We start from the raw sequence: 230,686 nt of genomic DNA, 5'->3' as shown, positions 1-230,686 counted from the left end.
CGGTGTAGCTGCCGTCGGCGGCGTCCTTGGCCCTGGTCCCGCGGGTGTCCAGGGTGAGCGGGGTGCCCTTGACCTGGGTGGCGTCCTTGTCCAGGGTCACCGTCGCGGCGGTGGCCTTCGGCCAGGCGGTGGCCGGGGCCTCGGCGGGGGTGCGGGGACCCTTCATGACCTTGCGCGGCACGGCCTTGCCCGCCGGGCCGCCGGCGACCGGCTTCTCCGCCTTCGGCAGCGCGGGCTTCTGCCACGCCTGGGCCACGGCGGGCGCGCCGGAGGCCTGTATGAGGGTGCCGGTCAGCACGGCGGCCGTGGCCAGGGCCACCTGGCGCCAGGGCCTGCCTGTTCTCCTGCGCGGTGTTGACTTCATCGCTTGTGTTCTCTCCTGGTGAGTGCTCCGCGCGGCAGGGGAGAGCCATGCACGGCGGAGCGAGGACGTCGGTCGGGAACAGGGCCGGCCGTGTGCGGCGGCGGGCCCCGTTCCCGAGGAGTGAGCCGGTCAGTCGCCGCTGGGGACGGCGGTCTCGACGCCCGGCATGCCGACCGCGAGGTGATCGATCTGCGTCTCGGTCAGCGCGCCCTGGAAGACCCAGACGTCGGAGAGCGAGCCGGGGAAGTACTGACCCGACGTGGTGCCCGTCGTGTCCCGGCCGAGCTGCAGTGTCTTCGCGGCCTTGTACGTCAGTACGTCGTCGGCCCACGAGACCACGTCGGCGCAGCCCGCGTCGTCCTGCACGCCGTCGTCGTCGGCGTCGGCGCAGGCGGTCTCCTGGAGCTCGCCGTTGACGTAGAGGCGGACCTCCTTGGAGAACCCGTCGTAGACCAGGGCCAGGTGGTTCCAGTCGGTGGGGCTGTAGAACATGCCGTTGCCGACGTCGGAGACCGCGGCGGTGTCGCTGTCGGAGTCGGCCGTGGCGATCCGCCAGCGGCCGGGATCCGTGGCCGGATCGGCGCTGGGTTCGTAGCGCACCGCGAACGCGCTCTTCCTGGCTCCCGGTGCGCTGACCACGGTGACGGGACCGGTCGGGGTCGCGGCCGCCTGGACGTAGGCGCTGACGGTAAAGCTGGCACCGGTGTCGACCGGGACGACGGGCGCCGCGGCGTAGTCGTCGGTACCGTCGAGGGTGACCGCGCCGTCGACCCAGCCCGAGCCCGTCTGGGCACCGTTGTAGAGGGTCATGGCATTGGCGGAGGCGGAGGCGTCCGGAGACGTCGGCGGCGTACCGGCGGCCGTCTCGAACTTCCAGCGGCCCTTGACCACGGCGCGCTGCTTGAACAGCTGCTGCGCCTCACCGGCGGACACCGGACGGTCGTAGAGCCGTACATCGTCGATCTGGCCGGGGAAGAACGAGGTGGGCGTACGGTCGAATGCGCTGGCCCCGATCTGCACCGCACCCCCGGCGTACCAGGTGCTGGTCATGGCGGTGGTGCCGGCCAGGGTCCCGTTGACGTACAGCGAGAGCTTGTCGGCCACGGTGTCCTGGACACCGACCAGGTGCGTCCACTCACCTCCGTACGCGGTCGTGCCCGTCGGCTGCATGGCCCGCACCACGGTGGAGTCGGCGGTGTCGGCGCTGTGCTGGCTGAACACCCAGCGGTCGTGGGCAGGGGAGTAGTAGAGCTCCGGACCCGTGACCTTGGCGCCGATCTGCGTGGCGACCGTCGCGGCGTGGTTCGGCTTCGTCTTCGGCAGCTTCACCCAGGCGGAGATGGCGTAGCTGTACGACGTGTTGATGTGCGGGCCGCTGGTGACGGCGTAGTCGTCCGTGCCGTCCAGGGTGAGCGCGTTGCCGTCCACGCCCGCCCCGCCGGTGGTCGCCCCGCCCTTGAGGACCGCGGGGTTCACATCGGCCCGGCCGCTCAGCGTGGTGGCGTCGGCGGCGTCGTCCATGGAGAAGGCCGCTCGGGCGGGACGGCCCGCGCCGATCGAGTTCGAGGTGTAGAGGTCCGACACCTCGGCCGCCGACAGCGGCTTCTCGTAGGTCCTCACCTCGTCGATGACGCCGGGGAAGAACGAGGTCACCGCGCCGTTGAGGACGCTGCCGCCGATCATCATGCCGCGCCGCGCGTTCCACGCCCTGGTGTACTCCGTGGTCCCGGCCAGCGTGCCGTTGACGAACAGCTTCAACTGCTGCTCCCCGAGGGCGTACACACCGACCAGATGGGTCCACTCCCCGACCTTGGCCCCGCCCGCGGCGGGCTGCATGACCCGGACGGGAGTGGCGCTGGTGCTGTCCGAGCTGTACTGGTTGAACACCCAGCGGTCGTATCCCTTGGAGTAGTACAGCTCGAAGCCGGGCGCCTCGTTGCCCCGCTGGGAGGCGACCACCGCTCCGTGGGACGGTAGCGACGACAGCTTCACCCACGCCGACACCGTGAAGCTCACATCGGTGTTGATCGTGGCGATGTCGGTGGCGGCGTAGTCGTCGACGCCGTCGAACTGCACCGCCTTGCCGATCTTGCCGTCCACGTTCCGTGTCGGGCCGCCGTACAGCGTCGCGGGCTGCTCGGGTGCGCTGCCCGCCGCCTGGGTGGCACCGGCCGCCTCGTCCATCGACCAGTTGGCGCGTTCCAGCTGTCCCGCCTTGACGCGGAACTGGTAGGTGCGGATCTCGGAGCCGTTGCCGGCGGCGTCGAAGGACCGCGCGGTGAAGGTGTTCAGACCGGGCTTGAGCGGCAGCACCGGGACGGTCCTGGCCGCGCCGCCCGAGGTGGTGACCGTGTTGGCGGCGACCGGGTCGCCGTTGACGCCGTACCAGTACTTCGTCACGTCGGAGACGGCGCCGGTGATCACGAAGTTGCCGTACTGGCCCACTCCGTCGTACCAGGGGTCCTCGGGGTCCTCCGGATCGGAGGCCGGGTAGAGGGCGGAGGAGATGCTCGGCGCCTTCGGCACGCCGGTGTCGTACACGAAGTAGCAGGACGTCGCGTCACCGGTGTACGACCAGGGCGAGTACTGGGCGCCGTCGTAGGACTGGACGTACCAGTTCACCGTCTTGTTGGGGGGAACGGCGGACGGCAGGCTGATCACGAAGTCCGAGCCGGACTTCTTCGCCTTGGTCAGCCCCGAACGCCAGCGGGTGACCGAGCCCTTGCCGTCGCCGGTGTCCCAGCTCGCCCGGAACTCGACCTTGACGTCGTCGCCGTCGGGGTCGGTGACATCGTTCGCGCGGATCGTGCCCAGGGTGCGCACGCGCGGGGCGTTCTCGGGCTTCTTGCACGTCCCGCCGTACTCCATGACCAGCTGCGACATCTTCACCTGCGGCGGCGGCCGGTTGTAGCGCACCCGCAGGAAGGCGTCGTCCGAGAACCGCTTCCAGCCGTAGCCGTCGGACTCGCTGGCCGCCTTCATGCCGAAGGTCATCGTCGACCACTTCCTGTCCGCCGCCTGCTGAATCGCGGACTTCACGTTGAACTCGGCGTCCTTGGCGGCGCAGCCCGTGAACCCGTAGGCGAACGACTCGGTCTTGAGGTGGTCGATCCAGAAGCCGGACGCGTTCTGGGAGTTCCAGGTCGTCGACGAGGAGATGTCCTTGGTGCGCCACAGCTCCACGCTCCGGTCGGAGCAGGACGCCGACCAGGTGTTGCGGACCACGAACTCGGCCTCCAGCACGCTCCGGCCCGCGAACTTCGAGGTCGGGATGCGGTAGAAGAGCCGCTTGGTGTCGTGCGGGGCGCAGTAGGCCCAGTTGCAGTACCCGAGGCCCGCGTCCGACTCGCCGTTGAACTTCCACTGCGGTGACGACGCCCAGTACTTGGAGGCCATCGTCCAGGCGGTGGCCTTCGGGGAGTAGAACTGGGGGTCGATGAAGACGGGGTACACCGTGTCCTTGCCGCGGAGCACGTCCCGGTCGGGCGTCAGTACCAGGGCGTCCTGTGCGGTGGGCACGTCCACACCGACCGCGGCGACGTTCGCGGACTCGGCGGCGACGGCCTCCGGGGCGTCCCCGCCGTCCTCGGCGGTAGCGGTGGCGGGGCCGTTCGTGACGGTCGTCGTGGTGGCCCCGGCGCGCGGTCCCGAGAACGACGACATCGTCGAGGCGCCCTGCTCCGCGGAGCGCGTCGCGGACCGCTCCCCCGCGTCGGGGGCCTTGTCGTCGGGTGCCTTGTCGCTGGAGTCCCACATCACCGGGCGAGGGGCCTCGAAGACCGCGCTTTGGGCACCCTCGTCGATCGCGGCCAGGCCACCGGTGCTGGTCTCCTCGACCCGCATGCCGTCGGCGTCCAGCGTCAGCCGGAGTTCGTCCAGGTCGCTGCTCGCCGCGGCCTCGGCCGACTTGACGACCAGGAGCTGGGTGAAGCCGTCCTGCTGGGCCGTCATCCGCAGATCGACGTCGGGCAGCACGTCCGGATACGTGACGGTGTTCCCGCCCAGCTCCGGGACGGGCAGCTTCTTGGGCCAGGTCAACGCGAGTTCGCGGCCGTTCTTCGTCATCCGTACCAGCGGGTCCGTACCCCCGCCCGAGAACGTCAGCCCGACCGTGGTGGCCTTGGGCGCGACCGTTCCGTCGGCGCCGCGCGTCAGCGTGGTGTCGATGTCCCGCCACTCGCCGTCCACCCGTGTGCGCACCGGACGCAGATGTTCGCGGGCCTCCAGGTCGCCCTCCGGCGTCGCGAACACCTCGCTGCTCTCACCGCGCAGCGAGACGATCTCCACCGGCTTGCCCGTGCGTGCGGCCTTGGCCAGCGCCCTGGTGTCCTCGCCCGTTGCGGCGTCCCCGGTGCCGTCGGCCGCCCCGCCCGTGTCGGCGGCCTCGGCCCCCTTGCCGGCCTTGCCGGACTTGGTTGCGTCGACGGCCGACGCGTCGGCACGCCCGCCGGCCACTGCCGTGGCATGACCGGCTGTACTCGCCACCAGCGCCATGGCTGTGGCGAGCACCACGCCGGCTGCGCGCAGCCGACGTCTCCCCCCGTACGTATTCATATATGAGTCCCCCGCCAAGCGGTGTCGAGCCGCGATTGGTCATGTGCGGTGCAGCGATCAGACCGCAACATACGAGCATCGAGAGCCACCTCACCAGGGACTCACACAGGGGCAAATCCCACGAGTGGACCCAACCAAGTGAAGTCGCACGGTGAAGAACTTCACGTTTGACTCGCCGCATGTCCGCAATCAAGCAGGTACCTCCTGATCGTGTCCATGACCGCCGGCTCCACGCCCCCTGAGCGTTCCCCTACCTGAACATCACACCGCTTGTTGAACAGCGGGGCGCGGAGCACGACACGCAAGGGATTCCGCCGCACGAACCGGTCGTGGACCGCGAGCCCTCTCACCCGGACGCCGGACCCCCGCGTTCGCCACCCCCCAGACGCGCTCGGCTCCTCCCGCTCGTCGGTCGGCCGCAGGCTGGGGAGTTCCGTCAGCACGTCCTCCTGGTTGCGGAACTCCACGACCCGGTCCTCCATCGGCGTTCCGGCCATGAAGAGGTGCGCTCACATCCGCCCGAGAATCCGCCCGAGAATCCGGCCGAGGCCGGACGCGCCCGCGTGGGGGGCGCGCGCCACCGTGGACGGGAACACAAGCCCGAACCGCCGACGGGCGAGGTGAGTACGCCTCTTGGCGAGAGGTCAGACGTCGAAGCGGAACTCCACCACGACACTCTCGGCTGCGGAACTCCACCACGATTGCTCTCAGTTACGGAAGGGCCGCACCGCGTTCCACAGGAATTCTCAGCAAAGGTCCGACTCAAGGCGGCAACACCCCCGACACAGGGCGTCAACACCTCCGACACTTCATTCCGTGTTCGACGCCACGCCCGCAGAAATGCTCGATTGCGAAATTGTTCAACTTTTAATATGGACTGGTGAAGCACACAAGCACCTATGCAAGAGCGGTCATGCGCGCGTACGCCACCGGGGTCGCGGACCTCACCGCTGCCGCCTCGGGGCGCACCCTGAGGGCTCCGGGTGGCTCCGTTCTCGCGGTCTTAGGGGCACCCAACGCCAGACTGAACGCGGTCATCAGCCTCAGCCCGGACCCGAGCCTTGAGGAGATCGCGCCGTTGGTGGCTTCCGGCAGCCCGTGGGAGCTTCCCTGGAGCATCCACGTCTGCGGAACTCCGAGCCCACTCGTCACCGAGTTGGCAGCGCGGCACGGGCTGACCCTGTTCGTGCGGGAACCACTCATGATCCGGCGCCCCGAGCATGGGATGCCGGACAAGCCGACCACCGATCCCCTGAACATCAGGGCCGTCTCCGACGATGAAGTCGGTCTGTACACCGCATCTGTCGCGGATGGTTTCGAGATACCACGCGACGCGCTCCGGTCGCTCACCCATCCGTCCCTGGCGAAGATCGACGGGATCACGCTCTACCTGGCGGAACTCGACGGTGTTCCGGTGGGAACGGGCATGACGGTCATCTCCGGTGACTTGATGGGCATTTTCAATGTCACCACGCTTCCGGGCTACCGCCGACGCGGCTACGGACGGGCCATCACGATCGAACTGATTCGTGCGGGCTTCGCCGCCGGTGCCACGACCACCTACCTCTTCGCGAGCAAGATGGGTGAGCCGGTGTACGCGTCAGTCGGCTTCTGCACCGAGGATCATCTGACGATGATCACGGCTCCGAGGAAGGAGTCGGCCAAGGCCGCCCTGCCTTGAGGACAACGCAGCGACACGTAGATCCGGTCGCTTCGACTCCGCCGGGGATCCTGTAGTCGTTCGTTGAGCACGTGTCCACGCCGACGGCCCTGGACACGTGCCGCAGGTTCATCTCGACCTCGACGTCCAGCAGCCCTCCGACGAGCTCGGCGGTACGCTCGATGTCGATGCCCCTCAGCGGCCGGCAAAGCCGCAAGGGCCCTCCGGCGGCGCCCACCGCTGACACATCAAGTACCCAGGCTGGTGGTCGAATTCGGCGGCTGCGGGCGGCTGTGTCACGACCCGGCGCACCGCCGGCGCGCAGGAGACGGCAGCCTGCTGCTGCCGTGGGAGTCCATGCCCGGCCGGCGCTTCAACTCCGCGCTCTCCGTCCGCAGCTCAGCGGTCCCCCGTTCGCGGCTCATCCGATCACACGGGCCCGCACCGCGACCAGCGCGGCAGGATCCTCGTACGACGGCGGCCGCGACACAACCCGCAAGCTACCGGACTGCCGGACAGACAAGATCAACAGGTCACGGACACCCGTGACCGAACATGGCGGAACTCCCGCCGGGAATCGCATGCGCGGAAGAAACCGTTCGGTCGGTACGTTCCGCGGTGAAAAAACAGACCGAAGGCATCCACCTCCGCCGCACACCGGTGGGGCACGGCTCAGGTAGACCGGTCGGCGTCCAACAGCCCTCTGCGAGTGGCGATGACGGCCGCCTGGAACCGGCTTTCGGCGCCGAGGCGGTCGAGGATGTCGGCGATGCGGCGGCGTACGGTGCGCAGGGACATGCCCAGGCGCCGGGCGATGGCCTCGTCCTTCAGTCCCGCGGCGAGCAGGCGCAGCAGAGTCTGATCGATCTCACGGGCGACGTCCTCCAATCCGCCTGCTGCCGCGTCCTCGAAGACCGTGGCATGAGTCCATGTCTGCTCGAACAGCTGACTGAGGTACGCCACCGCATTCGGTTCACGGATGACAACGGCCCCCCAGGTGTCGTTGACGGTGGGAAGGAAGGCGATCGTATCGTCGAAGACGATGAGCCTGCCGAACAACTCGTGCGCGGTGCGGTATTCAGCACCGAGGGCTCGGGTCGTGGCCACATAAGCCTGGGTGGGTCCGTGGAAGCGGGCCGTGTGCTGATGCAAGGTGCGCATCTTGATGCCGCGTTCGAGCAGGGCCCGGTCGCGGGCGAGGCTCTCCCGCAGGGTGGCGGGGCTGCGCACACCGTCGCCGGGCTGGCAGGAGAGAACCTCGCTGCTGCACTCGGCGGATGCCCGGGTGAGCATTCCCCTCACGACCTCGTGATCGTGGACCACTTCCATGAGGATGCCGGTCGAGCCGGCGGACGGCTGGTAGATCTCCGTGAACCGGTCGAAGTCGCGGCGAATTTGCTCCAGTTCACGCTGTCGCTCACGGATGCTCGCCTCCAGCGGGGCGGAGCGGCGTGCCACCGCGATGTCGGGTGGCACGACACGGACCTGGTCGGGGGCGCTCGCCGGGGCACTGAGCAGGTACTGGTCCGTCAGGTGGTGGACGACGCGGATCACGTCCACCTCATTGATGCCCAGGTCAGACGCCATGGCAACGATATCAAGGCGGTCATGTGACAGAACCCACGAATAGACCCGCAGGTCCAGGCCGGCCGCCTCGATCCGCACCCCTTGCGTCCCAGTTGTTTCACCTAGGTCCATTTCGCCTCCCTCTCTTCTTGATGCATGGCATTTAGATGCCATACCGCTCAACTGGCCACACGGTCCGCAGATAGCCAGAGTCATCCACCAAGACCGGCGCTATCCCCGCCGGGTTCAGACCCCACCGGGAACGGAGTGGCCAAAAATGAATGATCTTCATACTTCCGGTGAATGTGCCGCGCGCCGCGCGAGAAGGACGTCACGGAGAACACCTTGGCTGAATATCAGTGCTTCTTTCAGGCCAAAGGCCGCGATGGCGGTCGTCCCGAACATCACCGCCACGGCGCAGGCCACCGCACTGTCGCACGGGGGTCTTGCGTCCCCCGCCGGCGTCCCCACCGGGTGGGGGCCTTGATTGACCGCCGCAGTCATCCTTGACGCGAGTGTCCCGTGACGGCCGCGTCGAGCGCGAGGCTTCACGTGGATGAGCTGCTGGACTTCTTCTCCGTACACCGGTCGGTCGCCCCGGGACTGCTCTGGCCACAGCACCAGCACCCGGCCTACAGGCCCCACGCGTCCCGGGCGGACCATGCGTTGCTGAGCGAGGCTCTGATCGTTCGGACGGGTCTGCTGTGCCGCATCTGGCAGGAGCAGGCACCGTCCTGCGGAGTCCGCGCCGGCAGAACACGCTCGCATCTACTGGTCCACCAGACGACTCATGCGGCGGACTGGGCCCTGTCGGGACCGGGTGGCACGTTTCGCTGCCGACTGGTCAGCATGGACATTCTCTACATACCACCCCGACACGCCTGGCACGCCCGGCTCGGATCGCAAGCGCTGCTGACGTTCACCACGCTCGGTCCCGACACGCGTTCCCAGGACCCCTGAGTTCGCCCACCCCTCCCGGACGAGGGTCGGAAAGTTCCAGCGGCCGACCCAAGGAGCACCACTGGAGTCATCAGCAATGATCAATACGTTTCGCGTGCCCTCACAGCTACCCCGAACATACGGCCGGGACAGAGAAATATCCGTGTTCACTCAGGCGTGGGAGCAGGTGAGGGACGGGCGCAGCACAGTCGTGCTCGTGGAGGGGGTCTCGGGGAGCGGCAAGACTCACTTCCTGGCGGAGGCGGCTCGGCGAGCGAAACGGCCCGGACCAGCCGGGCCGACGGACCTCGCGACGATGGTCCCGCACTGGTCCGGTGTCCCCTGGAACCCTCGGTCCTTCCTGGCCGCCGACGTGCGGGGACTCCTCGACGACGACCGCTCTCCCCGTCTGGTCGCCTTCGACGACGTGTGCCCCGCGGACCTGGCACCGGGAGCGTCTCTCGAGTCGCTGCTCGTGCGGTACGCCTCGCGGCCGGCCTTGTGGCTGCTGGCTCGCCGGGCAACCGGCACGTGCCCGACCGGCGGCAGGGCTGACGAGCACCGGAACGTCATACGGATCGAGCTCGGCCGGCTGCCCGAGGACGCTGTGGCGGAACTGGTCCGCGACGGCCTCGGCGCCGCCCCGGGGCAGGACGTACTGGCCCTGGCCGAGGAAGCCGGGGGCAACCCCGGGCTGCTCAGCGCGTTGGTCACCGGCCTCGTCGAGGAGAAGGGCACGTCGGTCGAGTCCGGCACGCTCCGTCTGGTCTCCCGGCGCCTGCCCGGGCGCGTGCACGAACTCGTCAGGCGACAACTGCCGGCCACCGGCCCCGAAGCCTGGCACGCCCTGCGCGCGGCGGCTGTCCTGGGCAACACGTTCGCCCCCGACGACGTGGTGCGAATGACCGGTCTGGCCGTGGTGCACGTCTGCCAGGGCTTTCAGGACGCGCTGGACACCGGGCTGTTGGAGGAGCACGACGAGTCCAGCCTGCGCTTCCGACACGACCTGGTGCGCCGGGCTCTGCAGGAGGCGATGCCCGCGCCGATCCTGCGGATGATGCGCCTGGAAGCGGGCCGCATGCGCCTGCCCACCGCGAGGAACGGCGCACCCGCCGTGTGCGGCTCGGCCCAGCCGTTGCCGGCCTGGACGGGGATGGGCGACAGCCGTCCTCCGCTGCCGCCCGCGGGAGGTCCGGCGGCCTCCCCGGCATCCGAGCCGGGACCGCCGCCCACCGACCTGATCCGGGCGTCGCGGCCGGCCCTGGTGAGCCCTTGTCGGGCACGTCCGGTGGAGCCTGCCCGAGCGGTGGTTGCCGACCGTGCCAAGGACAACGCCCCGATCGCTGCCACCGCCCACGACGGTCCGGGCCCACGGGACCGGCAGGCCGGACCGGACGGGGCAGCGCACACCGGCCGGAAGAAGGCACTGCGCCACCACACGGCGGCCGGTGCCCAGGGCGACGCCGCACGCCTGCACCGGCAGTTGGGCGAGGCGGACAGCCCTCCGGTCGCCCCCGTCTCCACCGTGCCGCGTCGCAGAGCCGGCGGCAGGCGCCCCGCCGCCCCGGAACCCGGCCCACGCCGCGCGGGCTGGTCCTCCCTCACCGAGACGGAGCGCTCCGTCGCCGAACTGGCCGCGCGGGGCCTGACCAACCGGGAGATCGGTGAGCAGCTGTTCCGCTCACCGCACACCGTCAACTTCCATCTGCGCAATGTCTTCCGCAAGGTCGGGGTGCGCTCCCGGGTCGAGTTGGCGGCCACCGTCCGCTCCGGCCCGGCCGCCGTCCCCCGGCCGGCCGACGGCGCCCGACCCGGTCCAACGACGCGTAACCACAGGGGAACCGGTGCCGCCTAGCGTCGCCCGCGTCAGATCCCGTCAGAGCGAAGGGGATCGCCGGACAGACCAGGAGACCTCGTGTGAAGGAGACGAAGGAGAAGCCGTTCACCGTGCTGGCCGTCAGCGGCTCCGAGCACCCCAGCGGCACCACGGCAGATGTCCTCAACCACGCCGAGAAGATCCTCGCCGACCGCGGAGCCGTACTCGACGTGGTCCATCTCGGACAGGCCCGGGTGACCCCGTGCGGCCCGTGCGGGGACTGCAACGTACGGCTCCTGCCGTGCGCGGTCGACGACGACGTCGCCGCGATCGTGCAGCGGATGATCGCGGCGGACGGCATCCTCTACGCCGCCCCGGTGCACGGTTTCGGCACGGCAGCGCTCATGCAGAGCTTCATCGAACGGGCCGGCGTGGGCCACTTGCGCTTCACCCGCCCACTGGCCAACAAGGTGGCAGGAGTCATCGTCACCGGCCGCCGCTACAGCCACACCGAGGTGTACTCGCACCTCGTGAAGAACGCCCTGCTCAACCGGATGATCCTGGTCGGCAGTGGCATGCCGCCGATCGTCTACAGCGACGAAGTCGAACAGGGCGACACCGAGGGGCTGGACATGGTCCGCTCCATGCTCGACCGCATGGTGGACATGATCCGTCTGCTGCGCGAGCACCGCGCGCTCACCGGACGCGACGGCCTCTCCCCCCAGACACTCAACGAACGCCAGCGGGCCGGGGCCTGAAGGGCCCGTGCCCACCCCGACCCCCATCCGCACGGCCTCCGGCCGGTCCCAGGGAAAGGACGCAGATTGAACACGCAAGAGGCCCGGGCGTCGCTGGGCGAGTTCCAGAGCTTCAACGAGCGCTACTACAGCGGTGAGGTGCCGGACGAGGAGTGGAAGCGCTGGAACGCCGAGCGGCTGACGACCGTACTGCGGCACGTCACCAAGAACTCGCCGTTCTACGGCCGCCACCTGCAGGGCATCGACATCGAGCGGGTCACTCCCGACGACATGGGCGTGCTGCCGTTCACCACCAAGGCCGACCTCCGTCGTGAGCTGCACGACATGCTCAGCGGCGACATACGCGACGCCCTGATCTACTACGAGACCACCGGCACCACCGGCCCGGCCACGCCGTGCCCGCGCGGTCCCAAGGACATCGCCTGCAGCAATGTCCACCTGGAGAAGTCACTGCGCAGCCTGTTCACGCACTACTTCGGCGACCGCAAGCCGGTGATCGGGCTGATGGGCCCCTCCGAGCTGTACTCCTTCGGCGACACCTTCGGTGACGTCGTCACCCGGATCGGGGCGTGCCACGCCAAGATCTGGCCCGAGTCCCAGCGCGTCGGCTACCGCAAGGCCCTGGAGCTGATGCGGGACCTGGAGATCGACGTGATCATGTGCTCGCCGGCCGCGTGCGCCAACCTCGCCAAGGCCGCCGTGCACAACGGCTTCGACCCGCGCAAGGACTTCAAGGTCAAGCTGTTCCTGGTGCTCGGCGAGATCTGCACCCCCGAGTTCTCCGCCAACGTGAAGTCCATCTGGGGCGCCGACGCGCTGCCCACCCTCTACGGCACACAGGAGCTGATGGTCGTGGCGACCGGTTGCTCCCGCGGCCGGATGCACCTGTCCAGGCCCAACTACCTCGTGGAGGTGGTCGATCCGGACACCGGCGAGAGCCTGGGCCAGGAGGGAACCGGCGAGCTGGTGCTGACCATGCTGGTCGACGACATCAAGCCGTTGGTGCGCTACCGCACCAACGACCTGGCCACCGTCGGGCCGAACACCTGCGACTGCGGTCTGCCCGGACCCGAGATCCAGGTCATCGGCCGGGTACCGGACCGCATCGCCCTGGGCGAGGGCAAGTTCCGTCCGGCGGAGATCGAGGCCGCCCTGCTCGACGGTGTCGGAGGCTGCCTCGGCTACCAGGTGGTCATCGGCAAGGACGCCGACGGCGGCGACGAGGTCACCGTCCACCTGGAGATGCTGGAGGAGATCAGCGGTCCCACCGAGGTGATCGCCGAAGGCATGATCCAGCGCATTCGCGAGCGGCTCGGGGTCCCCGCCAAGGTCGTCGTGGACCCGGACCTCGACCCCATCACCCAGACCGGTGCCTACGTCAGCTGGAAGGCCGCCCGCGTCAAGGACACCCGCGTCGAGTACGACCCGGACGTGGAGACCGCCAAGCGCGTCGCCGAGCGTTACGTCCACACGAGCTGATCACCCGACGCCGGCGACGGGGCCGGGGCGGAAAGCAGCCTGCCACAGCTGCTTCCCGCCCCGGCCCCGTGCCCGTTCCTCCCCAGCACGCGCGGCCGCCCAGCCGTGCCCGAACCACGAAGGTGGTGACCCATGCCCGCATCCGCGCCGGCCACCGCGCCGCCCCGGATCGCCGTGTCCACCGACCGGTCCCCCGCCCCCGCCGTCGATCTGGTGGCCGCCTGGCAGCGGCTGACCGAGGAGTTCGGTCCCGAGAGCGCGTTCCTCCTCGAATCACGCGGCGGCCCGGCCGTCGACTGCCGTTACGCGATGCTCGGATTCCGGCCCCTGCTGACCGTCACCGTGCGGCGCGGCATCGTGAGCCTCGACGGCGAGCCCGCCGTGTCCGCGGCCGCCCGTGCCGCGGCGGACGCCTTCCTGCGGGAGGAGGGAACCGCACGGGTGCTGGCACGTCCCGATCTGCTGTGGGACATGCTGCGCGCCGTGCAGGACCGCTTCGTCACGCCCGGCGGTGACGCGCCGCAGCAGTTCGGCTTCCTGTCCTTCTTCGGCTACGACACGATCCACTACATCGAGAAGCTGCCCCGGCTGATCGCGGTCGACCCCGACGACGCGGACGTGCCCGACATCTGCCTGGTGCTGCACCAGGGGCGGATCCGGACCGACCTGACCACCGGAGTCAGCGAACTGTTCCTGCACCGGTCGGACGCCTGGTCCAGCCCCTCCCCGGAGGAGATCCGGGCCCTGCTGGAGACACTGCCGCCGCCCGAGGCCGACGCGGAGGCGCCGCTGCCGGAGGTGCCGGACTTCACGTGCCGGGACGACACCACGCGCGAGGACTTCCTCCGGCGCGTGGACACCTGCCTCGGGCACATCGCGGCCGGCGACATCTACCAGATCCAGATCGGCCACGAGCTGACCGTGACCAGCACCGCCGAACCGCTGGACGTCTACCGTCGGCTGCGGGCGTCCAACCCGTCGCCGTACAGCTATCTCGCCCCGGTCGCCGGCCGGTTGATGATCGGCGCGAGCCCGGAGCTGTTCGCGCGGGTGGAGAACGGCGAGCTGGTGATGCGGCCCATCGCGGGCACCCTGCCGCACCGGCCGGACAGCGGCCCCGACACGGACACGGCCGCCGCGGGGCTGCTCGCCGACCCCAAGGAGATCGCCGAGCACATCATGCTGGTCGACCTGTGCCGCAACGACATCGGACAGGTCTGCGACCGCGGCACACTCGCCGAGAGCGGGATGTTCAGCGTCGAGCGCTACTCCCACGTCCTGCACCTGGTCTCGACGGTGACGGGGCGGGTCGGCGAGGCGGACGGCTACGACGTCGTACGCGCCCTGTTCCCCTCCGGCACCATGACCGGCGCGCCCAAGCTGCGCGCCATGGAGATCATCGAGTCGATCGAGTCCAGCCGCCGCGGCTGGTACGCGGGTTCGGTCGGTCTCCTGGACTTCGACGGCTCCGTCAACCTCGCCCTGTGCATCCGCACCCTCCTGCACTCCGGCGGCCGCTACCGCACCCGCGCCTCGGCGGGCATCGTCGCCGACTCGGTGCCCGGCCGGGAGTGGAACGAGACCCTCGCCAAGATGAGCGCCGCCTACTGGGCCGTCACCGGAAAGGAACTCCTGTCGTGAAGAGCCTCGTCGTCGACGCCTACGACAGCTTCGTCCACATCATCAGGCAGTACCTGCTCGAACTGGACGCAGGTCCGGTCGTGGTGCGCTCCGGGGACCTGGACCACGCGGCGGTCGAGGCCATGGATCCGGACCTGCTGGTGCTCGGCCCCGGCCCCGGCCATCCGGCGGTCTCCGGGCACGTGGAGCTGATCCGGCGCTTCGCGGGCCGCATCCCGGTCCTCGGCGTCTGCCTGGGCCACCAGGCCCTGGGCCTGGCCTACGGTGCCGAGGTGCGCCGCGCACGCCCCATGCACGGCAAGACCAGCGCGCTGGAGCACGACGGCACCGGCATGTTCGAGGGCGTGCCGCAGTTGGTACGGGTGACCCGCTATCACTCGCTCGTCGTCGAGGAGGAATCGGTTCCGGCCTGTCTGGAGGTCACCGCGCGCTCGCTGGACGACGGCCTGGTCATGGGCCTCAGACACCGTGAACTGCCCTTGGAGTCGGTGCAGTTCCATCCGGAGAGCGTCTGCACCGAGCAGGGCATGACCCTGTTCGGCAACTTCGTGCGGCAGCACGGACGGGTGCGACGGGCCGTCGTCTGACCGTCCTGTCACCTCGGCACAGCGGACGGGCCCGGACGCGGGAGAAGGTGTGGTTCTTCTCCGCGTCCGGGCCCGTCCGGCGTGCCGGCGTCACCGCCCGTCAGCGCGCGGCGCCGCCCGCGAGTACCGGGGTCCGGTCGGCCACGTCGTCCGCGACGTCACCGGCCGGGGGCTGGGCCAGGGACCTTCCCGCCGCGGCGACCGCGAACTCCAGTCGGCCCATCAGTTCGCACAACCGGCTGGTCGGCAGCGCCTGGCCCGCGTCGCACAGAGCCTCCGCCGGGTCGGGGTGGCTCTCCACGATCAGCCCGTCGGCGCCGGCCGCGGCCGCGGCGAGCGCCAGCGGGATCACCCGGTCGGTGAGACCCGCCGCATGACTGGGGTCCACGATGACCGGCAGGTGGGTGCGCTCCTTGAACACCGTGAGCGCCGCCAGGTCGAGGGTGAAGCGGTAGGAGGACTCGAAGGTGCGGATGCCGCGCTCGCACAGCACGACGTCCTCGTTTCCCTCGTCGAGGAGGTACTCGGCGGCCATGAGGGTCTCCTCGACGGTCGCCGCCAGGCCCCGTTTGAGCAGCACCGGGTGTCCGGCGCGCCCCAGTTCGCGCAGCAGGGTGTAGTTCTGCATGTTGCGTGCGCCGACCTGGAAGACGTCGACGTGGGCAGCCATCAGTTCGACGTCCCGGACGTCGACGATCTCGCTGACGACCGGCAGGCCGGTGGTCTCGCGGGCCTCGGCCAGCAGTTCCAGACCGGCCGGGCCGAGGCCCTGGAAGGAGTACGGGTTGGTGCGCGGCTTGTACGCACCGCCGCGCAGTGCGTGGGCGCCCGCCTCCCGCACGGCGCCGGCGGCCTGGAGCATCTGCTCGCGGTGCTCCACCGAGCAGGGCCCGGCGATCACCGTGAAGCCCGTACCGCCGACCGACGCCGTCGCACCGGCCCGGCCGAATCGCACCCGCGTGGTCTCCTGCCCGGGGAACCGGGCCGAGTGCGGATAGGCCGCCGGGATGTCGGTGAGCCGGGCGGACTCGGCCAGGTCGCCGAGCGCGGCGACCACCATGGCGCGGTCACCGTTGGTCGAGAACAGCCGGGGCGTGTGCGCCCGCACCTGCGGTCCGGCGTCCACCAGCCGGGCGGCCGCCCTGCTCCGTTGATCGGCGTTCATGGCGTCCAAAGAGATGATGAGCACGTCTACCGGTCTCCCTACGTGATCGGAAAGGTGTGGCGCGGTGGCTCACCGCCGTGCGCGAAGAGGCGAGGAGGGACCCCTCGGTCATGCGCCGCACCGTAGGGCCGGGCGGATAAACGGTGGTTACGTACGGGAGGGGGACGGGACCGGTTCGCGCGGGTAACCGGGAGCCAACCGCGCCGGGGTACGGATCGGGTCCCCAACCGTCCGACGCATTGGAGTCCCGATGTCGCCCCTCGTACCGGATGTCTCGACGCTCGTGCCCCGCCCGCAGCCCGGGGCGCCCGTGCGGCTGCTGTGCTTCCCCAACGCGGGCGCGGGCACCGCCGGCTACCGGCACCTCGCCGAACTGCTGGCCCCCTGCGCGGAGCTGCGCGTCGTGCGGTTGCCGGGCCGCGAACGGCGCTGGAACGAGCGGCCGCACGTCTCGCTGGAACCGCTGCTGCTCGACCTCGTCGAGGACCTGGCCCCGCATCTGGACCCGGCGCCCGGACAGCGGCTGGCGTTCTTCGGGCACAGCATGGGTGCGCTGGTCGCCTTCGAGCTGGCCCGGCTGCTGCGGGCGCGCGGCGCCCGGATGCCCGACAGCCTGCTGGTGTCCGGGCTCGATGCCCCGCACCGGCCCCGGACCGGCCGTGTGGTGATGCACGGGCTCGACGACGACGCTTTCGCCGCGCGGCTGCCGCACTACGGGGGCACCCCCCGCGAACTGCTGGATCAGCCCGAGCTGCTGAAGCTGTTCCTGCCCACCCTGCGCGCCGATTTCGCCGTGGTGGAGACCTATCGCCACCGCCCGGAGCCGCCGTTGGAGATGCCGGTCGCCGCGTACGGCGGGCGCGCGGACCGGGAGACCTCGGTGGCCGGCCTCGCGGCCTGGGCGGAACTGACCACGGGAGGGTTCCGGCACCGCATGTTCGACGGCGGGCACTTCTACCTCACCGAGCGTCCCGCGGAGCTGGCGGCGGAAGTCGCCGGCGATCTCGCGCGGTTCGGCGAGGCACTCGTCTGAGCGCGGCGGGACAACGCCCCCGAACGGCCGGGGCCGGGGGACTCCTCCGAGTCCGCCCGGCCCCGGCCGTGTGCGTGCCGTGCGCCGCGGGTCAGCCCGTCCGGGCCTGGACGGCGTCCAGTTCCAGCAGTGCCTCGGCGAGCAACACCGCGCTCTCGCCCTGGCCGGGCCTGGCCGCGATGACGGCCGCCAGGGAGGCCGGGGTCGTCTCGCCGAACACCTCCCGCAGGGTGATCTCGGTGCCCATGGCCTCGGTGAGCCGGCCGGCCAGCCTGGTGCCGGTCAGCGAGTCGCCGCCGAGGTGGAAGAAGTCGTCTCCGGTCTCCACCCGTTCCAGGCCCAGCACCTGCGCGTAGACGGTCGCCACGTAGCGTTCGAGCGGACCGTCGGGCGCCGGCACGTCGGCGACGGCGTTCTCGGGCGCCTCCTCCATGGCGATCCGGGCCAGCGCGCGGCGGTCCGTCTTGCCGTTCCCGGTCAGCGGAAGCCGATCGAGGACCCGTACGTCGCCGGGCACCATGTACGGCGGCAGCCACGTCCCGGCGAAGGAGCGCAGGGCGGCGGTGTCCACCGCGGCGTCGGCGGCGGGCACCACGAACGCGACGAGCCGCCGGGCGCCGCTCCCGCCGGGCGCGGTGACGACGGCCGAGCGGACCGTGGGGTGGCGCTCCAGGGCGGCCTCGACCTCACCGAGCTCGATCCGGTAGCCGTTGATCTTCACCTGGAAGTCCTGGCGGCCCAGGATCTCGATGGAGCCGTCCGGGCGGTACCGGCCGAGGTCACCGGTGTCGTAGGCGCGTTCACCGGACGGCAGGGTCAGGAAGCTGCGGCGGGTCTGTTCCTCGTCGCCGAGGTAGCCGTGGGCGAGACCGACCTCGCTGGAGACCACCATCCGGCCGGGCACCCAGTCGGGCCGGGGAGCGAGCCGGTCGTCGAGGATGTGGTAGCGCTGGTTGGCCATCGGGAACCCGTACGGGATGCTCGCCCAGCGCGGGTCGATCGCGTCGGGGTCGATGGGGTACAGGATCGAGAAGCAGGCCGTCTCGGTGGGCCCGCCGACGCTCAGCACGGACACCTCGGGGGCGAGCGCCCGCAGCCGGCCGGGCAGCGGCAGCGGGATGAAGTCGCCTCCCATCATCACGTTGCGCAGCGAGCGCAGTGCGTCCCGGTCCGGCCCGGACAGCTGCTCGACCCGGTCGACCAGCATCTCCATCAGCGCGGGCACGGAGTTCCACAGGGTGGCCCCGGTGCGCTCCACCAGGTCGGCCCAGTGCCTGGGGTCGGGGTGTTCGGAGGGGTCGGGGACGACCGCCGCACCGCCGGCGGCGAGTACGCCGAAGACGTCGTAGACGGAGATGTCGAAGTGCAGCGCGGAGATGGCGAAGGCACGGTCGGCCGGTCCGACGCCGAAGCGGGTGTTGACGTCGGTGAGCATGTTGAGGATGGCCCGGTGGTCGACGACGACGCCCTTGGGCGTGCCGGTCGAGCCGGAGGTGAAGATGGTGTACGCGGGGTCCGTGGGCCGCTGGACGCTCTCCAGCGGCGAGGCGTCCGCCGGGAAGGCTGACAGCTCCGGGTCGAGGGCGAGCACGGTCACGCCCTCGGGCCAGCCGGGCCGGGCGGCGAGCCGGGGCTGGGTGAGCACGGTGCGCACGCCGGCGGCGGCGAGGATGTGGGCGAGGCGCTCGGGGGGCAGGCCGGGGTCGACGGGGAGGTAGCCGCCGCCGGCGGTCAGGGCGCCGTAGACGGCCGGGTACTGTTCCCAGCCCTTCTCCATGACCACCGCGATCAGCTCGCCGGGGCGGGTCCCCGCCGCGCGCAGCCCGTGCCCGATGCGGTTGGCGGCCGCGTACAGCTCGCCGAAGGAGAGGGTGCGGCCGCTGGTGATGACGGCCGGCGCGGCCGGGTCGGCCTCGGCGCGCCGGGCGAGCAGTTCGTGCAGCAGCCCGTCGGGCACCTCGGCGTCCGTGGCGTTGACCTCGGCGCGGCGGCGCGACTGGGCCTCGGGGACGAGGGTGAACCGCTCGTGGCCCCAGGCGGCCTCGTCGTCGATGAGGCGGTCGACGAGGGCGACGTACGCGCCGAACATGGCCTTGATCATGCCGGCCGGGAAGTACGCCGCGAGGTGGTCCCACTTGAAGTGCAGGGCACGGTCGATCTCACGGATCTGCACGTCCAGCAGCACCTGCGGGGTCTGCGAGACGCCGTAGGTCTCCCGGCCGAGCGCGGACGCCTGCTGGCGCGGCGGGTGGCCGAGGAGGCTGGTGACGACGATCGGCATGACGGGGCGCAGCGAGGCGCCCTGGAGCCGGCTGATCTGGCGCAGGACGTCGACGCCGTTGAAGTGGCGGTGCTCCAGGTCGCGCCACAGCTGCTCCTGGATGGAGCGCGCCCGCTCCACGAAGGTACCGTCGGTCTTCTCCACGGCGACCATGAGGGTGTTGGAGAAGTCGCCGAGCAGCCGGTCGATCTGCGGGTGGACCGGGAGCCGGTCGAACAGCGGGAAGTTGATGGTGAACCGGTCGCTCGCGGACCAGGCGCGTACCACCTCGCAGAACGCGGCGGTCAGCACGCCGGAGGCAGTGATCCCGGAGCGCTGCGCGCGGTCCTTGAGCAGTTGCCAGCGCTCGGCGTCCACCAGGTGGGCGAACCGCTCGAAGCGGACCTCGCCCTCGGGCTCGGCGAGCATCGGCAGGTCGGGGGCCGGGGGCAGGTCGGGCAGCCGGGACAGCCAGTACTCGCGTGCGACGCGGTAGCGCTCGGACTCCTCCAGGGCCGGCAGGGAGCTGACGACGTAGTCGCGGAAGGTGACCTCCAGGGGCTCGGGTTCGGCTTCGGGGTGCTCGTAGAAGTCGATCAGGTCGGGCAGCAGTACCTGGAACCAGCTCCATGCGTCCATGATGAGCAGGTCGATGCCCATGTGCAGGCGGACCCGGCCGTCGGGCATCAGCGACAGCCGCACGTCGTACAGCGGCCAGCGGTGGGCGTCGAGGACCTGGTGCGCCATCTCCTCACGGACCCGCAGCATTTCGGCTTCGGCCTGCTCCGGGTCGCTGCCGCGCAGGTCGAGCACGGTGATGCCGTCCCCGTCCAGTCCGGGCAGCACCTGCTGGGTGCCGTCGGGCAGGATCACCGCGCCCAGCATGTCGTGCCGCTCCATCAGCCGCTGCCAGGCACGGCGGAAGCGGTCGGGGTCGAGCTGTTCGCGCTCCCACTCGAAGTATCCGTGGCAGCCGACGTTGCCGAAGTCGACAGCCGAGCCGCGACCGATCCAGAACGCCTGCTGCACTTCGGTGAGAGGGAACGGGGTGTGGGCGTCGCCGACCGGGGCGAGCACCGGCAGCTCGTCGGGGCCGGGGGCGTTGCCGAGCTCCGCGAGGCGGGCGGCGGCGGCCCGCACGTGCGGGGCGACGGCCAGGTCCGAGAGGGCGAAGTGCAGGCCCGTCTCCTGGGAGACGCGCGTGACCAGGCGGACCGCGGCGAGGGAGTCGCCACCGAGCTCGAAGAAGTCGTCCAGCACACCGACCTCGTCCAGGCCCAGGACGTCCCGCCAGGCGGCGGCGAGCGCGCGCTCGGTCTCGTCGCGCGGGGCGGTGAACTCGGCTCTGACGTCGGGGCGTTCACGGCCGGGGGCGGGCAACGCCGCGCGGTCGACCTTGCCGTTGCGGGACAGCGGAAGCTCGTCGAGAACCACCCAGGCCGAGGGGACCATGTACTGCGGCAGCCGGTCGGCGAGTCGGGCGCGCAGTTCGGACCCGCGCGGCGTGGCTCCGGGCGCGGGCTCGACGTAGGCGACGAGGCGACGCTCACCGGGAACGTCCTCGCGAGCGGTGACCACGGCCAGCCCGACCTCGGGCAGCGCGGCGAGGGCCGACTCGACCTCGCCGGGGTGGACGCGGAAGCCGCGGATCTTCACCTCGTGGTCGGCGCGGCCAACGATCTCCAGGGTGCCGTCGGGCCACTGGCGGGCGGTGTCTCCGGTGCGGTACAGCAGCGGGTGGGGGTCGCCCGGAACGGTGTTCGGCAGGTACTTCTCGGCGTGCGCGGCCGGGTTGTCGGGGTATCCGGCAGCCAGTGACACGCCGGAGACGTACAGTTCGCCGGGCACGCCGTAGGGCACCGGGCCAAGTCCGGCGTCCAGCACGTAGGCATGCACTCCGGGTGCGGGACTGCCGATCGGGGGCAGTCGGCGGGCCCGCTCGGCGGGGGTGAGGCCGCGGGCGGTGCGGGTGAGGTTGCCGGTGGCGACGACGGTCGCCTCGGAGGAGCCGTAGACGTTCAGCACCTCGTACGGCAGTTCGCCGGGAGGCCAGGAGCTCAGCCGCTCCCCCGCGAGCCGCATGCTGCGCAGAGCGCCGTCGGCGGGCCACGACAGGGCCCACAGCCGCTCGGCGAACGCGGTCAGCACCAGGGTGTGGGTGACCTTCTCCGCCAGCAGCCAGTCACGCAGTGCCTCGGGGTGGCCCGCGACGTCCGGCTCCGGGATCAGCACCGCCGCTCCGGCGGCCAGCAGCGGGAAGCAGTCGACCACGAGCAGCCCGACGCCGGGCGGGGAGAGCCAGGTGCCGCGGGCGCCCGGAGCGATGCCGGTCTGCTCGGCCAGGGTGCGCACCAGGGCGCGCAGTGCGCCGTGCCGCTGGGCGACGGCCTTCGGGGTGCCGGTGGAGCCGGAGGTGAAGACCAGGTGACAGATCGAGTCGTCGGTGACGGACGCCTCACCGGTGCACGGCTCGGCCTGCTGCCAGGCGTCGTCGTCGAGGCTGACCTCGACGGGGTGGTGCGCTGCCGTTCCGCCCGCGGTGACGACGGCGGCGGGGGCGCTGTCGGCGATCAGCAGGGCCAGTCGATCGGCGGGCTGGGAGGGGTCGAGAAGCACGACCGTGGCGCCGAGCCTCAGGACGGCGAGCTGGGCGAGGAGATGGCGAGCGCTGCGGGGCAGCAGGAGCGCGACCCGGTCGCCGGCCGTCACCCCGGCCCCGGCCAGGTGGCCGGCCAGACGTCCCGCCAGTGCGTCGAGTTCGCCGTAGGTCAGCCGCAGCGCGGAGTCGGCGACGGCGAGGGCCTCCGGGTCGCGCCGGGCGGCGGCGGCCACGGCCTCGTGGAAGTACGGGACGTCCTCGCCTCCGTGCTCCTCCCCGGGCCGTCCGGCGAAGGAGGCCGCCGCCAGGCGTGCGGCGCGCTCCGCCTCGTCCAGCAGAGGCAGCGCGCCCACGGGAGTGGCGGGGACAGCCGCGGCGGCCTCGGCGAGCCGGGCCAGCCAGGTCGCCGCCGTGCGCAGCTCGTCACCGGAGAGGAATCCGTCCGCGGTCAGGGTGCCGTCCGTCGTGGAGAGAGCCAGGCCCGCGACCGGCGCGGACGGTCCGGCGCCGGGCTCGTCGGTCACGCACGCCTGGGGCACCGCGTCGACCCCGGCGCCGACACCGGCCGCCACCAACTCCTTGACTTTTTGGGCAAGTTCCTCGACGGGTGCCTCGGTGTCGACCGGTACGGCCAGCACCAGCTCCGACAGGCCGGCCCGGCGCAGGGCGATCACCTGCTCCGGATCGCCGGTGCAGCGGTACAGGAACGCCGCGAGCGCGGTGACGGCGGCCACCGGGTCCGGGCCCACCGCGCACGGTACGGACACGGCCGATCCCGTCCCCCCGTCGGGGTGCCCGCCCAGTGCCTCCGACACCTGGTCCCGCCAAGCCTTGTGTTCCGGCAGCACGACAACGCCCTCCCTCAAGTCACTGATTTCCGAAACCCGAATACGACGGTCCTGGTTCCGGAGCCGATTCGGATGCAGATCCGCCCGAACGCGGGCCGGATACGCGCGAACCCTAGAAAGGGCCGGGTTAGGGACCGGTTATGCACGGGCCCTCGCACAGCACCGGAAAGGACCGGGACGCGGCTCGCGCGCGACGCGGGAAAAGGCAGGCGCACCATCCGGCGAGGGTGCGCCGGGACGACGTAACCACGCACTAACTACCCCCTCCTAGCTTCCTCCTGTCGCCAAGAGCTATGGAGGTGGTGAAGTGACCGCGATCGACACGGGAACACCCGCGGCAGGCGCGGTCGGCGTCGCGGAGATTCCCCGGGACCCGAGGCGCCCGTTCGTGGTGGGCCTGGGCGGAACGCACCGGCCGGGATCGTCGACCGAGCGGGCCCTGCGGGCTGCCCTCGACGGTGCGGCCCGCGCGGGTGCGGACACCCTCCTGCTCGGCGCCGAGGAGCTGCGGATTCCCCTGTACGACCCGACATCGGGCGAGCGCACGCCCGCCGCCCGTCGACTGCTCGCCGCGGTCGCCGCCGCCGACGGCCTGGTCCTGGGCTCGCCCGCCTATCACGGAGGCGTGTCCGGGCTGGTCAAGAACGCCCTCGACTACATCGAGGACCTCCGGGACGACGCCCGGCCCTATCTCGACGGGCGCGCCGTGGGGTGCGTGGTGACGGCCGGGGGCGCCCAGGCCGCCCCCGTCCTCACCGGTCTGCGTTCCATCGTGCACGCCCTGCGCGGCTGGCCCACTCCGCTGGGCGTGGCCGTGAACACCAGCGGGCCGGTGTTCGGCCCCGACGGCTCGGTGGCCGATCCGAAGACGGCCGCCCAGCTGGAAACCGTCGGCCGTCAGGTCGCCGAATTCGCCGCGCAGCGCCGCGACGCCGTCGTCTGACCCTCACACCGCAGAACGCCTCCCCTTTCCTGCTGTCACCGGCCGTCCGCCCCATCGAAGAAAGACGGGTCATGAAGTCCATCTTTTTCCACCTGCAAGGCTACCGGGAGCTTCCCGACGATTTCCGGGAGCGTTACGAGAGCATCTGGGCCACCGCCCCCAACAAGGAACTGTGCGACCCGCGCAAGGTGCACCAGTACCTGAACTGGAACATCGACGAGCTGGAACTCGCCGACGATCTCGGATTCGACGGGATCGGCGTCAACGAGCACCACTCCAACGGCTACAGCTTCTCCGGCTCGCCGAATCTGGCCGCCTCGATCCTGGCCCGCAAGAAGTCGGACGCGGCGATCATGGTGCTGGGCAACACCCTCGTCCAGTACAACCCGCCGACCCGGGTCGCCGAGGAACTCGCCACGCTCGACTGCATGAGCGGCGGCCGCATCATCGCCGGCATGCCGGTCGGCTCCCCGATGGACACCACCATCGTGCACGGCATCACCCCCACCGAGGTGCGCTCGCGCTACTTCGAGGCCCATGACCTCATCAAGCGCGCCTGGACGGAGTCCGGCCCCTTCCCCTTCAACGGCAAGTACAACAAGCTGCGTTACGTCAACCCGTGGCCGCAGCCCTACCAGCAGGACCCGCACCCGCCGATCTGGCTGGGTGGCGGCGGCTCCCCGGAGACCTGGAAGTTCGCCACGGACAACGACTACGTCTACACGTACCTCAGCTGGGGCGGACACAAGTACGGCAAGCAGCTGATGGACGGCTTCTGGCAGACCGTCGAGCAGGCCGGTCTGGACGACAACCCCTACCGTGCGGGCTTCGCCCAGGTCGTCGTGGTCGCCGACACCGACGCCGAGGCCGAGAAGATCTACATGCCGCACATCCGCGACTTCTACGACAAGGCGATGTACGTGGCCCCGCACCACGCCTTCGTCCCCGGCTACTTCAAGAAGGCCGCCCTGCAGTCGTTCCTCGGCAAGCCGGGACAGAGCAAGAAGAACGCGCCGTTCGGCGTCCCGGCCGGCCGCGACATGACCTGGAAGCAGCACGTCGAGGAAGACGCGATGGTCATCGGTGGCTCCCCCGCCACCGTCGTCGACAAGCTGACCGCGGCGGTCAAGAGCCTCCGCGTCGGCCACCTGATGGTCATCCTCCAGCTGTCGACCATGACCAGGGAGCAGACCGAGCGCAACATCCGCCTGTTCGCCGAGCAGGTGATGCCCAAGATCAGTCACATCTGGGACGGCCACGGTTACCAGGACCACTGGTGGCCGACCGGCGCGACCCGGAACTCCGACCTGTCCGTCCCGCAGTCCGGTGCCACCACGGAGGTTTCGGCATGAGCACCTTCACCCCTGTGAGCGTCCCGCTGCCCGGCGGGTTCGCGAACAACACCGTCCTCGTGGGGGGCGACGGCACCCCGGTCGTCTTCCTGCACGGCCTGTTCGGCCAGTCCTGGGAGGGCTTCCTTGAGGATCTGGCCGCCGGCCACAAGGTCTACGCGCCGGCCAGCCCCGGCAGCGCCGAGCCCGAGGACCTGGTCCACCTCGACCACCTGTGGGACCTGCTGCTCTACTACCACGACCTGTTCGAGCAGCTCGGCCTGGAGAAGTTCGACATCGTCGGCCACTCCTTCGGCGGCATGGTGGCGGCGGAGTTCGCGGCCGTGTACCCCGACCGGGTCCGCAAGCTGGTCCTCATCGACGCCCTCGGCCTGTGGCGCGACGACGCGCCCGTCCGTGACCACGTCATCGTGCCCGGCCACGAGCTGCCCGGCCTGCTCTACCACGACCTGGAGCACCCCGCCGTCGCCGCGATCGTCGCCGGGATGCAGGACCCGACGGCCGACATCGACGCCACCATCGCGGTGTTCAGCACCATCGCCAGCACCAGCCACTTCATCTGGCCCATCGCCGAACGCGGTCTGGCCAAGCGGCTGCGCCGGATCAAGGCCGAGACGCTCGTCCTGTGGGGCGCCGAGGACAAGCTCGTCCCCCCGGTGTACGCCCAGGACCTGGCGGCGGGCATCGCCGGCGCCGAAGTCGAGTTGGTCGAGCGAGCCGGTCACGTACCGCAGCTGGAGCGCCGCGAGGAAGTCGCCGCGCGCATCGCCAAGTTCCTGGCCTGAGATGCGTGCCGGCGAACGGCCGGCACGCGGAAAGGAGAATCCGGTGCCACTGGACCCGGACGCCGCGGCAACGCTGCAGGCGGTTGCCGCCGCCAAGACCACGACGCTCGACACGCTGCCCGTGGAGACGGCCCGCGCGATCCTCGGTGCGGCACCGCCGGCACCGGGTCCCGAGCTCCACGAGATCAGCGACCGCACGGTGCCCGGCCCGGACGGGCCGGTGCCGGTGCGGATCTACCGCCCCGGACCGGAGCGGGAACTACCGCTCCTGGTCTGGTTCCACGGCGGTGGCTTCACGCTCGGCGACCTGAACTCCACCGACGGAGCCGCCCGCCACCTGGCGGCCGAGGCCAACTGCGTGGTGGTGTCCGTGGAGTACCGTCTCGCTCCCGAACACCCCTTCCCGGCCCCGTTGGAGGACGCCTACGCGGCCACCGTCTGGGCCGTGGAGAACGCCTCCGCGATCGGCGCGGACCCGGCGCGCGCCGCGGTCGGCGGAGAGAGTTCCGGTGCGACCCTGGCCACCGCCGTCACCCTGCTGGCCCGGGAGCGGTCCGGGCCGGCGCTCAGCGGACAGGTGCTGGTCTGCCCCATGACCGGCCACAGCCCGCAGTCCGCCTCGATGCGCACCGAGAGCACGGTGATGCTCGGCCCGGAGGAGATCGCCTGGTTCTGGAAGAACTACCTCGGTACGGCGGACCCCTCCGACCCGCTGGCGTCACCCGCGTTCACCACCGACCTGTCCGGGCTGCCGCCGGCGATCGTGGTCACCGCCGAACACGACGCGCTGCGCGACGAGGGCCGCGACTACGCCGAGCGGCTGCGGCTGGCCGGAGTCAAGGTCGACAGCCTGCACTACCCCGGTGTCTTCCACGGCTTCTTCCAGCTCACGCGGGCACTGGCACGCTCCCGCCAGGCCATGACCGAGGTCGTTCAGGCACTCCGGGCAACCGCCTTCGCGGGCTGACCGCCCGGCGAGGACCGGGGCCCGGTGCGGCCCACCCCCGCCCCCCTGAGGGGGCGGGCCGCACCGGGCCCCTTCGTCGTCCGCCCGGCGGGCCCCCTGTCCTGCTCGAAGTCTTCCGCCGATCGCCCACCCGGAGGGACACCGTGATCCGGCACATCGTGCTCTTCAAGTTCAAGCCCGGCTGCGACTGGTCCGACCCGCGCGCCCTCGCCGCCGAGGAGTCCTCGCAGCAGGTCGGCACCGAGGTACCGGGCCTGCGTTCCTGGATCACCGGCCGCAACGTGAGCGACCGCGACATCGCCTACGACTTCGCGGCCGTCGGCGTGGTCGAGGACCAGGCGGCCCTCGACCAGTACCTCAACCACCCCTTCCACCAGGAGTCGGCGCGGCGCTGGCGCGAGATCAGCGACTGGGTGATCGCCGACATCCACGAACCCGCCTGACCAGCCTCCGCCCCGGCCACCGGGGCGAGGACAGGAACAGAGGAGCACACCATGTTCACCCTGTACGACGACGAGGCGGCCGCCGTCGGCCGCGGCATCATCAGCAGGCAGCGGGACTTCGCCGCGGGCCGCTGGAGTGAGGAGCGGCTTGCCGCACACCAACTGGAGGCGTTCCGCGCCACGCTGGACCACGTCCGCGAGCACTCCCCCTTCTACCGCAGGCACCTGGCGGACGCGCCCGCGCTCCTGGCGAGCCTGTCCGCCGAGGACCTGGCCGCCTTCCCCTTCACCACGAAGGACGACCTGCGCGCCGCCCAGCAGGACGTGCTGTCCCGGCCGCTGAGCAAGGCCTGGATCTTCTACGAGACCACCGGCACCACCGGCGCGGTCACCCCCTGCCCGAGGGACAACACCGACTCACTGCACAACAACGCCGTGCTGACCTCGCACTACGAGACGATCCTGCGCCCCTACGGCGAGGACCAGTTCATCGGTGTGTCCGGTCCGACCGAGATGCACGCCTTCGGGGACACCTTCGGCGAGGTGTGCCGCAACCTCGGTATCGCCGTCGCCAAGATGTGGCCGCACTCGCCGATGGTCGGCTTCGACCGCGCCCTGGCGGCCATCCGCGAGATCCCGCTCACCGGGCTGTTCTGCACACCGGGCATGGCCCTCACCCTCGCCAAGAAGGCCGTGGCCGCGGGTCTGGACCCGGCCCGGGACCTGCCGGTCGAGGTACTGATGCTCACCGGTGAGCTGGCCTCCCCGGCCCTGCTGGCGGGCATCGGCGAGCTGTGGGGCGCCCGCGCGTACAACGCGCTGTACGGCTCGCAGGAGGCGTCCCTGCTGGGCGCGGCGGCAGCCGACGGCCACCTCTACACGATGCCCGTGATCAACCACTACGAGGTGATCGACCCGGCCGGCGACGCACCCGTGGAACCCGACGCCGACGGCGTGCTGCTGGGCGAACTGGTCGTCACGTCGCTCTACCAGGGCCTCAAGCCGCTGATCCGGTACCGCACCGGAGACCTGGTGCGGATGCGGGAAGCCGCCCCGGACCGCACGCTGCCGGCCCCCGTGCTGGAGGTCCTGGGCCGCACCCGCGACGAGCTGAGCGTCGGCGGGCACCGCATGACCGGCTACGACCTGGAGAACCTGCTGCTCGCCCCGTTCGGCGGCTACCTCGACTACCAGGTGGTGCTCGACTCCGGCGACGACGGCGCCGACCGGCTCACCCTGCGCTTCGAGACCCCGGGCGCCACCGCACCGCGCACGGACGAGACCGCCCTCGCAGCGGTCCGCGACCGGCTCGGTGTCGCCGTCGGCGTCGAAGTCGGCACCCTGGGCAGCATCACCGGCACCGGCGCGATGGTCAGCTGGAAGGCGGCCCGTGTGGTCGACCGGCGCACCGAACGCGACGCCGAGTCCGCAGCGGCTCTCGCACTCGCCGCGCGCAGGTCCTGAGATGACGACCACACCCGCACCCGCGTACGCGCCCGCCGGTGGCCCCGCCGTCACCACCTGGAGCTGGCACGAGGGCTCCTTCATGTCCACCGCCGAAGCCCGCGTCCCCCTCACCACCCAGGCCCTGCAGTACGGCACCGGGGTCTTCGAGGGGATCCGCGCGTATGTCCTGCCCGGTGGCCGGGAACTGGCGGTGTTCCGGCTGGACGACCACTACCGGCGCTTTCTGCGCTCCTGCCGACTGCTGCGCATCGACCTGCCGTACGACGCGGACGACCTCGCCCGCGCCACGGTGGAGCTGCTGCGCCGCAACGCCACCGCCGCCGACACCTACATCCGTCCCCTGGGCTACAAGCTCTCCATGCTCGCCGGCACCCGTCCGGGTGTGGGCCTGGCCGGAGTGAGCGACGCCGTGTCCGTCTCGACCTTCCTGATGGGCCACTACGCCCCGCCCGGCGGTCTGCGCTGTGCGGTGAGCAGCTGGCGGCGCCCGGCCGACGGCGTCCTGCCGGTGCGTGCCAAGGTCTGCGGCGGCTACGTCAACAGCGCGCTCGCCCTCGACGAGGCGCGCGCCGCCGGCCTGGACGACGCGATCCTCTGCAACGAACGCGGCCAGGTCGCCGAGGCGACCACCGCGAACGTCTTCGCCGTCTCCGGGAACCGGCTGGTGACCCCGGCCGCCACCGCGGACATCCTCGAAGGCATCACGCGCGACACGGTGCGGGAGCTCGCCGGGGACATCGGCCTCGCGTGCGAGGTCCGCGACGTGCAGCGCTCCGAACTGCTCGTGGCCGACGAGGTGTTCCTCACCGGTACCGGCCTGGGGATCGCTCCCGTCGTCGAGCTCGCCGGACGCCCGATCGGCGACGGCACACCGGGCCCCGTGACCCGGCTCCTGTCCGAGCGCTACACCGCGCTCGTACGCGGCGAACTGGACGACGACCGGGGCTGGCTCACCCGTGTCCCGCTGAACCCGGCTCCCGCACCCCACCTGACCGAGGAGACCCTGTGATCCTGGAACGCTCCCACTGGCTCGGCCTGGAGGCCGCGACCGTCCGGCCGGCCACCCCGGTGATCGGCACCCTGGGCCCGGCCGGCACCAGCAGCGAAGAGGCCGCCACCCATCTGCGGGCCGTGCTCGACCCGGACGGCGACCCCACCGAGGCCGCCGCCGACGTACGGCTCTACGACAGCTACGAGGAGGCCGGCGAGGCGCTGACCGCCGGCGAGGTCGGAAGGCTCGTCGTGGCCAACGCCTACGCCGGCGTCAACGCCTTCTACATGAACCCCGCCCTCGAACTCGCCGGTGCGTTCGTCTTCGACACCCCCCGCTACGGGATCGCGCGGGCCCGCGGGCGCTGGGTCCCGCCCAGGCCCCGGGTCGCCACCCACCCGGCCCCGGCGGCGCTCGTCGCGGAGCTGCTGCCGACGCCGTACACCGCGAAGGAACTGGTGCTGATGACCTCCACCAGCACGGCCGCGCGCGCGGCCCGGGACCTGGACACCGATGTCGCCCTCACCACCGAGCCCGCCGCGGCCCTGCACGAGTTGGAGTTCATCTCCCGCACCCGGCCGATCCGGATGCTCTGGTCCGTCTTCGTCAACCGCTGAGACCCGCCCCCACCGGCACGACCATCTCCAGGAGAACACCGCATGCGCATCCTCGACCACGACGCTGTGCGCCGCGCCTACCCGATGGACCGGGCCATCGGACTCATGGCCGGCGCCATGCGTGACTACAGCGCCGGCACGATCACCCAGCCCCTGCGCACCATCCTGCGGCCCGCATCCGACTCCGCGCTGCTGGGCACCATGCCCTGCCACGTCGCGGGCGAGGACGGCGCGCCGCGTGGTTTCGGCGTCAAGGCCATGGTCCTCAAGCCCGACAACCCGGCCCGCGGGCTGGAGCTGCACCTGGGCGTGGTGCTCGTCTTCGACCCGGACACCGGCAGCCCCCTCGCGCTGATGAACGCCAGCGCCGTGACCGCCGTCCGTACCGCGGCCGTCAGCGCCGTCGCCACCCGGGAACTGGCCCGTGAGGACGCCGGTGACCTGGCGATCCTCGGGTCGGGCGTCCAGGCCCGCAGCCATCTGGAGGCCATGTCGCTGGTCCGGCGACTGCACCGGGTCCGGGTCTGGAGCCGCACCCCGGACAACGCGGCGGCGTTCCGTGACTGGGCCGCCGGAAGTCTCGGCGTGCAGGTGGAGGTGGCCGGCTCCGTCGGCGAGGCGCTGAAGGACGCCGACCTGGTCTGCACGACGACCGCGACCCGGGACCCGCTCGTCGAGGCCGAGATGCTCGCTCCGGGCGTGCACGTCAACGCGGTCGGCGCGTCCTTCATCGACTGCCGCGAGCTGAGTTCGCGTGCGGTCGCCTCCGCCCGGGTCTTCGTGGACAGCCGGGAGTCGGCCGGGAAGGAGTCCCTCGACCTGCGCGCCCCCCGCGACGAGGGCCTCGTCGGCGAGGACCACATCCTCGCCGAGCTGGGCGAGGTCCTGCTCGGCACCGCCGAAGGCCGCACGGCCTCCGACGACGTCACCCTCTACAAGTCGCTGGGCCTGGCCGCACAGGACGTGGTCTCCGGCTTCGCCATCGCCCGCCGGGCCGCGGAGCTGAACCTCGGCACCGAGGTATCGATCGACTGAGCACCGCGTCGGACAGGTGGGTCGGGTCACCCGACCCACCTCCCCCACCGCCGGGCACGCGGGCCACCCGTCCGGCGATTCGTCCGGCTGGTCCCCGCCGCTGCCAGGCCGGCTTGAGCATGCGCAGACCAGGATCGTCCCCGTAGGCGTCGGACAGAGACCGCGCAAGGCCGGAAGAGCCCGCGATACGCCAGTGGCCCTCGCCGCCGCGGAGCCACTCGTCCGGCTCGCTGAACACCCGTGGGGCATCCACGAGCTGGAAGCGGCCCATCCGGCCAGCCAGCCGGCGGTGAAGCGGTGGACATCCGCGACGCGTTCGTCCATCGTGATGCTCCACCTCCGCGAGGTGGAGCATCACGATGGACCACCTCCGCGAGGTCGGTTCCCCGACGCGGCCCTTCCAGCGCGTCAGCGCCATCCGGCCGGTCCGGACCCGTACCGTGCCGCCCCGGGTGTGGAACCCGTGCCCCGGCATCGTCATGACATGAGCCGGGGCCACCTTCGGCTTCTCCAGGTCGGCCTTCAGTGTCCGCCGCTGCTCGACCTCGGCCGTGATGCGCACGTCGCCGGTGTGACGGACGGACCGGTGACCGTGCTCGAACAGCCCCCGGTCCGGATCGAGGCCCACGCCCCACCGGTTGCCCTCCTCGATCGCCCGTGGGCGACAGGGCGTGGGCACGAGCACGTGCGCGACGGCCTGCTGGATCAAGCGGTCCGGCGCCCGCGGCACCCCCGGCGTCCGCTCGCCGCCAGGCTTCGGGATGCCCCTCCGGGGGACCGGTGCCGGCCGGTGGGTGCCCGCACGGAGCCCGGCCGGGACCCCGGGCCGGTGCACCGCGATCCGCGGACGCGACTCCGCCGTGGCCACGCCGTCCACTCTGCGAGCACCCCGGTTCACCTCGACGCGGTGAGCGCCGCGAGCAGGTGCTCCCTGCAGGGCGTCCGCTCCCGCGACGAGCCCTCCCGCTCCCGGTGTACGTCCTCCGGCGGAGCGCGCCGACCAGTGGCCACGCTCCGCCGGAGGACTTCCGTGATCGCCCGTGCCGGGCACACGGGCCGTGGACGGCTCAGCGGTGCGAGTCCCACTGTTCGTCGATGTACGCGATGCACGTCTCGCGGGAGGCACCCTGAACCACCACGGTCCAGCCGCCGGGCACGGTCGGCACGCCCGACGCGGTGGGCCACAGGCTGTGCCGGCCCTGGGTATCCACGAGGACGCAGTACAGGGCGTCGGGGTCGTCGAAGGGGCTCATGGCAACCGTCCTTTCAGCGGGTCGGGGTCGCGGGCAGGAAGCCGCGGCGAGTCAGGTGGTCCAGGCAGCGGCCGATGACGTCGGCAGTGACCTCGGGGCAGATGATCCCCGTGCCCGCCAGCCCGGCGACGGCGGCCCGGTCGTCGAAGCCGAGCCGCGCGGTGTCGGGCAGCTCCGAGGCCGCGGCGGTCAGAGCCGCCACCGAGGTCACCGAGGCGTCTGCGTCAGGCCGCGCGGCGGCGTCGGCCAGCAGCCGCGCCCATGCGTCCGCCGGCACCGTCCGCAGCCGATGGCCGCGCTCGCGCAGTGCCTCCCACACCAGGGAGACCGGCGTCCGGCGACGGTTGACAAGGTGATACGCACCGTCCACGGCACCCGCGCGGGCGGCCAGCGCGACCTGGGCGGCGGCCACGTAGTCGACCGGCACCAGGTCCACGGCCGAGCCGAAGCCGCCGGGTTCCTCCGGGTCGGGCACCGCCCCGAGGCGGAGTCCGGCCCGGACGAAGTGCCAGAACGCGTCGTCGGTGCCGCCCGCGCCGGTACGGCTGTCGCCGCTGACCCGGCCCGGCCGGTAGACGGCGACCGGTACCCCGCGCTCCCGTGCCTGCTCGACGAGCCGTTCGGCGACCCACTTGGTGGCCGCGTAGCCGTTGCGCATCACTTCGGAGGCGGGCAGCCTGCGGTCCTCGGGCAGCAGTTCCGGGTTGGCGCCCGTGCCCATGACGGCACTGCCGGTGGAGACGTAGTGGACCGCCTTGACCCGGCGGGTGGCAGCCAGCCTCAGGATCTCCCGGGTGCCGTCCACGTTGGCGGGCCTGAGCAGCCCGTAGCCCTGCACCAGGTGGACGCGGGCGCCGTTGTGGTGGATGACGTCGACCAGCTCGGCCAGCGCTTCGAAGCGTTCGGCGGACAGACCGAGCGACGGGCGTTCCAGATCACCGGCGAGCGGTGCGACACGCCGCTCGGCGGTCTCGTCCCACAGACCGAAGCGTTCCATCGCCTCCCGCAGCCGCTGCCCCGCCCCCTCGTCGCTGTCGGCCCGCACGAGGCAGTGCACCGTGGCGCGGGTGCCGTCCAGCAGGGCTCGCAGCAGGAAGGCGCCCAGGAAGCCGGTCGCCCCGGTGAGCAGGACGTGCTCCGGGTCGGCACCGCGTCGCGGGTCGTAGGGAGCGCAGTCGGCGGTCGACAGCTCCGGGCCGAGAACCGCCTCGGCCTCCAGGTCCACCTCGTCCTCGGCGCCCTCCCCGCCGGCGACCAGCGCAGCCAGTTCCTCGGGCCGCTGGCGTTCGAAGACACTGCGCACGGACAAGGTCGTGCCCAGCTCGGCGTTGATCCGCTCGACGAGGCGTACGGAGAGCAGGCTGTCGCCGCCGAGGTCGAAGAAACCCGCGTCGGCGGCGACCTCGGGTACCCCCAGGACCTCCGCGAACAGCGCGCACAGGGTCCGCTCCCAGCGGCCTCGCGGGGGCCGGCCGCCGACGGCGGTCATTGGGCCCGGAGCGGGCAGGGCGGACCGGTCCACCTTGCCGTTGGTGGTCAGCGGAAGCGTGTCCAGGCACAGGACGGCGGAGGGCACCATGTAGTCGGGCAGGGCCTCCGCGACATGGGCGCGCAGGGCGGCCGGCGTGATCCGGGTGCCGGGGCGATGCTCCACGTAGCCGACCAGGCGGCGGTCGCCGGGCCGGTCCTCGCGCAGGATCACCACCGCCTGTGCCACGTCGGGGTGGCGGACGAGAACGGCCTCGATCTCACCGGGCTCGACACGGAAGCCGCGCACCTTGACCTGGTGGTCGGCCCGGCTGACGAACTCCAGCTGTCCGTCGGCCCGGCGGCGCACCAAGTCGCCGGTGCGGTACATACGCGTGCCGGGCGGACCGTACGGGTCGGCGACGAAGCGTTCCGCTGTCAGCGCGGGGCGGCCGAGGTAGCCCCGAGCCAGCCCGGCCCCCGCGATGTACAGCTCGCCCACGACTCCGATCGGGGCCTGCCGCAGCGCCCCGTCCAGGACATGGACCCGGGTGTTGTGCAGCGGGCGGCCGATCGGCGGGGTGACCGGCCCGGACAGCGGGTCGCTGAGGGTGGTGCACACGGTGGCCTCGGTCGGCCCGTAGCCGTTGACCAGGGTGTGGTGGCGGGACCAGCGGTTGGCGGTCTCCGGCGGGCAGCTCTCGCCACCGACGATCACGGTGGTGCCGGCCGGCAGGCCGTCCGGCACGGGCAGCGTGGCCAGGGCGCTGGGCGGGAGCTGGATGTGGGTGATCCGCTGCCGGTGCGCCAGTTCCGTCAGCTCGGGTCCGGGCAGCACCCGGCCGCCGGGCCCCAGGACCAGGACGCCACCGCTGAGCAGGGAGAGCGACACCTCCCAGAAGGCGGCGTCGAAGCTGGGCGAGGCGAACTGCATCACCCGGGCCCCGGGGCCCGCGCCCAGTGCCTCGGCCTGGCTCGAGCGCAGGCTCGCCACGCCGCCGTGCTCGACCACCACACCCTTGGGACGCCCGGTGGAGCCGGACGTGTAGATGACATAGAGCGGGTGGCTCACCGTCAGCGGCCGCACGCGTGCGGCATCGCCGGGGTTGTCGGCCGGAGCGGCGGCGAGCCGAGCCTGGACGTCCTCGTCGTCGAGGTCGAGCAGCGGTGTGCCGGCGGGCAGGGCCGGTGCGGCGCCGGTGCGGGTGACGACCACGAGGGGACGCGCGTCGTCCAGCATGGCGGCGAGCCGCTCCGGCGGGTACTCGATGTCCAGCGGTACGTAGGCCGCCCCCGCTTTGGCCACGGCCAGCAGGGCGGCATACAGCTCGGGCGAGCGGGGCAACGCGAGCGCCACGAGGTCCTCCGGGCCCGCGCCGCGCTCGATCAGCAGCCGGGCCAGCCGGTTGGCGCGCTCGTTGAGCTCACCGTAGGAGATCTCGCCGCGGTCGTGGACGAGGGCGACGCGACCGGGATCCTCGGCGACGCGCTCCTCGAACAGCTCGGGCACGGTCCGCTCCGGGACGGCACGCTCGGTGGCGTTCCACTCCTCCAGCAGCCGGCGCTCCCGCAGGGGCAGCACCTGGGCCGAGGAAACCGACGCGTCCGGTGCGGCGACGACGGACTCCAGCAACGTGATGAAGCGGTCCACCAGCGCGGTCACGGTGGCCCGGTCGAACAGGTCGGTGCTGTACTCGACGATCCCGGTGAGGCCCTGTCCGGTGCGGGACTCGGCGAGGCTGAAGGTGAGGTCGAACTTGGCGGCGCCGGTGGGCAGTACCTCCCACTCGGCCCGCAGCCCGGGGAGTTCCAGCCGGGCCTCGGGAGTGTTCTGCAGCACCAGCAGGGTGTTGACCAGCGGCTGCCGGGAGGACGAGCGGCGTGGTGCCAGTTCCTCGACGAGCCGCTCGAAGGGGGTGTCCTGGTGGGCGAAGGCAGCGAGGTCCGCAGCGGCGACCCTCGCCACCAGCTCGCGGAAGGTGGGGTCACCGGAGGTGTCGGCCCGCAGCACCACCGTGTTGGTGAACAGCCCGACCAGGTCGTCGGAGGAGCCGTTTCCGTCGCGGCCGGAGACCACGGTGCCCAGCGGCACATCGGTGTTGCCGGTCATCCGGGTCAGCAGTTGGGCGAGAGCGGCGTGCAGCACCATGAACAGACTGGTCCCGCTGTCCCGGGCGAGGGCGGTCAACCCGTCGTGGACGGCCGCGGGGATCCGTACCGGCACGGTGTCGCCGCGGAAGCTGGAGACAGCCGGGCGAGGCCGGTCGGCGGGCAGGTCGATTCCCTCGGGCAGCCCGGCGAGCGCCTCACGCCAGTACGCCAGGTGCTGGGAGGCGAGGCTGCCGGGGTCGTCCTCGGTGCCCTGCGCCGCCCACTTCTGCACCGTGTGGTCGGCGTACTGGACGCGCAGCGGAGCGAAGCGGGGTTGAGCGCCCGTCAGCCGCGCCCCGTAGGCGGTGGCCAGATCACGGGCGAGCGGCCCCATCGACCACCCGTCGGCCGCGATGTGGTGGATCACCAGCAACAGCGTGTGCTCCTGCGGCCCGGTGACGAAGAGCTCGGCCCGCAGCGGGGCCTGGCGGCACAGATCGAAGCGGTGCCGGGCGCTCGCGGCGAGCGCCTTGTCCAGCTCCTCCGCGGCCACCTCGGTCACTTCGAGGCACGGCATGGCGTCGTCCGCGGCGAGGACGTGCTGTCGCGGGACGCCCGCGGTCTCCGGGTACACCGTGCGCAGCGTCTCGTGCCGGCGGACGACGTCCCCGAGCGCGGCAGCCAGCGCGGCCCGGTCCAGTGAGCCGGTCAGCCGCAGGGCGAAGGGCAGGTTGTAGGTGGCGCTGGGGCCCTCCAGGCGGTGCAGAAACCACAGGCCGCGCTGCGCGGGCGAGAGCGGCACCGTTTCCGGCCTGGTGTACGAGGGCTCGCGGCGCTCGCCGAGCAGCACGGCGAGCGCCGACGGGGTCGGGGCGCGCCGTATGTCGGCCTCGGAGGTGTCCGAGCCGAGGGTGGCGCGCATGCGCTGGGCGAGCTGTCCGGCCTGTGCGGGTGTGCCGCCGGCCGCGAAGAAGTCGTCGTCGGCGGCGACAGGGCGTCCCAGCACCTGGCCGAACAGGAGCCGCAACACGGCGAGTCGCCGGGGATCGGGGACAGTGCCGGCGGGGGATGGGGTGTTCATGGGATACGTCTCCCAGAGGTCCGTGGCGGAAGCGTGCGGGGGGCGGGCAGAGATCAGGAGGCGTTCTGCAGGTTCGGGCGCGGCAGGCGGCCCGTACGCATCGACCGTTCGAAGATCTTGTGAGTCAACTCGCTGGGCAGGACACCGAGGTCGTCATGGAGGCGGCGGACGCACATCTCGTACCAGCTCTTGACGCGCCCCAGTTCGCCCAGCTCGCCATGGACCGACATCAGCGTCCGGTAGACCTGTTCCTGGTAGGCGTCGATCTCCAGCATCCGGCGGCACAGCACGATCACAGCGGGAAAGTCCTCCTGGCACAGGGCTTCCCCCAGGAGGTACCGCAGCGCCTGGAGGGCCAGAGATCTGTTCCACTCCCGCTGTTCCGATATCCAGTCGGCCTGCTCCAGGGGGAGGAAGTCCCCGTTGTACAGCGCCAGCGCGGCCCGGTAGGCATCGACCGCGGTGAGGTGGTCGCCGCGCAGTTCGGCGGCTCGACCGGTGGCGCAGAGGCTGTCGAACTCCTCCACATCCACCCAGATGTCGTCGGCGAGCAGGACGTATCCGTGATCCTGGTGGACGATCTCCGCCGGCGAGGGGAAGCCAGGACCTCCGTCAAGCCCGCGGCGCAGGGCGTGCATGGCGACCTTCACCGAGCTGGAGCGGGGCGACCAGGGACTCTCCGGCCAGAGCACCTCGTGGAGCTTGGCACGGGACACCACCCGGCCGCGGTTGACGAGAAGGTACTGGAAAAGGTTACGGGCCTTCCCCGCCCGCCATCGCTCCACCGGCACCCCGTCGACATGGACGGAGAAATCTCCCAGGCAACGGACCGTGATACGTCGGGACATCGTGTCGTGAGCGTGCATTTCAGCGCCCTCCGAGCAGATTCGTGATGAATCAGCGGAGGTACCAGGCAGACGCGCCACGCCGTTCGGGGGCCGCAGGGCGCGTGGGAAGTGCGGGTTTCCCGCTGTCCTGGACCAGCTCCGCGTTTACTCAGCCATGGTCCGCTTCACGGACGCTTCACCGTAACTACCCACCCGAGTAGCACATTTGAGTGCCTTGTGTGCGGTGGGCCACAGGGGTGTCAATAGCGCGGCTCCACGTGCAGCTTTCCGGAGACGACGATGGTGGCCCATCCGGTGAGCAGCACGCGGTCGCCACTCATCCGAGTTGCCACCGTGCCGCGTCGCGCGGAGAGTTGCAGCCCGGTCAGCTCGCCGCGCCCCAGCCGCTGCGCCCACCAGGGGGCGAGGGCGGTGTGCGCGCTGCCCGTCACCGGGTCCTCCGGCACCCCGTACGCCGGGGCGAAGTAGCGGGAGACGAAGTCGTACCGCCCGGACGCCGTCTCGTCGGCCTCCGCTGTCACGATCACGCCCCGGCCTCCGAGCCGGGCCAGTCCCGCCTGATCGGGGGCCAGTTCGCGTACGGTCCGCTCGTCGGACAGTTCCACGAGGAGGTCGCCGAGTTCCCCGGTGTCCCACACGGAGACGGGCGGCGCGCCCAGAACGCCGGCGAGCCCGTCGGGCACGGCGGCCTGGACCGCCAACGAGGCCGGGAAGTCCAGGGTGACGGAGCCGTCGGAGCCGGTACGGGCCGTGAGTACGCCGCTGCGCGACGCGAACCGGACGGTGTCCGCGTCGCGCCCCGTGCGGGCCAGGACGTGAGCCGCGGCAAGCGTGGCGTGCCCGCACAGAGACACCTCGGCCACCGGGGTGAACCACCGCAGCGCCCAGTCCGCCGTGGGGCGGTCACCGGATTCCGCGGGGGGAAGGGGATGCAGAAAGGCGGTCTCGGAGAGGTTGACCTCGGCCGCCACGTCCCGCAGCCATTCATCGCCGGGGAATCCGGATTTCAGCAGCACGACCCCGGCGGGGTTCCCGGAAAAGGCACGGTCGGTGAATGCGTCCACGATGAATATGTCCATGATTCCTGACTGTAACTCATCGCGTGCACACGGCGACCGCCCGCATAACCACGACGGAACCAGGCTCCCCTACCCTTCCGAGCCCTGCACAGAAGAATGAGTCGCCATTCTGGAACGCGGAAGCACCCAGGACGGGGATGCCCTTCCCGCGCAACCGCGCACCGCCAGATTTCCCCGGGGAACAGGACAGCTGCGGCGGCTCATGAGGAAATCTCCGGCCCCGTGCCGGAGACGCGAACAACGAGGAGTATTCATGTCCAGCACAGCCACCCGTCAGCATGCGTCCGTGAGGGCGGAGATCAATTACGCGGGCGAGATCGAGGGTCGTGCCGTCTTCGACGCCGTGGATCCGTCCCGCACCAATCTGGCCTTCGTGCCGCACACCGTCGAGATCCATGACGCCCGTCCCTTCCAGGACGAACTGAGCCTGGACCGCGAGGGCTTCCAGCTGGTGAGCCACACCAGCTCGGTGGTCCACTCCACCGATCTCGCGGAGCTGGATCGCGTGTACCACCAGGAGATGGCCGAGCTGATCAAGCAGGTGAGCGGCGCGCGCGAAGTGGTCGTTCAGCGGAGCGGCCTGGTGCTGCGTACCAGCGAGCGGGCTCAGGAGCGCGTCGGCACGACACCGGCCCGCTTCGCGCACCTGGACTACACGCGGACTTCGGCGGAGCAGTTCCGTGACTCCGTGCTGACGGCCGAGGGCGCCGAGCCCGCGCCGTACAGCCGCTATGTCATCTACCAGGCGTGGCGCGCCACTTCGACCCCGCCGCACGACAGCGTGCTGGCACTGGTGGACGCGACCACGGTCGGTGAGCAGGACACGCGTCTGTTCTACGGGGTGTTCGGCCCGGAGGGCGCACCCATGAGCCTGTTGGAGGCCCAGCTGGGTCTGGCGTCTGCGGACCACCGCTGGCTCTACTTCTCGGACATGACCCCCGACGAGGTGATCCTCTTCAAGGGATTCGACTCCGACTCCTCTCGGGCCACGGGCGTCATGCACACCGCATTCGACGACCCGATGTCCCGGACGGGCTCTCCGCGAGCGAGCATCGAGTCCCGCTTCTTCGCCTTCTTCGACTGACCTGGGACCCCGGGCCCCCATCCCAGGACTGTCCGGTGTTCCTGGCCTGTCCGGTATTCCTGGCCGTGCGAGGAGGCCAGGGTGATCCGGCCGGAAACCAGGGAACCGGCGTCATCGGATTCAGACGGGGACCGGGACGGGGGATCGTGCTCGTCGAGAGGGCACAACCGATCAGAAGCCGGCGTCACTGCCCCGCACGCTCGGTCGCGTTGCCGTCCCCCACGCGAGGATGCGCGTGCACAGGGCAGACCAGGCGCGAGTACTGAGGAGTACCGTTGAGCAGGCTGCGTTGGCTGACCGCGGGGGAGTCCCACGGTCCCGCACTCGTCGCGACGCTGGAGGGCCTTCCCTCCGGTGTGCCGATCACCACGGAGATGGTCTCCGGCCACCTGGCGCGGCGTCGGCTCGGATACGGTCGCGGTGCGCGTATGAAGTTCGAGCGCGACGAGGTGACCTTCCTCGGGGGTGTCCGGCACGGCCTCACGCTCGGCTCCCCGGTCGCGATCATGGTGGGCAACAGCGAGTGGCCGAAGTGGGAGCAGGTCATGGCGGCCGACCCGGTGGACCCTCAGGTGCTGGCCGGCCTCGCCCGCAACGCGCCGCTGACCCGCCCGCGCCCGGGGCATGCCGATCTGGCCGGGATGCAGAAGTACGGCTTCGACGAGGCCCGGCCGGTCCTGGAGCGCGCCTCCGCCCGGGAGACGGCGGCCCGTGTGGCCCTGGGCGCGGTGGCCCGCTCGTATCTGAAGGAGACAGTCGGCCTCCAGATCGTCTCGCACGTCGTCGAACTGGCCACCGTCAAGGTCCCGCCGGGCGTCCTTCCCACGCCGGCCGATGTCCGGACACTGGACGCCGACCCGGTGCGCTGTGTGGATGCCGATGCGTCGAAGGCGATGGTCGCCGAGATCGACCAGGCCCACAAGGACGGTGACACTCTCGGCGGTGTGGTGGAGGTCCTGGCCTACGGTGTGCCGGTGGGGCTCGGCTCGCACGTGCACTGGGACCGCAGGCTGGACGCACGACTGGCCGGTGCGCTCATGGGCATCCAAGCGATCAAGGGGGTCGAGATCGGTGACGGTTTCGAGCTGGCGCGCGTGCCGGGCTCGCAGGCGCACGACGGGATGGTGAACACCGGGACGGGCATCCGCCGGGTCTCGGGCCGCTCCGGCGGCACGGAGGGCGGTCTGTCCACGGGGGAGCTGCTCCGGGTGCGTGCGGCGATGAAACCGATCGCGACCGTGCCGCGCGCCCTGCGGACTGTCGATGTCACCACCGGTGAGGCGGCCCAGGCTCATCACCAGCGCTCCGACGTGTCCGCGGTGCCGGCCGCCGGCATCGTCGCGGAGGCGATGGTCGCGCTGGTCCTGGCGGACGCGGTGGCGGAGAAGTTCGGTGGTGACTCGGTCGCCGAGACCCGCCGGAACGTCCGTTCCTACCTCGAGCATCTGGCCATCCGGTGAGCGGGGTGCCCGTGGTCGTGCTCGTGGGCCCGATGGGGGTGGGCAAGTCGACCGTCGGGCCGCTGCTGGCCGAGCGGCTGGGCGTGGGTTACCGGGACACGGACGACGACATCGTCGCCGGGCAGGGCAGCACCATCGCCGACATCTTCGCCAACGAGGGCGAGCCCGCTTTCCGAGAGCTGGAGAAGGACGCGGTGCGCCGGGCACTGGGCGAACACGACGGGGTGCTCGCCCTGGGCGGCGGTGCGGTCCTCGACGAGGACACCCGCGCGCTGTTGGCGGGCCTGCGGGTCGTCTGTCTCACGATGGACGTCGAGGAGGCGGTCAGGCGCGCCGATCTGGACGTGGCCCGGCCGCTGCTCGCGGTCGACCCGCGCAAGCGGTGGACCGAACTGATGGATGCGCGGCGGCACCTGTACGAGGAGGTCGCGACGGTTGTCGTCGCGACGGACGGCCGCACGTCCGACGAGGTGACCCAAGCCGTCCTGGAAGCGCTGGCGCTGCGGGACGGACCGGTGTGGCCGTACCGCCGGTCCAGGCCGGCGGCACGGCGTGCACCGAGGCAGGCCGTGCGAGGTCCCGGCCGGCCATGCCCCCTGGACGAACCGACCAGGTGAGTGCCCATGGAGGCCGGTCTCCCCCGCAGTGCCGCCGGCGAGATCGCGTCTGCCGGGTTGCCCATGTGGTGGGCTCGTCCGCTCACACGTTGAAGCGGAACTCCACCACGTCCCCGTCCTGCATCACGTAGTCCTTGCCCTCCATGCGGGCCTTGCCCTTGGCGCGGGCCTCGGCCACCGAACCGGTCTCCACCAGGTCGTGGAAGGAGATGACCTCCGCCTTGATGAAGCCCTTCTGGAAGTCCGTGTGGATGACTCCGGCGGCCTCGGGGGCGGTGGCGCCCTTCTTGATCGTCCAGGCGCGGGACTCCTTGGGGCCCGCCGTCAGGTACGTCTGGAGGCCGAGGGTGTCGAAGCCGACCCGGGCGAGGGTCGCGAGGCCGGGCTCGTCGGCGCCGACGGACTGGAGGAGTTCGAGCGCGTCCTCCTCGTCCAGCTCGGCGAGGTCCGCCTCCAGCTTGGCGTTGAGGAAGATCGCCTCGGCGGGCGCGACCAGGGCCCGCTGCTCGTTCTTGAAGTCCTCGTCGACCAGTTCCTCCTCGTCGACGTTGAAGACGTAGAGGAAGGGCTTGGTGGTGAGCAGGTGCAGGTCGTGCAGCAGCTCGTTGCGCTCGCCGCCCTGGACGATCCCGTGCGCGAAGAGCGTGTCGCCCTTCTCCAGGATCTCCTTCGCCTCCTCGACGGCCTTCACCTTCGGCGCGATGTCCTTCTTGATCCGCGACTCCTTCTGGAGGCGCGGCAGGACCTTCTCGATGGTCTGGAGGTCGGCGAGGATCAGCTCGGTGTTGATCGTCTCGATGTCGTCCTTGGGCGAGACCTTGCCGTCGACGTGCACGACGTTCTCGTCCTTGAAGGCACGGATGACCTGGCAGATCGCGTCCGACTCACGGATGTTCGCGAGGAACTTGTTGCCGAGGCCCTCGCCCTCGCTGGCGCCGCGCACGATGCCCGCGATGTCGACGAAGTCGACGGTCGCCGGGAGGACGCGCTGCGAACCGAAGATCTCGGCCAGCTTCGTCAGACGCTCGTCCGGGACGCCGACGACGCCGACGTTCGGCTCGATCGTGGCGAACGGGTAGTTGGCCGCCAGCACGTCGTTCTTGGTCAGGGCGTTGAACAGGGTCGACTTGCCGACGTTGGGCAGACCGACGATTCCGATCGTGAGCGACACGTTTACGACTTCCCGTACGTAGGAGGGCCAGGCGGCCGGTGGCCTGGGGCGGCGGGGCCTGGGGGTGCGGTCCGGCGGATCGTGCCCCAGGGGCCAGAGGGCTGGCCGGTCCCCCAGTTTACGGCGTGCCCGCGCCCCGCCCGGCGGCGTATCGAACGCTTGGCCAAGGTCCCCTCAACGGCGTGTCTGTGCACCCATTCGGCACATTAACCGACCTAAGTTGGTCGAGTGGAGCAGCACAGGACGCATCCCCCTCGGACCGGCCCGCAGCGTGGCACTCCCCTCCCGCCGCAGCTGGTCGGAGGGCGTGGGGAGCGGGGCGGCGCGGGGGCGGCGCGCCGTGTCCCGGTCGTGCGCGGGCCCGTTCCGGCCCCGGTCCGAGCCGTGCGGCGCGTCGCCCGCGCCGTGCGCCGGATGCCGAACCCCCGGCTCACGGGGCTGGGCGGCGGTCTGTTCTGCGCCGTGTCGATGTTCCTGCTGGCCTGCCTCGACCGGTTGCTGTTCGGCGCGTCCCTCACGCTGTACGGGGTGCTGTTCCTGCCGGTCAGCGCCTTGACCGCGGTGTGGGTGCGACGGGGTGACCTGGCGAGCGGGCCGGTGGTCGTGCCCCTCGCCTTCGCTGCCGGTCTGCCGCCGATCGCCGGGGGCGAGGGCGGGATCGCCGGGTATCTGATGAGCCTGGTCAGCGCCCTCGCCATGGCGGCGGGCTGGCTCTACGGCGGCACGCTCGTCGCCGGTGTCATCGTGACCGTGCGCAAGCTGCGGCTGATGGCCCGGCGCGCGGCCGAGCGGGAACGGCAGCGGGAGCGGGAGCGGGGGGCGATCCAGCAGCGGAGGAGGGTCCGGGCGGAGGACAGGGAGCCGGAGCCGCACGGCGGGCGCGGGCGACCGGGTACTCCCGGCGCCCGGCCCCGGTCCCCGGACGCAGGCGCTGCGGCCCGGCCCCGGTCCCCGAGGCCCCCGGCCCGGCCCCGCCGCACGGTGCCCCGCGGCTCCTGACCCGCCCTCGGGCGGGACGCGGTCGCGCCCGCGCTCAGCCCGCCTTCGCCGCCCGCATCGCCGCGCCCACGATGCCCGCGTTGTTCTGGAGCTGGGCCGGGACGATCTCGGCCTGGATGCCCTCGATCAGGTGCAGGAACTTGTGGGACTTGCGGCTGACGCCGCCGCCGATGATGAACAGCTCCGGGGAGAAGAGCATCTCCACGTGGGCCAGGTACTTGGTGACGCGCTTGGTCCAGTGCTCCCAGGTCAGATCGTGGTCGTCCTTGGCCTTCGTGGAGGCGCGGGTCTCCGCGTCGTGGCCGCCCAGCTCCAGGTGGCCCAGCTCCGTGTTGGGCACGAGGACGCCGTCGCAGAAGACGGCGCTGCCGATGCCCGTGCCGAAGGTCAGCATGATGACCGTGCCCCGGCGGCCTCGCCCGGCGCCGAACTGCACCTCGGCGACGCCCGCGGCGTCCGCGTCGTTCACCACGGTGACCTCGAGACCGCCGAGCCGGTCGCCGAGCAGGGCACGCGCGTCGACGTCGACCCAGCCCTTGTCGACGTTGGCCGCCGTGCGGATCGTGGCGCCGCCCGTGACCACGCCGGGGAAGGTGATGCCGACGGGGCCGGTCCAGCCGAAGTGGTCGACGACCTCCTTCACCCCGTCCGCCACCGCGTCGGGCGTCGCCGGTTGCGGGGTCAGCACCTTGTGCCGCTCGTCCGCCAGGTCTCCCAGGTCCAGGTCCACGGGAGCGCCCTTGATCCCGGATCCGCCGATGTCCACGCCGAAGATGTGCATGGCCCTACGTTACGTCGTACGACTGACAGTCACGGCCGGGGGCCACCAGGCCGGGGCCCGGCCCCGGCAACCCTCACGTCGTCGTACGCGTACGGCCCCGGAACCTTCACGTTCCGGGGCCGTACGGGGATGCAGAGGGCTCAGGCGCCGGTGGCGCCCTGTCCGGTGCGCGCGGCGACCAGGGCGGCCGCCTCCTCGCGCAGATCGCGGCGCAGCTCCTTCGGCAGCGAGAAGGTGATCGACTCCTCGGCGGCCTTGACCAGCTCGACGTCCTCGTAGCCCCGCTGGGAGAGCCACTCCAGGACCTCTTCGACGAGGACCTCGGGCACGGAGGCGCCCGAGGTGACGCCGACGGTCTCCACGCCCTCCAGCCAGGCCTCGTCGATCTCGCTCGCGAAGTCCACGAGGTAGGCCTCGCGGGAGCCGGCGAGCTTGGCGACCTCGACGAGCCGCTTGGAGTTGGAGGAGTTGCGGGAGCCGACGACGATGACGAGCTCGGCCTCCGCGCCCATCTGCTTCACGGCGAGCTGACGGTTCTGCGTGGCGTAGCAGATGTCGTCGCTCGGCGGGGACACGAGCAGCGGGAACTTCTCCTTCAGGGCGCCGACGGTCTCCATCGTCTCGTCGACGGAGAGCGTGGTCTGGGAGAGCCAGACGACCTTCGACGGGTCGCGGACCTCGACCTTCTCGACGTCGCCGGGGCCGTCGACCAGCTGGATGTGGTCGGGGGCCTCGCCGGAGGTGCCGATGACCTCCTCGTGGCCCTCGTGTCCGATCAGCAGGATGTCGAAGTCCTCGCCCGCGTAGCGGATGGCCTCCTTGTGGACCTTGGTGACCAGGGGGCACGTCGCGTCGATGGTGGCGAGCCTGCCGCGCTCGGCCTCCTCGTGGACCGTGGGGGCCACGCCGTGCGCCGAGAACATCACGATGTTGCCCTCGGGGACCTCCTCCGTCTGCTCGACGAAGATGGCGCCTTTCTTCTCCAGGGTCTGCACGACGTACTTGTTGTGGACGATCTCGTGTCGGACGTAGATCGGGGCCCCGTACTGTTCGAGGGCCTTCTCGACGGCGATCACGGCACGGTCGACACCCGCGCAGTAGCCGCGCGGAGCGGCGAGGAGGACACGGCGGCGGCCAGACGAAGCGGTCATGCACCCCATCGTAGGGGGTTCCCCGCGGGGGGCTCCGCCGTGGGAGCGGGGGGTGAGCTCGGGGGTACGCGCGGGTGTGCCGGGTGCGGGTGGTGTGTGGTTTCCCGCGCGGTTCCCCGCGCCCCTGAAGGGAACGGGCCTGCGGCCCGCCGTTCAGGAGGGCCACGGGGCGTGCCCCGAGCCACAGGGCACTGTCGGCGCCCCCCGATACGCTCCCCCCATGGCTCTCCACACATCCGCCGACGCTCCCTTGCCCGTCGGCGAGGTCTCCCGGCTCATCGGCGGCTGGATCGACCGGCTCGGCTCGGTGTGGGTCGAGGGGCAGATCACGCAGCTGTCGCGGCGTCCCGGCGCCGGCGTCGTCTTCCTCACGCTGCGGGACCCGTCGCACGACATCTCCGTGAGCGTCACCTGCTACCGGCAGGTGTTCGACGCGATCGCGGACGTCGTCAGCGAGGGCGCCCGGGTCGTGGTGCACGCGAAGCCCGAGTGGTACGCGCCGCGCGGTCAGCTGTCCCTGCGGGCCACCGAGATGAAGCCGGTCGGCGTGGGTGAACTGCTCGCCCGGCTGGAGCAGTTGAAGAAGTCGCTGGCGGCGGAGGGACTGTTCGCGCCGGAGCGGAAGAAGGCGCTGCCGTTCCTGCCGCAACTGATCGGGCTGGTGTGCGGCCGGGCCTCCGCGGCCGAGCGGGACGTGCTGGAGAACGCCCGGCACCGCTGGCCGGCCGTCCGCTTCGAGGTGCGCAACGTCGCCGTGCAGGGCGTGCACGCCGTGCCGCAGGTCGTGCAGGCGGTGAAGGAGCTGGACGCGATGGAGGGCGTGGACGTCATCGTCGTGGCCCGCGGCGGCGGCAGCGTCGAGGACCTGCTGCCGTTCTCCGACGAGCAGCTCGTGCGGGCCGTCGCGTCCTGCCGTACGCCGGTGGTGTCGGCGATCGGGCACGAGCCGGACACCCCGCTGCTGGACTATGTGGCGGACCTGCGGGCGTCCACGCCGACCGACGCGGCCAAGAAGGTCGTACCGGACGTCGGGGAGGAGTACGAGCGGGTGCGGTGGCTGCGGGACCGGGCGCGGCGGTGTGTGGAGGCACTCGTGGAGCGGGAGGAGCGGGGGCTCGCGCACGCCCTGGCGCGCCCCTCGATGGAGGACCCGCACCGCATGATCGACGAGCGGGCCGACCAGGTGGCCTCGCTGCTCGACCGGGGCCGCCGCTGCCTCGGCCACCACCTGGACCGGGCGCTCTCGGAGCTGACGCACACGCACGCGCGCGTGGTGGCCCTCTCCCCCGCCGCGACCCTGCAGCGCGGGTACGCGGTGCTGCAGAAGGCGGACGGGCACGTGGTGCGGGCGCCCGGGGAGGTCGCGGCCGGGGAGCCGTTGCGGGCGCGGGTCGCGGAGGGCGAGTTCGCCGTCCGGGTCGACGGCGCTGTCGGAGGGGACGCATAAGGTGGGCCGCATGACCAGCAAGGTGAGCGAGGCCGGGGAGACGACCGTGACGGGCGGGGAGGCCGGAGCGCCCGAGGCCGACCGGGCCCTCGGCTACGAGCAGGCGCGGGACGAGCTGATCGAGGTCGTCCGGCGGCTGGAGGCGGGCGGTACGACGCTGGAGGAGTCCCTCGCCCTGTGGGAGCGCGGCGAGGAGCTGGCCAAGGTGTGCCGCCGCTGGCTGGACGGCGCGCGGGCCCGCCTGGACGCGGCCCTGGCGGAGGACGACGAGACGGACGCCTCCGGCGACGCCCGGAGCTGACCCCCGTCCTCCCGGTGCCGGCCTCCGCTCTTCGGGTGCCGGCCTGCGCCTTGCGGGTGCCGATCTCCGCTCTTCGGATACGGCACCGGCTCCCCTCTCCGGGTGGGGCGATGATCACCGGTTCGTGTGAAGCGGATCACCCGACCCCACTTTTGATTGAACCTTGAACTTCTACTGCGTATCCTCGGTGTCGTCAGCGCACGCCTCCCGAAGGTTGTTCCATGTCTCTCGTTCTCGACCCCGCCGCCCAGGACCTGCTGTTCCGCGAAGCGCACACCGCGAACGCGTTCACCGACGAGCCGGTCACCGAGGAGCAGGTGCAGGCGATCTACGACCTGGTCAAGTACGGTCCCACCGCCTTCAACCAGACCCCGCTGCGCATCGTCCTGGTCCGCTCCGCCGAGGCCCGCGAGCGCCTCGTGGCGCACATGGCCGAGGGCAACCAGGCCAAGACCGCCACCGCCCCGCTGGTCGCGATCCTCGCCGCGGACAACGAGTTCCACGAGGAGCTGCCGACCCTGTTCCCGGCGTTCCCGCAGGCCAAGGACCTCTTCTTCGCCGAGCGCCCCGCCCGTGAGGCCGCCGCCGGACTGAACGCCGCCCTCCAGGCCGCGTACTTCATCATCGGCGTCCGCGCCGCGGGCCTCGCCGCCGGCCCGATGACGGGCTTCGACGCCGCCGGCGTGCAGAAGGAGTTCCTGGACGACGACCACACCCCGCTGATGGTCGTCAACATCGGCAAGCCGGGTGAGGGCGCCTCCTACCCGCGCTCCCCGCGCCTCGCCTACGACGAGGTCATCACCACCGTCTGACACACGGACGGCGACAGGGAAGGGGCCCGGCACGCGTGCCGGGCCCCTTCCCTGTCGCCGTCCGTGAGCGCGTCACTCCGCGCTCAGGGCGCTCGCCATCTTCGTCAGCTCCTCGAACGACGCGCTGCCCGCGACCACGGTGGTCGCCTCCTCACCCCGCAGGACGAGGGCGTCGTAGCGCTCGCCCTCGTAGCGGGTCCAGGTCTCGCCGCCGATCTCCTGCGTGGTGCCGGTCTTCCTCGCGTCCTGGGTGGCGTCCGGGATGAACCGGGACGGCTTCTCCGCGGACTGCTCGACGGCCACGTACCGGCCGTCCGGGGAGTGGAAGCCGAGGTGCCAGTGGTCGGAGTCGGCGCCGCTGAAACGGACGGAGGTCGCCTTCCAGGTGTCGGGCAGGCCCACGGGTGCGGCCACCGGGTAGGAGGCGGCGCGGCGTGCCGTGAGCAGTTCGACGCGGTAGTCGACGCGCTTCAGCTCCTGCTCGGTCTCGTCGTGCGGGATGAAGAGATAGATGACCCAGGCCGCGAGCACGATGAGCCCCAGGGAGAGGACCATGTCGCGAACGGACTGCTTGCCTTTCGTACCTGCCACGCCCTCATCGTCGCAGGTGCACCCGTCTGCTCATCCGTGGGGTCCCCTGCTCAATCTGTCAGCCTGACGATAGAGTCGGGCCGAACCCTCATCCGGCCGTCGTCGTATCAGAAAGGTGCGCTCCGATGACCGAGAACCATCACCTGCCGTCCGAGCTCGAAGTCCCCTCCGAGGCCCCCGACCGCAACCTCGCCCTGGAGCTCGTACGGGTGACCGAGGCGGCCGCGATGGCCGCGGGCCGCTGGGTCGGCCGCGGGGACAAGAACGGTGCCGACGGCGCCGCCGTACGCGCCATGCGGACCCTGGTCTCCACCGTCTCGATGAACGGCGTCGTCGTCATCGGGGAGGGCGAGAAGGACGAAGCCCCGATGCTCTTCAACGGGGAGCGCGTCGGCGACGGGACCGGCCCGGAGTGCGACATCGCCGTGGACCCGATCGACGGCACCACGCTGACGGCCAAGGGCATGACCAACGCGATCGCCGTGCTCGCGGCGGCCGACCGGGGCACGATGTTCGACCCGTCGGCCGTCTTCTACATGGACAAGCTCGTGACCGGCCCCGAGGCCGCCGACTTCGTCGACATCGACGCGCCGATCTCGGTGAACATCCGCCGGGTGGCCAAGGCGAAGCGGTCCACCCCCGAGGACGTCACCGTCGTCATCCTCGACCGGCCGCGGCACGAGGGCATCATCAACGAGATCCGGGAGACCGGGGCGCGCATCAAGCTGATCTCGGACGGTGACGTCGCCGGCTCGATCCTGGCGCTGCGCGAGGGCACCGGGGTCGACATGCTGCTCGGCATCGGCGGTACGCCCGAGGGCATCATCTCGGCCTGCGCGGTGAAGTGCCTCGGCGGCACGATCCAGGGCAAGCTGTGGCCGAAGGACGACGAGGAGCGGCAGCGCGCGATCGACGCCGGCCACGACCTCGACCGGGTACTGACCACGGACGACCTGGTGTCCGGGGAGAACGTGTTCTTCGTCGCCACGGGGATCACCGACGGCGAGCTGCTGCGGGGTGTGCGGTACCGGTCGGAGACGGCGACGACCGACTCGATCGTGATGCGGTCCAAGTCGGGGACGGTGCGGCGGATCGACTCGGTGCACCGGCTGAGCAAGCTGCGGGCCTACAGCTCGATCGACTTCGAGAAGGCGAAGTAGCTCCGCCGGTCGAGCGGCAGGTGTCAGGAGGACTGCGGTGCGCTGTGGGCCGCGGCATTCGTCGTGGCTTGTCGCGCAGTTCCCCCGCGGCCTCCCAAGACCTGCGGGCGACCGGCGTCACGAGGGCGCCCTCTTTGTGCGGAAGGGGGCGCCCTCGGCGCGTGTGCCGCGGCCAGTGCTGTGACCGGAAAGGTTCGCCGGCTCCCGGCGAACCTTTCCGGTCACAGCGCTAGCCGGCCGCCGCTATCGTCCCCGCCGCCCGCGCCGCCTTCTTCAACTCCAGGTCGCGGCGGCGCCGGCGGGCGAGCACCACGCGGCGTTCCGCCGCGGTCAGACCGCCCCAGACGCCGTACGGTTCCGGTTGCAGGAGTGCGTGTTCCCGGCACTCGACCATGACCGGACAACGGGCGCAGACGCGCTTGGCGGCCTCCTCACGGGAGAGCCGGGCCGCAGTGGGCTCCTTGGAGGGGGCGAAGAACAACCCGGCCTCGTCACGCCGGCACACGGCCTCCGTGTGCCACGGGGCTTCCTGATCCCTGTCTCGCACTGGCACCCGCTGGGGCGGAACGGCAGCGACCTGCAGGGACGAATGCGGCGGTTGCAGCACGGTCTACTCCTGACGACGGCTTCGCGAGCGAGAGACGATGCAGCAAGCCCTACCCGCTGTGCGCGGGCCTATGCACTGAGTCCCCAACCGCCGGGATTCCAGGCCCCCACCCATCGGTCAGCAGTGGACCGAACCCCTCCGGAAACGGTCCGGGAGTGATCCACTTCACAGGCGTCAATGGTCCAGGTGTTTGCGCAAACCGCCGTCGACCCTGCGGGCGACATGATCGGTGACCCGGCCGAGGAGGTCGGCGATCATCTTGCCGCGCCGGGGTTTCGCCTCGACGCTGCCGAGCACGGCGAAGCCGTCGACGTAGACCACCGGCGCGTCCGGTTCACCGGAATCGAGGGTGTCCACCTCGAAGGAGCCGAGGACACCGCCGCCGCTGCCGCGCAGGGAGACGTTCTCCGGGACGCGGATCTCCACGCTGCCGAAGACGGAGACGGCCCTGATCATCACCTGGCGGTGCTCGAAGAGGGCCTCGCTGAGGTCTATCTCCACGCTGCCGAACACGGCGTACGCGTGGATGCGGCGACCCGCGCGCCAGCGGCCCTTGCGGACCGAGGCACTGAAGACCGCGAGCAGATGCTCGTCCGCGTCGACCGGGATGGCGCCGGGGGTGGGGCGGTGGGGCACGGAGGACCGCGGCGCGTACGCCGACGGCGCGTGCGCGGCGGGCAGGTCCCGTATGAAGACGTCCAGTTCACCGACCGTCTTGGCGGCCAGCACGCCCTCCACCCGCTCGGCGTGCTCCTCCGCGGTGAGGCGCCCCTCGGCGAGGGCGTCCCTGAGGATGTCGGTGATGCGGTCACGGTCGGCGTCCGAGGCGCGCAACTCGGCGGCGGCGGCGCGCGCTCCGGTCTGCTTCTGAAGGTCCACGACAGCAGAGTACCCACACACGATAGATCGCGACAGTCCCCGTGGGTGGGGAACTGAGCCTTACCTCACAAGCCCGCCTTCGGCGGCAGGTTCTACGCTGGTGGACGCCGCCGATGGAGGCCGGCCGCCGGTGTGAGCCGCAGGCTTCGCCGCCCCGGAGGCGAGCCGCGCCTGAGTCAGCCTGTCTAGTGAGGAATGGGCACCGATGCCTGAGTTCGAGTACACCGATCTGCTCCCCATGGGAGAGGACACCACTCCGTACCGGCTGGTGACCTCCGAGGGTGTCTCCACCTTCGAGGCCGACGGACGCACCTTCCTCAAGGTGGAGCCGGAGGCGCTGCGCAAGCTGGCGGCCGAGGCCATCCACGACATCCAGCACTACCTGCGCCCGGCCCACCTGGCACAGCTGCGCCGGATCATCGACGACCCGGAGGCGTCCGGCAACGACAAGTTCGTCGCCCTGGACCTGCTGAAGAACGCGAACATCGCGGCGGCGGGCGTCCTGCCGATGTGCCAGGACACCGGCACCGCGATCGTCATGGGCAAGCGCGGCCAGAACGTCCTCACCGAGGGCCAGGACGAGAAGGCGCTCTCCCAGGGCATCTACGACGCGTACACCAAGCTCAACCTGCGCTACTCGCAGATGGCTCCGCTCACCATGTGGGAGGAGAAGAACACCGGCTCCAACCTCCCGGCGCAGATCGAGCTGTACGCGACGGACGGCGGCGCGTACAAGTTCCTGTTCATGGCGAAGGGCGGCGGTTCCGCCAACAAGTCGTTCCTCTACCAGGAGACGAAGGCCGTCCTGAACGAGGCCTCCATGATGAAGTTCCTGGAGGAGAAGATCCGTTCGCTGGGCACGGCCGCCTGCCCGCCGTACCACCTCGCGATCGTCGTGGGCGGCACGTCCGCCGAGTACGCGCTGAAGACCGCCAAGTACGCCTCCGCGCACTACCTGGACGAGATCCCCGCCGAGGGGTCGCCGCTCGGCCACGGCTTCCGGGACAAGGAACTGGAGGAGAAGGTCTTCGAGCTGACGCAGCGGATCGGCATCGGCGCGCAGTTCGGCGGCAAGTACTTCTGCCACGACGTGCGCGTGGTGCGGCTCCCCCGGCACGGCGCGTCCTGCCCGGTCGCGATCGCGGTGTCCTGCTCCGCCGACCGCCAGGCCGTCGCGAAGATCACCGCCGAGGGCGTCTTCCTGGAGCAGCTGGAGACGGACCCGGCGCGGTTCCTGCCGGACACCACCGACGAGCACCTCGACGAGGCCGGCGACGTCGTGCGGATCGACCTCAACCAGCCGATGGACGACATCCTCGCGGAGCTGACCAAGTACCCGGTCAAGACCCGGCTGTCGCTCTCCGGTCCGCTGGTCGTGGCCCGCGACATCGCGCACGCCAAGATCAAGGAGCGGCTGGACGCGGGCGAGGAGATGCCGCAGTACCTGAAGGACCACCCGGTGTACTACGCCGGCCCGGCGAAGACCCCCGAGGGGTACGCCTCCGGTTCCTTCGGTCCGACGACGGCCGGCCGCATGGACTCCTACGTGGAGCAGTTCCAGGCGGCGGGCGGCTCCAAGGTGATGCTGGCGAAGGGCAACCGCTCCCAGCAGGTCACCGACGCCTGCGGCACGCACGGCGGCTTCTACCTGGGCTCCATCGGCGGCCCGGCGGCGCGGCTCGCCCAGGACTGCATCAAGAAGGTCGAGGTAGTCGAGTACGAGGAACTCGGCATGGAGGCCGTCTGGAAGATCGAGGTCGAGGACTTCCCGGCGTTCATCGTCGTCGACGACAAGGGCAACGACTTCTTCAAGGACCCGGCGCCCGCGCCGACGTTCACCACCATCCCGGTCCGCGGCCCGGGTCTGGCCTGACGGACGGACCCGTGCCCCCGGGGGCTTCGCCTTCCGGGGGCACGGGGATCCGTGCGGGCCGCGGGCGCCCGGCGGGCCGCCGGGCCGGCTTGGCGCGCTGCGCGTCCGCGATCTCGGCCGGGAAGTCGACATCATCGCCCGTGGCGAGGGATCCGGTGGTCAGCGCGGTGGGGTAGGCCTCCGTGCCGCCCTCGCGGACCACGACGACCTTCGTCGCACGGTCTTTCGCCGAGGCTCGTTCGACCGCCAGGTCGACACGTCGGGGCGACGCTGCTGCACACCGCCGACCAGGGCCCGCGCATTCCACCCTCACTCGTCCGAGCGAAACCGGGAACACCGCGACGGGCCCGGACGCTGTACCGGTCATGAGTGACTTCCGCGTCGAACACGACTCCATGGGCGAGGTCCGGGTCCCCGTGGACGCCAAGTGGCGTGCGCAGACCCAGCGGGCGGTGGAGAACTTCCCGGTGTCGGGACAGCGCCTGGAGCGCGCCCAAATCGAGGCCCTGGCGAGGATCAAGGGCGCCGCGGCGAAGGTCAACGCCGAGCTGGGGGTCCTCGACGAGGACATCGCGCAGGCCGTCCAGGAGGCGGCGGCGGAGGTCGCGGAGGGCCGGTGGGACGAGCACTTCCCGGTGGACGTGTTCCAGACCGGCTCCGGGACGTCGTCGAACATGAACACCAACGAGGTCATCGCCACCCTGGCGACGGAGCGGCTCGGCCGGCCCGTCCACCCCAACGACCACGTCAACGCCTCGCAGTCGTCCAACGACGTGTTCCCCTCCTCCCTCCACATCGCCGCCACCGCGGCCGTCACCCGCGATCTGATCCCGGCGCTCGACCATCTCGCGGCGGCCCTCTCCCGCAAGGCGGAGGAGTTCGCGGACGTCGTGAAGTCCGGCCGCACGCACCTGATGGACGCCACCCCGGTCACGCTGGGCCAGGAGTTCGGCGGCTACGCGGCCCAGGTCCGGTACGGCGTGGAGCGGCTGCGGGCGTCGCTGCCCCGGCTCGCCGAACTGCCCCTGGGCGGGACGGCGGTGGGCACCGGCATCAACACCCCGCCGGGGTTCTCCGCCGCCGTGATCGCCGAGGTCGCGCGGGCCACCGGGCTGCCGCTGACCGAGGCGCGGGACCACTTCGAGGCGCAGGGCGCGCGGGACGGCGTCGTCGAGACGTCCGGGCAGCTGCGTACGATCGCCGTGTCCCTCACCAAGATCGCCAACGATCTGCGGTGGATGGCGTCCGGGCCGCGCACCGGTCTCGCGGAGATCTCCCTGCCGGACCTCCAGCCCGGCTCCTCGATCATGCCGGGCAAGGTCAACCCGGTGGTCCCGGAGGCGGTCCTCATGGTCGCCGCCCAGGTCACGGGCAACGACACGACGGTCGCCGTGGCCGGCGCCTCCGGCAACTTCGAGCTGAACGTCATGCTGCCGGTCATCGCGAAGAACGTCCTGGAGTCGATCCGGCTCCTGGCGAACGTCTCCCGGCTGCTGGCCGACCGGACCGTGGACGGGATCGTCGCCCACCGGGAGCGGGCCCGCGAGTACGCCGAGTCGTCGCCGTCGGTGGTCACCCCGCTCAACAAGTACCTCGGCTACGAGGAGGCGGCGAAGGTCGCCAAGAGGTCGCTGGCCGAGCGGAAGACCATCCGCGAGGTCGTCCTGGAGAGCGGTTACGTGGACCGCGGCGACCTGACGGTGGAACAGCTCGACGAGGCGCTGGATGTCCTGCGGATGACGCGGCCGTGACCGGGTGACGCGCGGCGGCCGCCCCGGATGACGCACGGGTAACCGATTCCCGCCCAGGCGTGAACCATCAGCGGCACCGCAGCGTCATATGCGCATGACACCTAATATCTGTGCATGGCGGATGGTGGAGCGGTGAGACGAGTGGAAGCGGGCGGCCCGACGGCGTTCTGGGAGCCGGGACGTCACATCCTGTGGCGCTACCGGGAGAACGCGGGCGAGCGCTTCCACATCGCGCGCCCCGTCACCGTGGTCCGTGACGACGCGGAGGTGCTCGCCGTGTGGATGGCTCCCGGCACCGAGTGCGTGAAGCCCGTCCTCGCGGACGGGACCCCGCTGCACGCGGAACCGCTGGCCACCCGTTACAAGAAGCCGCGCGAGGTCCAGCGCGACCGCTGGTTCGGCACGGGTGTGCTGAAGCTGGCCCGGCCGGGCGAGCCGTGGTCGGTGTGGCTGTTCTGGGAGCCGGGTTGGCTTTTCAAGAACTGGTACGTCAATCTGGAGACGCCGCTGGCCCGTTGGGACGGTGGTGTGGATTCCGTGGATCACTTCCTGGACATCTGTGTGTATCCGGACCGGTCCTGGGACTGGCGCGACGAGGACGAGTTCGCGCAGGCCCAGCAGGACGGACTGATGGACGGTCACGCGGCGGAAAGGGTACGGGAGGCGGGGCGTTCGGCGGTGGAGGCGATCCGTGCCTGGGGCCCGCCGTTCTCGGACGGCTGGCAGCACTGGCGCCCGAATCCCGCGTGGGGAGTACCGTCTCTCCCTGACGACTGGGACCGTACGCCCGCGCAGCTCTCCTCATGAGACCCTTGATGCGCCCCCGGTCCACAACCGTAGGATCGTCCTCCGCGAGGATGCCCAGGGGTAAGTCCCGCAGTTCGCGCAGTGCTTGACCATACGTCACCGAGGGGCGGCAGGACGTGATCAAGGGGTACGAGGGCCACACCGGCAGAGGCCGGAGAAGACCAGACGGACGGTCGGTACTGTCGTTCGGCGGGTCCGCCGGTACCGTGTGTGGCACAGGAACTGCCTCTGACCACGCGGGAAATCCGTTCCTGGGGCACGTAATCCGGGTATCGGCCTTTCTGCGGGACGAAGTATCGGGTTTGCTGCGGGACGAACTGCGCGTAGCTCGCGCAGTCCCGGACGGATGGATTCGACACGCGTGACGGAGCACCCCACCTCCCACGAGCGCCCTCAGAGCGGCGCCGGCCCCGCGGATGCCCGCGGGGCGGTTCTGCGTACCCAGGAGCCGCTGCGCGCGGCGCCCGCCGGGGCCTTACCCGCACAGGCACGCACGAGTGACGCGCAGGCCCGTACGGGCGACACCGCCGCCGAGCCGGGCACGGCGACCCCGTGCACGAAGAACGGCGAAGCCCTTTCGGAGCACGCCCAGCCTGCGCTCTCCGAGCATTCCCAGCCCTCGGCCACCGAGCCCGACCCGCACCGCCCCCGCCCGGCACCGGAGACCATTCCGGCGCAGCCCGGCGGCGAGGCGGAGCGGTCGGCCGGCGCGGTGGGCGGTCCGGACCGGCGCAGCGGGCAGGGTGTCGCGCCGGGCGCCCCCATGCCGATGCGGCGCGACGGCGACCGGTTGCGGTTCGTCGGCGCCGCGACCCGGCGGATCGCCCGCGGCATCGACCTGGACGAGATCGTCATGGGCCTGTGCCGGGCGACCGTGCCGACGTTCTCCGACGCCATCCTCGTGTATCTGCGCGAACCCCTGCCCGTCGGCGACGAACGGCCCACCGGTCCCATGCTGCTGCGGCTGCGCCGCACCGACCGGATCCCCGAGGAGCGGGACACCGAGGGCGGCTTCATGCCCGCGCTCCAGCCCGAGCCCGTCGACCTGGCGGTGGTCACCGCCGAGCAGTGCGAGGTGCGGCCCGGCGGGGCGCTCGCCGAGGTGCTGCGCGGGGTCCGGCCGGTCTTCGCCGACGCGCCCGCCGCACACGACGCGCTGCCGGAACTGCTCGGTCCGGAGGCCCAGCTGACGGTGCCGACGGGGCAGCGGGCGATCCTCGCGCCGCTGCGCGGGCGGCGCCGGGTGATCGGCGCGGCCGTGTTCCTGCGCCGCCCCGAGCGGATGGCGTTCGAGCAGGACGACCTGCTGGTCGCCGCGCAGCTCGCCACCCACAGCGCGCTCGGCATCGACAAGGCCGTGCTGTACGGGCGTGAGGCGTACATCGCCGACGAGTTGCAGCGGACCATGCTCCCGGAGGCGCTGCCGAAGTGCACCGGCGTGCGGCTCGCGCACCGGTATCTGCCGGCCGCGGAGACCGCACGGGTCGGCGGCGACTGGTACGACGCGATTCCCCTGCCGGGGAGCCGGGTCGCGCTGGTCGTGGGCGACGTCATGGGGCACTCGATGACGTCCGCCGCGATCATGGGTCAGCTGCGGACGACCGCGCAGACGCTGGCCGGGCTGGACCTTCCTCCGCAGGAGGTGCTGCACCACCTCGACGAGCAGGCGCAGCGGCTGGGCACGGACCGGATGGCGACCTGTCTGTACGCCGTGTACGACCCGGTCTCGCACCGCATCACCATCGCCAACGCCGGGCATCCGCCGCCGGTCCTGCTGCACCTGGGCGGGCGCGCCGAGGTACTGCGGGTGCCGCCGGGCGCGCCGATCGGTGTGGGCGGGGTGGACTTCGAGGCGGTGGAGCTGGACGCGCCGGCCGGGGGCACGCTGCTGCTGTACACCGACGGGCTGGTGGAGTCCCGGCTCCGGGACGTGTGGACCGGCATAGAGCAGCTGCGCGAGAAGCTCGCCGCGACCGCGCAGTTGACCGGGCCGGACCATCCGCCGCCGCTGGAGGCGTTGTGCGACGAGGTGCTCGACATGCTCGGTCCGGGTGACCGGGACGACGACATCGCGCTGCTCGCCGCCCGGTTCGATGGGATCGCTCCCAGCGATGTCGCCTACTGGTTCCTGGAACCGGAGGAGATGGCTCCGGGGCGGGCCCGTCGTCTCGCCCGCCACGCCCTGTCCCGCTGGGGGCTGGAGGAGCTGACCGACTCGGTGGAGTTGCTGATCAGTGAGGTCGTGACGAACGCGGTGCGGTACGCGACGCGGCCGGTGACGCTGCGGTTGCTGCGGACCGATGTGCTGCGCTGCGAGGTGACCGACGACGTGCCCCAGCTGCCGCGGCTGCGGCAGGCGCGGGCGACCGACGAGGGCGGGCGCGGGCTCTACCTCGTCAATCGGCTGGCGAAGCGGTGGGGAGCGACACGGCTGAGCGCGGGGAAGGTGGTCTGGTTCGAGCTGAACCAGGCGTGAGCGCTCCGCCGGGTTGGGCCGGTCATCGCTCGGAGTCGGCTCGGGGCCGGCTGTGACCAGCAGACTGCGGGTTTGCGTGGGGCTGATCGCGCAGTTCCCCGCGCCCCTGGACCACAGAGGGGGCGCCCGGTGTTCACCGGGCGCCCCCTTTCTGTGTGTTCTCTTGTGCGGCTAGCCGCCCACCTGTGGGTCGTTCGGGTCCGGCGGGAGTTCGGGGTCGCCGCTGGGCGTCCCCTCCGGGGTCGTCTCCGGAGTCTCCTCAGGGGTCGTCTCCGGAGTCTCCTCGGGAGTCGTCTCCGGAGTCTCCTCAGGGGTCGTCTCCGGAGTCTCCTCCGGCGTGGTCTCCGGGGACTCCGACGGGGTCGGGCTCTGGCTCGGGGACTCGGTCGGCGCGACCGCGGCGCCCTGGGTGGTCTCCAGGTCGAACTTGGTCTTCTCACCCATCACGCCGAAGGTGTACGTGGCCCAGATCTGGGCCGGGAAGCCACCGCCGTTGACGCGTTCGACGCCGGCCGCCCCGTACATCGGGACGTGCTTGCCGTTCTTGCTCATGTCCTCGCCGAACAGGCCGACCGAGGTCACCAGCCTCGGGGTGTAGCCGGTGAACCAGGCGGAGCGGTTCTCGTCGGAGGTACCGGTCTTGCCGGCCACCTGCTGGCCGTTGCGAGCCGGGTTGTCCCGGACGGAGAGCTTGGCCGTACCGTCGTCGACCACACCTGTGAGGACCGAGGTGACCGTGTCGGCGGCCTCGCGGGTGATGACCTGCTCGCCGATCGGGTCGGTCATCCGCACCGCGCCGTCCCGGTGCTCGGCCGAGGCGAGGATGGTCGGGGTGACCTTCTTGCCGTGGTTGTCGAGGGTGGCGTAGATGCCGGCCATCTCCAGCGGGCTCGCGCCCATGGAGCCGAGGGTCTGGGCGGGCACCGCCTGCATGCCCTCGGTGTCCATGCCGAGCTTCCCGGCGACCTCCATGACCTTCTCCATCCCGACGTCGACGCCCATCTGGGCGAAGACGGAGTTGATGGACTTGTTCATGGCGGTCTGCACGGTGACGTCGCCGTAGTTGACGTCGTCCTCGTTGGGCGGGGCGAAGCCGACCTTGGTGCCGTTGTCGAGGACCTGGTGCCTGCTGTCACCGTCGTAGACGGTGTTCGCGGCGATCGGGTCGCCGTCCTGGGTCTCGGCCTGCCCGTCGACGGCCGCGGCGAGGATCACCGGCTTGAAGGTGGAGGCGGGCTGGTAGTCCCGGCGTGTGGCGTTGTTCTGGTAGTGCTTCACGTAGTCGATGCCGCCGTACATGGCGAGGACCTTGCCGGTCTTCGGGTCGACGGAGACGGCGCCGGCCTGGACGTGTGCGTCGACCTTGCGCTTCTTGGGGTCGAGCTTGCTGGTGAGCCGCTGCTTGACGGCCTTCTCCAGCGCCGCCTGCTTCTTCGGGTCGATGTTGAGCTTGATCGTCCAGCCGCCCTTGTCGATGAGGGCCACGGCCTCCTCACGGTCGGCCGCGCGGCCGCTGGCGACGAGCTGGCGGGCCAGCTCGCTGTTGGCGGCCTCCACCAGATAGCCCGTCTGCCCGGCCATGTCGGGCGTGGCCTGCGGCGGCTTCAGCTTGGGGAACTTCATGCCCTTGCGCTTGTCGGCGTCCAGCCACTTCATCTCGACCATGTTGTCGAGGACGTAGTTCCAGCGCGCCATGACCAGCTTCCTGCCGGTCGGGGTGGCGACGGCCAGGTCGTACTGGCTGGGGGCCTGGAGGAGGGCGGCGAGGTACGCGCCCTGGGCGACGGTGAGGTCCTTGGCGTCCTCGCGGTAGTACGCCTGGGCCGCGGCCTGGATGCCGGAGGCGCCGCGGCCGTAGTAGCTGGTGTTGATGTAGCCCGCGAGGATGGTGTCCTTGGTCTCGTTGCGCTCCAGCTTCAGGGAGATGACCAGTTCCTTGAGCTTGCGGGTCACCGTCTGGTCGGACGTCAGGTAGAAGTTCTTGACGTACTGCTGGGTGATCGTCGAGCCGCCCTGCTTGCCCTTGCCGGAGAGGGTGTTGATCACACCGCGGGTCATGCCCTTGAGGTCGACACCGGGGTCGTCGTAGAAGCTCTTGTTCTCGGCGGCGACGAAGGTCTGCTGGACCTGCTTGGGGACCTTGTCGAGTTCGACGATCTCGCGCGCGGTCGTGCCCTTGCCCGTGCGCGCGAGGAGCTTGCCGTCCTCGAACTGGTAGACGTTGCTTTCCTTGGTCGCGTCCGGGTTGCCCTTGGGGATGTCGATCATCAGGTACAGCACGAAGAACGCGCCCATGACCAGCAGGCACAGACCGAAGAACGTGCCGAGGATCTTCTTCCAGGTGAAGAGGCGGCGTATCCCGGTCTTCTTCTTTTTCCCGCCGCCCTTGCCGCCCTTGGCCGCGGCCCGGGCGGCGGCCCGCCCGCCGCCCGCGGGCGGCTCTATGACCGCGGTCGTCCCCGCCTCACCACCGGACGAGCGCTTGGGCGCCGCGCGGCGACCGCCGCGTTGCCGCGCTCGTCTTTCTTCCGCTCGTCCCATGACTCCGGTCCGCTCCGCCTCTGTTCGGTCTCGTACGTCACTCAGGTCAATGCCAGCTCAGCAAGCTAACACCGAGGACTGTGACACGGAGGAGTCGGCAGGGCCTCGTCCGGCGTGACAATGCGCACGCGCCACGGACAGTCACCCACCTCGTCCCACCGGATCGGACGTTCCAGCAGCCCCGATGGTTGCCAGGCAGGCGCACAAGCCGCGGGTCCCAGTGGTGACAGAACCGTGACATTCGCGTGTGACCTGCGGCGGATCCACCGCCGGTGGCGACCTATGCACAGCAGGTATACGTGGTGTGTATACGCGGTGTGTACAGTCGTGCCATGTCCATCGGTCACACACTCCTGGGACTCCTGGAGTCCGGGCCCCGCCACGGTTACGACCTGAAGCGGGCCTTCGACGAGAAGTTCGGTCAGGACCGGCCCCTGCACTACGGCCAGGTCTACTCGACGATGTCCCGCCTGCTGAAGAACGGCCTGGTCGAGGTCGACGGCATCGAGCCCGGCGACGGTCCCGAGCGCAAGCGGTACGCGATCACCGAGGCGGGCATCACCGATGTCCAGCGATGGCTCGCGACGCCCGAGAAGCCGGAGCCGTACCTGCAGTCGACCCTCTACACGAAGGTCGTGCTCGCCCTGCTCACCCACCGGGACGCGGCGGACATCCTCGACACGCAGCGCTCCGAGCACCTGCGCATGATGCGCATCCTCACCGACCGCAAACGCACCGGCGACCTCGCGGACCAGCTGATCTGCGACCACGCCCTGTTCCATCTGGAGGCCGACCTGCGCTGGCTGGAGCTGACCGCCGCCCGGCTGGGCAAGCTGGCCGAGGTGGTGACCCGATGACCCCGCCGCCCGCCGGCTCCCTGCTCGTCGCGACAGAACTGCGCAAGGCGTACGGCCCGACCACCGCTCTGGACGGCGCCGGGTTCTCCATCCACCCCGGCGAGGTCGTCGCGGTGATGGGGCCCTCCGGTTCCGGGAAGTCGACCCTGCTGCACTGTCTGGCCGGGATCGTGACGCCCGACTCCGGGTCGATCATCTACAACGGCCACGAGATGGCCACCATGAACGACGCCCGGCGCAGCGCGCTCCGCCGCAGCGAGTTCGGATTCGTCTTCCAGTTCGGCCAGTTGGTGCCCGAGCTGACCTGCGTGGAGAACGTGGCGCTGCCGCTCCGGCTGAGCGGCGCCTCCCGCAGGGAGGCCGAGCGGACCGCCCTGTCCTGGATGGCCCGGCTGGAGGTCGACGACCTGGCTCGCAAGCGCCCCGGTGAGGTCTCCGGCGGTCAGGGCCAGCGGGTGGCCGTGGCGCGGGCGCTGGTCACCGGTCCGCGGGTGCTGTTCGCGGACGAGCCCACCGGCGCGCTCGACTCGCTCAACGGCGAGCGGGTGATGGAGCTGCTGACGGAGGCGGCCCGGTCCACCGACGCGGCGGTCGTCCTGGTCACGCACGAGGCGCGGGTGGCCGCGTACTCCGACCGCGAGATCGTCGTACGGGACGGGAAGTCCCGGGACATGGAGCGCGTCGTATGAGGTCCGCCGTGGTCGGCCAGTGGTACCGGGACCTGGCGATGGGCGCGCGGTTCACCTTCACCGGGGGCCGTGAGGGCTGGGTGCGCGCCGTGCTCACCGCGTTCGGCGTGGGTCTCGGGGTGGCGCTGCTGCTGCTCACCGCGGCCCTGCCGAGCGTGCTGTCCGGGCGGGACGCCCGCGAGGCGGCCCGGCAGGACCGGGGGATCGGCTACCTCCAGAACAACGCCGAGTCGAAGCCGACCGACCGGAGTCTGCTCATCGCCGACACGGACACCGAGTACCGGTACCAGGAGATCCGTGGCCGGCTCGTCGAACCCGAGGGCGCCGACGCGCCGCTGCCGCCGGGGGTCGCGGAGTTCCCCGCCCCCGGCGAGATGGTCGTCTCCCCCGCCCTCGCCGAACTGCTGGGCTCCGACGACGGGAGACTGCTGCGCGAGCGGCTGCCGTACAGGACGGTGGGGACCATCGGCCAGGACGGGCTCATCGGTTCGGGCGACCTCACCTACTACGCCGGTGCCGAGGGCCTCGCCGAGCGGCTCGACGGCTCGGTGGTGGCCCGCATCGACCGGTTCGGTTCGTCGACGGACCAGCCGGAGCAGGAGGTCGACCCGGTCCTGCTGCTGCTCACCCTGGTCGTCTTCGTCGTGCTGCTGACGCCGGTCGCCGTCTTCATCGCCACGGCCGTGAGGTTCGGCGGCGAACGCCGCGACCGCCGGCTCGCGGCGCTCCGGCTGGTCGGCTCCGACAGCCGTATGACCCGCCGGATCGCGGCGGGCGAGGCCCTCGCCGGGTCCGTGCTGGGGCTGCTCTTCGGGACCGGGTTCTTCCTACTCGGCCGGGAGGTCGCCGCTTCCGTCGAGGTGTTCGGCGTCAGCGTGTTCCCCAGCGACCTCAACCCCTCCCCCTCTCTGGCGCTGCTGGTCGCGCTGGCCGTGCCGGCCGCCGCCGTCCTCGTCACGCTGGTCGCGCTGCGCGGCGTCGTCATCGAACCCCTCGGTGTGGTGCGCACCGCCGGACCGGCCCGCCGCAGGCTCTGGTGGCGGCTGCTGCTGCCGCTCGGCGGTCTCGCCCTGCTCTACCCGATGCTCGGCCAGGGCTCGGAGAACGGCGAGTTCAACGAGTACCTGGTGACCGGCGGTGTCGTCCTGCTGCTGTGCGGCATCACGGCGCTGCTGCCGTGGATCGTCGAGGCGTTCGTCGCCCGGCTCGGCGCCGGCGCCCTCTCCTGGCAACTCGCCGTCCGCCGCCTCCAGCTGAGCGGCGGCTCGGCGGCCCGCATGGTCAACGGCATCGCGGTGGCGGTGGCCGGCGCGATCGCCCTGCAGATGCTGTTCGCCGGGGTCGAGGGCCGGTTCACGGAGCCGACCGGCAAGGACACCTCGCGCGCCCGGCTGGAGCTGGTCCTCCCGCAGGACGGCTCGATCGGCGCCGTCGGGGAGAAGCTGAGGCGGGCCAAGGGCGTCGCGGCCACCGCCGCGCTGTCCACGACGCAGGTGTCCGCCACCGCCAAGGACCCCGAGCGGTGGCTGGGGGTGACCGTCGGCGACTGCGCCGCGCTGCGCGAACTCGCGAGGATCCCCTCGTGCCGCGACGGCGACGTCTTCTTCGTGCCCGACCCGGCCGACCCGGTGACGGCGAGTCTCGCCACCGCGGGCCGCACCGTGTACTTCGACCCGTCCTACAGCGGGGAGGAGCCGCGCGCCGAGACCGCCTGGAAGCTGCCGGCCGGGACCAGGAAGGCGACCGGGCGCGCCGACTCGCTGCGGCCGGGGACGTCGGGGCTGTTGCTGACCCGGGGCGCCCTGCCCGCGAAGAGCGGGTCGGACCTCTCCAGCACCGTGTACGTACGGACGGACCCCGCGGTCCCGGACGCGCTCGACGAGGTGCGCAACGCGGCCGTGGCGATCGACCCGCTCATCCGGACCTGGGAGTGGGAGTCGACCCAGCAGGCGGAGCAGTTCACGGACATCCGCACCGGGCTGCTGGTCGGCGCGACCGCCGTCCTCGTCCTGATCGGCGCGAGCCTCCTCGTCTCCCAGCTGGAGCAGCTCCGGGAGCGCAGGAAGCTGCTGTCCGCGCTGGTCGCGTTCGGCACCCGGCGCCGCACCCTCGGGCTGTCCGTGCTGTGGCAGACGGCGATCCCGATCACCCTCGGCCTCGCCCTCGCCCTGGCGGTCGGCCTGACCCTGGGCGCCGTCCTGGTGAGGATGACGAGCGCCGACGTGGCCGTCGACTGGGCGAGCGTGCTGTCGATGACCGGCATCGGCGCGGGTGTCGTCGTCCTGGTCACGGCCCTGAGCATGCCGCCGCTGGTGAGGATGATGCGTCCGGAGGGGCTGCGCACCGAGTAGGCGGGCCCCTGCGCGGGGTGCGGCTACAGCACCCGGACCGGCAACGGCCGCAGCGCCTGACGGAGCGCTGCGGCCAGTTCCTCGTACTCGGCCGCCCGCGCGGCGCCCGTCCGCATGGCGAGGGCGACGCGGCGGCTCGGCGCCGGGTGCGCGAAGCGGCCCGTCAGCAGCTGCGGGTTCCGGCCGGTCTCCACGGTGACGGCGGTCCGCGGCAGCAGGGTCACCCCGAGGCCGCCCGCGACGAGTTGGACGAGGGTGGAGAGACCGGCGGCGGTCGTGGTGACGGGGACGTCGTCGCGGCCGGCCTCCCGGCAGATGTCCAGGGCCTGGTCGCGCAGGCAGTGGCCCTCGTCGAGCAGCAGCAGGTGGAGCGCGCGCAGTGCCTCGCGGGGTATGCCCTGCCGGCCGCCCAGTTCATGGCCGAGCGGGGTGACGAGCACGAAGTCCTCGTCGAAGAGGGGTAGTTCGGTGACGCCGGGGACACCCAGCGGCACGGCGAGGAGCAGCAGGTCGAGCCGGCCGGTGGTGAGGCCGTCGAGCAGGTTCGCGGTCTGCTCCTCGTGCACCTGGAGGTCGAGGTCCGGGTAGCGCTCGTGGACGAGGTTGAGGACCGTCGGCAGCAGATACGGCGCCACCGTGGGGATCACACCCAGGCGCAGCGCCCCGGTGAAGGGCGCCCGCACCGCCTCTGCCTCCTCCAACAGCGCCGCCATCTCGGCCAGCACCGCACGCGCCCGTACGGCCAGTCGCTCGCCGGCGGGCGAGAGGAGCACCTTGCGGGTGGTCCGCTCGACCAGCGTCACGCCCAGCGTCTCCTCCAGCGCGGAGACGGCGCCGGACAGGGCGGGCTGGCTCATCCCTATCGCGGTCGCGGCGTCCCGGAAGTGCAGATGCTCGGCGACGGCCGCGAAGGCCCGCAACTGGGAGAGGCTGGGCCGGCGACGGACGGCACCGTTCACGGCAGGCCGCACCTGGGACCCCACCTTTCACTGACAGTCACTGATAACCGCATTCGATCAACCCGACCGAGTGTAGCTATTTCATTGATCAATGCACCCTGTGCCACCATCGTGATCGTCCAACCCGTCGGAAACCCCTGCTCCAAGGGGTGTTTTCGCATTGCAAGGAGAGCCTGTGCTCACTGTCGGTGACAAGTTCCCCGCGTTCGACCTGATGGCCTGCGTCTCGCTGGAGAAGGGCAAGGAGTTCGAGCGGATCAACCACAAGACCTACGAGGGTCAGTGGAAGGTCGTGTTCGCGTGGCCGAAGGACTTCACCTTTGTGTGTCCCACCGAGATCGCCGCGTTCGGCAGGCTGAACGACGAGTTCGCCGACCGCGACGCCCAGGTCCTCGGCTTCTCCGGCGACTCCGAGTTCGTGCACCACGCCTGGCGCAAGGACCACGACGACCTGCGCGACCTGCCGTTCCCGATGATGGCCGACTCCCGGCACGAGCTGATGCGGGACCTCGGCATCGAGGACGAGGAGGGCTTCGCCAAGCGCGCGGTGTTCATCGTGGACCCGAACAACGAGATCCAGTTCGCCATGGTGACCGCGGGCTCGGTGGGCCGTAACCCCAAGGAGGTCCTGCGGGTCCTGGACGCCCTGCAGACCGACGAGCTGTGCCCGTGCAACTGGACCAAGGGCGACGAGACACTGGACCCCGTCAAGCTGCTGGCCGGGGAGTGAGTCCGCGATGTCCCTCGACGCTCTGAAGTCCGCCATACCGGACTACGCCAAGGACCTCCGCCTCAATCTGGGGTCCGTCATCGGCAACTCCGAGCTGCCCGCGCAGCAGCTGTGGGGCACCGTGCTCGCCACGGCGATCGCCTCGCGCTCGGCCGTGGTGCTGCGGGAGCTCGCTCCGGAGGCCAGGGCGAACCTGTCGCCCGAGGCCTACACGGCGGCGAAGTCCGCGGCGGCGGTGATGGCGATGAACAACGTCTTCTACCGGACGCGGCATCTGCTGTCGGACCACGAGTACGGCAATCTGCGCGCCGGGCTGCGGATGAACGTGCTCGGCAACCCCGGGGTCGACAAGGTCGACTTCGAGCTGTGGTCGTTCGCGGTGTCCGCGATCAACGGCTGCGGGCTGTGCCTCGACTCGCACGAGCAGGTCCTGCGGAAGGCCGGGGTCGACCGGGAGACCGTGCAGGAGGCGTTCAAGATCGCGTCGGTGATCCAGGCGGTGGGGGTCACGCTGGAGGCGGAGGCGATCCTCTCCGAGTAGACCGCCGGAGCCCTGCGGGCGGGGCGCGGGTCGCGTCGGCGGCCGCGGTCGGTGCGGGGACCGTTCGCACGGTCCCCGAGCCCTCGCAGGGGGCCTGCGGTCCCTGCGGGGGCAGGCCGGCTGACGCGCCGCGCGGCCCGCTGAAAAGCGCTCGCGTCCCGGGCACGTGCTCGGCAGAATCCCTGCCCATGACTGGTCGCCCCTCCGCTCCCTCCCCCACGTTCGACGAGCTGGTCGCCGAGGGCGATGCCGTGCCGACCGAGGGGTGGGACTTCTCGTGGTTCGAGGGGCGGGCCAGTGAGGCCCGGCCCTCCTGGGGGTACGCGCGGGGGATGGCGGAGCGGCTGGGGCGGGCGTCGGCCGCGCTGGACATCCAGACCGGGGGCGGGGAGGTGCTGGACTCCGCCCCGCGGCTGCCCCGGCTGACCGTCGCCACCGAGGGGTGGCCGCCGAACGTCGCCAAGGCCACCGCCCTGCTGCATCCGCGCGGGGCGGTGGTCGTGGCGAGCCCCGAGGACGCGCCCCTGCCCTTCGCGGACGGGGCCTTCGACCTGGTCACCAGCCGGCACCCGGTCCGGGCGCACTGGACGGAGATCGCCCGGGTGCTCGGGCCCGGCGGCATCTACTTCGCCCAGCACGTGGGGCCCGCCAGCGCCTTCGAGCTCGTCGAGCACTTCACCGGCCCTCTGCCGGACGAGGTCCGCGCCGGCCGGGACCCCGAGCGTGAGCGCGCCGACGCGGAGGCGGCGGGGCTGGAGGTCGTGGATCTGCGGGCCGAGCGGCTCCGGATGGAGTTCTACGACATCGCCGCCGTCGTGCACTTCCTGAAGAAGGTCGTCTGGATGGTGCCCGGCTTCACCGTCGACGCGTATCTGCCCCGGCTGCGCTCGCTCCACGAGCGGATCGAGCGCGAGGGATGTTTCGTCGCTCACAGCGCCCGCCACCTCTTCGAGGCGCGCAAGCCGACGCGGCCGTAGCCGGTCAGGGACGGGGGTAGCCGGCCGACGATCTTCCCTTTCGCCAACTGCGGTGGCGGGCAAGGGCACTTCGAGGTCGGTCCGCGTGAGCCGTCCGGGTGAGGGGGCGCACGCCGCAGCCCGAGGGGGTGCCCCGTCGGCCGACCGCCCTCGCCTTGGTGTCCGCATCGTTATCGGCCGCGACTTGGCTCGCACAACCCCTCTCACGTAGGTTCAGACCAAGGTAATTCGCGTGAGCAAAGCTGCGCGGGCGGCACCGCGCAGTGGAGGGGGCTGCGCGGTGCCGCGAACCGGTGGCCGCGCCGGTCGCGGTGGCCGCCGTCCGTCAAGCGGGCGTTCCGGCGCCGCTTCACCCACACGAGCGCGCTCCACCGTCTCCCCCCGAGAGTCGCACAAGCATGCGCGAACCTCATGAATCCACCAGGATTCCCGCTCTTCCCCTTGGAATCGGTCGCGATCCGGCCGCGATAACCCCTTGATCGCACCCTGAATGCCTGCTTCCGCACTCACCCTCGCGCTGTCGTCCGACTCCGCAGAGTAGTTGTGGCACGCCGATGCACGCAGCATCACTCACGAAGGGTTATGGTGGAAACCCCCCCTCGGGCCGGTCCGTCTCCCCCCCACGGACCGGCCCGTTTTTTCTGCCCGTCCGCGGACACCTCTCCGCGGTCCGGGCGAGGGGGCCGGGCGAGCAGGCCGGGCGGGCGTGCGGGCGGGTGTCCGGGACGGATCCCGGAGGGCCTCCGGAAAGCCCTCCGAAGGGCCCCCGAGGGGCCCGCAGCCCCGAACACCCCTTGGCGGACTTGGCCTCCAGCACCGGTAGGCTCTGCCAACCAAGGGGACGGCAGCGACACCGGAGGGGCTTCACGTGAACCTGCGCGACACACTGCGCGGCCTGCTGGTCAAGGTCTACGCACGCAGGGTCGAGGGGCACCTCGACCACGCCCAGGTGCCCAAGCACATCGGCGTCATCATGGACGGCAACCGGCGCTGGGCGAAGGCCGCGGGGTCCACCACGGCGCAGGGGCACCGGGCCGGGGCCGACAAGATCGAGGAGTTCCTCGGCTGGTGCACCGAGACGGACGTGAAGGTCGTCACCCTCTGGCTGTTCTCCACCGACAACTTCGGCCGCCCCCAGGAGGAACTGGTCCCGCTCTTCGGCATCATCGAGGACGTCGTGCGCTCCCTCGCCGCCGACGGCCGCTGGCGGGTGCACCACGTGGGCACCCTCGACCAGCTCCCCGGGCAGCTCCAGACGGCCCTCAAGGAGTCCGAGGAGGCCACCGCGCACGTCGACGGGATACTGGTCAACGTCGCCATCGGGTACGGCGGCCGCCAGGAGATCGCCGACGCCGTACGGTCCATGCTCCTCGACGCCCAGGAGAAGGGCACCTCGATGGAGGAGCTGGCCGAGAGCGTCGACGTCGACATGATCGGCCGCCATCTGTACACCGGGGACCAGCCCGACCCCGACCTGGTGATCCGTACGAGCGGCGAGCAGCGGTTGTCCGGATTCATGCTCTGGCAGACCGCGCACTCCGAGTACTACTTCTGCGACGTCTTCTGGCCGGCCTTCCGGAAGGTGGACTTCCTGCGCGCGCTGCGCGACTACGCGGTGCGACACCGGCGCTACGGAGGCTGAACCTCCGCATTTCCCCTGCGTTACCGATGAGGTGTCTGCCGCCCCCTTCGCGGCAGAAGTAACGAGGAGTTCACCGGGGCGCCGTCGTACGGCGTGGCATGGCCGCGCATGTTCGAGGGAATAAGCCAGTCAGGTCGACACCCGAACCACGGGTGTCGGTTCTCAGCGGGCGGCTCGGGGCCGTCCGCCCGGGAGGCCCTTTGCACCAGCCCGATCGTGCGGTCACAGCACGGACGAAGCAGCGGAGGGCCGGTCACCGGCCCGTGCAACGGCGCCGTCGACCGGCCGGTTGTTCCCGCCCTGCCCACCCTGGGTTCCATCCCGTCGCTCCCCGACCTCATCCGAGGGGGTACGTCCTTCCGTGGTGACCAGCACAAAGCGCCACAAGCCAGACCGGCGCACCTACGTCCTCGACACCAGCGTCCTGCTGGCCGACCCGAACGCTCTGAGCCGCTTCGACGAGCACGAGGTCGTGCTTCCGATCGTCGTGGTGACGGAGCTGGAGGCGAAGAGGCACCATCCCGAACTCGGCTACTTCGCCCGGCAGGCCCTGCGTCTGCTCGACGAGTTCCGGGTCCGGCACGGCCGCCTCGACGCCCCCATCCCGATCGGGGACCTCGGCGGGACCGTACGCGTCGAGCTCAACCACTCGGACCCCAGCATCCTGCCGACCGGCTACCGCCTGGGGGACAACGACTCCCGGATCCTGGCGGTCGCCCGCAACCTGCAGGCCGAGGGCTACGACGTGACCGTCGTGTCGAAGGACCTGCCCCTCAGGATCAAGGCGTCCTCCGTGGGCCTCCTCGCCGAGGAGTACCGCGCGGAACTCGCCATCACGGACGCCTCCGGCTGGACCGGGATGTCCGAGGTGACCCTGCCGGGCGACCAGGTGGACATCCTCTTCGAGGAGGGGACGGTCTACGTCCCCGAGGTCAGCGGCCTGCCCGTCCACACGGGTCTGACGATCCAGTCCGAGCGCGGGAAGGCGCTCGGCCGGGTGACGGCGGACGGCAACATCCGCCTCGTCCGCGGCGACCGGGAGGCCTTCGGCATCCACGGCCGCAGCGCCGAGCAGCGCATCGCGCTGGACCTGCTGCTCGACCCGGACGTCGGGATCGTGTCGATGGGCGGCCGGGCCGGCACCGGCAAGTCCGCGCTCGCGCTCTGCGCGGGCCTGGAGGCCGTGCTCGAACGGCGCCAGCACCAGAAGGTGATGGTCTTCCGACCGCTGTACGCGGTGGGCGGACAGGAACTCGGCTATCTCCCCGGCAGCGAGGCCGAGAAGATGAGCCCCTGGGCGCAGGCGGTCTTCGACACGCTCTCCGCGGTGACCTCCCGCGAGGTCATCGAGGAGGTCACCGCGCGCGGCATGCTGGAGGTCCTTCCGCTCACGCACATCCGCGGCCGTTCGCTCCACGACGCGTTCGTCATCGTGGACGAGGCCCAGTCGCTGGAGCGGAACGTCCTGCTGACCGTTCTGTCCCGGATCGGGGCGAACTCACGGGTGGTTCTGACCCATGACGTGGCACAGCGCGACAATCTGCGCGTCGGCCGCTACGACGGCGTCGTCGCCGTGGTGGAGAAGCTGAAGGGCCACCCGCTCTTCGCTCACGTCACGCTGACGCGGTCCGAACGCTCCCAGATCGCGGCCCTGGTGACCGAAATGCTGGAGGACGGGCAGATTTAACGGTTCTGCCGGTTCCGGACGATCTGACCATTTTTGGTCAACTCCGGTCACCGATGGACCTCTTGGCGCCGTCCGGCAAAGGCGATGAGCCTAGCCGGGCGGCGCCTCGGCATGTGAGGGTTTCCGGGAATCCCCGGGGCCGAACCAGGTGTGAGCTTTCACACGCATCTACGAATTGCCTTGCGGCGCCGGGTTACGGCAAAGTCTCACTTCTGTCAGGCCCCGCATACGACACAGCCGTACCCCCAGCGGTACGGAACCACGGCAACACCACGGTCAACTCCATAGCGTCGTCGTATGCCGCCCGAGCACCACGCGGCGCTCCCCGCAAGGGAGTTGCCCACCGGGCCCGCGCCTCCGTGACCCCGCAGTTGGGAGGCCAGCGTCAGGGGCACGATTGCGTCCGCCAGGGTCACCGAGGTGGGCGATGCTGGAAGGAAACCGTGTGAGCCGGATTTCGGTCCGGGGATTCGCAGTGGCCTCGGCCACCGCGGTCACCGCAGTCGGAAGTGTCGTCGGAGTTGCCTCGGGCAGCACCGCCCAGACCACGGACGACGCCGAGGCGGTCGCGAACGACACCACGTTGCTCGCTGACATACCCGTAGGCCAGCAGGCCCAGGTCCAGACCGCATCCCTGACTGCACAGGCCGACGCCCAGGCCATCGCCGCCGACGCGACCGCCCGCAAGGACGCCGAGGAGACCGCCCGCAAGAAGGCGGCCGAGGACGCGATCGCGAAGCAGAAGCAGGCGGAGAAGGCCGAGCAGGAGCGCAAGGCGAAGGAAGAAGCCGAGACGAAGGCCCAGGCGGCCAGCTCCCTCGGCAGCACCCCGGCGCAGAGCTCCTACTCCATCGCCGAGATCCAGGCGATGGCGAAGGCAGTCGTGGCGAGCGACCAGTGGACCTGCTTCAGCAACATCGTGAACCACGAGTCCAGCTGGAACTACAAGGCCGTGAACCCCTCCTCGGGTGCCTACGGTCTCTTCCAGGCCCTCCCCGGTTCCAAGATGTCGTCCGCCGGTTCGGACTGGCAGACCAACCCGGCCACCCAGATCAAGTGGGGTCTCAACTACATGGAATCGCGCTACGGCAGCCCCTGCGAAGCGTGGTCCTTCTGGCAGGCCAACAACTGGTACTAGGCCCGCCGCACCGTCGATGACCAGCCGCGATCTTCGTCGGCGGGGCCTCGTCGGCCGCTCGGCCTCCGGAAGCCCCCCACCGTTCTTCGGTGGGGGGCTTCCGCCCTGTACGGTCGAAACCCCGGGGAGGAATCGCGCCCTCCGGGACGAGTGGTGGACAGCAGGGGCGACGGGGGAAGTGGACGCATGAAGTCGCGGGTGCCAGGGTGGCTCGGCCGGATGGGCTCCGGCCTGAGCAGGTGGGGCGAGCGGTTGGAGCGCCGCCGCGCGGAGATCGAGTCCGAGTCCGTGTCCTCGGGGTCTTCCGGGCCTGTCGGTCCTGCCGGGTCCTTCGGGTCGTCTAGGGCTTCGGGGTCGGCAGCGGGCTCCGGCTTCTCATCGGACTCGGGAGCCTCCTCGGGCGCGGGGGCCGCATCGGGCCCCGGGTCCACCGAGGGTTCCTCCCGTCCGTCCGGAGGCGACGCCCTCCAGAAATCTGCGGCGGGATCGGGGGGTTCCCCCGGCGGCGGTCCGGCCGACGCGCCCACCGCAGTGCTGCGCACGCGCCCCGACCCCGCGTCCGCGGTGCCGTGGGGCATGCGGGTCGCGGCCGAGGCCGGGTGGCGGCTGCTCGTCCTGGCGGGCACCGTCTGGGTGCTGATGCGGATCATCAGCTCCGTCCAGCTCCTGGTGCTGTCCTTCACCAGCGCGCTGCTCATCACGGCGCTGCTCCAGCCGACGGTGGCCCGGCTGACCCGGCACCGCGTACCGCGCGGCCTCGCCACGGCCCTGACCGCCGCCCTCGGTTTCGTCATCATGGGGCTCATCGGCTGGTTCGTCACCTGGCAGGTCGTGGAGAACATCGACGACCTCTCCGACCAGGTGCAGGACGGCATCGACGAGTTGCGGCGCTGGCTGCTCGACAGCCCGTTCCATGTCACCGAGAACCAGATCAACGACATCGCCCAGAACCTCCGCGACGCCATCAGCGACAACACGGACACGATCACCTCGGCGGGCCTGGAGGGCGTGACCGTCATCGTCGAGGCACTCACCGGCATCCTCCTGACGATCTTCTCCACGCTGTTCCTGCTCTACGACGGCAGGCGGATCTGGCAGTGGTCGCTGAAGCTGGTGCCGGCGGCGGCCCGCCCCGGAGTCTCCGCGGCCGGGCCGCGCGCCTGGCGGACATTGACCGCGTATGTGCGCGGCACGGTGATAGTGGCCCTGATCGACGCCATCTTCATCGGCCTCGGCATCTACTTCCTCGACGTGCCGATGGCCGTCCCGCTCGCCGTGTTCATCTTCCTGTTCGCCTTCATCCCCCTGGTCGGCGCGGTCGTCTCGGGCGCCCTCGCCGTGGTCGTGGCGCTGGTGACGCAGGGCGTCTTCACCGCCGTGATGACCCTCGTGGTGGTCCTCGCGGTCCAGCAGATCGAGGGCCACATCCTCCAGCCGTTCATCCTCGGACGCGCCGTACGCGTCCACCCGCTCGCCGTCGTCCTCGCGGTCGCCGCGGGCGGGATGATCGCGGGCATCGGCGGCGCGGTGGTCGCGGTGCCGCTGGTCGCCGTCACCAACACGGTGGTGGGGTCACTGCGGGCGTTCTCGCAGGGCAGGCCGTACGGGGACGAGGAGCCGCACGACCAGGAGGCACTCGTGGACGACGGGGAGCGGTCGGGCGGGAGCGCGGGTTAGTTCCTTGCGTGGCGGAGCAGGACGACTCCGTTGCCGAAGGTGCGGGTCTCGATCAGGCGCAGGTCGGTCTTCGGCATCTCCTCCGCCTGGGAGAACAGCGGCCTGCCCCGGCCGAGGATGACCGGGTGGACGTAGAGCCAGTACTCGTCGATCAGGTCGTGCCGCATGAACTCGGCGGCGAGGGTGGCGCCGCCGAGGGCGAGGTCGCCGCCCTCCTGCGCCTTCAACGCCATGATGTCGTCCACGACGACGTCCCGGACGATCGTGGTGTGCCACTCGGCACGGTGCAGCGTCCGCGAGAACACGAGCTTCGGCTTCTCCCGCCAGATCCGGGCGAAGTCCGCGACGGGGGCGGGCGCGTCGGGGTCCCGGTCGGCGGTCGGCCAGTAGTCGGCCATCAGCTCGTAGGAGACCCGGCCGTCCAGGAAGGCACCCATGTCCCTGAGGACGTCGTTGAAGTGGGTGTGCAGCTCCTCGTCGACGAGATGCCAGTCCAATTCCCGGTTCGGGCCCTCCATGTAGCCGTCGAGGGACACGGACATCATCAGGACGATCTTTCGCATGTATGGATTCCCTCACGCTTCTCGGGTGTCGACCTGGGACGAGCATGACGCGGGGAAGGGCCGGCCGCACGGATATGGCGTCGCGGGGTGGAGGGTCCGGCGTTGCCGGCACATCAGCAGAGGTGACCTGCGGCCCTGCGCTCGCCTGCCCGGTGAGCGTGATCTCGCCGCGGAATACGGGGTCGCGCACCCGACAGCCCGCCGCACGACCCGCGAACTGCGTGAACGCGGCCTTGTCGTCACCGTGCCCGCCAAGGGCGCCTTCGTGGCGTATCCGCCGGAGCCGAAGCCGGACCCCACTCCGGAGCAGAAGAACCTCATCACGGTTCCGAGCGGTTTGCTACTTCGTTTGACACCACACTGATGGCCTGGCGTCATGGAGACTCCGGAGCAGTACCGCAAGGATGAGGGGCATGCGCAGAAGGTCAGCGTGTCCATGCCCGCAGGGCGCGTCGCGGCAGTCAAGGCCCGCGTGGGTGCGCGCGGCTTCTCCGCCTATGTGAGCGCGGCCGTGGAGCGGCAGATTCAGCGCGATCTGCTGGAGGAACTCCTCCAGGCCAAGGAGGACGAGATCGGCCGCCCTTCCCCCGAGGTCCTGGACTGGGCTGCGGAGATCTTCCAGGAGGCGGAGGCCCTGGCAGCCGACGAGCGTCGGGCTGAGGCGACCGAGGGGGACGAGGGCGCGGCATGGCCCGATCGCAAGGCCGGTTGAGTCACGGTGTCCTGCTCCTCGACAGCGAGGGGCTGAGCAAGTTCATGGCCAACGATCCGCGGGTCACCGGGCTGATCCGTACGGCCCAGGCCAAGGACACCCCGGTAGCCCTGAGCAACCTCACGTTGATCGAGGCATGGCACGCCGAAGTGCGCATGGACCGCCTCCGCTGGCACACGTCCCGCCTGGAGGTGTTGCCTGTCAGTGATGCGATCACCTGGCGCGCCATCGACCTGCTCCGGAACGCGAACCTCCACGGGCACAAGCACGCGATCGACTCCGTCGCCGCCACGGCTCTGGGCTACGCCGGGCCCCGCATCATCGTCACATCAAACGCGGACGACATGAACAAGCTGTGTGGCGACAGGGTCCGTGTCGTGGGTGCCTGAGCGACCGTGCCGTCTTGTCCCAGCCGATCGCCGGTCAGCTCTGTTCGCCGCCGGTACCCGACGCGGTCCTCGGGAAGGAGACCTCCACGCGGCGGTTCTTCTTGCGGCCCTCCTCCGAGGAGTTGTCGGCGATGGGGTAGTCCTCGCTGTAGCCGCGCACCTCGAAGGTGACGTCACCGTCGAGGTCGCCGGCCAGGATGTCGTGGACGGCCTCCGCGCGCTTCTTGGAGAGGGTCAGGCCGTGGGCGTACGAGCCCAGGTCGTCGGTGAAGCCGAACACGCGGACCTTGGTGGCGCTCTGCGCCTTGATCTCCGCCGCGATCGCCTCGATGCGGGAGCGGGCCTGCGGGTTCAGTTTCGCGCTGTCCTTCGGGAAGAGGACCTCCGCCTGGAGCGCGAAGGTCACGTTCTCGTTGGTGTCCTCGCGGCGCTCCTCGCCGCCGAGGTCCTCCACGACCGACTTGATGTCCAGCACCTTGGCGGGCGCGAGCGTCGCCCCCGCGGCCAGCTTCAGCCCCGGACTGTTCGCGTCGACCTCCGGGGGCGGGGAGGTGGTGACGGAGCCCGGGGGCTCACTGGGGTCGTCATCGGCGCGGGCCACCGGGGTGGCGAGGGCGAGCGCGACCACGACCGCGAGGGCGGCGGTGACCCGTGGGGTGAGAGCGGCCATGGTCACTCGCCCTCGGAGAGCTCGATGGTGGCGGGGGGCATGGAGCCGACTTGGAAGTCAACGGAGGTGGTGTCTTGGGGGGGTGCGGGGAATTGGGCGAACCAGTCCGTGGTCGCACCGGTCTGGACACCGCCGGTGAACCTCGTGCACAGACACCGCCCTTCGGTGTCACGCAGAACGAGGTACTTCTTCTTCCCGTTCGGGTCGACGAGGTTGGCGCCCGCGATGGAGCCGCCGTTTTTGACCAGTTCGCTTTCGTCACCCCGCCACTCCGCACCGACCCACGGCTTGCCGGTGCCGTTCGTCACGGTTCCCTCCACCGTGACGAAGCCACCGCTGTCACGAGCGGCCGAGGTGACCTTGAGCGTCAGGCCGCCGGCCTTGACCTCGGCCAGCACGGACGGTTCGGCAGGAGCATCGGATTCCTCTCCGGCCTCGTTCTCGCTGTCCTTGGACGGCTTCGCCGACGAGTCCGCCTTCGACGGCTTGTCGTCGTCCCCTCCCCCGCCGCAGCCGGCCACCGTGAGGACCAGCCCGGTGGCGATCGTCACCGCGGTCAGAGCCGCGCGGCCCCTTGTGGTGTACCGGAACTTCATGGACACAGCTTCCTCTCACTCGGCCAGACGCACAGAGAACATCACGGACGGGTCGGGAAGGTCGTCCGGATCAAAATTGTCGGGGTCGATGTCTACCGGCTCACCGTCACAGTCCAAGGTCACCGGCTTCGCGGGTTCAGCGTCCAGGCCGACATCGCAGCGGGGTTGGACGACCGCGGTCGCCTGGGCCGTGGCCGGCAGGCTCTCGGTGCCCGGGATGATCGAGTCGCCGACGGTGTAGTTCGTCCGGACCTCGACCTGGAAGCCCGGGAAGCCACCCACCTCAGTGGGTTGGGCTCCGCCCAGTACCGTCGAGTCGTTGGCGGCGGCCAGTTCCTGGGCGGCGGCCGTCGCGCCGTCAGCAGGCAGGCCACCGGGAGGATCGAGCCAGTCCAACCAGGCGTCGTCACCCGCTTCGATGGCACCCCCGAGGTCCAGCAGCAGATCTTCACGCGCCTGCTGTGCTGCCGCCAACGCCGCAGCGTCCGCCGCGGACTGAGCGCCACTGCGGGCGGACGCGGCTTGTGCGAACACGAAGAAGGCCAACGCGACGAAGAGCAGAATCGCCGTCAGCCAGATGTAGATGGGAAGGGTCGACCCTCGGTCGTCGAACCGGGACCGCCAGCCGCTCAGCCGCCGATGACGTTGGTCACGGCCGAGAGGATCGCCCCCGAGATCAACCCGTCCAGCCCCAACCCGTCGATCATCACGAAGATCCCCGCGACGATGATCATGATGCCGGCGTACTCCACGAAGCCCGCGCCCGCGTCGCGGTTCTTGCCTCGCATGCGGGACGTGACCGTGGTTTTCCATGTGGTGAAGCGGTGCTTGATGCTCATGGCGGTTGCCCTCCCGCGCGACGGGGACGTCTATCGGATCACCGTACGTGAAAGAGTCCGTACGGGGGGTGGGCCCAGGGGCCCAACTTGGGCTGATGGACGGGGTCATCGCGTCCACCCCCCGGGGGCCGTGCCGAGCCAGTGGGCGATCGCTTCGCTGCGCGTCGTGGTGTGCAGTTTCGCGAAGATGCGGTTGATGTGGTTCTTGACCGTCTTCTCGCTGATGAAGCAGGCGGCGGCGATCTGACGGTTGTTCATGCCGGACGCGATGAGGTCCATCACCTCCACCTCCCTTGCGCTCAGGCCGAATGACGGCGGATCGTGCGGGGTGGGGGCGCGACGGTGCCGCGGCGCCTCCGATCGCTCCGCGTGCGCGGAGCGGATCCCCGACGACTGTGACACATACGGTTGCAGCTGCGAAGGCTGGTCGGGACTTTCGTGTGAAGGTTTGGAGGAAACGCCGAGGGAAGTTGAGACATCCGCGACCGTCGTGGCGACGGACGCGGAGACCGTCGGGCGGCCCTCCCGCAACTGCTTTACCGCCCGCATCAGTTCCGCCGCCGTGAAGTCGCCGTGGACCAGGTAGCCGGACGCGCCGCGGCGGACGGCTTCCGCCACCACCTCCGGTTCCGTGCTGTACGTCAGCATCATCACCGGTGCCAGCGCGGCCAGTTCGGGGAGTGCCGTGAGGCCGTCCGTGCCGGGCATGCGGACGTCGAGGAGGACGACGTCGGGGCGGTGCAGCCGTGCGTCGCGTACCGCCTCCTCGCCGTTGGTCGCCTGGGCCACCACCTCGATGTCCGGGTGGGCGCCGAGGAGCGCGGCGAGGCCGGCGCGGACGACCGGGTTGTCGTCGGCGACCAGTACGCGCAGGCGGGGCTCGGTGGGGAGTTCCTGGTCCCGGTCATGCATGGGCGGACTCCTGGTGAGGGGGTCGAGGGGGGCGGGGCGTGTCCGAGAGGGGCTCGCGCAGCGGGAGGGTCAGGGTCACGGCCGTGCCCGGTGGGCCGGGGGTGATGTGGAGGTCCGCTCCCAGCTGTTCGGCTCGTTCTCTCATGCCCACGAGACCGAAGTGGCCGGAATCGGATGCCTCGGCCAGGGCGTGTGCGGGCGGGAGGCCCACTCCGTCGTCCTTGATCGTGAGGCGCAGGGCGGTCGCGGTGACTGTCAGGGCGACGTCCGCTCTCGTCGCGCGCGCGTGCCGGTGCGCGTTCTCCAGGGCTTCGGTGACGATCGCGAGGAGGTGGTGCGTCGTACCGGCGGGGAGGGGCGGGGGTTCCGGGCCCGTATGGGTGAGGTGCGTGGGGAGGGTGGTGCGGGTCGTGAAGGTCTCTGTCCTCTCCGTCAGTTGGGTCTTCAGGTCCTCCGGGGATGTCGTTGTCGTCAGGTCCGTGTGGCGGCGCAGGTCCGTGAGGAGGTCGCGGGACTCGGCGGCGGCTCGGCGGGCCGCCGCGGCCACGAGGGTCGCCTGCCGGCGCAGTACGGCAGGGTCTGGCGCGGGGCGGTCCGCGGAGGTCGCCAGCGCGTCCGCGGCGAGCGCCAGGCCGTGCAGGGTCTTGGTCACGGAGTCGTGCAGTTCGCGGGCCAGGCGGGCGCGTTCCGACTCGACGGCATCCGCCACGGCGAGCCGGGACGTGGCCTCCGCGAGGGCCTGCGTAGCCGTACCGAAGCGGAACATCAGATTGCGCAGGGTCACGCCGATGATGCCGGCCGCGACGCAGAAACCGGCGATGAGGAGGGTGCCCGCGCCCGCTCCCGGGCTGTGCTCCCAGGCGCGGTGCACGGTCAGCAGGACGGCCAGCTGGAGGCCGGTGAAGAGGCCGGCGCCGCGCCAGCCGTAGAGGAGGCCGGCCAGGAGCGGGGTGCAGACCGTGGCGTAGGCGAGGGGCGAGACCGGGGAGGCGGTGAGGAGGAGGACCGCGCCGAGGAGGAGGTCCAGCGCCATCAGGGAGGGGTGGGCGAGGAGGCGGGGCGCGAAGCGGTCCCAGTCCCGGAGCATGGCGTACGCGATGGTGATGCCGAGGGCTGCGACGACGAGCACGGCGTGGGTGGGGGTGCCGTCGGAGGTGTGGGCCATGGCGAAGGGCGTGCCGATGGCGAGCATCGTGAGGCGGACGGCGATGGTCTGGCGGGAGAGTGCCTGGAGGGCGTTGAGCTGGAGGCGGAGGGTCGCGGGGGGTGCCGCGTCGTCCTGGAGGTAGCCCGCGGCGGAGCCGGACACCGCCGGGGGTACGGCCCGCGGTAGGGGCGGGCTCAGGGCCGCTCCCCGGCGGGGGAAGCGCAGCGCTGCCGGCAGTCGGGACACGCGCAGCGCCTTCGGCAGTCGGGACGTACGGAGGGCGGCCGGAAGTCGGGGCGGGCGCAGGGCCGCCCCGAGCCACGACGCGCGCAGGGCCGCTCCCGTGCGGGGCGTACGCAGGGCCGCTCCCGTGCGGGGCATACGCAGGGCCGCTCCCGTGCGGGGCGCGCGCAGGGCCGCTCCCGTGCGGGGCGTGCGCAGGGCCGCCCGTGGCCGGGCGGTCTCGGGGTGTGCGTTCCGTCCGTGGGCTCTCATCAGCGGCCCAGGATCTCGCCGAAGTTCGTGCCCGAGCCGAGGAACATGCCCGTCGCGATGAGGATCATCGTCGCCGGGAGCATGAAGACGAGGGTCACCAGTGTGGCCTTGGGGATCGTCCTCGCGGCCCTGCGCCGCGCGTTCTGGGCGTCCGTGCGGCGCATGTCGGCGGCCAGCTGGATCAGCGTCTCCGCGATGGGGCTGCCCAGTTCCTCGCCCTGCTGCAACGCCGAGACGAACTGCGCGACCTGTTCGGAGGAGTTCCTCTTGCGGAGTTCGTCGAACGCCTGGCGGCGGCTGACACCCATGTCCATCTGGCGGAGGGTGATGCGGAGTTCGTCGGCCCACGGGCCCTCGTACTTCTCCGCCACCCGGTCCAGGGCCTGGCGGAAGCCGAGACCCGCCGAGACGACCACGGCGAGCACGTCCAGGAAGTCCGGGAGCGTGCGGTCGATGACGTCCTTGCGTTCCCGGACCGCCTGCCAGATCGCGGCGTCCGCGGCGAAGAACCCGAACGCGAAGGTGCCGGCGGCGAAGAGAGGGCGGTCGCTGGTCAGGAAGACCAGGCCCATGAAGGCGCCGAAGAAGCCGTACACGGCCCGGCGGGCGGCGTACCGGTTGAGGGTGAGGCCGCCGGGGTTGCCCGCCATGTCGATGCGGCGGCGCTTCGTCTCGACCCGGCGAGGGCCCATGAGGCGCAGGACGAGCGGCGCGAAACGCATGCCGAGCCGGTCGACCGCCGAACCCGTCCTGGAGACACGGGTCGCGCCCACCTCCAGGGCGAGGGCCAGGTCGCTCGGGAGTTTCGCGTCGGCGCGGATCATCCGGATGCCGAGGAGGACACCGGCCACGGCGACGGCCATCAGCAGGGCCAGGAGGAGGGGGAGCATCGATGTGGTCATGTCGGTCGCTGCTCCCTTCTCAGACTTCGATCTTGCCGAGGCGGCGGATGACGAAGAAGCCGACGGTGTAGAGGCCGATCGAGACCAGGACCAGGACCTGCCCGAGGGGCGAGCCGGTCACCCGGGCCAGCGCGCCCTCGTTCGAGGAGTTGATCAGGAGGAGGGAGCCCAGGCCCAGGAACGGCACCGTGAACGCCGTCGCGTTGACCTCGGAGAGCATCGTCCGGACCTCACGACGGGTCTCCTTGCGGTCCTCCAGGGTCTGGGTGAGGTTGCGGAGCGAACTGACGACCGTGCCGCCCGCCTTGTTCGACAGGACGAGAGTGGTGACGAGGACGACCAGTTCGCGGGAGGGGAGGCGTTCGGCGAGCTCGCCGAGCGCGTCGTCCACGGAACGGCCGAGGGCCAGCTGGTCCGCGACCCGCGCCAGTTCCTCCCCCGCCGGGGCCTCCAGCTCCTCCGCCGCCATCGCCAGCGCCGTGCGCAGGGCGAGGCCGGCAGCCGTGGCGTTGGCCAGCAGGCGGGCCACGTCGGGGAGCTGGTTGATGAACGCCTCGATACGCTTCTGGCGCTGCCAGTTGAGGAAGATCGCGGCGGCCCAGATCCCGACGGCGCCGGCGATCGGACCGAAGAACGGGGCGAGCGTCGCGGCGGCGATCAGCCACAGGGCCGCCACCACCATCGCCACGTAGGTGGCGAACTCGCCCGCCGTCAGGTCCAGTCCCGTCGAGGTGAGGCGGAGGTGGATCGCGCGCCCGAGCCGGGTGCGGCGCAGACGGCGGTCGACGGCCGTGAACCGCCGTACGCGGCCGCTCGCCGTGCGCTGCGGGCCGCCCCCGCCGGCGGCGAGACGGTCGACGAGGGCCTGGCGCTGCGCGCGGCCGGAGGCGTAGGAGTGCGCGCCCGCGACGGCGAGGGTGCCGCACAGGACGGTGGCGCCGAGGGCCAGCAGGGTGGTGTTGTTCACCGGGCGCTCCTGTCTGTGGTCGCGGGGCGGGTGCGGGTGCCGGTACCGGTGCGGGCGTGGGTGTGGGTACGGGTACGGGTACGGAGCGTTGGGCGGAGCTGGGGCGTCGGGCGGGTGCGGGGTGCGGGGTGGGGTGCCCGGGGAGGTGCGGGGTGGGTGGCTTTCCTCCGGGTCATCCGATGGCCTGCCTCGTGTGGAGTACGTCGATGGCCTCCGCCACGCCGTACGCGGGTGGCAGGGGCTCGTTCGCCACGTAGAGCTTCTCAGCGACGGAACGCGGGATCGGCAGGTGCTCGAAGCGGCCGTGGACGACTCGGTCGGCGCCGAGGGGGTCCGGGGCGAAGCGCGAGACCGTGGCGATGCGGAACTGCTCGCGGCCGTGCGAGACGAGGAGCGCGATCTCGGTGATCTTTCGGGAGCCGTCGGCGAAACGGGTCAGCTGGACGACTACGTCCACCGCCGAGTTGATCTGGTCCTTGAGCGCCTCGAAGGGGATGAGGACCTCGGACATCGAACCGAGGGTCTGCAGGCGCATCAGCGCGTCCTCCGCGGAGTTCGCGTGGACCGTGGCGAGCGAGCCGTCGTGGCCCGTCGACATCGCCTGGAGCATGTCCAGGGTCTCGCCGCCGCGGACCTCACCCACGATGATGCGGTCCGGGCGCATGCGCAGGGAGTTGCGGACCAGGTCGCGGATGGTGATCTGCCCCTTGCCCTCGATGTTGGGCGGCCTCGACTCCAGGCGGATGACATGCTCCTGCTGGAGCTGGAGTTCGGCCGAGTCCTCGATCGTGATGATGCGCTCGCGGGGCGGGATCAGGCCGGAGAGCGCGTTGAGGAGCGTCGTCTTGCCGGTGCCGGTACCGCCGCTGACGATCACGTTGAAGCGGGCGCGGACGAACGCGGCCAGCAGCATCAGCATCTGCTCGTCGAGGGAGCCGAGACCGATCAGCTCCGGGAGCGTGTACGCCCTCGGGAAGCGGCGGATCGTGAGGGTCGGGCCGGTCAGCGCGAGCGGGGGGATGATGACGTTGACGCGTTCCCCGGTGGGGAGGCGGGCGTCGACCATGGGGTTCGACTCGTCGACGCGGCGGTTGACCGTGGAGACGATGCGTTCGATCGTCTGCATCAGCTGGTCCGTGGAGGCGAAGCGGAGCGGAAGCTGTTCCACGCGGCCGGCTCGCTCCACGAAGATCGCGTCGGGGCCGTTGACCATGATCTCGGTGACGGAGGCGTCGGCGAGGAGCGGTTCCAGGACGCCCAGGCCGAGAGCCTCGTCGACGACTCTGCGGATCAGCTGGGAGCGTTCCGCGGAGGAGAGGACCGGGCCTTCCCTGCTGATGATGTGGCCGAGGACGCGTTCCAGGCGGGCTCGGCGGTCGGCCGCCGTCAGGGCCGACATCTCGGCGAGGTCGATCTCTTCGAGGAGCTTGGCGCGGTAGACGGCCACGAGGTGTCCGTCCTCGCGTCCGGTTCCCCCCTCGTCGGGGGCGGCGATACGGGATCGCAGGCTCATCTCTTCGTCAACTCCTCTCGGGGCGGGGGTGTTCTGCTTGGTCCGGGGGCTCTCGTGTCAGTCCTGGTCCTCGTCGTTCGGCATCGTCGCCGTGCGTTCGAGGGTGACCGGCTCGAAGAGGGGGATCACGGAGGGGACCGTGACGACGACGGTGGCGGTGGTGGTGTCGGTGCCCTGGTCCGGGCTCACCTCCGGGTCGAGCCAACTGCTGGCCGCGGCCTGGCCCGCCGCGACGCCGTCGTTGCCGAGGGACTCGGCGCGGGCCGCGGCCCGCGCCGCCGAGCCGGCCTGGCTGATGCCGTAGCCGATGAGGCCGAGTTGGATCGCTGCCATGGCCACCAGGAGGAGGATGGGGAGGAAGCCGGCGAACTCCAGGATGGCCGCGCCTCGGTCACTGCGGTGGCAGGGACGGGGGCGGGGCCGGGGCCTTGGGTGTGCGGGTGCGCCGCCTTCGGGCGCGAGTACGGCACCTTCGGGCGCGGGGTGGGTCGGGGGCGCGCCGGGGGGTGTCGGTCCTCGGAACGGCGCGGAATCAGTCTCCCGAGAAGCGGGACGAGTTGACGCGCCAACCACTGCGGGCGGACACCCCCCGACACACCCCCTCACGTCCGTACGCGGCCACCCCGCCGCGAGGGCTCGCGCCCCGCGGTGGGTGGCGTACGCCGTCGCGGCTTCCGGCCCGCCGTCATGGGCGTGAGGCTGCTCGACCGTGTACGGCGGCCCACCCGTCGTCGTGGCTCGCGCGTCGCCGTCAGTGGCGTACGCCGCCTCCCCCACGTACGCCGGCTCGGCCGTGCGTGGGTGTTGGGTGGTGGGTGGTTGCGTCGGGTGGGGGTGGGGCGCGGTGGGGGTCATGGGGACTCCTCCAGTGCCGCGCCCGCCTCGCCTGTGACGGTCCAGCCCGCGTCGAAGCCGGGGAAGAAGAGGGGGACGGGGGCCTCGACCTCGGCCCTCATGACCGTGCCGTCGGCGGCGCAGTCGATGGACGTGTCGCTCCAGGCGGCGGGCAGGTGCTGGGTGCCGGCGGCCTGGCAGGCGCCGGGGACGTCGCCGTCGATCGCGCGGGCGGCCGTGGCCGCGCGGGCGGCCTCGTCGGCGGCGTTGCCCGCGAGGGAGTAGGTGTAGCCGTAGAGGGCGGCCTGCCAGAGGATCGTCATGACGATCAGCAGGAGCGGGAACATGCCGGCGAACTCGACGGTGGCCGAGCCCCGGTCGCCCCTGCGGCGCAGGACGAGGGCGCCCCGGTCGGCGGACGGCTTGCGGCGGCGGCCGCCACCGGTCTCCTGCGCGGTGACCAGTTCGAGTTCACCGGCCAGGGACCACAGGGCCTGCTTGACGGAGGAACGGGCGTCCAGGTCCTGGAGGCGGCCCGCGTCGACGACGGACTGGAGGTCCTTGAAGGCGGCGGGGACCGCGTTGCGGGCCACCTTCGTGCCGGTGACCTTCTCGATGAGGGACGGCTGGATCTCCGTACCGCGCGAGTGGCGGTTGACCACCGTGAGGGTCTCCTCCGCCTTGCGGATCTGGAGGCGGTCCCACAGGCGGACCATGCGTTTGGCGGCGCGGACGGCGACGACGTCCGGGGTGACGAGGAGGAGTGCCTGGTCGGCCATCTCGACGGCCGCGGCGGTCGCCGCGGTCATCTGCGAGCCGCAGTCGACGATCACCACGTCGTGACGGGAGCGCAGGGTCGCGAGGACGTGGCGGGCGACGCGGTCCGTCACCTCCTCGCCGCGTTCCCCCTCGGCGGGCGCGAGGAGCAGGGAGAGGCCGGTGTCGTGCGCGTAGACCGCCTCCTGGAGGACCCGCGGGTTGATGTCGGTGATCGCGGCGAGGTCGGCGACGGAGCGGCGGAACTGCACGTCGAGGTACGAGGCGACGTCCCCGGACTGGAGGTCCAGGTCGAGGAGGGCGACCGTACGGCCCGACGCGCAGGCCGCGAGGGCGAGTTGGACGGCGGCGACGGTGGCGCCCACACCGCCCTTGGCCCCGCTGACGGTGACGACGGTGCCGCCGGGGCCCGCGTACAGCTCGGGCGTGCCGCTGCCGAGGTGGCGGCGCATGCCCGTCGACCAGGCCGCGGCGGCCTGGACGCGTTCGGCGAGGGCGTCGTAGGAGAGGGGGAGGTTGACGATGCCGCGGGCGCCGGAGTCCATGGCGGCGGTGAGGACCCCGGTGCTGGTGTCGGAGGTGACGAGGACGACGCCGACCGCCGGGAAACGCAGCACGAGGTCGCGGACCAGGTCCAGGGCGGGCACCGGGCCGATGCGTTCGTGGACCAGGACGACCTCGGGCAGTTCGTCGAGGGAGTCGGCCGCGAGGCGCGCCAGGGTGTCGAGGAGGGCGGTGGAGTCGGGCACCGGTGGTGCGGGTTCGGCGTCGGCGAGCTGGCTGAGCAGGGTGGTCAGGGCGCGGGCCGAGTCGATGTCCCCGACTGCGGGGAGGATGCGGATGGTCATCGGCGGTTCCCCGTTCGCGTGCCGGACCCGGGGGACGCGGTGGCCTCCCCCGGTGACGCCTGTACCTGTACCTGTGCCCGTGCTCGTGCCTGTTCTTGCTCTTGTTCCTTCATCAGCATGCCCATGCGCAGGGGCATGCGACGCACATCCGTTCGGGGTGTCCTCGTGGGGACGTTCCGGACCGACCTCATCGCGCGGCCTTCTCCTTGTCCTCGTCGAGGGTGTACGAGCGGTCGTCCGGTACGACGACCGTGGCGTCGCCGCCCCCGACCAGGGCGAGACGGACGTGCTCGGCGAAGGACTCGGCGAACGCGACGCGCTGGGCGTCGGCGGTGTCGAGCGCGAAGGTGATCGGGACGGCCTCGGTGACCGTGCGGCGGCGTTCGCTGCTGGACTGGCCCGGTTCGAGGGGGGTGAGCCTGCCGACGTCGATGACGCGGGCGTCGGAGACCATCAGCTTGGATGTGTCCTTGCCGGAGTCGCTGTCCTTCTCCTCGAACGTGGCGTAGATGTTGACCAGCGAACCGGGGTTGATCTTCCCGGCCACGCCGGTCGACGCGTCGATCATGATCGCGATCTCCTGCTGGCCCGGCTTGAGTTCGGGGCGGTCGACGATCATGTCGGACTGGAGGAGGGAGCCCTTCTCCAGCCGGGTGACGGCGATCTTGCCGCGGATGTCGGCGAGGTCGGTTATCGCGGTGTCCGACAGCCATCGCTCCGGCATCGAGATCTTCTCGAACTGGCCCGCGGACAGCTCCTTGTAGGGCGCGATGTCACCCTTCAGCCGGTACGCCGTCACCTCTGGCCCGACCTTGGAGTTCACATCGCGGATCACCGAGAGCACCCCGGCGAAGGCGGCCAGGGCGCACAGGGCCGACAGGACCAGCAGGACGACGCCGCGGCGCTGGCGCGAGTTCACTGAATCTCACCTCGTGGGGACGTGCCGGGCAGTGGAGCGGACCTGCGTGCGGGGGCGCGCGTCCGTCATGGGGCGCCCCGCGGAAGGGCGCGGGCCGGGTCGGCCTCGGGTTCGCGCAGCGGGGCGGCGCAGAATCCGCAGCGGTCGCCGATGAGTTCCAGGCCGCACCAGTGGCAGGTCTCCCGGCGTACGGAGGACACGAGCTGGTAGAGCACGGAGACGTCGCAGAGCCCGGCGGCGAACTCGACGAGCTTGCCGGTCCCCCACCAGCGCACGGATCCCGCGGGCAGCGGCACGGTGGCGGCCCCCTGCACCTTCCAGGCGGGCGCGAGGGTCGCGGTGACCCAGTCGGACGGGGGCTGCGGTCCCTGCGCGACCAGCAGCCGGGTGCCGAACTCGGGTCCGGACAGCGGTTCCTGGCCGGCCACGTTCAGTCGGACCAGCTGGGGGCGCGGTGTCGCCAGTACGGCGAACTGGGCGCCCGGCACCCAGGACTTGGCGTGCGCCTTGAGGGTGACCGGGATCCGGTCGAGTTTGGCGACGGTGCCGAGGACGGCGCCGGCGTAGATGTAGTGCGCGAGGAGGCGTACGGAGGAGGCGAGCACGCCCGGGCTGAAGTCGCACGCGGACAGCTGGCGCAACTGCTGTGCCAGCAGAGCGAGTCCGAGGGGCGGCAGGTCCACGCCGAGCAGGGCGATGCGGTCGCTCTCCAGGACGGAGCGGACGGTCTGGAGGCGCCGGGTGACGGCGAGTTCCTCCGGGGTCGCGCCGGACGCCTGGTGGAGGGCGATGACATAGCCGTGCTGCTCGATGAGCGCGTGCATGCCGAGCAGCGAGCTCTCCAGGGTCTCCTCGGGCTGTACGGCCGCGGGCGGTGTCTGCCGGTCGTGCGGTGGGAGCACCAGATCGGAACTGGTGACGGCTATCGCGGTCGGCACGCTGCACACCACCCCGTTCACTGCGGCGGGGTGGTCGCACCACCGCCTCAGTCGGCCCCTGAGAGGGCCGGCACACGACTCGCCGTCCCTCCTGCATCGTCTTGCATCAGCACCATATCCACGGCATGGCCCGATCAACACTGAATCTCCTTGATCAACTCACCGAAGGTACGGTCCGTATCCACACAGAGTGAGACGCATATGCCCCAACTCAACCGGTGAAGGGGAAGGTTGGGACGCCCTTACGGGTGAACGGGTCGCGGAACGGAGTATTGACAACACGATTGGTCTGGACCAACTTGTACGTCCAGCGGTGGCCACCGTCCTCATCCCACTCCCCCTCGGAGGCACCCCGTGGACCGCGTCCCAGGCATATCCCCACGCATACGCAGATGGGCGGCGGGAGCCGTCGCCGCCGTGCTGGCCGCCGCCGGCCTCACCCTCGCCGGGGCGGCCCCGGCGTCCGCGGCCGACATCAACAACGCCAGGAACGCCGGCTTCGAGTCGGGCCTCGCACACTGGACCTGCTCGGCGGGCAGCGGCACCACCGTCTCCTCCCCCGTGCACGGCGGCGCGGCCGCGTTGAAGGCCACCCCGGCCGGGCAGGACAACGCGCGCTGTGTCCAGACCGTGGCCGTGAAGCCCGGGGCGACGTACACACTCAGCGCCTGGGTGCGGGGCGGGTACACGTATCTGGGCGCGAGCGGCACCGGGACGACCGACGTCTCGACGTGGACCCCGGACTCGCCGGACTGGAAGCAGCTGAGGACCACCTTCACGACGGGCGCCTCGACGACGTCGGTGACGGTGTACACGCACGGCTGGTACGGGCAGGCGGCGTACGTCGCGGACGACGTCTCCGTGTTCGGGCCCGACGGCGGCGGTGGCGGCGACCAGCCGCCCACGGTCCCGTCCGCCCCGACGGGCCTCACCGTCTCGGGCACGACGTCGTCGTCCGTGTCGCTGGCGTGGGACGCGGTGCCGGGCGCGACCGGCTACACCGTCTACCGCGGCGGCACGAAGGTCCAGGCCGTCAGCGGCACGTCCGCGACGGTGACCGGACTGGCCGCCGCCACGTCGTACACCTTCCAGGTCACGGCGGTGAACGCGGCGGGCGAGTCGGCCAGGTCGGCGACGGTGACCGGGACGACGACGGCGACGCCGGGCGGTCCCGGCACGGGGCTGCCCCGGCACGTGGTGACCGGTTACTGGCAGAACTTCGACAACGGGGCGACGGTGCAGAAGCTGTCCGACGTCCCGTCGCAGTACGACATCATCGCGGTCGCCTTCGCCGACGCCACCCCGACCCCGGGCGCGGTGACGTTCACCCTCGACTCGGCGGGCCTCGGCGGGTACACCGTCGACCAGTTCAAGGCCGACATCCGAGCCAAGCAGGCGGCGGGCAAGAAGGTGATCGTCTCGGTCGGCGGCGAACGCGGCACGGTGGCCGTGAACGACGCGGCGTCCGCGACGAACTTCGCGGAATCCGTGTACTCCCTGATGCGGACGTACGGCTTCGACGGCGTCGACATCGACCTGGAGAACGGTCTCGACGCGACGTACATGACGCAGGCCCTGCGGGCCCTGTCGGCCAAGGCGGGCCCATCGATGGTCCTCACCATGGCCCCGCAGACCATCGACATGCAGTCGACGTCCAACGCGTACTTCCGCACGGCGCTGAACGTGAAGGACATCCTGACCGTCGTCAACATGCAGTACTACAACAGCGGTTCGATGCTGGGCTGCGACGGCAAGGTCTACAGCCAGGGCTCGGTGGACTTCCTGACCGCGCTCGCCTGCATCCAGTTGGAGGGCGGCCTCGCCCCGTCCCAGGTGGGGCTCGGTCTGCCCGCCTCGACGCGGGGCGCGGGCAGCGGGTACGTCGCGCCGAGCGTCGTCAACAACGCGCTCGACTGCCTCGCCCGGGGCACGAACTGCGGCTCCTTCAAGCCGCCGCGGACCTACCCCGACCTGCGCGGCGCGATGACCTGGTCGACGAACTGGGACGCGACGGCGGGCAACGCGTGGTCCGACGCGGTGGGACCGCACGTGCACGGGCTGCCGTAGGGCGCCCGCGGCGGCGGCCCCCGGTGACGTCCGGGGCCGCCGCCGGAGGCCGACGGGGTCCCCGAAGGTTCACCCGAGCACTACCCCATCGGCCGGTAGTACCCAAGTACGTGGGCCAGCTGGGGGAACCACTCCTGGAGGCGGGTCCGGGGCTTCGCCTCGACCGTGCACTCGAAGAAGCCGCCGTCCAGGTGAACCACCGCGACCATGAGGGCCTTGCCGTTGGGGCTCGCCCTGTAGTGGACGCTGCGGATCTCCGGCCAGGGGAAGTCGACGGAGACTCCGTGGTCCTCGAAGGCCACGCCCGACACGTCGATGACGATGGAGTTGTGGCGGTCGACCGCCAGGAACTCCGGGCCCGCGCCGTCAGGGGCCACCGCCGCCGGTGCCGCCCCCGCGGCAGAGGGCGCGTACGCGTAGGGCGGCTGGGCGTACGGCTGCGGAGGCTGGGCGTACGGGTTCGGCGGCTGGGCATAGGCCTGCGGCTGCTGGGCGTAGGGGTGTGCCTGCGGCGCATGCGGCTGCGGCCCGTACGGCTGCGGCTGGGGCGCGTAAGGCTGGGGCTGCGGCGGCTGTCCGTACTGCTGCTGCGGTTGGCCGTACGGTTGGTGCGGTTGGCCGTACGGCTGCTGCTGAGGCGGCGCCGCGTACGGCTGCGGTGGGGGTGCGTACGGCTGCGGTGGGGGTGCGTACGGCTGCGGGGGCGCGCCCGGTGCCGGGGCAGGTGTTCCGTACGGCTGCGGGGGCTGGCCCGGCGGGGCGGTCGGCGGTGGGGGCGGCGGGCCGAATCCCGGAGCCGGGGCCGTCGCCGGTGCGGGCGCCCGGGTCGTGGCCGGGGGCGGCTGTTGGCCTGCCGGAGGCCGCGGGTCGGCGTCCGGGGTCGGTGCGGCCGTGGGAGTTGCGGTCCCCTTCCCCGTCACTTCCGGCTTCTCCCCCGGCTCGCTTCCCGGCGGTGCCCATGGCTGCGCCTGCTGCTCGGCCTCCCGCCGCGGCTCCGTCTGCGGCTCCGGACTCGGCTCCGGCTCCGGCTGCGGGCTCGGAGTCGGCTGCGGTTGCGGGCTCGGAGTCGGCTCGTGGCCCTGTTCCGGCTGGTCCATGGGTGTTTGTCCTTCTGCCCCGTCGGTGTGACTCGTACCGCACCGTATCCCTCTGCCCCCGGTGAAACATTCCCCGGGGGACGCCGCATCAAAGGAGTGACAGGCCGACGAGCCCGGCAGGGGGACGCCAGAGATGAGATCAGTCCGCGCGGACGAGTACCAGGAGTTCGCGGCGGCGCGCGGGGCATCTGTACCGCAGGGGCCCGGAGAGAAGGGCGGCGAGGGGGTCGTGATGTGGACCGTGGGGGTGCTGCGGCCCGACGGCATCCGGGTCGCGGTCAGCGCCTTCAACTCGGGCGCCCAGCACACCGCCGCGACCCGCGGCATCCCCGATCTCACCATGGCCCAGCTGAAGGACAGCGCCACCAGCGACGAGTGGGCCGCGATCGGCTGACTGCGGCCGGGACCCGGTCTCGCCCCGCCCCCGCCCGCCCGGCGCCGACCCGCCGCCGTCAGAAGAAGTCCGCCCAGTTCTGGTCCCAGATCTGCTTCACACACAGCACCAGGAACAGCAGGCCCGCGATCACCAGCATCGCGTTGCTGAGCATCCCGTTGCGCCATTCCCTCGGTGTGCGGGAGGAGTTGAGGAGCCAGACGAGTGTGGCGGCGAGGAAGGGCAGGAAGGCCGCGCCGAGGACGCCGTAGAGGATGATCAGGCGGAACGGCTGGCCCTGGAAGAGCAGGACGATGGGCGGGAAGGTCAGCCAGAGCAAATACGCGCGGAACGGCCACGACCGTTCGCGCTCGCCGGAGGCGACCTCCTCGCCCTTCACCCCGCCCTTCTTCCGGTAGCGGGCCACGAAGTCGGCGAACATCAGGCTCACGCCGTGCCAGACACCGATGAGGGAGGTGTACGAGGTGGCGAAGAAGCCGATCAGGAAGAATCTGGCGGTGGCCGGGCCGTACTCGTCCTCCAGGATGTCGCCGAGCTGGATGAGGCCCTTGTCGCCGCTCGCGATGGCGATGTTCGCGGAGTGCAGCAGTTCCGCGCCGACGAAGAGCATCGCGATGACGAAGACGCCGGTCGTGGCGTACGCGACCCGGTTGTCGAGGCGCATGATCTTCATCCAGCCGGCGTCGGTCCATCCCTTGGCGTTGACCCAGTAGCCGTACGCGGCCAGCGTGATGGTGCCGCCGACGCCGCCGATGAGGCCGAGGGTGTTGAGGATGGAGTCCTTCTCCTCGGGCAGGACGGGCAGGAGGCCCGCGAACGCCTCGGGGAGGTTGGGGGTGACCCGGATCGCCAGGTAGACGGTGACCAGGAACATCACGCCGACGAGGACGGTCATGACCTTCTCGAAGACGGCGTACTTGTTGAACCAGACGAAGACCAGACCGGACAGTCCACAGAGGATGGCCCACCATTCGAGGTCCATGACGTCCGGGAACAGCGCCTGCAGGGGCAGCGCGCTGGACGACATGGCGGCCGCGCCGTACGCGAAGCCCCAGATCACCACGTAGACGACGAAGAACCAGGTCGTCCAGCGGCCGAGGCTCGCCCAGCCGTCGAAGAGGGTGCGGCCGGTGGCCAGGTGCCAGCGGCCTGCGGCCTCGGCGAGGGAGATCTTGACGAGGCAGCCGATGACGGCCGCCCACAGCAGCGTGTAGCCGAAGTTGCTGCCGGCGATCAGGGTCGCCACCAGGTCGCCGGCGCCGACACCGGTCGCGGCGACGACGATGCCGGGGCCGATGTACTTCCAACTGGACTTGCGCGGGGCCGAAGTCACTTCCCCGGTAGCTGTGTTGTCCGTGGTGTCAGCCATGCGGATCAAGAAAGCGTAAAGCCGGGGCGGGCACAAGAGGGCGTGCGGTGAAGGAAGAGGGGGTGTCGCCGGGGTCGCGGAGGCGGTGACGGAGGCGGTGACGGAGGCGGTGGCGGTGGCGGTGGGAGAGGGTCGTGACGTGGAACGGGCCCCGGCGGCCGGGCAGGCCGCTGGGGCCCGGCTGTGGCTCCGGGCCCGGGCTGACGAGGCCGCCGCCCGGAACTCCGCGGGCTGGTGCCGCGACGGGCGACGTCTGCCCCGTCGCGCAAACGTCACCTGCCGCGGCACTAGGCCGGCTGTCGCCGACCACAGTCGGCGGACCCGCACGTGCCGAGCTCGAACCACACGGTCTTGCCCGGCCCGTCCCGGTGGCAGCCCCAGCGCCCGGCGAGCGCCTGCACCAGGAACATCCCTCTGCCGCTCTCCGATGTCTCCGTGACCCGTCGCACCCGCGGCGGGCGCCGGTCGGTGTCCGACACCTCGCACCGCAGGACGCCGTGCGCCGCGGTGAGCGTCAGTTTCAGACGGCTTTCCGCGTGCACCAGGGCGTTGGTGACGAGTTCGCTCACCAGCAGCTCCGCGGTGTCGGCCTGGTCGAGCAGTCCCCATCCCTCCAACTGCCTGCGGACCGCCGCGCGGGCCTGGGCGGCGGCGGCCGGACGGGGGTCGTACTCGACGCACAGATGACCCGCGCCCAGGGAGGGTTGGAAGTACGAGGCGAAGTGGGGGGCGGAATCCGGAAGGAGACCCCCGGAGAGTTGCAGCATGCCTTCAGGGTCACCTCACCAGGGGTGCGGCGGCACCGGGAGGATTACCCGTTTCCCTCCGCGCACATACCTGTTTCATGACCCAATGCATCCATCTTTGGCACCTCGCATGACGTATCGCCCTGTACGAACCGATACGTGGATCACGTGCAGGACCGTTCCGCGGCCACGCCCCGCTGGTCGCCGAGTTCCCCGGTGACGAGCAGGGCGACCTCGGCCTCACGGATGGTGAGCCGCACCGGGGTGTCGGGCACGGCCTGCGGGACGACATCGCACCCGAACGAGCTGCTCCGCGGCACCGGCGTGCGAGCCCGGCACCCCAGGGCGTGTTTCGACAGTCCCGTCCGCCCTTCGGGAAGACGACGCTCCTTTCGAAACACGTCCTACACCCGCCCGTTCGCGCGCCAACCCCGTTCCGGGCGGCCCCGTTCCGGCCAGACGGCCCTCGCGCACCCACCGGCCACTCTTGACCTGGTCATGCCAGAGCCGCACCATGAGCGCCACACCCGCACCAGGGCCCGACGATCGCCCCGCGGTCATCGGCGGGCCGGAGGCACGTCGCAAGGATCCACCCCCCGCTCCACTCCCCACTCCGGAGACCCCGGAAATCCTGGAGAAAGTAGGAGACTCATGCGACTCCGCATGCGCGGCAGATCAGCGGTGCCCGGCGGCACGGGCAGGAGGTCGGGCCGCCGTACCGCAGCCCTGGTCGGCCTGCTGGCGATGGCGCTGGCGGCGCCGGTCGCGGCGACCACCACGGACGCGACGGCGACCAGTGCCGAACGTCCGAAGGCCTCGGCGGACGACATCCGCCAGTACGAGGTCCACACGCACTCGGACATCGCGTCCCGCACGGCACTCCAGAAGGCCGGTGTCTCGGTGGACGACGCCGACGACCACTCGGTCTTCGTCTCCGGCCGCGCGGACCAGATCAAGAAGCTCAAGGCCCAGGGCTACGAGGTCACCCCGCTCGGCGCCGTGCCGGACCGGTCGAACGGCGAGGACGACGTACGCCTCTTCGACTTCCCCTCCGCCGACTCCCGCTACCACAACTACGCGGAGATGACGAACGAGATCAACTCCGTGGTCGCGGCGAACAGTTCCATCGCCAGCCAGCGGGTCATCGGCACCTCGTACCAGGGCCGGAACATCGTCGCCATCAAGATCAGCGACAACGTCGGCACGGACGAGGCCGAGCCCGAGGTGCTGTTCACCCACCACCAGCACGCCCGCGAGCACCTCACCGTCGAGATGGCGCTCTACCTCCTGAACGAGCTGACCTCCGACTACGGCAGCGACTCCCGGGTCACCAACATGGTGAACAACCGCGAGATCTGGATCGTCCCGGACCTCAACCCGGACGGCGGCGAGTACGACGTGGCCACCGGCTCGTACCGCTCGTGGCGCAAGAACCGCCAGCCCAACAGCGGTTCGTCTGCCGTCGGCACCGACCTCAACCGCAACTGGAACTATCGCTGGGGCTGCTGCGGCGGCTCGTCCGGGTCGACGTCCTCGGAGACGTACCGCGGTCCGTCCGCCGAGTCCGCCCCCGAGGTGAAGGTGGTCGCCGACTTCGTCCGCAGCCGTGTCGTCGGCGGCACGCAGCAGATCAGGACCGCCATCGACTTCCACACGTACAGCGAGCTGGTGCTGTGGCCCTTCGGGTACACGACCGCGGACACGACGACCGGGATGACCGCCGACGACCGCAACGCCTTCGCGACGGTCGGCGGGAAGATGGCCGCGAGCAACGGGTACACGCCCGAGCAGTCCAGTGACCTGTACATCACCGACGGGTCGATCGACGACTGGCTGTGGGGCAACCAGAAGATCTTCGGCTACACCTTCGAGATGTACCCGTCGTCCGCCGGCGGGGGCGGCTTCTACCCGCCCGACGAGGTGATCGCCCGGGAGACGGCCCGAAACCGGGACGCCGTGCTGCAACTGCTGGAGAACTCGGACTGCATGTACCGGTCCATCGGCAAGGAGGCGCAGTACTGCTAGTGCTGTGCCGGTGAGCAGGAGCATCCGGCAAGGAGGACGGGGAACCGCGCGGCCCGCTGTGGCCGGGCAGCGCGGTTCCCCACGCCTCCCTTGGCCGGCTCTACTTGCCGGCGCTCTCGTCGGAGTCGGATTCGGAGCCGGAGCCGGAGTCCGGCTTCGCGGAGTCCTCGCGCTCGACCGGGTCGTCCGCCTGCGCGGGCTCGGCCGGGTCCGTCTCCTTGTCGTCGCCGTCCTCGAAGTACGCGTCCAGGACCTCGTCGATCCGGGTCTCCCACGCGGCGTGCTCGGACCTGGCCTTCGCCTCGATCTCGATGGGGTACCAGCGGCGGTCCGGCGTGTGGACCGTGACGGTGAACCGCTTCCCGAAGCGGGGGGACTCCGTCTCGATCGCTCCGATCTCGTCCCAGCGGAACTCGCACTCCTGGTCGTCCAGCCGCAGCCGTACGCCCCTGTGGTCGGCGACGATCTTCGCGCGGCGGTCGGCGGCCTCGAAGACGGGGCCCTCGACGGCCGCACCGTCGGCCTCGTCGTCGGCCGTGTCGTCGGCGTTCGCATCGGTCTCGGCGTCGGGGCGCGCGTCCGGCCCGGCGGCGGCCTTCTTCAGCGGGGCGGGCCCATCGGCCGGGACAGCCTCGTCCGCTTCCACGGTCTCCGCCTGCTCGGCGGATTCCGTCGGCTTGATGTCCTCCGGCTCCTCCTGCTTCTCCTTCGTCACGGACACGGGTGCCGTGATTCCGGGGATGTGCGACGGGTCGACCGCGGCGGCGGCCAGGGGCTGGCTGTTCGAACCAATGCGCTGCTCCACAGCGGGCAGTATGGTCGACGATCCTGTGCCGGGAACAGTCGGCCCGGCATATGTCCGCATCTGCGGCCCGTCAGGGGCGGAAGGGACGGTTCTCCGCCGACGTCCAGTACGGCCGGCGCGTCGATTTCGACCAGGAGGCCCTGCGGGAGGCCACGTAGACCGTGGTGCGTCCGTCGTTGTCGTTGCAGTCGTTGTCGTTGCAGTCGTTGTCGTTGCAGTCGTCGCCGTCGTCGTTCAGACGGGGCTCGTCGTCGGTGTCCTGCCGGAGTACTCCCCGCTGATCGCGTCCGCCGTGCGGCGTACCAGCGGGAGCAGGGCGAGGAGTTCGTCGGCGGTGGCGACGACGTTGGGGGCGGAGACCGACATCGCGGCGACCACCCGGCCGTCGGCGCCCCGGACGGGGGCGGCGACGCAGTTGACGGACTCCTCGTGGCCGCCGAGGTCGGTGGCCGGCCCTGTTCGCGGACCTGCGCCAGCTCCCTCAGGAACGCCGCGGCGTCGGGGGTCGAACGGGACGTGTACCGGGGGTGGTCGGGCTTCTCCGCGAGGGCGCGGCGCTCGCCCTCGGGGAGGTCGGCGAGGCGCGCCTTGGCGACGGCGGCGACGGTGAGGGCGACCGGTTTGCCGATGCGGGAGTACATGCGGACCGGGGAGCGGCTCTCCATCTTGTCGAGGTGGAGGACCTCGTTCTCCTCGTACACGGCGAGGTGGACGGTGCGGCCGCACTGTTCGTCGAGCCGTACGAGGTGGGGGTGGGCGATCTCGCGGATGTCGAGGTTCTCCACGGCCTCCTGGGCGAGGACGAAGAGGCGGGCGCCGAGGCGGTAGCGCTGGTCGGACTGGCCTTAGACGAGGCCGTGTTCGTGGAGGGTGCGCAGGAGGCGCAGGGCCGTGGACTTGTGGACGCCGAGGCGGTCGGCGACCCGGCCGAGGTCGGCGGGGCCCTCGGCGAGCAGCGGCAGGATGCTGAGCGCGCGGTCGACGGTCTGGCTCATGGGGTGCGTACCTCCTCGTCGGTCCCGCCCGGTGCCTGGGTCCAGCCGGGGGCCAGTCGGAGTGTCCCCCCGCATGTCGTCGTCCGCAGCTGCCGGGCGGTCGGCGTGGTGGCGGGCCGACGGGGGGCCGAGGTCGCCGGGGACGGTGAGGGCCGCGGCGGCCAGGAGGAGGCGGAGACGGGCCTCGGGGGGACAGGCCGGTGGCGGCGAGGGCGCGGAGGACGTTGGACTCGGCTCCGCCGATGGCGCGTTCGCGGGAGGGCACGTCGGCGAGGCGGCCGGGGCGGGCACGCAGGCAGGCAGGCAGGCAGGCAGGCAGGTGACCATGGACTCGCCGAGCGCGACGATGTCGACGAGATCGGGTGCGGGCTTGCGGAGTCCGTCGGCGGTCACGGTGGTCGGGGCTCCGCGTCCTGTCCGCCGGCGTCGTCGACAGGTGCTCGCCGGGATGTTGGACAGCGGCGAGTGTTATGTGCAATGGATGTTGCAGGTCATGCAGCTGAGTTTGTCAGGGAGGCTCTCATGGGTGTCGAAGCGCTCGCTCGTCTCGCCGCCGAACGCGTCGACCACCGCTTCAAGGGCCTCCCGCCGGACGCCGACGGGCTGACGGTGCGGGAGCTGGCCGATCAGCGCCGGAACCTGTTCACCGGCGGGTTCCTCACGCCCGTGCTCGCCCTGTCCGCCGAGCGGCTGGAGCACAACCTGGCCCTGATGGAGGCGTACTCCGAGCGGCACGGGCTGGCCTTCGCGCCGCACGGGAAGACGTCGATGGCGCCGCGGCTGTTCTGGCGGCAGATCGAGCGGGGGGCGTGGGGCATCACCCTGGCCGTGCCGCACCAGGTGCGGGTGGCGCGGGAGTTCGGGATCGAGCGGGTGTTCCTCGCCAACGAGGTGGTGGACCCGGCGGCGTTGCGCTGGATCGCCGCCGAGCTGGCCGCCGATCCGTCGTTCCGGCTCGTCTGTTACGTGGACTCCGTGCGCGGTGTGGAGCTGATGGACGCGGCGCTGCGGGGCTCGGCGCGCCCGCTGGACGTGGTGGTGGAACTCGCCGCGGGCGACGGGGCACGGACCGGGATCCGTACGGAGGCGGAGTGCGCGGCGGTCGCGGACGCGGTGGCCGGGGTGGAGACGCTGCGGCTGGTGGGCGTGGCCGGGTACGAGGGCGAGGTGCCCGCCGCGGATCCGGAGCGGGTGGGTGCCTGGCTGCGGCGGCTCGTCGCCCTGGCCGTCGCCTTCGACGAGGCCGGACGGTTCGCGGGGCTGGAGGAGATCGTCGTCAGCGCGGGCGGCAGCGCCTGGTTCGACGCGGTGGCGGAGGTGTTCTCGGAGATCCCCGCGCTGTCGGCGCCCGTGCTGAAGCTGCTGCGCTCCGGGGCGTACGTCTCGCACGACGCCGGGCACTACCGGCGTCTGACCCCGTTCAACCGGGTACCCGAGGAGGGTGCCCTGGAGCCCGCGTTCCGGCTCTGGGCGCAGGTCGTCTCCCGCCCCTCCCCCGAGCAGGCGTTCGCGAACGCCGGCAAGCGGGACGCCGCGTACGACCTCGGTCTGCCGACCGTGGAGGTGGTGCGGGACGCCGGGTCGGGCGAGGTGCGGGACGCGGGCGACGGCATCACCGTGACGGGCCTGTCGGACCAGCACGCCTGGCTGCGCACGGAGACCGGTGCGGAGGTGTCGGTCGGGGACTGGGTGGGGCTGGGCCTGTCTCATCCGTGCACGTCGTTCGACAAGTGGAAGCTGATCCCGGTGGTGGAGGCGGACGGGACGGTCGTGGAGTACGTCCGCACCTACTTCTGACAGCCGGCCCGATTTCCCCTCTCCCTGCTCCCCGCTCCCTGCTTCCCCGTTCGCCCGTTCTCGAAAGGTGGCAGACATGGACGACGTCGTCCTGCGGGACGCCGAGGTCGTCGACGGGTCCGGCGGCCCCTCCTACCGGGCCGACGTGGTCGTGTCGGACGGCAGGATCACCGCGATCGTCCAGGAGGCCGCGGCGGCGGGCTGCCAGCGGCCGTCCGCCCGGCGGGAGCTGGACGTCGAAGGGCTGGTCCTCGCGCCCGGCTTCGTCGACATGCACGCCCACAGCGACCTCGCCCTGCTGCGGGACCCCGAGCACACGGCGAAGCTGGCGCAGGGCGTGACCCTGGAGGTCCTCGGGCAGGACGGGCTGTCGTACGCGCCCGTCGACGACCGGACCCTGGAAGAGGTGCGGCGGGCGATCACCGGCTGGAACGGCTACGGCGAGGACGTCGACTTCGGCTGGCGTTCGGTCGGCGGGTACCTGGACCGCCTCGACCACGGCTTCGACGGCGAGGGCGTCGCCGTGAACGCCGCGTACCTCGTTCCGCAGGGCACCGTCCGGATGCTCGCCATGGGATGGGAGGACCGGAGGCCGACCCCTCAGGAGCTGGACCGCATGCGGCAGTTGGTCGCGGACGGGCTCCGCGAGGGCGCCGTCGGCATGTCGTCGGGGCTGACGTACGCGCCGGGCATGTACGCCCAGGACGCCGAACTCGCCGCCCTGTGCCGGGTGGTCGCCGAGCACGGCGGCTACTACTGCCCGCACCACCGCTCGTACGGGGCGGGCGCGCTCGAGGCGTACGAGGAGGTGATCGCCCTCGCGCGTGCGGCCGGCTGCCCCCTCCATCTCGCCCACGCCACCCTGAACTTCGGCGGGAACGAGGGTCGCGCGCCCGAGCTGCTCGCGCTGCTCGACGACGCGCTCGCGGCCGGCGCCGACATCACCTTCGACACCTACCCGTACACCGCCGGCTGCACGACCCTCGTGGCGCTGCTGCCCGGTTGGGCGGCCGAGGGCGGTCCGGAGGCGGTCCTGGCGAGGCTGGAGGACGACGAGACCGCCGCACGCGTCCGGCACGAGCTGGAGGTCGTCGGCTCCGACGGCTGCCACGGGGTGCCCGTCGCGTGGGAGACCGTCGAGATCTCGGGGGTCGCCGACCCGGCGCTGTCGGCGTACGTGGGCCGCACGGTCCGGGAGTCCGCCGACGCGCGCGGCGAGGAGCCCTGGGTGACCGCACGGCGGCTGCTCGTCGAGGACCGGCTGGGGCCGACGATCCTCCAGCACGTCGGCCACGAGGAGAACGTACGGGCGATCATGCGGCACCGGGCGCACACCGGCGGCTCGGACGGCATCCTGCGCGGCGCCAAGCCGCACCCGCGCGCGTACGGCACGTTCCCGCACTACCTGGGCCGGTACGTACGGGAGTCGGGGGTGCTGTCCCTGGAGGAGTGCGTCGCCCACCTCACCTCGCGCCCCGCCGCCCGGCTGCGGCTGCCCGACCGGGGGCTGGTCCGCGAGGGGTACCGCGCCGACCTGGTCCTCTTCGACCCGGCGACGGTCGCCGCCGGGTCGACGTACGAGGCGCCGCGCACCCCGCCCACGGGTGTCCCGTACGTCCTCGTCGACGGCCGGTTCGCGATCGAGGACGGCCGGCGGACGGACGTCCTGGCGGGGCGGGCGGTCCGCCGGGCCCCCTGAGAGGGCGCGGCGCCGTGCGCCCACGGCCCCGGGACCGGAGCCCGGGGCCGCGCGGACCCGGGGACTACGGCCTGGGGAGTATGCAGCCGCTGCGGGTCAGGTCGAGCGTGCTGTCGGCGCCGAAGCAGGCGGGGACGTGCCAGGTCTGCTGCCCGTAGTTGATGCCCGCGCGGACGGTCACGGTCCCGTTCGCGTCGACCTCGCACGGGTTGTTGTCCGTGCAGCGCCCGCCGTCCTCGTTGCCCGTGTTGTTGACGGCGACGACCTTGCCGGTGGCGTTGTCGAGCACCGGCGAACCGGAGGTGCCGCCGATGGTCTGGCAGGCGGAGGTGTAGCGGACCGAGTCCTTCCAGGTCCACACGCCTTCCTTGAGGCGGTACGCGTAGCCGTCGACGTCGCAGGCGTACGTCCGCTTCCAGTAGCCGGAGACGACCGTGATGTCGGTGCCCACGGCCGGGCGGGCCGTGTCGAAGGTCAGCGCGTTGATCCCGTACGCGCTCTTGATCTGCCCGTACGTGGTGGTCAGCCGGTACAGCGCCATGTCCGTGTCGGTCATCGTGCCGTACACGATCCGGTTGGCGCGCAGGGTGGCGACGCGGGTGCCCGCCGAGTTGAGGAGGCCGAAGGAGCGGGTGGAGGCCCGGTCGACGAGGACCTCACCGGGGTCCGGGAAGCCGGTCTCCAGGCAGTGGCCGTTGGTCATCACCAGGGCCGGATCGTCGTCCTCGGCGTTCGGCACCCGCACGACCGAGCCGGAGCAGTTGCTGAGCGAGACGGTGCCCGCGAAGTTCACGGCCTGGACGGCGGAGTCCGCCGGAGCCACCCGGGACGCGGCGTCGGCCACGGCCCTGTTCGCCGCGTCCGCGACGCTGCCGACCGCCGTCTTCGCGGTCCCCGTCGCGGACTGCGGTGCGGCCTGGGGTGCCGCGACCGCCGGTGCCGCGCCCGCCCCGGTGATCACCAGGGCGAAGAGCGCGGCAACGAGAGGCTTTCTCATGTGGGGGTCCCTCTCTTGCTACGTGGGTGACAGGAGATCTTCCGGCCACGCAGTTTGTCATGCGCATTGTGAGGGCGGTGTGATGACCGGGCAAGGAGTTGGTTCCGGCCGGATGGGGTTCGGCCAGCGGAGGGGTGGGAGGCAGGCGGAGGTTCGGGCGGGGATGCGGCGATGTGGGGGCGGTCGCGGGTCGCCGCCGCGGGCCCGGCGGTCGGCGGGCCCGGCGGTCGGCGAGCCCGGCGGTCGGCGAGCCCGGCGGTCGGCGAGCCCGGCGGTCGGCGAGCCCGGCGGTCGGCGAGCCCGGCGGTCGGCGGGCCCGGCGGTCGGCGAGCCCGGCGGTCGGCGAGCCCGGCGGTCGGCGAGCCCGGCGGTCGGCGAGCCCGGCGGTCGGCGGGCCCGGCGGTCGGCGAGCCGGCTCGGCCGGCTCGCCCGGCTCGGCGCGCGGGGCGCGCGGGGCCCCGCCGTCGTGGCCCACCACGGAGGTGACGCACACCGACGGGGCCGTACGGCAGGGACCGCCACCGCCCTCCGCGCCACAGGGAGGGCCGCCCGCTCGGCGCCCGGACGTCCGGCCCACGGCCACGACTCGTCGGCGGGCCCGTCCGCCCGCCGTTCAGCCGGGCACCGGCCGGCCGCCCGCGACGTCCGACGCGCACCCGACCGTTCACCCGCCCACCGGGCTGGTCCTCCGCACCGGGGCGGGACCGACACCTCGACGATGCCGACACAGACGTCCAACGGGTCCGGCGCGCAGGGCGCTTCGGTCCCGCGCGGCACGCACGACGCGCGCGGCACGGGCAGCAGGCGCGTTGCAGCCGCTGCCGACTCGCCGCCACCCCCCGCCCCACGGCTCACGCGGGACCTCGACCCGCCCCCGGCGCCGAATCACCCCGCCCCAGCCCGGCCCCGGACCGCCCCTCCCGCCCGCACCCGCGGCACCGCCCACCCGCCGCGGCACCCGGCAGGGCCCCTTCGTCGTCCTATCTGGGCCCCTTCGTCGCGCCCTGTCCCCGGCCCTGGTTGCCCCCGGAGTTGCCGCGGCCCGGCTCGGTCGTCGGGGCGGGCCGGGTGGACGCGGTGGCGGAGCGCGTGGCCGTCGGGGTGGGGGCGGTGGACGCGGAGCCGGTGCGGGACGGGGACGGTCGCGCGGAGGTCCCGCTCGGGGACGCGGAGGGCGACGCCGCCTCCGTCGCGGCGGAGGACGCGTCGGCCGACGGCGTGGCCGCTCCCCCGCCGCCGGACCGGCCGGCCGCCGGGAAGGACTCCTTGGCCGCCGGACCGCTCGGCCCCTCCTCGCCGGAGGAGCCGGCCCCGGAGAGTCCCGCCACCACGGCGCCCACCACCACGACCGCGGCGACACCGCCCGCGATCAGCCCGCCGCGCCTCCGGGCGGCCCGGCGGCGGCCGAGCGCGGCCCGTCGGCCGCCGGGCGGCGGGGCGCGGTGCCCGGCGGGGTCCGCCCCGCCGAGGGGGTGCGTCCCGTCCGGCGTGTGCGGGTCGGTGGGACCGTGGATGCCGGTCGCGTACGCCGCCGCCCCGGCCACCGGAGCAGTCGCGTCCGGCGCGCGGGGGGCTGCCGGGGCGCCGGTGCCGTCGGGGGCCTCCCGGAGGTCGTCGAGCACGACCTCGTCCAGCCGCACGGTGTCGTCGTAGGCGTTCTGCCAGCCGTGGGCGGCCGCCGGGTCGGGGAAGGCCTCGTAGGCGGGCGCCGCCGAGGGGTCGCCGAGCGGGTGGTACACGTTCGGCGGTTCCTGGGAGGTCTCACCGTCCCGATCCACACCGCTCACCCCGTTCACCCGTTTCGCCCCGTTCATCGCATTTTCTCGTCTTCATCTCTCGTGCCCTGGAACCGTGTGGGGGGCGGCCGGACCTGGGGGCGGATTCTAGTGCCGCGGCAGGCAGCGTCCGCCCGTCGAGGAGCGGCGCCCGGTGCGTGCTCTCGGCATGCCGGGCGCACGTCCCCGTACGGGATGCACTCGGGCTCGTGCCCGGTGCGCCGAGAGTGCGTGCCGGGCATCGCGACGGGGCAGACGCTGCCTGTCGCGGCACTGGGTGTTGCGACCGGGAGCGGGGACGCTCAGGGACAGCGGAGGAGCATTTCGTCACAGAGCGACGGTCCCACGTGGTGGAAAACACGACCCACGAGCCGTTACCGGGTCGTAAGCTCACGGACATGCAGGTGATCCAGTCGACCAAGCTCGCCAACGTCTGTTACGAGATCCGGGGCCCGGTGCTCGAGGAGGCGATGCGGCTGGAGGCTGCCGGGCACCGCATCCTCAAGCTGAACACCGGCAACCCCGCCGCCTTCGGCTTCGAGTGCCCGCCGGAGATCCTGGAGGACATCCTCCGCAACGTGTCGTCCGCCCACGGCTACGGCGACGCGAAGGGCCTGCTGGCGGCGCGCCGGGCGGTCGTCATGCACAACCAGACCCTCGGCATCGAGACGGACGTCGAGCACGTCTTCATCGGCAACGGCGTCTCCGAACTGATCGTCATGGCGATGCAGGGCCTGCTGGACGACGGCGACGAGGTCCTCGTACCCGCCCCGGACTACCCGCTGTGGACGGCGGCGGTCTCGCTGTCAGGCGGCACGGCGGTGCACTACCGCTGCGACGAGCAGTCCGACTGGATGCCGGACCTCGCGGACATCGAGCGCAAGGTCACCGACCGCACCAAGGCGCTCGTCATCATCAACCCCAACAACCCGACGGGCGCGGTGTACGACGAGGCGATGATCCGCGGGCTGACGGACATCGCGCGCCGCCACAACCTCCTCGTCTGCTCCGACGAGATCTACGACAAGATCCTCTACGACGGCGCCACGCACACCCCGACCGCCTCGGTGGCCCCGGACCTGCTGACGCTGACGTTCAACGGCATGTCGAAGGCGTACCGGGTCGCGGGCTACCGCGTCGGATGGATGTCGATCTCCGGCCCGCGCGCGCACGCCGACTCCTACATCGAGGGCCTGACGATCCTGGCGAACATGCGGCTGTGCGCCAACATGCCGGGGCAGCACGGCGTGGTCGCCGCACTCAGCGGACGCCAGACGATCAACGACCTGGTACTGCCGGGCGGGCGCCTGAAGGAGCAGCGGGACGTCGCCTACGAGCTGCTGACGCAGATCCCCGGGGTGTCGTGCGTGAAGCCGAAGGGGGCGCTGTACCTGTTCCCGCGGCTCGACCCCGACGTGTTCAAGATCAAGGACGACCGGCGGATGGTCCTCGACCTGCTCCGCCAGGAGAAGATCATGGTCGTCCAGGGCACCGGCTTCAACTGGCCCGAGCCGGACCACTTCCGCGTGGTGACCCTGCCGACCGCGGCAGACCTGAGATCCGCGATCACCCGCATCGGGAACTTCCTGGACGGCTACGGCCAGCCCTGAGACCCCCTCCGGAAGACGTCCGGACGCCGCTCAACTTTAGACGGAATCTAATGTAGGCTGGTTCTCCGAGAGCGAGCTTGGAGGCCATCCCATGTACGAGCCGATCCGCACCAAGTCGGTGCACACGATGGCCGCGACGACCTCGTCCGACTTCCCCCACCGTTCGCGCGAGGAGGAGCTGGACATCCAGCTCGCGGGGCATCTGGCCGCCCTGCTCGCGACGACCGACGAGCTGCGCGCCCTCACCCCCGGCGCCGACCTCGACACGGCCGCCGAGCGGCTGTCCGCGCAGGTGGCCCGGCTGCGCGGCGGCCGTCCGCCCGTCCGCTCCTCCGTACCGGCCGGCGGGCCCGACGGGGGCGCCGCCGGGCTCCACCGGCGCGCCCACGCCCTCGCCGGGCGCGCCCTGGTCGTCGCCGCCTCCCGCGCCGACACCGCGGCCGCGATCCTGGCCGCCGAACGCATGGACGCCCACGCCGCCGCCGAGCGCGTCGACGCCCCCGCCTCCGCCGACCCCCTGGACACCCGCGCGCTGGCCTCCCGCTGACCCCCGGCCCGGCGCACCGCCGAGCCGGCGGCTCACCCCCGAGCCCCGGCTCCCCTCGACGGCCCCGGTCCGCGTGCACCCGCAGCGACGCGCGGACCGGGCGCCACGGCTCCACGTGACGCCCCACGCCCCGCCGCCGGGCGACGCCGCACGCGGCGCAGGCCGGGTCCCGCCGCCTCCCACCGGAGCGGCGGCGCCCGTTCCGGTTGCGTTCCGGGACGACGGCTTCACCCCGCGTTCACCCGTACCGCCCGGGAATGTCGGGTTCCGCGAGCACGCTCCCCGGTGTGAGACGCATCGCAGGGATCGTCCTCGCGGTCCTGCTGATCGGCGGCGTGGTGGCAGCCGTCGTGGCGGGCCGGGACACCGGGGACACGAGCACGGCAACGAAGACCGTGCGGGGAGTGATCGGGTCGGAGAAGGCGGAGTTCTTCGCCGACCCGGAGGTGGTGAAGGCCCTGGCCGCCGAGGGCTACACCGTGAGGACGGAGACGTCGGGCTCCTGGGCCATGGACGGGCTGGACCTGAAGGGGTACGACTTCGCCTTCCCCTCCAGCAAGGCACCGGCCGACGAGCTGGCCGAGAAGTACCGGGTACGCGAACCGCTGCCCCGCCCGTTCTACTCGCCCCTCGTCGTGGTCGCCCACCGGGGCGCCGCCGAGGTGCTGAGCCGCAACGGGCTGGCCACGCTGGAGAAGGACCGCGGCGTCCTCGACATGGACGCCTACCTCACGGCGGCCGAGGCCGGCCGCACCTGGCAGCAGCTCAAGGGCGCCGACCGGTACGGCGAGTTGGCGGGGCTGCTCTACATCGCCACCACCGATCCGACCACGTCCAGCTCGGGCGCCCTCTACCTCGCTGCGGCCTCCAACGTCGCCAACGACGGACGGGTCGTCACGGGCGAGGCGGACATCAGGAGGACCGCACCCCTCCTGCACGACCTGATCAGCGTCCAGGGCGCCCAGCAGCCGAGCAGCGACGCGGCGTTCCGCGACTTCGTCAGCGGAGCCGGCAACCCGCTCGTCCTCGTCTACGAGTCCCAGGTCGCCGCCCTGCTCGCCGGCGGACAGAAGGTCGACGACCTGGTGGTCCTCTACCCGGACACCACCGTCAACAGCGACCACACCGTCGTGCCCGTCACCGACGAGGGCCGCGCACTCGGTGAACTGCTCAGCACGGACCCGGAGTTGCGTCGGCTGGCGGCCCGGTACGGGTTCCGGCCGCAGGGCTCGGCGAAGGAGTTCACGGCGGCGACGGCCGCCCTCACCACGTATCTGACGCCTCGGCTCACCGTCCGGCAGGCGCCCGTGCCCACCTCCGAGGTGCTGCACGAGATGGCGCGCCGGGCGCGGGGCCGCTGAACGACGGGGGAACACCACTCATGACGACAGAGGACAGCTTCACCCTCACCCCGCCCGAGCCGGTCGCGGCCGTGCCCAGGGAGAAGGCCGGCGGACTCGTGCCGGTCGAGGAGTCCGTGCGGGCGGACATGGCCAGGAAGGCCGAGGAATACGTCCGCTCGCTCACCGCGCTCGACGCCCGGTCCCCGGAGTTCACGGGAAAGGTCGCGGAGATCGCGGCGCTCGGCGCGGGTGAGATGCGCACCGCCGCCGCACAGTCCAACCGCATGCTGGAGCGGACCGTCCGCAGCCTGCCCGGCAAGGGCGGGGACGCCCAGTCGCAGGTCGCCGGCTCGCTCGTCGAACTGCGGCGCGTGGTCGAGGACCTGGATCCGCGCGACCTGCCCGCGGGCCGGGGCCGCAAGCTGCTGTCCCGGCTGCCGGGCGGCAACCGGCTGCGGGACCACGTCGCGAAGTACGCCACCGCGCAGGGCACCCTGAACCGCATCGTGGGGTCGCTGCGCGGCGGCCAGGACGAACTGCGCCGGGACAGCGCCGCGTTGCAGACGGAGCGGGTCCGCCTGTGGGAGACCATGGGCAAGCTCCAGGAGTACGTGGTCCTGACCGAGGCCCTGGACAGGGCCGTCGAGGCGCACATCGCGGCCGCCGACCCGCAGCAGGCCGACACCCTGCGCGCCGACGTCCTCTTCCCCGTCCGGCAGAAGCACCAGGACCTGCTCACCCAGCTCGCCGTGTGCGCCCAGGGCTATCTGGCCATGGACGTCGTCCGCCGCAACAACGAGGAGCTGATCAAGGGCGTCGACCGGGCCGCCACGACCACGGTCTCGGCGCTGCGCATCTCCGTGCTGCTGGCCTCCGCCCTCGACACGCAGCGCAGGGTCGTCGAGCAGGTCAACGCGTTGCGCGGCACCACCGAGGACCTCGTCCGCGGCAACGCCGAGATGCTCGCCACCCAGAGCGGCGAGATCCAGCGCATCGCCGCCGACCCGGCGGTCGGCGCGGAGACCCTCCGCTCGGCCTTCCAGCAGATCTACCGCACCCTCGACACCATCGACACCTACAAGGCGCAGGCGACGGAGACCATGGCCGCGACGGTGGAGTCCCTGACGGCCGAACTCCGGCACGCCGGAGCCTACTTGGAGCGCAGCCGCGCGCAGGGCGCCCTCGAAGGGGGTGGGCTCGCATGAGACGGACCCGTGCCTCCCTCGGGACGGCCGCGGCCCTCGCGCTGGCCCTGGCGGCGGCCGGATGCACGTCCGCCGCCGACACCCCGGCCGACCCGGCCGAGTACGTCCCCGGCACGCTGCGCGTCCTCGCCTCCAGCGAACTCGCCGACATGAAGCCGGTGCTGGAGCGGGTCGAGAAGGACACGGGCATCACGGTGCGCCCCACCTACATGGGCACCCTGGACGCCGTGGACCTGCTCGCCGAGGGCCGGGCGAAGGACGTGTACGACGCCGTGTGGCTGTCGTCCGACGACCATCTGCGGCTGCGGCCGGACGCGGCGCGGCAGGTCGTCTCCGAGACGCCGGTGATGTCCAGCCCGGTGGCGATCGGGGTGAAGGACGCGACCGCCCGCAGGCTGGGCTGGAAGCCGGACGGCGTCACCTGGTCGGACGTGGAGAAGGCCGTCGCGGACGGCGACCTCACGTACGGGATGACGGACCCGGCCCGCTCCCACTCCGGTTTCGCCACGCTCGTCTCGGTGGCCTCCGGGCTCTCCGGCGCGCAGTCCGCGCTCACCGACGCGGACGTGGCGCGGGCGGCGCCCCGGCTGAAGGAGTTCTTCCGGGGGCAGAAGCTGACGTCGGGCTCGTCGGGCTGGCTCGCGACCGCCTACGACCGGCGCGGGGACGTCGACGCGCTGCTCACCTACGAGTCGGTGCTGAAGGCGCGGAAGGACCTGACGGTGATCCGCCCGCGCGACGGGGTCGTCACGGCCGACTACCCGCTCTCCTCCCTCGCGTCGACGAGCGAGGACGTCCGCGACGACGTGCGCCGCCTCACCGACGCCCTGCGCTCCCCGGACATCCAGCGGCTGATCACCGAGGAGACCCTGCGCCGCCCGGTCGTCCCCTCGGTCCGTCCGGCCGCCGGCCTGGACACCACCCGGCGCCGCGAACTCCCCTTCCCCGGCAGCCGTTCCGTCGCCGACGGGCTCCTCGACGCGTACGAGAACGAGCTGCGCCGCCCGTCGAGGACCGTGTACGTCCTCGACACCTCGGGCTCCATGGAGGGCGGGCGCCTGGACCGGCTGAAGGCGGCCCTGACCGAGCTGACCGGCGACTTCCGGGACCGGGAGGAGGTCACGCTGATGCCGTTCGGGTCGGGGGTCAAGAGCGTGCGGACCCATGTGGTCCGGCCGTCGGACCCGAAGGCGGGCCTCGACGGCATCCGCGCCGACACCCGGCGGCTCTCCGCCTCCGGCGACACCGCCGTCTACACCTCGCTGCGGACGGCGTACGAGCATCTCGGTGCCGCCGACCGGGACACGTTCACCTCGATCGTGCTGATGACGGACGGCGAGAACACCGAGGGCGCGAGCCCGGCCGACTTCGACGCCTTCTACCGGGGGCTGCCCGCCGCCGAGCGGCGCGTCCCCGTCTTCCCGATCCTCTTCGGCGACTCCGACCGGGACGAACTGGAGCACATCGCCGACCTGACCGGCGGCCGCCTCTTCGACGCCCGGCGGGGCTCGCTCGACGGCGCCTTCGAGGAGATCCGTGGCTACCAGTAGGTTCATGGCGTACATGGAGTCCCGCAAGAACCTGACCGGCGGCGCCCTCGGGGTGGCGGGGCTCGCACTGACCTTCGCGGGGCTCGCGGGCCCGTACTGGCCGGTCGTGGTCGTCGGTCTGTACGGCGCGGGGGCGCTGCTCGCCCCGCCGGAGCGCCCGCAGGTGCCGGACTTCGCGGACCCGTCCGCCCAGCTCGACGAGGTCCGCGCCGACTTCGGCCGGCTGGGCGGCTACCTCGCCGGCATCGAGCTGCCGCCCGCGGCCGCCGGGCGCCTCACCGAGCTGACCGAGCTGCTGACGGCCCTCCTCGACCCCGGCTGGGTCGCCGAGATCCTCGGCCGGGACCCCGAGGGCGTCCACACGCTGTCCCGGGCGGTGCGGCAGGACGTGCCCGAGGCCGTCGACACCTATGTCCGCACCCGCTGGTGGAGCCGTCTGACGCCGGGCACGGAGCCCCCCGAGCGCCATCTGGAACGCCAGCTGACCCTGCTGCACGACGAGTTGGAGCGGCTCGCTGCGGCGCTGCGGGACACGGAGGCGCGGCGGCAGGAGTCGCACACCCGGTATCTGGAGGACCGCTCGGGCTGAGCGCTCAGCCGAGGTTCGCCAGGATCACGATCAGCATGATCACCGCGAGCACCACACCCAGCACCTTCAGGCCGGCGTACGGGGACGGGGGCTGGTCCGGCGTGGGCGGCGTCCCCGGGACCTGTGCGGGCCGGGGCCCGTTGAACACGTCGTGCCCGGTCACGGAGGCCCGGGTGCACCAGGGGCAGGTCGGCAGGTGGGAACCGTACGTGTGCAGGGGCCGTACCGTGCACGACCGCACCTGCCCGCGCTCCTTGTCGAGGGCGCGCAGCCACGCCTCGGCCTGGGGCCGGGCGGTGGGGGTCTGGACGCCGGGCCCGAAGGCGGCCCTGGCGAGGGTGAGGAGTTCGGGCGGCAGGACGGACGGGTCGACGGTGCCGCGCGGGATGATGACCATCTCGGGGCGGACGACGTAGGAGATGCTCGCGGCGATGTTGTCCTTCACGGTCGACTCGGAGGTGCTCTCGTGGGGGACGCCGCCGAAGGGGTGGTTGCCCGCGGTGAGCAGCTGGTAGACGAGGACGGCGAGGGCGAAGTCGTCGCTCTGCCGGGTGGCGGGGCCGCCGGCCTGCCGTTCGGGCGCCGAGTAGTCGGTGGTGTGCATCAGGCAGGGGAACAGCTCGCCGGTGGCCGGGTCGGTGAAGGCGATGGAGTCGCAGTCGAGGAAGGTGACGAAGCCGTTGCCGTCGACGACGACGTTGCTGCTGGAGAAGTCGCCGATGACGAGGTTGTCGTGGTGCATACGGGCCGTCATGAACGCGAGGTTCCAGGCGACGCCGAGCAGGAACCGCCAGTCGGCCCGATCCGGGAACAGCTTCAGCCGCTGGACACGGGTGAACAGGCCGACGAGCTGCACGTGCCGGGGTTCGCCGAAGCGGCGCATCGCGTAGCCGAGGAACTCGCCGTTCGTGCCGCGTGCCATGGCCGTCGGCCAGGCCAGCTCGGGCGGCTGGTTGGCATCGGTGGGGCGGGCGGCCAGCGGGGACATGGTGAGCATGCGGGCCAGCCGCCGCTCCTGGTCGGGGCCCGGCGGGTCCCGGTAGATCTTGACGACGATCCCCGCGTCGCCCTCCACCGGGAACACGGCTGCCTGCCCGCCCCCCTTGAGGGGCTGCTCGGCGAGCGTGACCGCCTTGCCGTCGAGGAAGACCCTGCGGCCGCTCATGGCCGTACCTCCGAGTGTTCTCTGGGGCGGACCGGCGCCGGCTGCGGGCCCGGCCGCGCCCGTCGTCGTACGAGCGCCGGCACGGACCGGTCGGACCGCGGTCGGTGGCGGTCCGGGCGGGGCGGCCGGGGGTGGTCCGAAGGACCCGTGCGGTGCGAGGGGTGCGTGGGGTGCGAGGGGTGCGAGGGGTGCGCCGTCATCCGCGGCTCGGGCGGACGGCTCGCAGCAGGGTCTTGTCGTCGGCGTTCAGGGCGGTGAGGCGGTCCGAGCGCAGCAGCGCGGCGAGCTTGCCGTCGGCGTCGTCGGGCGCGGTGTCGAGGGAACGGAAGACCGCGTCGGCGAAGGACGCGTTGGGGGACGGGGCGCCGCTCGCCGACCGGTTGAGCATGGCCTGCGCGAGGCCGTCCGTGGAGAGCAGCACCCCGTCGATCCCGTGGTCCGACAGGCACTCGGTGCGCGTCCAGCGGGTCGCGTCGCGCGAGGTGAGGAACACCGTCTCGTTGCTGTACTCGCTGACCGCCGCCGCCTGCGGCAGCAGATGGAACTGCCGCTCCCCGTCCTCGGTCCCGGCCCGTACGACGACGAACCCGTCGCCGACGGTCAGGTGGCCCAGCCAGCCGGGCGCCAGCACCACCACGGTGAGGGTGGTGGCGAAGTCGGGCGCGTCACTGCCCGTACGGTCCAGGAAGTCGTCGCTGACGTCCTGCAACGCGTCCCGCAGCAGCTCGTGCACGGTCTCGCCCGGCGGCACGTCCACGGCCGCGCCGGCCCGCCGGGCGAAGTGCTCGGCGGCCAGGTTCACCGCCAGCCGGGAGCCCTCCTCCGAGCGGGGCCGGCTCCCGGCGCCGTCGGCGACCGCGAGGACGGCGACGGAGGAGGTGACGACGTAGCCGCAGGCGTCCTGGCAGGGCAGGCCCTGCCGCCGGTGCCGGTACCCCTCGACGCTGAGCCCGTGGATGCGCCACGACGGGACGGTCACCTCACGCCTCCCAGGCGGGGCGCTGTGTCTTGAACTGGCTGAAGATCTTCTCGAACACCTCGTCCCCCGCCCCCTTCTGCTCGGCGTTGGCGCTGGCGGACATCATCTGGAGCAGTTCCCGGAACGGGAATCCCTGCAGGCGCGCGTTGAACTTGGGCGCGAACGCCTGCAGCACCTGCTCCCCGCGGTCCGTGATGCCGCCCACCCCGATGGCGTACAGGCGGAACCGGCGGGACCGCTGTTCCTCGGCGAGGACGGGTATCAGCCGCTGCCAGGAGTCGGTGAGGTGGCCGGTCGGGTCGGTGGGCAGCCCGTCCGTGACGAGGCAGACCTGCGGCCGGTAGTACTGGAGTCCGGACGCCCTCAGTTCCGCCTTGCGGGCCGCGACGATGTGCATGGACAGTTCCAGCGCCTCGGTCATCAGGGTGACTCCGGCGGCCGTCAGCTGCGGTGCCTGGAAGGCGTGCGCGGGGATGAACGGGCTCGTCGGGGTACGCGGGTCGAGCAGGTGGGGCCCGCGCCAGGCGCCGACGCTCTGGCCGCCGAAGGTGACGACGGCGACCTCCACGCTGTAGCTGAGGCTGACGTCGTCGTGGAGTTCGCGGGTCCATTCGGCGAGCGCGGTGTTGAGTGCCTGGATCGGCGCGCCCGCCATGGAGCTGGATGTGTCGAGGCACAGCACGAGCGGCATGCGCTGGGCGTTGTTCTCGAACTCGATGTCGGCGTACTCCGCCGGCAGGGTGGGCGGGTATTCGCTGTGCATCGGTGGTCCCCCTGGTGTTTCCGTTCTTGTGCGCGGTACGCGTGCGGGTCGGGCGTGGGTGTGGGCATGGGTGTGGGGCTCGGGGTCGGGTCGGGTTGCGGGGCTCGGCTTCAGCGGGGGGTGCCCTTGGCGTGGCGGGCGGCGGTGGGCGGGAAGGCGTACAGGGGGACGTCGGAGTCGCCTTCGGGTGCCTCGGCGACGTCGACGAGTCCGCCGGGCGTGGGCGGTGGCCGTCCCGCCTCGGCCCACACCGCCCGGTAGAGCACCCGGTCGACTTCGACGTAGCCCTGCGGGTGCAGTTCGGTGCGGACGACGGCGGTGCGGGTGTGAGTGGGGCGCGCGCTCACCTGACGTCCATGGCGCACGGTGGGCGCCGCGACGCGCAGTTGGGTGGTGGCCTCGTCGGCGCCCTGCGCGGGGGCGGCACGGGTGGAGGCGGCACGGGTGGGGGTGCGGCCCTCGGCCGGCCGCGGTTCGCGGCGGCGTGCGGCGCCACCGGGTGGCATGGCGGCCGGCCGCCCGGCGGCCGTGCGGTGTCCCAGGGCGACGGGGCCGCGTGAGCGCCGGATGACGACGGCGAAGGCGAGGAGCAGCAGCACGAGCAGTAGTCCCATCCACAGGGCGGCCCAGGAGGTGCTGTCCCCGGCGGCCTCCGTGCCCTCGCCCGCGGCCCGTGCGGTGTCGTCCTGGCCTCCGCCCTCGCCGTCGCTGTCGTCCTCGCCCCGGTCGCTCTTGCCCCCCTTGTTGTCCTTGTCGTCCTTGTCATCCTTGTCGGCGGGGTTGCCGGGGCCGGGGGACTTCGTGTCGGGGCCGGCCTCCTCGGGGTCGACGGCGAAGGTGTGGGCGGAATAGTCGGCGGCGAACCCGGCGTCGATGAACTGCTTTCCGGTCGGACCGCTGTTGACCGAGTCGCACAGCTCCTTGTTCTCGCAGATGCCTGCGTCCGTCAGTACGGACAGCGTTTCCGATCGCAGCGGGTCGATCCTGGCCTCGGGATCGACGAGCCGGCCGTCGGCCATGAGGAGCAGGGCCGTGCCGCCCTCCCCGGTCGAAACGCCCTTGGGCACCTGCACGACAAGCGGGTTGCCGTCCTCGCGAAGGCGCTCAAGGCTCGCGCGCTGCCCTTCGCTGAGCTTCCTGTACTCCAGCGGACCGTCGAGCGTGATGACGACGGCCCCCTTGGAGATCACCGCGGCCCCGCACGTCACCTGCTCCCCGAGACTGTCGCCGCAGGAGTCGGCCGCCGCGACCGGTGACATCAGCGATGCCGCGGCGACCGACAATCCCATCAGCACAGCGAAAGCGGACACACGCCCGACGGCAGCCATCGCACCAACCCCCCGTGGCCTGAAAGGCACGCCCCCGCGGCCCTGAAAGACCCGCCCCATACTGGAGCAGGAAACAGGTCGACCGGAAGGGTTTGGGGAATTCCACCGGGCGACTTACGGCAATGGTCGATCGCCTTGCGTTTCGCTTCTACAACTTGAACACCTGATGACAACGACTGAACATCTGCCGCGCCCGCTCCACCCAATCATTGGCCAAGGCATCGAAGTCGGCCTGGGTGATACGACAGGTCAGCGGAAGATCACAGACCCCGGCGAGGCAGGGACGCGGCCCGCGTACGTCCCACACCGAGAGCATGGGGTTCAGTTGCTCGGTATTCCAGGCGTTCGAAGCGGCGGCGGCGATGGCGAGCTGGTCCTGCCGCAGGAAATTCCCGTCCGTGGCGAAGGCGACGAGGAGTTTCCTGGTGGTCATGAATCTGACCGTGACCGTCCGCCCCGCCTCACGGAGATCGAATTGCAGGGAGACGGACACGGTGTCGTGGGCGGTGTGGTAATTCCGCCGCGCCACCCAGTTCTGCACGAGCTGCCGCCAGTGCGTCCCGAGGTCGTAGATCTCGGGACGCCCCGCGTACGAATCACGACCGGCATACGGCTCACGACCGCCGTACGAGTCGCGACCGGCGTACGGCTCGCGGCCGGAGTAGGAGTCACGGCCCGGGTGGGAGTCACGGCCGGGGTACGAGTCCCGATCGGGATACGGGTCACGGCCGGGGTACGGGTCACGGCCGGGATACGGGTCACGGCCGGGATAGGCGTCGCGGTTCGGGGAGGAGTCAGGCGCCGTCACGGACCACCGCCTCGGTGACCATGGCGTCGGTCAGCCCGGCGTCGAGCAGTGCCTGGGCGTGCAGCAGCAGGCAGGAGGGCACGGACTCGCTGGTGCTGCGCCGCAGGTGACGCTCCTTCAGCTCCTCGTGCCGCACCTCGATGGTCCGGGCGACCTGGGGCGGCGGCCAGGCGGCCACCGTCGGCTGCCCCATGACCAACTCCGCAAGGATCTCAGCGAGTTGCGGACGCCGCTCGGGCCGCTTGGCGAGGCAGCGCGCGATGAGGGGCCGCAGCCCGTCCGGCACGCCGTCGAGTTGCGGCGTCCCGCGTACGACCTCGACCCGCACCCCGTCCCCGGTGCCGTGCGGAGGGCGTCCGGTGAGCGCGTACACGAGCACCCCGCCCAGCGAGAAGACGTCGCTCGGCGGCCCGGCCGTGGCGCCGCGTATCTGCTCCGGCGACATGAACGACGGCGTGCCGACGACGACGCCGACACGGGTCAGTCCGGGGGCACCGTCCACGCGGGAGATGCCGAAGTCGATGACGCGGGGGCCGTCGCTCGCGAGCAGGACGTTCGCGGGCTTGAGGTCGCGGTGGACGACCTTGGCGGCGTGGATGGCCTGGAGCGCCTCGACGAGCCCGGCGCCGAGGGGGCGCACCTGGCTCTCGGGGAGGGGACCGTCCGCGCGGACCGCCTCGGCGAGGGAGGGGCCGGGGACGTACAGGGTGGCCAGCCAGGGCAGTTCGGCGTCGGGGTCCGCGTCGACGACGGCGGCGGTGTACGCGCCGCTGACCACGCGGGCGGCGGCGACCTCCCGCGCGAAGCGTTCACGGAACTCGGGTTCCGCGGCGAGTTCCGGTCGGGCGACCTTGACCGCGACCTCGCGGCCGGCGGGCGACCGGCCGAGATAGACCCAGCCCATCCCTCCGGAGCCGAGGCGGCCCTCTATCTTGTACGGGCCGATCTTCATGGGGTCACTTACGGGTGTACGCACCCCCGGCTCACCTCATTTCGGGGTTCGGTGCGGATGTCCCGTAGTGTCCCGCGATTTCCCCGGCGAGGCAGGCGTTTTGCCCCGCACCGCCCGGCCCCCGGCCGCAGGCCGGATCACGCACCGCGACGCGGCCGGCGTCGCGGTGCGTGATCCGGTGTGCGGTTGGCCCTCGGCGTCCGGACGGCGCTGTCAGGACAGGACCGTCCTCATCTGCCCTGCGGCTGAACCGTGCACAGGGCCCAGATGATGAAGCCGTACACCGCGATCAGTACGAGCGACCAGAGCGGGTAGTACGGGAGGGTCAGGAAGCTGGTGATCAGGAGCAGGCCCGCGAGCAGGACCCCGACCACGCGGGCCCAGGTCCGGCCGTTGAAGAGGCTCGCGCCGACCACCACGGCCAGGGCGCCGAGCGCCACATGGATCCAGCCCCACCCGGTCGTGTCGAACTGGAACACGTAGTTCGGGGTGCTGACGATGATGTCGTCGTCGGCGATGGCCACGATGCCGCGCAGCACGTCGAGGGTGCCGCCGACCATCAGCATGACCGCGCCGAACGCCACCAGCCCGCCGGCCCAGGACGCGGAGCGCTGGTGGGACCGGGACGCGGACCGGCGTGGGTGTGTCGTCTGAGCCATGGTGTGTCTCCCTGTCACTTGAGCGTGGGTCACCGGGTCAGAAGAGGGTCAGGATGACGAGGACCGCACCGCTGCCCGTGGCCGGTCGTCACCCGCCGAGGACGGCGCGCTTCTGGTCTTCGAACTCCTCCTCGGTCAGCACCCCTTGCTCCTTCAGCTCACCCAGCTCCTTCAACTGGGCGATCTTGTCCGCCGAGGACGGCTCCGCCGGCTGAGCCGCGGCTTGCGGAGCCTGTGCCGCCTGGGGAGCGGACTCCGGTTGCGGTGTGTACTCCTGGGCGTCCTGCCGGGCCCACCGGCCCGCCTGCCGCCGGGACACACGGTTCGACACCGCCGTCGCCGTGCCCGCGACGACGGCGGTCCGGGCCACTCCGCGAATGAGACCTGGCATGATCGGCACCTCCTGCTGTGCGCTGCGTCCTGTCACGACCCGGTGCCGGCCTCGGCCCCGGCCTCGACGTCGGCTTCCGCCGAGTCCAGTGCCGCGACGAGGTCCTGGACGGGGATCCTCCCGACGGCCACCAGCCGGGCGCCGTTGTGCCGCAGTGCGCGGGCGAAGGGCGCGGCCCAGCGGTTCTCGTACAGGAGGATCGCGGCCGTGCTGCCGGCCCCGATCGCCTGCCCGGCCTCCTCGATGTCCTCCCGCCCGAGCAGTCCCGAGGTCGCGCCCTCGAACACGGTGAGGTCCGCGCCGTCCGCGCCCGTGCCCCGGGCCAGATCCGCGATGTCGACCGCCGCCACCGCGCCGTCCTCCCCCTTGCGGACGAAGACGAGGTCGAGGATGCGGATCAATCCCCGGTCGACCAGGTCGACGAGGTACGGCAGGGCCTCGCCGGTGGGGCGGCCACCCGGGTATTCGACCACCAGGTAGTCGACGGGGCCGATGTCGTCGAATGCGTCGCTTTCGCTGCTCACGGCAACTCCTCATGATCCGGATGATCCGTGTCCTGCCCGGCACGATCCGCGTCCTGCCCGCCGCTCCTCCGAGCAGAGGCACGGTCGGGGACGGAAGCACCGGGAGCGGTCGGGGTCGGGAGGGTCGGGGCCGGGGGGCAGGCGGGTCGGGGCCGGGGGCCCGTAGGGTCAAGTCCGGTGCCGGAAGGGGCAGTAGGGTCGCGCGGGCCCGGTGTGCGGTGACGTCCTCGTCATGCCGCTGCCCGTTCTCCGCTCCGGGCGGCCGGACGGCCCCCGGCACGCCCGCCGAACCCGGCGTTCCCGCCGATTCCGGCATGCCCGGTGACTGCGGTGTTCCCGGTGCGTCCCCGCGGCCTCTCCTCCGGCCACGGCACCCTCATCCAGTGCACCACCCACGGCGAGGATCCGCATATTCGGTCCGCTCCGGCCGCGCGACCTGCGACGGAGCAGCCCCCGCGCATGACGGACGGCACTCGCCATGCGTCACCCGACCAGCCTGGCTAGAGTGGTCAAGTCGGGACAAATGTGACGTGACACATCGCCGAGAGGCCGACGGTCGTGATCGACGACGGATCGGATGGCAGCCATGACCGCGTCAGCAGTCACCCCACAGGAGGCCGGTCCCCTCTCCCCCAGCACCCCGGACACGGACCCGGTCGTGGTGACGCCGAGCGGGGCGGCCGATCGCGCCGTCACCCGCCACGCCGTGACCTTCGACGTGCTCGGTGCCCGTATCGAACTGCTCCCACCGGAACAGCTCGCCTTCCTCGCCGGCGTCGGCGTCCTGGCGGCCTGCGAGATCATCGAATGGCCGGTGGCGCTGGTCCTGGCCGTGGGACACCAACTCGCCCACAGTCATCACGGCCGCATGCTGCGCGAGTTCGGCGAGGCCCTGGAAGAGGCATGAGGCGGCTCCCCGCCCCGGCGGACCCGACCGGCTGACGCATCCGGCCCCCGCCGAGCCGACTGACCGGCCCACCCGCGGCGCCCGCCACGCCCACGCCGCCGCTCCTCCCGGCCCCGCCTGCCACCCCACACCCACCACCACCCCACACCCCACCCTCGCGCCCCGCCCCACCCCTGCCCGCACTCAGCCGAGTGCCCATCCGCCAAGGGGAGTTCCATGGCTTCTTCAGGTGGCTCTTCCTCGGGCTCCGAAGGTGCCGGCCGTCCGGCCGGCGGACCTCCGTTGAGTGCCGCGGAACGTGAAGAATACGAACGGCTGCGCAAGGCGGCCCACGGCCGCCACCGGCGTCTGCGGTACGCGGCCACCTCCGTACTGCTGCTCGTGGCCTTCCTGCTGGCGCCGCTCGCCGTGGTCGCGGCCTGGGTGGACTCCGAGGTGTCGGACACCGACCGGTACGTCCAGACCGTCGCCCCGATCGCGACGGAGCCCTCCGTGCAGAACACCGTGACCGACCGGCTCACCACACGCGTCGTCGACAGCGTCGACGTCGCGGCCTTCACCGACGCCATCGGGCGCACGCTCCAGAGGGAAGGGGCGCCGCCCCGGGTGGTCCAGGGCGCCGAGGCGCTCACCGGCCCCCTGAAGAGCGCGCTCACCTCGGCCGTCCACTCCGTCGTGAACAAGGTGGTGACCAGCGACCGGTTCGCCGAGGTGTGGGACGACGCCAACCGGCGGGCCCACGCCGCCGTGGTCAAGGTCCTCACCGGCGAGGGCAACAGCGCGATCCAGGCCGGCACCGACAGCATCGACCTGAATCTCGGCACCCTCATCGACGAGGTGAAGAAGGACCTGGTGGACAAGGGCTTCGACCAGGCGTCGAAGATCCCCGACGTCGACAAGACGATCACCTTGCTGGAGACCGACAAACTGAACGAGGCGCAGGACGCCATGCGCCTGCTGGACGTGGTCGGCACCTGGCTCCCCGTCGTCGTCCTCGCGCTGTCGGCGCTCGCCGTCTGGAGCGGGCCCGCGCACCGCGTGGCGCTGATGTCGACGGCGATCGGCATCGGGATCATGATGATCGTGCTGCTCGTCGGCCTCGCCGTGATGCGGTCGGTCTATCTGGACTCCGTCCCGCCGAGCGCCCTGCCGAGGAACGCCGCGGCCGACATCTACGACACCTTCATCCGCTTCCTCAGGAACAGCACCGTCACGGTCCTGGTCATCGCGGTGATCACGGCGCTGGCCGCGTTCCTGTACGGCCCCTCGCGTCCTTCCCGGTGGGTCAGGAGCACGGCGGCGAAGGGGACCGGCGCCACCGGGCGGGCCATGGCGAGCCGCGGTCTGCGCACCGGTGGCACCGGCCGCTGGCTGGCCACCCACGTCAAGTGGACCACCGGAATCGCCATCGGCGGCGGCGCGCTGGCCCTGGTGCTGTGGAACTACCCCACCCCCGGCGCCGTGGCGCTCGTCCTCGGCATCGTCGTCCTCGTCCTGATCGTCCTCGGCGTGCTCGCGGCTGCCTCCGGCACGGAGCGACGCCCACCCGCCGACAGCCGGTCGGCGCCGACCCCCGGGTGACTCAGGCCCTTCCGCCCGGAACGCGCCGCGGCGCTCCCGAAGCGGTACGCACACGACCGCGCCCCCTGCGGCGCACACGACAGGAGAAACCATGGAAAGCACCGTGAACCTGGCCTACGACTACCCGCTCCTGGGCGCCTTCTGGACGATCATGTGGATCTTCCTGTGGGTCATGTGGTTCTTCCTGCTGTTCCGTGTCGTCGTCGACATCTTCCGGGACGACGGGCTGGGCGGCTGGGCCAAGACGGGCTGGCTGGTCTTCGCGCTCGTCCTGCCGTTCCTGGGCGTCTTCGTCTACGTCATCGCCCGCGGCAAGGGCATGGGCCGGCGTGAACAGGAGCACGTCCAGGCCAGGTTGCGCGAGACCGACCAGTACGTCCGCGAGACCGTCGGTACGGCCGGCCCCGCCGACGAGGCGGAACAACTCGCCAAGCTCTCCGAGATCCGCGCCAAGGGCGACATCACCGACGAGGAGTACCGCCGGGCCAAGGAGATGGTCCTCCACCACTGACCGCACGCCTGACGCGGACCGCGCGGGCCCGCCGGACCGGCACCCGTGCTCAGCCCGCCCGGGTCCGCGTGCTCAGCGCCTCCCGGACGATCGCCTCCAACTGCTCGTGGTGCGCGCCCTTCCAGTACGCGCGCCCGCAGTCGCCGCACTGCGCGAACACGTCGTACGACCGCTGCGTGCCGTGCTCCAGACGGTCGGCGACCTCCTCCTTCGTGGCCGGCCGCAGCGGTCCGTTGCAGGCGGTGCAGCGGGTCCACGGCCGCAACTCCGGGGCGAAACGGTCCAGGACGTCACGCAGTTGCTCGTCCGGCTGCGTGCTGTAGATGTACGCCCCCGCCCACAGCTCCCGCCGCCGCAGCAGGCCCCGGTCGCGGCTGAGCAGCACGCGCCGCTCGGCGGCGGACCGCGTGGCGAGCGCCGGGTCGCCGATGTCGGTCGACTCGTACGCCGTGTCGACACCCAGCAGCCGCAGCCGGCGCGCGAGTGTGCCGAGGTGGACGTCCAGGAGGAAGCGGAGCGGGGCGCCCGGTACGTGCTGCGGGCGTGCGACCGGTCGTACGGTCACGGACTCGCCGGCCGCCGGCACGTGGGACACCGGCACCTCACCGCCGTCCACGAGCAGCGCCCCGACCTCCGTCAGCGGGACGCCCAGCGACTCGACGACATGGCCGAGCGTGGAGACTCCGTCCGTGGCGAGGGCGGTCGCGCCCGCGCGGCGGTGGTGCGGCACGAACAGGGCCAGCTCTGGGGCGACTTCGATGTGGATCTCGGGACCGTTCACCTGGCCAGGATGGCATGGCGGAGGGCGGGTGACCTCAGGGTTTTGCGGGGGTGAGGCCGTGTTCGAGGACGGCCAGGGCACGGTCGAGGAGGTCGGCGGGGTCGTCGCGGAAGTCGTTCTCGGCCCAGTAGAGGAAGATCTCCGTGACGCCGCCGACCAGGGACATCGTGAAGACCCGCACCTCCAGGCCGCCGGGGTCGAGGCCGGTGCGCGCGGCGACGGCCTCGGCGATCCGTCTGCCGGTGTCCGCCATGCCGTCCACCATGCGGGCCCGCACCGTGGGGACGGTGACCATCAGACGCGCCCGTAGCCGGGTGATCTCGGGCTCCTGCTCCAGTCCGAGGGCGACGGCCTTCTTGGTCACGTACCGCAGCGAGTCGAGCCACGGCTCGTCCGCCGGCCGTGCGGTCAGCTCCGCGAGCAGCACCGGATCGTGCTCGTCGGTGATGACGATGTCCTCCTTGGTGGGGAAGTAGCGGAAGACCGTGGACGGCGAGACCTCGGCGCGGTCCGCGATCTGCTCGATCGTGGTGGCGTCGTAGCCCTGTTCCTCGATCAGCGCGTACGTGGCGTCGCGGATCGCCGTCCGGGTCTTGATCTTCTTCCGCTCACGGAGTCCCAGCTGAGGGCCCTCGGTGGGGGGAGAGGTGCGTGCGGGGCTCATGCGGCTCATTCTCGGCCACCGGCCCCCGGCGCCACCACGCCCGTCCCGCCCCCGCCAGGCCCCCCGCCCCCGCATGCCGCGCGGGCGCACGAAGAACGGCCACGGCGGGAAGCCGTGGCCGTGAGGGAACGGGGCCGTCCGGTCCGCCGCGCGTACCGGTTCGCCCGAGCCGCTACCCGTGCTGGTACGCCACCAGCGAGATGCCGACGTAGTGCACCACGAAGGCGGCGAGCGTCAGCGAGTGGAACACCTCGTGGAAGCCGAACCACCGCGGGGAGGGATTCGGCTTCTTGATGCCGTAGATCACGCCGCCCACGCTGTAGAGGAGCCCGCCGACCACGACGAGGACCAGGACCGCGATACCGCCGGTCCGCATGAAATCGGGCAGGAAGAAGACCGCGGCCCAGCCCATCGCGATGTAGCAGGGCGTGTAGAGCCAGCGCGGCGCGCCGACCCAGAACACCCGGAAGACGATCCCCGCGAGCGCCGCGCCCCAGATGCCCCACAGCAGCCACTGCCCCTTGGCGCCGGGCAGGAGCAGCATGGTCAGCGGCGTGTACGTACCCGCGATGATCAGGAAGATGTTCGCGTGGTCGAGCCGGCGCAGGATGCCGTCCATGCGGGGGCTCCAGTTGCCCCGGTGGTACAGCGCGCTCACACCGAACAGCAGGCAGGCCGTGAGGACGTAGACACCGCAGGCGATGCGCCCCCGGGTCGAGTCCGCGAGGGCGGTGAGGACCAGGCCGGCGACGAGTACGGCCGGGAACATCCCGAGGTGCAGCCAGCCCCGCAGCTTCGGCTTTATCTCGTGGAGTTCATCCGTGATCTGGTGGGCGATCTGGTGCGGCAAGGAACGCGCGTCCGGACGGCGGCGATCGGCCGTCGTCTCCGTGGGCGCGTCGGGGACGGACGCAGTCATGTCCGGCATGGTACCTACGGACCCGTAACTTGCGGGACTGCGCGAGCCGTTCGAGCGCTCGGAAGTGGCCATCGTCTCACGCGGGCGTCGCAGCGGGGACACCTGGATCGGCCCCCGGACACCCACGGTGAAGCGACGGTGACCCGCGACGAGGCGATGGCGGCCCACGGTGAAGCGACGGTCACTCACGGAAACCTCGGTGACGGGAATGGACGAGTGGCGATGCTCACGGTGCTCACGTGTGAGGTCCTCTGGACATATGGGCACTCTCGTCGGATGATCAAATGAGTGCGGTCGGCACCGGATGAGCGCCCAAAGATCCACCCGTGAAGCATCCGGGCCGCAGCCCCCACGGGGCCTCCAACAAAAATCCCTCATCTAGGAGCAATCGTGGCGCGCGAGATCGCGGCTCCCCCGTCAACCGTCCCCACCACCCACCGAGAACTGATCTCGTGGGTGAACGAGATCGCCGAACTGACCCAGCCGGACAACGTGGTCTGGTGCGACGGATCCGAGGCCGAGTACGAGCGCCTGTGCGAGGAGCTCGTCGAGAAGGGCACCTTCCGCAAACTCGACGCCATCAAGCGCCCGAACTCCTACTACGCGGCCTCCGACCCGACCGACGTCGCCCGGGTCGAGGACCGTACGTTCATCTGCTCGGAGAAGGAGGAGGACGCGGGCCCGACCAACCACTGGAAGGCCCCCGCCGAGATGCGGGAGATCTTCCAGGGCGAGAAGGGCCTGTTCCGCGGCTCGATGCGCGGCCGGACGATGTACGTCGTCCCGTTCTGCATGGGCCCCCTCGGCTCGCCGCTCTCCGCGATCGGCGTCGAGATCACCGACTCCGCGTACGTCGCCGTCTCCATGCGCACGATGACGCGCATGGGGCAGCCCGTCCTGGACGAGCTGGGCTCCGAGGGCTTCTTCGTGAAGGCCGTGCACACCCTCGGCGCCCCGCTGGAACCCGGCCAGGAGGACGTCCCCTGGCCCTGCAACAGCACCAAGTACATCTCCCACTTCCCCGAGACCCGCGAGATCTGGTCGTACGGCTCGGGCTACGGCGGCAACGCGCTGCTGGGCAAGAAGTGCTACGCCCTGCGCATCGCCTCCGTCATGGCCCGCGACGAGGGCTGGCTCGCGGAGCACATGCTGATCCTCAAGCTGACGCCGCCGCAGGGTGAGTCGAAGTACGTGGCGGCGGCGTTCCCGTCGGCGTGCGGCAAGACGAACCTCGCGATGCTGGAGCCGACGATCTCCGGCTGGACGGTCGAGACGATCGGCGACGACATCGCGTGGATGCGCTTCGGCGAGGACGGCCGGCTCTACGCGATCAACCCCGAGGCCGGGTTCTTCGGCGTCGCCCCCGGAACCGGTGAGCACACCAACGCCAACGCGATGAAGACGCTCTGGGGCAACTCGGTCTTCACCAACGTCGCGCTGACCGACGACGGCGACATCTGGTGGGAGGGGATGACGGAGGAGACCCCCGAGCACCTCACGGACTGGAAGGGCAACGACTGGACGCCCGCGTCCGGGACACCGGCCGCCCACCCCAACGCCCGCTTCACGGTCCCCGCGTCGCAGTGCCCGATCATCGCGCCCGAGTGGGAGGACCCCAAGGGCGTCCCGATCTCGGCGATCCTCTTCGGTGGGCGCCGCGCCACGGCCGTACCGCTGGTGACGGAGTCGTTCGACTGGAACCACGGCGTCTTCCTCGGCGCGAACGTGGCGTCCGAGAAGACGGCGGCCGCCGAGGGCAAGGTGGGCGAGCTGCGCCGCGACCCGTTCGCGATGCTGCCGTTCTGCGGCTACAACATGGGCGACTACATGGCCCACTGGATCGACGTGGCCAAGGACAAGGACCAGTCGAAGCTGCCGAAGATCTACTACGTCAACTGGTTCCGCAAGGACGACCGGGGCAGGTTCGTCTGGCCGGGCTTCGGCGAGAACAGCCGCGTCCTGAAGTGGATCGTGGAGCGCCTGGACGGCAGGGCGGAGGGCGTGGAGACCCCGATCGGCATCCTGCCGACGGCGTCCGCCCTGGACACGGCCGGACTGGACCTGTCCTCCTCCGACCTGGACTTCCTGCTGACCGTCGACAAGGAGGTGTGGCGGGAGGAGGCGGCGCTCGTCCCCGACCACCTCAACACCTTCGGTGACCACACGCCGAAGGAACTGTGGGACGAGTACGAGGCCCTGGTCCAGCGCCTGACCTGACCCGTCCCCTCCCGACTCCGCGGCCGGCCGTACATGGGTTGCCCTGACCAGCGACGTCTCCTCGGCCGGCCGCGGTTCACTGTGAAGGCCGGCGCCCGCCGCACCCGCTCCGAGGGAGCGGGTGCGGCGGGCGCCGCTGGGGGTACGACTTCTGCCGAGGCATGGTTACCGGAGGTCAGTGAGACGGCACGGTTCTGTCCTTGCCCGCGTCCATCGGTGGCCGGAGGTGCGGTGGGAACGGCCTGCGGTCCGGTACGGCGCACTGTGCTGCTGGTGTCGCGGCTGCTGGTATCGCGAATGGGTCGCGGTGCGCGACGCGTCGAGGGGGGAAAGTGAAGGCAAGCGACAACGAGACGACTTCTGGCACGAGTCGTACGAGTGTGCTCCGTCGGGCGGCGGCGCACCTCGCCGCCATGCATCTGAGCGGAGCGCTGCTGCTGCTCACCTTCCTCGTACCACCGGCCTGGGCTCTGGACGCGTACGGGGCGGCCCCGGCCAACGATCCTTCCGCCGACCTGCCGCCGTTCATGATCCTTCTGGCGCTCGTGTCCATCGGTGTCATCTTCCACGTGACGGTGCAGATCCCCTCGGGTCTGCTGGGTACCTGGCTCGGCCGCAACCGTACGGCCGCCGTCAGTTACGTGCTCGTCCTGGCGGTGGCGGGTGTTCTCACGTCCGTTCTGCTGTGGGCAGTCGTGGAGGTCGGCCGTGTCGCCCACGTCTTCCCCCTGTGGGCCGACCTCATGGCGCGGGGTTCGGTGGCCATGGCGTCGTACGTCTGGCTGAGCCACCACGTCCTGACCCGGCCCGCGCGACGACCCGAAGGCCGGGCTGCGGTGTCCTGAGTGACCACGCGGCCTCGCCGGGCAGTGGCAGGGGGCAGCGCCCGCAGGCGCACCACGGCCCCGTACCCGGCGAAGTGCCACCGGACACGGAGCCGTCGGCCAGCAGGTGCGTGGCCCGCAAGCAGGCGTACTCCTCCGCCCTCTCGTCAGCCCCGGCTCACATCCCCCTTCCCGCAAGCCAGCCCGTCCCCGTCGCGGTCCAGCCTCAGCGGGTCGTCCTTGCCGTTCAGTCTCAGGCGGCCGTAGTCGTTGTTCTTCAGCCACGCGCAGCGGGACGCCGTCGTCGGCTTCACCTCCGGTGGGAAGGCGGTCGGCACGCAGACGTTCGCGGAGCCGTAGTGGCGGTCGCAGCCCGCCAGCGTGGGGCTCACCTGCTTCGACTTCGTCTTCTTCCCCGGGCCCGTCGCCTTGCCCTTCAGGGCGTCCGCGAAGTCGTGGACGTGGGCGGACGGGGTCTCGCCCGACGCCTTCGCCAGGGCCGACGGGCCCTGCAGGTGGACCCATTCCGCCACCGACGGAACGCCGTTGGCGTCGACCGCGAAGAGCATGTACCAACCCGGCGGGGCCAGGTTCGGGTTGCTCGTCACGTTCAGGTCGACGTTGTCGCCGTCGACCGACAGCGGCAGGTCGACGAAGCGCTGGTTGGGGTCGGAGGAGTGCGTGACCGCCGCGGGGCGGATCAGTTCCGCCTTCGCGATCGGGCGGTCCACCGTGATGCGCTGCGTGTCCCCGTACACCCACTCCTTGTCGATCACCGAGGTGATCTTCGGTCGGGGGCCCTTCAGGAGGTACGGCGGGGTGTAGACCGACACGTTGTGGTTCCAGGAGCCGTTGCCCGGGTTGTCGCCCGTCGCCATGACGCGGCCGTCGGGGAGCAGGAACGCCGACGAGTGGTAGCCGCGGGCCTCGGGGTCCGCCGCGACCGGGTCGAACGTGTTCGTCGCCGGGTCGTAGAGCGACGCCTCGAAGACCGGGTCGGCGCGGTTGTGGAGGGCGCCGCCCGTCTCCAGGACCTTGCCGTCGGGCAGGAGGACCGCGGAGACGTACATCTTGCCCTGGTCGCCGGTCTGGGCGACCTTGCCCGCCCCGAGGTCCACCGTGCCCTGCGGGATCGGCGGGCCGGCGACGTACGCCGGGTTCGGGGCCTTGAGGTCGATGACGTCGGTCAGGCGGTTCGCCGCCGGGTTCGACTCGATGTTGCCGCCGCCGAGGGTGAGGACCTTCTGGTCCTGTGCGGGCGGCAGCAGGACGCTCGCGGACTGGTCGCGTTCGTCCTTCCGCTGGAGGCCGGGGACCTGGGTGACCGTGTTGGCGCCGTAGTCGTAGATCGCCGAGCCGGTGCCGGGGATGTTGTTGCCGAAGACGTGGCTGCCGGAGTAGAAGAGGCGGCCGTCCTGCATCAGGATCATCGACGGGTACAGGCCCCAGTACGACCAGGTCTGGTTGACCTTCCAGAGTTCGAGCCACTTCTGCTCGGCGTCCGACCACAGTTCGGCCGTCACCGAGCCCGTGGAGTCCTCGCGCAGACCGCCGAACGAGATGACGTCACCGTTGCCGAGGATCGTCGCCGACGGGTACCAGTGGCCGTCGTTCATGTCGTTGGTCCTGCTGTACGTCTCGGTGACCGGGTCGAAGACGTACGAGTCCTTGTAGCCCTCGTAGCCGTGCGAGCCGTTGGCCGCCGGGTACGCCTTGTTGCCGCTCATCACCAGGACGCGGCCGTCGTCGAGCTGGACGTGGCCCGCGCAGAACATGTCGTCGGGTGTCGGGATCTGCTTGTACGTGCCGTTCTCGGGGTCGTAGACCGCCGAGGTGAACGTGCCCGCCTCGAACATCTCCTCGCTGTTGCCGGAGCCGGCGATCAGCAGCACCTTGCCGTTGTTGAGGACGACGGAGTGCATGGAGCGGACGGGGTTCCGGGTGGGCAGGACGTCCCAGCGGCCGTTCGCGCACTCCGCCGGTGTGCCCGTGCACTCGGGTTCCGGGACGGGGTCGGCGACCTGGTCCATCGTGTAGTCGTCGGTGGTGACGGAGCCCGTGCCGTAGACCGAGACGCCCCACGTGATGCGGTCGGTGTTCGCCGGGATCTCGGGGGTGCGGACGGACGCCTGGGTCCAGGTGCCCGCCATGTCCAGGGTCTTGAGGTCGGTCCAGTACTGCCAGCCCGCCGAGGTGTCGTGGCGGAAGAGGGTGACGGACGTGTCCGGGGTCGTCGACTTGTACCAGAGGCCCAGGTCGTACTGCTTGCCCACCGAGACCGGCGGGGCGCAGGCCGCCGACTCGGTGATCAGGGCCTTGCGGTCGCCGGAGACGCGGCGGGTCAGCTCGACCTTCATGGCCTTGCCGCCCGAGTGGGCGTCCGCGACCGTCGTGAAGGTGAAGTCGTTGTCGCCCCAGCCGGATTTCTCCCAGCAGTACGGCATGTCGGCCGCGCCCGGGGGGCCCGCCGTCTCGAAGCCGGGGTTCTGCACGAGGTTGGCGGCGGACGCCGGTTGGGGCGAGACGAGGAGGAGCCCGGCGGCGAGGGCCCCGACGGCCAGGAGGGCCGTCCTGCGTCTGGGTCTGGGTCGTATGCGGAATCTCGTACGGCTCGTGAGACGGCTCGTCATCGTGTTCTCCTTGCGGACTCGGCCGGCCCGGACCGCTGCCCGGCCTCCGTGCTCTCGGCCGGACAGGGCACCGGTCCGGCTTTCTGCCGCCCGCCGCGCTCCCCGCGGCGAGGCTTCCTGCGGGGCAGGTAGATGAGCGCTTCCGTGCCCGCGAAGCGCAGGACGAAGGTCGTCACCAGGGCGAGCGCGGTGGCGGGCAGCGCCCCCATGCCGAACCGGCCGACGAACAGGGCGATCAGCGGGATCCGCAGCACCAGGTCGGCGTTGGCGAGCACCGCGAACCGGCCGATGCGGTCCCAGCCCCTGCGGTGGGACCTCCGCTCGCGGAAGCACAGGTGCTCGATGAGGAAGAAGTTCCAGACCACCCCGAGCTGGTTGGCGAGGATCTCGGCGGGGAGGTAGTGCATGCCCGCCGAGGTCAGCGCGTACAGGCCGGCCAGGTTCGGCAGGAAGCCGGTGACGCCGATCAGGCCGAAGACGATCAGGCGGGCCAGCGGGGAGGCCGTGCGCAGTCCGGCCAGGTGACGCAGGAACCGGAAGCCCTCCTTCGCGGTCGACTTGGACTCGCCGGCGAAGCGGTCCTGGAAGACGAACGGCACCTCGGTGACCCGGCGGGGCCGGCCGCGCACGGCGAGTTCGAGGAGGATCTTGTAGCCGAGGGGCTGGAGCGTCTCCGCGGTGACGACGCTGCGGCGGATCGCGAAGAAGCCGCTCATCGGGTCGCTGATGCCGTGCAGGCGGCGCGGGAACAGGGACTTGGTGAGCCAGGTCGCGCCGCGGGAGACGGCGACGCGGTAGCTGCCGGCGAGACCGGCCCGGCTGCCGCCCTTGATGTAGCGGGAGGCGACGACGAGGCCCGCCGACGACCGCTCCCCGGTCGCGACCAGCTCGGGCACCAGGGACGGCGGGTGCTGGAGGTCGCCGTCCATGACGACGATCCAGTCGGAGGTGGCGGCCTTCATGCCCTCGACGACGGCACCCCCGAGTCCGCCCGTCGGGCGGTCGCGGTGCAGGACGGTCACCGGGAACGGGCAGTCCTGCGCGGCCTCGTCGATCACGTCGGGGGTGTCGTCGGTGGAGTCGTCCACGAACACGACCTCGCACGGCAGCCGGGAGGGCACCGTCTCGGTGATCCGGTGGAGCAGCTCCCGCACGTTCGCGGACTCGTTGAAGGTGGGGACGACGATGGTGACGGCCCCGGGCTCGGGCACCTCGGCGCCGCGCACCGCCGGATCGCCCAGTTCCTCGGGGACGACGGACTCGTAACCGCTGCTCATCGGTCGCCTCCCGCGGCCTGGATCCTGCGGATCTCGATGCGGTCCTCACCGGTGCCGAAGGTGGCGACCGGCGTCGAGTTCTCCATCGCGGCCCGCACGTTGGGCAGGTTCACCGCGTCGCGCCGTACGGTCGGGGAGGCGACCACGTAGTCGAGGTCGCGCCAGCCGCGCGGCATCGTCCTCGTGACCGCGGGGTCGAGGTCGGCCTTGTAGAACCAGATGACGCCGAGGCCGGGGCGGTAGCCCTCGTGGACGAGGTCGAGCCAGAGGGCGTCGTCGACGAGGACCCGGGTGCGGCCGGGGTCGTCGACCTCGCTGCCGAGCCACGTGGCGGCCTGCCGGTAGGGGGCGTTGGCGTCGAAGGTCATGGCGGTGCGGTTGCCGTCGTACCAGCGGGGGACGACGTACGCGGCGGCCGTGGCGGCGAGGGCGACGGCCACCCCGTACCGCGTCCAGGTCAGCGGGCGCCTCTCGGTCGGGCTCCGCCGGCGGCGCAGGACGCCGTGGGTGACGCTCGCGGCGCCGCCGGCGAGGACCAGGGCGAGGAACGGCAGCGCCTGGATGACGTACATCGCGGGCAGGTAGCCGGGGCGCAGGGCCATGCCGGCGAGGATCGCGACGGCCAGGGCGGGGCCGGCGAGGGCGCGGGCCGTCACCGACCAGCGCCAGGTGACCAGGAGCAGCAGGGCGCCGGCGAGTCCGCCGAGGGGCAGGACGCGGTCGTAGTAGAGCCAGGACTGCAGGACCCCGTACGAGCCGGTGCCCTCGCTGAGGATGAAGCCGGAGCCGGGGCGGCTCATCTGGTAGGCGATGCCGTCCCAGAGGGAGACATGGCCGTCGCCGGGGAACAGCTCGCCCTTCAGGAGGGCGAACAGCGGGTACGAGACGCCGATCAGGGTGCAGGCGGTGATGGCGCCGGTGAGGGCGAACTTGCGGGTGTCCCGGTGGCTGTGGCGCCACATGGTGAGCAGCACGGCGGGCAGGACGAGGAGCATCGTCTCCTTGGTGAGGACGGCCGCGGCGGCGGCGATGCCCGCGCCGAAGTGGTGCCAGAGGTGACGGCTCGGGGAGGCGGCGAGGCAGAACGCGAGCAGCGTCCACATGACCGCGATGTTGTCGAGGAAGATCTCCCGCTGGAGGACGACGGAGAGCGGGGACAGCCCGAAGAGGGCCATGCCGAGGCCGGCGGCCCAGCGGGGCAGCGACAGGCGGCGGCCGAGGACGTAGACCAGGACCGCGCTGACGGCGCTGATGACCAGCATCACCGCGCGCATCGAGCCGACGGTCATCGACTCGGGGGCGAGCTGGGCGGGGATCCAGGTCAGGACGGCGATCTGGATCCAGCCGAGGGGCGGGTGGTCGTACCAGTAGGTGTAGTGGGCGAGTCCTCGGCCTTCCTGGACGGCCCAGGCCTGGGCGAGGTAGGTGCCCTCGTCGTCGCTGAGGGTCGGGTAGTCGGCGATGTTCCAGCCCTGCACGATCATGATCCCCACGAGGAGGAGGCCGCACAGGAGCAGGTCGGGGCGCGAGTCGCGCGGGCGGGCGGGCGGAGCGGGAGGAGTTGTTCGATCGGTCGAACGGGGTGTGGGCGCAGCTGTCCGCTGCGCGGGGACCGTGACGTGCGTCGTGGTCTCCGCGGGAAGTGTGGAGGTCACGCGGGAACGTCCTCTCGGTTCACGTTCGCAAGGTGTGCGCCGACATGGCTGGTCAACTCCCAGTCGTTGCGGCCGCGTTGCTCGCGCCAGACGGCGCGGACTGCGGCGAGGGCGAGGAGCACCTGGTAGAAGGGGCCGCCCACGACGAGCTTGACGTAGTGGGAGAACCGGACGCGGAGGCCGTACTGCTTGCCGAAGTCGTGCAGTCCGACGACTTCGAACACGAAGGTGACGAGTGCGGTGACGGCCGGCAGGAAGGTGATGAAGGCGACGCCGACGGGCACGTCGAGGAAGAGCGCGACGGCCACGTTCAGCGGGATGATCACGCCGGAGACGGCCTGGAGGTACGGCGTCATGAGGGTGTAGCGGGCGAGCAACCGCTGCCGGAATCCTGGCAGTTGCTTCCAGTCCCGCTTGCGGTAGACCTGGAGGAAGCCCTGGTTCCAGCGGGTGCGCTGCTTCATCAGCGACATCAGGCTGCCGGGGGTCTCCTCGCGGGTGACCATGTCGGAGTCGTAGGCGACGACGACCTTCTTGCCGACGCTGGAGAGGCGGACGCCGAGGTCGCAGTCCTCGGCGAGGCACTCGGGGTCCCAGCCGCCGGCGTCGCGCAGCACTTGGGTGCGGACGAAGACGGTGTTGCCCCCGAGCGGGATGAACCCTTTCTGCGCGTGCAGATGCAGCCGGGAGCGGAACCAGAAGAAGTACTCCAGGCAGTTGCGCAGGCTGTACCAGCTGGAGTGGAAGTTGATCAGCTGTACCCCGCCCTGGACGACGTCCGCGCCGGTGGTGCGGAAGGCGTGGTCGACGTGGGAGAGCAGCTCCGGGTGGACCTGGTCCTCGGCGTCGAAGACACCGACGACGTCACCGCGGCAGTGCGGTAACGCCGTGTTCATCGCCTTCGGCTTGTTCTTCCTCTCGTGGCGGTCGACGACGACGCGGACGCGCGGATCGCGGGCCTCGGCCGCGCGGGCGACCGCCGTGGTCTCCGGATCGTCATGGCCGACGATCACGATGATCTCGAAGTCGTCGTGGCTGGATTCAAGCAGTCGTTGGATGGTGTGGTCGAGCACGGCCTGTTCATGGCGTGCCGGCAGCAGCAGCGAGAAGGACACGTGTTCGTCCCCGTCGGGTCTGCTGAACCGGGTGGAGGCGAGCACCTCGGGCGTGCGCCACGCGTGCATCTGCCACCACAGAGTGAAGGCAGCCATCCAGAACAAGGCGAGCGAGACGACGGCGATGAAGACTGACGTCAGCAAGAAAGATCCCCCCAGATCCCAAATCCCCCTGTCACGACGGGAGTCCACGCTCCTGACGGAACGTCACTCCTGTCGCGCACCAGTGCAGAGACTAGGGGGAAACTGTGAATCCCGGGAACTCTTCCGATAAAGAGCGTGTTTCCGAACGACAGACACCACAAACGGACGAGTCCGAACACTCGCCCCATTCACGCCAGCTGTTCGAACCCGCCACTGCACATCAGGGGCGATTTTCAGCCGCTCACCGTGCTCGAAGGACCGTACGAAGACGCTCGGTGTCCGTCGTCGGCGCGTCACAGGTGAAGTCACGGCAGACGTACGCCGTCGGCGCACCGCCGACGAGCGGACGGTCCACGAGCAGCGGCAACTCCTCACTGCCCGCGGCGCCCACGGCGACGACCGCGCCCGGCGCCGTACCGAGCAGCGCCGCCCGGTGCAGCTGCCGCGTCCGCGGATCACCGTCCGGTCCGACGACCGCGACCTCGCGGGGGCCGTCGAGCAGGGCCTCCGCGATCGCGAGCCCCCAGCCGGTGAACCTCGGCGCCCGCGGGCCGAGCGCCTTCACCACGCCCAACGCCCGCTCCGCAGCGGTGCGATGAGGCTCGGACCCGGTGTGCGCGGCATACGCGAGCAACGCCCCGGCCGCCGCGCTCCACCCCGACGGCACGGCGTTGTCGGTCGGGTCCTGGGGCCGCCGGATGAGCTTCTCCGCGTCGGCCGCCGTGTCGTACAGCGCGCCCGACTCCTCGTCGACGAACCGGACGAGCACATGGTCGAGCAGGAACCCCGCGAACTCCAGCCACACCCCCTCACCGGTCACGGAGGCGAGCGCCAGGAACCCCTCGGCGACGTCGGCGTAGTCCTCCAGCACCCCCGCGTGGGCCCCGGTCCGCCCGTCCCTGCTGGTCCGGGCGAGCCGCGCCTTGTCGTCCAGGTGCAGCCGTACGAGGAGGTCGGCGGCGGTGAGGGCGGCGTCCACGAGGTCGGGCCGGTCGAAGTAGGCGCCGGTCTCGGCCAGCGCGGCGACGGCGAGCCCGTTCCAGGCGGCGACGACCTTGTCGTCCCGGCCGGGGGCGGGGCGCTCCGCACGGGCACGCAGCAGCCGCTCCTTCACCGACGCGATCCGCTCGGCGTCGAACACGCCTTCCTGCTGGGGGAGTTGCAGGACGGAGGTGCCGTGCTCGAAGGTGCCCTCCTCGGTGACACCGAAGTACTGGGCGGCGAGCAGCCCGTCCTCCTCCCCCAGCGCCTCGGCCAGCTGCTCCGGAGTCCACACGTAGAAGGCGCCCTCGACGTGCCGGCCGGTCCCGTCGTCGCTGTCGGCGTCGAGCGCGGAGGCGAACCCTCCCTCGGGGGTGCGCAGTTCCCGCACCATGAAGTCGGCGGTCTCCAGCGCCACCCGCCGGGCGAGCTCCGAGCCGGTGGCCCGCCACAGATGGGCGTAGACCCGGCAGAGCAGGGCGTTGTCGTACAGCATCTTCTCGAAGTGGGGTACGACCCACTCGCGGTCCACGGAGTAGCGGGCGAAACCCCCGCCGAGCTGGTCGTAGATGCCACCGCGAGCCATCCGTTCACAGGTGTCCTGCGCCATTTCCAGGGCGCCCTCGGAGCCGGTGCGGGCGGCGTGCCGCAGCAGGAACTCGATCACCATGGACGGCGGGAACTTCGGCGCCCCGCCGAAGCCGCCGTGGGAGGCGTCGTACTCGCGGGTGAGGCCGAGCAGCGCCTGGGCGAGGTCCTGCTCGCCGGGCACCTCCACGGCGGCGAACCTCAACTCCCGGCCGGCCAGGTCCCGGACGATCTTCCCGGCGACCTCGGCGACCTCGTCCCGCCGCTCCGCCCAGGCAGCCCGCACCCCCTCCAGCACCTGCCGGAAGGACGGCATCCCGTGGCGGGGTTCCGGCGGGAAGTACGTGCCGAAGTAGAACGGCTCCCCGTCCGGCGTCATGAACACGGACATGGGCCAGCCGCCCTGTCCCGTGGCGGCCTGCACGGCCTCCATGTAGACGGCGTCCACGTCGGGCCGCTCTTCACGGTCCACCTTGACGGACACGAAATGCTCGTTCATGTACGCCGCGGCGACGTCGTCCTCGAACGACTCGTGCGCCATGACATGGCACCAGTGGCACGCGCTGTAGCCGACGCTCAGGAACACGGGGACGTTGCGCCGGCGGGCTTCCTCGAACGCGCCGGCCTCCCACGGCCACCAGTCAACGGGGTTGTCTGCGTGCTGGAGGAGATACGGGGACGTGGCCTGCGCAAGTCGGTTCGGCATACCCCCATCCTCGCGCACACCACCTCCGCCTCACCCGTGCGCCACAGGGCAGCGCACGAACGGGGCGGCAGGGCACCGGCTCAGTGCCCGCGCGGGACGGCCGTGTCCTTCCGCGACAGCCGGTCGAACTCGTGCCGCTCCAGGATCGGGGTGTGGTCCCCGGGCCGCGTGGCGGGCTCGACCGTGATCACCTTGCGGCGCCCCGGCGCGCTCACGGGGGTGGCGGCGACGGCGTGCGGCTCCGGGCGGTGGGCGCGTCCGCGCACGGCTTCTCCCCCGGGCCGGGCTCCCCGGCGCGGACGTTCCCCCCTGGGAGCAGGTGGCCGCCGTCGGCTGGGGCGCCGGCCCACCGGGCGGCGCGCGGCCCGACGGGGTCGGGGGCGGCGCCGCTCGGCTCGTGGCAGGGCCTAGTAGTTGCTGACGCACCAGTTGGCGAACGTCTTGAACGCCGCCTGGGTCTGGGGTCCGGCCTGGCCGTCGATGGCGCCGGTGTAGCCCCAGCCGTTGTTCTTCAGGAAGCGCTGCAGCGCGCTCACCGTGCCGCTGCCGACGACGCCGTCGATGGCACCGCCGTAGCCGTGGTACGCCTTGAGGTGGCGCTGGAACGCCTTCCAGCTGTTGGTGCCCAACTCGCCGTCGATCGAGTCGGTGTAACCCCACTCGGCCCGCAGCCAGCGCTGGACGCCCTTGGCCTGGTTGGTGCTCAGGCCGAGGTTGACCACGGCGAGTACTCCGGCGTCGGCGGTCACCGCCTGCCCGGGAGCCGACTCGGAGGCCGCGAAACCGGTGCTCGCACCGGCCAGCGTCCCTGCGGCGATTCCGACGACGGCGGTGAGGCCGACGAACGTCCGTGCCATGACATTCGGTCGCATGCATTCCCCCTTGGGGTCGTGGGGCAGCACCCGAAACGATGATGATCCGGGCCGCCACCGTCCCTCCGGACTGGTTTTCGGTCGATCCGTGATGCGGTTTCTGTGCGCACCTTGTCACCCTCCCCGCCACATCGAAATACTTTTGCGTCCACGTGAAAAAGCCCAGTTCCACGACGGGAATCGCATGCTCCGCATACACTTCACGGACGCCGATCTCGCCCGCGTCAAGGTCATGGGACGGCCCGATCCGCTCTGGGAGATCTATTTCAGCCTCCGCCGTTTCCAAAGCCGTCGCGGGCTGTGGTCGTACGCGGACTGGCATCGAACCGCACGCGCGGATCTTCACGACAAGGGGCTCGCTCCCACCGTCCGCAATGTCTTACTGCCTCTTTATCCACGGGGCGCCTATTTTCCGGATTTCCTGACACCAGGTGAATCCTCCGAGGGCCTGGAGGCGGGCCTGGACGCGATCCTCGGCATTCCGCGCCGACGGGTGCTGCGAGAAATCGCCCTTCTGGACCGGGTGAGCGGTGCGCCCGCGTGGTCGCGGGGACTGGCCGACAGCCGGGAGCGCGAGGAGTTCGTCCGGACGGTCCGGACCTACTACGACGTCGCCCTCCGCCCCCACGGCGAGCACATCCAGGCGCACGTCGACGCCGACCGCTCCGTCCGCGCCCGCGCCCTGCTGGAGGGCGGCGTCCACGGACTCCTGGCCGGGCTGGGACCGTCCATGCGCTGGCAACCCCCCACGCTGTCGGTGGAGTACGCCGCCGAGGACCGCGATCTGTACCTGCGGGGGCGCGGCCTCACCCTCGTGCCGTCGTACTTCTGCTGGGGTGCCCCGGTGTCGCTGGCCGACTCGGCTCTTCCGCCCGTCCTCGCCTATCCGCTGCGCCACCGGGCTCCCCGCGCCGCCGACGCCGACGCCCGGCAGGCACGGGCCCCGCTGTCGGCGCTTCTCGGCGCGACCCGCGCGGTCATCCTCCAGGCGGCCGCGACCGGCGCCACAACCGGTGAACTCGCCCGTGCCGCGGGGGTCTCGGCCGCCGCGGCCACCCGCCACACCACCGTCCTGCGCGACGCCGGCCTCATCCTCAGCCACCGCCGGGGCCAGTCCGTCCTGCACACCCTGGCCCCCGCGGGCGCCGCCCTGCTGCGGGCCGGCGCCCACGGCCCTCGTACGGACCCGTTCCGGCCGACCGGCTGACGACTGACGGCGGCCTGGCCACGGCTCACGGCAGTCCGGCCGACTGCAGCCACGGCCGATGCGCCCGGAACGCGACGCACCCCGAACACGGCGTCGTGGCACCGTGGTTCACACGTCCGCACGACCGCCCGTGCGCCCGCGCATGCGACCCCGGGCTGATCCACGCCCTCTCGCCAGTGCGCCCCATCCGCTCCACACTGGCCTGGGAAAGCCGTTTCGGCGAAGGGGGACGTGTGATGCGGGACAGCCACCGGGGGGAGGCCGAACGGCTGCTGGTCCGGGCGGTCGAGGAGGAGGTCCGCAGGTCCGGTGGCCGTACCGACGGCGTCGTCCTGCTGGGGCGCGCACGGGCCGCCCTGGACACGATGGCGCAGAACGCGGCGGAGGAGTACGAGGCGTACACCCGCGCGCTGGACGAGTCGGAGTCGGGCAGGCTGACCTTCGGCCAGCGCTACGCGCGGGAGGGCTCCGGAACTCCCTTGCTGGTGGCGGCCGTCGCCGCCGGAACCGCCGTGGTGACCGACCTGGCGTTCGGCGTCGACGCGGGCACCGCCGTGAGCACCGGACTGATCGTCGGCGTCGCGAGCGCCGTCGCGACGGTGCTGAAGGTGACCGCCTCGCACCTTCCGGCCGCCCACCACCACGCGGGCGCCCTGGGCCAGCCCGGCGGACCGGAGCAGCTGCGGTTGCAGTGGCTGACGGCACTGGAGGTGCGCGGGATACGCCCGTTCCTCGACCAGCAGCGCCTCCTGGCCGCAGCCACCCCGAAGAAGAAGGCGCCGCGGCTGCGGGGCGCCGACAAGAGCGCGGCGGCCCGCCGGCGCAACGTGCTGGAGCAGTCCTTCGCCCAACTCCCGGAGACGGACCATCGGTTCGCCGGCCGGCGGACGGAGATGGCGAGGATCCGCCAGTGGGTGCAGGCGGCCCGCGCCGAGACCGAGACCCGCCCGACGGTGGTCGTCCTGCACGGCGTGCCCGGCTCCGGCCGCACCACGCTCGCCGTCCACGCCTCCCACGACCTGCGGGACCACTTCCGCGGCGCCTGCGTCGTCGATCTGCGCGCCGACAGCCCCGGGGAGACCCCGCTGTCGACGCGGGACGCGCTGATGCACCTGCTGAACCGGCTCGGCGCGCCCCGCGAGCAGTTGCTGTTCCGAGAGCGCACCTCGCAGGACCAGCAGGTCAAGCGGCTGAGCGAGCTGTACCACCAGCATCTGACGGCGCTGCCGGTCACGATCGTCCTGGACGACGCCTCCGACCCCGAGCAGGTCCGCACGCTCATACCGGAACGCTCCGACAGCCTGGTCCTCGTCACCGCCCGCGCCCCGCTGGCCCTGCCCGCCGACCTTCGCGCCTGGGTGCACCAGCTGCCCGTCGAGGCGCTGGACGGCGACGGCACGCGGGAACTGCTGGGCACGGCGGCCCAGGACGCCTCCGTCCTGTCGGCCGGGGCGCACGCGGGCGCGCCCCCGACGGGCTCCGCGCCCGCGTACGACGTCGAATCCCTCTCCCGCATCCGGCAGTTGTGCGGCGGTCTGCCGCTCGCGCTGCGCGTCGCCGGTTCGTCCCTCGGCCCGCGTACGCCCCGTCAGCTCGCCGCGGACCTCGGCGCGTACGGCCCGGTCGACCCGGTCGAGCGCGCGCTGTGGCTGCGGTACACCGACCAGTCGGAGCCGTCGCGCCGGCTGCTGCGGAGGCTCGCGCTGGCGGGCCGGGCCTCACTGGGCGCGGCGGCGGCCGCGTCGCTGCTCGCCACGGACGAGACGGAGGCGACCCGCCATCTCACCGCGCTGGCCCGCGCCGGGCTGGTCGACCATGTGCACGGCAACCGGTACCGGCTGCACGACCTGGTGCGCGCGTTCGCGCAGGCCCGGCTGGTGGACGAGGAGGAGCCGAGCGAGCGCACGGCCGCGCAGGAGCGCCTGATCGTCACCTACGCGGACCTCGCCGACTCGGTGCTGCGCCTGGTCGACGGCAACATGTCGACCCGCTCGGACCGCTTCGGCTCGCACGGCTTCGTGTCGCTGGACGAGGCGCTGCGCTGGCTGGACGACGAGACGAGCTTCATCACGTCCACGCTGCGGCACGCCGAGGGCGTGAACCAGGCGGCCGTCCTGAGTCTGCTGGGCGCGCTGTGCGACTACTGCCTGCTGCGCGGCGACCTCTACCGGCTCGGCGAGCTGAGCGAGCTGGCCCAGTCGGTGGACCAGGGGCTGCTGACCCGCTCGGTGCAGTGGCGTACGGGGATCGCGGCCCGTCAGCTGGGCGAGCTGGACAAGGCCCGTACGACGCTGGCGTCGGTGGTCGACCTGTACATGGAGACCAACCACGACGCGGGTGCCGCCCGGGCCCTGTGCTCGCTCGGCATCACCCTGCACCACCAGGGCAATCTGACCGAGGCGGCGGCCAAGCTCCACGAGGCCCTGGACATGCAGGCGGTGCCCCAGCTGGCGGCCGACCGCGCCTGGACGATGCACGCGCTGGCAGCGGTGGAACGGGACCGCTCCCGGCTCGCGGACGCGCTGGACCTGCTGAACCGCGCCCTCGTCGTCCACCGCGAGCAGGAGTCCCTGCACGGTGAGGGCTGGGCGCACTTCCAGCTCGGCCAGCTGCTGCTGCGCATGGCCGACGTGCCGCGCGCGGAGAGCGAGCTGCGCACCGCGCTGGACCTGTTCGGCCGTACCCGTGACGCGCGTGGCCAGGCATGGAGCATGACGCAGCTCGCGCGGGCCCGTCTCGTCGCCGGTGACCCGTCCGCCGCGGTCGACGGTCTCCGTCAGGCGCTCGGCCACCACCGCGACAACGAGGACGCCCGCGGCGAGGCGTGGACCGGCTACTACCTGGGCCAGTCCTTGGAGGAGACGGGCAACCTCGACCAGGCGGTCAGGGAGCTGGAGCGGTCACGGACGATGTTCTCGCGGATGCGTGACGTGTACGGCCTGGCCTGCGCCCGGCATCATTCGGCGCGGGTCACCCGGGACCAGCGGGCCGTGCAGACGGGGTCGCTGCGCAACTCGGGCTTCGCCCGCCAGCTGCTGGTCGACGCCCGCGCCGACTTCCAGCGCATCGGCGTCGCCCACGGCGAGGCGTGGACCTGTCTGGAGCTGGCGGTCGTGGACGCGGGAAACGCCCGCATCCCGCAGGCGCTCGCCCTGTGCGACGAGGCCACGCGCCTGTTCGCCTCCTACGGCGACCGCCGGGGCGAGGACTGGGCGCGCTTCCTGCGCTGCACGATGCTGCCGTACGGCGCCCCGGGCGGCGTCGAGATCGGCACGGCCGTGGCCCAGGAGGAACTCGCCCAGCTGTCCCGCACGCCCCACCCGCTGCGGGACGAGAAGCTCACCGAGTACGTCGAGGCGTACGGGCTGCTCCTCGAACGCGGGGTGAACCTGGAGGCCGGCTGGCGCGCGTGGACCCTCGGCATGGTGCCGAACCGGCACGCCCGCGAGGTGATGGGGGTGGCGGTGACGACGGGCCCCCGGTGACGGCGGGCGGTGACGGCAGCACGGCACGACTCCATGACCCGGTGCGGATGTCGGTGCCGCCGCCCCGATGCCCGGTGCCGGTGTCGGAGCCGGTGCCGGGCCGCGCGGTGTCACGGAATCATGCCGTCGGAGCGGCGCGGGGGTGTCAGCCCTTCGCCGGGGACGTCTTCCCGGACGCCGGGGACGTGCCGGACCCCTTGCCGGAGGCGACCGGGTCCGGCGTCTCCTCGAAGTCGACCTTGCCCATGTGCTTGTTCATGGACTTCATCAGGCCCCAGACGGCCAGGGCCATCACCGCGAAGACGATGAAGCCGAGGACGCCGGGGGTGACCTTGTCCTTGTCCAGCTCCTTGGCGAGGGGGAGGACGTGCGTGGTGACTGCCAGGCTGAAGCTCATGTCTGGCATTGTCCCCCAGGGCTAGCGGATGCCCGCAAAGAGGTCGTCCTCCGGGAGCGAGGTGTCCACGAGTGACTTCGCGAGCTCGTACTCCTCGGTGGGCCAGACCTCCTTCTGGATCTCCATCGGGATGCGGAACCAGCCGCCCTCGGGGTCGATCTGCGTGGCGTGGGCGATGAGGGCCTTGTCGCGGATCTCGAAGAACTCGGCGCACGGGACGTGCGTGGTCAGGGTGCGGTCCTTGTGGCCGGACTCGTCCCACCGCTTGAGCCAGTCCGCGTACGGGGACTCCAGGCCGCGGGCGATCAGGGCGTTGTGCAGGGCCTCGGTGCGGGGACGGTTGAAGCCCTGGTTGTAGTACAGCTTCTGCGGCTGGAACGCCGGGCCGTACGCGTCCTCCGGGTACTTCTCGGTGTCCGCCGCGCCCTCGAACGCCACCATCGAGATCTTGTGGGTCATGATGTGGTCCGGGTGCGGGTAGCCGCCGTTCTCGTCGTAGGTGGTGATCACCTGGGGACGGAACGCCCGGATCTTCCGGACCAGCTCACCGGCCGCCTTGTCGACGTCCTCCAGGGCGAAGCAGCCCTCGGGGAGGGGAGGCAGGGGGTCGCCCTCGGGGAGACCGGAGTCGACGAAGCCGAGCCACTCCTGCTCGACGCCGAGGATCTCGCGGGCCTCGTCCATCTCCTTCTTGCGTACCTCGTGAATGTGTTCCTCGATGTACTTGTCGCCCTGGAGCTTCGGATTGAGGACGGAGCCGCGCTCCCCACCCGTGCAGGTCACGACCAGCACGTCCACCCCCTCGGACACGTACTTCGCCATGGTGGCCGCCCCCTTGCTCGACTCGTCGTCGGGGTGTGCGTGCACGGCCATCAGTCGCAGCTGGTCAGTCAAGACTCATTCCCTCGTCAGTCGGCGCCCGGCCTGTACTTCGGTGACTCGGCCCGGCGCGATCCGGTGAGCCAATACTGCCGTCCCGCGCGGACACCCCCGTCGGGGCGGCCGTCAGGCGCTGGGCGGGAGGCTTCTATAGTGACCGAATCGGGGGGCGGGATATTCCCGGTCCAGACCTTGGACCCCCGTGGGGGACCGCGTTCCGGCCCACTCCGAGAGGACGATCATGAGTACGGCGAGCACCCAGCTGCCCGAGGGCCGCTACGGCCGCTCCGCGGACGAGCGCGCCGACCGCAGACTCAAGGTCATCGGCGCCGTCCTGGGCGCCGCCCTGCTCGTGCTCATCGGCTGGTTCGCGTACCACTACGTCGCCGGGAACAGGATCAGTGTCGAGATCTACACCTTCGAGACGTCCGCGAAGTCGGTGAAGGTGCGCCTGACGGGCGACAAGGACGCCGGTGTCGAGGGGTACTGCACGGTTCGCTCCCAGGCGGAGAACGGTGCCGAGGTCGGCCGCGCCGACTTCCGGTTCGACGCCGCCACCACCGACATCGACGAGGTCGTCACGCTCCAGACCACCTCCCGCGGAACCACGGCGGAGCTGGTCGGCTGCCACGTCGGCTGATCCGGTCCGCGCCCTCGGCGTGTGACGCCCGGAGCACCGCGCTGAACTGCGGTGACGCAATGCTTGTGGTTTATGTCCTCCCCCTTGGGCCACTGAATTGTTAGGCTCGTGGTTTCGCCCACTCATGAGGGAACATTCTTCTGGGTAGGGCGATGCTTTGTATTCCCAGTACCTACGAGGAGCACCTGTGACCCAGACCAGCGAGAACGTCACCTGGCTGACCCAGGAGGCGTACAACCAGCTCAAGGCCGAGCTGGAGTACCTGTCTGGTCCTGCGCGCACGGAGATCGCCGCCAAGATCGCGGCCGCGCGCGAGGAGGGCGACCTGCGCGAGAACGGCGGGTACCACGCGGCCAAGGAAGAGCAGGGCAAGCAGGAGCTCCGTGTGCGCCAGCTGACCCAGCTCCTGGAGAACGCCAAGGTCGGCGAGGCACCCGCGTCGGCGGACGGCGCGGTGGCGCCCGGCATGGTCGTGACCATCGCCTTCGACGGCGACGAGGACGACACCCTGGCGTTCCTGCTCGCCTCCCGCGAGTACGCCAGTTCGGACATCGAGACCTATTCGCCGCAGTCCCCGCTCGGCTCGGGCGTGATCGGCAAGAAGGTCGGCGAGGACGCCCAGTACGAGCTGCCGAACGGCAAGCTCGCTTCCGTGCGGATCCTGAAGGCCGTGCCGTACCAGAGCTGAGCGGCAGCGGAGCCGGCCCGCGCGACCGCGTCGCCGCCTCCGCGCCTCCGGCCCCGGCCTGCCCACGCGCCCCCCGGCACCCTCGGCGCCGGGGGCCTCGTCATGCCCGCCGGGGGCGCGCCGCGGGCCCCCGGTGCGGCTCCCCCGGTTGCTAACCTGGCCCGATGGATGAGGCGTTGGACGAGGGGCCGTTCTACCACGGTACGAAGGCCGAGCTGAGCGTCGGCGATCACCTCACAGCCGGCTTCCGCTCCAACTACCGGCCCGAGATCGTGATGAACCACATCTACTTCACGGCGGTGCGCGACGGTGCCGGGCTCGCCGCGGAACTCGCGGCCGGCGGCGGGGCCCCGCGGGTGTACCTCGTCGAACCCACCGGGGAGTTCGAGAACGACCCGAACGTCACCGACAAGAAGTTCCCCGGCAACCCCACCCGCTCCTACCGCAGCAGGGACCCCCTCAGGATCGTCGGCGAGGTCACCGACTGGACGCGGCTGACCCCCGAAGCCCTCCAGATGTGGCGCGACCGGCTCGCCGCGATCCGCGCGGACGAACGCGCCGAGATCATCAACTAGTCCCGCGGCAGGCAACGTTTGCCCGTCGAAGAGCGGCGTTTGGTGCGTGCTCTCGGCGTGCCGGGCGCACGTCCCCGTACGGGATGTACTCGGGCTTGTGCCCGGTGCGGCGAGAGTGCGTGCCGGGCGTAGCGACGGGGCAGACGTCGCCCGTCGCGGCACTAGCCGTCCTCTCTCTTCCCTGGGGGCCGTCGACGGAGTCGGGGCGGCCCGTGATCAGCCGGCGGCCTGGCGGTACTTGCGGACCGCGAGGGTGCGGAAGATGGCGATGATCACGATCGAGTAGATGATCGAGGCCCAGATGGGGTGCGCCATCGGCCAGGCGTCGGACGGGGAGACGCCCGGGTCGCCGAAGAGCGTGCGGCAGGCCTGGACGGTCGCGCTGAACGGGTTCCACTCGGCGATCGGCTGCAGCCAGGACACCATCTGGGAGGAGTCGACGAACGCGTTGGAGATGAAGGTCACCGGGAAGAGCCAGATCAGGCCCCCCGAGGTGGCCGCTTCGGGGGTGCGGACGCTCAGGCCGATCAGGGCACCGATCCAGGTGAAGGCGTACCCGAGGAGCAGCAGCAGGCCGAAGCCGGCCATGACCTTGCCGAAGTTGGTGGGCTCCGCGTAGCCGGGGCGCCAGCCGACCAGGAGCGCGACGACCGCCAGGACGAGCAGGGTGAGGGCGGTCTGCACGAGGTCGGCCATGGTGCGGCCGGTGAGGACCGCGCCGCGCGCCATGGGCAGGGAGCGGAAGCGGTCGATCAGGCCCTTGTGCATGTCGTCGGCGATGCCCGCGCCGGCACCGGCGGTGGCGAAGGTGACGGTCTGCGCGAAGATGCCGGCCATCAGGAAGTTCTTGTAGACGTCCGGGTCCGTCGAGCCGCCGATGCTCATCGAGCCGCCGAAGACGTACGTGAAGAGGACCACGAACATGATCGGCTGGATCAGCCCGAAGATCACCATCTCCGGAATCCGGCTCATGCGGATCAGATTCCTGCGGGCGATGACCAGGGAGTCGTTCATGGCGCTCACTTCGCGCCCTCCTTTCTGCGCCCGCGCCCCTTGGCGTCGGCCGTCTCGCCGTCGGTCCCGGCCTCGTCCTTCGTCTCGGCGGTGTGACCCGTCAGGGAGAGGAAGACGTCGTCGAGGGTGGGGCGGCGCAGTCCGATGTCGTCGATCTCGATGCCGCGGGTGTCCAGCTCGCGGATGACCTCGGCGAGGAGCTTGGCCCCGCCGGTGACGGGCACGGTGAGCCGGCGGGTGTGCTGCTCGACCGCCGTCTCACCCTTGCCGAAGCCGTTCAGCACGTCCACCGCGGTCGTGATGTGCTCGCGCTCGTGGACCACGACCTCGACGCGTTCGCCGCCGGTACGGGCCTTCAGCTCGTCGGAGGTGCCGCGGGCGATGACGCGGCCGTGGTCGACGACGGCGATGTCGTGCGCGAGGTGGTCGGCCTCCTCCAGGTACTGGGTGGTGAGGAGCAGGGTCGTGCCGCCGGAGACCAACTGCTTGATCACGTCCCACAGCTGCTGCCGGTTGCGGGGGTCGAGTCCGGTGGTCGGCTCGTCCATGAACATCACCGGCGGTGAGACGACGAGCGCGGCCGCCAGGTCGAGGCGGCGGCGCATGCCGCCGGAGTAGGTCCTGGCGGGGCGGTCGGCGGCGTCGGCGAGGTGGAACTGCTCCAGCAGTTCCCCCGCACGGGCCTTCGCCGCCTTGGCCCGCATCTGGTAGAGCTGACCGACCATCTGCAGGTTCTCACGGCCCGTCAGGTACTCGTCGACCGCGGCGAACTGGCCGGAGAGGCCGACGGAGCGGCGGACGGCGTCGGGGTGCTTGAGGACGTCGATGCCCGCGACCGTCGCGGTGCCCCGGTCGGGGCGGAGCAGGGTGGTGAGGCAGCGGACGGCGGTGGTCTTGCCCGCGCCGTTCGGCCCGAGCAGGCCCAGGACGGTGCCCTCGGGTACATCGAGGTCGACACCGTCCAGAGCCTTGACGTCACCGAAGGTCTTGACCAGACCCTCGGCCTTAATGGCGGCTGGCATGTGTTTTCTCCACGTCGTCGGGGTTCCTGAGCAAAGCCTAGGTTTGTACGTTTCGTTCCGCTGCGGAACGGACACGACGGCGCCGCATCAGCGGCGCAACACACACCATAACGCGATGTATCGCGTCTCTCGATGGATTTCCCCGAACGGGTGACACGAGCGCTCGCGACCTGGGGTTCCGCCGAGTGGGGCGTCAGTCGATGACCGTGTAGCCCGCCTCGCGCAGGGCGTTGCCGACCTCGGCGCAGTGGGCGGGCCCCCTCGTCTCCAGGTGCAGCTCGACCTCCACCTCGGTGAGGCCGAGCCGGGGGTCGGTCCGGACGTGGCTGACGTCGAGGACGTTGGCGTCCGCCGCCGACAGCACCCCGAGGAGGGTGGCGAGGGCGCCGGGGCGGTCGGTCAGCCGGAGGCGGACCTGGAGATAGCGGCCGCCGGCGGCCATGCCGTGGCGCAGGATGCGCTGCATCAGCAGCGGGTCGACGTTCCCGCCGGAGAGCACCGCGACGACCGGCCCCTCGAAGGACCCCGGTTCACGCAGCAGGGCCGCGACGGGACTGGCGCCGGCCGGTTCCACGACCAGCTTGGCCCGCTCCAGGCAGAGCAGCAGGGCGCTGGACAGGTTGTACTCCGAGACGGTGCGGACCTCGTCGACCAGGTCGGCGATGATCCCGAACGGCACGTCGCCGGGCCGGCCGACCTTGATGCCGTCGGCCATCGTCGCCGGGTTCGTGACGGCCACGGGCCTGCCGGCCGCGAGCGAGGGCGGGTAGGCCGCGGCGCCCTCCGCCTGCACCCCGATGATCCGCACGTCGGGCCGTACCGACTTCACCGCGACGGCGATGCCCGCGGCGAGTCCGCCGCCGCCGATGCCGACGACGATCGTGCGCACCTCGGGGCACTGGTCCAGGATCTCCAGGCCGACCGTGCCCTGGCCCGCGATGATGTCGGCGTGGTCGAAGGGGTGGATGAACACCGCGCCCGTCGCCGCCGCGTACTCCTGGGCGGCGGCCAGTGTCTCGTCGACCACCGTGCCGTGCAGGCGCACCTCGGCGCCGTACTCCTCGGTCGCGCTGATCTTCGGCAGGGGGGCGCCCTTCGGCATGAAGACCGTGGAGCGCACACCGAGCAGGGAGGAGGCGAGGGCGACGCCCTGGGCGTGGTTGCCCGCGCTCGCGGCGACCACTCCGGCGGCGCGCTGCTCCGGCAGCAGCCCCGCGATGCGCACGTACGCGCCGCGCAGCTTGAACGAACCCGTCCGCTGGAGGTTCTCGCACTTGAAGTGCACCGGAGCGCCGACGAGCTGCGAAAGGTGCCTGCTGCCCTCCATCGCGGTGACACGTGAAATGCCCGTCAGCATCTTCTGGGCGCCTCGCACGTCGTCGAGCGTCACCCCCGGCAAGGAGTCAGCCGTGCTGTAGCTCATGACTCCAGTCTCGCAGTTCACAGGGGCGCGACGAGGGTGTGACCAAGGCGCGGGACGGGTTTCAGCGGCGCCGGTACACCCCGCGCCCGGTCCGCGTACTCTGTCCCCCACCACCAGCGCCCCACGCATGAATTGAGCCTTTGGCCATGCCCACAACACCTGAAATGTCGATGGACATGACGACCGTCGGTGACACCGGTCTTCTCGACACGTTGCAGCACGAGGTCGCGGTCTTCGCGCGCCGTGCCGAACAGACCCGGCTCGGCGGTGTCGGGCAGGTGCGCAACTCCATGGACCGCGCCGCGTACCTGCTGCTCAACCGCCTCGACAAGGAGGGGCCGATGGGCGTCAAGGCGCTCGCGGCGAGCATGGGGATCGACTCGTCGACGGTCACGCGGCAGGTGGCGCCGCTCGTGGACACCGGTCTCGTCAAGCGCACCTCGCACCCGGAGGACGGCCGCGCGGTGGTCCTCCAGCTCTCCCCGCGCGGACTCTCCCGGCTGGAGGAGGTGCGTTCCTCCCGGCGTCAGTTGATGGCCGAACTGACCCAGGACTGGGCGCCCGAGGAGCGCGAGACGTTCTGCTCCCTGCTCACCCGGTTCAACACCGCGCTCTCGGCCCGCATGGCCGCCGCCCCCGAGGCACCGGCGCCGTCCTGAGCCCCGCGGCTACCGGTTCGCGGGTACGCGCGCGTGGCCGTGCGTCCGACCGGTGTGCCGTCCGGCCGTGTGCGGTACGGCCGTGTGCCGTCCGACTGTGTGCTGCCCGAGTCTTGACCGGGCGCCCGCTCCTGCCCTCATATGAGATCGGGCCCCGTCGTGCGCGGCCGGGCCTACCTGCTCAGGGTCGGCCTCAGGGGGAGGCACGGTGCGAGAACGGAACGTGGCCCAAGCCTCCCGCAGGGACAGGGAGTTCGAGGCGTTCGTCGCGGGTGCGGCGGGGCGGCTGCTGCAGACCGCCACCCTGCTCACGGCGGAACCGCCGGACGACAACCCCCGCGCGCGGCGGCTGCTCACGCACGCCCTCGCCCACACGTACGCCGTCTGGGACGGTCTGCGCGGCGAGGACCCCTACGACCGGACCCGCCGCGAGCTGGCTCTCCGCTTCGAGCGCGGGGTCTGGCACCACCACGGGTTCTACCGTCCCCCGCCCGGTGGTGTGCTGAGGGCGCTCGGTCCGCAGGAGCGGCTGGTCCTCGTCCTCCGGCTCTACGAGGGGGTCGCCGAGGAGCAGACGGCGGCGCTGCTCGGGATGCCCGCCGAACGGGTGCGGGCGATCTGCCTGCGGGCGATGGCCACGGTCCTGCATCCGCGGCGCGAGAAATCCGTCCCCCCGGTGGTGGAGGTGGCTCCGTCATGAACCTGCGGGAGAGGGAGGCCGCCGTACGGCGGATCCTGGACCGGCGGCCGCCGGTCGTGCCGCCCGAGCTGTGCGCGGACGCGGTGCGGCGGGGCGGTCGCATGCTGCGGCGCAGGGCGGCGGCCCGGCACGTGATGTGGCTGGTGCTGCTGGCCGCCGTGGTCGCGTTCGCCGTGTGGGCGTCGACGACCCACCCCTGGGTGGAGCCGCCGTCCACGACGACCCCACCCGTGACCGGCTGGTGAGCGCGGCCGGCGGCTACTTGCCGAGCGCCTGCTGGAGGTCTTCGAGGAGGTCGTCGACGTTCTCGATGCCCACGGAGAGGCGGACGAGGTCGGCGGGCACCTCCAGGGCCGAGCCCGCGGCCGAGGCGTGCGTCATGCGGCCGGGGTGCTCGATCAGGGACTCGACGCCGCCGAGGGACTCGCCGAGGGTGAACACCCTGGCGCGGTCGCAGACCGCGACGGCGGCCTCCTCGCCGCCCTCGACCTGGAAGGACACCATGCCGCCGAACGCCTTCATCTGCTTGGCGGCGACCTCGTGGCCCGGGTGCTCCGGGAGGCCCGGGTAGAGGACGCGGGACACGCGCGGGTGCCGGGTGAGCATGTCGGCGATCCTCGTGGCGTTCTCGCTGTGGCGGTCCATGCGCACGGCGAGCGTCTTGGTGCCGCGCAGCACGAGCCAGGAGTCGAACGGTCCGGCGACCGCGCCCATCGCGTTCTGGTGGTACGCCAGCTCCTCGCCGAGGCCCTGGTCGCCCACGATCAGGGCGCCGCCGACGACGTCGGAGTGACCGCCCATGTACTTGGTTAGCGAGTGCACGACGACGTCCGCGCCGAGCGCCAGCGGCTGCTGGAGGTAGGGGGTCGCGAAGGTGTTGTCGACGACGAGCTTCGCGCCGGCCTCGCGGGCGATCTGCGCGACGGCCGGGATGTCGGTGATGCCGAGCAGCGGGTTGGAGGGGGTCTCCACCCAGACCACCTTGGTCTTCGGGGTGATGGCGGCCCGCACGGCGGCGGGGTCGCTGGTGTCGGCCACCGACCAGTCGACGCCCCACCGGGAGACGACCTTCGCGAAGAGGCGGAACGTGCCGCCGTACGCGTCGTTCGGGATGACCACGTGGTCGCCGGGGCTGAGGAGCGTACGCAGCAGGCAGTCCTCGGCGGCCAGACCGGACGCGAAGGCGAGGCCGCGGCTGCCGCCCTCCAGGGCGGCGAGGTTCTCCTCCAGCGCGGTGCGGGTGGGGTTGGCGCTGCGGCTGTACTCGTAGCCGCCGCGCAGGCCGCCTACGCCGTCCTGCTTGTAGGTCGAGACCTGGTAGATCGGCGGGACGACCGCGCCGGTGAGGGGATCCGCGGTGTTGCCGGCGTGGATCGCGAGGGTCTCGAAGTGCGTGTAGCTGTCGCTCATGCCCCCGAGGGTATGCCGTCCGGCGGGCGAGGGGCGCGCCGTGGCTCCCCGGCCGGGTCCGCGCGGCCCGCGCGGGTCCTCCGGCCCGGCCCCGGCCTCGTTCGCCATTTGTCGGTGGCGTCTGGAACCCTTGGCCCATGGAGATTCTCTGGGGGCTGATGGCGCTGCTCATGATCGGCATGGTGGTGTGGCCGATCGTGGCGCGCCGGCGGGCCGGTATTCAGCAGGTGCACGCGGGGCACCCGGACGCGGCCGATCCGGCGAACTACGGGTTCGTCCGGCAGGAACTGCTGGACATCCGGATGCCCGGCCCCGACCAGGATCTGCTGGACGTGCTCGACGTGGTGCAGCGCACCCAGGACTACCGGGCGGCGCAGCAGCTGCTGGCCGGGACCGAGGCGGACGGCGAGGTGCGCTGGCAGCGGGTGCAGGCGTTCGCGGGCGCGGCCTCGCTGGAGCTGGCGCAACGGCCGGGCGGGGTGGGCGACGCGCCGGGCGGGCAGTGGCTGCGGGTGTGGCGGACGGAGGCCCCCAAGGACGCGGGCGGCGCCGCGGTGCACGCGGAGTTCCTGGTGCAGCAGGCGTGGCGGACGGCGACGCCGGGCACGGACGACTTCCGGATCATCATGGAAGAGGCGAGGTCGGCGTGCGGCGACGCGGCGCTGCTCGCCCCGGGCGACCCGATCCCGTACATCATCGAGCTGTCGGTCGCGCGTGGACTCGGTTACCCGCGCGAGGAGTTCGAGCAGCTCTGGCTGAGGATCCTGGACCGCGCGCCGGCGCACATGGGCGCGCATCTGGCGGCCCTGCACTACTGGTGCGAGAAGTGGCACGGCTCGCGCGAGCAGGCGTACGCGTTCGCCGAGGCGGCCGCGGCACGCGCGCCGCAGGGGTCGCTGCTGGCGGCGATGCCCCTGTTCGCCGTGTTCGAGCACCTGCCCGAGGTGATCGTGGTGCAGGGCTTCTACGAGAGCGAGGTCGTCACCAAGGCGATGCACGGCGCGCTGTACGCGGTGCACTCGGCCCGGCCCGACGACCCGATGCTGGCCCATGTGCGCCACCTGCTGATCTTCTTCCTGGTCCGCGCCGAGCGCTGGGCCGAGGCCATGAACCAGCTCGTGCACGTCGACGGCCATGTGGGCGCCCTGCCGTGGACGCTCGCCTCCGACCCCGCCTCGGACTACGCGATATACCGGGCCCTGGCGGTCGCGGGCTACGAGGCGAACGGCGGCAGCCCGGCGACGCTGCCGCACTGACGACCGGGGCCGGACCGCGCACGCCGCCCGGCCCCACCGGCCCGCCGCTCCAACCCGGTCCCCGGCCTGCTCCGCGACGCTCCGCCCGGCCCCACCGGCCCGCTCCGCCCCGCCCGTTCCACGGCCTGCTCCGCCACACCCCACCGACCCGCTCCGTCACGCCCGTTCCACGGCCCTGACCGGACCGGGTCGACCCCGCCGGGCCGACCACACCGGGCCGGGCCGCCGACCACACCGGGCCGGGCGGAATTCGGGCGGTACCCGGAACGTTCTTCAGGTACCGCCCGCTCTTTCCCGCACGTTCAAGGAGTCACGATGCTCTTCGGCCGCACGCCCCAGCTGCCCACCCCCGAGCAGGCTCTGCGGGGCCGCGCCGAGCTGCCGTTCACCGTGCCCGACCGGCACACCGTGCTCGGCACCCCGCTCCTCGGCCCCTACCCGGAGCACCTGGAGATCGCCGACTTCGGCCTCGGCTGTTTCTGGGGCGCGGAGCGCAAGTTCTGGCAGCTCCCCACGGGCGTGTGGACCACGCTCGTCGGCTATCAGGGCGGCTTCACCGAGAACCCCACCTACGAGGAGGTGTGCTCCGGTCTCACCGGCCACACCGAGGTCGTCCGCGTCGTGTACGACCCGTCCCTCATCTCGTACGAGCGGCTCCTGCAGGTCTTCTGGGAGTCCCACGACCCGACCCAGGGCTTCCGCCAGGGCAACGACGTCGGCACCCAGTACCGCTCGGCCGTCTACACCCACACCCCGGCCCAGGAGGAGGCCGCGGCCGCGTCCCGCGAGGCGTACCAGAAGGTCCTCACCGGCTCCGGCTACGGCACGATCACCACGGAGATCCTCCCGGCGGAGGGCCGCACGTTCTACCCCGCCGAGGGCTACCACCAGCAGTACCTTTCAAGCAGCAAAAACCCGAACGGCTACTGCGGGGTGGGCGGGACCGGGGTGTCCTGCCCGATCGGCGTCGCCAAGGCCGAAGGCTGAGGTCACGGGTGGCCTTCGGAACGTACGCCCGCAGAGTGCGTGACGAGCGGTTGCCGCTCGTCCGACGGCACAGGGCGCTGAGGTGTGCCGTCGGTGACTACGGCCCGCTCGGCTTCAACGCGACCTGGGCGTATCTGAGCGCGACGGCGTGCCCCGCCCCCGATCTGCGCAGGGATGCCGCGGCGTTGTCGCGCGCGCTGGGCACGCTGGAGGAGAGCCGAGCCGCGCACCTCGCCGAGATGGCCGTCTTCGCCGCCCGCCGCAGGGTGGAGAAGGCGGCCGGCCGCCGAACCCCACGAGCGTCCGACACGGCCACTCTGCACGGTCCGCGCTGGCCGAGTTCGACGCCCCCGTCCCGGCTGGGGTTGATCGCCGCCGTGGCGAATCGGCACTCGGCGTTCCAGCGCGCCCCGTACCCCGACGAGACGCTCTCCCCCGACATCGACGTACGCCGACTCAGCCACCTGCACGCCCGGCTCGATGACTGCGCCTCGTCCTACCTCAAGACCCTCGGCCGCCTCGACCGCCCGGCCGCAGCGGAACTGACCGACACCGTCCACAGCATCCGCGGCCTCACCCGGCCCGGTTACTCACCCCTGAACATGTACCTGCTCCCGTGGCTGCGCTTCGCGAACCTACTCACGTACGCCACAACGACCTCCTTGGCGATCGAGCACTGACACCAGCAGTATCTCGACAAGAACCCGGCGGGCTACTGCGGCATCGGCGGCACCGGGGTGTCCTGCCCCATCGGCCTGACGCCCGCGTCGGAGCCGACGGGCCAGTGATCCCAGCCGTGCGGAGGTGAAGGAGACCCCTCTCCCTCCGCAGGGGAGGCGCGGGCGGGCGCAGGGCGCCGCCCGCGCCCGCCCGTTCACTCGTCCGCCCGCCTAGTCTTCACCCGTCCGCCCGCGGGTACGTGCCCGGCCGGGGTCACTCGACCGTGAAGCCGGACGCCTTCCTGTCGAGGGTCGTGGTGCCGTCCTGGGCGGTGGCCAGGACGGCGACGTACCAGGCGCCGCGCGGGGAGGACTCCGCCTCGGAACGGGTGACCTTGACGCTGTAGGTGCAGTGCGTGGCGTCCTTTCCGGCGGGCTCGCAGACGGCCGGCTCCGCATAGGCCATGTCCTTGGCGGTCAGCTCGTCCTCGGCGAAGGACGAGTGCTGCGGCCACGCCAGCACCTTCACGCTCTTGACGCCGGAGGAGCCGGTGACGTCGGTGTCGAAGGTGAGCGAGCCGTCGCGGTCGCCCGCGGGAGCGGTGTAGCGGGCGGTGCTGTGCGCCAGCTCCAACGGCTGGTTCCCGGCGTACGCGAGAGTGAGGGCACCGGCGCCCCCAAGGGCGACGACACCGGCGGCCACGGACAGCAGGACAGTACGTCGGGACACAGGAGACTCCTCAGGAATCCGAGTGGGATCAGGTCGGCGCTTCTCGGTTGCGCCACATCCCCGATACTCGCCGCGCAGCGGCCCGCCGACCATGAGCGCGCCTACTCAACTCAGCCTGAGTAGGGCGGTGTTGCCGACCACAGGGCGCGCGGCGACGACGCCCCGCGGCGCGGGGAGGGACGGGGAGGCACGGAGGTGCCCGGCGCCGCCGGGCCGGGCGTCACGTCTTCGGGGTGCCCTGCCTGGACAGGCCCGGACGGCAGACGTCTGCCGAGGACATGGCCGCATCCCCCGCCCCCTCGGACAGGCAGCCTGCCCAGACACGTGGAAGTGGACAGAAGGCTGGCGACGGCCGCTCAGACGCTGGGCGTCGTGTTCACCGCGGCCGCCACCGTGGGAACAGCCGTCGGCATCACCGAGGAGCGGGTGCTCGCCGTCATCGGCAACAACAGGACGTTCGCCATCGTCGCGGTGGTCCTGACCGGGTTGTCGATCGGTTTGGCCATCGGGTCGATCCTGACCCCCGCCAGCCGGGGAGGGAACGCCGTACAGGTGGTGCTGCTCTGCGGGGCCACGCTCGCCTTCCTGTCGGCGCTCGCGGTCCTCGTGTCCGCCGTCTCGGGGTACGCCTCGGGCAACGGGCGACCCACCGTCACCGTCTTCTCCGCCACCCCGGGCTCTCCGGTGAAGGTGCGGCTGACCGTCCGCGCGAGCGGCGTGGCCGGCAGGAACCGGGTGGTGGTGACCGCCCAGATCTTCGGGAAGGACGGCTCTCCCCTGAGCAGGCTGCCCGTCTACCAGGCGGTACTGCGGCCCGATGACGAGGGCAACGTCCAGCAGGATCTGGAAGTGGTGTGGGAGCGGGGCGACGCCACGCGGCTCACCGTCGTCGCCGACGAGGAGGGGAACAGGGAGATCGATCCGACGTGTGACGCGTACGTGGACGCCCAGGGCAAGGCCTTCTGCGCGTCGATCGAGCTCCCTTCCGTGAAGAAGAACTGAGGGGAAGGCGCGAGCCCCGGCGAGCGCCGCGGAGGCCGCTCCTCGCGGGTCGGGCGTCGTCGCCGTTCGCCTGAAACCCCGCCGGTGTCCGCGGACGCGGGGAGAATGGCGATCGGACGCTACGGACGAGGGGGTGTGCCCATGCTGTTCGGACGGGGCCGGGAGCCGCGGATGCCCACGGCCGAGGAGGCGCCGCCGGGGCGGGCGGCGCTCGCGTACGAGGTGCCCGAGAGGCACGCCGTGCTGGGGACGCCCCTGCTGGGGCCGTATCCCGAGGGGACGGAGGTCGCGTCCTTCGCGATGGGCTGCTTCTGGGGCGCGGAGCGGCGGTTCTGGCAGCTGCCGGCCGGTGTGCGCACCACGCTCGTCGGGTTCCAGGGCGGCTTCACGCCGAACCCGGTCGACGACGAGGTGCGGACCGGGCTCACCGGGCACGCGGAGACGGTCCGCGTGGTGTTCGACCCGGCCGAGGTGTCGTACGAGCGGCTGTTGCGGGTGTTCTGGGAGGGGCACGACCCGACGCAGGGCTTCCGCCAGGGCAACGACGTCGGTACCCATGTCCGCTCGGTCGTCTTCACGCACTCCCCGGAGCAGCGCACCGCCGCCGAGCGGACCCGCACGCGGTACCAGGCGGCGCTGGCAGCCGCCGGGTACGGGGCGATCACGACGTCGATCGTGTCTGCTGAGGAGCACCCGTTCTTTCCGGCGAGCGCGCTGCACCAGCAGTACCTGCACCGGGACCCGGCGGGCTACTGCGGGGCGGGCGGCACCGGGGTGTCCCTGCCCGGAGCGGGACACCTCTGACCCGGGGATCGGCACGCCCTGCCGGGCTCCGGGCTGTCTGCCGGACGCGGTCGTGGGCCGCCGCCTCGGTGGCCCCTGCGCACCGGGGACTTCGGGATCAGCCACGGGGAGCTGCTGCGGGTCGGCGAGGAGGCGGTGGGCCGGGTGGGGGTGCGTCAGGGGCGACGCGGGTCGGGGCCGGGCGCGTGGTTCCGCGCGCCCGGCCCCGACCCGGATGGGATTCCGCCGCCTGGACCGGCTTCCCCCACCCGGATCGGGTTCCCCTACCCGGACCGGCTCCGCCCCCACCCGGATCGGATTCCTCCGGCGACTCGGATCAGATCGTCGCCGTGTCGATCACGAAGCGGTAGCGGACGTCGCTCGCCAGGACCCTCTCGTACGCCTCGTTGATCTGGTCCGCGCGGATCAGCTCGATCTCGGCGCCCAGGCCGTGCTCGGCGCAGAAGTCGAGCATCTCCTGGGTCTCGCGTATGCCGCCGATGCCGGACCCGGCGAGGGTCTTGCGGCCGCCGATCACCGAGAACAGGTTGAGGGCGACCGGCTCCTCGGGCGCGCCCACGTTCACGAACGCGCCGTCGGTCTTGAGCAGGGACAGGTACGCGTCCAGGTTCAGCGGCGCCGAGACCGTCGACAGGATCAGGTCGAACGTGCCCCGCAGTTCCTTGAAGGTCTCCGGGTCGCTGGTCGCGTAGTAGTGGTCGGCGCCGAGCTTCAGCCCGTCCTCCCGCTTGCGCAGCGACTGGGACAGGACGGTCACCTCCGCGCCGAGCGCGTGCGCGAGCTTGACGCCCATGTGCCCGAGGCCGCCCAGACCGACGATGGCGACCTTCTTGCCGGGGCCGGCGTTCCAGTGCTTGAGCGGGGAGTACGTGGTGATGCCGGCGCACAGCAGCGGCGCGGCCTCGTCGAGGGCGACGCCCTCGGGGATGCGCACGGTGAACGCCTCGTCGACGACGATCTTCTCCGAGTAGCCCCCGTAGGTCGGCTCACCGTTCTTGTCGAGGGCGTTGTACGTGCCGACGTTGCCCTGGAGGCAGTACTGCTCCAGTCCGGCCCGGCAGTTCTCGCACTCGCGGCAGGAGTCGACCATGCAGCCGACACCGACGCGGTCACCGACCGCGAACTTCGTGACGCCGGAGCCGACGGCCTCGACGACACCGGCGATCTCGTGGCCCGGGACCATCGGGAAGATCGCCTCGCCCCAGCCCTCCCGGGCCTGGTGGATGTCGGAGTGGCAGATGCCGGCGAACTTGATGTCGATCAGGACGTCGAACTCACCGACCTCGCGGCGCTCGATCGTCGTGCGCTCCAGCGGAGCCTTGGCGGAGGGTGCCGCGTAGGCGGCGACAGTGGTGGACATGCCGAGGGTTCTCCTAGCCGTCGTATCCGTGTCCGGCCTGCCTTCCGGCCGGGCACGGATACGAGCCTGCCCGGGATCGCCGCGTTCACCCAGGTCACGGTTCTGCGTACGTCCGCTGGTCCTACCACTGGCGGGGTCAGGATGCTGGGCGTACGACCGTGAATACTGGACGTATGGACGCACAGCCCGAAGCCGCACAGGACCGGCAGCCGCCCGACGGCCCGGCCGGAGCCCCCCTCGACCGGCGTGCCGAGCTCAGTGAGTTCCTGCGGACCCGGCGGGCCCGGCTGAAGCCGGAGGACGTCGGGCTGCCGGAGTTCGGCCGGCACCGGCGGGTGCCGGGGCTGCGGCGGGAGGAGCTGGCGCAGCTGGCGGGCGTGTCGGTGGCGTACTACACGCGGCTGGAGCAGGGCAACGGTCGCAACGTGTCGGCGGAGGTCCTCGACGCCATCGCGCGCGCTCTCCGGCTGAGCGACGCCGAGCACAACCACCTGACGCACCTCGCGAAGCCGAAGGCGCACAAGAAGAAGCCGTCGGCCCGTCCGCAGCAGGTCAGGGGCGCGCTGCGGCAGCTGATCGACTCGCTGGACGGTGTCCCCGCGTACATCACCGGACGGCGCTCGGACATCCTCGTGTGGAACCGGATGGCGGCGGCGGTGTTCGGGGACTGGTCGGAGCTGCCCGCGCAGGAGCGGAACTGGGCGCGGATGGTGTTCCTGCGGCCCGACTACCGGGACCTGTACATCGACTGGGAGCAGAAGGCCGCCGACATCGTCAGCTACCTGCGGATGGACGCGGGCTGTCACCCGGACGATCCGCGGCTGTCGGCGCTGGTGGGCGAGCTGTCGGTGAAGAGCGAGGAGTTCCGGCGGCTGTGGGCCACGCACGACGTGAAGGAGAAGAGTCACGGGGTGAAGCGCATGCGGCACCCCCTGGTCGGTGACCTGACGCTGTCCTTCGAGTCGTTCCCGCTGCCCGACGACCACGAGCAGACCTTGATCACCTATCACGCCGAGCCGGGCTCCCCGTCCGCCGAGGCGCTGCGCCTGCTGGCCAGCTGGGGCACGGACGCCGCCCGTGCCCGGACGGCGACGTCGTAGGGGTCGGTCCGGCCGTGCCCGGCGGGGAACCGGAGGACCGGGTGAGGAGGGCGGCCCGGCCGGTCCGGCCGACGGTCGCCGTCGGCCGGGACACCTCCCTCACCCCGGAATCCGGGGGCGTTCTCACGCCCCGGCGTTCTCCTTCACCGTGACGCGCCCCTTGCGGATCGTCACGACCCTGGGGGCCTTCCTGGCCAGCGCCGAGTCGTGCGTGACCATGACGAAGGTGAGCCCGTGCTCCTTCCACAGGCCCTCCAGCACCTCCATGATCTCGTCGCGTGTCGACTCGTCGAGGTTGCCGGTGGGTTCGTCGGCGAGCAGGACCTTGGGCCGCTTCACCAGCGCGCGGGCGATCGCGACCCGCTGCTGCTGACCGCCGGAGAGCTCCGCGGGCAGGTGCCCGAGCCGCTCGCCCAGGCCCACCGACTCCAGTGCCTCGGCGGCGCGTTGCCGCCGGTCCCTCGCCTTCACGCCGAGCGGGACGAGCGCCGTCTCGACGTTCTCCTGCGCGCTCAGCGTCGGGATCAGGTTGAAGCTCTGGAACACGAACCCGATGCTCTCGCTGCGCACCCGGGTGAGTCTGGACTCCGACAGCCCGGCCAGGTCGGTGCCGTCGAGTTCGACGCTCCCGGACGAGGGCTTGTCGAGCCCGCCGAGCATCTGGAGCAGCGTGGACTTCCCGCCGCCGGTGGGCCCCTGGATGACGAGCCGGTCCCCGTCCGCGATGGTGAGGTCGACGCCGTCGAGCGCGTTGACGGTGTCCTTGCCCCGGGTGTAGCGCTTGGTCACGCCGGTGAGTATGTACATGGTGCAGCTCCTGGATGGTGTGAGGACGCGGCCGACGTGCCGCTCGGTTCGGGGACGGCGGCCGGCTACTCCACCCGCCGCAGGGCGTCGGCGGGGCGCAGCCGGGAGGCGCGCCAGCCGCCGAACGCGCCCGCGACCAGTCCGCCGGTGACGGCGAGGCCCACGGCGAGCGCGATGGTGGAGACGCTGACGGGCGCGGTGAGCGCGACGTCGAGCGCGTTCGACGCGGCCTGGCGTCCACCGCCCGCACCGCCGCCGCCCGGGAAGCCGCCACCGCCGGGTCCGCCGCCCGGGAAGCCGCCGCCGGCCGCGCCGACTTCGGCCTGGAGGGTGGGGCTGATCGCCGTGACGGCGTACGACCCCGCGAGGCCCAGCGCGATGCCGAGTGCCCCGCCGACCAGGCCGTTGACCATGGCCTCGCCGACGACCTGGCGGGTCACCCGCCCCGACTTCCAGCCGAGAGCCTTGAGCGTCCCGAACTCCCGCACCCGGCGCGAGACCGCCGAGGAGGTGAGCAGCCCGGCCACCAGGAACGCGGCGACGAGCACGGCCACGGAGAGCCACCGGCCGACGTTCGAGGCGAGGTCGGAGGCGGTGGACAGCGACCCGGACACGGTGTCGGCGAGATCGGCCGAGGTGGTGACCGTGGTCCCCGGGATGTTCTTCTGGATGGCCGACTTGACGGAGTCGATCTGCTGGGAGTCGCTCGCCTTGACGTAGATCGTGGTGACCTTGTTCTTGGAGTCGCTGAGCGTCTGGGCCTGCTTCAGCGGCATGTAGAGGTCGGCGGCGGCGTCCCCGCTGTCGGGTGTGGCGATGCCGATGATCTTGTACTTCGTGGAGTTGACGGTGACGTTGCCCCCGACCTTCAGCTCCTTCTCGCGGGCGTAGGAGGCGTCGGCGACGACGACCCGCGCGTCGGTCTCGGAGGTCTTGAACGTACGTCCGCTGGTGATCTTGGAGGAGGTGAGGGGGCCGAGGTCCGGTTCGGTGACGTCGGTGCCGTAGACGGAGTAGTTGTCGACGTCGAACTCGGCGCCGCCGCCCTCGACGCGTCCCTCGGGCCGGCCGGTGCCCCCGCCGTTCTGTCCGGGACCGCCCTGCTGGCCGCCGCTCGCGCTCTCGTCCTGCTGGAACTGGCCGCGCCGGAACTGCCCGTCGACCTTGATGACCTGGAGGCTGAGCCCGCCGACGGCCTCCGCGACGCCCTGCTGTTCACCGACCTCGGTGACGGTCGAGCCGGCCAGGGTCTGGAAGCCCTGGACGCGGACGAGGTCGCTGCTCTGCTCCTCGTCGGAGTCCTCGTCCTGTGCGTCGAACTCGAAGCGGGGGCGTTCGGCGCCGCCGTTCTCGCCGGGTGCGGCGGCGGCCTTGGTGACGGTCATGTCGGTGCCCAGGCCGTAGAGGGATTCGAGCACCTTGGCCTGGGCCTTCTCCATGCCGGACGACACGGAGCTGACCACGATCACCAGCGCGATGCCGAGGGCGAGCCCGGAGGCGACGACGAGCGCCGCCTTTCTGCGGCGGCGCAGTTCGCGCCTCAGGTAGGTGAGAAACATGGCCGAAAGCTAGGGAGGCCACGTGATGACGGGATAAGCCCCTCATAAGAGCGGGATGAGAACGCTGTGTCCTGGGCCGGGTGTCCGGCGCGGAAGCACGTGGGCCGCGCCGGGGAACGCCGAAGCCGCCCCTGGGGGCGGCTTCGGTGTGACGGGGCCGGAAGGGGACGCGGTGCCGCGTCCGGTGAGCGGCGCGGCACCTCCCGGGCGGCGGCGGGTCAGGCCGCGGAGCCCGCCTTCCAGTCGGCCCAGTTCATGTTCCAGCCGTTGAGGCCGTTGTCCGGGGAGACGGTCTTGTCGCCGGTGTTCTGGACGACGACCACGTCACCGACGATGGAGTTGTTGTAGAACCAGGCGCCCTCGGTGTCGGGGTCGTTGGCGCCCTTGGTGTCGTTCAGACCGACACAGCCGTGGCTGGTGTTGACGTTGCCAAAGACGGAGTCGGCGCCCCAGTAGTTGCCGTGGATGAAGGTGCCGGACGTCGTCAGACGCATGGCGTGGGGCACGTCCTTGATGTCGTACTCGCCCTTGCCGTCGTCGTCGGTGAAGCCGACCGTCGCGCCGTTCATCCGGGTCTCCTTGAACTTCTCGGAGATCACCATCTGGCCCTCGTACGTCTTGTTCTCGGGCGAACCGGCGGAGATCGGGATGGTCTTGACGACCTTGCCGTCCTGCGTGACCTTCATCTGCTTGGTCTTGGCGTCGACGATCGAGACCTGGTTGCGGCCGATCTTGAAGGAGACCGTCTTCTGCTGGACGCCGTAGACGCCGTCGGCGCCCTCGACACCGTCGAGCGCGAGCTTCAGCGTGACGGTGGAGCCCTCCTGCCAGTAGTCCTCGGGCCGGAAGTCGATGCGGTTCGCGTTGAACCAGTGCCCGACGACCTCCTGGCCGGAGCTGGTGGAGACGGTGATCCCCTTCTGGACCTCGGCCTTGTTGGTGATGGCCTTGTCGAAGTTGATCGAGACCGGCATGCCGACGCCGACGGTGGAGCCGTCCTCGGGCGTGAAGTTGCCGATGAAGCTGTTGGCGGGCGAGACCGTGGTGAACGCCGCGTTCTCGTGGGCCTCGCGGCCCTCGGAGTCCTCGGCGGTGGCGGTGATCTTGTAGTTGGTGGACCGCTCCAGCTGCACGCTCGGCGCCCAGCTCGTCTTGTCGGCGGATATCTCACCCTGCACGGCGGCGCCGTCCGTGGTGGTCATCGTCACCTTGGTGAGCTTGCCCTTGCTCACCGTGACCTTGGCCGAGTTGTTGATGGAGGCGTTGTTCGAGCCGTCCTTCGGGGTGATCTTGATGTCGGCCTCGGAGTTCTTCTTGGCCGCCGCCTCGTCGACCTTGGACTGCGAGGAGTCCCCGCCATCGCTCCCGGACGCGTTGTCGCCGTCGCCCCCGCTGCACGCAGAGAGCACCAGCACCCCGCCGAGCAGTGCGGACGCGACCGTCAGGCCCTTGCGCCGCTTACTGTTCGTCATCACACGCTTCTCCATCGTTGCCGAAATCCCCAAGAACCGAGAATCCCCGTAAGCACTAAAACACCACTACGGCACCGAGCCGTTCCGCTTGGCGCCGATGTGTGGGATACGCCACTCCGCCTGCGCCGGTCGCCGGTGACCCCGGCGGTGGTGCGCGAGTGACCGGTGTGCCCCTTGGGACGGGAGAACCCCGGGCGGCGGTCGCCGCCCGGGGTCATGCTGTCCCCAAGGCGCCTCAGCCGCGTCCGACTTCCTCGTCGTCCTCGGCGTCATCATCCTCGTCGAGGCCCCATTCCGGCGAATCGGGGTCGTAGTCCATGCCCTCGCTGCTCCAGGACGCCTGGGCGAGTTCGATGCCCGGCACCTCACCGACCAGGTCGAACGGGTCGATCAGATACGCGAGCGCCTCCGCTGTGTCCTGTGTCACCGCGCTCTCGGCGTGTACCCGTTCGTCGTCCGGCATATCAGGATCGTCGGCGATCCGTCGCAACGCGGCGCCGGTGACGGCCTCGACGTCCTCCACCTCCACCACCAATTCCACGCGAAGGCGGACGAACTGTGATGCCTCGTCTGTAGTCATGCTGCGGAGCGTACGGCCCAGCCGACCCGCGACTTTCCCGCAACCCGCGACTTTCACTAGCATCGCTGTCCACGGCCAATTCGCCAGCGTCACAAGGGGATCGATATTCCGTGTCCGTCGCACGTCGCGCGTCGCCCACCGCCCGCCGATCGCTGCTGACCGCCACCGCCGCGGGGACCCTTCTGGCTGCCCTGTGGTTCGTGCCGTCGGCCAACGCGACCCAGGAGGCGCCGGACATACGGCAGAACACGACGACCACGACCGTCTCCGACGGAACGGCCCACTCCGAAGGAACAACCGTCTCCGACGGAACGACCGACTCCGAAGGAACGACCGTCTCCGACGGGACGACCGACTCCGGCTCGGCCGAGGACGGGGAGTCGACGGGCCGCACCACCCAACTCGCCGACACGGGCAGCCCCAACACCACGCCGTACATCGTCGGCGGCACCCTCTTCCTGGGCCTCGGCGCCGGCTTCGTGGCCTACTCGGTGCGCCAGGGCCGCCTGGAGGCGTACTGACGCGCACGGCACCGACACGCGTACGCGGGGGCACCACCACATCGGCGGTGCCCCCTGCGCGTGCCGGTCAGGCGCCCCCGCCGACGGGCTCGGTTCAGGCCAGCGGGCCGGTGACCGACTCGACGGCCGCGACCAGCCGGCCCTCGCGGACGAACGTGTCGGCGAGCGCCAGATCGGGGGCGAGGAAACGATCCGGCCCAGGGCCCTCGACGCCGAACTTCCGTACGGCCTCGACGACCGCCCGGGTGGCCGGCGCGGGCGTGAGACCCTCGCGCAGCTCCACGGCGCGTGTCCCGGCGTAGAGCTCGACGGCGAGCACCCGGGTGAGGTTGTCGACGGCGGTGCGCAGCTTGCGGGCGGCCGACCACCCCATGGAGACGTGGTCCTCCTGCATCGCCGAGGACGGGATCGAGTCGGCCGAGGCCGGGACGGCGAGCCGCTTCAGTTCGCTGACCAGCGCCGCCTGCGTGTACTGGGCGATCATGAGGCCGGAGTCGACACCGGCGTCGTCCGCGAGGAACGGCGGCAGCCCGTGCGAGCGGTTCTTGTCGAGCAGCCGGTCGGTGCGCCGCTCGGCGATGGAGGCCAGGTCCGCGACCGCGATGGCGAGGAAGTCCAGCACGTACGCGACCGGGGCGCCGTGGAAGTTGCCGTTGGACTCGACCCGCCCGTCGGGCAGGACGACGGGGTTGTCGACGGCCGACGCCAGCTCCCGCTCGGCGACGAGCCGCGCGTGAGCGAGGGTGTCACGGCCGGCCCCGGCGACCTGCGGGGCGCAGCGCACCGAGTACGCGTCCTGAACCCGCGGCGCGTCGTCCTGGTGGTGCCCGGTGAGCCCCGAACCCCGCAGCACGGCCAGCATGTTGGCGGCGGAGGCGCCCTGCCCGGGGTGCGGGCGGATGGCGTGCAGCTCGGGCGCGAGGACCTTGTCGGTGCCGAGCAGCGCCTCCAGGGAGATCGCGGCGGTGACGTCGGCCGACTTGTACAGCGTCTCCAGGTCGGCGAGCGCCATGACGAGCATGCCGAGCATGCCGTCGGTGCCGTTGAGGAGGGCGAGCCCTTCCTTCTCGCGCAGCTCGACGGGGGTGATGCCGTGCGCGGCGAGCAGCTCGGCGGCCGGCCGTACGACGCCGTCGGGGCCCTCGGCGTCGCCCTCGCCCATGAGGGTGAGCGCGCAGTGCGACAGCGGCGCGAGGTCGCCGGAGCAGCCGAGGGAGCCGTACTCGTGCACGACGGGGGTGATCCCGGCGTTGAGGAGGTCGGCCATGGTCCGCGCGACCTCGGGGCGCACACCGGTGCGGCCGGAGCAGACCGTCTTCAGCCGCAGGAACATCAGCGCGCGGACGACCTCGCGCTCCACCCTCGGGCCCATGCCGGCGGCGTGCGAGCGGACGATGTTGCGCTGGAGCTGGGCGCGCAGCTCCTGGCTGATGTGCCGGGTGGCGAGGGCGCCGAAGCCGGTGGAGACCCCGTAGACGGGGTCCGGTTTGGCCGCGAGCGCGTCCACGATCCCGCGGGCCGCGGCGAGGGCCGCCAGCGCCTCCTCGGAGAGCTCGACCCGGGCGCCGGCGCGCGCCACGGCGAGGACGTCGGCGGCGGTGACACCGGACGTCCCGAGGACCACCGTGTCCACAGAGTGCATATCCATATTCAGGATCGTAGGGACTGAATCGCAGAATGTCACGAGCGGATGCCGGGTGGACTCCTTACCGGACCGGCACCCCATGACACGATCCGCGACATTCATGGACGAAGCAATCCGCGTAGATCAGAGAACGATCAGAGTGTTGTTGTGATTCGATCAAAGAACAATCAGAAACTCGCAGGTAACCGACGTATCCGGCAGGGCGGGGGGTTACGGTCATCACACCTGATGCGTCGACGCCTCATGTGCACGGCCTCCCCCTGTGCGCGCACCTGACGGGTCGACGCCCCGGGACGACCCCAGGTCCCCACGGCCACCACTCCCCCCTGTCGGCCGTGGGGCCCCTACGGCCGACGGCGACACGACCGGCGGCCGTAGGCGTCCGAGGGCCGCGCGCAACCTCGAACAGTTGCGCGGCCCACCCTAGGACCGGCGCCCTCGAATGCGGCGCCGGTCCCCGGGGTGCGCCGGGTCGACGGGCGCGGGCGGCCGGTCGGCGAGCCGGACGACCGGGTCCTCGCCGTCGTCGCCCTCCCGGCCCGCGACGACCGGCTCGATGGAACCGGCGGCCTTGGCCCGGTACTGAGCGGCGTCCGCGAGCCGGAACAGCCGCCGCGCCGAGCGCAGCGGCCCGATCGGGTCCCCCGTGGAGGCGACCCCGCAGGCGACCCCGTCACCGGGCTCCAACTCCCGCGCCCGCGCGCACAGATCACCGGCGACCCGCACCACCTCGTCCGCCGAGGGACCCACCGCGAGCAGACAGAACTCGTCGCCGCCGAGCCGCGCGGCCAGGACGTGCGGCAGTTCCGCCGCGCAGCGCGAGAGCACCGAGCCGAACCGTTCCAGCACCTGGTCGCCCACGGCGTGCCCGTAGGAGTCGTTGACCTTCTTCAGCCCGTTGAGGTCGCAGACCACCAGGCTGATCACCGTGCCGTCGCGCCGGTGCGCCTCCATCGCCTCGTCCAGCCGCAGATCGACCGCGCGCCGGTTGCCGAGGCCGGTGAGGGAGTCGGTGAAGGCGAGCCGCCGAGCCTCCTCCAGCCGCTCCGACTGCGCGATCCCGGCCGCCACGACCGAGGCGAGGACCGTCGCGAACGCGGCGTCGTCGCCGTGGAAGACGGGTTCCCCGGCGGGCCGGGCCACGTACAGCTCCCCCCACGCCCGGCCGTTCAGCACGATCGGCGCCACCACGCAGCAGCCCCGGCCGCGCCGGCGCAGCGCCGCCACCCGCTGGTGGCAGTAGCCGCCCCGGCGCCGGTCCGCGACCGGCCCGGCCGCCGTCTCCACCCAGGCGTTGGGCTCACCGCCCTCCAGCCAGCGCTCGTGCAGGAACTCCGCGATCTCCGGGAACTGGTGCACGGGGTACGTCTCGTCCTCCGGGAACTCCTCCTCGTCCGGCGCCCGGTTGCCCACGTTCACCAGTACCCGCAGCAGCCCGCGCTCCCGCTCCCACACGGACAGCGCGGCGAAACTGCCGGACAGGGCCCGGCACGCCCCGTCCGCCGCCGCCCGCCACGACTCCTGCGGCGTGTGCGCGGCGGCCATGCCCCGCGCCAGCGCCACCACGGCCCTCAGCCGTCTGTCCTCGCCCACGACTCCAGGCTAGGGAGCTTTGCTCCGATTTGAGACGTTGGCGGGGCGAACAGGGGTACGGCCCGGCCCTGCGCGCGCCGCTCACCCACGACGAGCACGCGTGCGCCCCTCGTTCCTGAGGGGCCCGGAGGCCTGTCTCCCACTCCTGGGGGCCCGGGAGCAATCCCCGACTGCTCAGGGGCGCGGCTCCGCTCCCCAGGGGCACGGGGGACGACGCGCACACCCGCCGCCCTCCGGGCGTCGCGCACCCCGTCACCGGGCCGCGAACGCACCGCGCGCGGCCCGGTGAGGCCCGCGGCTCACTCCCCCGGCCACTCCGGCTTCCGCTTCTCGTTGAAGGCGGCCACGCCCTCCGCCCGGTCGCCCGAGAAGGCCACGGAACGCCACGCCGCGTCCTCGACCTCCAGCCCCGCCCGCAGATCGATCCCGTGCCCGAGCCGCAGCGCCCGCTTCGCGGCCCGCAGCCCCACGGGGGAGTTGGCGGCCATCCGCGCGGCCAGCGCCAACGCCTCCGTACGGTCCTGTCCCTCCGCGACCAGTTCGTCGACCAGCCCCAACTCCCGCGCCTCGGCCGCCTCCAGCCGCCGCGCCGTGAAGATCAGCTCGGCGGCGCGCGCGGCCCCCACGCGACGCGGCAGCAACTGCGTACCGCCGCCGCCCGGGATCACCCCCACCGACACCTCGGGAAGTCCCACCACCGCCGTGCGGTCGGCCACGATCACGTCGCAGGACAGTGCCAGCTCGAAGCCGCCGCCCAGCGCGAAGCCGTGCACGGCGGCGACGGTCGGCATCGGCAGCTCCAGCACCCCGGTGTACGCCGCCCGCGCGACCGGCCGCTGCCGCACCAGCTCCGCGTCACTGAACGAGTTCCGCTCCTTCAGGTCGGCCCCCACGCAGAACGCCCGCTCGCTGGTCGAGGTCACCACGACCACGCGTGCGTCCCGGTCGGCGGCCAGGGCGTCGCACGCGGCGGCGACGGAGCGGGCCATGTCGGTGGACACGGCGTTCATGGCCTTCGGCCGGTCGAGGGCGAGTTCGGCGACGTACGCGTGCCGCCGCACGACCACGAACTCGCCGTACCGCCGCTCGCCGCCCGGCCCCTCTACGACATCGACACCGACACCGACACCCATGACACGCCCTCCGGTTAACGCGGGTTAACTGCCCTCACTCCGATCATCGCAGCCGGGCCCGCCCCGCGACACCCCCGTCCCGGTACGGGGCCCTCGATGGCGACGTGACGTGTCCCCGGCGAGGACGCGTCCGGCGACCGTGGGCGACCACGCGTCGGCCCGTTTCCCCGTTCGAGTGACATCCGAGCCTTCTCGGGCCGCACCGCCCACTTCGCCGCATAGCCTGCGCTCCGCCAGGCGCACCGCGGACTCGGGCGCGGAGGGAGGACGGACCATGACGACCGAGCCCACCGTCCGCCGGGCCCCGGTCGGGGCCACGACCGGTGGACGCGGTGCCCGGCCCGGCTCTCTCCCCCCCCGGCGCCGCACCGCTCAGCCACCCGGTCGTCGCAGGCCCGCGGCCCCAGCTCGTGGGCACCGCGGCCGGCAGCCCGCCCCGCGGTCACCCGGAAGCACCCGCGGATCGCGGCGGTCACCGCCGTCCGGTCCGCTCGCGGCGAGGGCTACGCCTTGCCCGGTCGGCGGGTGAGGAGCCACGGCTGGACCACGCCGAGACCGCGTACGGGGCGTTGCCACATGGGCTGGAGGGCGAAGCGGTAGGTCGGCGGTTCCTCGCCCTCCTTCTCGGCGGCAGCCGCGGCCTCGGCGGCCTCCGCCTCGGACTCGGGGGCCTCACCGGCGCGCACGAGTTCCTCGGCGAACGCGGCGTCGACGAGGACCGCGTCCTTGGGTGCTATCGAGGTCAGCCGGCTCGCGAGGTTCACCGTGGAACCGAACACGTCGCCCATCCGGGTCGTGACGGTCCCGAAGGCCATGCCGACGCGCAGCTCGGGCATGGTCTCGTCGTTCGCCATGGTCTCGATCAGCCGCAGGGCGATCTCCGCGGCCACCCCCGAGTCGTCGGTGGCGTACAGGACCTCGTCGCCCAGGGTCTTGATGAGCCGGCCCCCGTTCGCGGCGACGAGGTCCGCGGCCGTGGTCTCGAAAGCCTCGACGAGTTCGCCGAGCTCCTCCTCCTCCATGCGGCGGGTCAGCCGGGTGAAGCCGACCAGGTCGGCGAAGCAGACCGCGAGCCGCCGGTCGACCATCTCCTCGTCGTCGGCGGCCTGGACGACCCGGCCGGTGGCGGCGGCGAGCTGGCGCCGCCAGACGTAGACGAGGAACTCCTCCAGCTCGGGCAGGAGCAGCTCGACCAGGGGGTACGTCACCTCGGTGCGGGTCATGCCCGGCTCCGGCGGTTCCGTCAGCCCCTCCAGGAAGGAGTCGATCTGCCACTCGGCGAGCCGCGCGGTGGTCTGACCGGTGGAACGTGCCACCTGCACGGCCATGGCCTCGCTGAGCAGGCCCGCCTCGACGAGACCGGCGAGCCGCCGCAGGGCGAGGACGTCCGCCTCGGTGAGCGCCTTGGCCTGGCCGATGTCCGCGAAGCCCATGGCCCGCCAGAACCGGGACGCCAGTTCCATGGAGACGCCCGCGCTGCGAGCCGCCTGGAAGGGGGTGTAACGGCGCTCGGCTCCGAGGATGAGCCCTTCGAGCCGCAGCGCGAGGGGGTCCTCCTCGCCGCCGTCCGCGCCCTGGGGGTCCGGCGGGTCCACGCGGCCCTGCGCGTCCGTGCCGGAGCCCGTGTCCTCGACGCTCACGCCAGCTGCCCTTCCGATCTCCCGCGGTCACGTACTCGACCGGCCTCAACTCTACGGCAGGTGTGCGCCAGCTCACTCCGTCAGGTGCGGCCGACGGGGGTGCCCTCCTTGACCGTACGGCCCCGGCGTGGGCGCTGCCCCCGGGAGCGGAACCCCCGAGCGCCGTCCCCGGGTGCCCGGACAACAGGGGCCCCACACACCCCGTCGGCCCCAGCTGTTCTCTCCTCTCACACGGCACGCAGGTGCACGATGTCCCCGGCGCCCACCGGTTCCTGCACGCCTTCGCCGGTGGCCAGCACCAGCCGCCCGTCCCCGTCGACGGCCACGGCCTCCCCGACGATCGACCGGTCGCCCGGCAGCTCGGCCCGCACCGTGCGCCCGAGGGTCGCGCAGCCTGCCGCGTACGTCTCCTGGAGCCCGCTCACCGCGGGGTCGCCCCCGGCCCGGCGCCAGCGGCCGTACCAGTCCTCCAGCGAGCGCAGCACGGCGCGCAGCAACGGATCGCGGTCGGTGGTCACGGCGCCGGCGAGGGCCAGCGACCCGGCGGTGGGCACCGGCAGCTCGTCAGCTCGTCCTCGCGGAGGCTGACGTTGACGCCGATCCCGATGACGACGCCGCCGTCGCCCGCGCGTTCGGCGAGGATGCCGCCGGCCTTGCGTTCCTGCCCGTCGACGGTCACCAGCAGATCGTTGGGCCATTTGAGTGACGTGTCGACGCCGGCGGCCCGGGACAGTCCGGTGGCCACGGCGACACCGGTCAGCAGCGGCAGCCAGCCCCAGTGGCGCACGGGCACCTCGGCGGGCGTCAGGAGGACGGAGAAGAAGAGGCCGGAGCGGGGCGGCGCCGTCCACTGCCGGTCCAGGCGCCCCCGGCCGGCGGTCTGCTCCTCGGCGACGAGGACGGCGCCCTCCTCGGCGTCCCCCCGGACCGCGCGATCCACCAGGTCCTGATTGGTGGAGCCGGTGCGCTGCACGACCTCCAGATCGAGGTACAGACTCCCGTGCCCGCCGTCCCGCAGCAGTCCGCGGCGCAGCGCGGCCCTGTTGAGCGGTGGACGGTCGAGGTCGGACCAGCGGCTGTCGTCTGAGGCATCTCGCGGCGTCATGCAACCCACCCTAGGTGTGGTAAACGCCGCACTGCCGAACCGTAGGGGCAGCACTACGCTACGGATGAGTAACCACGCACACTTCTGAGCACGTACCGAGACAGCACACGCCCTCACCCGGGGCGACCGCGCACCGCCCGAGCAAGCACGCACCGCGAAGTTCTCACGTCCCCACGTCCCACTGAGCAGGCAGGGAGCCGCATCCCGATGTCCGAGCCGGAAGAGCCAGCGACCATCGACATCCACACGACCGCGGGGAAGCTCGCGGATCTGCAGCGCCGTATCCACGAGGCGACGCATGCCGGCTCCGAGCGCGCGGTGGAGAAGCAGCATGCCAAGGGCAAGCTGACGGCCCGTGAGCGGATCGAACTGCTCCTCGACGAGGACTCCTTCGTGGAGTTCGACGAGTTCGCCCGCCACCGCTCCACCGACTTCGGCATGGAGCACAACCGCCCCTACGGCGACGGCGTCGTCACGGGCTACGGCACGGTCGACGGCCGCCCCGTCGCCGTGTTCTCTCAGGACTTCACCGTCCTCGGCGGGTCCCTGGGCGAGGTCTTCGGACAGAAGATCATGAAGGTGATGGACTTCGCCCTGAAGACCGGCTGCCCCGTGATCGGCATCAACGACTCCGGCGGCGCCCGCATCCAGGAGGGCGTCATGGCCCTCGGCATGTACGGCGAGATCTTCCGCCGCAACACCCACGCGTCCGGCGTGATCCCCCAGATCTCCCTGGTCGTCGGCCCCTGCGCGGGCGGCGCGGTGTACTCCCCCGCGATCACCGACTTCACCGTCATGGTCGACCAGACCTCGCACATGTTCATCACCGGCCCCGACGTCATCAAGACGGTCACCGGCGAGGACGTCGGCTTCGAGGAACTGGGCGGCGCCCGCACCCACAACGCGACCTCGGGCGTGGCCCACCACATGGCGGGCGACGAGAAGGACGCCATCGAGTACGTCAAGCAGCTGCTGTCCTACCTGCCCTCGAACAACCTCAGCGAGCCCCCGGCCTTCCCCGAGCAGGCGGACCTCACCGTCACCGACGAGGACCGCGAGCTGGACACCGTCGTGCCGGACAGCGCGAACCAGCCGTACGACATGCACACGGTGATCGAACACGTCCTGGACGACGCCGAGTTCTTCGAGACGCAGGCCCTGTTCGCGCCGAACATCCTGACGGGCTTCGGCCGCGTCGAGGGCCATCCCGTCGGCATCGTCGCCAACCAGCCGCTGCAGTTCGCCGGCTGCCTGGACATCGACGCCTCCGAGAAGGCGGCCCGCTTCGTCCGCACCTGCGACGCCTTCAACGTCCCCGTGCTGACGTTCGTCGACGTGCCCGGCTTCCTGCCGGGCGTCGGCCAGGAGCACGAGGGCATCATCCGCCGCGGCGCCAAGCTCATCTACGCCTACGCCGAGGCCACCGTCCCGCTGATCACGGTCATCACCCGCAAGGCCTTCGGCGGCGCCTACGACGTCATGGGCTCCAAGCACCTCGGCGCCGACCTCAACCTCGCCTGGCCCACCGCCCAGATCGCCGTCATGGGCGCCCAGGGAGCGGTCAACATCCTGCACCGCCGCACCATCGCCGCCGCCTCCGACGAGGAGCGCGAGGACGTCCGCGCCCGTCTGATCCAGGAGTACGAGGACACCCTCCTCAACCCCTACACGGCCGCCGAACGCGGGTACGTCGACGCCGTGATCACCCCCTCGGACACCCGCCGCCACATCGTGCGGGGCCTGCGCCAGCTGCGCACCAAGCGGGAGTCCCTGCCCCCGAAGAAGCACGGCAACATCCCCCTCTAGAACCGACGGGAGCCATCGTGATCAAAGTCGTACGGGGCAACCCGACCCCCGAGGAGCTGGCCGCCGCCCTGGCGGTGGTCCGAGCGCGCGCCGCGGCGGCGGCCACCGAGCCGTCCGGCGCGCCCGCCCCCCGGGACTCCTGGTCCGACCCGTCCCGCATCGCCGCGCACCGGCTGCCCGCGCCGGGGCCCACGTCCTGGAGCCGGAGCCACTGGCCCGGCTGAGCGGAGGCCCGGCCTCAACTTGAGTACGCGTACTCAGGCGTCCGGACCACAGCGCCCCGCACCATCGGAGCATGCTGTGGTCCGACCCTGAGAACGAGCCGCCGAAGGAACTCCGGGACACCCAGGACATGCTCCGCCGGCTCAGCATCCTCATGGCCCTGGCGATGGTCCTGGCGATGCTGGTCCTGGGCATCCTCTGAGCGCCCGGCGGCGGCCCGGCCGTCCGGCGCCCGCCGCTACCCTGACCGCATGACCGAACCGCACCCCCGCCGCCGCCTGGTGCTGGCCTCCCAGTCCCCCGCCCGCCTCAACCTGCTCCGCCAGGCCGGCCTGGCCCCCGAGGTGATCGTCAGCGGAGTGGACGAGGACGCCGTCACCGCCCCCACCCCCGCCGAGCTGGCGCTCGCCCTCGCCGAGGCCAAGGCCTCCGTCGTCGCGGCGAAGCCCGAAGTCAAGGGCGCCCTCGTCATCGGCTGCGACTCGGTGCTCGACCTGGACGGCGAAGCCCTCGGCAAGCCCGCCGACGCCGAGGAGGCCACGGCCCGCTGGAAGGCGATGCGCGGCCGTGCCGGCACCCTCCAGACCGGCCACTGCGTCTACGACACCGCCACCGGCCGCTACGCCTCCGCGACCGCCTCCACGGTCGTCCACTTCGGCGAGCCCAGCGACGAGGAGATCGCCGCGTACGTGGCCTCGGGCGAACCCCTCTACGTCGCGGGCGCGTTCACCCTGGACGGCCGCTCGGCCCCGTTCATCGACGGCATCGACGGCGACCACGGCAACGTGATCGGCATCAGCCTCCCGCTGGTCCGCCGCCTCCTGGCCCACCTGGACGTGGCCATCACCGACCTGTGGACCCCCCGGGCCCCGTAGGGACTCAGGACGCTCCGGCGGCCGGCGGCGCGACGGGCGCGGCCGGCGCGCCCTCGCCGCCGGAGCCCGGCTGCGCGGCGCCCGCCTTGCGGTCGTAGGTCATCAGGGTGAGCACGACGAGCGCCAGCACCGCCATCATGAAGGCGAACGCGCCCCACCCGACCAGCCCCACCGTGAGCGCGCCGAGCAGCCCGTGCACCACGGCCGCGCTGACGAGCACGACACGCCCGAGTCCGGCGGCGGGCCGGTCCCGTACCGCGACGAGCAGCGCGACGACCCCGCAGAACACGAAGTAGAGCCCGAAGACGACACCCCCGGCCTTCGACGACAGGGACATCGCGTCGGGGTCGAGTCCGGCGAGGGACATCTTCTGCCGGTCGACGACGGTGCCGAGGAACCACTGGAGCAGGGCGATCCCCAGCCCCTCCGCGAACAGCACGATCGCCGTGACCACCGCCACCGGTCTGCGGATCACCGCCACCCACCCACTTTCCCTGCCGCGCCGTTCCCGCGGGGCATCGTTACCCCAAGTACGTGTTCGAGACATCGCGAACGCTACTAACGGGTAAACCCGGGGACAAGGGTTCTCACGAGAGCAAAGAATCGTTGGGCCATTAGTAGGGATTCCACAAAGAAACCCAACCGGCCGCAGCGCGGCCGCACAGAGACCTTGACCACAGTGGAGGGCTAGGGTTTTCGGGTGGAGTCCTGCGTGATGCGGTACGACAAGGGATTTCACCGGTCGAGCGAGCCTCGATTCACGCTCCGTGTGGGCAAGGTCACCATTGAGGACGGGTCGAAACGCCGTGTCGGCAGTCCCTAAACTCGGCTTGTTTCAAGGAGAGGGAGCCATCGTGCGCAAGGTGTTGATCGCCAACCGAGGCGAAATCGCTGTCCGCGTCGCCCGGGCGTGCCGGGACGCCGGGATCGCGAGCGTGGCCGTGTACGCGGATCCGGACCGGGACGCACTGCATGTGCGGGCCGCGGACGAGGCGTTCGCCCTGGGCGGTGACACCCCCGCCACCAGCTACCTGGACATCTCCAAGGTGCTCCAGGCCGCCAAGGACTCCGGAGCGGACGCGATCCATCCGGGTTACGGCTTCCTCTCGGAGAACGCGGAGTTCGCCCAGGCGGTGCTGGACGCGGGCCTGAACTGGATCGGCCCGCCGCCGCAGGCGATCCGCGACCTCGGCGACAAGGTGGCGGCCCGTCACATCGCCCAGCGCGCGGGCGCGCCGCTCGTCGCGGGCACCTCCGACCCGGTGTCGGGCGCCGACGAGGTGGTGGCGTTCGCCGAGGAGAACGGCCTGCCCATCGCCATCAAGGCGGCGTTCGGCGGCGGTGGCCGCGGCCTGAAGGTGGCCCGCACCCTCGAAGAGGTGCCCGAGCTGTACGACTCGGCCGTCCGTGAGGCGGTCGCGGCGTTCGGCCGGGGCGAGTGCTTCGTGGAGCGCTACCTGGACAAGCCGCGTCACGTCGAGACCCAGTGCCTGGCGGACAAGCACGGCAACGTGGTCGTCGTCTCGACCCGTGACTGCTCGCTCCAGCGCCGCCACCAGAAGCTGGTCGAGGAGGCCCCGGCGCCGTTCCTGTCGCCCGAGCAGAACGCGGAGCTGTACCGCGCGTCGAAGGCCATCCTGAAGGAGGCCGGCTACGTCGGCGCCGGCACGGTGGAGTTCCTCGTGGGCATGGACGGCACGATCTCCTTCCTGGAGGTCAACACCCGTCTCCAGGTCGAGCACCCGGTCACCGAGGAGGTCACCGGCATCGACCTCGTCCGTGAGATGTTCCGGATCGCCGACGGCGAGGAGCTGGGCTACGACGACCCGCCGATGCGCGGCCATTCGTTCGAGTTCCGCATCAACGGCGAGGACCCGGGACGCAACTTCCTCCCGGCCCCCGGCACGGTCACCACGTTCACCCCGCCGTCCGGTCCCGGTGTCCGTCTGGACGCGGGCGTGGAGTCCGGCAGTGTCATCGGCCCGGCCTGGGACTCCCTCCTGGCCAAGCTGATCGTCACCGGCGCCACCCGGCAGCAGGCCCTGCAGCGTGCCGCTCGCGCCCTGGAGGAGTTCCAGGTCGAGGGCATGGCCACGGCCCTCCCGTTCCACCGCGTGGTCGTGAAGGACCCGGCGTTCGCCCCCGAACTCACCGGCTCGACCGACCCGTTCACGGTCCACACCCGCTGGATCGAGACGGAGTTCGTCAACGAGATCAAGCCGTTCGCGGCTCCCTCGGACACCGCCGAGCCCGAGGACGAGTCGGACCGCGAGACGATCGTCGTCGAGGTCGGCGGCAAGCGCCTGGAGGTCTCCCTCCCCGCCGCGCTCGGCATGACCCTGGCCCGCACCGGCCTGGCCGCGGGCGCCAAGCCCAAGCGCCGCGCGGCGAAGAAGTCGGGTCCCGCGGCGTCCGGCGACACCCTCGCCTCCCCGATGCAGGGCACGATCGTGAAGGTCGCCGTCGAGGAGGGGCAGGAGGTCAAGGAGGGCGACCTCATCGTGGTCCTGGAGGCCATGAAGATGGAGCAGCCCCTCAACGCCCACCGCTCCGGCACGGTCAAGGGCCTGAGCGCGGAGGTCGGCGCCTCGATCACGTCGGGCGCGGCGATCTGCGAGATCAAGGACTGAGCACCCGTACGACGACCCGTACGACCGTACGAAGACATGACCCCCGCGCCCGTCAGGGCAGCGGGGGTCATGTCTTCGTACCCGCACAACTCCCCCGGTCCTCCGGGCTCCTAGGCTGAAGGGGTCCCGTGAAGGGACTCCGGTGAGGGGCCCCGGTGAAGAGAGCAGGTGAGACCACGGTGAGCACCACCCCGGCCGGGCCCCCGGCAGGAGCGCGCCCGGCGGCGGCCCGGCGCCCGGCGGGTGCCCGCCCCATGCGGGCCGACGCCCGCCGCAACCACGAGCGTCTCCTCACAGCGGCCCGTCTCGCCTTCGCCGCCCATGGCACGACCGCCTCGCTGGAGGACATCGCCCGCCGTGCGGACGTCGGGATCGGCACGCTGTACCGCCACTTCCCGAACCGCCAGGCCCTCCTCGGCGCGGTCTTCGAGGACGCGGTGCGGGAGCTGCTGGCCCGGGCCCGGGAGCAGCTCGACGCACCCCACCCATGCACCGCACTGGTCACCTGGCTGCGCGACCTCATCACTCGTGCGAGTGAATACCGGGGTCTGGCGAAGGCACTCATGGCGGTGTCGTACGCCGACTCGGGCAGTGAGGCGGACGCCTCGGACCTGGCCCGGTGCTGCGCCCCGATCCGCGAGGCGGGCACGGCCCTGCTGACGCGGGCGCAGCGGGCTCACGCCGTACGGGAGGACGTGTCGGTCGGTGATCTGCTCCAGCTGACCCACGCGATCGCGCTGGCGGCGGAGGAGACCCCGGACGATCCGGAGCTGGCCGACCGCCTGCTGACCCTGACCCTGCGCGGCCTGAAGCCGTAGCGGACGGGCGGCCCGGAGCCGCGCTGCCCCGGCCGCTCCGAAGCCGTGGCGCACCGGCGGTCCGGAACCACCGCGAACGAGCGTCCCCACACGGTGATGGGCCGTCAGCCCACAGCCGCGGTGAACGGGCGGCCGGTGACGACGGCGGCCGCGTCCGCAGGGCCCACGTCCGCGAGGCTCTGGTCCGCAGGGCCCACGTCCACGGACTGACGACCGCGGACTCACGACCGCGGACTCACCAACACAGGGCTCACCACCGCGGACTCACCACCGCAGGGCTGGCTCGTGGCGTCGCCGCCGTGTTCACCGGCGGCGCAGGTCCGCCACGCGGGCCGCTCGCTCGCGCTCACGCTCGCCGGTCGGCGGCTGTTCCCCGAGCACCGTGGCGGTGCGCAACTGGGGCGCGGTGCCGTGGACCTGGTTCCGGCGGGGGCCCGGGAGCGGCATGTCCCGGCGGGACTGGCGTGCCGGTACGGGATCGCCGCCGGTGCCGCCGCCCGACGCCCCGGCCACGGAGATCTGCACGCCCTGATCGGCCAGCGCCTGCAACTCGGTGACCGCGCGGTCGTCGTGGCCCGGCGGGTCGTCGGTGACCAGTCGGGTGATCACATCGGTCGGCACCGTCTGGAACATCGTGTCGGTGCCCAGTTTGGTGTGGTCGGCGAGGACGACGACCTCGGCGGCGGCCTGGACCAGCGCCCGGTCGACGGACGCCGACAGCATGTTGGACGTGGACAGGCCGCGCTCGGCGGTCAGCCCGCTCCCGGAGAGGAAGGCCTTGGAGACGCGCAGCCCCTGGAGGGACTGCTCGGCACCGGAGCCGACCAGGGCGTAGTTGGAACCGCGCAGGGTGCCGCCGGTCATCACGACTTCCACACGGTTGGCGTGGGCCAACGCCTGGGCCACCAGCAGGGAGTTGGTGACGACGGTCAGCCCGGGGACCCGCGCGAGCCGGCGCGCCAGCTCCTGCGTGGTGGTCCCCGCCCCGACCACGATGGCCTCGCCCTCTTCGACGAGGCTCGCGGCGAGGTCGGCGATGGCCGTCTTCTCGGCGGTCGCGAGATGAGACTTCTGCGGAAAGCCGGACTCCCGCGTGAACCCGCCCGGCAATACCGCACCGCCGTGCCGGCGGTCGAGGAGTCCTTCTGCCTCCAGAGCGCGCACGTCCCGCCGTACGGTCACTTCGGAGGTCTGGACGACGCGGGCGAGCTCACGGAGCGACACGGCTCCATTGGCCCGCACCATTTCGAGGATCAATTGACGACGTTCTGCAGCGAACACGAAACTGACAGTAACGCCAACGACCATCTGCTTTCAGCAGTTTGCGCCGAATAACAGAAGTTGTTCGCACCGTGGGGCGAGGAGTGATATAGGGACCATCCGGGACGTAAACGTGACGGGTCCGTGCCGTCGTCCGGCCCGGACCCGCCCTCGTAGCGCCGTGCGACCTGGTCAGACGCCGCCGCCCGCCTTGCGGGTGTGGAGCTGGCGGGCGACCTCGGCGATCGAGCCCGACAGGGACGGGTACACGGTGAACGCGTTCGCGATCTGTTCGACGGTCAGGTTGTTGTCGACCGCGATCGAGATGGGGTGAATCAGTTCCGAGGCGCGCGGGGAGACCACGACGCCGCCGACGACGATGCCGGTGCCCGGCCGGCAGAAGATCTTGACGAAGCCGTCGCGGATGCCCTGCATCTTGGCGCGCGGGTTGCGCAGCAGCGGCAGCTTCACCCCGACGGCGTCGATGATCCCGGCGTCGAGGTCGGCCTGGGTGTAGCCGACGGTGGCGATCTCGGGGTCGGTGAAGACGTTGGACGAGACGGTCTTCAGGTTGAGCGGGGCCACCGCGTCGCCGAGGAAGTGGTACATGGCGATACGGCCCTGCATGGCGGCCACGGAGGCGAGGGCGAACACGCCGGTGACGTCACCGGCGGCGTACACGCCGGGGGCCGAGGTCCGGGAGACCTTGTCGGTCCAGATGTGCCCGGAGTCCCTGACCCTGACCCCGGCCTCCTCCAGGCCCATGCCGGCGCTGTTGGGAATGGCACCGACGGCCATCAGGCAGTGGGTGCCGCTGATGACGCGCCCGTCGGCGAGGGTCACCTCGACACGGTCGCCGACCCGCTTGGCGGACTGGGCCCGGGAGCGCGCCATGACGTTCATGCCGCGGCGGCGGAACACGTCCTCCAGGACGGCGGCGGCGTCCGGGTCCTCGCCCGGCAGCACGCGGTCGCGGCTGGACACGAGGGTGACCCGCGAGCCGAGCGCCTGGTAGGCGCCGGCGAACTCGGCGCCCGTCACACCGGACCCGACCACGATCAGCTCTTCGGGCAGCTCGTCGAGGTCGTACACCTGTGTCCAGTTGAGGATCCGCTCCCCGTCGGGCTGCGCGTCGGGCAGCTCCCGCGGGTGACCGCCGGTGGCGATGAGGACGGCGTCGGCGACCAGCGTCTCCTCGGAGCCGTCCGCGGCGCGGACGACGACCTTGCGCGACCCGTCGAGGTCCTGCTGGCCCTCCAGCCGCCCGCGCCCGCGCATGACCCGCGCGCCGGCGCGCGTCACGGAGGCGGTGATGTCGTGCGACTGCGCCAGCGCGAGCCGTTTCACACGCCGGTTGACCTTGCCGAGGTCGACCCCGACGACACGCGCGGGCGTGTCGATGTGGGGGGTGTCGTCGGCGACGATGATGCCCAGTTCCTCGTACGACGAGTCGAAGGTGGTCATCACCTCGGCGGTCGCGATGAGGGTCTTCGACGGCACGCAGTCGGTCAGCACCGACGCCCCGCCCAGACCGTCGCAGTCGACGACGGTCACCTCCGCGCCGAGCTGCGCGGCCACCAGCGCCGCTTCATATCCGCCGGGTCCGCCACCGATGATCACGATCCGAGTCACGTGCTCCATTGTCCCGTACGAACCCGAATGCGGCGGAGTCGGGGTGCGCCGGTCCCGGTGGGCCCCCGCACGACCACGCGCACCGAGCGCGGGCGGGGGCGCGCCGGACCGGCCCGCGGGGCCGTCCGGGGGCGCGGGGAACCGCGTGACCAGCCCCGACGGACCCGCCTCCGGAAGACCGCCCCGTGCTCCCCACCCCCTCCCGCCCCACACACCCCGGCGAAGCGCTTACGCTCTCCCCCATGTCGCTCTACGCCGCCTACGCCGGCAACCTCGACGCCCGCCTGATGTCCCGCCGCGCCCCCCACTCCCCGCTGCGCGCCACCGGCTGGCTGAACGGCTGGCGCCTCACGTTCGGCGGCGAGCACATGGGCTGGGAGGGCGCCCTCGCGACGGTCGTCGAGGCCCCCCGCTCCCAGGTCTTCGTGGCGCTGTACGAGATCGCCCCGATGGACGAGGAGGCGATGGACCGCTGGGTGGGCGTCGGCCTCGACATATACCGCCGGATGCGGGTGCGGGTGCACACCCTGGAGGGTGAGGAACCGGCCTGGGTCTACGTCCTCAACGGCTACGAGGGCGGCTTGCCCTCGGCCCGCTACCTCGGCGAGATCGCCGACGCCGCGGAGTCCGCGGGAGCCCCGCACGACTACGTGATGGAACTCCGCAAGCGCCCCTGCTGAGGGTCCGCCCCACACTCACCCCGGAGTCCGCCCGGCACCCCGCCAGGCCCGGCGCCGCGCCCCGAACCCCCGTCGGCGGGAAACGAGAAGACAACGATCCCCATCCCGTGAGGCTTGCCATCTACGCGCGTAGGCCCAGACCGGATACTCTCGTCGCGTGAACGCTTCTCTTCTTCCGGACGACATCCAGGGCGACCCCTACGCCGCCGCCGACGCCGCCGCCACGCGCCTGCGGGAGCTCACGGGCGCCGAGACCCACGACGTCGCCCTCGTGATGGGCTCCGGCTGGGCCCCGGCCGTGGACGCGCTCGGCGCCCCCGAGGCCGAGTTCCAGGTCACCGAGCTGCCCGGCTTCCCGCCGCCGGCGGTGGAGGGTCACGGCGGCAAGATCCGCTCGTACCGGATCGGTGACAGGCGCGCGCTCGTGTTCCTGGGCCGCACCCACTACTACGAGGGCCGCGGTGTCGCCGCCGTCGCGCACGGCGTCCGGACGGCCGTCGCCGCCGGCGTCAAGACGATCGTCCTGACCAACGGCTGCGGTGGTCTCCGCGAGGGCATGCGCCCCGGCCAGCCGGTCCTGATCAGCGACCACCTGAACCTGACGGCGACGTCGCCGATCGTCGGCGCGAACTTCGTCGACCTGACGGACCTGTACTCGCCGCGCCTGCGCGCCCTGTGCAAGGAGATCGACCCCACCCTGGAGGAGGGCGTCTACGCGCAGTTCACGGGCCCGCACTACGAGACCCCGGCGGAGATCCGCATGGCCCGCGTCATCGGCGCGGACCTCGTCGGCATGTCGACGGTCCTGGAGGCCATCGCCGCGCGTGAGGCGGGTGCGGAGGTGCTGGGCATCTCCCTGGTCACCAACCTCGCCGCCGGCATGACCGGTGAGCCCCTCAACCACGAGGAGGTCCTGCAGGCCGGCCGCGACTCGGCGACCCGCATGGGCGAGCTGCTGACACAGGTGCTGGACCGCCTGTAGCCGCGGCGGAGCTCGGGGCCGCGGGTGCGTCATCCCGACGGCGGCACCCCCTGAAGGCCGGCCCGCCGGGGCCGGACCTCCTGGGGCGCGGGCAACCGCGCGACCGGCCACCCGCCACCCGCGGCCGCCCACGCACACGCACCCCCGAGCCACCAGGCGCCCCGGCCCCGAACCCCGACGCTGACGAACCAGAGAGGTTGGACCCCGACGTGCAGGACGAACTCATCGCACGGGCCAGGACATGGCTCGCCGAGGACCCCGACCCGGAGACCCGCGAGGAGCTCGCCGGGCTCATCGACGCCGGGGACACCGCGGAGCTCGCCGCACGCTTCGGCGGCACCCTCCAGTTCGGCACCGCCGGCCTCCGCGGGGAACTCGGCGCCGGCCCGATGCGCATGAACCGCTCGGTGGTCATCCGCGCCGCGGCCGGTCTCGCCGCGTACCTGAACAAGCAGGGCTCCACCGGCGGCCTCGTCGTCATCGGCTACGACGCCCGCCACAAGTCAGCGGACTTCGCCCGCGACACCGCCGCGGTCATGACCGGCGCCGGCCTGCGCGCCGCCGTGCTCCCCCGCCCGCTCCCGACCCCGGTCCTGGCGTTCGCCATAAGGCACCTGGGCGCGGTGGCCGGCGTGGAGGTCACGGCCAGCCACAACCCGCCGCGCGACAACGGCTACAAGGTCTACCTCGGCGACGGCTCGCAGATCGTGCCCCCGGCCGACGCGGAGATCGCGGCCGAGATCGACGCCGTACGCTCCCTCGCCGACGTCCCCCGCCCCGACGGCGGCTGGGAGACCCTCGACGACAGCGTCCTCGACGCCTATCTGGCCCGCACGGACACCGTCCTCGCCGACGGCTCACCCCGCACCGCGCGCACCGTCTACACGGCGATGCACGGTGTCGGCAGGGACACCCTGCTGGCCGCGTTCGCGCGGGCCGGGTTCCCGGAGCCGGTGCTGGTCGCGGAGCAGGCCGAACCGGACCCGGAGTTCCCGACCGTGGCCTTCCCCAACCCCGAGGAGCCCGGCGCGATGGACCTGGCCTTCGCGAAGGCCCGCGAGACGGAACCCGACCTGGTTGTCGCCAACGACCCGGACGCCGACCGCTGCGCCGTGGCCGTCAGGGACGGGGCGGACTGGCGGATGCTGCGCGGCGACGAGGTGGGCGCGCTCCTCGCCACCCATCTGGTCCGGCGCGGCGTCCAGGGCACCTTCGCCGAGTCGATCGTCTCCTCGTCCCTCCTCGGCCGGATCGCCGAGAAGGCGGGCCTGCCCTACGAGGAGACCCTCACCGGCTTCAAGTGGATCGCCCGGGTCGACGGCCTGCGCTACGGCTACGAGGAGGCCCTCGGCTACTGCGTCGACCCGCAGGGCGTCCGCGACAAGGACGGCATCACAGCCGCCCTCCTCATCACGGAACTGGCCTCGCAGCTGAAGGAGGAGGGCCGCACCCTGCTGGACCTCCTCGACGACATCGCCGTGGAGCACGGCCTGCACGCCACCGACCAGCTCTCCGTCCGCGTCGAGGACCTCACGGTCATCGCCCGCGCCATGGAGCGGCTGCGCGAGCAGCCGCCGACCACCCTCGCGGGCCTCGCCGTCACCAGGGCCGAGGACCTCACCCGGGGCACGGACCGGCTGCCGCCCACGGACGGCCTGCGGTACACGCTCGACGGCGCCCGGGTGATCGTCCGCCCGAGCGGCACCGAGCCGAAGCTCAAGTGCTACCTGGAGGTCGTGGTCCCGGTCGCCGGCCACGCCGACCTCCCCGGGACCCGCGCGACGGCCACGGACCTCCTCGCGAAGATCAAGCAGGACCTCTCGGCGGCCGCGGGCATCTGAGCCCCCGGCACCCCAGCCCCAGCCCCAGCCCCAGCAGCACGGAAGCCCCGGCCGACGGTCGACAGCGTCGTCGGCCGGGGCTTCCGTCGTGCAGGTTGCGTGGCTCGCGGGCGCTCGCGCCCTGGCCGCACACGGGTCGCGCCCTACGGCACCAGCAGCAGCGCCGCCACCCACACCAGCCCCAGGGCCACGCCCAGCGGCCACAGGGCCCGGCCCCGGGCGCGTTCGTCGCTCGTGTCCGTGGGCCGCAGTGCCGGTTCCCGCCACATGGCGGTGATCTCGGCGGCCGTGCGCTCGTAGGGGTGGACGACGCCGAACCGCCGCTCCAGCCGGCCCCAGCGGGGCGCGTGCGCCGTCCAGGCCGAGCCGAACCCGAACCGGTGGCTGTCCACCTTCAGCTCGCCGCCCTCGCACCGCACGGTCATGAGGTGGTCCCACTCGGTGTGCCGGACGCCGCGCATGCCGTTGAACCACAGCCCGTCCCGGTCGGCGGTGATGCGCCACGCCGCCATGCGCGGCAGCAGCAGGGCGCCGACGAGCCCGAGGAAGACACCGGGGACGTACCGCCATCCGCCGTCCTCGCCCAGCACCAGCAGCGCCGCCCACACCACGACCACCAGGCAGACGGCCCGGTCCAGCAGGCCGGCCCGCCACCGCCGTACCGTCCGGGACGCAAGCCGCTCGGTGATCCCTTCGGCGGCGGCCGCGCGCCGGTCCGCGTACACCGCCGCACGCCGGGCCCGCGCCCTCTCGGCCGCGATCCGCAGCCGCACCGCCCGCCCGGACAGAGCCCGCACCGGGGCCATGGACGACTCGACGACGATCTCCTCGTCCCCGCAACCGCCGCCGCTCTCCGGTGCCTGCCGCTCGCTCCGGGCCTCGTCCGCGCCGTTCCGCGTGTCCTCGGGGGCGCTGACGATCACGAGTTCGCCGCCGTCGTACGGCGCTCCGTAGAGGACGGCCTCGCGCAGAGGGCCGGGCCGTGCCGCGTCCTCCGTGTCGGCGTCGAGGGAGTCGAGGAGCGCCTCCATTTCCTTCACCTCGAGCAGGCGGTCCTCCTCGTCCTCCTCGTCGCCCTCGTCCTCGTCGTCGTACCACTCCTCGGCGGTGACGGTGAACATCGGCCGCACCCCCGCCACGTCGTCGGCGGTGAAGACCTCCACGTCACCGTTGGCGCCGTCGCGCACGAGGACCCGCAGGACCGGGGCCGGGGCGCTCCGCAGCCCGGCGGCGCGGCGCCGGGACAGCAGGCCGGAGGCCAGCGCGGTGAGCCCCCAGCCGACCGTGAACCACCCGGCCAGCATGGCCTCCCGGCGGTCGGCGGCCGCGTCCCACCCGGACGCCACGAGGACGAAGACCCCGCCGAGGGCCGCGAGCACCAGCCCCAGAGCGACGAGGAACCGCCCCCGCCGCAGCGGCCCGACGCCGTCCGGCACCACGGCGGTGACACCCTCCGCGGCGCTCACGGCCCACATCCGTTGCGTCCGCCGCGTGCTCATGCGGAACTCGGCGAGCGCCCAGGCGGCGTTCACCAGGAGGAGGCCGACGAGGACCGGCAGGTCGTGGACGCCGCCGTACCAGGCGAGGACGAGGGTCAGCACGGGACCGGAGACCCGCGGCACCTCGGGGCGCGCCAGGGTCCACACCAGGTGCAGGGGGACCAGGGCGGCGAGGGCGGGCGGCACCTCACGGGCGTTGGCCAGCCAGAACCCGGCCGTCAGCCCGACCATGGCCAGGGCGAGCAGGTGCAGGGACCGCATCCGGACCGGCACCCAGACCGGGGGCTGGGCCCGCGCCCACAGACGCGCCTTCTCACCGCTCCAGGCCGGGCAGCCCTCGGGCACGGCGGACTCGGGCAGCCGGCGCGACGGCCGCCCCGGGGACTCGATGTTCGTGCTCATGGCCACCCAGACACTCGGACCGCGACGGTACTCGTCATTCGTACGACCGTACGGCCCGGTGCTGACGGACTCTCAGCACGGGTGCCCTTCGCGGCGAGAGAGGGACGATGCCGCGGTCCCCGCCCGTCCCGGAGCCCTCCGCCGGGGTTCCACGCCCCCCGCGCTCACCCCAGCGCGATCAGGATCGACAGCAGTACGGCTCCCGCCGCCGCCGGCCCCACGACCTCCCAGGCCCAGCGGACGGTCGGCTGCCCCTGCGACCCCGGCGCCTTCGCGCGGGCCTCGCACAGCTCGCGCAGGTCGGCCATGATCTGGTCGGTCTCGGCGCGGACGGTCCGCGGTTCCAGCGACGTACGGCCGCTGCTGTCGCCCTTGGCGGCCCTGCCGGACTCCCGGGCCTGCTGCCGGGCGGCCTTCTTGCGGGCGCGCAGCGACACGGGGACGGCCCAGAGCTGGTACTTGGTCCCGGCCTCGTCGATCACCTCGTTGGAGTAACCGGAGCGCAGCGAGGCGACGGAGGCCCAGGGCAGTTCGATCACGCGGAACGGGTTGCGCACCCGGAGCCGGTCGTCGTTGGCGAAGACGGCGGGCCGGACCGAGAAGGCCACCACCAGCGGCACCGCCAGCAGCAGCGCGGCCAGGGCCAGCCAGGGCGTACGCCCCTCGCCGGTGATCACCGCGTCCGCGCCGAGCCAGCCGAAGAGGCCGAGGAGCAGCACACCGCCCGCGAGCCCGCCGGGCGACCGGTAGGCACGGTCCTTGTAGACCGGCTTGGCGGGCTTGACGGCCTTGGCGGGCTTGACGGCCTTGGCCGGCTCGGCGGGCTTGGCGGGCGCGACGGCGTCGGCCGGACGCGGGGCCGCCGCCTCGGGCGTCCGCCGCGGCCGGGCCTGCGCGGTCTGGGGGGCGGGCTCGGTCTTCGGGGTCTCCGAGGACGGTGTGCCCTCCGATGACGTCGAGGCCGCCGAGCGCTTCCGGGGTTCCGGCTGCTCCTGGGACGACGGTCGATCCGGGGTGGTCATACTTCCGATTCTGCACGACACCCGGCTCCCGCCCCGCCACTGCCCCGGCCCCGGGCCCGGCCCACGCCTCCCCTGCCCACGCCCGCCTGCCCCGCCCCCGCCGCCACCGGGCGCAACCCACCCCCCGGAACGCCGCCCTCCCCACCGCCTCCTCGACCGGACTCCGGGGGTGTACACCCGCTACGCGCGTAGATATGCTCGTCTGGTGACCATGTCCACTGCCGCACCCCACGCCCTAGCCGACGCCGCCGCGTCCGACAGCACACTGCGCCGCTTCCTCCACGGACTGCCCGGTGTGGACGCGGTCGGCCTGGAGGCGCGCGCCGCCTCCCTCGGCACCCGTTCCATCAAGACGACCGCCAAGGCGTACGCCATCGACCTGGCCATCTCCATGGTCGACCTGACCACGCTGGAAGGCGCGGACACCCCGGGCAAGGTCCGGGCGCTCGGCGCCAAGGCGGTCCACCCCGACCCCACCGACCGCACGACCCCCGCCACGGCCGCGGTCTGCGTGTACCCGGACATGGTCGCCACCGCCAAGGCGGCCGTCGCGGGTTCCAGCGTCAAGGTCGCCTCCGTCGCCACCGCCTTCCCCGCGGGCCGCGCCCCCCTGTCGGTCAAGCTGGCCGACGTCCGGGAGGCCGTCGCCGCCGGAGCGGACGAGATCGACATGGTCATCGACCGCGGTGCCTTCCTCTCGGGCCACTACCTGAAGGTGTACGAGGAGATCGTCGCCGTGAAGGAGGCCTGCGGGGCCGCGCGGCTGAAGGTCATCTTCGAGACCGGCGAGCTGTCGACGTACGACAACATCCGTCGCGCCAGCTGGCTCGGCATGCTCGCGGGCGCGGACTTCATCAAGACCTCGACCGGAAAGGTCGCGGTCAACGCCACCCCCGCCAACACCCTCCTGATGCTGGAGGCCGTCCGCGACTTCCGCGCCCAGACCGGCGTCCAGGTCGGTGTGAAGCCGGCCGGCGGCATCCGCACGTCCAAGGACGCGATCAAGTTCCTGGTCCTGGTCAACGAGACGGCGGGCGAGGACTGGCTGGACAACCACTGGTTCCGCTTCGGTGCCTCCTCGCTCCTCAACGACCTGCTCATGCAGCGCCAGAAGCTGGCCACCGGCCGCTACTCCGGCCCCGACTACGTGACGGTGGACTGAGACCCCATGACCATGGAAAACGTGTCATCCGCATTCGAGTACGCCCCGGCCCCCGAGTCCCGCGCGATCGTCGACATCGCGCCCTCGTACGGCCTGTTCGTCGACGGCGAGTTCACCGAGGCCGCCGACGGCAAGGTCTTCAAGACCGTCAGCCCCTCCTCCGAGGAGGTCCTCTCCGAGGTCGCCCAGGCCGGCGAGGCCGACGTGGACCGTGCCGTGCAGGCGGCCCGCAGGGCGTTCGAGAAGTGGTCGGCGCTGCCGGGCGCGGAGCGCGCGAAGTACCTCTTCCGCATCGCCCGCATCATCCAGGAGCGCAGCCGTGAGCTGGCGGTCCTGGAGACGCTGGACAACGGCAAGCCGATCAGGGAGACCCGCGACGCCGACCTGCCCCTGGTCGCCGCGCACTTCTTCTACTACGCGGGCTGGGCCGACAAGCTCGACCACGCCGGCTTCGGCGCGAACCCCCGGCCGCTGGGCGTCGCGGGCCAGGTCATCCCGTGGAACTTCCCGCTGCTGATGCTGGCGTGGAAGATCGCCCCGGCCCTCGCCACCGGCAACACGGTCGTCCTCAAGCCGGCCGAGACCACCCCGCTGACGGCCCTCTTCTTCGCGGACATCTGCCGTCAGGCGGGCCTGCCCAAGGGCGTCGTCAACATCCTCCCCGGGTACGGCGACACGGGCGCCGCCCTGGTCGCGCACCCCGACGTGAACAAGGTGGCCTTCACCGGCTCCACGGCGGTCGGCAAGCAGATCGCGAGGACGGTCGCGGGCACCCGCAAGAAGCTCACCCTCGAACTGGGCGGCAAGGGCGCGAACATCGTCTTCGACGACGCCCCGATCGACCAGGCCGTCGAGGGCATCGTGAACGGCATCTTCTTCAACCAGGGCCAGGTCTGCTGCGCGGGCTCCCGTCTCCTGGTCCAGGAGTCGATCCAGGACGAACTGCTCGACTCCCTCAAGCGCCGCCTGTCCACCCTCCGCCTCGGCGACCCGCTCGACAAGAACACGGACATCGGGGCGATCAACTCCGAGGAGCAGCTGTCCCGGATCACCTCGCTCGTCGAGCAGGGCGAGTCGGAGGGCGCCGAACGCTGGTCCCCGGCGTGCGAACTGCCCTCGGCGGGCTACTGGTTCGCGCCGACGCTGTTCACGAACGTCACCCAGGCGCACACCATCGCCCGCGACGAGATCTTCGGCCCGGTGCTGTCGGTGCTCACGTTCCGCACCCCGGACGAGGCGGTCGCCAAGGCCAACAACACCCAGTACGGCCTGTCGGCGGGCATCTGGACCGAGAAGGGCTCCCGGATCCTGGCCGTCGCGAACAAGCTGCGCGCGGGCGTCGTCTGGTCCAACACGTTCAACAAGTTCGACCCGACCTCGCCGTTCGGCGGTTACAAGGAGTCGGGCTTCGGCCGCGAGGGCGGCCGCCACGGCCTGGAGGCGTACCTCGATGTCTGACAAGACCGGCAAGACCGAGCAGAACCGTCTGAGCGTCTTCAAGACCTACAAGCTGTACGTCGGCGGGAAGTTCCCGCGTTCCGAGAGCGGCCGGGTGTACGAGGTGACGGACTCGCAGGGCAACTGGCTGGCCAACGCGCCGCTCTCCTCCCGCAAGGACGCCCGTGACGCGGTGGTCGCGGCCCGCAAGGCGTTCGGCGGCTGGTCGGGCGCCACGGCGTACAACCGGGGCCAGGTCCTGTACCGGGTCGCGGAGATGCTGGAGGGCCGCAGGGGCCAGTTCGTCCACGAGGTCGCCGACGCCGAGGGCCTGTCGAAGTCGAAGGCCGCCGCCCAGGTGGACGCGGCGATCGACCGCTGGGTCTGGTACGCGGGCTGGACCGACAAGATCGCCCAGGTGGTCGGCGGCGGGAACCCGGTGGCGGGCCCGTACTTCAACCTCTCCTCCCCCGAGCCGACCGGTGTGGTCGCCGTCCTCGCCCCGCAGGAGTCGTCCTTCCTGGGCCTGGTCTCGGTGATCGCCCCGGTGATCGCCACGGGCAACACGGCCGTGGTGGTCGCCTCCGAGAGGTCCCCGCTCCCGGCGCTGTCGCTGGGCGAGGTCCTGGCCACGTCCGACGTGCCCGGCGGTGTCGTGAACGTCCTGTCCGGCCGTACGGCGGAGATCGCGGCGCCGCTCGCCGCCCACCAGGACGTCAACGCGATCGACCTGGCCGGCGCGGACGAGATCCTGGCGAAGGAGCTGGAGATCGCCGCGGCCGACAACCTCAAGCGCGTCCTGCGTCCACAGCCTGTGGACGACTGGTCGGCGACGCCGGGCATCGACCGCATGACGGCGTTCCTGGAGACGAAGACGGTGTGGCACCCGACGGGGTCGCTGGGCGCGTCGGGTTCGGCGTACTGATACGACAGGGGCGTCGGGGCCGTGTCGACATGCGGCCCCGCCACGCGGGCGCAACCAGCCGCAACAAACCCGCGGTCGGCCTCGGCCTCCAGCCCCCGACGCCCCTCCCTCGTCTCACCGCCCCAGCGCGGTCCGCGTCGCCCCCATGGCGCGTGACTCTCGGTCGGCAGTCGACCTTGACCGTCCCTCTGACGAACGCCTCGTCCGTGGCCTTCCCTGACCACACGTACGCTTCCCCAGGTCTGAGGGCCGCCGGCTTCTCGGGGTTGAGGCCCGACAGCGCCGCGTTGACCTTCTGGAGATGCTTCAGCGTTCGAAGACGCCCCAGCGGTGGCGGACTACCAGCGGCGCAAGGCGGAGGGAACCCTCGGACCCGGCATTCCGATGGCCGAGGTTCGTCGACGGCTGGGGCTCGAACAGAGGTGACGTACGAGATCGCCTTCGAACCGCATGCCCTCGACTCGACGGCCCGGTTCCTGAAGGAAGATCCGAGCGGCCTCTCGCTGGACCTCGACACCATCGACAAACTGGCCGATGGCCCTCGCCCAGCGGCGTCGCCCCCGTACGGGTCACCCGACATCCGCCGGCTCCGCGTCGGCGACCACCGAGTCCTGCACGTCATCGACAACGAGGTGATCCGTATCACGATCACCCACCCGGGTCGTACCACGTGACCCCAACGAGTCGACCCCCTTCAGATGAAGGGGGTCGACCCGCTTCTCCTCCAGGCGCACCGAGCACCCGACGGGTCAGCGCAGACCGCCCACCAGCTGCCCCACCACCGGGATGCTCCCGATCGACGGCGCCTGTGCCACCGGGCCGGTCAGGGCCGTCGACCTGACGGCCTGGAAGTCGGCGAGCTGGGTGCCCACGCCGTTGTCGAGCGGGTCGACTCCGGTGCCGGCGAGGGGGTTGGGCTTGAGACCGGCGACCGGGCCGGTGACGTACCCGACGGTGCCGGTCAGCGCCGTCAGGCCCGCCTGGGGGTCCACCGAGCCGAGCGAGGTGGGGCGGGTGCGCAGCACGTCGACGGCGGGGTCGGCGCCGTCCGCCGCGGCGGCCGTACCGGCGCCCGCGCCGAGCGCGACGCCCGCGGTCGTGACGGCGAGCAACGCGCGCCGGGCGAGGGGGGACTGGGGGGCCGAGTGTCGAGCCATCAGCGTGGTCACTTCCTACTGCGGAAAGTAAGCATGGAAGCACCCACGGTAGTTGAGATGTGATGTGCGCTCCAAGGACGACCCGCAGACTCGGCGGGAGCCGCGCGATGCCTCACACTGGACTCTCGTGAGTTCGCATCCTCCGATACCGACCCGGGTCGTCCTGCTGTCCGGCCCCTCCGGCTCAGGCAAATCCCTCCTCGCCGCCCGCTCCGGCCTGCCCGTGCTGCGGCTCGACGACTTCTACAAGGAGGGCGACGACCCGACGCTGCCGCTGGTGGAGGGCAGCACGGACATCGACTGGGACCATCCGCTGTCCTGGGACGCGGACGCCGCCGTCGCGGCGATCGAGGAGCTGTGCCGCACGAGCCGTACGACCGTGCCGGCGTACGACATCTCGCTCAGCGCACGCACCGGCTGGGAGTCCCTGAGCATCGAGCGGACCCCGCTGTTCATCGCCGAGGGCATCTTCGCCGCGGAGATCGTGGGACGCTGCCGCGAACTCGGCGTCCTCGCGGACGCGCTGTGCTTGACCCGGGGCCCGGCGACGACGTTCCGCCGCCGCTTCCTGCGTGATCTGCGGGAGGGCCGCAAGTCGGTGCCCTTCCTGCTGCGGCGTGGCTGGCGGCTGATGCGTCTGGAGCGTTCGATCGTGGCCCGGCAGACGGAGTTGGGCGCGCACGCCTGCGACAAGGACGAGGCGCTCGGACGGCTGGCGTCGGCCGCGGCGGGCCGCCGCGCGCAGACCCCGGCCTAGGCCGGCCCGGACACGAGAGCCGGGCCGGAGAGCCGGACACCGGAGCCGGGCCGGAGAGGCGGGCACCGGAGCCGGGCACAACAAAGCGGGACTGGACGGACCCCCCGGCCCTCCAGCCCCGCTTTCCCCCGTTGTCCCCCGTCGTGACCCCGTGTCCCCCGTGGTCCCGTTGGTTCCCCCGGTTCCCCCCGGTTGTCGCGGCGGCGCTCCCCCGCGCCACCGCGATCTCCCCCGGATCCCCCGTGCTTCCCCCCGCTTTCCCCGCTCCCCCCAGACCTTCAGGCGACAAGCTCCCCGAAGGACTCCTCCTCGTCACGGCCGAAGCTGAGGACCTCGTCCTCCCGCAGGCGGCGCAGGGACCGCCAGATGCTGGACTTCACCGTGCCGACACTGATGTCGAGGATCTCCGCGATCTCCGGGTCGGTGCGGCCCTCGTAGTAACGGAGGACCAGCATCGTCCGCTGGAGTTCGGGGAGGCGGGCGAGCGCCTGCCACAGGACGGCGCGCAGTTCGGTGCCGCGCATCGCGTCCGTGTCACCGGCGGTCTCCGGCAGCTCCTCGGTCGGGTACTCGTTCAGCTTGCGGCGGCGCCACGCGCTGATGTGCAGGTTGGTCATGGTGCGGCGGAGGTAGCCCCCGACCGCGGCCTTGTCGCTGATCCGGTCCCACGCCCGGTACGTCGAGAAGAGGGCGCTCTGGAGGAGGTCCTCGGCCTCGAAGCGGTCACCGGTCAGGTGGTAGGCGGTTGCGTACAGGGAGGCACGACGCTCCTGGACGTAGGCGGTGAACTCCGCCTCCGACACAGAACGGCGCTCCCCCGTGCCGTCCCCGTACGCGGCCCCCGTTCCCCCGTGGGCCACCCCCGTGGTGCTTCCCCCCACATGTGCGTCAACCACCGATATGTAGGGCTGAAGCCCGTGCTGCGCATACGGGGTGTGCTGACGCCCGGTACCGCGAGCGCACCCCCGCCCTCCCCCACGCTCGAATCCGCTCGCGCGGGAGGGACCCCCTTCGGCACCGGACTTCTCCGTGTTCCGGATGACGTCGTGGAGACGCGTGACAACTGCGCTAGTGCTGGTGCTGTGCAGCGTGTTCATCTCGCGCCCCCCGTCGTGGAGTTCCGGTCTCTCGCCCCGCTCCGGCGCTCGGCCGCCGCGGTGCTTCCTGCTCGTGCCGAAAAGACTGCCGGGCCACTTTCATGGCCGTGTCCGCCGACTGTCACAGACCTGTCACAGGGGTCGGTCCTGGGGGAGACACAGCGCGATCACAGAGAAGAGCGGTACGGCTACGCGAACGGCACGATCGTGTGCGGGTGTCGCGCGGGAGCGCTTCAACGGTCGATTCGTGGCCATGCCATGGGCCAGAATGAGCCCGTGCCTTCCCTGTTGCTGATCGAGGACGACGACGCCATCCGCACGGCCCTGGAGCTCTCACTGACGCGCCAGGGGCACCGTGTCGCCACCGCCGCCACCGGCGAGGATGGTCTCAAGCTGCTGCGCGAACAGCGGCCGGATCTGATCGTTTTGGACGTGATGCTGCCCGGCATCGACGGATTCGAGGTGTGCCGTCGTATCCGGCGCACCGACCAGCTGCCGATCATCCTGCTGACCGCCCGCAGCGACGACATCGACGTCGTGGTGGGTCTGGAGTCCGGTGCGGACGACTACGTGGTCAAGCCCGTGCAGGGGCGGGTGCTGGACGCCCGGATCCGCGCGGTGCTGCGGCGCGGTGAGCGCGAGGCCAACGACGCGGCGACCTTCGGCAACCTCGTCATCGACCGCGCGGCCATGACCGTGACGAAGAACGGCGAGGACCTCCAGCTGACGCCGACCGAGCTGCGGCTGCTGCTGGAGCTGAGCCGGCGCCCCGGACAGGCCCTGTCCCGGCAGCAGTTGCTGCGCCTGGTGTGGGAGCACGACTACCTGGGCGACTCCCGGCTGGTCGACGCGTGCGTCCAGCGGCTGCGTGCGAAGGTCGAGGACGTGCCGTCGTCGCCGACCCTGATCCGTACGGTCCGCGGTGTGGGCTACCGGCTGGACGTTCCTCAGTGACAACAGCTCAAGGGGGGGTCCGCGGCTGGTCCGCGACGCGTACCAAGGTCCAGTCCCGGATTCGTTTCACCAGCCTGCGGCTGCGACTGGTGGTGGTGTTCGGGCTGGTGGCGCTCACGGCCGCCGTGTCGGCGTCCGGTATCGCGTACTGGCTCAACCGGGAGGCCGTGCAGAGCCGTGCGCAGGACGCGGCGCTCAACGACTTCGAGCGTGAGCTGCAGAGCCATGTGAGCACGCTCCACCCGAACCCGTCCCAGGACCAGCTGCGGATCACCGCGCGCAAGATGGCCGACGGCGGTGACCGCTTCGGCGTGCTGCTCATCGACGAGGACGCCGACGGCAGGACCGTGTCCGGTTCCTCGACCGACAACGCGCTGAACGGGTTCTCCCTCAAGGACGTGCCCGCGTCCCTGCGGAAGGCCGTCAACAAGCGGCAGAAGATCACCTCCGGGAACCAGCACCCGTACCACGTGTACTGGCAGCGCGTCATCGACGGCGACACCCCCTATCTGGTGGGCGGGGCGAAGATGATCGGCGGCGGCCCGACCGCCTACATGCGCAAGTCGATGGAGAAGGAGGCCGAGGACCTCAACTCGCTGGCCTGGTCGCTGGGGATCGCGACGGGTCTGTCGCTGATCGGCTCGGCACTGCTCGCGCAGGCCGCCGCGACGACCGTGCTGAAGCCGGTGCAGCGCCTCGGGGTGGCCGCCCGGCGGCTCGGCGAGGGCAAGCTCGACACCCGGCTGCGCGTCTCCGGCACGGACGAACTGGCCGACCTCTCGCGGACCTTCAACCTCGCGGCGGAGTCCCTGGAGAAGAAGGTCGACGACATGAGCGCCCGCGAGGAGGCGTCCCGCCGCTTCGTCGCCGACATGTCGCACGAACTCCGTACACCGCTGACGGCGATCACCGCCGTCACGGAGGTGCTGGAGGAGGAGCTGGACGCGGAGACCGGCAGCGTCGACCCGATGATCGAACCCGCCGTACGGCTCGTGGTGAGCGAGACCAGGCGGCTGAACGACCTGGTCGAGAACCTGATGGAGGTGACCCGCTTCGACGCGGGCACGGCCCGGCTGGTCCTCGACGACGTGGACATCGCCGACCAGATCACCGCCTGCATCGACGCCCGTGCCTGGCTGGACGCGGTGGAGCTGGACGCCGAGCGCGGCATCATGGCCAACCTCGACCCGCGCCGCCTGGACGTGATCCTCGCCAACCTCATCGGCAACGCCCTCAAGCACGGGGGTTCGCCGGTGCGGGTCTCGGTGCGCGAAGGCGACAAGAACGACGCCGACCTGCTGATCGAGGTGCGGGACCACGGGCCCGGCATCCCCGAGGACGTCCTGCCGCACGTGTTCGACCGCTTCTACAAGGCGAGCGCCTCCCGTCCGCGCTCCGAGGGCAGCGGCCTCGGCCTGTCCATCGCCCTGGAGAACGCCCACATCCACGGCGGCGCGATCACCGCCGCCAACTCCCCCGAGGGAGGCGCGGTCTTCACCCTCCGCCTGCCCAGGGACGCCGCCCCGCTGATCGCCCGGGAAGGCGACGGGGAGCAGGGCGAGGGCGGCACGGAGGACACCGAGGGGGACGGGCAGTGACGATACGAGAGGTGCCGGCGGCACACACACGGGTACGGCGCGTGCGGACACGTGATAAGGCCGGGCGGGCCGCGTGGCGGGGCGTACGGGTCCTGGCCGCGGGCGGGGTGCTGACCGGGCTGCTGGCGGGCTGCGGGATCCGGGCCACCCAGGTGCCGACGGACTTCGGGCCCGCCCCGTCGATGGTGCCGTGCGAGTCGTCGGCGACGGACATCGCGACGCAGGCCGGCCCGTCCGGCATGCCCGTCGAGGTGTTCCTGCTCTGCTCGGGGGCGCTCGTCCGCGTCGACCGTTCGGTGCGGATCGCCGACGGCACGGACGAGGCGAGGCGGCGCGTGGTCGTCGCCCAGGGGCTCCTGAAGGCCCTGGGCGAGACACCGTCGGGCGTGGAGGACGAGGCCGGCTACCGCACGGCCGTGCCGTCCGGGATCACCGTGACCGGTCCCAGCCCGGGTGATCCCGACGACACCCTGCGGCTGTCCACCGCCCCCGACTCGCTGCCCAAGTACGCCCTCGCGCAGATCGTGTGCACCTTCGCGGACACGGCGGCCACCGGCGACAACGGCTCGGTCGTCCTCGGCAGCACCAGCGCCGACGCGCTGCGCCGGTACGAGTGCACCGCGGACGTCCAGTCGGATCCGGGGGCGGGGATACCGCCCTCGACGGAGGTCCCGGGTTCCTGAGGCCCGCCACCGCCCCGCAGGAACCGGAGAAATCGAGCGGAACCGATCGCGCCGGAGGGCGCGTCTTGGGGGGCGTGCAGCGTCAAGGTACGAGCGGCGGTAGTGCCGCGGTCCGTGTTCGTGCGGCGGGGGGTGTCCTCCTCGCCGTACATCTCGCGGTCGTTGCCTGGATCACGCTGCGTCCGCTGGACGTCACCTGGGTGAGTCCGACCAACCTGCGGCCCTTCGCGGGGATCAGAGCGGATCTGGCGCTGGGCTGGCCGGAGGCGGCCCTGCGTATCGGCGAGGGGCTCGCGCTGCTGGCACCGCTCGGGGTGCTGCTGCCCCTGGCGCACGGCCGGCTGTCGGTGTCGCCGGTCGCCTCGCTGGCCCGGTCGGTCGCGACCGGGGCGCTGCTGTCGCTGGCCGTGGAGCTGCTGCAGACCGGGGTGCCGGGCCAGGTCGTGGACATCGACTCGATCCTGCTGAACGCGGTCGGTGTGGGCCTCGCCCATGCCGCCGTCGTCCCGGCGGCCAGGGCCGCGCTCCGCCGCAGGGCGGACAGCCTGATGCGGACGGACCGTCGCCGTGAGGAGCATTCTCAGGGTCGGACCCCGACGATTCCCAGGGTCGGAATGGCTCCGTAGAGTGACGCTTCGTCCGCTTCGTCACCGTAGCGTCGATGGTGTGGAAAAGAGAGCGGCGGCCATCAGGAGGCCCCGCCCCACCGCCGGCCCACGGCCGGCGTCCTACGCCGACGAAGGAGCCCTCATGAGCCGCCTTGCCCGCCCCGCGGAAGGCCGGATGATCGGCGGAGTGTGCGCAGCGCTGGCACGGCGCTTCGGCACCTCCGCGACCACGATGCGTGTGCTCTTCCTCGCGTCGTGCCTGCTTCCGGGCCCGCAGTTCCTGCTCTACATAGCCCTGTGGATCCTGTTCCCGTCCGAGGGGAAGGCCCGCACGGCATGGTGACGCACCTGCGCTGACCACGCCGACGGGGCGCACCCCTGAGAGGATGCGCCCCGTCGGCGTACGAGTGGAGCGGTCCGCTCACGCACCACCGAGGGGCAGGCCGTTCACGCCGAGGCCCTTGGTGGGCAGGGTCTTGCCGACGGGGAGGCCGCCCAGCAGGCCGGCGACGGGGGCGGTCGGCCCCTCGGCGAGGACGTTGGCGACGGCGGGCTGCGCCGACTCCAGACCGGCGCCGAGCGCACGCTGACCCTGGGTGACGGCTCCGGCGGCACCCGGCAGTGCCTTCGACACGTTCTCGACGGGCAGCGACTGGGTGACGGTACCCACGGCCTGGGAGGCGTCGGGAGCGGCCGGCATGCTCGGTGCGGCGTTCGCGGCGCCCGCGCCCGCAGCGGCGATGGCGGCACCGAGGGCGGCGACGCCGAGGGTCTTGGCAGCAGACTGCTTCATGTTGAATGCGTCCTTGGAATGCGTTCGACGGGTGGTGAGCGGTGCCGAAACGTAAACACCAAAGTCCCGCCGGTGGCAAACATCGGCCGTCGGCCGCGTCGCCCCCGCACGACCACTCCCGTAACCGGCCGTGTGACGCTATTCGTCGACAGAACCGCTGGTGGAGGCCGTTTGCCGGAACAGCCATTCGGATTTCAACTCGGCATATCCGGGCTTGATCACGTCATTGATCATGGCCAGTCGTTCATCGAAAGGAATGAATGCTGACTTCATAGCATTGACCGAGAACCACTGCATGTCGTCGAGCGTGTAACCGAAAGCCTCGACCAGGTACTCGAATTCACGGCTCATGCTGGTGTGGGACATCAGCCGGTTGTCGGTGTTGACCGTGGCGCGGAAGTGCAGCCGCCGCAGCAGCCCGATGGGGTGCTCGGCATAGGAACGGGCTGCGCCCGTCTGGAGGTTGGAACTGGGGCACAGCTCCAGCGGGATGCGCTTGTCCCGGACGTAGGAGGCGAGCCGGCCGAGCTTCACCGAGCCGTCCTCGTGGACCTGGATGTCGTCGATGATCCGGACGCCGTGGCCGAGCCGGTCGGCGCCGCACCACTGCAGCGCCTGCCAGATGGAGGGCAGCCCGAAGGCCTCCCCGGCGTGGATGGTGAAGTGGTTGTTCTCGCGCTTGAGGTACTCGAAGGCGTCGAGGTGCCGGGTGGGCGGGTAGCCGGCCTCCGCGCCGGCGATGTCGAAGCCGACGACGCCCAGGTCGCGGTAGCGGTTGGCGAGTTCGGCGATCTCCAGGGCGCGGGCGGCGTGCCGCATGGCGGTGAGCAGGGCGCCGACGCGGATGCGGCGCCCGGCCTCCCTGGCACGGCGCTCGCCCAGGCGGAAGCCCTCGTTGACGGCCTCGACGACCTCTTCGAGGCTCAGGCCGCCGTCGAGGTGCTGTTCGGGGGCGTAGCGGACCTCGGCGTAGACCACTCCGTCCTCGGCGAGGTCCTGCGCGCACTCGGCGGCGACCCGGACGAGCGCGTCGCGGGTCTGCATGACGCCGACGGTGTGGGAGAAGGTCTCCAAGTACCGCTCCAGGGAACCGGAGTCGGCGGCCTCGCGGAACCAGACGCCGAGCCGGTCGGGGTCGGTCTGCGGCAGCCGGGGGGTGTATCCCGAGGCGTCGGCGAGTTCGACGACGGTGCCGGGGCGGAGCCCGCCGTCGAGGTGGTCGTGCAGCAGAACCTTGGGCGCCCGGCGGATCTGGTCCGAGTCCGGGGTGGCTCCGGTCCGGTCAGTCTGGTTCGTCATTTTCGCACCTTATCGCCTACGCGCGTAGATCACCTGTCGGCAGGGGGTGTCGATACCCAATGGTGACCCGCAGGACGGGTGGCGTACACCATCTCTTCTGACACTGTTCTGTCATGGCGCAGCAAGCAATGCCGGTACGGACGCCCCGACTTGGGCGGACGTTCGGCCCGGAGCCCAGCACGGTCGGCGCGGTGGTCCTGCTCCTCCCGGCCGGCGACGAGGCTTCCACCCGCAGACCCTCCCCCATGATGGCCACCGCCTCCGTTCGCGCCCTGGGGCGCCGGCTGGTCCGCGCGGGGCGCGACGAGGGCCTGGCGGCCCATGTCGTGCACTACCGCCACCGCGGCTGGAACGGCACGGAGGCCCGGCTCGCACGGGACGCCGAATGGGCCGCGGACGAGGTGGTCCGGCGGTACGGGGACGTACCGGTGTGCCTGGTGGGGCTGCACATGGGGGCGCGCGCGGCGCTGCACGCAGGAGGCCACGACGCCGTCAACTCGGTGCTGGCGATCGCCCCCTGGCTGCCCGAGGAGGACGCGGCGGCGACGCCCGAACCGGTGAAACAGCTCGCGGGGCGGCGGGTTCTGATCGTGCACGGCACGAACGACGAACGGGTCGACCCCGAACTGTCCTTCCGGTACGCCGCGCGCGCGAAGAAGACGAACCCCGACATCTGCCGGTTCGAGGTGCACGCGGACCGGCACGGGCTGACGCAGTACCGCGACGAGGTGCACGCGCTCGCCTCGGACTTCGTGCTGGGCACGCTGTTCGGCCGGGCGTTCGCGCGCCCCGTGGAGGACGCGCTCGCCGCGCCGCCGCCGCTGGGCCTGCGCATGCCGCTCGCCTCCGGCTTCGGCGCGGCCCGCTCGCGGTGGGGCGGCTGAGGGGCGCACCGCGCACGCGGTGAGCGGGGGTGTCCGCGCGTACCCTCCCGCGACTCCGCGCCGTCCCCACAGACGCAGCCCCCCGCAGACGCGATCAGTCGTGCAGGAGGCGGCCCTTGCGTGACAGGAGGAACTTCTTGAAGGCGGCCACCGGGGGTGTGTCGGGGTGGCCGGCCAGCCAGGCCACCCCGATCTCGCGGGCGGCCCGGGGCGCGGTGACCGTCAACTCCACGACGCCCGGCCTCGGGACCGCCGGCGGGGGCAGCAGGGCGACCCCCAGGCCCGCGGCGACGAGGCCGCGCAGTGTCTCGGCCTCCTCGCCCTCGAACGCGATACGGGGTTTGAAGCCCGCCTGTTTGCAGAGGTCGTCGGTGATGCGGCGCATGCCGTAGCCGGGCTCCAGGGTGACGAAGGTTTCGTCGGCTGCCTCGGCGAGGCGGACGCGTTTGCGGGCGGCGAGGCGGTGGTCGGCGGGGACGACGAGGCGGAGCTTCTGCTCGTCGAGGCGGCGGGCGACGAGGTCGGGGGCGTCCGGGACGGGCGAGGTGAGGCAGAGGTCGAGTTCGCCCGCGCGCAGACGTTCGATCATGGCCTCGCCGTAGTTCTGGACGAGGCTGAAGCGGACGCGGGGGTGCTCGGCACGGAAGGCATGGAGCAGGCCGGGGACCGTCTCGGCGCCCATCGTGTGCAGGAAGCCGAAGGCGACCTTGCCGGTGGCCGGGTCGGCGTCCGCGCGGACCTCGTCGGCGGCCCGTTCGATCTCGGCGAGTGCGCGTTCGACGGAGGCGTGGAAGGTACGGCCGGCATGGGTGAGGGAGACCGTGCGGCCGCGGCGGGCGAACAGGTCGACACCCAGGTCCTGTTCGAGCCGGACCATGGCCCGCGACAGGGTCGACTGCGGGACCTGCATCTCCTGTGCGGCGCGTGTGACGTGCTCGGTGCGGGCGACCCCGGCGAAGTAGGCGAGGCGGGGGGCGAGCCGCAGGACGATGTCCTCGATGTCCTCCGGGCCCTCGTTCTCGACGGCGCCTGCGATGCCGCTCCCCGTGCCTGCGGCGCGATCGGTGGACCGGCCGTGGACTTGTTCTGTGTCACTGGACTGTGACAGCTGCCGCGCTGACCTCTGCTCATGCATCACGGGAACGATTATGGGGGTTCCGTGCATTGGACGGATGAATGATGCCGTCCGTAGTTTCGAGGCATGCCTTCCGCCAGTACCGGGGCGTCCACCACCGTGGGCGCCGTCCCCGCCCTCCCCCGCACGCCGTCCGCCCCCACCGCCTGTGAGGCCGCCGCCGATTCCCGTGTGGCGCCGGGAGGTCCCGGCTACCGCCGGATGAGCCTCGCGCTGTTCCTCGCGGGAGTCGCCACCTTCGCCCTCCTGTACTCCACGCAGGCCCTGCTGCCGCTGATCTCGACCGGCTTCGGGGGCACGGCGAGCGCGGCGAGCTGGACGGTCTCGGCGGCGACCGGTGCGCTGGCGCTGTTCGTACTGCCGATGAGCGCGCTGTCGGAGCGGTTCGGGCGGCGCGCGGTGATGACCGGGTCGCTGGCGGTCGCGGTCACGGTCGGGCTGCTGATCCCGTTCGCTCCCTCGCTGGGCGCGCTGGTGGTGCTGCGGGCGGTGCAGGGCGCCGCGCTGGCCGGCGTGCCGGCCTCGGCGACCGCCTATCTCGCCGAGGAGGTCCGCCCCAAGGCCCTCGTCACCGCGATCGGCCTGTTCGTCGCCGGCAACAGCGTCGGCGGCATGAGCGGGCGGATCGTGACCGGCTGGGTCGCGCAGGAGTGGGGCTGGCGGGTGGCGCTCGGTGTGCTCGGCCTGATCGCGGTCGGGTGCGCGGTGGCCTTCCGGCTGCTGCTGCCCGCGCCGAGGCACTTCGTGGCGGGCTCGCTGCGGCCGGCGGTGCTGGCCCGCACCGTCCGCTCACACCTCGGGGACCCGCTGCTGCGGCGGCTGTACGCCATCGGCGCGCTCTTCATGACCGTCTTCGGCGCCGTCTACACGGTCATCGGCTACCGGCTGACCGACGCCCCGTTCTCGCTGCCGCAGGGAGTCATCGGGTCGGTCTTCCTGGTGTACCTGGTCGGCACGGTCTCCGCGTCCACCGCCGGCAGGCTGGTGGGGCGGCTGGGGCGACGGGGAGCGCTGTACCTGGCGGGCGGTACCACGACCGCGGGTCTGCTGGTCTCGCTGTCCGGTTCGCTGCCGCTGGTGCTGATCGGGCTGGTGCTGATCACCGCCGGGTTCTTCGCCGGGCACGCGGTGGCGTCGTCGGCGGTCAGCCACACGGCGAACGAGGGGCGGGCGCAGGCGTCCGCGCTGTACCAGTCGGCCTACTACGTGGGGTCCAGCGCGGGCAGCACGCTCGGCGCGATCGCGTTCCACGCGGGCGGCTGGCCGGGGACCGTCTCCATGGGTCTGCTGGCCGTGCTGGGGGTCGTGGCGATCACCGTGGTGGGGTCGCGTGCGGCGCGTGTGCAGCGGAGGCTCGCCACCGTCTGACATCCCTCCGCCCCGTTCCGCCACAGCCCGCTGACCTGGCCCTTCTTCCGCTCCGGGGGCCATTGTCAGTGGGCTGCGGTAGCTTCCGAAGAGGTGGCGCGCACAGGTGCGCGTGACGGGAATGAGCCACAGGGGTGGGTTGGCCATGAGCGACGGTACGGCGACGGTGACGGCGGATCTGGACGTCCGGCTGGAGAAGCACCGGGTCGAGCTGACCGGGTACTGCTACCGGATGCTCGGCTCGTCCTTCGAGGCGGAGGACGCCGTGCAGGACACCATGATCCGGGCCTGGCGGAGCTACGAGAAGTTCGAGGGCCGCTCCTCCCTGCGGTCGTGGCTGTACCGCATCGCGACGAACGTCTGCCTGGACATGCTCACCGCGGGGAACAAGAGGGCCCGTCCCATGGATCTCACCGAGTCGACGCCCCTCGCCCGTGCCGCCCTCGCCCCCCGCCCCGACAACACCTGGCTGGAGCCAGTCCCGGACGCCCGGGTGCTGCCGACGACCACCGACCCGGCGGAGGCGGCCGTGGCCAAGGAGTCCGTGCGCCTCGCCTTCGTCGCCGCCCTGCAGAAGCTGCCCGCCAAGCAGCGGGCCGTGCTCATCCTGCGCGAGGTCCTGGCCTGGAAGGCGAGCGAGGTCGCCGAGCTGCTGGACACCACGGTCGCCTCGGTGAACAGCGCGCTCCAGCGGGCCCGCGCCACCCTCGGCGAAGGTGACGGCCGCCTCGCCGAGGGCGATGTCTCCGACCCGCTCGACGAGGAGCAGCAGAAGCTGCTGGAGCGCTATGTCGCCGCCTTCGAGGGGTACGACATGACGGCGCTGACGGCCCTGCTGCACGAGGACGCGGTGATGACGATGCCGCCGTTCGACCTGTGGCTGACGGGCACGAGCGACATCACCGGGTTCATGACGACGCTGGGTGCGCCCTGCGCGGGCTCGCATCTGGTGCCGGTCGCGGTGAACGGCCTGCCGGGCTTCGCTCAGTACAAGCCGGACCCGGAGAAGGGCGGCTTCAGCGCCTGGGCCGTGCAGGTGCTGGAGATATCAGAGAACCGGATCGCCGGGTTCCACTGCTTCCTGGACACGGCACGCTGGTTCCCCCTCTTCGACCTGCCCCTCCACATCGAGGGCAAGCCCGACCAGGCGCAGTAGCGCGCACAGCGCCGGGTCGGGGTCCCGCAGCCGTATGCGGCCCCCGGCCCGTTTCGCCGTGAGCTGCAACCGGGCCAGCAGGTCGACGGCCCCCAGCCCGGGCGGCCCGATCCCGGCGACGTCGCACACCACCACCCCGCCCGCCCCGTCCGCCCCCAGCCGCGCGCGCACCTCGGCACAGAGCCGAGGCACCGCGTCCCGGGTGACGGGGCCCGGCAGCACGAGTACGGCGGGTGTCGTCGCGTCCACGACCGGTAGACCGGACCGACCCCTGGAACTCATCGCGGACACGACGGCAGCTGCGCCGGCCCCGCCGCCGGGGGCCGGTTCGCCCGCCCGGCCGCCGGCAGGCCCCGCGGTCAGGCGATGCGGTCCAGCACGATCGGGTTCGGGGTGAACGGCGTGCCCGCGGCGGCGATGTCGTACGAGCCCTCGACGGCCTCCAGCGCGTAGGAGAAGCGCTCGGGGGTGTCCGTGTGGAGGGTGAGGAGGGGCTGGCCCTCGGTGACGGTGTCGCCGGGCTTGGCGTGCATCTCGACGCCCGCGGCGGCCTGCACCGGGTCCTCCTTGCGGGCGCGGCCGGCGCCGAGACGCCAGGCGGCGATGCCGATGTCGTAGGCGTCGAGACGGGTCAGGACGCCCGAGGAGGGGGCCTTCACGACGTGCTGCTCGCGGGAGGTGGGCAGGTCCGCGTCGGGGTCGCCGCCCTGGGCCGCGATCATGCGGCGCCAGGCGTCCATGGCGGAGCCGTCGGCCAGCGCCCTCGCCGGGTCGGCGTCCTTCACCCCGGCCGCGTCGAGCATCTCGCGGGCCAGCGCGATCGTCAGCTCGACGACGTCCGCCGGGCCGCCGCCCGCGAGGACCTCGACCGACTCGCGGACCTCCAGCGCGTTGCCGGCGGTCAGGCCCAGCGGGGTGGACATGTCCGTCAGCAGCGCCACGGTCCTCACTCCGTGGTCCGTGCCCAGGCCGACCATCGTGGAGGCCAGCTCGCGGGCGTCCTCGATGGTCTTCATGAAGGCGCCGCTGCCGACCTTCACGTCGAGGACCAGGGAGCCGGTGCCCTCCGCGATCTTCTTCGACATGATCGAGGAGGCGATCAGCGGGATGGCCTCGACGGTGCCGGTGACGTCGCGCAGCGCATACAGCTTCTTGTCGGCGGGGGCCAGGCCGTCGCCCGCCGCGCAGATCACCGCGCCCACGCTGTCCAGCACGGACAGCATCTCCTCGTTGGACAGGAGCGCGCGCCAGCCCGGGATGGACTCCAGCTTGTCCAGGGTGCCGCCGGTGTGGCCGAGACCCCGGCCGGAGAGCTGGGGGACGGCCGCGCCGCAGGCCGCGACCAGGGGCGCCAGCGGGAGGGTGATCTTGTCGCCGACGCCCCCGGTGGAGTGCTTGTCGGCGGTCGGCAGGGACAGCGACGAGAAGTCCATGCGCTCGCCGGAGGCGATCATGGCGGCGGTCCAGCGGGAGATCTCGCGGCGGTTCATGCCGTTGAGCAGGATCGCCATGTTCAGGGCGGCCATCTGGTAGTCGGCGACCTCCCCGCGGGTGTACGCGTCGACGACCCAGTCGATCTGCTCGTCGCTGAGTTCACCGCGGTCCCGCTTGGTGCGGATCACGGAGATGGCGTCCATCGACAGCACAGTCATGGCTTTCCTTTCGAAGGTTCCGAAAGCGACCCGGTGCGGATCGGAAAGGGAGCGGCCCCTCCGACCGGTCGTCAGGAGGGGCCGCGGGAGTTACTTGGTGAGATGGTCCGGGCCGAAGGCCTGGGGCAGCATCTCGGAGAGGGGGAGGATCCCGCCGGGGGTCTCCAGCAGCAGGTCGGGCCCGCCGAACTCGTACAGCAGTTGCCGGCAGCGGCCGCACGGGACGAGGATCTCGCCCTTGCCGTCCACGCAGGTGAAGTGCGTGAGGCGGCCGCCGCCGCTGTTCTGCAGCTCCGAGACGAGACCGCACTCCGCGCACAGGCCGAGCCCGTAGGAGGCGTTCTCGACGTTGCAGCCCGAGACGATCCGGCCGTCGTCGACGAGGGCCGCCACGCCGACCGGGTAGCCGGAGTACGGGGCGTACGCCCGGGACATGGCGTCCCGGGCCACCGTACGCAGCTTCTCCCAGTCGACGGCGGTCACTTGCCCTGTCCCTTCCGGTACGGCAGGCCGTCCGCCTTCGGCATCCGCAGCCGCTGCGCGGAGAGCGCGAGGACGATCAGGGTGATGACGTACGGGGTGGCGGCGACGACCTGGTTCGGGACCTCGTTGGTGGTGGCGTACCAGGAGTACACCAGGACACCGATGACCGCGGTGATCAGGGCCTGGACGTACTTCTTGCGGACCGCGAGCCAGATCGCGCCGATGAGCAGCAGCAGCGCGCCGAGCAGCAGCAGGGCGTGGACGTTCTCCGAGCCGCCGCGCAGGTTGAGGCTGTCGGTGTAGCCGAACAGGCCGGCGCCGAGGGCGAGGCCGCCCGGCATCCAGTTGCCGAAGATCATCGCGGCGAGGCCGATGAAGCCGCGCCCGCTGGTCTGGCCCTCCAGGTAGAAGGGGTTGGCGACGATGGAGAGGAAGGCTCCACCGAGGCCGGCCAGACCGCCGGAGATGATCACGGCGATGTACTTGTACTTGTAGACGTTGACGCCGAGGGACTCGGCGGCGATCGGGTTCTCACCGCAGGAGCGCAGCCGCAGACCGAAGGCGCTGCGCCACAGGATCCACCAGGTGGCGGGGATCAGCGCGACGGCGACGAGGGTCAGCCACGAGACGTTGGTGACCAGACCGCCGAGCAGGCCGGCGAGGTCGGAGACGAAGAACCAGCCCTTGGAGTTGAGTTCCGTCAGCGCGTCGGACAGTCCGGGGACGGTGAAGTCGCCGATGGACTCGACCGGCGGGGACTGCTTGGCGGAACCGCCCTGGTGGCCCTCGAAGGCCAGCGGGGCGAGGTAGCGGGTGGCGCCGAGGGCGAGGATGTTGATGGCCACACCGGAGACGATGTGGTTGACGTTGAAGGTGACGGTGACGAAGGCGTGCAGCAGACCGCCGATCGCGCCGCCGGCGATGCCGACCAGGACGCCGGTCCACGGGCCGTACTGGAAGCCGGCCCAGGCGCCGAACCAGGTGCCGAGGATCATCATGCCCTCGAGGCCGATGTTGACCACGCCCGAGCGCTCGGCCCACAGACCGCCGAGACCGGCCAGGCCGATCGGGACGGCCAGTTCCAGGGCCGTGGACATCTGGCTGACGTTGGTGATGCCGTCCGCGCCGGTGATGATGCGGACCAGCGAGGTGAGTGCCAGGACGCCGGAGATGACCAGCAGCAGCACGGGCAGCGACATCCTCCGCCCGGTCCGGGCGGTGGGCTCCAGCGAGGGCTGGTTGAGGTCGGTCGCGGTGGTGCTCGTGGTCATCGGCCAGCCACCTCCTTCTTGACGTTGTTGTCCGCGCCGAGGACGTGCCCGGCGGCGAGTTCGGCGCCGACGCGGCGCTGCTGGCGACGCAGGCCCCACTCACGGACGGTCTCGTAGGAGACGACGACCGAGAGCACGATCAGGCCCTGCATGATGACCGCGATCTCCTTGTCGTAGCCGTGGAAGTCCAGCTCCGGTGACGCCTTGTCGAGCCAGGCCCACAGCAGGGACGCGAAGGCGATGCCGACGGGGCTGTTGCGGCCCAGCAGGGCGATGCCGATGCCGAGGAAGCCGATGCCGGTGGGGAAGTTCAGGCTGTACGTGTGGGTGTCGCCGAGCAGGATCGGCAGACCCGCGAGGCCGGCGACGCCGCCGGAGATCAGCATGGCGGTGAGGATCATCCGCTTGGGGTCGACACCGCTGGCCGCGGCGGCCGTCTCCGAGGCGCCGGAGGCGCGCAGGTCGAAACCGAAGCGGGTGCGGTTGAGGACGACCCAGTAGCCGACGCCGAGCGCGACGGCGAGGAGGACCAGGCCGTAGATCTCGCCGGCGGCGCCCATGTCGATGCCGGGCACCCAGCCGGACTCGGCCATCTCGCCGGTGGTGTTGTTGTTGCCGACCTTGACGCCGAAGACGGTCGGCAGCCAGAGGTAGCCGATGATGGAGGTCGCGATCGCGTTGAGCATGATCGACGCGACGACCTCGCTGACCCCGCGGGTGACCTTGAGGACACCGACGATGCCGGCCCAGAAGGCACCGGTGAGGATCGCCGTGAGCATCAGCAGCGGGACCTGGAGGAACGCGGGCAGGTCGACGTGGGCGCCGACGATCGCGGCCATCATGGCGCCGAGCAGGTACTGGCCGTCGACACCGATGTTGAACAGGTTCATGCGGAAGCCGACGGCCACCGCGAGGGCCGCGATGTAGTACAGCGACGCCTGGTTGATGATCCGGACCTGGATGTCCGAGAACGACGCCTGCTCGAACATGATCGTGAACGGCTCGACCGGGTTCTTGCCGGACGCGAGCAGCACGATCGCGGTCAGCACGAAGGCGACGGCGAGCGCGAGGACCGGCCCCGCCACCGCGAGGAGCACCCGCTCCTTGTCGAACTTCTTCATCAGCGGGCCTCGCCTTCCGGAGACGCGGGGCCCTTGCCCGGTGTCTCGGGGGTCTCTTCGTGTTCGAGGTGGCCGGTGGCGGCACCGGTCATGGCGGAGCCGAGCTCCTCGGGGGTGATGGTGGCCGGGTCGGCGTCCGCGACCAGCCTGCCGTTGTAGATCACCCGGAGGGTGTCGGACAGGCCGATCAGCTCGTCGAGGTCGGCGGAGATCAGCAGCACGGCCAGACCCTCGCGGCGGGCCTCCCGGATCTGGTCCCAGATCTGGGCCTGCGCGCCGACGTCCACACCGCGGGTGGGGTGGGCGGCGATCAGGAAGCGCGGCTTGTGGCTCATCTCGCGGCCGACGATCAGCTTCTGCTGGTTGCCGCCGGACAGGGAGGCGGCGGTGACGTCGATGCCGGGGGTGCGGACGTCGTACTCGGCGACGATGCGGCGCGTGTCCTCCTGTGCGGCCTTCGGGTCGAGCCAGACGCCCTTGGCGTTGGGCCGCTCGGTCACATGACCGAGGATACGGTTCTCCCAGAGAGGGGCCTCCAGGAGCAGACCGTGCCGGTGGCGGTCCTCGGGGATGTAACCGACGCCCTGCTCACGGCGCTTGCGGGTGGGCCACGTCGTGATCTCGTCGTCGGCCAGCCGGATGATGCCGGAGTCGGCGGGCTTCAGGCCGATCAGCGCGTCGATCAGCTCGGTCTGGCCGTTGCCCTCGACGCCGGCGAGGCCGAGGACCTCGCCCGCGTGGATGGTGAAGCTGATGTCGTCCAGGAGGGCCTTGCCGCCGGGCGCCGTGAGACGCAGCTTGTCGACGCTCAGGACGGCGCGGTCGGTGACCGTGGACTCGGCGGTCTCCGGGGTGGGCAGCTCGCTGCCCACCATCAGTTCGGCGAGCTGGCGCGGGGTGGTCTCGGCGGGGACGGCCGTGCCGACGGTCGTGCCGCGCCGGATGACGGTGATCTCGTCGGCGACCGACAGCACCTCGCCCAGCTTGTGCGAGATGAAGATGACCGACAGGCCCTGCGCCTTGAGCTCGCGCAGGTTGGCGAAGAGCGCGTCGACCTCCTGCGGCACCAGCACGGCGGTGGGCTCGTCGAGGATCAGGGTGCGGGCGCCGCGGTAGAGGACCTTGAGGATCTCCACGCGCTGGCGCTCGGCGACGCCGAGTTCCTCCACGAGGACGTCGGGGCGGACCCCGAAGCCGTACCGGTCGGAGATCTCCTTGATCGTGCGGCGGGCCTTGGCGCCGATGCCGTGGAGCTTCTCGCTGCCGAGGACCACGTTCTCCAGAACGGTGAGGTTGTCGGCCAGCATGAAGTGCTGGTGCACCATGCCGATGCCGCGCGCGATGGCGTCGGCGGGGGACGAGAAACTCACCTGGTCGCCGTCGACCGTGATGGTGCCCTCGTCCGGCTTCTGCATGCCGTAGAGGATCTTCATCAGGGTCGACTTGCCGGCGCCGTTCTCACCGACGAGGGCGTGGACGGTGCCCTTGCGGACGGTGAGGTGGATGTCGTGGTTGGCCACCACGCCGGGGAATCGCTTGGTGATACCGGCGAGTTCGACGGCGGTCGCCTGACCGTTGACCGCCGCGTCGGCCGGAGGGCTGCTGGACGCGTTGATGGCGCACTCTCCTGGGGAAAGGGGGTCGTCTACGCGCGTAGCGCCCCTACGGCATCGAAAGGGGCGACGCCCGAGACAACGGGGTACAGGGAGGAAGACTCCCCGTACCCCGTTGAGCGGACGTAACCCCGCGGTTACCGGCGACTCCGGGGAGGTGCGGGCCGGGTGGGCGGCTCCCGCACGGCCGCACGACCCCGGGGTCGCGTATCTGCTCGAGGTCCTGCTCGGTCAGCTGGTCCTGACCTTGATCTCGCCGCTGATGATCTTCTCCTTGGCCGTCTCGATGGCCTCCTGGAGCTTGGTGTCGTCCTTGAACGTGGGGTTCGAGTCGGCGAGACCGACCTCACCGCTCTTCAGATCGCCCCTGACGATACCGGTCTCGGGCTTGCCGTCCTCGACCGACTTCGTCAGGTTGTACACCGCCTTGGCGACGTCCTTCATCGCGGAGGTCAGGATCGCGTCCTTGTACTTCGCGAGGGCTTCCTGCTGGTACTGGTCGGAGTCGACGCCGATCGCCCACACCTTGTTGGCGGCGGCGGCCTCGATCACGCCCTGACCGGACAGACCGGCCGCCGCGTACACGACGTCGGCCTTCTTCTCGATCTGGCCCTCGGCGGCCGACTTGCCCTTGTCGGGGCTGGAGAAGCCGCCCTCCTCGGCCGTCTGGGTCAGGTACTGGGTGAGCACCTTCGCCTTCGGGTTGGTGTCCTTGACGCCCTGCTCGAAGCCGGCCTGGAACTTGTGGATCAGCGGGATGTCCACACCGCCCACGAAGCCGACCACGTTGCTCTTGGTGCTCTTCGCGGCCGCGACGCCCGCGAGGTACGAGGCCTGCTCCTCGGAGAAGACCAGGTCGGCCACGTTCTTCAGCTGCACGGTGGAGTCGTCCACGATGCCGAAGGTGGTGTCCGGGTACTGCTCGGCGGCCTCCTTCACTGCGGTCGCGTACGCGTAGCCGACGCCGATGACGGGGTTGTAGCCCTGCTTGGCCAGGGAGACCAGGCGCTGCTCCTTGTCGGCGTCCGTCTCGCCCTCGGTGGGCTCGATGTCCTGGGTCTGGTACCCGAACTCCTTCTTCGCCTGCTCCAGGCCCGCGTACGCGGCGTCGTTGAAGGACTGGTCGCCCTTGCCGCCGACGTCGTACGCGATCGCGAGGCCCTTGTCGCCGCCCTTCGCGTCGGAGGAGGACGAGGCCTCCGTCGAGGTGCCGCCACAGGCGGAGAGGGCGAGGGCGAGGGAGGCGGTCGCTGCGCCTGCGACCGCGATGCGGGAAACCCGGCGCATGTTCTGGTGCTCCTAGTCGTACAAGCGCCGGAGGGTACTGCTCAGTGGTGCTTCACAGCGTCGGCGCTGGCTTTCGCCGAGGGTAACGCGCGTAGACCCTGGCGGGAAAGCCCCGGTTGCCCGGTTGTTATGGGGCCGTGTCGCAAGGCGGGCGGGGAGGTTGGCGTGGGGGGTGGGGGGCGATTTGGGTGGGAGCGCGCACGCGGGTTCGTTGTGGCTGGTCGCGGGGTTCCCCTCGGCTGTGAGGGGGTGCCGGCGGGGCGGTGGGGGGAGCCGGGCCCGCGGGGCGTTTTTCGCCATCGGGGACGGCCGGGGCTGCGGGAGGACCGTCGTACGTCATCACATCGGGGCGGCCGGCCCCGGAGAACGTGAAGCGGGCGGGAGCCGTGGTGGCGCCCGCCCGTTTCAGGTGACTGTCACTCCTCGGCCCGCGCGGGCCGGAGTGGGGAACTACTCGGTCTTCACCTTGATCTTGCCGCTGATGATCTCTTCCTTCGCCTTGGCGACGGCGTCGGAGAGGCCCGCGATCTTGGCGAACTCCGGGTTCGAGTCGGCCAGGCCCACGCCGTTGACCTTCAGGTCGAAGGTCTGGACACCGGTGAGCGGCTTGCCGTCCTCGACGGACTTGGCGAGCGTGTAGACCGCGCCGCCGACGTCCTTGAGGGCCGAGGTGAGGATGGAGCCCTTGTAGGAGGCGAGGGCCTCCTGCTTGTACTGGTCGGAGTCGACGCCGATGGCCCAGACCTTCGCCTTGGCGGCGGCCTCGATGACACCCTGACCGGAGAGGCCGGCCGCGGCGTACAGGACGTCGGCACCCTTCTCGATCTGGCCCTCGGCGGCGGCCTTGCCCTTGTCGGGGCTGGAGAAGCCACCCTCCTCGGCCGTCTGGGTCAGGTACTGCGAGATGACCTTGACCTTGCCGCCGCTGGTGTCCTGGACACCCTGCTTGTAGCCGGCCTCGAACTTGTGGATGAGCGGGATGTCCACACCGCCCACGAAGCCGACGGTGTTCGACTTGGTGGCCTTGGCGGCCGCGACACCGGCGAGGTAGGAGGCCTGCTCCTCGGCGAAGACGAGGGACGCCACGTTGTCGCCCTCGACGACCGAGTCGACGATGCCGAACGTGGTCTTCGGGTACTTCTTGGAGGCGGCCTCCATGGCGGGGCCGTAGGCGAAGCCGACACCGACGACCGGGTTGTAGCCCTGCTTGGCGAGGGACTCCAGACGCTGCTGCTTGTCGGCGTCGGTCTCACCCTCGGTGGGCTCGATGTCGGCCGTCTTGTAGCCGAACTCCTTCTCGGCCTTCTGCAGACCCGCGTACGCCGCGTCGTTGAAGGACTGGTCGCCCTTGCCGCCGATGTCGTACGCGATCGCGAGGCCCTTGGCGCCCTTGCTCTCGCCGTCGCCGCCGTTGCCGCTCTCGCTGCTGGTCCCACCACAGGCCGTGGCGGCGAGCGCCAGCGACGCGACCCCCACCGCGACGCGGGTCAGTTTGGAAATCCGACGCATCTTGAAGTTCCCCATCTTCTCCAAAGCCCCGCAGCCGGGTGCTCAGTTCGGCGCACATTAACGCGCGTAGACACTCCTGGGAACGGGGTTTCGGCTGGCCGTTATCCATTCGTGCCGATGGCCGGTTACGTCCTCGTGAACCATGGGATCGAAAGGGACGCTTGGGGCAGAGCCCTCACGTGTCTCTCGCGTTCCGTGTCCGCGGGGTGACTCAGGCGTGACGGTGCGCGTGCCGTACGGGGCCGTACGCCACGCGCACCAGGCTGCCGCGAGGGCGGGGGCGCCGCAACCGGAGGGCGGGTGCGGATCGGGCACCGACTCCGTGGAGGCGGTGCGCCGGACTCCCGCGCCGGCCCCTGGCCCGGTGACAGGGCTAGGGGGCCGTGGTCTCGAGGACCTGCATCCGGGCGTCCAGGAGGGCCGCGGCGGTGAACAGTTCGACGCCCACGGTGATGGCGTGCTCGTCCGCGTCGAAGTCGCCCTGGTGGAGGTCGCGGACCGTGAGGTCGCCCGGGCGGCGGACACCCAGGCGGGCCATGGCGCCGGGGACGTGCTCCAGGTACCAGGAGAAGTCCTCGCCGCCGAGGCTCTGCTCGGTGTCCTCGACTGCCGTGGCGCCGCGGCGGGCGGCCATGGCGTCGTGGATCAGCTCGGTGACGACGGGGTCGTTGACGACCGGCGGCACACCTCGGACGTAGTTGATCTCGGACTTGGCGCGGTGCAGGGTCGCGACCTCGGCGATCGCCTCGTGCACCAGGTCGGGCGCCTGCCGCCAGGCGTTGATGTCGAGGCAGCGGACGGTGCCGGACAGCTCGGCGTGCTGCGGGATCACGTTCGGGGCGTGGCCCGACTCGACGCGGCCCCAGGTCACGGACAGCCCACTGCGGGCGTCGACGCGGCGGGCGACCAGCGCCGGCACGTCGGTGACGACGCGGGCGGCGGCCGTGACGAGGTCGGTGGTCAGGTGGGGGCGCGCGGTGTGGCCGCCGGGGCCGTCGAGGGCGATCTCCAGGCGGTCGCAGGCCGAGGTGATGGGACCGTGGCGCAGGCCGATACGGCCGGCGTCGACCCTCGGGTCGCAGTGCACGGCGATGATCCGGCCGACGCCTTCGAGGGCGCCGCTCCTGATCACGTCGCCCGCGCCGCCGGGGAGGACCTCCTCGGCGGGCTGGAAGATCAGCCGTACGGGGCGCGGCAGCTGTCCCTTGCGGTGCAGGTCGGTGAGGACGAGCCCGGCGCCGAGCACGACGGTGGTGTGCACGTCGTGGCCGCAGGCGTGGGCGCGGTCCGGGACGGTGGAGCGGTACTCGCAGTCCACCTTGGTGTCGGGAATGGGCAGCGCGTCGATGTCGGCGCGCATCGCGAGGCGGGGCCGGCCGCCGTCCCAGTCACCGATGTCGCAGATGAGTCCGGTTCCACTGTCGAGCACGCGCGGCCGGAGCCCTGCCTTCTCCAGGCGGGCCTTGATCGCGGCGGTCGTGCGGAACTCCTGGTTTCCGAGCTCGGGGTGCATGTGCAAGTCACGGCGGAACGCGACGAGTTCGGCACGCAGGGCTTCGGGCAGGGTGCCGGGGAGGGCGGCTTCGGCTTCCCCTGGCAGATCGGCCTCGGACTCTCGGGACATCAGTTGGTTCACCCTCTGAAGGGTAGGGCGACCGAGCGACCTTCTCACCCTCGATCAACAAAAAATCAGCCCGTAAGGGGAAGATTTCTGGCCGCACGACGCATACGTATGGTCAGGGATGGGTATACCCGTTCGTCTTTCGGGGCGGGCACACCTCAGGGAGGGGACGCGAACGACGCGGCACCGACGGCGCGACACACCGGGATGACCGGGGCGTCCCTTCGGGAACGCCGGGGTTGCCCGCGAATCCCATCGTCTAAACGTCCGTTGTACCGGAACGATTCCCACGTTCCACGCATACCACGTTCCGGCCGCCGTGATGCGCCGAAGACGTCGCCGGTGAGTCACTGTTCGACTACGCCGAGCGAGACTCACCTGGTACGGGGCCGGGTCGTGAGACGGAAACGAAAGGCGTGACGGTGACCAGGGTCACCACGGTGCGCGAGGGCGGACGGGGGTGGTGCGGTGGCGCTGCGGCGCTGGTGGACGGCTGGCGCTGGTGGACGGCTGCCTGTGAGGGTCGGCCACGGTCCTTGCGTCGCGGCTGAGGCCCGCTGGAGCCGGGCGGGAGGGAAGGAGGGCGGGCGGGGGCGGACTGGGGGCCGGTTGGCCGACAGTCGCCCCTGAAGGGGGACGCGGGAGTCGAGCCCGCCGGGCCTGTCCTCGGAGAACCGGTCGCGGAAGGACCGGTGGCGGTGGCCGGAGCTGTCCGGTGCATGGCACGTACGTACGTGCCCACAGGTGGACCGGGAGCGTCACGTGGACGGTGGGGCCGTGGGACTCGGGAAGGTCACGCCGGTCGCCGGCCGGGCTCAGCGGGGGTGGGCGCGCGCCCCCGTCTCTCCCCGGACGCCGCGCCGAGCACTGCTGCAGGCAGCGGCGGCCCGTCGCGCGGAGCGGGATCGTGGCCGAGCCCGGGGAGGAAGAGGCCCGCTCCGCCCGCGAGGGCCTGCGCCGGCCTGCCGCGCGGCGGCAGGTGGCGGAACGTGTGGACGTCGTGGGCGCGGGCTCGTGGTCAGGCCGGTGCCACCGACGACAGGCGGTGGACGTCTCGTGCCGTGCCCGTGACCCCGGAGAGGAAGCCCTGGGCGCGGGGGGAGGCGGTCTCGGTCAGCCAGCTGGGGTCGATGTCGCAGACGGCGACGCGTACGTCCGTGCCCGCGAGGGCCAGCGGCAGGGTGTGGACCACGGTCGACGGGAAGCTGAGGATGGTGCGGCCGATGGGGCCGCGGCGGGCGATCAGTTCGAGGGGGAGGTCGGGACGGACGATCTCCAGACCCGTCTCGGCGGCGAGGGCGTGGAGCTTGTCGGAGCTCTCGCGGCGGTGGGCGAAGTAGCGGGTCGCGCCGTGGGCCGCGGCGAGGGAGCGCACCGCTTCGAGGTAGCGGTCGCCGTCCACCACGCCGGTCTCCACCAGGGACGTGCCGACGAGGTCCGCGCCCTTGGTGAGGCGGGGCGGGCCGAAGCGGGACCGGGTCCAGGCGAAGGCGTTGGCGGTGACGGTGACACCGTCGGGGGTCTCGTCGATCGGCATGGAGGAGAAGACCTCGACCCGTCGGCCGGCCGTCGGGGTCAGCCGTCTGCGGGCCTTCGCGGAGACCGGGGCGAAGACCAGGTCACGCGGGCCGGGGCGGCCGCCCTTGCGGTGCCAGCGGACCAGGCGTTCACCGCGGGCCAGCTGGGAGACGAACTCCATGGTGGCGGTGCCGTCGTCGACCACGACGACGTCCGGTGCCCTGGTGATCGTCAGCAGGAGCTGGACGTAGCGGGAGAAGGGGTCGCCCAGGACGACGCGGCGCGCGGCGCGCAGCAGCGGGGCGAGCCCGCCGACGGTACGGAAGGGGGCGGCGGTGCCACCGCGGGCCTCCTCCCAGCGCACCTCGTGTCCCTCGTCCCGCGCCAGCTCCGCCATCCGGCGCAACTGGCCACGGGTCATGGGGTCGTTGGGCGAGAGGACCACCAGGGTGAGCCCCGTGCCGGACGCGCCCGCCGAGGGGCGTACGCCGTAGGAGGCGGCGAGCCCGGAGGACGCCCCCGGTTCGGAGGCCGGCCCCGCGCCGGGGGCCTGGCGCGTGCCGAGGGCGTGGGCGTGGGCCCACTCCAGCACGTTCAGGAGCTGTACCGGGCTCTCGACGAAGGCGAGAGTGGGGGGGCCGGCGGTTCCGGCGCGGGGGCTCATCGACGTACGACCGTCGCTTCCCTGGGTGGGTGGGGTGGGGGTGTCAGACGCCGACCGGCTCGCCCGCCGCCGCCGCGATCTCCGCCTCGGCGACGACACCGGTGACGCGGCGCAGCTTCTTCATGGGGCCGAGCTCGGAGTCGTAGACCTTCTTGACGCCGTCGCCGAGGGAGGCCTCGATGGTGCGGATGTCGCGGACCAGACGGGTGAGGCCCTGGGGCTCGACGGAGGCGGCCTGGTCGGAGCCCCACATCGCGCGGTCGAGGGTGATGTGGCGCTCGACGAAGGTGGCGCCGAGGGCGACCGCGGCGAGCGTGGTCTGCAGGCCCGTCTCGTGGCCGGAGTAGCCGATCGGGACGTTCGGGTACTCGGCCTGCAGGGTGTTGATGACGCGGAGGTTCAGCTCCTCGGCCTTCGCCGGGTACGTCGAGGTGGCGTGGCAGAGCAGGATGTTGTCCGAGCCGAGGACCTCGACCGCGTGGCGGATCTGCTTCGGGGTGGACATGCCGGTGGAGAGGATGATCGTGCGGCCGGTGGCGCGGAGCGCGCGCAGCAGCTCGTCGTCGGTCAGGGAGGCGGAGGCCACCTTGTGGGCGGGGACGTCGAACTTCTCCAGGAAGGCGACGGCCTCGGTGTCCCACGGGGACGCGAACCAGGCGATGCCCTTGTCCTTGCAGTACGCGTCGATCTGGCGGTACTCGTCCTCACCGAACTCCACGCGGTGGCGGTAGTCGATGTAGGTCATGCGGCCCCAGGGGGTGTCGCGCTCGATGTCCCACTGGTCGCGGGGCGTGCAGATCTCGGGGGTCCGCTTCTGGAACTTGACGGCGTCGCAGCCGGCCTCGGCGGCGACGTCGATCAGCTTGAAGGCGTTCTCCAGTTCGCCGTTGTGGTTGATGCCGATCTCGCCGCAGATGTAGACGGGCTGGCCGGGGCCGGCGATGCGCTCGGTACCGAAGGTGCGGAGGCGGGAGTTGATGGCAGACATGGTGGAACGTTCCTTACTTGTCGAGGGGGTCGAGAGAGTCGAGAGACGGACCGAGGATCCAGCCGGCGATCTCCCGGATCGCGCCTTCACCGCCGGGGACGGTGGTGACCGCGCGTGCGGCGCCGCGCACGACGTCGTGGGCGCTGCCGACCGCCACGGGCCAGCCCACGAGGGCGAAGCACGGGAGGTCGTTGACGTCGTTGCCGACGTAGAGCACGCGCTCGGGCGCGATGCCCTGTTCCTCGCACCACTGCTTCAGGGCGAGGTCCTTCCGGTCGATGCCGTGGAGCACCGGGAGCTTGAGCTTCCGGGCCCGGGCGGCCACGACCGGGTTCTGTTCCGTGGACAGGATCAGCATCTTCAGGCCGCTGTCGCGCAGGGCCGCGATGCCGAGTCCGTCGCCGCGGTGCACGGAGACGAACTCCCGTCCGTCGGAGTCGATCAGCACCCGGTCATCGGTCTGGGTGCCGTCGAAGTCGAGGACTACGGCGTCGATGTCGTCGTAGGCGGGGAGGGCGCCGGGCCGGTTCGCGTCGAAGAGGGGCGCGAGGGCCTGGGCGCGGGCGAGGTCGTGCGGGTCGTCGATCTCCAGGACCCGGGCGGGGTCGGTGCGGACGGGTTCCGTACGGCCGAAGAAGCGGTGCCGGTGCTTGCGGAGCCCGGCGGCGTCCATGGCGTAGGCGGCACCGGTCTCCAGCAGGTCCTGGGGGCGGTCCTGGCGGCGGGGGCGGAACGACTTGTCGTGGTTGACGCCGTAGCCGCCGGCGGTGTCCGCGGGGGCCGGCCGGCCGTCGCCCGGGGCGACGGCTCCGAGGCCGCCGGCCTCGCCGTGCGCCTCGTGGGCGGCCGTCCGCGCGCCCACCGGGTGCGTCTCGCCGCCGGTGAACTCGTCCGCCGTGTCACGCCAGAGGAAGCCGTGGAACGGGGCGACCGTCAGCGCGGTGTCGGCACCGTGCTCGACGACGGCGCGGGCCACGCCGTCGATGTCCTCGCGGAGGATGAACGGGCTGGTGCACTGGACCAGGAGGACGACGTCGACGGTGACGCCGTGGAGCGCCTCGTGGGCGTCGAGGGCGTGCAGGACGGCGGCCTCGGAGGTGGCGGTGTCGCCGGCGATGGCGGCGGGCCGCAGGACGACCTCGGCGCCGGACTCGCGGGCGGCGGCGGCGATGGCGTGGTCGTCGGTGGAGACGACCACGTCGGTCACCAGCCGGGCGGCCCTGCACTCGCGGACCGCGCGGGCCACCAGCGGCACACCGCCGACGGGCGCGAGGTTCTTCGCGGGGACGCCCTTGGAGCCGCCGCGGGCGGGGATGACGGCGAGGACGCGGCGCTCGGAGGGCGCCCGGTCCGCTTCCGGGTGGGACATCAGTGGGGCTCCTTGCGGGGGCGACGGGTGGCGGCTCACAGCTCCCCCATCCGCCGGATGACGGGTGCCACGCGCTGCACGCCGTGCCGGTAGGCGCCGCGCGCCGCCCGGCGCACGATCTGCCGTACGGGCCCGGCCTGCCGGTCGGCGGCGGGCGCCCCCGGCAGCGGACTGCCGTCGGGGCCGAGGTGGTGGCGGGCGAGGATGCCGGGCAGGTAGCCGGGCGCGGTGACGGGGGTGTAGTACGGCGTGAGGGGCGGGAGTTCGGCGGCGATCAGCTGGGTGATGCGGTCGCGGGCGGCGTCGAAGGCGGTGGCGTAGGAGCCTTCACCGGAGGGGGTGCTCGCGGCGGCGACACCCTGCCGGGCCACCCACTCGGGGTCGGGCGCCGGCTCGTGCCCGGCGTCCAACTGGTCCCAGGAGGCGAGGCATCCGGAGCCGACGAAGTGGTGGTTGCCGAGCGCCTCGCGGATCCCGAGGTCGGTGAGGACCACGGTGGGGATCCGGCGGTGCAGGGACTCCAGGGCGGCCGTGGAGCTGACGGTGACGAGCAGGTCGGTGGTGTCGAGGACCTCGCCCATGTGCCCGTAGACCAGGCGGAAGTTGGACGGCAGATCGGTCTTCTGCGCCAGCTTCTGGTAGGGCAGCTCCTCGATGTGCGTGGTGTGCTCGCCCGGCTTGGAGCGCAGCTTCAGCAGGACCTGGCGGTCCGGGTGCAGCCGGGCGTGCCGGACGAGCCGGTCCAGCAGGTACGTACGGTCCTTGCGGTTGTCCGGGACGGACGGCTGGACGGCGAAGACGACCGTGTAGGGCCTGCCCTCCTGCGCGGACGCGGCGCCCGCGGCCTCGTACGGCCTGCCGCCGAGGAAGGGCAGCGCGACCTCGGTGACCGAGGTGGCGTCGGCACCGACCCCCTCGTAGACGGCGCGGAAACGCTCCGCGTCCTGACGGGAGTTGGCGAGGACGAGGTCCGCGCCGTGCCGCAGCAGCAGACCGTCGGCGAGCTTCTCGTAGACGACGCCGACATAGCCGGTGACGACCACGGGCCGCCTGCTGCGGGCGCCCCAGGCGTGCCGCAGGCCGTGCAGCATCGCCTGGACGCCGCCGCCCACGAGGGCGAGCACGAGGACGTCGTACGACTCGGCCGCCTCCGGTGTGCCCAGGGCGCGCAGGAACTCCACACCCGTCACCTCGCGCAGGGAGTCGGGGCGGACACCGACCTCCTGGAGCTGGCGGGCGGTGGGGGTTGCACGGCCGCGCAGGAGGAAGCCGTCCAGGCGGATGTCCGCGCCCTCGGGGGCGAGGCGGCTCGCGGTGAGCGCACCCCATTTCCACCGGGTGTCGGAATCGGCGAGGACGGCGACTCGCAGGCTGTTCTTAGCACTTGCTGGCACGTCGAAGACGCTAGGAAGGGATTCCGTTGATCGGCCCAACCCGAATGCAACAAAGGGTTAACAGCGCGTCGACGAATGGCGAATCGGGCCGGGAAACACCGGGAATTGTGCCTGGTTCACGGTACCGCCACGCGTCGTTCACCTGGCATCAAGCGGCTGGTCAAGACGAATGCCGGAGGGCCGCCTAACGTCACAGGGGTGGTCAAGCTCTCCGTCATCGTGCCGTTCTACAACGTGCAGCAATACGCGCCCGACACCCTGAAGAGCCTCAGAGCCAACGCGCGTGAGGACTTCGAATTCATTCTCGTCGACGACTGCTCGCGCGACGGGACACCGGACATCCTCGCGCGCGCGGAGCGCGAGTTGCCGGGCGCCGTGTACGTCCGACACGAGCAGAACGGAGGACTGGCGACCGCGCGCAACACGGGCATCGACAGGGCCCGTGGCGAGTACCTGACGTTCCTCGACGGGGACGACTGGCTCGCCCCCGGCTACTACCGGCAACTCGTGTCCGCGATAGAGGAGTTGGGGTGCGACTTCGTCCGCACGGACCATGTCCAGTGCACCGCGCGGGCCCGTTCGGTCCACCGGGTGCCCAACGGGCGGCGGGGCGTGGTGATGAACCCGCGTGACGCGATCCTGCCGGCGGACCGCTCCACCTCCGTGGACTACGCGTTCGCGTGGGCCGGTGTCTACCACCGCCGGCTGGTCGAGCGGGGGCTGCTGCACTTCACCCACGGGCTGCGCACGGCGGAGGACCGGCCCTGGATCTGGAAGCTGCACCGGGAGGCGGAATCCTTCGCGACGGTGGGCCTGCTGGGCGTGTTCTACCGGCGTGGAGTCGCCTCTTCTCTGACCCAGATCGGCGACGTGCGCCAACTCGATTTCATTCGCGCATTCGACCAGGTGATCGCGGAAACAGCTCAGGACCGGGACGCGGACACTCTTCTTCCCAAGGCCGTGCGCACCTATTGCGCAATCATCTCCCACCATTTGGGATCCATCGAAAGGTTCGAGCCTGCGGTGGCACGGAAACTCAAGTCGATGAGCGCGGTCGCGCTGCGCCGCATGCCGCAGGACGTGCTGGACGAGGCGCTCGACTCCATGGACGTCCAGCGCGCGACCAGGCTGCGCCGGCTGCGCCGCCGTCCCGCCGCGACGGGGGCCGCCGCGTGACCACGCAGATCTTCATGGCGTCCACGCTGTACGGCACGGCCACCCTGGCCGCCGCCCTGGACACCGAGTGCTTCCGCCCGGCGGACCGCCGCATCCTGCTGATCTCCAACAACGCGGCGACGCCGGAGACGGCTCCCGCCCTGGACGTCATGCCCGGCTTCGACCGGCTCCGGACCCGCTTCGACGACGTCATCTCCTGGAACGAGACCATCTCCCCCTTCCATCCCGGCGGTTGGTCCCCCCGCATGGACGACGTGCCCCTGTGGGAGCGGCATCTGCGGCTGCTGTGGGGGCTCGGCGACGACGACGTCGAGCTGGCGGTGGAGTCCATCCAGGTCCACCCGGCGCTCGGCTTCACCCAGATCTTCACCGGCGCGCCCGTCACCGTGTACGCCGACGGCCTGATGAGCTACGGCCCCACCCGCAACAAGATCGACCCACTGGTCGGCACCCGGATCGACCGGCTCCTCCACCTGGACCTGGTGCCGGGTCTGGAACCCCTGCTGCTCACCGAGTTCGGGGTCCCGGCCCAGATCGTGCCGACGGACGCCTTCGTGAAGGTCCTCGCCGAGCTGGTCGACACCGGTGACGCGCTGCCCACCGTCGAGGAACCGGCGCTGCTGCTCGGCCAGTACCTCTCCGCGCTCGGCATCCTCACCGCCGAGGAGGAGGAGGACCTCCACGTGCGGATGCTGAGGGGCGCGGTGGCGCTCGGCCACTCGCGGGTGGTGTTCAAGCCGCACCCGAGCGCCCCGGCGCGCTGGTCGCGCGGGCTGGAGAAGGAGGCCGAGCGGCTCGGCGCCGACCTCACGGTGCTCGACACGCCGGTCCTCGCCGAGGTGCTCTACCAGCGGATGCGTCCGGCGCTGGTGGTCGGCTGCTTCTCCACGGCCCTGCTCACCGCCTCCGCGCTGTACGAGCTGCCCGTGGCCCGGGTGGGCACCGGGACCCTGCTGGAGCGGCTCGCGCCGTACGAGAACAGCAACCGGGTGCCGGTCACCGTCGTGGACGCGCTGGTGCCGGACCTGGGCGACCGGGCGGCGGTGGAGGCGCGGAGGCCGGGCATGAGCGTGGCCGACCTCAACCGGCTGGTCCGCGCGGTGGGCTACGCCATGCAGTCCAGGATCTACCCGTCGCTGCGCGCGGAGGCCGAGTCGTATCTGGCGCGGCATCTGAGCACGCACACCCCGCGGTACTTCAAGCGCCGCCGGCTCACCTCGCTGGGGCTGCCCGGCGGTGTCCCGGTGCAGCTCGCCTTCATCCCGCGCAACGCCACCGTACGAAGAGTCGCGCGCCGGGCCAGGTCCCTCAAGCGGGCGACCCTGGGGTGAGCGCGGCGTGACCGGGCGCACGTCCTCGTACGGGATGTACTCGGGCCTGTGCCCGGTGCGCCGAGAGTGCGTGCCGGGCGTCGCGACGGGGCGAACGTTGCCTGCCGCGGCACTAGGGCGTGTATCGAATGTGCTGGTCACAGCCATTCATTGATGGCCGCTACGAGGACGGTCGCCTCGTAGCGGACCGCGAGCTTGTCGTACCTCGTGGCCACGGCCCGGTGCCTTTTGAGGCGGTTGATGCCGCACTCGACCGCGTGCCGAGCCTTGTAGTCCTGCGGGTCGAACTTCGGCGGTCGGCCGCCGCGCGAGCCGCGTTTCTTGCGGTTGCGGGCCTGGTCGGCCTTGTCCGGGATGGTGCAGCGGATCCTGCGCTGCCGCAGGTAAGCGCGGTTCTTCCGGGAGGCGTACGCCTTGTCGGCGCGCACACGATCGGGCCGGGTGCGCGGCCTGCCTGGGCCAAGACGCGGGACGCGGATCTTGTTCAGGACAGGCTCGAACTGCGGGGAGTCGCCCCGCTGGCCGGCCGTGATCACGATGGACATGGGCTTCTGGCCTTGTTCGACGGCCAGGTGCAGCTTGGTGGTCAGGCCACCGCGCGAGCGGCCGAGGCCGTGGTCGTCGGGCTCGACGCCGACGCCGCCGGGCGGCTCCTTCTGCAGCTCCCCTTTTTCCTTGCCCCGGCGGCGTGCTGGTGGGCCCGACACACCGTGGAGTCGACGTTGATGTCCCAGGTGATCAGCTCTTTCGCGTCGGCCCGGGCCTGGAGCGCGGTGAAGATCCGATGCCAGGTGCCGTCCCGCTGCCACCGCCGGAACAAGTCGTACGCCCGGCCCCACGGCCCGTACTCGGCGGGCAGGTCCCGCCACGGAACGCCAGTACGGACCCGGAACCGTATGCCGTCGATCAGCTGCCGCCTGGCCCACGTCGGCGGCCGTCCGGGCTTCTTGCCCTTCGGCAACAGCGGTTCCAGCACCGCCCATTGCGCGTCCGTCAGATCTCCACGTGCCACGAAGCAAGATCATCTCACGTTCAAGATCCACTTTCGACACACACCCTAGGCCCCGCCGGCCAGTGACAGCTTGACGGCGAAGCCGAGGAACAGCGCGCCCGCCGCCGAGGTCGCCCCGGCCGACAGCCGCTTGCGGCGGCGGAACGCGGCGGCCAGCCTGGTGCCGCTGAATATCAGCGCGGTCAGGTACAGCACGCTCGCGAGCTGGGCGAACGCGCCGAGCACCACGAAGGACAGCGCGGGGTAGGCGTACGCCGGGTCCACGAACTGCACGAAGAAGGCGACGAAGAACAGGATCGCCTTGGGGTTGAGCAGGCTGATGACCAGCGCCCGCCGGAACGGCCGCTCGCCCTCCGCGGCCTCCCCGCGCGGGGCCTCGGCGACCGCCTCCCGGCGGCTGCGCCACATGCCCCACGCGGCCCGCAGCATGCCGACCGCGAGCCACGTCAGATAGCCCGCGCCCGCGTACTTCACGATCCCGAACAGCACGGCGTTGGCCTGCAGCAGCGAGGCAACCCCCGCCGCCGACAGGGTCATGAGCACGGCGTCCCCGCACCACACGCCCGCCGCCGCCCGGTACCCCGTCCGGATCCCCCGCCGGGCGGCGACGGAGAGGACGTACAGGGAGTTGGGGCCGGGCAGCAGGACGATCAGGACGAGGCCCGCCAGATAGGTGGGAAGGTCGACGACTCCGAACATGAGCCGCATTGTGGCACGAAGGTACGACAACGCGGCCCGGAATCAGAAGGCGTCCGAGGGCACGTAGGTGCCCCACACGTCGCGGAGGGCGTTGCAGACCTCGCCGACGGTGGCGCGGGCCTTGAGCGCCTCCCGCATCGGGTAGAGGACGTTGTCGGTGCCCTCGGCGGCCTTCTTCAGGTCGGCCAGGGCGCTGTCGACGGCCGCCTGGTCCCGTTCGGCGCGCAGCTTCGCCAGGCGCTGCGCCTGCTGGGCCTCGATCGCGGGGTCGACGCGCAGCGGCTCGTACGGCTCCTCCTCGTCGAGCTGGAAGCGGTTGACGCCGACGACGACGCGTTCGCCGGAGTCGGTCTCCTGGGCGATCCGGTAGGCGCTGCGCTCGATCTCGTTCTTCTGGAAGCCGTGCTCGATCGCGGCGACCGCGCCGCCGAGGTCCTCGACCTTCCGCATCAGCTCCACCGCCGCCGCCTCGACGTCGTCGGTCATCTTCTCGATGACGTAGGAGCCCGCGAAGGGGTCGACGGTCGCGGTCACGTCCGTCTCGTAGGCCAGGACCTGCTGGGTGCGCAGGGCCAGACGGGCGGACTTGTCCGTCGGCAGGGCGATGGCCTCGTCGAAGGAGTTGGTGTGCAGCGACTGGGTGCCGCCGAGCACCGCGGCCAGGCCCTGGACGGCCACCCGCACGAGGTTCACCTCGGGCTGCTGGGCGGTCAGCTGGACGCCCGCGGTCTGCGTGTGGAAGCGCAGCATCAGCGACTTGGGGTTCTTCGCCCCGAACTCCTCGCGCATCACCCGCGCCCAGATCCGGCGCGCGGCACGGAACTTGGCGACCTCCTCCAGGATCGTGGTGCGGGCGACGAAGAAGAACGACAGGCGGGGCGCGAAGTCGTCGACATCCATGCCGGCGGCGACGGCCGTGCGCACGTACTCGATGCCGTCGGCGAGGGTGAACGCGATCTCCTGCGCGGGTGAGGCGCCGGCCTCGGCCATGTGGTAGCCGGAGATCGAGATGGTGTTCCACTTGGGGATCTCGGACCTGCAGTACTTGAAGATGTCCGCGATCAGCCGCAGCGAGGGCTTGGGCGGGAAGATGTACGTGCCGCGGGCGATGTACTCCTTCAGCACGTCGTTCTGGATCGTGCCGGTCAGCCGGTCGGCGCTGACGCCCTGCTCCTCGGCGACGAGTTGGTACAGCAGGAGCAGCAGCGAGGCGGGGGCGTTGATCGTCATCGACGTGGAGACCTTGTCCAGCGGGATCCCGTCGAACAGGACCCGCATGTCGTCGATCGAGTCGATCGCCACACCCACCTTGCCGACCTCGCCGTGCGCGATCGGGGCGTCGGAGTCGTGGCCCATCTGGGTCGGCAGGTCGAACGCGACGGACAGGCCCATCGTGCCGTTGGCGATGAGCTGCTTGTAGCGGGCGTTGGACTCCACCGCCGTACCGAAACCGGCGTACTGCCGCATCGTCCACGGCCGTCCCGTGTACATGGACGGGTACACACCACGGGTGAAGGGGTACGCCCCGGGCTCACCCAGCTTGTCCGCCGGATCCCAGCCCTGGAGGGTCTCCGGTCCGTACACCGGCTCGATGGGCAGTCCGGACTCCGACTCGCGCGCCATGGTGTGTGCCTCCGCGTTGCTTGTTACTCGCTGGTTACTCGCTGGTACAGGCGACCCTCGCGACGGACTGTAGCGGCGGCCGTGCGCCCGGTGGAGGGGCACCTGCTGGGACCTTGCTCACAACCATGCCCCGTTGTTCGCGACGGGTCACGCGCGGGCAACCTTTCGGCAGACCCGGCCGGGAGGACGGCGGGGCCCGCGCGGCCACGGGACCGCGGCCATGGGACGGCGGGGAGCCGGATGCGTACCAGGGACATGCGGAGAGCTGTGGCCGCGCTCGCGACGCTCGTGGTGGTCGGCGGCTGTACGGGCCCGGTGGTGCGGGTGGACGGCGACCAGCGGCAGCCGGACCGCGTCGACGCCACGGCCACGCCGGGCGGCCCCCTGACGGACGACGGCGACAGGGCGACCGGAAGCGGCGGCGGCAGCGGCGGCAGCAACAGCGACGGCGACGGCGACCAGAAGGGCGGGGAGTCCGGCGGCCGGGCCGCCCCGTCGAGCGCGCCGCCCGGCGGGAACCCCGCCCCCGCGGTCCCGGCGAAGGTCCTGTGGTCGCGGGGCGACGAAGGGTTCGAGGTACGCGAACTCCAGGCGCGTCTCCGGCAGGTCGCGTGGCTGCACGTCGGGCCCACGGGGACGTACGACGACCTGACCGTGCAGGCGGTGAAGGGCTTCCAGGGCAAGCGAGGGCTGCCGCGGACGGGCAGCACGGACACCGCCACCTGGGCGCGGCTGGTGGGGATGACGCGGGAGCCCGGCAAGTGGGAGTTGTACGCGTTCGGGGGCCAGCCGGCGGCGGAGCCGGACCCGCGCTGCCTCACGGGCCGGGTGCTGTGCGTCAGCAAGACGAGTCGGACCCTGCGCTGGATGGTGAACGGCACCACGCTGACGACGGTCGAGGTACGGTTCGGCTCGCAGTACACGCCCACCCGCGAAGGCGTCTTCAGCGTCTACTTCAAGTCCCGTGACCACTGGTCGACCCTGTACGACACGGCAATGCCGTATGCGATGTTCTTCAGCGGCGGGCAGGCCGTCCACTACTCGTCCGACTTCGCGGCCCGCGGCTACTACGGCGCCTCGCACGGCTGCGTCAACGTGCGCGACGAGGCGGCCATCGCGCGGCTGTTCGCGCAGGTCAGGATCGGCGACAAGGTGGTCGTCCACTGGTGACGGGGCGGGACAAGGTGGTCGTCCACTGGTGACGGGGCGGGCGGACGAACAGGGGGACGAGCAGGCGGGCCGGCCGGGCACCGGGGCCGCGAGGGCCGGCCGCGAAGTGATGCGCGTCACAGGGCGCATAGCGGGAGGGCGCCGCGGGCGTCGCTGGGAGTACGGGGTGACCGCGGGGGATTGGGGCGCGGGCGGGACCGGGGGAACGTGTCCCGCCCGCGCCTGGGTGCACGAGCCGCAGGTACGGGGGGAACCCCGGCTCAGTGCGACGGCCGATGACCAGTCGGCTCACTCAGTACTGCGGCGGAGCGGCCGAAAGTGTTACCCGTCAGGGGAAGGAATTTCTGAGCGGACGGGAAACCGCAGGTCAGAGCTTGGTGAGAGGGTGCGGAGACCGGGCTCGTGCCCGGGGCGGCGGCGAGCATCGCAGCCCTACCCCTGGTGGCGGTTGCCGCCCTGCCCGGAGCCGCCCTTGCCGTGGCCGCCGCCCTTGCCGCCGTGGTTCTTGCCCTTGCCGCCGCCTCGGCCGTGGCTCTTCCCGTTCCCGTTCCCGTTCCCGTTCCCGTTCCCGTTGCCGCCGTTGCCGTCGCCCCGGCCACGGTCGGAGTCGTCGTCGTCGTCGGTGTCGAGCTTGGAGTGGTCCTTGGCCCCGGCGCCGGAGGAACCGGCGGAGCCCGACGCGCCACCGGAGCCCCGGCCCTTGCCGTGGGTGTCGCCGGAGTTCTTCCCGCCGCCCGCGAGGACGCCGTCGCAGTACTTCTTGAACCGGCCGAAGCCCTTGCCGCCGGACGCGTCCTCCAGGCTGCGCCGGCGGTCGTCGTCCAGGTCCTTGCCGTTGCGGACGTCCCGGCACGCGGAGAGGACGCCGCTCCACCACTCCGGGGTGAGGCCGCCCTGGCCCTGCCCGTCCTCGTCCGAGGTGCCGTCGTCGGTCCCGGCACCGGGATCCCCGCCGCCGGGGGTGTTCCCGCCGGAGCCGTCACCGCGCGGCGTGGGTACGCCGTGCGCGCCGCCGCCGGTGTCGCCCTTGGACGGGGCCTCGCGCGGCGACGGCGACATCAGCGGCCGATCCGGCGACTGCGCGGGGGAGGAGACGGAGGCGGGACGTTCCGGTTCTCCGTCGACGATCGAGCCCGTCAGGACGCCGCTGCCCGCCGCCAGGGCGGCCCCGCCGAACATGCCCCCGGCCAGCGACGCGACCAGCCCGAACCGCGCGGGCCGGCCCCAGCGGGCCCGCCGGCCGTCCGGGGCGGGCCGCCCGAGACGTACGAGCCCGGCGTCGGCGACCGGCGCCGACGGGTGGGTACGGCTGCTCCGCGCGGGCGCGGCGGCCTCGTCCCCCTGCGCGGCGCGGGCGGTCCTGGCGGTGCGGAAGGCGGCCAACGCGGCTTCCTCGCCTGCGAGTTCGAGGCCCGGCGCGGGCTTGGGGGTGGCTTCGGCGGCCAGCGCGCCGAGCGTCTCGGCGAGCCGCTCGGCCCGGGCGCGGGCGTCGGGGTCGACGGCGTCGAGCGGCTCGCCACGCAGCAGCCGCTCGGCCACATCGCGGCTCAGCCACTTGTCCTGCTCGTCGGCCATCACATGTCCTTCTGCGTCCGCGGACGCATATGCGTCACACCGGCGGACGTAGCCGCGCGGGTACGCGGTTCTCTCGGTGGGGGCACCGCGTCCAGCGAGTCGCCGGATTCCGGATCGGCCTCCGCGGCCGTCTCCGGATTCTCCCCGATCAGCTCCGCGAGCCGTTTCAGACCCCGGTGCGCGGCCGTCCGCACGGCGCCCGCGCGCTTGCCGAGCGTCTCGGCGGCCGTCTTGGCGTCGAGGCCGACCACGACACGCAGCACCACGGCCTCGGCCTGGTCCTGGGGCAGCCGGGCTATGAGGGACAGGGTGCGGCCGGTGGCGAGGGCCTCCATCGCCTCACCCGCCGTGTCGGACTCGGCCGCCCGGCCGGTCAGCTCGGTCTCGTCGCCGCCTATCGCGGGACGGCGGCCCCGCATGCGTATGTGGTCCAGCGCGCGGTTGCGGGCGATCCGGGCGGCCCAGCCGCGGAACCGGTCGGCGTCACCGGTGAACCGCTCCAGGTCGCGGGCGATCTGGAGCCACGCCTCGGAGGTGACGTCCTCCGCGTCCGGATCGCCGACGAGTGTGCGTACGTACCCGAGCAGCCGTGGATGCACGGCGCGGTACACAGTCCGGAACGCGGTCTCGTCCCCGTCCTGTGCCGCGCGTACCGCGGCGGTCAGCTCCGCGTCGTCCCCCAGCACCGCGCCCCTCTTGCGCCTCGACCGGCGCCGCTCGCGCGGCCCGGGTTCTCGCCGTCTTGGTTCCTCGATCAATGGTTGCGGTCTCAACCTCACCGGCGGTCAGAGCAGTGGGCGTCCTCCGCGATCCGGCGCGAATGGCACGTTACGGCCTGAAACCGCTGCCCGTCCATGTCC

198 protein-coding genes and 3 pseudogenes (1 of these 201 only partly in view) are annotated in these 230,686 nt (G+C 71.6%); 98 read left to right on the top strand and 103 right to left on the bottom strand.

Annotated elements, in window-relative coordinates:
• The 3 genes from GSY65_RS24355 to GSY65_RS24345 all read right to left on the bottom strand — a co-directional run.
• Positions 1-364, bottom strand: the 5' portion of a protein-coding gene (locus GSY65_RS24355; RefSeq protein WP_159772494.1) for a polymorphic toxin-type HINT domain-containing protein. It extends 6,476 nt beyond the left edge of the window; only the first 364 of its 6,840 coding nucleotides appear in the window; the start codon lies at positions 362-364; the stop codon falls past the left edge of the window.
• Positions 365-493: 129 nt separating this feature from the next.
• Positions 494-4,918, bottom strand: a complete 4,425-nt coding sequence (locus tag GSY65_RS24350; protein ID WP_159772491.1) for a LamG-like jellyroll fold domain-containing protein — start codon at positions 4,916-4,918, stop codon at positions 494-496.
• A gap of 161 nt (positions 4,919-5,079) precedes the next feature.
• A complete protein-coding gene (locus tag GSY65_RS24345; protein ID WP_159772488.1) occupies positions 5,080-5,385 on the bottom strand; it encodes a hypothetical protein in 306 nt (101 codons plus the stop codon).
• A gap of 413 nt (positions 5,386-5,798) precedes the next feature.
• Here GSY65_RS24345 and GSY65_RS24340 point away from each other — a divergent pair, with 413 nt between their 5' ends.
• Positions 5,799-6,599, top strand: a complete 801-nt coding sequence (locus tag GSY65_RS24340) for a GNAT family N-acetyltransferase (protein WP_236580029.1) — start codon at positions 5,799-5,801, stop codon at positions 6,597-6,599.
• 651 nt (positions 6,600-7,250) lie between these two features.
• Here GSY65_RS24340 and GSY65_RS24335 read toward each other — a convergent pair.
• Positions 7,251-8,243, bottom strand: a complete 993-nt coding sequence (locus GSY65_RS24335) for a LuxR C-terminal-related transcriptional regulator (protein ID WP_236580027.1) — start codon at positions 8,241-8,243, stop codon at positions 7,251-7,253.
• Between the two features lie 937 nt (positions 8,244-9,180).
• On the opposite strand from GSY65_RS24335, the gene GSY65_RS24330 reads away from it, so the two are divergent.
• The 5 genes from GSY65_RS24330 (at position 9,181) to GSY65_RS24310 (ending at position 15,364) form a co-directional block, all read left to right on the top strand.
• Complete coding sequence (locus tag GSY65_RS24330; RefSeq protein WP_268978225.1) at positions 9,181-10,938, top strand: LuxR C-terminal-related transcriptional regulator; 1,758 nt, start codon at positions 9,181-9,183, stop codon at positions 10,936-10,938.
• Positions 10,939-11,000: 62 nt separating this feature from the next.
• A complete protein-coding gene (locus GSY65_RS24325) occupies positions 11,001-11,657 on the top strand; it encodes a flavodoxin family protein (RefSeq protein ID WP_236580025.1) in 657 nt (218 codons plus the stop codon).
• Between the two features lie 66 nt (positions 11,658-11,723).
• A complete protein-coding gene (locus tag GSY65_RS24320) occupies positions 11,724-13,136 on the top strand; it encodes a phenylacetate--CoA ligase family protein (RefSeq protein WP_159772480.1) in 1,413 nt (470 codons plus the stop codon).
• A gap of 132 nt (positions 13,137-13,268) precedes the next feature.
• Positions 13,269-14,777, top strand: a complete 1,509-nt coding sequence (locus GSY65_RS24315) for an anthranilate synthase component I family protein (RefSeq protein WP_159772478.1) — start codon at positions 13,269-13,271, stop codon at positions 14,775-14,777.
• Positions 14,774-15,364: an anthranilate synthase component II gene (locus tag GSY65_RS24310; RefSeq protein WP_159772475.1), complete on the top strand. Its 591-nt coding sequence runs from the start codon at positions 14,774-14,776 to the stop codon at positions 15,362-15,364. Before GSY65_RS24315 ends, GSY65_RS24310 begins: the two co-directional genes overlap by 4 nt.
• Before the next feature lie 100 nt (positions 15,365-15,464).
• Here the strand turns inward: GSY65_RS24310 and aroF are convergent, their stop codons facing one another.
• Positions 15,465-16,553, bottom strand: coding sequence for a 3-deoxy-7-phosphoheptulonate synthase (gene aroF / locus GSY65_RS24305; RefSeq protein ID WP_201452650.1), 1,089 nt, complete (start codon positions 16,551-16,553; stop codon positions 15,465-15,467).
• 226 nt (positions 16,554-16,779) lie between these two features.
• Between aroF and GSY65_RS24300 the strand changes: the two genes are divergently transcribed.
• Entirely contained in the window at positions 16,780-17,562 is a 783-nt protein-coding gene (locus GSY65_RS24300) for a thioesterase II family protein (RefSeq protein WP_159772472.1), read from the top strand.
• A 91-nt stretch (positions 17,563-17,653) separates the two neighbouring features.
• On the opposite strand, the gene GSY65_RS24295 is transcribed toward GSY65_RS24300, so the two are convergent.
• Positions 17,654-23,269 (bottom strand): non-ribosomal peptide synthetase, encoded by a 5,616-nt coding sequence (locus GSY65_RS24295; protein WP_159772469.1) that lies wholly within the window; start codon positions 23,267-23,269, stop codon positions 17,654-17,656.
• Between the two features lie 307 nt (positions 23,270-23,576).
• Here GSY65_RS24295 and GSY65_RS24290 point away from each other — a divergent pair, with 307 nt between their 5' ends.
• From GSY65_RS24290 to GSY65_RS24250, 9 genes are all read left to right on the top strand, one after another.
• The gene (locus GSY65_RS24290) at positions 23,577-24,212 is read left to right on the top strand and encodes an NADPH-dependent FMN reductase (RefSeq protein WP_236580023.1); all 636 of its coding nucleotides are present in this window, start codon (positions 23,577-23,579) and stop codon (positions 24,210-24,212) included.
• A 71-nt stretch (positions 24,213-24,283) separates the two neighbouring features.
• On the top strand, positions 24,284-25,564 hold the full coding sequence (locus GSY65_RS24285; RefSeq protein WP_159772466.1) for an LLM class flavin-dependent oxidoreductase: 1,281 nt from the start codon (positions 24,284-24,286) through the stop codon (positions 25,562-25,564).
• A complete protein-coding gene (locus tag GSY65_RS24280; RefSeq protein WP_159772463.1) occupies positions 25,561-26,349 on the top strand; it encodes an alpha/beta fold hydrolase in 789 nt (262 codons plus the stop codon). The genes GSY65_RS24285 and GSY65_RS24280 overlap by 4 nt, the downstream gene beginning before the upstream one ends.
• Before the next feature lie 43 nt (positions 26,350-26,392).
• The gene (locus tag GSY65_RS24275; protein ID WP_159772460.1) at positions 26,393-27,316 is read left to right on the top strand and encodes an alpha/beta hydrolase; all 924 of its coding nucleotides are present in this window, start codon (positions 26,393-26,395) and stop codon (positions 27,314-27,316) included.
• Positions 27,317-27,459: 143 nt separating this feature from the next.
• Positions 27,460-27,759, top strand: coding sequence for a Dabb family protein (locus GSY65_RS24270; RefSeq protein ID WP_159772458.1), 300 nt, complete (start codon positions 27,460-27,462; stop codon positions 27,757-27,759).
• 51 nt (positions 27,760-27,810) lie between these two features.
• Entirely contained in the window at positions 27,811-29,223 is a 1,413-nt protein-coding gene (locus tag GSY65_RS24265; RefSeq protein WP_159772455.1) for a phenylacetate--CoA ligase family protein, read from the top strand.
• Position 29,224: 1 nt separating this feature from the next.
• Complete coding sequence (locus GSY65_RS24260; protein ID WP_159772452.1) at positions 29,225-30,235, top strand: branched-chain amino acid transaminase; 1,011 nt, start codon at positions 29,225-29,227, stop codon at positions 30,233-30,235.
• Positions 30,232-30,834, top strand: a complete 603-nt coding sequence (locus GSY65_RS24255) for a hypothetical protein (protein ID WP_236580022.1) — start codon at positions 30,232-30,234, stop codon at positions 30,832-30,834. Before GSY65_RS24260 ends, GSY65_RS24255 begins: the two co-directional genes overlap by 4 nt.
• 42 nt (positions 30,835-30,876) lie before the next feature.
• On the top strand, positions 30,877-31,869 hold the full coding sequence (locus GSY65_RS24250; RefSeq protein ID WP_159772449.1) for an ornithine cyclodeaminase family protein: 993 nt from the start codon (positions 30,877-30,879) through the stop codon (positions 31,867-31,869).
• A 1,067-nt stretch (positions 31,870-32,936) separates the two neighbouring features.
• Here the strand turns inward: GSY65_RS24250 and GSY65_RS24245 are convergent.
• From GSY65_RS24245 to GSY65_RS24230, 4 genes are all read right to left on the bottom strand, one after another.
• On the bottom strand, positions 32,937-33,122 hold the full coding sequence (locus GSY65_RS24245; protein WP_159772446.1) for an MbtH family protein: 186 nt from the start codon (positions 33,120-33,122) through the stop codon (positions 32,937-32,939).
• Positions 33,123-33,135: 13 nt separating this feature from the next.
• The gene (locus GSY65_RS24240) at positions 33,136-37,761 is read right to left on the bottom strand and encodes a non-ribosomal peptide synthetase (protein WP_159772444.1); all 4,626 of its coding nucleotides are present in this window, start codon (positions 37,759-37,761) and stop codon (positions 33,136-33,138) included.
• 53 nt (positions 37,762-37,814) lie between these two features.
• Positions 37,815-38,609 (bottom strand): AfsR/SARP family transcriptional regulator, encoded by a 795-nt coding sequence (locus GSY65_RS24235; protein WP_159772442.1) that lies wholly within the window; start codon positions 38,607-38,609, stop codon positions 37,815-37,817.
• 239 nt (positions 38,610-38,848) lie between these two features.
• Positions 38,849-39,688 (bottom strand): PhzF family phenazine biosynthesis protein, encoded by an 840-nt coding sequence (locus tag GSY65_RS24230; protein WP_159772439.1) that lies wholly within the window; start codon positions 39,686-39,688, stop codon positions 38,849-38,851.
• Positions 39,689-39,941: 253 nt separating this feature from the next.
• Here GSY65_RS24230 and GSY65_RS24225 point away from each other — a divergent pair, with 253 nt between their 5' ends.
• The 3 genes from GSY65_RS24225 (at position 39,942) to GSY65_RS24215 (ending at position 42,849) form a co-directional block, all read left to right on the top strand.
• Positions 39,942-40,772, top strand: a complete 831-nt coding sequence (locus tag GSY65_RS24225; RefSeq protein ID WP_159772436.1) for a CmcJ/NvfI family oxidoreductase — start codon at positions 39,942-39,944, stop codon at positions 40,770-40,772.
• A gap of 275 nt (positions 40,773-41,047) precedes the next feature.
• Complete coding sequence (aroC, locus tag GSY65_RS24220) at positions 41,048-42,232, top strand: chorismate synthase (protein ID WP_159772434.1); 1,185 nt, start codon at positions 41,048-41,050, stop codon at positions 42,230-42,232.
• Positions 42,229-42,849 carry a shikimate kinase gene (locus GSY65_RS24215; RefSeq protein WP_159772431.1) on the top strand — a complete coding sequence of 207 codons (621 nt, stop codon included), beginning with the start codon at positions 42,229-42,231 and terminating at the stop codon, positions 42,847-42,849. Before aroC ends, GSY65_RS24215 begins: the two co-directional genes overlap by 4 nt.
• Before the next feature lie 82 nt (positions 42,850-42,931).
• On the opposite strand, the gene ychF is transcribed toward GSY65_RS24215, so the two are convergent.
• Positions 42,932-44,020: a redox-regulated ATPase YchF gene (gene ychF / locus GSY65_RS24210; RefSeq protein ID WP_159772428.1), complete on the bottom strand. Its 1,089-nt coding sequence runs from the start codon at positions 44,018-44,020 to the stop codon at positions 42,932-42,934.
• Positions 44,021-44,404: 384 nt separating this feature from the next.
• On the opposite strand from ychF, the gene GSY65_RS24205 reads away from it, so the two are divergent.
• Positions 44,405-45,019, top strand: coding sequence for a DUF6542 domain-containing protein (locus tag GSY65_RS24205; RefSeq protein WP_443043248.1), 615 nt, complete (start codon positions 44,405-44,407; stop codon positions 45,017-45,019).
• Positions 45,020-45,053: 34 nt separating this feature from the next.
• Here the strand turns inward: GSY65_RS24205 and ppgK are convergent, their stop codons facing one another.
• Entirely contained in the window at positions 45,054-45,800 is a 747-nt protein-coding gene (gene ppgK / locus GSY65_RS24200; RefSeq protein ID WP_159772423.1) for a polyphosphate--glucose phosphotransferase, read from the bottom strand.
• A 140-nt stretch (positions 45,801-45,940) separates the two neighbouring features.
• Positions 45,941-46,960 (bottom strand): 4-hydroxy-3-methylbut-2-enyl diphosphate reductase, encoded by a 1,020-nt coding sequence (locus GSY65_RS24195; RefSeq protein ID WP_159772420.1) that lies wholly within the window; start codon positions 46,958-46,960, stop codon positions 45,941-45,943.
• A gap of 211 nt (positions 46,961-47,171) precedes the next feature.
• On the opposite strand from GSY65_RS24195, the gene xseA reads away from it, so the two are divergent.
• The 3 genes from xseA (at position 47,172) to GSY65_RS24180 (ending at position 49,511) form a co-directional block, all read left to right on the top strand.
• Entirely contained in the window at positions 47,172-48,398 is a 1,227-nt protein-coding gene (gene xseA, locus GSY65_RS24190; RefSeq protein ID WP_159772417.1) for an exodeoxyribonuclease VII large subunit, read from the top strand.
• Positions 48,399-48,408: 10 nt separating this feature from the next.
• On the top strand, positions 48,409-48,699 hold the full coding sequence (locus GSY65_RS24185) for an exodeoxyribonuclease VII small subunit (protein ID WP_159772414.1): 291 nt from the start codon (positions 48,409-48,411) through the stop codon (positions 48,697-48,699).
• A gap of 221 nt (positions 48,700-48,920) precedes the next feature.
• Complete coding sequence (locus GSY65_RS24180) at positions 48,921-49,511, top strand: malonic semialdehyde reductase (protein WP_159772412.1); 591 nt, start codon at positions 48,921-48,923, stop codon at positions 49,509-49,511.
• A gap of 72 nt (positions 49,512-49,583) precedes the next feature.
• Here GSY65_RS24180 and GSY65_RS24175 read toward each other — a convergent pair whose 3' ends face one another.
• Entirely contained in the window at positions 49,584-50,102 is a 519-nt protein-coding gene (locus GSY65_RS24175) for a DUF4245 domain-containing protein (RefSeq protein ID WP_159772410.1), read from the bottom strand.
• Positions 50,103-50,227: 125 nt separating this feature from the next.
• On the opposite strand from GSY65_RS24175, the gene glpX reads away from it, so the two are divergent.
• The gene (gene glpX / locus GSY65_RS24170; protein WP_055516998.1) at positions 50,228-51,262 is read left to right on the top strand and encodes a class II fructose-bisphosphatase; all 1,035 of its coding nucleotides are present in this window, start codon (positions 50,228-50,230) and stop codon (positions 51,260-51,262) included.
• A 229-nt stretch (positions 51,263-51,491) separates the two neighbouring features.
• Here the strand turns inward: glpX and GSY65_RS24165 are convergent, their stop codons facing one another.
• Both GSY65_RS24165 and GSY65_RS24160 read right to left on the bottom strand, forming a co-directional pair.
• On the bottom strand, positions 51,492-51,869 hold the full coding sequence (locus GSY65_RS24165) for a WhiB family transcriptional regulator (protein ID WP_079049771.1): 378 nt from the start codon (positions 51,867-51,869) through the stop codon (positions 51,492-51,494).
• 174 nt (positions 51,870-52,043) lie between these two features.
• Positions 52,044-52,748 carry a DUF1707 SHOCT-like domain-containing protein gene (locus tag GSY65_RS24160; protein WP_159772409.1) on the bottom strand — a complete coding sequence of 235 codons (705 nt, stop codon included), beginning with the start codon at positions 52,746-52,748 and terminating at the stop codon, positions 52,044-52,046.
• A gap of 205 nt (positions 52,749-52,953) precedes the next feature.
• Here GSY65_RS24160 and GSY65_RS24155 point away from each other — a divergent pair, with 205 nt between their 5' ends.
• The 4 genes from GSY65_RS24155 to GSY65_RS24140 all read left to right on the top strand — a co-directional run bounded on the left by GSY65_RS24155 (position 52,954) and on the right by GSY65_RS24140 (position 59,655).
• Entirely contained in the window at positions 52,954-54,621 is a 1,668-nt protein-coding gene (locus GSY65_RS24155; protein WP_159772407.1) for a fumarate hydratase, read from the top strand.
• 365 nt (positions 54,622-54,986) lie between these two features.
• Positions 54,987-56,372, top strand: a complete 1,386-nt coding sequence (locus GSY65_RS24150; RefSeq protein WP_159772405.1) for a class II fumarate hydratase — start codon at positions 54,987-54,989, stop codon at positions 56,370-56,372.
• A 114-nt stretch (positions 56,373-56,486) separates the two neighbouring features.
• The gene (gene fomD, locus GSY65_RS24145; protein WP_159772403.1) at positions 56,487-57,179 is read left to right on the top strand and encodes a cytidylyl-2-hydroxypropylphosphonate hydrolase; all 693 of its coding nucleotides are present in this window, start codon (positions 56,487-56,489) and stop codon (positions 57,177-57,179) included.
• Between the two features lie 346 nt (positions 57,180-57,525).
• Entirely contained in the window at positions 57,526-59,655 is a 2,130-nt protein-coding gene (locus GSY65_RS24140; RefSeq protein WP_201452649.1) for an ATP-binding SpoIIE family protein phosphatase, read from the top strand.
• 171 nt (positions 59,656-59,826) lie between these two features.
• On the opposite strand, the gene GSY65_RS24135 is transcribed toward GSY65_RS24140, so the two are convergent.
• On the bottom strand, positions 59,827-62,196 hold the full coding sequence (locus GSY65_RS24135; RefSeq protein ID WP_159772400.1) for a transglycosylase domain-containing protein: 2,370 nt from the start codon (positions 62,194-62,196) through the stop codon (positions 59,827-59,829).
• Between the two features lie 332 nt (positions 62,197-62,528).
• Between GSY65_RS24135 and GSY65_RS24130 the strand changes: the two genes are divergently transcribed.
• From GSY65_RS24130 to GSY65_RS24120, 3 genes are read left to right on the top strand one after another with little or no spacing between them, the layout of a single operon-like run.
• Positions 62,529-63,053 (top strand): PadR family transcriptional regulator, encoded by a 525-nt coding sequence (locus GSY65_RS24130; protein ID WP_159772398.1) that lies wholly within the window; start codon positions 62,529-62,531, stop codon positions 63,051-63,053.
• Positions 63,050-63,742, top strand: a complete 693-nt coding sequence (locus GSY65_RS24125) for an ABC transporter ATP-binding protein (protein ID WP_159772396.1) — start codon at positions 63,050-63,052, stop codon at positions 63,740-63,742. The genes GSY65_RS24130 and GSY65_RS24125 overlap by 4 nt, the downstream gene beginning before the upstream one ends.
• Complete coding sequence (locus GSY65_RS24120; RefSeq protein ID WP_159772393.1) at positions 63,739-66,093, top strand: ABC transporter permease; 2,355 nt, start codon at positions 63,739-63,741, stop codon at positions 66,091-66,093. The genes GSY65_RS24125 and GSY65_RS24120 overlap by 4 nt, the downstream gene beginning before the upstream one ends.
• Before the next feature lie 23 nt (positions 66,094-66,116).
• On the opposite strand, the gene GSY65_RS24115 is transcribed toward GSY65_RS24120, so the two are convergent.
• A complete protein-coding gene (locus tag GSY65_RS24115; RefSeq protein ID WP_236580020.1) occupies positions 66,117-67,052 on the bottom strand; it encodes a LysR substrate-binding domain-containing protein in 936 nt (311 codons plus the stop codon).
• A 175-nt stretch (positions 67,053-67,227) separates the two neighbouring features.
• On the opposite strand from GSY65_RS24115, the gene GSY65_RS24110 reads away from it, so the two are divergent.
• The 7 genes from GSY65_RS24110 (at position 67,228) to GSY65_RS24080 (ending at position 75,444) form a co-directional block, all read left to right on the top strand.
• Positions 67,228-67,782 carry a peroxiredoxin gene (locus GSY65_RS24110; protein WP_159772390.1) on the top strand — a complete coding sequence of 185 codons (555 nt, stop codon included), beginning with the start codon at positions 67,228-67,230 and terminating at the stop codon, positions 67,780-67,782.
• Positions 67,783-67,789: 7 nt separating this feature from the next.
• Positions 67,790-68,323, top strand: coding sequence for an alkyl hydroperoxide reductase (locus GSY65_RS24105; RefSeq protein ID WP_159772387.1), 534 nt, complete (start codon positions 67,790-67,792; stop codon positions 68,321-68,323).
• Between the two features lie 188 nt (positions 68,324-68,511).
• A complete protein-coding gene (locus GSY65_RS24100; RefSeq protein ID WP_159772384.1) occupies positions 68,512-69,300 on the top strand; it encodes a class I SAM-dependent methyltransferase in 789 nt (262 codons plus the stop codon).
• Between the two features lie 868 nt (positions 69,301-70,168).
• Positions 70,169-70,942 carry an isoprenyl transferase gene (locus GSY65_RS24095; protein WP_159772382.1) on the top strand — a complete coding sequence of 258 codons (774 nt, stop codon included), beginning with the start codon at positions 70,169-70,171 and terminating at the stop codon, positions 70,940-70,942.
• 361 nt (positions 70,943-71,303) lie between these two features.
• Entirely contained in the window at positions 71,304-72,629 is a 1,326-nt protein-coding gene (locus GSY65_RS24090; RefSeq protein WP_159772379.1) for a PhoH family protein, read from the top strand.
• Between the two features lie 427 nt (positions 72,630-73,056).
• Complete coding sequence (locus GSY65_RS24085) at positions 73,057-73,767, top strand: transglycosylase SLT domain-containing protein (RefSeq protein WP_201452648.1); 711 nt, start codon at positions 73,057-73,059, stop codon at positions 73,765-73,767.
• 186 nt (positions 73,768-73,953) lie between these two features.
• Positions 73,954-75,444 carry an AI-2E family transporter gene (locus GSY65_RS24080; RefSeq protein WP_159772376.1) on the top strand — a complete coding sequence of 497 codons (1,491 nt, stop codon included), beginning with the start codon at positions 73,954-73,956 and terminating at the stop codon, positions 75,442-75,444.
• On the opposite strand, the gene GSY65_RS24075 is transcribed toward GSY65_RS24080, so the two are convergent.
• Positions 75,441-76,007 (bottom strand): dihydrofolate reductase family protein, encoded by a 567-nt coding sequence (locus GSY65_RS24075; RefSeq protein ID WP_159772374.1) that lies wholly within the window; start codon positions 76,005-76,007, stop codon positions 75,441-75,443. The genes GSY65_RS24080 and GSY65_RS24075 overlap by 4 nt on opposite strands.
• Positions 76,008-76,032: 25 nt before the next feature.
• On the opposite strand from GSY65_RS24075, the gene GSY65_RS24070 reads away from it, so the two are divergent.
• From GSY65_RS24070 to GSY65_RS24060, 3 genes are all read left to right on the top strand, one after another.
• A complete protein-coding gene (locus tag GSY65_RS24070; RefSeq protein ID WP_328707511.1) occupies positions 76,033-76,371 on the top strand; it encodes a GntR family transcriptional regulator in 339 nt (112 codons plus the stop codon).
• A 72-nt stretch (positions 76,372-76,443) separates the two neighbouring features.
• Positions 76,444-76,719 carry a hypothetical protein gene (locus tag GSY65_RS24065; RefSeq protein ID WP_201452647.1) on the top strand — a complete coding sequence of 92 codons (276 nt, stop codon included), beginning with the start codon at positions 76,444-76,446 and terminating at the stop codon, positions 76,717-76,719.
• Positions 76,695-77,108, top strand: a complete 414-nt coding sequence (locus tag GSY65_RS24060; protein WP_159772365.1) for a DNA-binding protein — start codon at positions 76,695-76,697, stop codon at positions 77,106-77,108. Before GSY65_RS24065 ends, GSY65_RS24060 begins: the two co-directional genes overlap by 25 nt.
• A gap of 34 nt (positions 77,109-77,142) precedes the next feature.
• Here the strand turns inward: GSY65_RS24060 and GSY65_RS24055 are convergent, their stop codons facing one another.
• From GSY65_RS24055 to GSY65_RS23995, 13 genes are all read right to left on the bottom strand, one after another.
• The gene (locus GSY65_RS24055; protein WP_201452646.1) at positions 77,143-77,778 is read right to left on the bottom strand and encodes an OmpA family protein; all 636 of its coding nucleotides are present in this window, start codon (positions 77,776-77,778) and stop codon (positions 77,143-77,145) included.
• Between the two features lie 2 nt (positions 77,779-77,780).
• A complete protein-coding gene (locus GSY65_RS24050) occupies positions 77,781-78,374 on the bottom strand; it encodes a hypothetical protein (protein ID WP_159772359.1) in 594 nt (197 codons plus the stop codon).
• Between the two features lie 15 nt (positions 78,375-78,389).
• A complete protein-coding gene (locus GSY65_RS24045; RefSeq protein ID WP_159776337.1) occupies positions 78,390-78,959 on the bottom strand; it encodes a pilus assembly protein TadG-related protein in 570 nt (189 codons plus the stop codon).
• 44 nt (positions 78,960-79,003) lie between these two features.
• Positions 79,004-79,213, bottom strand: coding sequence for a hypothetical protein (locus tag GSY65_RS24040; RefSeq protein ID WP_159772356.1), 210 nt, complete (start codon positions 79,211-79,213; stop codon positions 79,004-79,006).
• A 105-nt stretch (positions 79,214-79,318) separates the two neighbouring features.
• A complete protein-coding gene (locus tag GSY65_RS24035) occupies positions 79,319-80,125 on the bottom strand; it encodes a response regulator transcription factor (RefSeq protein WP_159772353.1) in 807 nt (268 codons plus the stop codon).
• Positions 80,118-81,653: a sensor histidine kinase gene (locus GSY65_RS24030; RefSeq protein ID WP_159772350.1), complete on the bottom strand. Its 1,536-nt coding sequence runs from the start codon at positions 81,651-81,653 to the stop codon at positions 80,118-80,120. Before GSY65_RS24030 ends, GSY65_RS24035 begins: the two co-directional genes overlap by 8 nt.
• 113 nt (positions 81,654-81,766) lie before the next feature.
• Positions 81,767-82,669: a DUF5936 domain-containing protein gene (locus tag GSY65_RS24025; protein WP_159772347.1), complete on the bottom strand. Its 903-nt coding sequence runs from the start codon at positions 82,667-82,669 to the stop codon at positions 81,767-81,769.
• Positions 82,670-82,688: 19 nt separating this feature from the next.
• The gene (locus GSY65_RS24020; RefSeq protein ID WP_159772345.1) at positions 82,689-83,636 is read right to left on the bottom strand and encodes a type II secretion system F family protein; all 948 of its coding nucleotides are present in this window, start codon (positions 83,634-83,636) and stop codon (positions 82,689-82,691) included.
• A gap of 172 nt (positions 83,637-83,808) precedes the next feature.
• On the bottom strand, positions 83,809-85,149 hold the full coding sequence (locus GSY65_RS24015) for a CpaF family protein (RefSeq protein WP_159772342.1): 1,341 nt from the start codon (positions 85,147-85,149) through the stop codon (positions 83,809-83,811).
• A gap of 57 nt (positions 85,150-85,206) precedes the next feature.
• A complete protein-coding gene (locus tag GSY65_RS34010; protein WP_236580016.1) occupies positions 85,207-85,482 on the bottom strand; it encodes a hypothetical protein in 276 nt (91 codons plus the stop codon).
• 518 nt (positions 85,483-86,000) lie between these two features.
• Positions 86,001-87,608 (bottom strand): AAA family ATPase, encoded by a 1,608-nt coding sequence (locus GSY65_RS24005; protein WP_159772339.1) that lies wholly within the window; start codon positions 87,606-87,608, stop codon positions 86,001-86,003.
• Between the two features lie 187 nt (positions 87,609-87,795).
• Positions 87,796-88,527, bottom strand: coding sequence for a Flp pilus assembly protein CpaB (gene cpaB, locus GSY65_RS24000; protein WP_159772336.1), 732 nt, complete (start codon positions 88,525-88,527; stop codon positions 87,796-87,798).
• Positions 88,528-88,592: 65 nt separating this feature from the next.
• Positions 88,593-89,465, bottom strand: a complete 873-nt coding sequence (locus GSY65_RS23995) for a hypothetical protein (protein ID WP_236580015.1) — start codon at positions 89,463-89,465, stop codon at positions 88,593-88,595.
• A gap of 354 nt (positions 89,466-89,819) precedes the next feature.
• On the opposite strand from GSY65_RS23995, the gene GSY65_RS23990 reads away from it, so the two are divergent.
• A complete protein-coding gene (locus tag GSY65_RS23990; RefSeq protein ID WP_159772333.1) occupies positions 89,820-91,532 on the top strand; it encodes a chitinase in 1,713 nt (570 codons plus the stop codon).
• An 80-nt stretch (positions 91,533-91,612) separates the two neighbouring features.
• Here GSY65_RS23990 and GSY65_RS34355 read toward each other — a convergent pair whose 3' ends face one another.
• A complete protein-coding gene (locus GSY65_RS34355; RefSeq protein WP_268978224.1) occupies positions 91,613-92,452 on the bottom strand; it encodes a hypothetical protein in 840 nt (279 codons plus the stop codon).
• Positions 92,453-92,762: 310 nt separating this feature from the next.
• Between GSY65_RS34355 and GSY65_RS23980 the strand changes: the two genes are divergently transcribed.
• Positions 92,763-93,023, top strand: coding sequence for a hypothetical protein (locus tag GSY65_RS23980; protein WP_443043247.1), 261 nt, complete (start codon positions 92,763-92,765; stop codon positions 93,021-93,023).
• Positions 93,024-93,081: 58 nt separating this feature from the next.
• Here the strand turns inward: GSY65_RS23980 and GSY65_RS23975 are convergent, their stop codons facing one another.
• Both GSY65_RS23975 and GSY65_RS23970 read right to left on the bottom strand, forming a co-directional pair.
• Positions 93,082-94,392, bottom strand: coding sequence for an Nramp family divalent metal transporter (locus tag GSY65_RS23975; protein WP_159772330.1), 1,311 nt, complete (start codon positions 94,390-94,392; stop codon positions 93,082-93,084).
• Positions 94,393-94,679: 287 nt separating this feature from the next.
• Positions 94,680-95,159 carry an ATP-binding protein gene (locus GSY65_RS23970; RefSeq protein WP_159772327.1) on the bottom strand — a complete coding sequence of 160 codons (480 nt, stop codon included), beginning with the start codon at positions 95,157-95,159 and terminating at the stop codon, positions 94,680-94,682.
• Between the two features lie 630 nt (positions 95,160-95,789).
• Between GSY65_RS23970 and GSY65_RS23965 the strand changes: the two genes are divergently transcribed.
• The gene (locus tag GSY65_RS23965; RefSeq protein WP_159772324.1) at positions 95,790-97,163 is read left to right on the top strand and encodes a M14 family metallopeptidase; all 1,374 of its coding nucleotides are present in this window, start codon (positions 95,790-95,792) and stop codon (positions 97,161-97,163) included.
• 100 nt (positions 97,164-97,263) lie between these two features.
• On the opposite strand, the gene GSY65_RS23960 is transcribed toward GSY65_RS23965, so the two are convergent.
• Entirely contained in the window at positions 97,264-97,968 is a 705-nt protein-coding gene (locus GSY65_RS23960; protein WP_159772321.1) for a hypothetical protein, read from the bottom strand.
• A gap of 234 nt (positions 97,969-98,202) precedes the next feature.
• Positions 98,203-98,963, bottom strand: a pseudogene (locus tag GSY65_RS23955) (IclR family transcriptional regulator).
• Positions 98,964-99,485: 522 nt separating this feature from the next.
• Between GSY65_RS23955 and GSY65_RS23950 the strand changes: the two are divergent.
• Both GSY65_RS23950 and GSY65_RS23945 read left to right on the top strand, forming a co-directional pair.
• The gene (locus GSY65_RS23950; protein ID WP_159772318.1) at positions 99,486-100,760 is read left to right on the top strand and encodes an alanine racemase; all 1,275 of its coding nucleotides are present in this window, start codon (positions 99,486-99,488) and stop codon (positions 100,758-100,760) included.
• Between the two features lie 76 nt (positions 100,761-100,836).
• Entirely contained in the window at positions 100,837-102,459 is a 1,623-nt protein-coding gene (locus tag GSY65_RS23945; protein ID WP_159772315.1) for an N-acyl-D-amino-acid deacylase family protein, read from the top strand.
• A 64-nt stretch (positions 102,460-102,523) separates the two neighbouring features.
• On the opposite strand, the gene GSY65_RS23940 is transcribed toward GSY65_RS23945, so the two are convergent.
• Positions 102,524-103,456 carry a trypsin-like serine peptidase gene (locus GSY65_RS23940; protein ID WP_159772312.1) on the bottom strand — a complete coding sequence of 311 codons (933 nt, stop codon included), beginning with the start codon at positions 103,454-103,456 and terminating at the stop codon, positions 102,524-102,526.
• Positions 103,457-104,436: 980 nt separating this feature from the next.
• Positions 104,437-105,243: a hypothetical protein gene (locus GSY65_RS23935; protein WP_201452644.1), complete on the bottom strand. Its 807-nt coding sequence runs from the start codon at positions 105,241-105,243 to the stop codon at positions 104,437-104,439.
• A gap of 386 nt (positions 105,244-105,629) precedes the next feature.
• Here GSY65_RS23935 and GSY65_RS23930 point away from each other — a divergent pair, with 386 nt between their 5' ends.
• The 6 genes from GSY65_RS23930 to GSY65_RS23905 all read left to right on the top strand — a co-directional run bounded on the left by GSY65_RS23930 (position 105,630) and on the right by GSY65_RS23905 (position 112,075).
• Positions 105,630-106,841 carry a pyridoxal phosphate-dependent aminotransferase gene (locus GSY65_RS23930; protein WP_159772309.1) on the top strand — a complete coding sequence of 404 codons (1,212 nt, stop codon included), beginning with the start codon at positions 105,630-105,632 and terminating at the stop codon, positions 106,839-106,841.
• A gap of 91 nt (positions 106,842-106,932) precedes the next feature.
• Positions 106,933-107,388 carry an SCO4983 family protein gene (locus GSY65_RS23925; protein ID WP_159772306.1) on the top strand — a complete coding sequence of 152 codons (456 nt, stop codon included), beginning with the start codon at positions 106,933-106,935 and terminating at the stop codon, positions 107,386-107,388.
• 287 nt (positions 107,389-107,675) lie between these two features.
• A complete protein-coding gene (locus GSY65_RS23920) occupies positions 107,676-108,749 on the top strand; it encodes a substrate-binding domain-containing protein (RefSeq protein ID WP_159772304.1) in 1,074 nt (357 codons plus the stop codon).
• Positions 108,750-108,769: 20 nt separating this feature from the next.
• On the top strand, positions 108,770-109,936 hold the full coding sequence (locus GSY65_RS23915) for a toxic anion resistance protein (protein WP_159772301.1): 1,167 nt from the start codon (positions 108,770-108,772) through the stop codon (positions 109,934-109,936).
• A complete protein-coding gene (locus GSY65_RS23910) occupies positions 109,933-111,486 on the top strand; it encodes a substrate-binding and vWA domain-containing protein (RefSeq protein ID WP_159772298.1) in 1,554 nt (517 codons plus the stop codon). Before GSY65_RS23915 ends, GSY65_RS23910 begins: the two co-directional genes overlap by 4 nt.
• Positions 111,487-111,490: 4 nt before the next feature.
• Positions 111,491-112,075, top strand: coding sequence for a hypothetical protein (locus tag GSY65_RS23905; RefSeq protein ID WP_159776329.1), 585 nt, complete (start codon positions 111,491-111,493; stop codon positions 112,073-112,075).
• 4 nt (positions 112,076-112,079) lie between these two features.
• Here GSY65_RS23905 and GSY65_RS23900 read toward each other — a convergent pair whose 3' ends face one another.
• The 9 genes from GSY65_RS23900 to GSY65_RS23860 all read right to left on the bottom strand — a co-directional run bounded on the left by GSY65_RS23900 (position 112,080) and on the right by GSY65_RS23860 (position 119,644).
• Positions 112,080-113,240, bottom strand: coding sequence for a hypothetical protein (locus tag GSY65_RS23900; protein ID WP_159772295.1), 1,161 nt, complete (start codon positions 113,238-113,240; stop codon positions 112,080-112,082).
• Positions 113,241-113,436: 196 nt separating this feature from the next.
• Positions 113,437-114,219: a PP2C family serine/threonine-protein phosphatase gene (locus GSY65_RS23895; protein WP_159772292.1), complete on the bottom strand. Its 783-nt coding sequence runs from the start codon at positions 114,217-114,219 to the stop codon at positions 113,437-113,439.
• A gap of 1 nt (position 114,220) precedes the next feature.
• Complete coding sequence (locus tag GSY65_RS23890) at positions 114,221-114,982, bottom strand: vWA domain-containing protein (protein WP_159772289.1); 762 nt, start codon at positions 114,980-114,982, stop codon at positions 114,221-114,223.
• 110 nt (positions 114,983-115,092) lie between these two features.
• Positions 115,093-116,292 (bottom strand): hypothetical protein, encoded by a 1,200-nt coding sequence (locus tag GSY65_RS23885; RefSeq protein WP_236580013.1) that lies wholly within the window; start codon positions 116,290-116,292, stop codon positions 115,093-115,095.
• Between the two features lie 166 nt (positions 116,293-116,458).
• Positions 116,459-117,118, bottom strand: a complete 660-nt coding sequence (locus GSY65_RS34000) for a hypothetical protein (protein ID WP_236580012.1) — start codon at positions 117,116-117,118, stop codon at positions 116,459-116,461.
• On the bottom strand, positions 117,105-118,094 hold the full coding sequence (locus GSY65_RS23875; RefSeq protein WP_159772284.1) for a serine/threonine-protein kinase: 990 nt from the start codon (positions 118,092-118,094) through the stop codon (positions 117,105-117,107). Before GSY65_RS23875 ends, GSY65_RS34000 begins: the two co-directional genes overlap by 14 nt.
• A gap of 206 nt (positions 118,095-118,300) precedes the next feature.
• Complete coding sequence (locus GSY65_RS23870) at positions 118,301-118,729, bottom strand: DUF7144 family membrane protein (protein WP_159772281.1); 429 nt, start codon at positions 118,727-118,729, stop codon at positions 118,301-118,303.
• An 88-nt stretch (positions 118,730-118,817) separates the two neighbouring features.
• A complete protein-coding gene (locus GSY65_RS23865; RefSeq protein ID WP_159772278.1) occupies positions 118,818-119,120 on the bottom strand; it encodes an SHOCT domain-containing protein in 303 nt (100 codons plus the stop codon).
• A 32-nt stretch (positions 119,121-119,152) separates the two neighbouring features.
• Positions 119,153-119,644, bottom strand: coding sequence for a DUF6325 family protein (locus GSY65_RS23860; RefSeq protein ID WP_236580010.1), 492 nt, complete (start codon positions 119,642-119,644; stop codon positions 119,153-119,155).
• Between the two features lie 586 nt (positions 119,645-120,230).
• Here GSY65_RS23860 and GSY65_RS23855 point away from each other — a divergent pair.
• The 3 genes from GSY65_RS23855 to GSY65_RS23845 all read left to right on the top strand — a co-directional run bounded on the left by GSY65_RS23855 (position 120,231) and on the right by GSY65_RS23845 (position 122,643).
• Positions 120,231-120,551: a hypothetical protein gene (locus GSY65_RS23855; RefSeq protein ID WP_201452642.1), complete on the top strand. Its 321-nt coding sequence runs from the start codon at positions 120,231-120,233 to the stop codon at positions 120,549-120,551.
• 282 nt (positions 120,552-120,833) lie between these two features.
• Positions 120,834-122,132 (top strand): hypothetical protein, encoded by a 1,299-nt coding sequence (locus GSY65_RS23850; protein WP_159772275.1) that lies wholly within the window; start codon positions 120,834-120,836, stop codon positions 122,130-122,132.
• Positions 122,133-122,223: 91 nt separating this feature from the next.
• Positions 122,224-122,643 (top strand): SHOCT domain-containing protein, encoded by a 420-nt coding sequence (locus tag GSY65_RS23845; protein WP_159772272.1) that lies wholly within the window; start codon positions 122,224-122,226, stop codon positions 122,641-122,643.
• A 49-nt stretch (positions 122,644-122,692) separates the two neighbouring features.
• Here the strand turns inward: GSY65_RS23845 and GSY65_RS23840 are convergent, their stop codons facing one another.
• The 3 genes from GSY65_RS23840 to trhA all read right to left on the bottom strand — a co-directional run bounded on the left by GSY65_RS23840 (position 122,693) and on the right by trhA (position 125,007).
• The gene (locus GSY65_RS23840) at positions 122,693-123,424 is read right to left on the bottom strand and encodes a Mut7-C RNAse domain-containing protein (RefSeq protein WP_159772269.1); all 732 of its coding nucleotides are present in this window, start codon (positions 123,422-123,424) and stop codon (positions 122,693-122,695) included.
• 34 nt (positions 123,425-123,458) lie between these two features.
• Positions 123,459-124,088, bottom strand: a complete 630-nt coding sequence (locus GSY65_RS23835) for a TetR/AcrR family transcriptional regulator (protein ID WP_159772266.1) — start codon at positions 124,086-124,088, stop codon at positions 123,459-123,461.
• Positions 124,089-124,260: 172 nt separating this feature from the next.
• Entirely contained in the window at positions 124,261-125,007 is a 747-nt protein-coding gene (trhA, locus tag GSY65_RS23830; RefSeq protein WP_380965605.1) for a PAQR family membrane homeostasis protein TrhA, read from the bottom strand.
• A 390-nt stretch (positions 125,008-125,397) separates the two neighbouring features.
• Between trhA and GSY65_RS23825 the strand changes: the two genes are divergently transcribed.
• Both GSY65_RS23825 and GSY65_RS33995 read left to right on the top strand, forming a co-directional pair.
• Positions 125,398-127,224, top strand: a complete 1,827-nt coding sequence (locus GSY65_RS23825) for a phosphoenolpyruvate carboxykinase (GTP) (RefSeq protein WP_159772261.1) — start codon at positions 125,398-125,400, stop codon at positions 127,222-127,224.
• Positions 127,225-127,637: 413 nt separating this feature from the next.
• A complete protein-coding gene (locus GSY65_RS33995) occupies positions 127,638-128,069 on the top strand; it encodes a hypothetical protein (RefSeq protein ID WP_236580008.1) in 432 nt (143 codons plus the stop codon).
• A 146-nt stretch (positions 128,070-128,215) separates the two neighbouring features.
• Here GSY65_RS33995 and GSY65_RS23815 read toward each other — a convergent pair whose 3' ends face one another.
• The 7 genes from GSY65_RS23815 to GSY65_RS23785 form a co-directional block, all read right to left on the bottom strand.
• The gene (locus GSY65_RS23815) at positions 128,216-130,678 is read right to left on the bottom strand and encodes a galactose oxidase-like domain-containing protein (protein WP_159772258.1); all 2,463 of its coding nucleotides are present in this window, start codon (positions 130,676-130,678) and stop codon (positions 128,216-128,218) included.
• Positions 130,675-131,955: a glycosyltransferase gene (locus GSY65_RS23810; RefSeq protein ID WP_236580006.1), complete on the bottom strand. Its 1,281-nt coding sequence runs from the start codon at positions 131,953-131,955 to the stop codon at positions 130,675-130,677. Before GSY65_RS23810 ends, GSY65_RS23815 begins: the two co-directional genes overlap by 4 nt.
• Entirely contained in the window at positions 131,952-133,610 is a 1,659-nt protein-coding gene (locus GSY65_RS23805) for an ArnT family glycosyltransferase (RefSeq protein ID WP_159772255.1), read from the bottom strand. The genes GSY65_RS23810 and GSY65_RS23805 overlap by 4 nt, the downstream gene beginning before the upstream one ends.
• Positions 133,607-134,869, bottom strand: a complete 1,263-nt coding sequence (locus GSY65_RS23800) for a glycosyltransferase (protein WP_159772252.1) — start codon at positions 134,867-134,869, stop codon at positions 133,607-133,609. The genes GSY65_RS23805 and GSY65_RS23800 overlap by 4 nt, the downstream gene beginning before the upstream one ends.
• A gap of 241 nt (positions 134,870-135,110) precedes the next feature.
• Positions 135,111-137,144, bottom strand: a complete 2,034-nt coding sequence (locus GSY65_RS23795; RefSeq protein ID WP_201452641.1) for a thioredoxin domain-containing protein — start codon at positions 137,142-137,144, stop codon at positions 135,111-135,113.
• An 80-nt stretch (positions 137,145-137,224) separates the two neighbouring features.
• Positions 137,225-137,410: a hypothetical protein gene (locus GSY65_RS23790; RefSeq protein ID WP_159772246.1), complete on the bottom strand. Its 186-nt coding sequence runs from the start codon at positions 137,408-137,410 to the stop codon at positions 137,225-137,227.
• 141 nt (positions 137,411-137,551) lie between these two features.
• On the bottom strand, positions 137,552-138,016 hold the full coding sequence (locus GSY65_RS23785) for a peptidoglycan-binding domain-containing protein (protein WP_159772243.1): 465 nt from the start codon (positions 138,014-138,016) through the stop codon (positions 137,552-137,554).
• Between the two features lie 184 nt (positions 138,017-138,200).
• On the opposite strand from GSY65_RS23785, the gene GSY65_RS23780 reads away from it, so the two are divergent.
• Together GSY65_RS23780 and GSY65_RS23775 are read left to right on the top strand one after the other, a co-directional pair.
• On the top strand, positions 138,201-139,223 hold the full coding sequence (locus GSY65_RS23780) for an ArsR/SmtB family transcription factor (RefSeq protein WP_159772240.1): 1,023 nt from the start codon (positions 138,201-138,203) through the stop codon (positions 139,221-139,223).
• Between the two features lie 236 nt (positions 139,224-139,459).
• Positions 139,460-142,708 (top strand): tetratricopeptide repeat protein, encoded by a 3,249-nt coding sequence (locus GSY65_RS23775; RefSeq protein ID WP_159772237.1) that lies wholly within the window; start codon positions 139,460-139,462, stop codon positions 142,706-142,708.
• Positions 142,709-142,853: 145 nt separating this feature from the next.
• Here the strand turns inward: GSY65_RS23775 and GSY65_RS23770 are convergent, their stop codons facing one another.
• Together GSY65_RS23770 and mca are read right to left on the bottom strand one after the other, a co-directional pair.
• Complete coding sequence (locus GSY65_RS23770) at positions 142,854-143,105, bottom strand: hypothetical protein (RefSeq protein WP_159772234.1); 252 nt, start codon at positions 143,103-143,105, stop codon at positions 142,854-142,856.
• A 21-nt stretch (positions 143,106-143,126) separates the two neighbouring features.
• Positions 143,127-143,978 (bottom strand): mycothiol conjugate amidase Mca, encoded by an 852-nt coding sequence (mca, locus tag GSY65_RS23765; RefSeq protein WP_201452823.1) that lies wholly within the window; start codon positions 143,976-143,978, stop codon positions 143,127-143,129.
• 247 nt (positions 143,979-144,225) lie between these two features.
• Between mca and GSY65_RS23760 the strand changes: the two genes are divergently transcribed.
• From GSY65_RS23760 to arr, 3 genes are all read left to right on the top strand, one after another.
• Entirely contained in the window at positions 144,226-144,624 is a 399-nt protein-coding gene (locus GSY65_RS23760; protein WP_159772228.1) for a DUF4307 domain-containing protein, read from the top strand.
• Between the two features lie 187 nt (positions 144,625-144,811).
• The gene (gene greA, locus GSY65_RS23755; RefSeq protein WP_159772225.1) at positions 144,812-145,312 is read left to right on the top strand and encodes a transcription elongation factor GreA; all 501 of its coding nucleotides are present in this window, start codon (positions 144,812-144,814) and stop codon (positions 145,310-145,312) included.
• Between the two features lie 164 nt (positions 145,313-145,476).
• Complete coding sequence (gene arr, locus GSY65_RS23750; RefSeq protein WP_159772222.1) at positions 145,477-145,887, top strand: NAD(+)--rifampin ADP-ribosyltransferase; 411 nt, start codon at positions 145,477-145,479, stop codon at positions 145,885-145,887.
• A 216-nt stretch (positions 145,888-146,103) separates the two neighbouring features.
• Here the strand turns inward: arr and GSY65_RS23745 are convergent, their stop codons facing one another.
• The 3 genes from GSY65_RS23745 to ilvA all read right to left on the bottom strand — a co-directional run bounded on the left by GSY65_RS23745 (position 146,104) and on the right by ilvA (position 149,346).
• Entirely contained in the window at positions 146,104-146,901 is a 798-nt protein-coding gene (locus GSY65_RS23745; RefSeq protein WP_159776320.1) for an ABC transporter permease, read from the bottom strand.
• A gap of 5 nt (positions 146,902-146,906) precedes the next feature.
• A complete protein-coding gene (locus GSY65_RS23740) occupies positions 146,907-147,923 on the bottom strand; it encodes an ATP-binding cassette domain-containing protein (protein WP_159772219.1) in 1,017 nt (338 codons plus the stop codon).
• A gap of 193 nt (positions 147,924-148,116) precedes the next feature.
• Positions 148,117-149,346 (bottom strand): threonine ammonia-lyase, encoded by a 1,230-nt coding sequence (ilvA, locus tag GSY65_RS23735; RefSeq protein ID WP_159772216.1) that lies wholly within the window; start codon positions 149,344-149,346, stop codon positions 148,117-148,119.
• Between the two features lie 164 nt (positions 149,347-149,510).
• Here ilvA and GSY65_RS23730 point away from each other — a divergent pair, with 164 nt between their 5' ends.
• The 3 genes from GSY65_RS23730 (at position 149,511) to GSY65_RS23720 (ending at position 150,950) form a co-directional block, all read left to right on the top strand.
• On the top strand, positions 149,511-150,005 hold the full coding sequence (locus GSY65_RS23730; protein ID WP_201452822.1) for a MarR family winged helix-turn-helix transcriptional regulator: 495 nt from the start codon (positions 149,511-149,513) through the stop codon (positions 150,003-150,005).
• Between the two features lie 208 nt (positions 150,006-150,213).
• A complete protein-coding gene (locus GSY65_RS23725; protein WP_201452640.1) occupies positions 150,214-150,705 on the top strand; it encodes a sigma factor-like helix-turn-helix DNA-binding protein in 492 nt (163 codons plus the stop codon).
• A complete protein-coding gene (locus tag GSY65_RS23720) occupies positions 150,702-150,950 on the top strand; it encodes a hypothetical protein (RefSeq protein WP_159772210.1) in 249 nt (82 codons plus the stop codon). Before GSY65_RS23725 ends, GSY65_RS23720 begins: the two co-directional genes overlap by 4 nt.
• A gap of 13 nt (positions 150,951-150,963) precedes the next feature.
• Here GSY65_RS23720 and GSY65_RS23715 read toward each other — a convergent pair whose 3' ends face one another.
• Positions 150,964-152,115 carry a cystathionine gamma-synthase gene (locus GSY65_RS23715; protein WP_159772207.1) on the bottom strand — a complete coding sequence of 384 codons (1,152 nt, stop codon included), beginning with the start codon at positions 152,113-152,115 and terminating at the stop codon, positions 150,964-150,966.
• A 137-nt stretch (positions 152,116-152,252) separates the two neighbouring features.
• Between GSY65_RS23715 and GSY65_RS23710 the strand changes: the two genes are divergently transcribed.
• From GSY65_RS23710 to GSY65_RS23695, 4 genes and pseudogenes are all read left to right on the top strand, one after another.
• Positions 152,253-153,371 (top strand): hypothetical protein, encoded by a 1,119-nt coding sequence (locus GSY65_RS23710; protein ID WP_159772204.1) that lies wholly within the window; start codon positions 152,253-152,255, stop codon positions 153,369-153,371.
• Between the two features lie 315 nt (positions 153,372-153,686).
• Entirely contained in the window at positions 153,687-154,358 is a 672-nt protein-coding gene (msrA, locus tag GSY65_RS23705) for a peptide-methionine (S)-S-oxide reductase MsrA (RefSeq protein ID WP_159772201.1), read from the top strand.
• Positions 154,359-154,393: 35 nt separating this feature from the next.
• Positions 154,394-155,038, top strand: a complete 645-nt coding sequence (locus tag GSY65_RS23700) for a hypothetical protein (RefSeq protein ID WP_159772198.1) — start codon at positions 154,394-154,396, stop codon at positions 155,036-155,038.
• Positions 155,039-155,146 (top strand): annotated as a pseudogene (locus GSY65_RS23695) (peptide-methionine (S)-S-oxide reductase MsrA); the annotation flags it as partial.
• A 145-nt stretch (positions 155,147-155,291) separates the two neighbouring features.
• Here GSY65_RS23695 and GSY65_RS23690 read toward each other — a convergent pair.
• Positions 155,292-155,747, bottom strand: coding sequence for a DUF5707 domain-containing protein (locus GSY65_RS23690; RefSeq protein WP_159772195.1), 456 nt, complete (start codon positions 155,745-155,747; stop codon positions 155,292-155,294).
• Between the two features lie 330 nt (positions 155,748-156,077).
• Here GSY65_RS23690 and GSY65_RS23685 point away from each other — a divergent pair, with 330 nt between their 5' ends.
• Both GSY65_RS23685 and msrA (GSY65_RS23680) read left to right on the top strand, forming a co-directional pair.
• Complete coding sequence (locus GSY65_RS23685) at positions 156,078-156,749, top strand: hypothetical protein (RefSeq protein WP_159772192.1); 672 nt, start codon at positions 156,078-156,080, stop codon at positions 156,747-156,749.
• 141 nt (positions 156,750-156,890) lie between these two features.
• Positions 156,891-157,553, top strand: coding sequence for a peptide-methionine (S)-S-oxide reductase MsrA (gene msrA / locus GSY65_RS23680; protein ID WP_159772189.1), 663 nt, complete (start codon positions 156,891-156,893; stop codon positions 157,551-157,553).
• Between the two features lie 316 nt (positions 157,554-157,869).
• Here the strand turns inward: msrA (GSY65_RS23680) and GSY65_RS23675 are convergent, their stop codons facing one another.
• On the bottom strand, positions 157,870-158,913 hold the full coding sequence (locus GSY65_RS23675) for an NAD(P)-dependent alcohol dehydrogenase (protein ID WP_159772186.1): 1,044 nt from the start codon (positions 158,911-158,913) through the stop codon (positions 157,870-157,872).
• 173 nt (positions 158,914-159,086) lie between these two features.
• Here GSY65_RS23675 and GSY65_RS23670 point away from each other — a divergent pair, with 173 nt between their 5' ends.
• The gene (locus GSY65_RS23670; protein ID WP_159772183.1) at positions 159,087-160,013 is read left to right on the top strand and encodes a helix-turn-helix domain-containing protein; all 927 of its coding nucleotides are present in this window, start codon (positions 159,087-159,089) and stop codon (positions 160,011-160,013) included.
• Positions 160,014-160,136: 123 nt separating this feature from the next.
• Here GSY65_RS23670 and GSY65_RS23665 read toward each other — a convergent pair whose 3' ends face one another.
• The 4 genes from GSY65_RS23665 to GSY65_RS23650 form a co-directional block, all read right to left on the bottom strand.
• On the bottom strand, positions 160,137-160,820 hold the full coding sequence (locus tag GSY65_RS23665; RefSeq protein ID WP_159772180.1) for an ABC transporter ATP-binding protein: 684 nt from the start codon (positions 160,818-160,820) through the stop codon (positions 160,137-160,139).
• A 65-nt stretch (positions 160,821-160,885) separates the two neighbouring features.
• A complete protein-coding gene (locus GSY65_RS23660; RefSeq protein ID WP_159772177.1) occupies positions 160,886-162,379 on the bottom strand; it encodes an ABC transporter permease in 1,494 nt (497 codons plus the stop codon).
• Between the two features lie 218 nt (positions 162,380-162,597).
• Entirely contained in the window at positions 162,598-163,866 is a 1,269-nt protein-coding gene (locus GSY65_RS23655; protein ID WP_159772174.1) for a L,D-transpeptidase, read from the bottom strand.
• 220 nt (positions 163,867-164,086) lie between these two features.
• The gene (locus GSY65_RS23650; RefSeq protein ID WP_159772171.1) at positions 164,087-164,431 is read right to left on the bottom strand and encodes a hypothetical protein; all 345 of its coding nucleotides are present in this window, start codon (positions 164,429-164,431) and stop codon (positions 164,087-164,089) included.
• 110 nt (positions 164,432-164,541) lie between these two features.
• Between GSY65_RS23650 and GSY65_RS23645 the strand changes: the two genes are divergently transcribed.
• Entirely contained in the window at positions 164,542-164,952 is a 411-nt protein-coding gene (locus GSY65_RS23645) for a hypothetical protein (RefSeq protein ID WP_159772168.1), read from the top strand.
• Between the two features lie 94 nt (positions 164,953-165,046).
• Here the strand turns inward: GSY65_RS23645 and hutH are convergent, their stop codons facing one another.
• The 5 genes and pseudogenes from hutH to GSY65_RS23620 all read right to left on the bottom strand — a co-directional run bounded on the left by hutH (position 165,047) and on the right by GSY65_RS23620 (position 172,068).
• Complete coding sequence (gene hutH, locus GSY65_RS23640) at positions 165,047-166,585, bottom strand: histidine ammonia-lyase (RefSeq protein WP_159776317.1); 1,539 nt, start codon at positions 166,583-166,585, stop codon at positions 165,047-165,049.
• Between the two features lie 435 nt (positions 166,586-167,020).
• Positions 167,021-168,190: a GGDEF domain-containing protein gene (locus GSY65_RS23635; protein ID WP_159772165.1), complete on the bottom strand. Its 1,170-nt coding sequence runs from the start codon at positions 168,188-168,190 to the stop codon at positions 167,021-167,023.
• A gap of 299 nt (positions 168,191-168,489) precedes the next feature.
• Positions 168,490-169,323: an enoyl-CoA hydratase/isomerase family protein gene (locus GSY65_RS23630; protein WP_159772162.1), complete on the bottom strand. Its 834-nt coding sequence runs from the start codon at positions 169,321-169,323 to the stop codon at positions 168,490-168,492.
• Positions 169,324-169,826: 503 nt separating this feature from the next.
• Positions 169,827-170,963, bottom strand: a complete 1,137-nt coding sequence (locus GSY65_RS23625) for an adenylate/guanylate cyclase domain-containing protein (protein WP_159772159.1) — start codon at positions 170,961-170,963, stop codon at positions 169,827-169,829.
• 227 nt (positions 170,964-171,190) lie between these two features.
• A pseudogene (locus tag GSY65_RS23620) lies at positions 171,191-172,068 on the bottom strand (biotin--[acetyl-CoA-carboxylase] ligase).
• 207 nt (positions 172,069-172,275) lie between these two features.
• Here GSY65_RS23620 and GSY65_RS23615 point away from each other — a divergent pair.
• The 4 genes from GSY65_RS23615 (at position 172,276) to GSY65_RS23600 (ending at position 174,971) form a co-directional block, all read left to right on the top strand.
• Positions 172,276-173,874: an acyl-CoA carboxylase subunit beta gene (locus GSY65_RS23615; protein WP_159772156.1), complete on the top strand. Its 1,599-nt coding sequence runs from the start codon at positions 172,276-172,278 to the stop codon at positions 173,872-173,874.
• A 14-nt stretch (positions 173,875-173,888) separates the two neighbouring features.
• Positions 173,889-174,098: an acyl-CoA carboxylase epsilon subunit gene (locus GSY65_RS23610; RefSeq protein ID WP_159776315.1), complete on the top strand. Its 210-nt coding sequence runs from the start codon at positions 173,889-173,891 to the stop codon at positions 174,096-174,098.
• A gap of 71 nt (positions 174,099-174,169) precedes the next feature.
• Positions 174,170-174,298 carry a morphogenic membrane protein MmpB gene (mmpB, locus tag GSY65_RS34350; RefSeq protein ID WP_107099558.1) on the top strand — a complete coding sequence of 43 codons (129 nt, stop codon included), beginning with the start codon at positions 174,170-174,172 and terminating at the stop codon, positions 174,296-174,298.
• 49 nt (positions 174,299-174,347) lie between these two features.
• A complete protein-coding gene (locus GSY65_RS23600) occupies positions 174,348-174,971 on the top strand; it encodes a Maf family protein (RefSeq protein WP_159772153.1) in 624 nt (207 codons plus the stop codon).
• 4 nt (positions 174,972-174,975) lie between these two features.
• On the opposite strand, the gene GSY65_RS23595 is transcribed toward GSY65_RS23600, so the two are convergent.
• Entirely contained in the window at positions 174,976-175,446 is a 471-nt protein-coding gene (locus tag GSY65_RS23595; RefSeq protein ID WP_201452639.1) for a hypothetical protein, read from the bottom strand.
• A gap of 379 nt (positions 175,447-175,825) precedes the next feature.
• Here GSY65_RS23595 and GSY65_RS23590 point away from each other — a divergent pair, with 379 nt between their 5' ends.
• Both GSY65_RS23590 and GSY65_RS23585 read left to right on the top strand, forming a co-directional pair.
• Positions 175,826-177,601, top strand: coding sequence for an acetyl/propionyl/methylcrotonyl-CoA carboxylase subunit alpha (locus GSY65_RS23590; protein WP_159772147.1), 1,776 nt, complete (start codon positions 175,826-175,828; stop codon positions 177,599-177,601).
• 254 nt (positions 177,602-177,855) lie between these two features.
• The gene (locus GSY65_RS23585; protein WP_159776313.1) at positions 177,856-178,419 is read left to right on the top strand and encodes a TetR/AcrR family transcriptional regulator; all 564 of its coding nucleotides are present in this window, start codon (positions 177,856-177,858) and stop codon (positions 178,417-178,419) included.
• Between the two features lie 303 nt (positions 178,420-178,722).
• Here the strand turns inward: GSY65_RS23585 and GSY65_RS23580 are convergent, their stop codons facing one another.
• Entirely contained in the window at positions 178,723-179,727 is a 1,005-nt protein-coding gene (locus tag GSY65_RS23580; protein WP_159772143.1) for a DeoR/GlpR family DNA-binding transcription regulator, read from the bottom strand.
• Between the two features lie 144 nt (positions 179,728-179,871).
• The gene (locus tag GSY65_RS23575) at positions 179,872-181,320 is read right to left on the bottom strand and encodes an NAD(P)H-quinone dehydrogenase (RefSeq protein ID WP_159772140.1); all 1,449 of its coding nucleotides are present in this window, start codon (positions 181,318-181,320) and stop codon (positions 179,872-179,874) included.
• Positions 181,321-181,553: 233 nt separating this feature from the next.
• Between GSY65_RS23575 and GSY65_RS23570 the strand changes: the two genes are divergently transcribed.
• The 3 genes from GSY65_RS23570 to GSY65_RS23560 all read left to right on the top strand — a co-directional run bounded on the left by GSY65_RS23570 (position 181,554) and on the right by GSY65_RS23560 (position 184,814).
• Positions 181,554-181,991 carry a gamma-glutamylcyclotransferase gene (locus tag GSY65_RS23570; RefSeq protein ID WP_159772137.1) on the top strand — a complete coding sequence of 146 codons (438 nt, stop codon included), beginning with the start codon at positions 181,554-181,556 and terminating at the stop codon, positions 181,989-181,991.
• A gap of 157 nt (positions 181,992-182,148) precedes the next feature.
• Positions 182,149-182,973, top strand: a complete 825-nt coding sequence (locus tag GSY65_RS23565; RefSeq protein WP_159772134.1) for a purine-nucleoside phosphorylase — start codon at positions 182,149-182,151, stop codon at positions 182,971-182,973.
• Between the two features lie 209 nt (positions 182,974-183,182).
• A complete protein-coding gene (locus GSY65_RS23560; RefSeq protein ID WP_159772131.1) occupies positions 183,183-184,814 on the top strand; it encodes a phospho-sugar mutase in 1,632 nt (543 codons plus the stop codon).
• Positions 184,815-184,957: 143 nt separating this feature from the next.
• On the opposite strand, the gene GSY65_RS23555 is transcribed toward GSY65_RS23560, so the two are convergent.
• Together GSY65_RS23555 and GSY65_RS23550 are read right to left on the bottom strand one after the other, a co-directional pair.
• On the bottom strand, positions 184,958-186,715 hold the full coding sequence (locus GSY65_RS23555; protein WP_159772129.1) for a hypothetical protein: 1,758 nt from the start codon (positions 186,713-186,715) through the stop codon (positions 184,958-184,960).
• 164 nt (positions 186,716-186,879) lie between these two features.
• The gene (locus tag GSY65_RS23550) at positions 186,880-187,434 is read right to left on the bottom strand and encodes a PH domain-containing protein (RefSeq protein ID WP_159776312.1); all 555 of its coding nucleotides are present in this window, start codon (positions 187,432-187,434) and stop codon (positions 186,880-186,882) included.
• Positions 187,435-187,948: 514 nt separating this feature from the next.
• Here GSY65_RS23550 and deoC point away from each other — a divergent pair.
• The 4 genes from deoC to GSY65_RS23525 all read left to right on the top strand — a co-directional run bounded on the left by deoC (position 187,949) and on the right by GSY65_RS23525 (position 191,935).
• Complete coding sequence (gene deoC, locus GSY65_RS23545; protein ID WP_159776310.1) at positions 187,949-188,899, top strand: deoxyribose-phosphate aldolase; 951 nt, start codon at positions 187,949-187,951, stop codon at positions 188,897-188,899.
• A 21-nt stretch (positions 188,900-188,920) separates the two neighbouring features.
• On the top strand, positions 188,921-190,357 hold the full coding sequence (locus GSY65_RS23540; protein WP_159772126.1) for an aldehyde dehydrogenase family protein: 1,437 nt from the start codon (positions 188,921-188,923) through the stop codon (positions 190,355-190,357).
• Positions 190,350-191,261, top strand: a complete 912-nt coding sequence (locus GSY65_RS23535; protein ID WP_159772122.1) for an aldehyde dehydrogenase family protein — start codon at positions 190,350-190,352, stop codon at positions 191,259-191,261. Before GSY65_RS23540 ends, GSY65_RS23535 begins: the two co-directional genes overlap by 8 nt.
• 422 nt (positions 191,262-191,683) lie before the next feature.
• Positions 191,684-191,935, top strand: a complete 252-nt coding sequence (locus GSY65_RS23525; RefSeq protein ID WP_159772119.1) for a type II toxin-antitoxin system RelE family toxin — start codon at positions 191,684-191,686, stop codon at positions 191,933-191,935.
• A 75-nt stretch (positions 191,936-192,010) separates the two neighbouring features.
• Here GSY65_RS23525 and GSY65_RS23520 read toward each other — a convergent pair whose 3' ends face one another.
• Positions 192,011-192,418: a hypothetical protein gene (locus GSY65_RS23520; RefSeq protein ID WP_159772116.1), complete on the bottom strand. Its 408-nt coding sequence runs from the start codon at positions 192,416-192,418 to the stop codon at positions 192,011-192,013.
• A gap of 127 nt (positions 192,419-192,545) precedes the next feature.
• Between GSY65_RS23520 and GSY65_RS23515 the strand changes: the two genes are divergently transcribed.
• Complete coding sequence (locus tag GSY65_RS23515) at positions 192,546-193,175, top strand: uridine kinase family protein (RefSeq protein WP_159772113.1); 630 nt, start codon at positions 192,546-192,548, stop codon at positions 193,173-193,175.
• 278 nt (positions 193,176-193,453) lie between these two features.
• Here GSY65_RS23515 and GSY65_RS23510 read toward each other — a convergent pair whose 3' ends face one another.
• Positions 193,454-194,272, bottom strand: coding sequence for a SigE family RNA polymerase sigma factor (locus GSY65_RS23510; RefSeq protein WP_159772110.1), 819 nt, complete (start codon positions 194,270-194,272; stop codon positions 193,454-193,456).
• 276 nt (positions 194,273-194,548) lie between these two features.
• On the opposite strand from GSY65_RS23510, the gene afsQ1 reads away from it, so the two are divergent.
• The 5 genes from afsQ1 to GSY65_RS23485 all read left to right on the top strand — a co-directional run bounded on the left by afsQ1 (position 194,549) and on the right by GSY65_RS23485 (position 198,458).
• Positions 194,549-195,226, top strand: a complete 678-nt coding sequence (afsQ1, locus tag GSY65_RS23505) for a two-component system response regulator AfsQ1 (protein WP_201452638.1) — start codon at positions 194,549-194,551, stop codon at positions 195,224-195,226.
• On the top strand, positions 195,223-196,824 hold the full coding sequence (locus GSY65_RS23500) for a sensor histidine kinase (protein ID WP_159772104.1): 1,602 nt from the start codon (positions 195,223-195,225) through the stop codon (positions 196,822-196,824). Before afsQ1 ends, GSY65_RS23500 begins: the two co-directional genes overlap by 4 nt.
• A 41-nt stretch (positions 196,825-196,865) precedes the next feature.
• Complete coding sequence (locus tag GSY65_RS23495; protein ID WP_159772101.1) at positions 196,866-197,507, top strand: hypothetical protein; 642 nt, start codon at positions 196,866-196,868, stop codon at positions 197,505-197,507.
• A 74-nt stretch (positions 197,508-197,581) separates the two neighbouring features.
• On the top strand, positions 197,582-198,133 hold the full coding sequence (locus GSY65_RS23490; protein ID WP_159772098.1) for a VanZ family protein: 552 nt from the start codon (positions 197,582-197,584) through the stop codon (positions 198,131-198,133).
• A 124-nt stretch (positions 198,134-198,257) separates the two neighbouring features.
• On the top strand, positions 198,258-198,458 hold the full coding sequence (locus GSY65_RS23485) for a PspC domain-containing protein (RefSeq protein WP_055515954.1): 201 nt from the start codon (positions 198,258-198,260) through the stop codon (positions 198,456-198,458).
• Between the two features lie 78 nt (positions 198,459-198,536).
• Here GSY65_RS23485 and GSY65_RS23480 read toward each other — a convergent pair whose 3' ends face one another.
• Both GSY65_RS23480 and GSY65_RS23475 read right to left on the bottom strand, forming a co-directional pair.
• A complete protein-coding gene (locus GSY65_RS23480) occupies positions 198,537-198,908 on the bottom strand; it encodes an ATP-binding protein (protein ID WP_159772095.1) in 372 nt (123 codons plus the stop codon).
• A 138-nt stretch (positions 198,909-199,046) separates the two neighbouring features.
• Positions 199,047-200,207, bottom strand: coding sequence for an adenosine deaminase (locus tag GSY65_RS23475; RefSeq protein ID WP_159772093.1), 1,161 nt, complete (start codon positions 200,205-200,207; stop codon positions 199,047-199,049).
• A gap of 113 nt (positions 200,208-200,320) precedes the next feature.
• Between GSY65_RS23475 and GSY65_RS23470 the strand changes: the two genes are divergently transcribed.
• Positions 200,321-201,091: an alpha/beta hydrolase gene (locus GSY65_RS23470; protein ID WP_159772091.1), complete on the top strand. Its 771-nt coding sequence runs from the start codon at positions 200,321-200,323 to the stop codon at positions 201,089-201,091.
• A 94-nt stretch (positions 201,092-201,185) separates the two neighbouring features.
• Here the strand turns inward: GSY65_RS23470 and GSY65_RS23465 are convergent, their stop codons facing one another.
• Positions 201,186-202,229, bottom strand: a complete 1,044-nt coding sequence (locus tag GSY65_RS23465; protein WP_443043246.1) for a LysR substrate-binding domain-containing protein — start codon at positions 202,227-202,229, stop codon at positions 201,186-201,188.
• A 63-nt stretch (positions 202,230-202,292) separates the two neighbouring features.
• Between GSY65_RS23465 and GSY65_RS23460 the strand changes: the two genes are divergently transcribed.
• On the top strand, positions 202,293-203,594 hold the full coding sequence (locus GSY65_RS23460; protein ID WP_159772090.1) for an MFS transporter: 1,302 nt from the start codon (positions 202,293-202,295) through the stop codon (positions 203,592-203,594).
• Positions 203,595-203,739: 145 nt separating this feature from the next.
• Positions 203,740-204,750, top strand: a complete 1,011-nt coding sequence (locus GSY65_RS23455) for a sigma-70 family RNA polymerase sigma factor (protein WP_159772088.1) — start codon at positions 203,740-203,742, stop codon at positions 204,748-204,750.
• Here the strand turns inward: GSY65_RS23455 and GSY65_RS23450 are convergent.
• The 13 genes from GSY65_RS23450 to GSY65_RS23390 all read right to left on the bottom strand — a co-directional run bounded on the left by GSY65_RS23450 (position 204,643) and on the right by GSY65_RS23390 (position 221,240).
• The gene (locus GSY65_RS23450; RefSeq protein ID WP_159772086.1) at positions 204,643-205,032 is read right to left on the bottom strand and encodes an STAS domain-containing protein; all 390 of its coding nucleotides are present in this window, start codon (positions 205,030-205,032) and stop codon (positions 204,643-204,645) included. The two genes, GSY65_RS23455 and GSY65_RS23450, sit on opposite strands and share 108 nt — an antisense overlap.
• A 77-nt stretch (positions 205,033-205,109) precedes the next feature.
• On the bottom strand, positions 205,110-206,393 hold the full coding sequence (locus GSY65_RS23445) for a thymidine phosphorylase (protein ID WP_159776306.1): 1,284 nt from the start codon (positions 206,391-206,393) through the stop codon (positions 205,110-205,112).
• Between the two features lie 99 nt (positions 206,394-206,492).
• On the bottom strand, positions 206,493-206,885 hold the full coding sequence (locus GSY65_RS23440; RefSeq protein WP_159772084.1) for a cytidine deaminase: 393 nt from the start codon (positions 206,883-206,885) through the stop codon (positions 206,493-206,495).
• Entirely contained in the window at positions 206,882-208,156 is a 1,275-nt protein-coding gene (locus GSY65_RS23435) for an ABC transporter permease (RefSeq protein WP_159772082.1), read from the bottom strand. Before GSY65_RS23435 ends, GSY65_RS23440 begins: the two co-directional genes overlap by 4 nt.
• Positions 208,153-209,277, bottom strand: coding sequence for an ABC transporter permease (locus tag GSY65_RS23430; protein WP_159772080.1), 1,125 nt, complete (start codon positions 209,275-209,277; stop codon positions 208,153-208,155). The genes GSY65_RS23435 and GSY65_RS23430 overlap by 4 nt, the downstream gene beginning before the upstream one ends.
• Positions 209,277-210,893: an ABC transporter ATP-binding protein gene (locus GSY65_RS23425; protein WP_159776304.1), complete on the bottom strand. Its 1,617-nt coding sequence runs from the start codon at positions 210,891-210,893 to the stop codon at positions 209,277-209,279. Before GSY65_RS23425 ends, GSY65_RS23430 begins: the two co-directional genes overlap by 1 nt.
• 228 nt (positions 210,894-211,121) lie before the next feature.
• The gene (locus GSY65_RS23420) at positions 211,122-212,177 is read right to left on the bottom strand and encodes a BMP family lipoprotein (protein WP_159772078.1); all 1,056 of its coding nucleotides are present in this window, start codon (positions 212,175-212,177) and stop codon (positions 211,122-211,124) included.
• A gap of 450 nt (positions 212,178-212,627) precedes the next feature.
• Positions 212,628-213,686: a BMP family lipoprotein gene (locus tag GSY65_RS23415; RefSeq protein WP_159772076.1), complete on the bottom strand. Its 1,059-nt coding sequence runs from the start codon at positions 213,684-213,686 to the stop codon at positions 212,628-212,630.
• A gap of 373 nt (positions 213,687-214,059) precedes the next feature.
• Positions 214,060-215,310 carry an amidohydrolase gene (locus GSY65_RS23410; RefSeq protein WP_159772073.1) on the bottom strand — a complete coding sequence of 417 codons (1,251 nt, stop codon included), beginning with the start codon at positions 215,308-215,310 and terminating at the stop codon, positions 214,060-214,062.
• 1,015 nt (positions 215,311-216,325) lie between these two features.
• Positions 216,326-217,489 carry a hypothetical protein gene (locus GSY65_RS23405; protein WP_159772070.1) on the bottom strand — a complete coding sequence of 388 codons (1,164 nt, stop codon included), beginning with the start codon at positions 217,487-217,489 and terminating at the stop codon, positions 216,326-216,328.
• Positions 217,490-217,532: 43 nt separating this feature from the next.
• Positions 217,533-218,477 (bottom strand): N-acetylneuraminate synthase family protein, encoded by a 945-nt coding sequence (locus GSY65_RS23400; RefSeq protein WP_159772067.1) that lies wholly within the window; start codon positions 218,475-218,477, stop codon positions 217,533-217,535.
• 13 nt (positions 218,478-218,490) lie between these two features.
• Positions 218,491-219,846: an N-acylneuraminate cytidylyltransferase gene (locus tag GSY65_RS23395; protein WP_159772064.1), complete on the bottom strand. Its 1,356-nt coding sequence runs from the start codon at positions 219,844-219,846 to the stop codon at positions 218,491-218,493.
• Positions 219,847-219,881: 35 nt separating this feature from the next.
• On the bottom strand, positions 219,882-221,240 hold the full coding sequence (locus GSY65_RS23390; RefSeq protein ID WP_159772061.1) for a DUF6716 putative glycosyltransferase: 1,359 nt from the start codon (positions 221,238-221,240) through the stop codon (positions 219,882-219,884).
• 198 nt (positions 221,241-221,438) lie between these two features.
• Here GSY65_RS23390 and GSY65_RS23385 point away from each other — a divergent pair, with 198 nt between their 5' ends.
• Together GSY65_RS23385 and GSY65_RS23380 are read left to right on the top strand one after the other, a co-directional pair.
• Positions 221,439-222,416, top strand: coding sequence for a glycosyltransferase family 2 protein (locus GSY65_RS23385; protein ID WP_159772058.1), 978 nt, complete (start codon positions 221,439-221,441; stop codon positions 222,414-222,416).
• On the top strand, positions 222,413-223,747 hold the full coding sequence (locus GSY65_RS23380; protein WP_159772055.1) for an alpha-2,8-polysialyltransferase family protein: 1,335 nt from the start codon (positions 222,413-222,415) through the stop codon (positions 223,745-223,747). The genes GSY65_RS23385 and GSY65_RS23380 overlap by 4 nt, the downstream gene beginning before the upstream one ends.
• A gap of 137 nt (positions 223,748-223,884) precedes the next feature.
• Here the strand turns inward: GSY65_RS23380 and GSY65_RS23375 are convergent.
• From GSY65_RS23375 to GSY65_RS23365, 3 genes are all read right to left on the bottom strand, one after another.
• Positions 223,885-224,759 (bottom strand): IS5 family transposase gene (locus GSY65_RS23375; RefSeq protein ID WP_443043178.1). Its coding sequence is split into 2 segments (ribosomal slippage): positions 223,885-224,367 and positions 224,370-224,759, totalling 873 coding nucleotides; the frame shifts between segments, so codons are not numbered across the junction.
• Between the two features lie 45 nt (positions 224,760-224,804).
• Positions 224,805-225,458 carry a leucine efflux protein LeuE gene (gene leuE, locus GSY65_RS23370; RefSeq protein ID WP_159772052.1) on the bottom strand — a complete coding sequence of 218 codons (654 nt, stop codon included), beginning with the start codon at positions 225,456-225,458 and terminating at the stop codon, positions 224,805-224,807.
• A 42-nt stretch (positions 225,459-225,500) separates the two neighbouring features.
• Positions 225,501-227,081: an acyl-CoA mutase large subunit family protein gene (locus GSY65_RS23365; protein WP_159772049.1), complete on the bottom strand. Its 1,581-nt coding sequence runs from the start codon at positions 227,079-227,081 to the stop codon at positions 225,501-225,503.
• 240 nt (positions 227,082-227,321) lie between these two features.
• On the opposite strand from GSY65_RS23365, the gene GSY65_RS23360 reads away from it, so the two are divergent.
• A complete protein-coding gene (locus tag GSY65_RS23360) occupies positions 227,322-228,251 on the top strand; it encodes a L,D-transpeptidase family protein (RefSeq protein ID WP_201452637.1) in 930 nt (309 codons plus the stop codon).
• Between the two features lie 432 nt (positions 228,252-228,683).
• Here GSY65_RS23360 and GSY65_RS23355 read toward each other — a convergent pair whose 3' ends face one another.
• Together GSY65_RS23355 and GSY65_RS23350 are read right to left on the bottom strand one after the other, a co-directional pair.
• On the bottom strand, positions 228,684-229,826 hold the full coding sequence (locus GSY65_RS23355; protein ID WP_159772046.1) for a hypothetical protein: 1,143 nt from the start codon (positions 229,824-229,826) through the stop codon (positions 228,684-228,686).
• On the bottom strand, positions 229,826-230,512 hold the full coding sequence (locus tag GSY65_RS23350; RefSeq protein ID WP_159772043.1) for an RNA polymerase sigma factor: 687 nt from the start codon (positions 230,510-230,512) through the stop codon (positions 229,826-229,828). Before GSY65_RS23350 ends, GSY65_RS23355 begins: the two co-directional genes overlap by 1 nt.
• Positions 230,513-230,686 lie beyond the last annotated feature (174 nt).

Origin of the sequence: Streptomyces sp. HM190 (assembly GCF_009857135.1) — a bacterium.
GTDB classification, from domain to species: domain Bacteria; phylum Actinomycetota; class Actinomycetes; order Streptomycetales; family Streptomycetaceae; genus Streptomyces; species Streptomyces heilongjiangensis.
The sequence above is the reverse complement of the archived record's forward strand: the minus strand, read 5'-3'. Positions and strand labels throughout refer to the sequence as shown.

Excerpts from the sequence above, each read along its gene's own strand:
- GSY65_RS24350 (WP_159772491.1), bottom strand. The coding sequence starts at position 4,918 with ATGAATACGTACGGGGGGAGACGTCGGCTGCGCGCAGCCGGCGTGGTG.
- GSY65_RS24330 (WP_268978225.1), top strand. The coding sequence starts at position 9,181 with ATGATCAATACGTTTCGCGTGCCCTCACAGCTACCCCGAACATACGGC.
- GSY65_RS24315 (WP_159772478.1), top strand. The coding sequence starts at position 13,269 with ATGCCCGCATCCGCGCCGGCCACCGCGCCGCCCCGGATCGCCGTGTCC.
- GSY65_RS24300 (WP_159772472.1), top strand. The coding sequence starts at position 16,780 with ATGTCGCCCCTCGTACCGGATGTCTCGACGCTCGTGCCCCGCCCGCAG.
- GSY65_RS24285 (WP_159772466.1), top strand. The coding sequence starts at position 24,284 with ATGAAGTCCATCTTTTTCCACCTGCAAGGCTACCGGGAGCTTCCCGAC.
- GSY65_RS24280 (WP_159772463.1), top strand. The coding sequence starts at position 25,561 with ATGAGCACCTTCACCCCTGTGAGCGTCCCGCTGCCCGGCGGGTTCGCG.
- GSY65_RS24265 (WP_159772455.1), top strand. The coding sequence starts at position 27,811 with ATGTTCACCCTGTACGACGACGAGGCGGCCGCCGTCGGCCGCGGCATC.
- GSY65_RS24260 (WP_159772452.1), top strand. The coding sequence starts at position 29,225 with ATGACGACCACACCCGCACCCGCGTACGCGCCCGCCGGTGGCCCCGCC.
- GSY65_RS24250 (WP_159772449.1), top strand. The coding sequence starts at position 30,877 with ATGCGCATCCTCGACCACGACGCTGTGCGCCGCGCCTACCCGATGGAC.
- GSY65_RS24245 (WP_159772446.1), bottom strand. The coding sequence starts at position 33,122 with ATGAGCCCCTTCGACGACCCCGACGCCCTGTACTGCGTCCTCGTGGAT.
- GSY65_RS24240 (WP_159772444.1), bottom strand. The coding sequence starts at position 37,761 with ATGAACACCCCATCCCCCGCCGGCACTGTCCCCGATCCCCGGCGACTC.
- GSY65_RS24235 (WP_159772442.1), bottom strand. The coding sequence starts at position 38,609 with ATGTCCCGACGTATCACGGTCCGTTGCCTGGGAGATTTCTCCGTCCAT.
- GSY65_RS24230 (WP_159772439.1), bottom strand. The coding sequence starts at position 39,688 with ATGGACATATTCATCGTGGACGCATTCACCGACCGTGCCTTTTCCGGG.
- GSY65_RS24225 (WP_159772436.1), top strand. The coding sequence starts at position 39,942 with ATGTCCAGCACAGCCACCCGTCAGCATGCGTCCGTGAGGGCGGAGATC.
- ppgK (WP_159772423.1), bottom strand. The coding sequence starts at position 45,800 with ATGCACATCTTCGGCGTGGACATCGGCGGATCCGGGATCAAGGGCGCT.
- GSY65_RS24195 (WP_159772420.1), bottom strand. The coding sequence starts at position 46,960 with ATGGGGTGCATGACCGCTTCGTCTGGCCGCCGCCGTGTCCTCCTCGCC.
- xseA (WP_159772417.1), top strand. The coding sequence starts at position 47,172 with ATGGCTCTCCACACATCCGCCGACGCTCCCTTGCCCGTCGGCGAGGTC.
- GSY65_RS24185 (WP_159772414.1), top strand. The coding sequence starts at position 48,409 with ATGACCAGCAAGGTGAGCGAGGCCGGGGAGACGACCGTGACGGGCGGG.
- GSY65_RS24180 (WP_159772412.1), top strand. The coding sequence starts at position 48,921 with ATGTCTCTCGTTCTCGACCCCGCCGCCCAGGACCTGCTGTTCCGCGAA.
- glpX (WP_055516998.1), top strand. The coding sequence starts at position 50,228 with ATGACCGAGAACCATCACCTGCCGTCCGAGCTCGAAGTCCCCTCCGAG.
- GSY65_RS24155 (WP_159772407.1), top strand. The coding sequence starts at position 52,954 with ATGCCTGAGTTCGAGTACACCGATCTGCTCCCCATGGGAGAGGACACC.
- GSY65_RS24150 (WP_159772405.1), top strand. The coding sequence starts at position 54,987 with ATGAGTGACTTCCGCGTCGAACACGACTCCATGGGCGAGGTCCGGGTC.
- fomD (WP_159772403.1), top strand. The coding sequence starts at position 56,487 with ATGGCGGATGGTGGAGCGGTGAGACGAGTGGAAGCGGGCGGCCCGACG.
- GSY65_RS24140 (WP_201452649.1), top strand. The coding sequence starts at position 57,526 with ATGGATTCGACACGCGTGACGGAGCACCCCACCTCCCACGAGCGCCCT.
- GSY65_RS24135 (WP_159772400.1), bottom strand. The coding sequence starts at position 62,196 with ATGGGACGAGCGGAAGAAAGACGAGCGCGGCAACGCGGCGGTCGCCGC.
- GSY65_RS24130 (WP_159772398.1), top strand. The coding sequence starts at position 62,529 with ATGTCCATCGGTCACACACTCCTGGGACTCCTGGAGTCCGGGCCCCGC.
- GSY65_RS24125 (WP_159772396.1), top strand. The coding sequence starts at position 63,050 with ATGACCCCGCCGCCCGCCGGCTCCCTGCTCGTCGCGACAGAACTGCGC.
- GSY65_RS24120 (WP_159772393.1), top strand. The coding sequence starts at position 63,739 with ATGAGGTCCGCCGTGGTCGGCCAGTGGTACCGGGACCTGGCGATGGGC.
- GSY65_RS24105 (WP_159772387.1), top strand. The coding sequence starts at position 67,790 with ATGTCCCTCGACGCTCTGAAGTCCGCCATACCGGACTACGCCAAGGAC.
- GSY65_RS24100 (WP_159772384.1), top strand. The coding sequence starts at position 68,512 with ATGACTGGTCGCCCCTCCGCTCCCTCCCCCACGTTCGACGAGCTGGTC.
- GSY65_RS24085 (WP_201452648.1), top strand. The coding sequence starts at position 73,057 with ATGCTGGAAGGAAACCGTGTGAGCCGGATTTCGGTCCGGGGATTCGCA.
- GSY65_RS24080 (WP_159772376.1), top strand. The coding sequence starts at position 73,954 with ATGAAGTCGCGGGTGCCAGGGTGGCTCGGCCGGATGGGCTCCGGCCTG.
- GSY65_RS24075 (WP_159772374.1), bottom strand. The coding sequence starts at position 76,007 with ATGCGAAAGATCGTCCTGATGATGTCCGTGTCCCTCGACGGCTACATG.
- GSY65_RS24065 (WP_201452647.1), top strand. The coding sequence starts at position 76,444 with ATGCCCGCAGGGCGCGTCGCGGCAGTCAAGGCCCGCGTGGGTGCGCGC.
- GSY65_RS24060 (WP_159772365.1), top strand. The coding sequence starts at position 76,695 with ATGGCCCGATCGCAAGGCCGGTTGAGTCACGGTGTCCTGCTCCTCGAC.
- GSY65_RS24055 (WP_201452646.1), bottom strand. The coding sequence starts at position 77,778 with ATGGCCGCTCTCACCCCACGGGTCACCGCCGCCCTCGCGGTCGTGGTC.
- GSY65_RS24050 (WP_159772359.1), bottom strand. The coding sequence starts at position 78,374 with ATGAAGTTCCGGTACACCACAAGGGGCCGCGCGGCTCTGACCGCGGTG.
- GSY65_RS24040 (WP_159772356.1), bottom strand. The coding sequence starts at position 79,213 with ATGAGCATCAAGCACCGCTTCACCACATGGAAAACCACGGTCACGTCC.
- GSY65_RS24035 (WP_159772353.1), bottom strand. The coding sequence starts at position 80,125 with ATGCATGACCGGGACCAGGAACTCCCCACCGAGCCCCGCCTGCGCGTA.
- GSY65_RS24030 (WP_159772350.1), bottom strand. The coding sequence starts at position 81,653 with ATGCCCCGCACGGGAGCGGCCCTGCGTACGCCCCGCACGGGAGCGGCC.
- GSY65_RS24025 (WP_159772347.1), bottom strand. The coding sequence starts at position 82,669 with ATGACCACATCGATGCTCCCCCTCCTCCTGGCCCTGCTGATGGCCGTC.
- GSY65_RS24015 (WP_159772342.1), bottom strand. The coding sequence starts at position 85,149 with ATGAGCCTGCGATCCCGTATCGCCGCCCCCGACGAGGGGGGAACCGGA.
- GSY65_RS34010 (WP_236580016.1), bottom strand. The coding sequence starts at position 85,482 with ATGGCAGCGATCCAACTCGGCCTCATCGGCTACGGCATCAGCCAGGCC.
- GSY65_RS24005 (WP_159772339.1), bottom strand. The coding sequence starts at position 87,608 with ATGACCATCCGCATCCTCCCCGCAGTCGGGGACATCGACTCGGCCCGC.
- GSY65_RS23980 (WP_443043247.1), top strand. The coding sequence starts at position 92,763 with ATGAGATCAGTCCGCGCGGACGAGTACCAGGAGTTCGCGGCGGCGCGC.
- GSY65_RS23975 (WP_159772330.1), bottom strand. The coding sequence starts at position 94,392 with ATGGCTGACACCACGGACAACACAGCTACCGGGGAAGTGACTTCGGCC.
- GSY65_RS23970 (WP_159772327.1), bottom strand. The coding sequence starts at position 95,159 with ATGCTGCAACTCTCCGGGGGTCTCCTTCCGGATTCCGCCCCCCACTTC.
- GSY65_RS23965 (WP_159772324.1), top strand. The coding sequence starts at position 95,790 with ATGCGACTCCGCATGCGCGGCAGATCAGCGGTGCCCGGCGGCACGGGC.
- GSY65_RS23950 (WP_159772318.1), top strand. The coding sequence starts at position 99,486 with ATGGGTGTCGAAGCGCTCGCTCGTCTCGCCGCCGAACGCGTCGACCAC.
- GSY65_RS23945 (WP_159772315.1), top strand. The coding sequence starts at position 100,837 with ATGGACGACGTCGTCCTGCGGGACGCCGAGGTCGTCGACGGGTCCGGC.
- GSY65_RS23940 (WP_159772312.1), bottom strand. The coding sequence starts at position 103,456 with ATGAGAAAGCCTCTCGTTGCCGCGCTCTTCGCCCTGGTGATCACCGGG.
- GSY65_RS23930 (WP_159772309.1), top strand. The coding sequence starts at position 105,630 with ATGCAGGTGATCCAGTCGACCAAGCTCGCCAACGTCTGTTACGAGATC.
- GSY65_RS23925 (WP_159772306.1), top strand. The coding sequence starts at position 106,933 with ATGTACGAGCCGATCCGCACCAAGTCGGTGCACACGATGGCCGCGACG.
- GSY65_RS23915 (WP_159772301.1), top strand. The coding sequence starts at position 108,770 with ATGACGACAGAGGACAGCTTCACCCTCACCCCGCCCGAGCCGGTCGCG.
- GSY65_RS23910 (WP_159772298.1), top strand. The coding sequence starts at position 109,933 with ATGAGACGGACCCGTGCCTCCCTCGGGACGGCCGCGGCCCTCGCGCTG.
- GSY65_RS23905 (WP_159776329.1), top strand. The coding sequence starts at position 111,491 with ATGGCGTACATGGAGTCCCGCAAGAACCTGACCGGCGGCGCCCTCGGG.
- GSY65_RS23900 (WP_159772295.1), bottom strand. The coding sequence starts at position 113,240 with ATGAGCGGCCGCAGGGTCTTCCTCGACGGCAAGGCGGTCACGCTCGCC.
- GSY65_RS23890 (WP_159772289.1), bottom strand. The coding sequence starts at position 114,982 with ATGCACAGCGAATACCCGCCCACCCTGCCGGCGGAGTACGCCGACATC.
- GSY65_RS23870 (WP_159772281.1), bottom strand. The coding sequence starts at position 118,729 with ATGGCTCAGACGACACACCCACGCCGGTCCGCGTCCCGGTCCCACCAG.
- GSY65_RS23865 (WP_159772278.1), bottom strand. The coding sequence starts at position 119,120 with ATGCCAGGTCTCATTCGCGGAGTGGCCCGGACCGCCGTCGTCGCGGGC.
- GSY65_RS23855 (WP_201452642.1), top strand. The coding sequence starts at position 120,231 with ATGACCGCGTCAGCAGTCACCCCACAGGAGGCCGGTCCCCTCTCCCCC.
- GSY65_RS23845 (WP_159772272.1), top strand. The coding sequence starts at position 122,224 with ATGGAAAGCACCGTGAACCTGGCCTACGACTACCCGCTCCTGGGCGCC.
- GSY65_RS23835 (WP_159772266.1), bottom strand. The coding sequence starts at position 124,088 with ATGAGCCCCGCACGCACCTCTCCCCCCACCGAGGGCCCTCAGCTGGGA.
- trhA (WP_380965605.1), bottom strand. The coding sequence starts at position 125,007 with ATGACTGCGTCCGTCCCCGACGCGCCCACGGAGACGACGGCCGATCGC.
- GSY65_RS33995 (WP_236580008.1), top strand. The coding sequence starts at position 127,638 with ATGCATCTGAGCGGAGCGCTGCTGCTGCTCACCTTCCTCGTACCACCG.
- GSY65_RS23815 (WP_159772258.1), bottom strand. The coding sequence starts at position 130,678 with ATGACGAGCCGTCTCACGAGCCGTACGAGATTCCGCATACGACCCAGA.
- GSY65_RS23810 (WP_236580006.1), bottom strand. The coding sequence starts at position 131,955 with ATGAGCAGCGGTTACGAGTCCGTCGTCCCCGAGGAACTGGGCGATCCG.
- GSY65_RS23795 (WP_201452641.1), bottom strand. The coding sequence starts at position 137,144 with ATGCCGAACCGACTTGCGCAGGCCACGTCCCCGTATCTCCTCCAGCAC.
- GSY65_RS23785 (WP_159772243.1), bottom strand. The coding sequence starts at position 138,016 with ATGCGACCGAATGTCATGGCACGGACGTTCGTCGGCCTCACCGCCGTC.
- GSY65_RS23780 (WP_159772240.1), top strand. The coding sequence starts at position 138,201 with ATGCTCCGCATACACTTCACGGACGCCGATCTCGCCCGCGTCAAGGTC.
- GSY65_RS23775 (WP_159772237.1), top strand. The coding sequence starts at position 139,460 with ATGCGGGACAGCCACCGGGGGGAGGCCGAACGGCTGCTGGTCCGGGCG.
- GSY65_RS23770 (WP_159772234.1), bottom strand. The coding sequence starts at position 143,105 with ATGAGCTTCAGCCTGGCAGTCACCACGCACGTCCTCCCCCTCGCCAAG.
- mca (WP_201452823.1), bottom strand. The coding sequence starts at position 143,978 with ATGGCCGTGCACGCACACCCCGACGACGAGTCGAGCAAGGGGGCGGCC.
- GSY65_RS23760 (WP_159772228.1), top strand. The coding sequence starts at position 144,226 with ATGAGTACGGCGAGCACCCAGCTGCCCGAGGGCCGCTACGGCCGCTCC.
- arr (WP_159772222.1), top strand. The coding sequence starts at position 145,477 with ATGGATGAGGCGTTGGACGAGGGGCCGTTCTACCACGGTACGAAGGCC.
- GSY65_RS23745 (WP_159776320.1), bottom strand. The coding sequence starts at position 146,901 with ATGAACGACTCCCTGGTCATCGCCCGCAGGAATCTGATCCGCATGAGC.
- GSY65_RS23740 (WP_159772219.1), bottom strand. The coding sequence starts at position 147,923 with ATGCCAGCCGCCATTAAGGCCGAGGGTCTGGTCAAGACCTTCGGTGAC.
- ilvA (WP_159772216.1), bottom strand. The coding sequence starts at position 149,346 with ATGAGCTACAGCACGGCTGACTCCTTGCCGGGGGTGACGCTCGACGAC.
- GSY65_RS23730 (WP_201452822.1), top strand. The coding sequence starts at position 149,511 with ATGTCGATGGACATGACGACCGTCGGTGACACCGGTCTTCTCGACACG.
- GSY65_RS23720 (WP_159772210.1), top strand. The coding sequence starts at position 150,702 with ATGAACCTGCGGGAGAGGGAGGCCGCCGTACGGCGGATCCTGGACCGG.
- GSY65_RS23715 (WP_159772207.1), bottom strand. The coding sequence starts at position 152,115 with ATGAGCGACAGCTACACGCACTTCGAGACCCTCGCGATCCACGCCGGC.
- GSY65_RS23710 (WP_159772204.1), top strand. The coding sequence starts at position 152,253 with ATGGAGATTCTCTGGGGGCTGATGGCGCTGCTCATGATCGGCATGGTG.
- msrA (WP_159772201.1), top strand. The coding sequence starts at position 153,687 with ATGCTCTTCGGCCGCACGCCCCAGCTGCCCACCCCCGAGCAGGCTCTG.
- msrA (WP_159772189.1), top strand. The coding sequence starts at position 156,891 with ATGCTGTTCGGACGGGGCCGGGAGCCGCGGATGCCCACGGCCGAGGAG.
- GSY65_RS23675 (WP_159772186.1), bottom strand. The coding sequence starts at position 158,913 with ATGTCCACCACTGTCGCCGCCTACGCGGCACCCTCCGCCAAGGCTCCG.
- GSY65_RS23670 (WP_159772183.1), top strand. The coding sequence starts at position 159,087 with ATGGACGCACAGCCCGAAGCCGCACAGGACCGGCAGCCGCCCGACGGC.
- GSY65_RS23665 (WP_159772180.1), bottom strand. The coding sequence starts at position 160,820 with ATGTACATACTCACCGGCGTGACCAAGCGCTACACCCGGGGCAAGGAC.
- GSY65_RS23660 (WP_159772177.1), bottom strand. The coding sequence starts at position 162,379 with ATGTTTCTCACCTACCTGAGGCGCGAACTGCGCCGCCGCAGAAAGGCG.
- GSY65_RS23655 (WP_159772174.1), bottom strand. The coding sequence starts at position 163,866 with ATGGAGAAGCGTGTGATGACGAACAGTAAGCGGCGCAAGGGCCTGACG.
- GSY65_RS23650 (WP_159772171.1), bottom strand. The coding sequence starts at position 164,431 with ATGACTACAGACGAGGCATCACAGTTCGTCCGCCTTCGCGTGGAATTG.
- GSY65_RS23630 (WP_159772162.1), bottom strand. The coding sequence starts at position 169,323 with ATGGGTGTCGGTGTCGGTGTCGATGTCGTAGAGGGGCCGGGCGGCGAG.
- GSY65_RS23615 (WP_159772156.1), top strand. The coding sequence starts at position 172,276 with ATGTCCGAGCCGGAAGAGCCAGCGACCATCGACATCCACACGACCGCG.
- mmpB (WP_107099558.1), top strand. The coding sequence starts at position 174,170 with ATGCTGTGGTCCGACCCTGAGAACGAGCCGCCGAAGGAACTCCGGGAC.
- GSY65_RS23600 (WP_159772153.1), top strand. The coding sequence starts at position 174,348 with ATGACCGAACCGCACCCCCGCCGCCGCCTGGTGCTGGCCTCCCAGTCC.
- GSY65_RS23585 (WP_159776313.1), top strand. The coding sequence starts at position 177,856 with ATGCGGGCCGACGCCCGCCGCAACCACGAGCGTCTCCTCACAGCGGCC.
- GSY65_RS23580 (WP_159772143.1), bottom strand. The coding sequence starts at position 179,727 with ATGGTCGTTGGCGTTACTGTCAGTTTCGTGTTCGCTGCAGAACGTCGT.
- GSY65_RS23575 (WP_159772140.1), bottom strand. The coding sequence starts at position 181,320 with ATGGAGCACGTGACTCGGATCGTGATCATCGGTGGCGGACCCGGCGGA.
- GSY65_RS23570 (WP_159772137.1), top strand. The coding sequence starts at position 181,554 with ATGTCGCTCTACGCCGCCTACGCCGGCAACCTCGACGCCCGCCTGATG.
- GSY65_RS23555 (WP_159772129.1), bottom strand. The coding sequence starts at position 186,715 with ATGAGCACGAACATCGAGTCCCCGGGGCGGCCGTCGCGCCGGCTGCCC.
- deoC (WP_159776310.1), top strand. The coding sequence starts at position 187,949 with ATGTCCACTGCCGCACCCCACGCCCTAGCCGACGCCGCCGCGTCCGAC.
- GSY65_RS23535 (WP_159772122.1), top strand. The coding sequence starts at position 190,350 with ATGTCTGACAAGACCGGCAAGACCGAGCAGAACCGTCTGAGCGTCTTC.
- GSY65_RS23520 (WP_159772116.1), bottom strand. The coding sequence starts at position 192,418 with ATGGCTCGACACTCGGCCCCCCAGTCCCCCCTCGCCCGGCGCGCGTTG.
- GSY65_RS23510 (WP_159772110.1), bottom strand. The coding sequence starts at position 194,272 with ATGAACACGCTGCACAGCACCAGCACTAGCGCAGTTGTCACGCGTCTC.
- GSY65_RS23485 (WP_055515954.1), top strand. The coding sequence starts at position 198,258 with ATGAGCCGCCTTGCCCGCCCCGCGGAAGGCCGGATGATCGGCGGAGTG.
- GSY65_RS23480 (WP_159772095.1), bottom strand. The coding sequence starts at position 198,908 with ATGAAGCAGTCTGCTGCCAAGACCCTCGGCGTCGCCGCCCTCGGTGCC.
- GSY65_RS23475 (WP_159772093.1), bottom strand. The coding sequence starts at position 200,207 with ATGACGAACCAGACTGACCGGACCGGAGCCACCCCGGACTCGGACCAG.
- GSY65_RS23470 (WP_159772091.1), top strand. The coding sequence starts at position 200,321 with ATGGCGCAGCAAGCAATGCCGGTACGGACGCCCCGACTTGGGCGGACG.
- GSY65_RS23460 (WP_159772090.1), top strand. The coding sequence starts at position 202,293 with ATGCCTTCCGCCAGTACCGGGGCGTCCACCACCGTGGGCGCCGTCCCC.
- GSY65_RS23455 (WP_159772088.1), top strand. The coding sequence starts at position 203,740 with ATGAGCGACGGTACGGCGACGGTGACGGCGGATCTGGACGTCCGGCTG.
- GSY65_RS23450 (WP_159772086.1), bottom strand. The coding sequence starts at position 205,032 with ATGAGTTCCAGGGGTCGGTCCGGTCTACCGGTCGTGGACGCGACGACA.
- GSY65_RS23435 (WP_159772082.1), bottom strand. The coding sequence starts at position 208,156 with ATGACCACGAGCACCACCGCGACCGACCTCAACCAGCCCTCGCTGGAG.
- GSY65_RS23430 (WP_159772080.1), bottom strand. The coding sequence starts at position 209,277 with ATGAAGAAGTTCGACAAGGAGCGGGTGCTCCTCGCGGTGGCGGGGCCG.
- GSY65_RS23420 (WP_159772078.1), bottom strand. The coding sequence starts at position 212,177 with ATGCGCCGGGTTTCCCGCATCGCGGTCGCAGGCGCAGCGACCGCCTCC.
- GSY65_RS23415 (WP_159772076.1), bottom strand. The coding sequence starts at position 213,686 with ATGCGTCGGATTTCCAAACTGACCCGCGTCGCGGTGGGGGTCGCGTCG.
- GSY65_RS23410 (WP_159772073.1), bottom strand. The coding sequence starts at position 215,310 with ATGTCCCGAGAGTCCGAGGCCGATCTGCCAGGGGAAGCCGAAGCCGCC.
- GSY65_RS23405 (WP_159772070.1), bottom strand. The coding sequence starts at position 217,489 with ATGAGCCCCCGCGCCGGAACCGCCGGCCCCCCCACTCTCGCCTTCGTC.
- GSY65_RS23400 (WP_159772067.1), bottom strand. The coding sequence starts at position 218,477 with ATGTCTGCCATCAACTCCCGCCTCCGCACCTTCGGTACCGAGCGCATC.
- GSY65_RS23395 (WP_159772064.1), bottom strand. The coding sequence starts at position 219,846 with ATGTCCCACCCGGAAGCGGACCGGGCGCCCTCCGAGCGCCGCGTCCTC.
- leuE (WP_159772052.1), bottom strand. The coding sequence starts at position 225,458 with ATGTTCGGAGTCGTCGACCTTCCCACCTATCTGGCGGGCCTCGTCCTG.
- GSY65_RS23365 (WP_159772049.1), bottom strand. The coding sequence starts at position 227,081 with ATGGCGCGCGAGTCGGAGTCCGGACTGCCCATCGAGCCGGTGTACGGA.
- GSY65_RS23360 (WP_201452637.1), top strand. The coding sequence starts at position 227,322 with ATGCGTACCAGGGACATGCGGAGAGCTGTGGCCGCGCTCGCGACGCTC.
- GSY65_RS23355 (WP_159772046.1), bottom strand. The coding sequence starts at position 229,826 with ATGGCCGACGAGCAGGACAAGTGGCTGAGCCGCGATGTGGCCGAGCGG.